At 60.9% G+C, this 223,724-nt stretch carries 220 protein-coding genes, 1 other RNA gene and 3 riboswitches (2 of these 224 cut by a window edge); of the genes, 116 read left to right on the forward strand and 105 right to left on the reverse strand.

Annotation, left to right across the window (positions count from 1 at the left end):
* From RBB29_RS00275 to meaB, 9 genes are all read right to left on the reverse strand, one after another.
* Positions 1-254, reverse strand: the beginning of a protein-coding gene (locus tag RBB29_RS00275) for a ferredoxin (RefSeq protein ID WP_306113151.1). It extends 388 nt beyond the left edge of the window; only the first 254 of its 642 coding nucleotides appear in the window; it begins with the start codon at positions 252-254; its stop codon lies off the left edge, out of view.
* Positions 251-1,042: a sterol desaturase family protein gene (locus tag RBB29_RS00280; RefSeq protein WP_306113152.1), complete on the reverse strand. Its 792-nt coding sequence runs from the start codon at positions 1,040-1,042 to the stop codon at positions 251-253. Before RBB29_RS00280 ends, RBB29_RS00275 begins: the two co-directional genes overlap by 4 nt.
* Positions 1,043-1,078: 36 nt before the next feature.
* Complete coding sequence (argB, locus tag RBB29_RS00285; RefSeq protein WP_306113153.1) at positions 1,079-1,942, reverse strand: acetylglutamate kinase; 864 nt, start codon at positions 1,940-1,942, stop codon at positions 1,079-1,081.
* Between the two features lie 118 nt (positions 1,943-2,060).
* A complete protein-coding gene (yihA, locus tag RBB29_RS00290) occupies positions 2,061-2,711 on the reverse strand; it encodes a ribosome biogenesis GTP-binding protein YihA/YsxC (RefSeq protein ID WP_306113154.1) in 651 nt (216 codons plus the stop codon).
* Positions 2,708-3,454 carry an MOSC domain-containing protein gene (locus tag RBB29_RS00295; protein ID WP_306113155.1) on the reverse strand — a complete coding sequence of 249 codons (747 nt, stop codon included), beginning with the start codon at positions 3,452-3,454 and terminating at the stop codon, positions 2,708-2,710. The genes yihA and RBB29_RS00295 overlap by 4 nt, the downstream gene beginning before the upstream one ends.
* Positions 3,454-5,253 carry a membrane protein insertase YidC gene (gene yidC, locus RBB29_RS00300; protein WP_306113156.1) on the reverse strand — a complete coding sequence of 600 codons (1,800 nt, stop codon included), beginning with the start codon at positions 5,251-5,253 and terminating at the stop codon, positions 3,454-3,456. The genes RBB29_RS00295 and yidC overlap by 1 nt, the downstream gene beginning before the upstream one ends.
* Before the next feature lie 110 nt (positions 5,254-5,363).
* On the reverse strand, positions 5,364-6,908 hold the full coding sequence (locus RBB29_RS00305; RefSeq protein ID WP_306113157.1) for a bifunctional diguanylate cyclase/phosphodiesterase: 1,545 nt from the start codon (positions 6,906-6,908) through the stop codon (positions 5,364-5,366).
* A 55-nt stretch (positions 6,909-6,963) separates the two neighbouring features.
* Positions 6,964-7,833, reverse strand: coding sequence for a tRNA 2-thiocytidine(32) synthetase TtcA (gene ttcA, locus RBB29_RS00310; protein ID WP_306113158.1), 870 nt, complete (start codon positions 7,831-7,833; stop codon positions 6,964-6,966).
* Between the two features lie 41 nt (positions 7,834-7,874).
* Positions 7,875-8,849 carry a methylmalonyl Co-A mutase-associated GTPase MeaB gene (gene meaB, locus RBB29_RS00315; protein WP_306113159.1) on the reverse strand — a complete coding sequence of 325 codons (975 nt, stop codon included), beginning with the start codon at positions 8,847-8,849 and terminating at the stop codon, positions 7,875-7,877.
* Between the two features lie 114 nt (positions 8,850-8,963).
* Here meaB and hrpB point away from each other — a divergent pair, with 114 nt between their 5' ends.
* On the forward strand, positions 8,964-11,408 hold the full coding sequence (gene hrpB / locus RBB29_RS00320; protein ID WP_306113160.1) for an ATP-dependent helicase HrpB: 2,445 nt from the start codon (positions 8,964-8,966) through the stop codon (positions 11,406-11,408).
* A gap of 43 nt (positions 11,409-11,451) precedes the next feature.
* Here the strand turns inward: hrpB and RBB29_RS00325 are convergent, their stop codons facing one another.
* Positions 11,452-12,438: a sterol desaturase family protein gene (locus tag RBB29_RS00325; protein ID WP_306113161.1), complete on the reverse strand. Its 987-nt coding sequence runs from the start codon at positions 12,436-12,438 to the stop codon at positions 11,452-11,454.
* 100 nt (positions 12,439-12,538) lie between these two features.
* Here RBB29_RS00325 and RBB29_RS00330 point away from each other — a divergent pair, with 100 nt between their 5' ends.
* Together RBB29_RS00330 and RBB29_RS00335 are read left to right on the forward strand one after the other, a co-directional pair.
* Positions 12,539-13,471, forward strand: coding sequence for a LysR family transcriptional regulator (locus RBB29_RS00330; RefSeq protein WP_306121083.1), 933 nt, complete (start codon positions 12,539-12,541; stop codon positions 13,469-13,471).
* An 83-nt stretch (positions 13,472-13,554) separates the two neighbouring features.
* Entirely contained in the window at positions 13,555-14,631 is a 1,077-nt protein-coding gene (locus RBB29_RS00335; protein WP_306113163.1) for a PLP-dependent cysteine synthase family protein, read from the forward strand.
* Positions 14,632-14,688: 57 nt separating this feature from the next.
* Here RBB29_RS00335 and RBB29_RS00340 read toward each other — a convergent pair whose 3' ends face one another.
* From RBB29_RS00340 to RBB29_RS00390, 11 genes are all read right to left on the reverse strand, one after another.
* A complete protein-coding gene (locus RBB29_RS00340) occupies positions 14,689-16,050 on the reverse strand; it encodes an HD-GYP domain-containing protein (RefSeq protein ID WP_306113523.1) in 1,362 nt (453 codons plus the stop codon).
* An 84-nt stretch (positions 16,051-16,134) separates the two neighbouring features.
* Positions 16,135-18,102, reverse strand: coding sequence for a cache domain-containing protein (locus tag RBB29_RS00345; protein ID WP_306113164.1), 1,968 nt, complete (start codon positions 18,100-18,102; stop codon positions 16,135-16,137).
* Between the two features lie 68 nt (positions 18,103-18,170).
* Positions 18,171-18,887: an RES family NAD+ phosphorylase gene (locus tag RBB29_RS00350; protein WP_306113165.1), complete on the reverse strand. Its 717-nt coding sequence runs from the start codon at positions 18,885-18,887 to the stop codon at positions 18,171-18,173.
* Positions 18,874-19,254 carry an XRE family transcriptional regulator gene (locus tag RBB29_RS00355; protein WP_306113166.1) on the reverse strand — a complete coding sequence of 127 codons (381 nt, stop codon included), beginning with the start codon at positions 19,252-19,254 and terminating at the stop codon, positions 18,874-18,876. Before RBB29_RS00355 ends, RBB29_RS00350 begins: the two co-directional genes overlap by 14 nt.
* Before the next feature lie 154 nt (positions 19,255-19,408).
* Positions 19,409-20,257, reverse strand: a complete 849-nt coding sequence (locus tag RBB29_RS00360; RefSeq protein ID WP_306113167.1) for a lysophospholipid acyltransferase family protein — start codon at positions 20,255-20,257, stop codon at positions 19,409-19,411.
* 92 nt (positions 20,258-20,349) lie between these two features.
* Positions 20,350-20,628, reverse strand: a complete 279-nt coding sequence (locus RBB29_RS00365; protein WP_306113168.1) for an HPr family phosphocarrier protein — start codon at positions 20,626-20,628, stop codon at positions 20,350-20,352.
* A 5-nt stretch (positions 20,629-20,633) separates the two neighbouring features.
* A complete protein-coding gene (locus tag RBB29_RS00370) occupies positions 20,634-21,026 on the reverse strand; it encodes a PTS sugar transporter subunit IIA (RefSeq protein ID WP_306113169.1) in 393 nt (130 codons plus the stop codon).
* Positions 21,027-21,033: 7 nt separating this feature from the next.
* Positions 21,034-21,963: an RNase adapter RapZ gene (gene rapZ / locus RBB29_RS00375; protein ID WP_306113170.1), complete on the reverse strand. Its 930-nt coding sequence runs from the start codon at positions 21,961-21,963 to the stop codon at positions 21,034-21,036.
* A gap of 12 nt (positions 21,964-21,975) precedes the next feature.
* Positions 21,976-22,380 carry an HPr kinase/phosphorylase gene (locus RBB29_RS00380; protein WP_306113171.1) on the reverse strand — a complete coding sequence of 135 codons (405 nt, stop codon included), beginning with the start codon at positions 22,378-22,380 and terminating at the stop codon, positions 21,976-21,978.
* A 42-nt stretch (positions 22,381-22,422) separates the two neighbouring features.
* The gene (locus RBB29_RS00385; RefSeq protein ID WP_371931386.1) at positions 22,423-24,108 is read right to left on the reverse strand and encodes a sensor histidine kinase; all 1,686 of its coding nucleotides are present in this window, start codon (positions 24,106-24,108) and stop codon (positions 22,423-22,425) included.
* Positions 24,109-24,134: 26 nt separating this feature from the next.
* Positions 24,135-24,836 (reverse strand): response regulator transcription factor, encoded by a 702-nt coding sequence (locus RBB29_RS00390; RefSeq protein ID WP_306113172.1) that lies wholly within the window; start codon positions 24,834-24,836, stop codon positions 24,135-24,137.
* Between the two features lie 377 nt (positions 24,837-25,213).
* Between RBB29_RS00390 and RBB29_RS00395 the strand changes: the two genes are divergently transcribed.
* Both RBB29_RS00395 and RBB29_RS00400 read left to right on the forward strand, forming a co-directional pair.
* Positions 25,214-26,812 carry a phosphoenolpyruvate carboxykinase gene (locus RBB29_RS00395; protein WP_306113173.1) on the forward strand — a complete coding sequence of 533 codons (1,599 nt, stop codon included), beginning with the start codon at positions 25,214-25,216 and terminating at the stop codon, positions 26,810-26,812.
* 172 nt (positions 26,813-26,984) lie between these two features.
* Positions 26,985-28,895, forward strand: a complete 1,911-nt coding sequence (locus RBB29_RS00400) for an acyltransferase family protein (RefSeq protein WP_306113174.1) — start codon at positions 26,985-26,987, stop codon at positions 28,893-28,895.
* On the opposite strand, the gene RBB29_RS00405 is transcribed toward RBB29_RS00400, so the two are convergent.
* Positions 28,892-29,791, reverse strand: coding sequence for a LysR substrate-binding domain-containing protein (locus RBB29_RS00405; protein ID WP_306113175.1), 900 nt, complete (start codon positions 29,789-29,791; stop codon positions 28,892-28,894). The two genes, RBB29_RS00400 and RBB29_RS00405, sit on opposite strands and share 4 nt — an antisense overlap.
* A gap of 138 nt (positions 29,792-29,929) precedes the next feature.
* Here RBB29_RS00405 and glyA point away from each other — a divergent pair, with 138 nt between their 5' ends.
* Complete coding sequence (gene glyA / locus RBB29_RS00410) at positions 29,930-31,192, forward strand: serine hydroxymethyltransferase (protein ID WP_306113176.1); 1,263 nt, start codon at positions 29,930-29,932, stop codon at positions 31,190-31,192.
* Between the two features lie 26 nt (positions 31,193-31,218).
* On the opposite strand, the gene RBB29_RS00415 is transcribed toward glyA, so the two are convergent.
* The 3 genes from RBB29_RS00415 to RBB29_RS00425 form a co-directional block, all read right to left on the reverse strand.
* The gene (locus RBB29_RS00415; protein WP_306113177.1) at positions 31,219-33,477 is read right to left on the reverse strand and encodes a xanthine dehydrogenase family protein molybdopterin-binding subunit; all 2,259 of its coding nucleotides are present in this window, start codon (positions 33,475-33,477) and stop codon (positions 31,219-31,221) included.
* A 1-nt stretch (position 33,478) separates the two neighbouring features.
* Complete coding sequence (locus tag RBB29_RS00420) at positions 33,479-33,940, reverse strand: (2Fe-2S)-binding protein (RefSeq protein WP_306113178.1); 462 nt, start codon at positions 33,938-33,940, stop codon at positions 33,479-33,481.
* A gap of 274 nt (positions 33,941-34,214) precedes the next feature.
* Positions 34,215-37,082, reverse strand: a complete 2,868-nt coding sequence (locus tag RBB29_RS00425; RefSeq protein ID WP_306113179.1) for a PA14 domain-containing protein — start codon at positions 37,080-37,082, stop codon at positions 34,215-34,217.
* Positions 37,083-37,259: 177 nt separating this feature from the next.
* Between RBB29_RS00425 and RBB29_RS00430 the strand changes: the two genes are divergently transcribed.
* From RBB29_RS00430 to RBB29_RS00440, 3 genes are read left to right on the forward strand one after another with little or no spacing between them, the layout of a single operon-like run.
* Positions 37,260-38,978, forward strand: a complete 1,719-nt coding sequence (locus tag RBB29_RS00430) for an ABC transporter transmembrane domain-containing protein (RefSeq protein WP_306121084.1) — start codon at positions 37,260-37,262, stop codon at positions 38,976-38,978.
* Positions 38,975-41,068, forward strand: a complete 2,094-nt coding sequence (locus RBB29_RS00435) for a peptidase domain-containing ABC transporter (protein ID WP_306113181.1) — start codon at positions 38,975-38,977, stop codon at positions 41,066-41,068. The genes RBB29_RS00430 and RBB29_RS00435 overlap by 4 nt, the downstream gene beginning before the upstream one ends.
* A gap of 4 nt (positions 41,069-41,072) precedes the next feature.
* Complete coding sequence (locus RBB29_RS00440; protein WP_306113182.1) at positions 41,073-42,398, forward strand: HlyD family type I secretion periplasmic adaptor subunit; 1,326 nt, start codon at positions 41,073-41,075, stop codon at positions 42,396-42,398.
* Positions 42,399-42,621: 223 nt separating this feature from the next.
* Here the strand turns inward: RBB29_RS00440 and RBB29_RS00445 are convergent, their stop codons facing one another.
* Entirely contained in the window at positions 42,622-42,840 is a 219-nt protein-coding gene (locus RBB29_RS00445) for a DUF1653 domain-containing protein (protein ID WP_306113183.1), read from the reverse strand.
* Entirely contained in the window at positions 42,837-44,561 is a 1,725-nt protein-coding gene (locus RBB29_RS00450; RefSeq protein WP_306113184.1) for an adenosylcobalamin-dependent ribonucleoside-diphosphate reductase, read from the reverse strand. The genes RBB29_RS00445 and RBB29_RS00450 overlap by 4 nt, the downstream gene beginning before the upstream one ends.
* A 420-nt stretch (positions 44,562-44,981) precedes the next feature.
* Here RBB29_RS00450 and RBB29_RS00455 point away from each other — a divergent pair, with 420 nt between their 5' ends.
* Together RBB29_RS00455 and RBB29_RS00460 are read left to right on the forward strand one after the other, a co-directional pair.
* On the forward strand, positions 44,982-45,611 hold the full coding sequence (locus tag RBB29_RS00455; RefSeq protein ID WP_306113185.1) for a glutathione S-transferase family protein: 630 nt from the start codon (positions 44,982-44,984) through the stop codon (positions 45,609-45,611).
* A 26-nt stretch (positions 45,612-45,637) separates the two neighbouring features.
* Positions 45,638-47,704, forward strand: a complete 2,067-nt coding sequence (locus tag RBB29_RS00460) for a bifunctional diguanylate cyclase/phosphodiesterase (RefSeq protein ID WP_306113186.1) — start codon at positions 45,638-45,640, stop codon at positions 47,702-47,704.
* A 24-nt stretch (positions 47,705-47,728) separates the two neighbouring features.
* Here the strand turns inward: RBB29_RS00460 and cobF are convergent, their stop codons facing one another.
* The 7 genes from cobF to cbiE (RBB29_RS00495) all read right to left on the reverse strand — a co-directional run bounded on the left by cobF (position 47,729) and on the right by cbiE (RBB29_RS00495) (position 53,910).
* Positions 47,729-48,487: a precorrin-6A synthase (deacetylating) gene (cobF, locus tag RBB29_RS00465; RefSeq protein WP_306113187.1), complete on the reverse strand. Its 759-nt coding sequence runs from the start codon at positions 48,485-48,487 to the stop codon at positions 47,729-47,731.
* A 63-nt stretch (positions 48,488-48,550) separates the two neighbouring features.
* Positions 48,551-49,228: an energy-coupling factor ABC transporter permease gene (locus RBB29_RS00470; protein ID WP_306113188.1), complete on the reverse strand. Its 678-nt coding sequence runs from the start codon at positions 49,226-49,228 to the stop codon at positions 48,551-48,553.
* Positions 49,229-49,302: 74 nt separating this feature from the next.
* Positions 49,303-49,515, reverse strand: a riboswitch (cobalamin riboswitch).
* Between the two features lie 19 nt (positions 49,516-49,534).
* A complete protein-coding gene (gene cobA / locus RBB29_RS00475) occupies positions 49,535-50,260 on the reverse strand; it encodes a uroporphyrinogen-III C-methyltransferase (protein ID WP_306113189.1) in 726 nt (241 codons plus the stop codon).
* Positions 50,257-51,570 (reverse strand): cobyrinate a,c-diamide synthase, encoded by a 1,314-nt coding sequence (locus tag RBB29_RS00480; protein ID WP_306113190.1) that lies wholly within the window; start codon positions 51,568-51,570, stop codon positions 50,257-50,259. The genes cobA and RBB29_RS00480 overlap by 4 nt, the downstream gene beginning before the upstream one ends.
* Positions 51,567-52,352 carry a precorrin-4 C(11)-methyltransferase gene (gene cobM, locus RBB29_RS00485; RefSeq protein WP_306113191.1) on the reverse strand — a complete coding sequence of 262 codons (786 nt, stop codon included), beginning with the start codon at positions 52,350-52,352 and terminating at the stop codon, positions 51,567-51,569. Before cobM ends, RBB29_RS00480 begins: the two co-directional genes overlap by 4 nt.
* Positions 52,349-52,726: a cobalamin biosynthesis protein gene (locus tag RBB29_RS00490; protein WP_306113525.1), complete on the reverse strand. Its 378-nt coding sequence runs from the start codon at positions 52,724-52,726 to the stop codon at positions 52,349-52,351. Before RBB29_RS00490 ends, cobM begins: the two co-directional genes overlap by 4 nt.
* The gene (gene cbiE / locus RBB29_RS00495) at positions 52,723-53,910 is read right to left on the reverse strand and encodes a precorrin-6y C5,15-methyltransferase (decarboxylating) subunit CbiE (RefSeq protein ID WP_306113192.1); all 1,188 of its coding nucleotides are present in this window, start codon (positions 53,908-53,910) and stop codon (positions 52,723-52,725) included. Before cbiE (RBB29_RS00495) ends, RBB29_RS00490 begins: the two co-directional genes overlap by 4 nt.
* Here cbiE (RBB29_RS00495) and RBB29_RS00500 point away from each other — a divergent pair.
* Complete coding sequence (locus RBB29_RS00500) at positions 53,909-54,658, forward strand: cobalt-precorrin-6A reductase (RefSeq protein WP_306113193.1); 750 nt, start codon at positions 53,909-53,911, stop codon at positions 54,656-54,658. The genes cbiE (RBB29_RS00495) and RBB29_RS00500 overlap by 2 nt on opposite strands.
* Here the strand turns inward: RBB29_RS00500 and cobJ are convergent.
* Genes cobJ through RBB29_RS00535 form a run of 7 tightly spaced genes read right to left on the reverse strand, consistent with a single transcriptional unit; the run spans position 54,634 to position 62,493 of the window.
* Positions 54,634-55,371 (reverse strand): precorrin-3B C(17)-methyltransferase, encoded by a 738-nt coding sequence (gene cobJ, locus RBB29_RS00505; RefSeq protein ID WP_306113194.1) that lies wholly within the window; start codon positions 55,369-55,371, stop codon positions 54,634-54,636. The genes RBB29_RS00500 and cobJ overlap by 25 nt on opposite strands.
* Positions 55,368-56,084, reverse strand: a complete 717-nt coding sequence (gene cobI / locus RBB29_RS00510; protein WP_306113195.1) for a precorrin-2 C(20)-methyltransferase — start codon at positions 56,082-56,084, stop codon at positions 55,368-55,370. Before cobI ends, cobJ begins: the two co-directional genes overlap by 4 nt.
* Before the next feature lie 2 nt (positions 56,085-56,086).
* Entirely contained in the window at positions 56,087-56,716 is a 630-nt protein-coding gene (locus RBB29_RS00515) for a precorrin-8X methylmutase (RefSeq protein ID WP_306113196.1), read from the reverse strand.
* The gene (gene cobG, locus RBB29_RS00520) at positions 56,717-57,847 is read right to left on the reverse strand and encodes a precorrin-3B synthase (protein ID WP_306113197.1); all 1,131 of its coding nucleotides are present in this window, start codon (positions 57,845-57,847) and stop codon (positions 56,717-56,719) included. It lies immediately after the preceding gene.
* Positions 57,844-61,089: a cobaltochelatase subunit CobN gene (gene cobN, locus RBB29_RS00525; protein ID WP_306113198.1), complete on the reverse strand. Its 3,246-nt coding sequence runs from the start codon at positions 61,087-61,089 to the stop codon at positions 57,844-57,846. Before cobN ends, cobG begins: the two co-directional genes overlap by 4 nt.
* Before the next feature lie 3 nt (positions 61,090-61,092).
* On the reverse strand, positions 61,093-62,127 hold the full coding sequence (cobW, locus tag RBB29_RS00530) for a cobalamin biosynthesis protein CobW (protein ID WP_306113199.1): 1,035 nt from the start codon (positions 62,125-62,127) through the stop codon (positions 61,093-61,095).
* A 3-nt stretch (positions 62,128-62,130) separates the two neighbouring features.
* On the reverse strand, positions 62,131-62,493 hold the full coding sequence (locus RBB29_RS00535) for a DUF1636 domain-containing protein (protein WP_306113200.1): 363 nt from the start codon (positions 62,491-62,493) through the stop codon (positions 62,131-62,133).
* Between the two features lie 91 nt (positions 62,494-62,584).
* Positions 62,585-62,807: riboswitch (cobalamin riboswitch) on the reverse strand.
* Positions 62,808-62,843: 36 nt separating this feature from the next.
* On the opposite strand from RBB29_RS00535, the gene cobO reads away from it, so the two are divergent.
* Positions 62,844-63,464, forward strand: a complete 621-nt coding sequence (gene cobO / locus RBB29_RS00540) for a cob(I)yrinic acid a,c-diamide adenosyltransferase (protein WP_306113201.1) — start codon at positions 62,844-62,846, stop codon at positions 63,462-63,464.
* Between the two features lie 722 nt (positions 63,465-64,186).
* Here the strand turns inward: cobO and RBB29_RS00545 are convergent.
* Together RBB29_RS00545 and parE are read right to left on the reverse strand one after the other, a co-directional pair.
* Positions 64,187-64,942, reverse strand: a complete 756-nt coding sequence (locus RBB29_RS00545; protein WP_306113202.1) for a hypothetical protein — start codon at positions 64,940-64,942, stop codon at positions 64,187-64,189.
* On the reverse strand, positions 64,939-66,897 hold the full coding sequence (gene parE / locus RBB29_RS00550) for a DNA topoisomerase IV subunit B (RefSeq protein WP_306113203.1): 1,959 nt from the start codon (positions 66,895-66,897) through the stop codon (positions 64,939-64,941). Before parE ends, RBB29_RS00545 begins: the two co-directional genes overlap by 4 nt.
* 121 nt (positions 66,898-67,018) lie before the next feature.
* Between parE and RBB29_RS00555 the strand changes: the two genes are divergently transcribed.
* From RBB29_RS00555 to RBB29_RS00585, 7 genes are all read left to right on the forward strand, one after another.
* Entirely contained in the window at positions 67,019-67,684 is a 666-nt protein-coding gene (locus RBB29_RS00555) for a DNA-3-methyladenine glycosylase I (RefSeq protein WP_306113204.1), read from the forward strand.
* A 150-nt stretch (positions 67,685-67,834) separates the two neighbouring features.
* Positions 67,835-68,740 (forward strand): GTPase Era, encoded by a 906-nt coding sequence (gene era, locus RBB29_RS00560; protein WP_306113526.1) that lies wholly within the window; start codon positions 67,835-67,837, stop codon positions 68,738-68,740.
* An 80-nt stretch (positions 68,741-68,820) separates the two neighbouring features.
* Complete coding sequence (locus RBB29_RS00565) at positions 68,821-69,153, forward strand: DUF1491 family protein (protein ID WP_306113205.1); 333 nt, start codon at positions 68,821-68,823, stop codon at positions 69,151-69,153.
* A 106-nt stretch (positions 69,154-69,259) separates the two neighbouring features.
* Positions 69,260-70,723 carry a hypothetical protein gene (locus tag RBB29_RS00570; protein WP_306113206.1) on the forward strand — a complete coding sequence of 488 codons (1,464 nt, stop codon included), beginning with the start codon at positions 69,260-69,262 and terminating at the stop codon, positions 70,721-70,723.
* A 123-nt stretch (positions 70,724-70,846) separates the two neighbouring features.
* Complete coding sequence (locus tag RBB29_RS00575) at positions 70,847-73,360, forward strand: FAD-dependent oxidoreductase (protein ID WP_306113207.1); 2,514 nt, start codon at positions 70,847-70,849, stop codon at positions 73,358-73,360.
* A 233-nt stretch (positions 73,361-73,593) separates the two neighbouring features.
* On the forward strand, positions 73,594-74,295 hold the full coding sequence (locus RBB29_RS00580; protein WP_306113208.1) for a DNA helicase: 702 nt from the start codon (positions 73,594-73,596) through the stop codon (positions 74,293-74,295).
* A gap of 352 nt (positions 74,296-74,647) precedes the next feature.
* A riboswitch (cobalamin riboswitch) is annotated at positions 74,648-74,838 on the forward strand.
* Between the two features lie 102 nt (positions 74,839-74,940).
* Complete coding sequence (locus RBB29_RS00585; protein ID WP_306113209.1) at positions 74,941-75,207, forward strand: hypothetical protein; 267 nt, start codon at positions 74,941-74,943, stop codon at positions 75,205-75,207.
* A 215-nt stretch (positions 75,208-75,422) separates the two neighbouring features.
* Here the strand turns inward: RBB29_RS00585 and RBB29_RS00590 are convergent, their stop codons facing one another.
* Entirely contained in the window at positions 75,423-75,644 is a 222-nt protein-coding gene (locus RBB29_RS00590) for a DUF1127 domain-containing protein (RefSeq protein WP_306113210.1), read from the reverse strand.
* 249 nt (positions 75,645-75,893) lie between these two features.
* Between RBB29_RS00590 and RBB29_RS00595 the strand changes: the two genes are divergently transcribed.
* From RBB29_RS00595 to RBB29_RS00625, 7 genes are all read left to right on the forward strand, one after another.
* Complete coding sequence (locus RBB29_RS00595; RefSeq protein WP_306113211.1) at positions 75,894-76,958, forward strand: Mrp/NBP35 family ATP-binding protein; 1,065 nt, start codon at positions 75,894-75,896, stop codon at positions 76,956-76,958.
* A 324-nt stretch (positions 76,959-77,282) separates the two neighbouring features.
* A complete protein-coding gene (locus tag RBB29_RS00600) occupies positions 77,283-78,053 on the forward strand; it encodes an HpcH/HpaI aldolase/citrate lyase family protein (protein ID WP_306113212.1) in 771 nt (256 codons plus the stop codon).
* Positions 78,046-78,987 (forward strand): ROK family protein, encoded by a 942-nt coding sequence (locus tag RBB29_RS00605; RefSeq protein WP_306113213.1) that lies wholly within the window; start codon positions 78,046-78,048, stop codon positions 78,985-78,987. Before RBB29_RS00600 ends, RBB29_RS00605 begins: the two co-directional genes overlap by 8 nt.
* Before the next feature lie 148 nt (positions 78,988-79,135).
* Entirely contained in the window at positions 79,136-80,191 is a 1,056-nt protein-coding gene (locus tag RBB29_RS00610) for a saccharopine dehydrogenase (protein ID WP_306113214.1), read from the forward strand.
* Positions 80,192-80,440 (forward strand): SemiSWEET family sugar transporter, encoded by a 249-nt coding sequence (locus RBB29_RS00615; RefSeq protein WP_306113215.1) that lies wholly within the window; start codon positions 80,192-80,194, stop codon positions 80,438-80,440.
* A 14-nt stretch (positions 80,441-80,454) separates the two neighbouring features.
* Positions 80,455-81,594: a saccharopine dehydrogenase family protein gene (locus tag RBB29_RS00620; protein ID WP_306113216.1), complete on the forward strand. Its 1,140-nt coding sequence runs from the start codon at positions 80,455-80,457 to the stop codon at positions 81,592-81,594.
* Between the two features lie 213 nt (positions 81,595-81,807).
* The gene (locus tag RBB29_RS00625; protein ID WP_306113217.1) at positions 81,808-83,367 is read left to right on the forward strand and encodes an ATP-binding protein; all 1,560 of its coding nucleotides are present in this window, start codon (positions 81,808-81,810) and stop codon (positions 83,365-83,367) included.
* A gap of 53 nt (positions 83,368-83,420) precedes the next feature.
* On the opposite strand, the gene RBB29_RS00630 is transcribed toward RBB29_RS00625, so the two are convergent.
* Positions 83,421-83,909, reverse strand: coding sequence for a peroxiredoxin (locus RBB29_RS00630; protein WP_306113218.1), 489 nt, complete (start codon positions 83,907-83,909; stop codon positions 83,421-83,423).
* Positions 83,910-84,002: 93 nt separating this feature from the next.
* Here RBB29_RS00630 and RBB29_RS00635 point away from each other — a divergent pair, with 93 nt between their 5' ends.
* The 3 genes from RBB29_RS00635 to RBB29_RS00645 all read left to right on the forward strand — a co-directional run bounded on the left by RBB29_RS00635 (position 84,003) and on the right by RBB29_RS00645 (position 86,285).
* Positions 84,003-85,214, forward strand: a complete 1,212-nt coding sequence (locus RBB29_RS00635; protein ID WP_306113219.1) for an NAD(P)/FAD-dependent oxidoreductase — start codon at positions 84,003-84,005, stop codon at positions 85,212-85,214.
* Entirely contained in the window at positions 85,211-85,771 is a 561-nt protein-coding gene (rsmD, locus tag RBB29_RS00640; RefSeq protein ID WP_306113220.1) for a 16S rRNA (guanine(966)-N(2))-methyltransferase RsmD, read from the forward strand. Before RBB29_RS00635 ends, rsmD begins: the two co-directional genes overlap by 4 nt.
* A 67-nt stretch (positions 85,772-85,838) precedes the next feature.
* On the forward strand, positions 85,839-86,285 hold the full coding sequence (locus RBB29_RS00645) for a hypothetical protein (protein WP_306113221.1): 447 nt from the start codon (positions 85,839-85,841) through the stop codon (positions 86,283-86,285).
* 41 nt (positions 86,286-86,326) lie between these two features.
* On the opposite strand, the gene RBB29_RS00650 is transcribed toward RBB29_RS00645, so the two are convergent.
* Positions 86,327-87,544: an FAD-dependent monooxygenase gene (locus RBB29_RS00650; RefSeq protein ID WP_306113222.1), complete on the reverse strand. Its 1,218-nt coding sequence runs from the start codon at positions 87,542-87,544 to the stop codon at positions 86,327-86,329.
* A 91-nt stretch (positions 87,545-87,635) separates the two neighbouring features.
* On the opposite strand from RBB29_RS00650, the gene RBB29_RS00655 reads away from it, so the two are divergent.
* From RBB29_RS00655 to RBB29_RS00670, 4 genes are all read left to right on the forward strand, one after another.
* Positions 87,636-88,964 (forward strand): amidase, encoded by a 1,329-nt coding sequence (locus tag RBB29_RS00655; protein WP_306113223.1) that lies wholly within the window; start codon positions 87,636-87,638, stop codon positions 88,962-88,964.
* Between the two features lie 216 nt (positions 88,965-89,180).
* On the forward strand, positions 89,181-90,359 hold the full coding sequence (locus RBB29_RS00660; RefSeq protein ID WP_306113224.1) for an aminotransferase class I/II-fold pyridoxal phosphate-dependent enzyme: 1,179 nt from the start codon (positions 89,181-89,183) through the stop codon (positions 90,357-90,359).
* 18 nt (positions 90,360-90,377) lie between these two features.
* Positions 90,378-93,227: a DNA translocase FtsK gene (locus RBB29_RS00665; RefSeq protein WP_306113225.1), complete on the forward strand. Its 2,850-nt coding sequence runs from the start codon at positions 90,378-90,380 to the stop codon at positions 93,225-93,227.
* Positions 93,228-93,408: 181 nt separating this feature from the next.
* Positions 93,409-94,014: an outer membrane lipoprotein carrier protein LolA gene (locus tag RBB29_RS00670; protein ID WP_306113226.1), complete on the forward strand. Its 606-nt coding sequence runs from the start codon at positions 93,409-93,411 to the stop codon at positions 94,012-94,014.
* 150 nt (positions 94,015-94,164) lie between these two features.
* On the opposite strand, the gene RBB29_RS00675 is transcribed toward RBB29_RS00670, so the two are convergent.
* Positions 94,165-94,752 (reverse strand): transglycosylase SLT domain-containing protein, encoded by a 588-nt coding sequence (locus RBB29_RS00675; RefSeq protein ID WP_306113227.1) that lies wholly within the window; start codon positions 94,750-94,752, stop codon positions 94,165-94,167.
* Positions 94,753-95,006: 254 nt separating this feature from the next.
* On the opposite strand from RBB29_RS00675, the gene hspQ reads away from it, so the two are divergent.
* Positions 95,007-95,333 (forward strand): heat shock protein HspQ, encoded by a 327-nt coding sequence (gene hspQ / locus RBB29_RS00680; protein ID WP_299845083.1) that lies wholly within the window; start codon positions 95,007-95,009, stop codon positions 95,331-95,333.
* A gap of 19 nt (positions 95,334-95,352) precedes the next feature.
* Here the strand turns inward: hspQ and RBB29_RS00685 are convergent, their stop codons facing one another.
* The 4 genes from RBB29_RS00685 to RBB29_RS00700 all read right to left on the reverse strand — a co-directional run bounded on the left by RBB29_RS00685 (position 95,353) and on the right by RBB29_RS00700 (position 98,389).
* On the reverse strand, positions 95,353-95,742 hold the full coding sequence (locus tag RBB29_RS00685) for a rhodanese-like domain-containing protein (RefSeq protein ID WP_306113228.1): 390 nt from the start codon (positions 95,740-95,742) through the stop codon (positions 95,353-95,355).
* A 23-nt stretch (positions 95,743-95,765) separates the two neighbouring features.
* A complete protein-coding gene (locus tag RBB29_RS00690; protein WP_306113229.1) occupies positions 95,766-97,343 on the reverse strand; it encodes a gamma-glutamyltransferase family protein in 1,578 nt (525 codons plus the stop codon).
* Positions 97,344-97,559: 216 nt separating this feature from the next.
* Positions 97,560-98,009, reverse strand: a complete 450-nt coding sequence (locus RBB29_RS00695; protein WP_306113230.1) for an ATP-binding protein — start codon at positions 98,007-98,009, stop codon at positions 97,560-97,562.
* Between the two features lie 41 nt (positions 98,010-98,050).
* Positions 98,051-98,389 carry an STAS domain-containing protein gene (locus tag RBB29_RS00700; protein ID WP_306113231.1) on the reverse strand — a complete coding sequence of 113 codons (339 nt, stop codon included), beginning with the start codon at positions 98,387-98,389 and terminating at the stop codon, positions 98,051-98,053.
* Positions 98,390-98,483: 94 nt separating this feature from the next.
* Between RBB29_RS00700 and RBB29_RS00705 the strand changes: the two genes are divergently transcribed.
* Entirely contained in the window at positions 98,484-99,656 is a 1,173-nt protein-coding gene (locus RBB29_RS00705) for an acetyl-CoA C-acyltransferase (RefSeq protein ID WP_306113232.1), read from the forward strand.
* 1 nt (position 99,657) lies between these two features.
* Here the strand turns inward: RBB29_RS00705 and RBB29_RS00710 are convergent, their stop codons facing one another.
* A complete protein-coding gene (locus RBB29_RS00710; RefSeq protein ID WP_306113233.1) occupies positions 99,658-100,254 on the reverse strand; it encodes a TetR/AcrR family transcriptional regulator in 597 nt (198 codons plus the stop codon).
* Positions 100,255-100,342: 88 nt separating this feature from the next.
* Here RBB29_RS00710 and RBB29_RS00715 point away from each other — a divergent pair, with 88 nt between their 5' ends.
* The 15 genes from RBB29_RS00715 (at position 100,343) to RBB29_RS00785 (ending at position 114,199) form a co-directional block, all read left to right on the forward strand.
* On the forward strand, positions 100,343-100,726 hold the full coding sequence (locus RBB29_RS00715) for a hypothetical protein (RefSeq protein WP_306113234.1): 384 nt from the start codon (positions 100,343-100,345) through the stop codon (positions 100,724-100,726).
* A gap of 24 nt (positions 100,727-100,750) precedes the next feature.
* Positions 100,751-101,203, forward strand: a complete 453-nt coding sequence (locus tag RBB29_RS00720) for a GAF domain-containing protein (RefSeq protein ID WP_306113235.1) — start codon at positions 100,751-100,753, stop codon at positions 101,201-101,203.
* 334 nt (positions 101,204-101,537) lie between these two features.
* Positions 101,538-102,110, forward strand: coding sequence for a helix-turn-helix domain-containing protein (locus RBB29_RS00725; protein WP_306113236.1), 573 nt, complete (start codon positions 101,538-101,540; stop codon positions 102,108-102,110).
* 7 nt (positions 102,111-102,117) lie between these two features.
* Positions 102,118-102,735, forward strand: a complete 618-nt coding sequence (locus RBB29_RS00730) for a LysE family translocator (RefSeq protein ID WP_306113237.1) — start codon at positions 102,118-102,120, stop codon at positions 102,733-102,735.
* Between the two features lie 2 nt (positions 102,736-102,737).
* On the forward strand, positions 102,738-103,127 hold the full coding sequence (locus RBB29_RS00735; RefSeq protein ID WP_306113238.1) for a GFA family protein: 390 nt from the start codon (positions 102,738-102,740) through the stop codon (positions 103,125-103,127).
* Positions 103,124-103,501: a GFA family protein gene (locus RBB29_RS00740; RefSeq protein WP_306113239.1), complete on the forward strand. Its 378-nt coding sequence runs from the start codon at positions 103,124-103,126 to the stop codon at positions 103,499-103,501. Before RBB29_RS00735 ends, RBB29_RS00740 begins: the two co-directional genes overlap by 4 nt.
* Positions 103,502-103,570: 69 nt before the next feature.
* The gene (locus RBB29_RS00745; protein WP_306113240.1) at positions 103,571-106,018 is read left to right on the forward strand and encodes an FAD-dependent oxidoreductase; all 2,448 of its coding nucleotides are present in this window, start codon (positions 103,571-103,573) and stop codon (positions 106,016-106,018) included.
* A 298-nt stretch (positions 106,019-106,316) separates the two neighbouring features.
* Positions 106,317-106,940 (forward strand): LysE family translocator, encoded by a 624-nt coding sequence (locus RBB29_RS00750; RefSeq protein WP_306113241.1) that lies wholly within the window; start codon positions 106,317-106,319, stop codon positions 106,938-106,940.
* Between the two features lie 10 nt (positions 106,941-106,950).
* Entirely contained in the window at positions 106,951-108,015 is a 1,065-nt protein-coding gene (locus RBB29_RS00755; RefSeq protein WP_306113242.1) for an alcohol dehydrogenase family protein, read from the forward strand.
* A 24-nt stretch (positions 108,016-108,039) separates the two neighbouring features.
* Positions 108,040-108,495 carry a pyridoxamine 5'-phosphate oxidase family protein gene (locus RBB29_RS00760; protein ID WP_306113243.1) on the forward strand — a complete coding sequence of 152 codons (456 nt, stop codon included), beginning with the start codon at positions 108,040-108,042 and terminating at the stop codon, positions 108,493-108,495.
* Positions 108,492-108,962 carry a cupin domain-containing protein gene (locus RBB29_RS00765; protein WP_306113244.1) on the forward strand — a complete coding sequence of 157 codons (471 nt, stop codon included), beginning with the start codon at positions 108,492-108,494 and terminating at the stop codon, positions 108,960-108,962. The genes RBB29_RS00760 and RBB29_RS00765 overlap by 4 nt, the downstream gene beginning before the upstream one ends.
* Before the next feature lie 21 nt (positions 108,963-108,983).
* Positions 108,984-109,886 carry a homocysteine S-methyltransferase family protein gene (locus tag RBB29_RS00770; RefSeq protein ID WP_306113245.1) on the forward strand — a complete coding sequence of 301 codons (903 nt, stop codon included), beginning with the start codon at positions 108,984-108,986 and terminating at the stop codon, positions 109,884-109,886.
* Between the two features lie 9 nt (positions 109,887-109,895).
* A complete protein-coding gene (locus RBB29_RS00775; protein ID WP_306113246.1) occupies positions 109,896-110,861 on the forward strand; it encodes a GlxA family transcriptional regulator in 966 nt (321 codons plus the stop codon).
* 135 nt (positions 110,862-110,996) lie between these two features.
* Complete coding sequence (locus RBB29_RS00780) at positions 110,997-113,444, forward strand: FAD-dependent oxidoreductase (RefSeq protein WP_306113247.1); 2,448 nt, start codon at positions 110,997-110,999, stop codon at positions 113,442-113,444.
* Positions 113,445-113,554: 110 nt separating this feature from the next.
* Complete coding sequence (locus RBB29_RS00785) at positions 113,555-114,199, forward strand: RluA family pseudouridine synthase (RefSeq protein ID WP_306113248.1); 645 nt, start codon at positions 113,555-113,557, stop codon at positions 114,197-114,199.
* Here RBB29_RS00785 and RBB29_RS00790 read toward each other — a convergent pair.
* Positions 114,196-114,825 (reverse strand): ribonuclease T2, encoded by a 630-nt coding sequence (locus RBB29_RS00790; protein WP_306113249.1) that lies wholly within the window; start codon positions 114,823-114,825, stop codon positions 114,196-114,198. The two genes, RBB29_RS00785 and RBB29_RS00790, sit on opposite strands and share 4 nt — an antisense overlap.
* A 131-nt stretch (positions 114,826-114,956) precedes the next feature.
* Between RBB29_RS00790 and RBB29_RS00795 the strand changes: the two genes are divergently transcribed.
* On the forward strand, positions 114,957-115,712 hold the full coding sequence (locus RBB29_RS00795) for a DUF1013 domain-containing protein (RefSeq protein ID WP_306113250.1): 756 nt from the start codon (positions 114,957-114,959) through the stop codon (positions 115,710-115,712).
* Between the two features lie 79 nt (positions 115,713-115,791).
* Here the strand turns inward: RBB29_RS00795 and RBB29_RS00800 are convergent, their stop codons facing one another.
* The 6 genes from RBB29_RS00800 to RBB29_RS00825 all read right to left on the reverse strand — a co-directional run bounded on the left by RBB29_RS00800 (position 115,792) and on the right by RBB29_RS00825 (position 121,462).
* On the reverse strand, positions 115,792-116,826 hold the full coding sequence (locus RBB29_RS00800; protein ID WP_306113251.1) for a hypothetical protein: 1,035 nt from the start codon (positions 116,824-116,826) through the stop codon (positions 115,792-115,794).
* Between the two features lie 164 nt (positions 116,827-116,990).
* Positions 116,991-117,938: a PHB depolymerase family esterase gene (locus RBB29_RS00805; RefSeq protein WP_306113252.1), complete on the reverse strand. Its 948-nt coding sequence runs from the start codon at positions 117,936-117,938 to the stop codon at positions 116,991-116,993.
* Positions 117,939-117,991: 53 nt separating this feature from the next.
* Positions 117,992-118,585, reverse strand: coding sequence for a recombination mediator RecR (gene recR / locus RBB29_RS00810; RefSeq protein ID WP_306113253.1), 594 nt, complete (start codon positions 118,583-118,585; stop codon positions 117,992-117,994).
* A gap of 7 nt (positions 118,586-118,592) precedes the next feature.
* Positions 118,593-118,937: a YbaB/EbfC family nucleoid-associated protein gene (locus RBB29_RS00815; protein WP_306113254.1), complete on the reverse strand. Its 345-nt coding sequence runs from the start codon at positions 118,935-118,937 to the stop codon at positions 118,593-118,595.
* 190 nt (positions 118,938-119,127) lie between these two features.
* Positions 119,128-119,592, reverse strand: a complete 465-nt coding sequence (locus RBB29_RS00820; RefSeq protein WP_306113255.1) for a hypothetical protein — start codon at positions 119,590-119,592, stop codon at positions 119,128-119,130.
* A gap of 115 nt (positions 119,593-119,707) precedes the next feature.
* Positions 119,708-121,462: a DNA polymerase III subunit gamma/tau gene (locus RBB29_RS00825; protein WP_371931388.1), complete on the reverse strand. Its 1,755-nt coding sequence runs from the start codon at positions 121,460-121,462 to the stop codon at positions 119,708-119,710.
* 479 nt (positions 121,463-121,941) lie between these two features.
* On the opposite strand from RBB29_RS00825, the gene RBB29_RS00830 reads away from it, so the two are divergent.
* Positions 121,942-122,505 carry a PilZ domain-containing protein gene (locus RBB29_RS00830; RefSeq protein ID WP_306113256.1) on the forward strand — a complete coding sequence of 188 codons (564 nt, stop codon included), beginning with the start codon at positions 121,942-121,944 and terminating at the stop codon, positions 122,503-122,505.
* Between the two features lie 148 nt (positions 122,506-122,653).
* Here RBB29_RS00830 and RBB29_RS00835 read toward each other — a convergent pair whose 3' ends face one another.
* On the reverse strand, positions 122,654-123,052 hold the full coding sequence (locus RBB29_RS00835; RefSeq protein WP_306113257.1) for a DUF202 domain-containing protein: 399 nt from the start codon (positions 123,050-123,052) through the stop codon (positions 122,654-122,656).
* A 112-nt stretch (positions 123,053-123,164) separates the two neighbouring features.
* On the opposite strand from RBB29_RS00835, the gene RBB29_RS00840 reads away from it, so the two are divergent.
* Together RBB29_RS00840 and RBB29_RS00845 are read left to right on the forward strand one after the other, a co-directional pair.
* A complete protein-coding gene (locus tag RBB29_RS00840) occupies positions 123,165-124,004 on the forward strand; it encodes a neutral zinc metallopeptidase (protein WP_306113258.1) in 840 nt (279 codons plus the stop codon).
* Between the two features lie 7 nt (positions 124,005-124,011).
* Entirely contained in the window at positions 124,012-124,500 is a 489-nt protein-coding gene (locus RBB29_RS00845) for a protein phosphatase (protein ID WP_306113259.1), read from the forward strand.
* 97 nt (positions 124,501-124,597) lie between these two features.
* On the opposite strand, the gene RBB29_RS00850 is transcribed toward RBB29_RS00845, so the two are convergent.
* The 3 genes from RBB29_RS00850 to nudC all read right to left on the reverse strand — a co-directional run bounded on the left by RBB29_RS00850 (position 124,598) and on the right by nudC (position 127,110).
* A complete protein-coding gene (locus RBB29_RS00850; RefSeq protein WP_306113260.1) occupies positions 124,598-125,521 on the reverse strand; it encodes a CehA/McbA family metallohydrolase in 924 nt (307 codons plus the stop codon).
* Positions 125,522-125,635: 114 nt separating this feature from the next.
* A complete protein-coding gene (locus RBB29_RS00855) occupies positions 125,636-126,103 on the reverse strand; it encodes an SRPBCC family protein (protein ID WP_306113261.1) in 468 nt (155 codons plus the stop codon).
* 41 nt (positions 126,104-126,144) lie between these two features.
* Complete coding sequence (nudC, locus tag RBB29_RS00860; RefSeq protein WP_306113262.1) at positions 126,145-127,110, reverse strand: NAD(+) diphosphatase; 966 nt, start codon at positions 127,108-127,110, stop codon at positions 126,145-126,147.
* A gap of 229 nt (positions 127,111-127,339) precedes the next feature.
* Here nudC and RBB29_RS00865 point away from each other — a divergent pair, with 229 nt between their 5' ends.
* From RBB29_RS00865 to RBB29_RS00875, 3 genes are all read left to right on the forward strand, one after another.
* Positions 127,340-129,307, forward strand: coding sequence for a bifunctional 2',3'-cyclic-nucleotide 2'-phosphodiesterase/3'-nucleotidase (locus RBB29_RS00865; RefSeq protein WP_306113263.1), 1,968 nt, complete (start codon positions 127,340-127,342; stop codon positions 129,305-129,307).
* An RNA gene (ffs, locus tag RBB29_RS00870) (signal recognition particle sRNA small type) lies at positions 129,305-129,403 on the forward strand. The genes RBB29_RS00865 and ffs overlap by 3 nt, the downstream gene beginning before the upstream one ends.
* Before the next feature lie 98 nt (positions 129,404-129,501).
* Positions 129,502-131,061: a DUF6538 domain-containing protein gene (locus RBB29_RS00875; RefSeq protein ID WP_306113264.1), complete on the forward strand. Its 1,560-nt coding sequence runs from the start codon at positions 129,502-129,504 to the stop codon at positions 131,059-131,061.
* Between the two features lie 21 nt (positions 131,062-131,082).
* Here the strand turns inward: RBB29_RS00875 and RBB29_RS22255 are convergent, their stop codons facing one another.
* Positions 131,083-131,382 carry a DUF4156 domain-containing protein gene (locus RBB29_RS22255; protein WP_371931389.1) on the reverse strand — a complete coding sequence of 100 codons (300 nt, stop codon included), beginning with the start codon at positions 131,380-131,382 and terminating at the stop codon, positions 131,083-131,085.
* A gap of 189 nt (positions 131,383-131,571) precedes the next feature.
* On the opposite strand from RBB29_RS22255, the gene RBB29_RS00880 reads away from it, so the two are divergent.
* From RBB29_RS00880 to RBB29_RS00900, 5 genes are read left to right on the forward strand one after another with little or no spacing between them, the layout of a single operon-like run.
* Entirely contained in the window at positions 131,572-132,756 is a 1,185-nt protein-coding gene (locus tag RBB29_RS00880) for a phage portal protein (RefSeq protein WP_306113265.1), read from the forward strand.
* Positions 132,746-133,066 (forward strand): gene transfer agent family protein, encoded by a 321-nt coding sequence (locus RBB29_RS00885; RefSeq protein ID WP_306113266.1) that lies wholly within the window; start codon positions 132,746-132,748, stop codon positions 133,064-133,066. The genes RBB29_RS00880 and RBB29_RS00885 overlap by 11 nt, the downstream gene beginning before the upstream one ends.
* Complete coding sequence (locus tag RBB29_RS00890) at positions 133,059-134,624, forward strand: phage major capsid protein (RefSeq protein ID WP_306113267.1); 1,566 nt, start codon at positions 133,059-133,061, stop codon at positions 134,622-134,624. Before RBB29_RS00885 ends, RBB29_RS00890 begins: the two co-directional genes overlap by 8 nt.
* Before the next feature lie 3 nt (positions 134,625-134,627).
* A complete protein-coding gene (locus RBB29_RS00895; RefSeq protein ID WP_306113268.1) occupies positions 134,628-135,239 on the forward strand; it encodes a hypothetical protein in 612 nt (203 codons plus the stop codon).
* Complete coding sequence (locus RBB29_RS00900) at positions 135,239-135,592, forward strand: HNH endonuclease signature motif containing protein (protein ID WP_306113269.1); 354 nt, start codon at positions 135,239-135,241, stop codon at positions 135,590-135,592. The genes RBB29_RS00895 and RBB29_RS00900 overlap by 1 nt, the downstream gene beginning before the upstream one ends.
* Here RBB29_RS00900 and RBB29_RS00905 read toward each other — a convergent pair.
* Positions 135,586-136,080: a hypothetical protein gene (locus tag RBB29_RS00905; protein ID WP_306121085.1), complete on the reverse strand. Its 495-nt coding sequence runs from the start codon at positions 136,078-136,080 to the stop codon at positions 135,586-135,588. The genes RBB29_RS00900 and RBB29_RS00905 overlap by 7 nt on opposite strands.
* A 174-nt stretch (positions 136,081-136,254) precedes the next feature.
* Here RBB29_RS00905 and RBB29_RS00910 point away from each other — a divergent pair, with 174 nt between their 5' ends.
* The 8 genes from RBB29_RS00910 to RBB29_RS00945 are packed head-to-tail and all read left to right on the forward strand — an operon-like array spanning position 136,255 to position 142,400.
* The gene (locus RBB29_RS00910) at positions 136,255-136,557 is read left to right on the forward strand and encodes a head-tail connector protein (protein WP_306113271.1); all 303 of its coding nucleotides are present in this window, start codon (positions 136,255-136,257) and stop codon (positions 136,555-136,557) included.
* A gap of 9 nt (positions 136,558-136,566) precedes the next feature.
* The gene (locus RBB29_RS00915; protein WP_306113272.1) at positions 136,567-136,983 is read left to right on the forward strand and encodes an HK97-gp10 family putative phage morphogenesis protein; all 417 of its coding nucleotides are present in this window, start codon (positions 136,567-136,569) and stop codon (positions 136,981-136,983) included.
* Positions 136,980-137,399 (forward strand): DUF3168 domain-containing protein, encoded by a 420-nt coding sequence (locus tag RBB29_RS00920; RefSeq protein ID WP_306113273.1) that lies wholly within the window; start codon positions 136,980-136,982, stop codon positions 137,397-137,399. Before RBB29_RS00915 ends, RBB29_RS00920 begins: the two co-directional genes overlap by 4 nt.
* A 2-nt stretch (positions 137,400-137,401) precedes the next feature.
* Entirely contained in the window at positions 137,402-137,725 is a 324-nt protein-coding gene (locus tag RBB29_RS00925; protein WP_306113274.1) for a phage head closure protein, read from the forward strand.
* Positions 137,726-137,728: 3 nt separating this feature from the next.
* On the forward strand, positions 137,729-138,028 hold the full coding sequence (locus RBB29_RS00930) for a hypothetical protein (RefSeq protein ID WP_306113275.1): 300 nt from the start codon (positions 137,729-137,731) through the stop codon (positions 138,026-138,028).
* Positions 138,025-138,414 (forward strand): P27 family phage terminase small subunit, encoded by a 390-nt coding sequence (locus RBB29_RS00935; protein WP_306113276.1) that lies wholly within the window; start codon positions 138,025-138,027, stop codon positions 138,412-138,414. Before RBB29_RS00930 ends, RBB29_RS00935 begins: the two co-directional genes overlap by 4 nt.
* On the forward strand, positions 138,411-140,024 hold the full coding sequence (locus RBB29_RS00940; protein ID WP_306113277.1) for a terminase large subunit: 1,614 nt from the start codon (positions 138,411-138,413) through the stop codon (positions 140,022-140,024). Before RBB29_RS00935 ends, RBB29_RS00940 begins: the two co-directional genes overlap by 4 nt.
* 12 nt (positions 140,025-140,036) lie before the next feature.
* A complete protein-coding gene (locus RBB29_RS00945; RefSeq protein ID WP_306113278.1) occupies positions 140,037-142,400 on the forward strand; it encodes a phage tail tape measure protein in 2,364 nt (787 codons plus the stop codon).
* 15 nt (positions 142,401-142,415) lie between these two features.
* Here the strand turns inward: RBB29_RS00945 and RBB29_RS00950 are convergent, their stop codons facing one another.
* Together RBB29_RS00950 and RBB29_RS00955 are read right to left on the reverse strand one after the other, a co-directional pair.
* Positions 142,416-143,021 carry a hypothetical protein gene (locus RBB29_RS00950; protein WP_306113279.1) on the reverse strand — a complete coding sequence of 202 codons (606 nt, stop codon included), beginning with the start codon at positions 143,019-143,021 and terminating at the stop codon, positions 142,416-142,418.
* Between the two features lie 58 nt (positions 143,022-143,079).
* Positions 143,080-143,718 (reverse strand): hypothetical protein, encoded by a 639-nt coding sequence (locus RBB29_RS00955; protein WP_306113280.1) that lies wholly within the window; start codon positions 143,716-143,718, stop codon positions 143,080-143,082.
* Between the two features lie 207 nt (positions 143,719-143,925).
* Here RBB29_RS00955 and RBB29_RS00960 point away from each other — a divergent pair, with 207 nt between their 5' ends.
* From RBB29_RS00960 to queF, 8 genes are all read left to right on the forward strand, one after another.
* Positions 143,926-144,306, forward strand: a complete 381-nt coding sequence (locus tag RBB29_RS00960) for a hypothetical protein (RefSeq protein WP_306113281.1) — start codon at positions 143,926-143,928, stop codon at positions 144,304-144,306.
* Between the two features lie 330 nt (positions 144,307-144,636).
* Positions 144,637-145,116: a hypothetical protein gene (locus tag RBB29_RS00965; RefSeq protein WP_306113282.1), complete on the forward strand. Its 480-nt coding sequence runs from the start codon at positions 144,637-144,639 to the stop codon at positions 145,114-145,116.
* A 19-nt stretch (positions 145,117-145,135) separates the two neighbouring features.
* A complete protein-coding gene (locus tag RBB29_RS00970; RefSeq protein ID WP_306113283.1) occupies positions 145,136-145,897 on the forward strand; it encodes a hypothetical protein in 762 nt (253 codons plus the stop codon).
* 816 nt (positions 145,898-146,713) lie between these two features.
* The gene (locus tag RBB29_RS00975; protein WP_306113284.1) at positions 146,714-146,884 is read left to right on the forward strand and encodes a hypothetical protein; all 171 of its coding nucleotides are present in this window, start codon (positions 146,714-146,716) and stop codon (positions 146,882-146,884) included.
* Positions 146,885-147,178: 294 nt separating this feature from the next.
* A complete protein-coding gene (gene queC / locus RBB29_RS00980; RefSeq protein ID WP_306113285.1) occupies positions 147,179-147,871 on the forward strand; it encodes a 7-cyano-7-deazaguanine synthase QueC in 693 nt (230 codons plus the stop codon).
* Entirely contained in the window at positions 147,871-148,227 is a 357-nt protein-coding gene (gene queD / locus RBB29_RS00985; protein ID WP_306113286.1) for a 6-carboxytetrahydropterin synthase QueD, read from the forward strand. The genes queC and queD overlap by 1 nt, the downstream gene beginning before the upstream one ends.
* The gene (gene queE / locus RBB29_RS00990) at positions 148,224-148,937 is read left to right on the forward strand and encodes a 7-carboxy-7-deazaguanine synthase QueE (protein ID WP_306113287.1); all 714 of its coding nucleotides are present in this window, start codon (positions 148,224-148,226) and stop codon (positions 148,935-148,937) included. The genes queD and queE overlap by 4 nt, the downstream gene beginning before the upstream one ends.
* Before the next feature lie 18 nt (positions 148,938-148,955).
* Complete coding sequence (queF, locus tag RBB29_RS00995) at positions 148,956-149,423, forward strand: preQ(1) synthase (protein WP_306113288.1); 468 nt, start codon at positions 148,956-148,958, stop codon at positions 149,421-149,423.
* A 29-nt stretch (positions 149,424-149,452) separates the two neighbouring features.
* Here the strand turns inward: queF and RBB29_RS01000 are convergent, their stop codons facing one another.
* From RBB29_RS01000 to RBB29_RS01015, 4 genes are read right to left on the reverse strand one after another with little or no spacing between them, the layout of a single operon-like run.
* Complete coding sequence (locus RBB29_RS01000) at positions 149,453-149,749, reverse strand: 4a-hydroxytetrahydrobiopterin dehydratase (protein ID WP_306113289.1); 297 nt, start codon at positions 149,747-149,749, stop codon at positions 149,453-149,455.
* Positions 149,746-150,933, reverse strand: coding sequence for a GNAT family N-acetyltransferase (locus tag RBB29_RS01005; protein WP_306113290.1), 1,188 nt, complete (start codon positions 150,931-150,933; stop codon positions 149,746-149,748). The genes RBB29_RS01000 and RBB29_RS01005 overlap by 4 nt, the downstream gene beginning before the upstream one ends.
* A gap of 45 nt (positions 150,934-150,978) precedes the next feature.
* Positions 150,979-151,746, reverse strand: a complete 768-nt coding sequence (locus RBB29_RS01010) for a glycerophosphodiester phosphodiesterase family protein (protein WP_306113291.1) — start codon at positions 151,744-151,746, stop codon at positions 150,979-150,981.
* A complete protein-coding gene (locus RBB29_RS01015) occupies positions 151,743-152,204 on the reverse strand; it encodes a RidA family protein (RefSeq protein ID WP_306113292.1) in 462 nt (153 codons plus the stop codon). Before RBB29_RS01015 ends, RBB29_RS01010 begins: the two co-directional genes overlap by 4 nt.
* A 157-nt stretch (positions 152,205-152,361) precedes the next feature.
* Between RBB29_RS01015 and RBB29_RS01020 the strand changes: the two genes are divergently transcribed.
* The 3 genes from RBB29_RS01020 to rpmE all read left to right on the forward strand — a co-directional run bounded on the left by RBB29_RS01020 (position 152,362) and on the right by rpmE (position 154,415).
* Entirely contained in the window at positions 152,362-153,465 is a 1,104-nt protein-coding gene (locus tag RBB29_RS01020) for a cis-3-hydroxy-L-proline dehydratase (RefSeq protein WP_306113293.1), read from the forward strand.
* Positions 153,466-153,797: 332 nt separating this feature from the next.
* Positions 153,798-154,181, forward strand: coding sequence for a 50S ribosomal protein L19 (rplS, locus tag RBB29_RS01025; RefSeq protein WP_306113294.1), 384 nt, complete (start codon positions 153,798-153,800; stop codon positions 154,179-154,181).
* Positions 154,182-154,193: 12 nt separating this feature from the next.
* A complete protein-coding gene (gene rpmE / locus RBB29_RS01030) occupies positions 154,194-154,415 on the forward strand; it encodes a 50S ribosomal protein L31 (RefSeq protein WP_306113295.1) in 222 nt (73 codons plus the stop codon).
* 609 nt (positions 154,416-155,024) lie between these two features.
* On the opposite strand, the gene RBB29_RS01035 is transcribed toward rpmE, so the two are convergent.
* Positions 155,025-155,834, reverse strand: a complete 810-nt coding sequence (locus tag RBB29_RS01035; protein ID WP_306113296.1) for a division plane positioning ATPase MipZ — start codon at positions 155,832-155,834, stop codon at positions 155,025-155,027.
* A 285-nt stretch (positions 155,835-156,119) separates the two neighbouring features.
* Here RBB29_RS01035 and RBB29_RS01040 point away from each other — a divergent pair, with 285 nt between their 5' ends.
* From RBB29_RS01040 to RBB29_RS01050, 3 genes are all read left to right on the forward strand, one after another.
* Positions 156,120-157,376, forward strand: coding sequence for a D-amino acid dehydrogenase (locus RBB29_RS01040; RefSeq protein ID WP_306113297.1), 1,257 nt, complete (start codon positions 156,120-156,122; stop codon positions 157,374-157,376).
* A gap of 67 nt (positions 157,377-157,443) precedes the next feature.
* Positions 157,444-157,992, forward strand: coding sequence for a DUF2585 family protein (locus RBB29_RS01045; protein WP_306121086.1), 549 nt, complete (start codon positions 157,444-157,446; stop codon positions 157,990-157,992).
* A 43-nt stretch (positions 157,993-158,035) separates the two neighbouring features.
* Positions 158,036-158,908, forward strand: coding sequence for a DMT family transporter (locus RBB29_RS01050; protein WP_306113528.1), 873 nt, complete (start codon positions 158,036-158,038; stop codon positions 158,906-158,908).
* A 15-nt stretch (positions 158,909-158,923) separates the two neighbouring features.
* Here the strand turns inward: RBB29_RS01050 and RBB29_RS01055 are convergent, their stop codons facing one another.
* The 3 genes from RBB29_RS01055 to RBB29_RS01065 form a co-directional block, all read right to left on the reverse strand.
* A complete protein-coding gene (locus tag RBB29_RS01055; protein WP_306113299.1) occupies positions 158,924-159,865 on the reverse strand; it encodes an aminotransferase class IV in 942 nt (313 codons plus the stop codon).
* Positions 159,866-160,027: 162 nt separating this feature from the next.
* A complete protein-coding gene (locus RBB29_RS01060; protein WP_306113300.1) occupies positions 160,028-160,642 on the reverse strand; it encodes a phospholipid-binding protein MlaC in 615 nt (204 codons plus the stop codon).
* Entirely contained in the window at positions 160,623-161,429 is an 807-nt protein-coding gene (locus RBB29_RS01065) for a VacJ family lipoprotein (protein WP_306113301.1), read from the reverse strand. Before RBB29_RS01065 ends, RBB29_RS01060 begins: the two co-directional genes overlap by 20 nt.
* A gap of 174 nt (positions 161,430-161,603) precedes the next feature.
* On the opposite strand from RBB29_RS01065, the gene RBB29_RS01070 reads away from it, so the two are divergent.
* Together RBB29_RS01070 and RBB29_RS01075 are read left to right on the forward strand one after the other, a co-directional pair.
* Positions 161,604-163,337, forward strand: coding sequence for a type I secretion system permease/ATPase (locus RBB29_RS01070; RefSeq protein WP_306113302.1), 1,734 nt, complete (start codon positions 161,604-161,606; stop codon positions 163,335-163,337).
* The gene (locus RBB29_RS01075) at positions 163,334-164,641 is read left to right on the forward strand and encodes an HlyD family type I secretion periplasmic adaptor subunit (RefSeq protein WP_306113303.1); all 1,308 of its coding nucleotides are present in this window, start codon (positions 163,334-163,336) and stop codon (positions 164,639-164,641) included. The genes RBB29_RS01070 and RBB29_RS01075 overlap by 4 nt, the downstream gene beginning before the upstream one ends.
* A gap of 103 nt (positions 164,642-164,744) precedes the next feature.
* Here RBB29_RS01075 and RBB29_RS01080 read toward each other — a convergent pair whose 3' ends face one another.
* Positions 164,745-165,578, reverse strand: a complete 834-nt coding sequence (locus tag RBB29_RS01080; protein WP_306113304.1) for a prephenate dehydratase — start codon at positions 165,576-165,578, stop codon at positions 164,745-164,747.
* A gap of 104 nt (positions 165,579-165,682) precedes the next feature.
* On the opposite strand from RBB29_RS01080, the gene RBB29_RS01085 reads away from it, so the two are divergent.
* From RBB29_RS01085 to RBB29_RS01115, 7 genes are all read left to right on the forward strand, one after another.
* Positions 165,683-166,879 carry a cytochrome c family protein gene (locus RBB29_RS01085; protein WP_306121087.1) on the forward strand — a complete coding sequence of 399 codons (1,197 nt, stop codon included), beginning with the start codon at positions 165,683-165,685 and terminating at the stop codon, positions 166,877-166,879.
* 182 nt (positions 166,880-167,061) lie between these two features.
* A complete protein-coding gene (locus tag RBB29_RS01090; RefSeq protein ID WP_371931391.1) occupies positions 167,062-169,002 on the forward strand; it encodes an extracellular solute-binding protein in 1,941 nt (646 codons plus the stop codon).
* A 7-nt stretch (positions 169,003-169,009) separates the two neighbouring features.
* On the forward strand, positions 169,010-170,095 hold the full coding sequence (locus RBB29_RS01095; protein ID WP_306113306.1) for a microcin C ABC transporter permease YejB: 1,086 nt from the start codon (positions 169,010-169,012) through the stop codon (positions 170,093-170,095).
* Positions 170,096-171,202, forward strand: a complete 1,107-nt coding sequence (locus RBB29_RS01100) for an ABC transporter permease (protein ID WP_306113307.1) — start codon at positions 170,096-170,098, stop codon at positions 171,200-171,202.
* Positions 171,199-172,788: an ABC transporter ATP-binding protein gene (locus tag RBB29_RS01105; RefSeq protein ID WP_306113308.1), complete on the forward strand. Its 1,590-nt coding sequence runs from the start codon at positions 171,199-171,201 to the stop codon at positions 172,786-172,788. The genes RBB29_RS01100 and RBB29_RS01105 overlap by 4 nt, the downstream gene beginning before the upstream one ends.
* Positions 172,789-172,792: 4 nt before the next feature.
* Positions 172,793-173,686 carry a sulfotransferase domain-containing protein gene (locus RBB29_RS01110; protein WP_306113309.1) on the forward strand — a complete coding sequence of 298 codons (894 nt, stop codon included), beginning with the start codon at positions 172,793-172,795 and terminating at the stop codon, positions 173,684-173,686.
* 109 nt (positions 173,687-173,795) lie between these two features.
* Entirely contained in the window at positions 173,796-174,416 is a 621-nt protein-coding gene (locus RBB29_RS01115; RefSeq protein WP_306113310.1) for an SGNH/GDSL hydrolase family protein, read from the forward strand.
* Between the two features lie 53 nt (positions 174,417-174,469).
* On the opposite strand, the gene hemN is transcribed toward RBB29_RS01115, so the two are convergent.
* Positions 174,470-175,825, reverse strand: a complete 1,356-nt coding sequence (gene hemN / locus RBB29_RS01120; RefSeq protein ID WP_306113311.1) for an oxygen-independent coproporphyrinogen III oxidase — start codon at positions 175,823-175,825, stop codon at positions 174,470-174,472.
* A gap of 70 nt (positions 175,826-175,895) precedes the next feature.
* On the opposite strand from hemN, the gene fnrL reads away from it, so the two are divergent.
* Positions 175,896-176,642 (forward strand): transcriptional regulator FnrL, encoded by a 747-nt coding sequence (fnrL, locus tag RBB29_RS01125; RefSeq protein WP_306113312.1) that lies wholly within the window; start codon positions 175,896-175,898, stop codon positions 176,640-176,642.
* A gap of 27 nt (positions 176,643-176,669) precedes the next feature.
* Here the strand turns inward: fnrL and RBB29_RS01130 are convergent, their stop codons facing one another.
* From RBB29_RS01130 to RBB29_RS01140, 3 genes are all read right to left on the reverse strand, one after another.
* Positions 176,670-177,209 carry a hypothetical protein gene (locus tag RBB29_RS01130; protein WP_306113313.1) on the reverse strand — a complete coding sequence of 180 codons (540 nt, stop codon included), beginning with the start codon at positions 177,207-177,209 and terminating at the stop codon, positions 176,670-176,672.
* A gap of 185 nt (positions 177,210-177,394) precedes the next feature.
* Positions 177,395-178,141 carry a DUF1194 domain-containing protein gene (locus tag RBB29_RS01135; RefSeq protein ID WP_306113314.1) on the reverse strand — a complete coding sequence of 249 codons (747 nt, stop codon included), beginning with the start codon at positions 178,139-178,141 and terminating at the stop codon, positions 177,395-177,397.
* 100 nt (positions 178,142-178,241) lie between these two features.
* Positions 178,242-179,081, reverse strand: a complete 840-nt coding sequence (locus tag RBB29_RS01140) for a universal stress protein (protein WP_306113315.1) — start codon at positions 179,079-179,081, stop codon at positions 178,242-178,244.
* 175 nt (positions 179,082-179,256) lie between these two features.
* Here RBB29_RS01140 and RBB29_RS01145 point away from each other — a divergent pair, with 175 nt between their 5' ends.
* Positions 179,257-179,766 carry a GNAT family N-acetyltransferase gene (locus RBB29_RS01145; RefSeq protein ID WP_306113316.1) on the forward strand — a complete coding sequence of 170 codons (510 nt, stop codon included), beginning with the start codon at positions 179,257-179,259 and terminating at the stop codon, positions 179,764-179,766.
* A 35-nt stretch (positions 179,767-179,801) separates the two neighbouring features.
* Here the strand turns inward: RBB29_RS01145 and RBB29_RS01150 are convergent, their stop codons facing one another.
* Entirely contained in the window at positions 179,802-180,560 is a 759-nt protein-coding gene (locus tag RBB29_RS01150; protein ID WP_306113317.1) for an SDR family oxidoreductase, read from the reverse strand.
* A 252-nt stretch (positions 180,561-180,812) separates the two neighbouring features.
* On the opposite strand from RBB29_RS01150, the gene ccoN reads away from it, so the two are divergent.
* From ccoN to ccoS, 9 genes are all read left to right on the forward strand, one after another.
* The gene (ccoN, locus tag RBB29_RS01155) at positions 180,813-182,417 is read left to right on the forward strand and encodes a cytochrome-c oxidase, cbb3-type subunit I (RefSeq protein WP_306113318.1); all 1,605 of its coding nucleotides are present in this window, start codon (positions 180,813-180,815) and stop codon (positions 182,415-182,417) included.
* 15 nt (positions 182,418-182,432) lie between these two features.
* Positions 182,433-183,161: a cytochrome-c oxidase, cbb3-type subunit II gene (gene ccoO / locus RBB29_RS01160; RefSeq protein WP_306113319.1), complete on the forward strand. Its 729-nt coding sequence runs from the start codon at positions 182,433-182,435 to the stop codon at positions 183,159-183,161.
* 12 nt (positions 183,162-183,173) lie between these two features.
* Entirely contained in the window at positions 183,174-183,368 is a 195-nt protein-coding gene (locus RBB29_RS01165; RefSeq protein ID WP_306113320.1) for a cbb3-type cytochrome c oxidase subunit 3, read from the forward strand.
* 5 nt (positions 183,369-183,373) lie between these two features.
* Positions 183,374-184,237: a cytochrome-c oxidase, cbb3-type subunit III gene (gene ccoP, locus RBB29_RS01170; protein WP_306113321.1), complete on the forward strand. Its 864-nt coding sequence runs from the start codon at positions 183,374-183,376 to the stop codon at positions 184,235-184,237.
* Between the two features lie 648 nt (positions 184,238-184,885).
* A complete protein-coding gene (locus RBB29_RS01175) occupies positions 184,886-185,773 on the forward strand; it encodes a LysR family transcriptional regulator (RefSeq protein WP_306113322.1) in 888 nt (295 codons plus the stop codon).
* Positions 185,774-185,870: 97 nt separating this feature from the next.
* Entirely contained in the window at positions 185,871-187,307 is a 1,437-nt protein-coding gene (ccoG, locus tag RBB29_RS01180; RefSeq protein WP_306113323.1) for a cytochrome c oxidase accessory protein CcoG, read from the forward strand.
* Positions 187,307-187,765, forward strand: a complete 459-nt coding sequence (locus tag RBB29_RS01185) for a FixH family protein (protein ID WP_306113530.1) — start codon at positions 187,307-187,309, stop codon at positions 187,763-187,765. Before ccoG ends, RBB29_RS01185 begins: the two co-directional genes overlap by 1 nt.
* On the forward strand, positions 187,762-189,948 hold the full coding sequence (locus RBB29_RS01190; protein WP_306113324.1) for a heavy metal translocating P-type ATPase: 2,187 nt from the start codon (positions 187,762-187,764) through the stop codon (positions 189,946-189,948). The genes RBB29_RS01185 and RBB29_RS01190 overlap by 4 nt, the downstream gene beginning before the upstream one ends.
* 4 nt (positions 189,949-189,952) lie before the next feature.
* Complete coding sequence (ccoS, locus tag RBB29_RS01195) at positions 189,953-190,111, forward strand: cbb3-type cytochrome oxidase assembly protein CcoS (RefSeq protein ID WP_306113325.1); 159 nt, start codon at positions 189,953-189,955, stop codon at positions 190,109-190,111.
* 39 nt (positions 190,112-190,150) lie between these two features.
* Here ccoS and RBB29_RS01200 read toward each other — a convergent pair whose 3' ends face one another.
* From RBB29_RS01200 to RBB29_RS01240, 9 genes are all read right to left on the reverse strand, one after another.
* Positions 190,151-191,575 carry a D-alanyl-D-alanine carboxypeptidase family protein gene (locus RBB29_RS01200; protein WP_306113326.1) on the reverse strand — a complete coding sequence of 475 codons (1,425 nt, stop codon included), beginning with the start codon at positions 191,573-191,575 and terminating at the stop codon, positions 190,151-190,153.
* Between the two features lie 260 nt (positions 191,576-191,835).
* Positions 191,836-192,840 (reverse strand): ABC transporter substrate-binding protein, encoded by a 1,005-nt coding sequence (locus RBB29_RS01205; RefSeq protein WP_306113327.1) that lies wholly within the window; start codon positions 192,838-192,840, stop codon positions 191,836-191,838.
* A gap of 33 nt (positions 192,841-192,873) precedes the next feature.
* Complete coding sequence (locus RBB29_RS01210; RefSeq protein WP_306113328.1) at positions 192,874-193,713, reverse strand: ABC transporter permease; 840 nt, start codon at positions 193,711-193,713, stop codon at positions 192,874-192,876.
* On the reverse strand, positions 193,713-194,585 hold the full coding sequence (locus tag RBB29_RS01215) for an ABC transporter permease (protein WP_306113329.1): 873 nt from the start codon (positions 194,583-194,585) through the stop codon (positions 193,713-193,715). The genes RBB29_RS01210 and RBB29_RS01215 overlap by 1 nt, the downstream gene beginning before the upstream one ends.
* A gap of 90 nt (positions 194,586-194,675) precedes the next feature.
* Positions 194,676-195,458 (reverse strand): ABC transporter ATP-binding protein, encoded by a 783-nt coding sequence (locus tag RBB29_RS01220; protein ID WP_306113531.1) that lies wholly within the window; start codon positions 195,456-195,458, stop codon positions 194,676-194,678.
* Complete coding sequence (locus RBB29_RS01225; RefSeq protein WP_306113330.1) at positions 195,451-195,945, reverse strand: hypothetical protein; 495 nt, start codon at positions 195,943-195,945, stop codon at positions 195,451-195,453. The genes RBB29_RS01220 and RBB29_RS01225 overlap by 8 nt, the downstream gene beginning before the upstream one ends.
* Positions 195,945-197,408 carry a dihydropyrimidinase gene (hydA, locus tag RBB29_RS01230; protein ID WP_306113331.1) on the reverse strand — a complete coding sequence of 488 codons (1,464 nt, stop codon included), beginning with the start codon at positions 197,406-197,408 and terminating at the stop codon, positions 195,945-195,947. The genes RBB29_RS01225 and hydA overlap by 1 nt, the downstream gene beginning before the upstream one ends.
* 3 nt (positions 197,409-197,411) lie before the next feature.
* A complete protein-coding gene (locus RBB29_RS01235; protein WP_306113332.1) occupies positions 197,412-197,996 on the reverse strand; it encodes a hypothetical protein in 585 nt (194 codons plus the stop codon).
* 4 nt (positions 197,997-198,000) lie between these two features.
* A complete protein-coding gene (locus tag RBB29_RS01240; protein ID WP_306113333.1) occupies positions 198,001-199,251 on the reverse strand; it encodes a Zn-dependent hydrolase in 1,251 nt (416 codons plus the stop codon).
* Between the two features lie 125 nt (positions 199,252-199,376).
* On the opposite strand from RBB29_RS01240, the gene RBB29_RS01245 reads away from it, so the two are divergent.
* From RBB29_RS01245 to RBB29_RS01255, 3 genes are all read left to right on the forward strand, one after another.
* Entirely contained in the window at positions 199,377-200,012 is a 636-nt protein-coding gene (locus tag RBB29_RS01245; protein WP_306113334.1) for a TetR/AcrR family transcriptional regulator, read from the forward strand.
* 79 nt (positions 200,013-200,091) lie between these two features.
* A complete protein-coding gene (locus tag RBB29_RS01250; protein ID WP_306113335.1) occupies positions 200,092-200,712 on the forward strand; it encodes a TetR family transcriptional regulator C-terminal domain-containing protein in 621 nt (206 codons plus the stop codon).
* A gap of 133 nt (positions 200,713-200,845) precedes the next feature.
* Positions 200,846-201,265, forward strand: a complete 420-nt coding sequence (locus RBB29_RS01255; RefSeq protein WP_306113336.1) for a hypothetical protein — start codon at positions 200,846-200,848, stop codon at positions 201,263-201,265.
* A gap of 7 nt (positions 201,266-201,272) precedes the next feature.
* Here the strand turns inward: RBB29_RS01255 and preA are convergent, their stop codons facing one another.
* The 6 genes from preA to RBB29_RS01285 form a co-directional block, all read right to left on the reverse strand.
* Positions 201,273-202,577 carry an NAD-dependent dihydropyrimidine dehydrogenase subunit PreA gene (gene preA, locus RBB29_RS01260; RefSeq protein ID WP_306113337.1) on the reverse strand — a complete coding sequence of 435 codons (1,305 nt, stop codon included), beginning with the start codon at positions 202,575-202,577 and terminating at the stop codon, positions 201,273-201,275.
* 30 nt (positions 202,578-202,607) lie between these two features.
* Positions 202,608-203,444, reverse strand: a complete 837-nt coding sequence (locus RBB29_RS01265) for a class I SAM-dependent methyltransferase (RefSeq protein WP_306113338.1) — start codon at positions 203,442-203,444, stop codon at positions 202,608-202,610.
* Positions 203,445-203,485: 41 nt separating this feature from the next.
* Entirely contained in the window at positions 203,486-204,808 is a 1,323-nt protein-coding gene (locus RBB29_RS01270) for an NAD(P)-dependent oxidoreductase (RefSeq protein WP_306113339.1), read from the reverse strand.
* 181 nt (positions 204,809-204,989) lie between these two features.
* Positions 204,990-205,757, reverse strand: coding sequence for a FadR/GntR family transcriptional regulator (locus tag RBB29_RS01275; RefSeq protein ID WP_306113340.1), 768 nt, complete (start codon positions 205,755-205,757; stop codon positions 204,990-204,992).
* A gap of 115 nt (positions 205,758-205,872) precedes the next feature.
* Complete coding sequence (locus tag RBB29_RS01280) at positions 205,873-206,235, reverse strand: Lin0512 family protein (protein ID WP_306113341.1); 363 nt, start codon at positions 206,233-206,235, stop codon at positions 205,873-205,875.
* Positions 206,232-206,579 carry a Lin0512 family protein gene (locus tag RBB29_RS01285; protein WP_306113342.1) on the reverse strand — a complete coding sequence of 116 codons (348 nt, stop codon included), beginning with the start codon at positions 206,577-206,579 and terminating at the stop codon, positions 206,232-206,234. Before RBB29_RS01285 ends, RBB29_RS01280 begins: the two co-directional genes overlap by 4 nt.
* A 138-nt stretch (positions 206,580-206,717) precedes the next feature.
* On the opposite strand from RBB29_RS01285, the gene RBB29_RS01290 reads away from it, so the two are divergent.
* Positions 206,718-207,077, forward strand: coding sequence for a hypothetical protein (locus tag RBB29_RS01290; RefSeq protein ID WP_306121088.1), 360 nt, complete (start codon positions 206,718-206,720; stop codon positions 207,075-207,077).
* Here the strand turns inward: RBB29_RS01290 and RBB29_RS01295 are convergent.
* The 3 genes from RBB29_RS01295 to RBB29_RS01305 form a co-directional block, all read right to left on the reverse strand.
* Positions 207,074-207,442, reverse strand: a complete 369-nt coding sequence (locus RBB29_RS01295) for a GFA family protein (RefSeq protein WP_306113344.1) — start codon at positions 207,440-207,442, stop codon at positions 207,074-207,076. The genes RBB29_RS01290 and RBB29_RS01295 overlap by 4 nt on opposite strands.
* A gap of 80 nt (positions 207,443-207,522) precedes the next feature.
* On the reverse strand, positions 207,523-207,975 hold the full coding sequence (locus RBB29_RS01300) for a GNAT family N-acetyltransferase (protein ID WP_306113345.1): 453 nt from the start codon (positions 207,973-207,975) through the stop codon (positions 207,523-207,525).
* Between the two features lie 10 nt (positions 207,976-207,985).
* A complete protein-coding gene (locus RBB29_RS01305) occupies positions 207,986-208,462 on the reverse strand; it encodes a hypothetical protein (RefSeq protein WP_306113346.1) in 477 nt (158 codons plus the stop codon).
* 220 nt (positions 208,463-208,682) lie between these two features.
* Here RBB29_RS01305 and smc point away from each other — a divergent pair, with 220 nt between their 5' ends.
* Entirely contained in the window at positions 208,683-212,138 is a 3,456-nt protein-coding gene (gene smc / locus RBB29_RS01310; protein ID WP_306113347.1) for a chromosome segregation protein SMC, read from the forward strand.
* 51 nt (positions 212,139-212,189) lie between these two features.
* On the opposite strand, the gene RBB29_RS01315 is transcribed toward smc, so the two are convergent.
* The 4 genes from RBB29_RS01315 to RBB29_RS01330 form a co-directional block, all read right to left on the reverse strand.
* The gene (locus RBB29_RS01315; protein ID WP_306113348.1) at positions 212,190-213,398 is read right to left on the reverse strand and encodes a DMT family transporter; all 1,209 of its coding nucleotides are present in this window, start codon (positions 213,396-213,398) and stop codon (positions 212,190-212,192) included.
* A gap of 250 nt (positions 213,399-213,648) precedes the next feature.
* Entirely contained in the window at positions 213,649-214,815 is a 1,167-nt protein-coding gene (locus RBB29_RS01320; RefSeq protein WP_306113349.1) for a lytic murein transglycosylase, read from the reverse strand.
* Positions 214,816-214,858: 43 nt separating this feature from the next.
* On the reverse strand, positions 214,859-215,773 hold the full coding sequence (cbiB, locus tag RBB29_RS01325; RefSeq protein WP_306113350.1) for an adenosylcobinamide-phosphate synthase CbiB: 915 nt from the start codon (positions 215,771-215,773) through the stop codon (positions 214,859-214,861).
* Positions 215,770-216,705 (reverse strand): threonine-phosphate decarboxylase, encoded by a 936-nt coding sequence (locus RBB29_RS01330; protein ID WP_306113532.1) that lies wholly within the window; start codon positions 216,703-216,705, stop codon positions 215,770-215,772. The genes cbiB and RBB29_RS01330 overlap by 4 nt, the downstream gene beginning before the upstream one ends.
* A 353-nt stretch (positions 216,706-217,058) precedes the next feature.
* On the opposite strand from RBB29_RS01330, the gene RBB29_RS01335 reads away from it, so the two are divergent.
* Entirely contained in the window at positions 217,059-217,418 is a 360-nt protein-coding gene (locus RBB29_RS01335; RefSeq protein ID WP_306113352.1) for a response regulator, read from the forward strand.
* Between the two features lie 3 nt (positions 217,419-217,421).
* Here the strand turns inward: RBB29_RS01335 and RBB29_RS01340 are convergent, their stop codons facing one another.
* Positions 217,422-218,396, reverse strand: a complete 975-nt coding sequence (locus RBB29_RS01340; protein ID WP_306113353.1) for a glutathione S-transferase family protein — start codon at positions 218,394-218,396, stop codon at positions 217,422-217,424.
* A gap of 204 nt (positions 218,397-218,600) precedes the next feature.
* Here RBB29_RS01340 and cbiE (RBB29_RS01345) point away from each other — a divergent pair, with 204 nt between their 5' ends.
* From cbiE (RBB29_RS01345) to RBB29_RS01355, 3 genes are all read left to right on the forward strand, one after another.
* Positions 218,601-219,794, forward strand: a complete 1,194-nt coding sequence (gene cbiE, locus RBB29_RS01345; RefSeq protein ID WP_306113354.1) for a precorrin-6y C5,15-methyltransferase (decarboxylating) subunit CbiE — start codon at positions 218,601-218,603, stop codon at positions 219,792-219,794.
* 36 nt (positions 219,795-219,830) lie between these two features.
* Entirely contained in the window at positions 219,831-220,343 is a 513-nt protein-coding gene (locus tag RBB29_RS01350; protein WP_306113355.1) for a DUF6882 domain-containing protein, read from the forward strand.
* A gap of 174 nt (positions 220,344-220,517) precedes the next feature.
* A complete protein-coding gene (locus tag RBB29_RS01355; RefSeq protein WP_306113356.1) occupies positions 220,518-220,862 on the forward strand; it encodes a hypothetical protein in 345 nt (114 codons plus the stop codon).
* 97 nt (positions 220,863-220,959) lie between these two features.
* On the opposite strand, the gene RBB29_RS01360 is transcribed toward RBB29_RS01355, so the two are convergent.
* Complete coding sequence (locus RBB29_RS01360; protein WP_306121089.1) at positions 220,960-221,442, reverse strand: hypothetical protein; 483 nt, start codon at positions 221,440-221,442, stop codon at positions 220,960-220,962.
* A gap of 620 nt (positions 221,443-222,062) precedes the next feature.
* Here RBB29_RS01360 and RBB29_RS01365 point away from each other — a divergent pair.
* Both RBB29_RS01365 and atpA read left to right on the forward strand, forming a co-directional pair.
* The gene (locus tag RBB29_RS01365) at positions 222,063-222,623 is read left to right on the forward strand and encodes a F0F1 ATP synthase subunit delta (protein WP_306113358.1); all 561 of its coding nucleotides are present in this window, start codon (positions 222,063-222,065) and stop codon (positions 222,621-222,623) included.
* A protein-coding gene (gene atpA, locus RBB29_RS01370) for a F0F1 ATP synthase subunit alpha (RefSeq protein WP_306113359.1) crosses the window boundary here: on the forward strand, positions 222,624-223,724 show its 5' portion. The gene runs 438 nt beyond the window's last position; the window shows 1,101 of its 1,539 coding nt (coding positions 1-1,101); it begins with the start codon at positions 222,624-222,626; its stop codon lies off the right edge, out of view.

Raw genomic sequence — 223,724 nt, forward strand, 5'->3', positions numbered from 1 at the left:
GGGTAAAATGCGCGCAAAGACAGGTCATGGGCCAGCCCGTCGATCACCCGCTTGGACCAGCGATCCAGCGGATCTGGCTTGCCGTCTTTGGCTTCGGGGGATGCACTGAAATAGGGCCAGAACCCCGGCTCCTGCGGCCCCAGCAGCACGAGGGTCTGAATCTCTTCGGGTGCGGTCTCCTGGGCAGGGTGAAACGCACCAAAGACGCTGAGCGCCTGTTTCTGCGCGGCGGAGGCGATGTCGTCCAGCGTCATTTGCGAAATGGCAGCAGCAGCGACCACCCCAGTTTTGACGGGCGGTCATCCTGCCATTCAAGGCCGATCTCCATCTCTTCATGCCCCTTTTCAGGTTGAGGGATGTAGGTCCGGAACATCCGGTCCCAGATCGAGAGGGCGAAGCCGTAATTGCTGTCATGTTCATGACGGTGGATTGAATGGTGCACCCGGTGCATGTCCGGTGTCACCAACACGCGCCGCAGAACCGCATCCAGCGGCAGTGGAAGACGGATATTGGCGTGGTTGAACATCGCGGTGCCGTTGAGAATGATTTCAAATAGGATGATGCCCAGGGCGGGCGGGCCGAGCAGGTAGACAAGCCCGATCTTGAGCAGCATTGAAAGCGCGATTTCGACAGGGTGAAACCGGATGGCGGTGGTTACGTCAATGTCCCGGTCCGCGTGATGGACCCGGTGAAATCGCCAGAGGATCGGGATCTTGTGGGTAATCAGATGCTGCGCCCAGATCGCAAAGTCGAAGATCAGGATGGTGAGGATCACGGCTACCCACCCGGGCAGGTTCATGGCATTCATCAGGCCCCAGCCCTGGGCTTCGGCATCCAGGGCGGCGCCGGCCGCAAGCAGGGGGAGCGCCAGCGCCAGCAGGCGCAGCGTCAGCGTGTCGAGGATGATGATGGCCCAATTGGTTACCCACCGTGTACTGCGTGGTTGGGTGCGCGCGCGGCGCGGGGCCGCGGCCTCGACCATCGCCAGAAGGGCGAACAGACCGATGAAGATGCCAAGGCGAAAGAGGGCTTCGTTTTCCATGACCGGAAACCTAAGCCAAAAAGCCGCCTGCACAAGTCACTTTGCGCGGATCAGGGACCCTGCGCCATGTTCGGTGTAAAGCTCCAGCAGGGTCGCATTGGGCGCGCGCCCGTCAAGGATCACCACCGCCCGCACACCGCCGTCGATTGCCGCCAGTGCCGTTTCGGTCTTGGGGATCATCCCGCCGGCGATGGTGCCATCCGCGGTCATTTGCCGGATCTGATCGGCGGTGAGTTCCGTGACCACCGCGCCGCTCGCGTCGCGGACGCCGTCCACATCCGTGAGCAGGAGCAGCCGGTCCGCGGTCAGAGCCGCGGCGATGGCGCCGGCGGCGGTGTCACCGTTGATGTTGTATGTCTCGCCATTCCGTCCCGCGCCCAAGGGAGCGATCACGGGGATCGTGTCATCGGCAAAAAGCGTGTGCAGGAAGTCCGGTTTGATATCGGTAGGCTCGCCCACGAGGCCAAGTTGCGGATCGGCGGGATCGCAGGTGATGAGATTGGCATCCTTGCCCGAGAGGCCCACGGCCTTGCCGCCCTGCCGGTTGATTGCCTGCACGATGCGCTTGTTGACGCGCCCCGAGAGGACCATTTCGACCACTTCCATCGTGGCGGCATCGGTGACGCGCTTGCCGTTCACGAAATCCGATGTGATCTGCAGCTTTTCCAGCATCTCGTTGATCATCGGACCGCCGCCATGGACGATCACCGGATTGACGCCAACCTGTTGCATCAGGACGACGTCGCGGGCAAAGGTCTCCATCGCCTCGTCGCTGCCCATGGCGTGGCCGCCGAATTTGATGACGACGATGGCGCCATCGTAGCGTTGCAGGTAGGGCAGAGCTTCGCTCAGGGTGCGGGCGGTGGCGATCCAGTCGCGGTTCATGTCACGTGTCTTCATGTCGTTCCTCGTTCCCGCCTTATCCCCGCATGTGCGCTTGCGCGCAAGGTTTTACCTGACCCCTCCTCCTGGCCTCCTCCCATGGGGGAGGAGGAACCATCGGGCAATCGGTTTTCTGTTACTGAAGCGTCGCGATGGTGGCGCGCAGGGTGGTGATGCCGTCGCCCTTTTCGCTGGAGGTCAGGATCAGCTCGGGGAAGGCCGCGGGATGGGGGCTGAGCCGGTCGCGGACCTGGTTCAGAACGGTGTCAAGATCCTTGGCCTTGACCTTGTCCGTCTTGGTGAGGACGCATTGGAAGGTCACGGCGGCGCTGTCGAGCAGGGACATGATTTCTTCGTCCACCTTCTTGATGCCGTGCCGGGCATCGACAAGCACGAAGGCGCGCCGCAGGGTTTGACGCCCGGCGAGATAGGATTTGAGCAGCTTTTGCCATTTTTCCACGACGGGCAGTGGGGCGTTGGCGTAGCCGTAGCCAGGCAGGTCAACCAGGTAGTGGCTGTCCGACAGGGTGAAGTAGTTGATTTCCTGCGTCCGGCCCGGGGTATTGGAAGCGCGCGCCAGGCCTTTGCGGCCCGTGAGGGCGTTGATCAGGGTCGATTTGCCGACATTCGACCGCCCGGCAAAACAGACCTCGATCCGGTCGGCCGCGGGCAGGCCCGACATCGCAACGACGCCCTTGAGAAAATCGGTTTGACCGGCAAAGAGCTTTCGGCCCTTTTCGGCTGTTAAGTCGTCTGGAGTTTCGGTGATCGGGAAGGCCAGTTTCACGCCAGCACCTCAACCTCATCGCCGAGTTTGATCGTGCCGCCCTTGGACACAACGGCATAGACGCCGAAATCCTGGTGGTCCCATTCGGCGTTCAGCGCCCCAAGTGTGTCGGCATCGCGTTGCCCTGTTTCGGGGTTGGCGGTCGTCGCGAGGCAACGGACAATCCGTTCCCTGACCTGGAACTCGACCGATCCGATCCGGAGGCTCTTGCCGATCCAGCTGAATTCTTCCCACGGGGCGACCCCGTCGAAATGGATGTTGCAGCGCCAGCGCAGGGGCGAAAGCTCCTGCCCCATACGTTCGGCAAGGTCCCGGTGAGAGGCCATGTTGATCAGGCTGATGGACGGGAAATCCGTGTCCGTCATGCCGCGCCCCGGTACGCGGTGAATATGGGTGGATTGGGCGCGGTTGGGGGGCATCAGGGGGCGGACCCAATCGAGGAAGCTGGCGGTCTCGGTGTCCGGATCGAAGGTCAGTTCCGGGCGTTGGGGATGGGAGAGAGTGACCGTGCCTGTGGCTTCGTCTACCTGCGCGTTGATGGCCATCAGTGCCGCCACCTTGGAGCCGCGCGAATAGTTCGCGCAGGGCGCCCATTCGCTGCCATCGGATTTTGTCGCCTCATGCGCGACAGCCCACCGGCGGTCCCAGGGCATCGTTTGCCCTTCGGTCAAATCGACCGTCTCAAGCGCCTCGCGTCCGTGGCCCTTGATCGGATGCCGCCAGAGCGCGCAGACCTCAGTCATCACGTGTCATCCGGTTTGGGCTTCTTCTTGAAGCTGGATTTGATGTTGCCGAAGACGTCGGGTTTGTACCCCTGGCTGCGCATGATCAGGTATTGCTGGCTGAAGGTGATCATGTTGTTGGCGATCCAGTAGACCACCAGCCCGCTTGCAAAGCTGCCGAGCATGAACATGAAAATCCAGGGCATCCAGGCAAAGATCATTTGCTGCGTCGGGTCCGTGGGCGCGGGGTTCAGCTTCTGCTGCAGCCACATTGAAATGCCGAGGATGAGCGGCAGGATACCGATGAATATCAGCGCCATGATCGACCCCGGTTCGGGGCCCGCCCAGGGGAAAACGCCCCAGAGGTTGTAGATCGACGACGGATCGGGTGCCGACAGGTCCTTGATCCAGCCGATCCAGGGGGCGTGGCGCAATTCGAGCGTCACGAAGATCACCTTGTAGAGCGAGAAGAAGATCGGGATTTGCAGAAGGATCGGCAGGCACCCCGACGCCGGGTTGACCTTTTCCTTCTTGTAGAGCGCCATCATCTCTTTCTGGAGCGCCTGCCGGTCGTCGCCGGCGCGTTCCTTGATCTTCTCCATCTCGGGCTGAAGTTCTTTCATCTTGGCCATGGAGACGTAGGATTTATACGCCAAGGGCAGCAGGATTGCCTTGATGATCAGCGTGAGGGCGATGATCGACCAGCCCATGTTCCCGATCATGGCGTTCAGGTTGTGGAGCAGCCAGAAAATCGGCTTGGTAAGGAAGAAGAACCAGCCCCAGTCGATCGAATCGAGGAAACCTTCGACACCGTCATCATTCTGGTAGTTGCGGATCGCTTCCCATTCCTTGGCGCCGGCAAAGAGCCGCGTGTCGACCGAGACGACCTCGCCAGGCGCGACGCTCTGCGAGCTCAGAGTAGCGTCGGTCTGATAGATGTCGCGGCGGGCGTTGTGGAAGGTGCGGATCTTGGCACCGGTTTTGTCGGCGGGGATGAGCGTGGTCATCCAGTAGTGATCGGTAAAGCCGGTCCAGCCGTTTTCGGCGACGGCGATCTTTTCCTGGGCGTTGGCGGGTTCCAGGTCGTCGTAATCGGTTTCGGTCAATTCGCCATCAATCATGCGAATGGCGCCTTCGTGCAGGATGAAGAAATTCTTCAGATCAACCGGCACGCCATGGCGCGCAAGGACGCCGTACGGGGCAAGCGATACGGACCCATCGCCCGTGTTTTCAACGGTTTGGGTGATGTCGAACATGTAGTCGTCATCGACGCTGATTTCCCGTGTGAATGTCAGCCCGGCGCCGTTGTCCCAGGTGAGTATGACGGGCGTGCCGGGGGTCAGGATACCATCGCTTTCAACCTGCCAGATCGTGTCGGATCCTGGTACCTGTTCTGCGGTCAGGCCCTGACCGGGCGCCCAACCAAAGAGCGCGTAATATGGGGCGTCGCTGCCGACGGGCTGCAACAGGCTCACGATGTCTGAGCCGGGGTTGAGGGTTTGGCGGTAGTTCTTCAGTGACAGTTGGTCGATCCGGCCGCCTTGCAGCGAAAGCGATCCCTTGAGGCTGGGCGTGTCGATCTCGATCCGCGGGGCGTCAACGGCCACGGCCTCGGTAGCGCCCGCATCGGCGGCGGTGCCGGTCTCGCCCGTGGCGTCGGCGGTGGGCGTGTCCACGCCATCGGCAGGGGCCGTTTCCTCGGTGGCCACCGCGTTCGGGTCAACGACCTCTTCGGGCGGCGGGAACAGCACGAACCATGTCATGATGACAAGGAAACTCAGCACGGTTGCGAGAATGAGATTTTTGTTCTGGTCGTCCATCACCGATGGCCATCTGTCTGTTGCGTATCATGGGGGTTCAACAGAGTGCGGCGGCAAAGGTCAAGGGTGTTTCGATGAATAGACCAGTTGCAAAGGGGATAAGCCCGGATTTACCCGGTCCTGAACCGAATTTCCGGCGGTTGGGATAGTTTCGACAGATGCTCCGAGACCCAGGCTTCGGTCTTGGCGAGTGGCATTGGTTTGCCAATGCCGAACCCCTGCACGTGCCGGCACCCGAGTTGAGACAGCATCACATGTTCTCCGGCCGTCTCCACACCCTCGGCCAGCGTATCAAGATCAAGCCGTTCCGCCATCAACAGGATGGCGGACACCATGCGCTGTTGCTCCTGGTCCTGATCGACTTTCATGACGAAGGAGCGGTCGATCTTGAGCCGCTGGATGTCGAACCGGCGGATCGACGAGATCGAAGCATGACCGGTGCCGAAATCATCAAGGTCGATCTGACAACCAAGATCGGAAAGACCGCTGATGTTGCGCGCAACCATGTCGTCGGGGGATGTGGCCACAACGGTTTCCAGAATTTCAACAGCCAGCCGATCGGGCGTCAGGTCGAACTTGTCCAGCTCCCACTCGATCTTCTTGATGAGGTTCGGATTGCTCAATTCGTCGGGCGAGAAATTGACGCCGACCCGCGGGACGTCGATGCCCAGATCGTCCCACATCTTTAGCGCTTCAAGGGCCTTGGACAACATCACCTCGCCCAGCCGTTCCATTTTGCCGGCTTGTTGAATCTTGGGCAGAAACTCCGCCGGGGAAATCGTTCCACGCTCCGGGTGTTCCCATCGGGCGAGCGCCTCGAACCCGGTGACAAGCCCGGTATCCGTCGAAATCTGCGGCTGGAACCACGGTAGGATTTCGCCTTTTTCCAGGGCCTTGTCGATTTCGGACGACATAACATCATTGCCGGGTTTGATCTTGTGCATGTCCGGAGAGTAGGCGCGAAGCGACGATGGCCCGTTACGCTGAGCGGCGGTCAGCGCCAGCTCTGCGGCCTCGACCATCCTGCTGCCATTGTCCTCGCGGAAATGCGTATCGAGGGAGATCCCGATCGACGCCGAGATGTAAATTGTCGCTTCACCCAGGATAATGGGCTTTTCGATCGCCTCTTGTAGACGCCCTGCGACCTGCAGCGCGATGTCGAGGTTCAGATGGGGGACAGGCGCCATCACGACACCCATTTTCCGTTCACCATGTTTGGACACCAGATCACGCGCCCGGACGGTTGCGCTCAGACGTTCGCATAGCTGGTTGACAACGTCCTGGGCGACAGACAGGCCATAACGGTCAACAATCGCGTCGAAGTCATCCGGTGCCAGTAGCAAGCAGGCCGTATGCTTCCCGTCGATGCGGGCCTGCTCCAACGTCCGCCCCAGATCGTCACTCAACCGGTCTTTTCGCGGGCGCCCCGATCCGCCCACGTCACTTTTCAGACGTTTGCGCATGGGTTGCAGCAAAGCAAAAAGACCCAGTGCCGCCGGAAACCCGACGGCCATCAGGGCCAGGCCGAACTCACCACCCATCCAATACCCGGCGAGGACAAAAGACGGCAGAAACGCCAACATCAGCGGACCGGACAAAAGCGATTGCGATGTATTGCGCGCGGCTGCAGAGACACGTTTCAGATGGCGGTTCATTAAGTGATTCCCGTGATTGCCGGTGAAAGCTAATCTTTTGGGCCTCAAAACCGTGTTAACGCAGCTTTGGCGGCGCCTCGGGATTTGCGTCGAATTTTATCGTTTCGCGGTGCAGCCCGGCGAAATCGAACAGCTTGGGGTCAAGCAAATGCGATGGCCGCGCATTCATCAGCGCGCGAAACATTACCTGCCGGCGGCCGGGGCTATTGGCCTCCCAGCCATCAAGGATCTGCTTGACCTGCTGGCGCTGCAACCCGTCCTGCGAGCCGCAAAGATCGCAAGGGATGATCGGATAGTTCATTGCGGTGGCGAATTTCTCGCAATCGGCTTCGGCCACATGGGCGAGCGGACGATAGACGAACAAATCGCCCTCTTCATTCACCAGTTTCGGCGGCATCGTGGCAAGCCGTCCGCCATGGAAGAGGTTCATGAAGAAAGTTTCAAGAATGTCGTCGCGATGATGACCCAGGACGACCGCGGAACACCCCTCTTCACGCGCAATCCGGTAAAGATTTCCGCGTCTTAGCCGGGAACAAAGCGCGCAATAGGTGCGGCCCGCGGGGACTTTGTCGACCACCACGGAATAGGTGTCCTGATATTCGATCCGGTGCGGTACCTGCATGCGTTCGAGGAACTCGGGCAGGACGGTCGCGGGAAATCCGGGCTGCCCCTGATCCAGATTGCAAGCCAGGATATCGACCGGCAGAAGGCCGCGCCATTTCAGTTCATGCAGAATCGCCAGCAGCGTATAGCTGTCCTTGCCGCCCGACAGGCAGACCAGCCACCGCGCATCGCGTTCGATCATGCCATATTGCTCGATCGCCTCGCGCGTCTGCCGCACGATGCGCTTGCGCAGCTTCTTGAACTCGGTGGTTCCGGGCGCGCCTGCAAAAAGCGGGTGGATATCGTCGGTCTCGTCCAGCATGGGCAGGCTTTAGGCGCTTTGCCCGCAGCGGGCAAGGGGGATCAGGCCTTCAGGCGCGTCAGCATTTCTTGCGCCGCAAGCGAGGGGACAACCGTGCCGTCGCCCACTTGATCGGCAAGGTCCTGCATCGCGGTCTTGGCTTCGGGCGTGTCGAGCTGTGCCAGAAGCGCCTGACGCACCTCCTGCTCGAACCAATACCGCGCCTGCGCCGCACGGCGCCCGTCGAAATGGCCGTTTTCGCGGCGCCAGTTGGTCAGCGTGGTCATCTCTTCCCAGGCGTTCACCAAGCCGTCTTCCTGCAGGGCCGAGACCATAAGCGCCTTGGGAAACCCGTCCGGGTCCTGCGGTCGTTTGCGCAGGAGCCGCAGCGCGCCCGCATAGTCCGAACAGGTGCGCGTGGCCGCCGGTTTCAGATCGCCATCTGCCTTGTTAACCAGGATGATGTCGGCCATCTCCATGATGCCGCGCTTGACGCCCTGCAACTCGTCCCCGCCCGCCGGGGCCAGTAGCAGGATGAAGAGGTCAGACATCTCGGCCACAACGGTCTCTGATTGCCCGACGCCCACGGTTTCGATCAAGACCGCGTCAAATCCCGCCGCCTCACAGACGGCCACCGCCTCGCGCGTGCGCCGGGCGACACCGCCCAGATGGGTCTGACTGGGTGAGGGGCGAATGAAGGCATTGGGATCGCGGCTCAGCCGTTCCATCCGCGTCTTGTCTCCCAGAATCGAGCCGCCAGAGCGCGCTGAGCTGGGATCGACCGCCAGAACGGCCACCCGCAACCCCTGACCGGTCAGCATCATGCCAAAGCTCTCGATAAAGGTTGATTTGCCCACGCCGGGTGTCCCCGAGAGGCCGATGCGCACGGCCTGATGGGTGGACTTGCGCAGCGCATCCATCAATTCGGCGGCCTGCGCGCGGTGCTCTGGCTTGGTGCTCTCGATCAGGGTGATCGCGCGAGCCAGCGCCCGGCGGTCCTGTTTGATGATCTTGTCGGCAAGCTCGGGAATGTTCATGGGCAGGCTGCAATCCGGGTCAAATCTCTGACCGCCTTCATGCCTTGGTGCGAACCGCTTTGTCCAGAGCATCCGGCGGTAGAAAAGGTCGCGGATTTGGCCGATAAGCGGGGGATGAAGACAGATCTGCCCATCCATGACGCGCTTGATCCGCTGATGATCGCCCTCCGGTCACGCGGGCGTGCGGTGTTGCAGGCACCGCCCGGCGCGGGCAAGACAACGATGGTACCGCTGGCCATGCTCGAGGCGGGCCTGTGCGAGGGCCGCATCCTGATGCTGGAGCCGCGAAGGTTGGCGGCGCGAGCGGCGGCGGAACGGATGGCCGAAACCCTGGGCGAAAAGGCGGGGCAGACCGTCGGCTTCCGCGTCCGCGGACAGTCCAAAACCTCTGCCCAGACCCGCATCGAGGTGGTGACCGAGGGTATCCTGACCCGCTTGATTCAATCCGACCCCGAACTTTCCGGTGTCGGCGCGGTGATATTTGACGAATTTCACGAACGCTCACTCAACGCCGATCTGGGGCTGGCGTTCTGCCTTGAGGTGGCCGATGCCCTGCGCGATGATCTGATCCTGCTGGCCATGTCCGCCACGCTCGATGCCGGGCCGGTGGCGGCGCTGATGGGCGACGTGCCGATGATCACGTCTGAAGGACGGTCTTTCCCCGTCGATACCGTCTGGCTTGATCGTCTGGTCCCCAAGCAGCAGCGGTTCGAACAGGCGATTGGCGACCTGGTGGCCCGGGCGGTGTCGGAGACCGAAGGGGGCGTTTTGGTCTTCCTGCCGGGGGAAGGAGAGATACGCCGGGTGGAGGGGCTGCTCAAATCCCTCCTGCTCGACGATTGCCAGATCCGCCCGCTGTTTGGCGCGATGGACTTTGCGGCGCAGCGTGCGGCCATATCCCCATGTAACCAAGGACGGAAAGTCGTGCTGGCCACGGCCATTGCGGAGACCTCCTTGACCATTCAGGACATCCGCGTCGTGGTCGATGGCGGGCGTGCGCGCCGGGCCCGATTCGATCCGGCCAGCGGCATGTCGCGGCTGGTGACCGAGCCTGTCACCCGCGCCGAAGCGACGCAACGTGCAGGCCGCGCGGGCAGGGTCGCGGAAGGCGTCTGCTACCGCCTCTGGACGCGGGGGGAGGAGGGCGCCTTGCAGGCCTATCCCCCGGCCGAGATCGAGGCGGCGGACCTGAGTGGCCTGGCGCTTGAACTGGCGCTCTGGGGCTCGGCGCCGGGGGACATGCCCTTCCTGACGCCCCCCAACCCCGGTGGCTTTGCCGAGGCGCAGGCGCTGCTGCGGATGCTGGGGGCTTTGGATCGCGACAACCGGATCACCGATCATGGCCGTGGGCTCGCGGCGTTGCCACTGCATCCCCGGCTTGCGCATATGCTGACCTTGGCCGGACCGGATGCCGCCCCCCTGGCCGCGCTTCTGGCCGATCGTGATCCGCTGTCGCGGGGCGCGCCGGTCGACCTCTCGTTGCGCCTTGCGGCGGTGCGGGATTTCCGGGCGTATGCTGACCGTCACCCGTGGCAGCCCAATCGCGGTGCGGTGGAGCGCATCAAGGCAGAGGGGCGGCGACTGGCGTCACGGGCCAAGGGTGATAGTGATTTCGGCGATGCCGAGATGGCGGCATTGGCCTATCCCGACCGCGTGGGCCTGCGCCGCAAGGGGGAGGTGCCGCGCTACGTCCTGTCCGGTGGCAAAGGCGCAGTGCTGCCCGAGGGGGATGACCTGTCGGCCACGCGGCTTATCGTTGTGACCGATCAGGATGGTGACCCGCGGGAGGCGCGCATCCGGCAGGCCGTCGCGATCTCGGAAAGCGAATTGCGTGGGCTTTTCCCCGATCAGATCGCTTGGGTCGACGCCTGCGCCTGGTCCAAAAGAGAGCGGCGGGTGATTGCCCGGCGGCAGGAGGTTTTCGGCGCGCTGGTGCTGGATGACCGGCAATGGAAGGACGCTCCGCCCGAAGCGGTGGCGCGGGCGATGCTGGACGGGGTGCGCGATCTGGGCCTGAGCTGGACAGACGCGGCGCGCCGATTTGCCGCACGGGTGATGCTGCTGTGCGACGCCGGTGAGGATTTGCCGGATATGTCGGAAAACAGCCTTCTGGCGACCCTAGAGGAGTGGCTTTTGCCCTATCTTGACGGTGTGACCACCGCGCAGGACTGGAAACGCTTTGACATGCTTGAGGCCCTCCGTGCGCGCATGAACTGGGAGCAGATGCAGGCGCTCGATAGGGCGGCCCCGGCGCATTTCACCACGCCTTTGGGGCGCAAGACGCCGATCGACTATAGCGGCGAGGCTCCGGAGATCAGCCTGCGCCTGCAAGAGATGTTCGGCCAGACCACGCATCCGAAGGTCGGCAAAACACCTCTCAGGGTGACGCTTTTGTCCCCGGCGGGGCGGCCCTTGCAGACGACGATGGATATCCCCGGTTTCTGGGCCTCGTCCTATGCGGATGTGCGCAAGGATATGCGGGGACGTTACCCGAAACATCCCTGGCCCGAAGATCCCACCCAGGCCGACCCCACCTTGCGCGCCAAGCGCCGACAGTGACGCCCCGGCGGGTCGCGTCGATTGACCGGTGGTCAGATCGCGGTCACGCGCGGCGTTGTCGGCGGTCCTTCAGCCGGGCGTGCGCCTCGGGGGTGCCGTCATGGAATGAGCCGAACCACTTGTCCCAAGGCATTTCCAGGTTGCCGTAATTCACCTCGAAATAGCGGTGGTGCATCTGGTGGTGAAACGTGCCAAGCGCCAGTTGCTTCTTGTCCTTGACCAGCAGGCTTTCGAACCCGGTGTGGGACGTGGCCGCGGTCAGGGATTGATGCTGCATGTGGAAAAGGATGTGCAGCGGGTGCGCAGGAACGATGAAATGGATCAGGATCGAGCTGAAGAATATCACATGTTCGACCGGGTGCATCGACAGGCCCGACCACGGCCCGACATTGACGTTGCGGTGGTGCAGCGCATGGGCCAGTCGATAGAGCGGGCCCCAGTGCAGCGCCCGGTGGACCCAGTAGAAATGGAACGAGATCCAGACCGGCGTCAGCAGGAAAAGCAACGCGAACCATACCGGATGTGCCGCGGGATGCAGAACCGGCGCCCAGCCATTGCCCATGGCCCAGAGCAGCAGGACCTCATACCCGGTCCAGAAGCCCACGCCACTGGTCAGGGACCAGAACATATTGTCGCGGACCTGCCCGCCAAAGCTGAACTGCCTGCCTTTGAGCATCAGGTCCCGCTTGTCGAACTTCAGGCGCATCCGCTGGCCCTTGCGCATGTAGAAGAACCAGTGCAATCCGCCCGCAACCAGCACCATCAGGCCCACGTTGCGCAGCCAGATGCCGATGATCCACCCCGGTGCCAGCGTCGCGGCGGTTTCAAGACTGGGCGACAGCCATGTCCAGCAGATCAGCGCGATGCCAAGCACCAGCAGGTTTTCCGCCAGGTTCAGCCAGCGGACCGCCAGCCATGTCGCCATGCGTTTGGGGTTCGGCGGCCAGCTGAAGAACGGCGAAACCTCGATTGGCACGTCCGGCGTGTGATGCCAGCCGGGCAGGGCGGGATTGGTGTCGGTTTCCTGCATCGGGCGTGTCTCCTTGTCGGTACTTACTGTGCCACAGGGGCAATGCTTGGAAAAACAGAATTATATGATATTTGATATCGGTATTTCCGAGGAATTGCCGATGCAAACCGATCTCCGCCTGTCCCTGCGTGCCTTACGGGCCTTTGTTGCCGCCGTGGATCACGGGTCAATCACCGGTGCCGCGCGGGTGCTCAACCTTGCGGCCTCCGCGGTGGCCGCCGCGCTGGATCAGGTCGAGGCAGAATTTGGCGCCGATCTTCTGATCCGTACCCGTGCTCGGGGTATCGCGGCGACCGCCGAGGGGCGCGAAATTGCGGAACGGTTCCGGCATCTGCTGGAGGATTACGCGGATGTCATGGATCATGGCCGCGCCCTGGCGCAAACGCTCAGCGGGACATTACGCATCGGGTATTACGCGCCGGTCGCCCCGGCGTTTTTGCCAGCGGTCCTGCATCCGATCATGCGGGAAAACCCGGGCCTTCGGCTGGAGATGTTCGAACATGACAATGACAGCGCGCAGGAAGCGTTGCTGAACGGTGCGCTCGACGTGATCCTCTTTGCCGGGCAGGACCTGCGCAGCGGGATCGACATCCGCCCGCTTTGCGATTTACCGCCCTATGTTCTGGCACCCAAGGGACATAATTTGACCAGGACGACGCCAGTACAAATCCGCGACGCCGCGACCTGTCCGATCATCCAACTGGATCGCCCCCTGGCGCGGCCCTATGTCGAACGCCTGTTCCGACAGCAGGGCCTCAAGCCGGATATCGTGGCGCGTGTCGACAGTACCGAGATGGTGCGGAGCCTGGTCGGGGCCGGTGCGGGCATTGCCATCCTGTCGATGAAGCCGTTCATCGATGTGAGCTATGGCGGCGACGACCTTGTCGCCCTGCCGCTGCAGCCCGACCTGCCAAAATTGCAGTTGTTTGTCGGCCATGTGCTGGGTCGGCCGCGCAAACCGGCGGCGGTGTTTCTCGAGGCGCTGGATGCCTTCATGTCCACACCGGCGGCATCGCGCCTGATCTGCGCTTGAGGCGGCGGGATCAAGATCTCTGGCGATGTGCGCAATCATCCGGTAGCTTTGTGCGGGAAACCTGTACCGGGAAAGGGGACAACATGGCAGAGAATGGGATTCGTCGCACAAGCGGTCGCGGCAGACTTTTCGACAGCGTTCTGGACACGATCGGCGATACGCCGGTGATCCGGGTGAACAATCTCGCGCCGGACGGGGTGCGTATGTATGTGAAGGCCGAGGCTTTCAACCCGGCGGCCTCGGTCAAGGACCGGCTCGCCGTCAACATCATCGAAGCGGCGGAGCGCAGCGGTGCATTGAAACCCGGCCAGACGGTCGTTGAGGCCACCAGCGGCAACACCGGCATCGGCCTCGCAATGGTTTGCGCGCAGAAGGGCTATCCGCTTGTGGTCACCATGGCGGACAGTTTTTCGATCGAGCGGCGGCGCCTGATGCGGATCCTCGGGGCCAAGGTTGTTCTGACCCCGCGGGCCGAGAAGGGCTTTGGCATGTACAAAAAGGCGGTGGAACTGGCCGAGAAACATGGGTGGTTCCTTGCGCATCAGTTCGAGACGGAGGCAAATGCCGACATCCATGAGGTGACAACCGCACAAGAGATCATGGCGGATTTTGCCGGTGACAGGCTGGACTATGTGGTCACCGGGTATGGCACCGGCGGCACGGTCACCGGTCTCGGCCGGGTGCTGCGCAAAGAACGTCCCGATACCAAAATCATCCTGTCTGAGCCCGCCAATGCGGCACTGGTAAGCAGCGGTCATGCGCAGGAACGGCTCGACGATGGCGCGCCAGCGGTCAGTCACCCGGAATTCGAGCCGCACCCGATCCAGGGTTGGACGCCCGATTTCATTCCGCTCGTGCTGCAGGAGGCCATCGACAAGGGGTTCTATGACGACCTCATCCCCGTGGCGGGGCCCGATGGGATCAAATGGGCGCGGGAATTGGCGGCGAAAGAGGGGATCTTTACCGGGGTGTCGGGAGGTTCCACCTTTGCGGTCGCCATGGATCTGGCGCAGAAAGCGGAACCTGGGAGTGTCATCCTGGCCATGCTGCCGGATACCGGTGAACGCTATATGACGACGCCGCTTTTCGAGGGTATTCCCGAAGATATGTCCGAAGAAGAGGTCGAGATTTCACAATCCACGCCTGGCTATCAGATGTAATCTGACGGCGCTTTGGACAGGCGGGGAACCGCCCACGCCCGTAAGAACGGCCATGCGTCAGCTATTGGCGATGGCCGTTTGCAGCGCGGCATAGCAATCAATGTCGATGGCACTGCCGACCATGTCATCCATGATCGTATAGACCTTTTCCAACGGCAGGGCCGGGCGATAGGGCCGATCGGCTGTCAGCGCGTCAAAGATGTCGGCCACCGCCAGCACCCGCATGTCGCGCGACAGGTTTTCGGCGGTCATTCCCTGCGGATACCCCTTGCCATCCAACCGTTCGTGATGCGCGGAGGCCGTGATGGCCAGGTCATGAAAAACCGATACGCGGCCCAGGATTTGTTGACTGTATAGCGGGTGCAACTTGATCTGCTCGAACTCCGCATCGGTGAGTTTGCCGGGCTTGTCGAGGATCGTGTTCGACACGCCAAGTTTGCCGATGTCGTGCAACAGGCCCGCGCGCATCATCCAGCGGCGGTGAGCGGTTGAATACCCCATCTCGGTGCAGATCGTATCGGTGAACTGCGCCACCCGTTCGGAATGTCCGTGGGTGAAGGGGCTTTTCGCGTCGATCACCTTTGCAAAAGCATAGGCGATTTCATCAAGGTAATCCTCATCGACCAGATGTTGCTGCCGTACGGGTTCGCTGGCGAAAACATGCGCTTCAAGTCCGGGGTCGTGAAAGGCCTGCAGGAACCCGGGACGTTGCAGCAGCTCGACAAAGAAGGGCACCAGATCGGGATCAAACCACTGCCCGGCACGACGAGCCAGTTCCGCAACGGCGGCGTCAACTCCCAGTTCCGCGACAAAGACCTCCGCGACCTGCGCCAGCAGGGCCACGCGCGAGTAGAGCGGGATATCCGGCCCCCTCAATCCTTCGGGCCAACCACCGCCGTTCCAGTGTTCGTCAAGGCCCGCGATACCCTCTGCCACGTCTTCGGAAAACCGCATCAGGCGGGCAATCTCGGCGCCGCGGTGGCACCGCGTCTGAAACACCTCGGCCACGATGTCATCGGAGTCTTTCAGCACGCTGGTCACTGTCCGGAGCCGTTGCAGCAGCCCCGACTCTGATGCCGTGTGACTGAGCAGAAATTCCAATCCCTTCTTGGCGGAACTGTCGATGAGCTTGTAGCTGCGTTTGAAGCCGATATCGTCCGTCAGGTAAAGTTGGCAAATCCTCGCGGCGTTGGAACTGCACCCGAGATCCTTGAGAAGAATGGTGAAATAGAGATCCGATCTCTGCGCCGCGGTCAGGTCAAGCGTCTCCGCGACCTCCATCCCGATCCAGCAGGACCGCACGCAATGCCCCTTGGGCTGCCCTTCGGTGAGGTCCAGTGCATGACTAAGCGCGCCGAGGAGTTCACCAAGGCTAACAACGGCATCTGAGGAGGCGGGGAATTTCGGATTTGGCTGCATGGGCAAGAACGACCGGAACTGAAAACTGTACAGGCCGTGTTCTAAAGGCTTTGACCTAACAACCTCTTACCATTCGAGTTTTCCCTAGGCGGCAACGGTTCCGGCCTCTTCGTGCGGCAGCCAGACGGTAAAGACGGCACCGCCCTCTGGCCGGTTTGCCACCGTGACGAGACCATTTGCATTCTGAATGAGCGTTTGACTGACCGAAAGGCCAAGGCCCGTCCCCTCGCCCAACTTGGTGGTGAAGAAGGGATCAAATACCGTCTTGAGCTTTTCTTCGGAAATGCCCGGTCCGGTATCCGCAATGACAAGCTGCGCCCCGGCGGTCCCATCCCGACTTGCCGCTGAAATCGAGATGTCGAGTGTGCCACGCCCGTCCATCGCCTGTACGGCGTTGACGATCAGGTTGATAACCACCTGCTGCAACTCGCCGGGGTTGATCCGAACCGGCGGCGCGTCGCCCCGGTCGATCGACACGGAAATGTCCCCCTTGGCGATGACATGATCGACGAGGATCAGGCAATCGTCGAGAACCTGCGCCACATCGACACTTTCTTCGAACGTGCCGAAATCGGACGGACGGGCAAATTGCAGGAGCTTGCCGACGATGGCGTTGATGCGGCCCACCTGCTGGTCGATCAAGGCCAGTTCGGTCATCACGGGCCGCGCGTCGTCGCCCAGGTTCTGTCGGATCACGTCGATGTTCCCTTGGATCACCGCCACCGGATTGTTGATCTCATGGGCGACCCCGGCGGTGATTTCCCCGATCGAGGCGAGCTTTTCACTCATGACAAGCTGCTGGTAAGTGGTTTCCAGCTTCTCATTTGCCTCGCGCAACTCGGCGGTGCGCTGTTCGACCCTTATATTCAACTCATCGGCCCAGCTGCGCAATTTCCGGTCGCGTTCCTGCACCTCATCGAGAAGCGTGTCGAGATGCGCCGCCACCGTGCCGATTTCATCCTTGGATGCCACGGTCCCGATCCGGGCGCCAAGTTCACCCGACTCGACCTTCTCCATCGTTTTGGTCATTTGCTCCAGCGGCGAAAAAATCCCCCCCGCAAGGCGCAGGAAAAGCGGCGCCGTCAACGCCAGAACCAGGGCGAATGCAGCAAAGATGAGGATATAGGCACTGCGCTTGGCCGCGGTGAAGGGCGCTTCGAGAAAACCCACGTAAAGCATCCCCACCCGTTTGCCGAAACTGTCGATCAGGGGCAGGTACCCGGAGATGTACCAGTCGTTGACCACAAAGGCGCTATCAAGCCAGGTCTGTCCCTCGACCAGCACCTTGTTGCGCACCACGGCGGACACGCGGGTTCCAAGCGCGCGGGCGCCTTCAAACAACCGAACATTGGTCGAAACCCGCACATCCTCCAGAAACAGCGTTGCCGTCCCCTGCCGATCATCCCCGGCACCTTCGGAATGGTAGACCAGCGCGTTGATCGTATCTATGAAATCGAGGTTGCGGTTCAGAAGGACACCGCCCACCAGGACGCCCAGACGTCCGGGCACACGCACATCCGTGGCCGTGTGCACTACCATACCGCGGTCCTCGACGGTGCGGTCGGTCGGCACCGCAGCCTCGGTGTCGATCAACGGCAACCGCGCCTGCTGCGCCAGTTCCGGGGATAGCGCGATCAGGTCCTCGTGGGAAAAGATGTCGATCTCGCTGGCCCCGTTTCCGGCCACGGCGGCGGCGATCACCGGCCATTTCTGCGCCATTTCGCGCGCTTGCCCCAGGGGCAGATAAAGCAGGAAATCGAGCTGCAGACGGTCCCGGCTGCGGTCGAGATAGGCACTGAAGGCGTCATTGGGCAATGCCGCCGCATCGCGGAACGCCACGGAGCGCGCGAGGCTTTCGACATCGCCGCCGGTGGTTACAAGAATGCGCTGCATATATTGTTCTGCAATGCGCAGGTCGCTTTCGACATTGGCAATCAGGACATCGTCGTAGTTGGCCGACCACCTGCCGATTGCCACGAAAAGCAAAAGCGGCATGAGCACCACCAGTGGCAATAGCGCCAGGATCAGCAATCTCAGCCGAACGGAGGTCATGTATACGCGTGGTCAACTGTCATCGGCGATCAGCTTAGCGCCATGGCGCAATCCCGGCAAACGCCCCGTCAGAACGGGTGCAGAAGCGCCGTTTCGCCAACGACAAACTGATGCCTCTGCCGCAGGGTTTCGCAATGGGCGCGGACCAGTTTGGGCGTCAGCATAAGATGCCAGGTTTGGGTCGAAATCGGCGCTGGCTGCGCAAATCCCGCACAATCGAGCACCGCAACATTCGCCCCCCGATCAGGATGCCGGGCCGATGTATAGCGGATCGCCTGGCACCCTTGGGTACGGACCTCATCGGCGAGGTCCAGGCAGTCGCCGTAATCATCAGGATCGTCCCAATGGCCCTGATCCGCCATTTCCGGCTGGGTCAGGTCAATTGCAATATCGACCCGGATATCGGCCATCACCGCCGTGTGTTCCACGGGCCATCGGGGCATGGGCGTGTCGGGAGAGGCCGAAAAAAATGCGAGACTGCCCCAGATGCTTTCCGCCACGGCGGTCAGGACATCTTCCGAGCCGTACCAGACACCGGGCGTTGGTCCCGCCCTTCGAAACCGGGAAGCGCGCGGATAACGACCGTACCGGAAAGGCGACCAGAACTGGTAATCGAGATGCTGGCAAGGCGCGGGAACTGGCGGTTTGGCTGCTTCAAGCACGTCCTCCAGAACCGATTGTTCGCTGTCGGTGTCGACAATCCGCATGGTGGACGCGCGATATTGCCCCTCGATCACGCGCCAGAGGTTGCCGCGATAAGGCGCAAAATGATCAGGTGGGTGCACGGGCGGCATCCAGGTAATTCATCACCGCAATCAAACCGGTAGCCTGAACGACCATCTGCCGCGGGATACCGCCCAGATCTGCATTCCCGTTGGTCATCCAGCCTCGTATCGTATCGGGGTCCGCGCCTGCAATCGCGTCGAGGGATCGGAAAATGCGGATCACGCAAGTCGCCAGTTCAAACGGTTTGCCCTGCAAGAGAAAACCACCGTCTTTCATACGCGACACCGTCGCCTCGCTGACGCCAATCGCCTGCGCCAGTTCACGCTGCGACAGCCCGAGTTCCTGAGCCGCGTTAAACACGGCTTTCGCGACAACCCGCCCGGGTTCGGGACTTACATCGGCGATAGGTTTTGAAAGAACAGACATATGATATTCCTTTCCACAGAAATATACATAGCATATCTTGCCTCAAAATTCAATAACCGGCTGTTTTCCACAGATTACTGGATGAATTACAGACCAGCCCGAGGACGCAGCCGGAGGCGGAGGACGAGATATCCGGTGTGCGCGGGACGCGCACTCATCTTGATTGTGAGGTCTCACCACCCAGGGAAAGCGTATGTTCCCGCAGCCAGGTCATGAACCCGCGCGGGTCGGTCTCCAACATCTTCAGCCGTTCCTCGGTAATCGGTTTGCCAACCACCGGTTTCTGCGGCCTGTTGCAGCTTTTGACCACCTCGTGCAGCAGCAGGCCCTGACGCAACGTGGCGGAGATCCGGTTGGCCATCTGGTACCAGCGTGAATTCGCACCGGGGAAGTAAATCGGCACCACCTGGGCGCCTGACCGGCGGATCATCTGCGCGGTAAAGACATTCCATTCCCGTTCGATCACCGGCCCGAACAACGTATCGGACGATGCCACGACACCGGAGGGAAAGACGCTGATCAACCCACCGCTCTTCAAATGCGCCATGGCCTGCGCGCGCATCTCGACGGATTTGCGCTGGGCATCGGGGTCATGGGGAAACGGCACCGCGATCATGTAGGAGGCGGCGACCTCATCGATACCGGTCAGAAGCGCGCGGGTCAGGATCTTGTAGTCGTTACGCCGCCGCCCGATCAGGTCGGCCAGGATCATCCCGTCCACCAACCCGTGCGGATGGTTCGACACCGCCACGACGGGCCCGGTCAGCGGAATGTTCTCAAGCTCTGCATCGGGCGTCTTGAGGTCAATCCCCATCGTCCCCAAGGCCGCGCGCCAGAAGGCCTGCCCTGTGGGCGCGCCGCGTTTTTCGAATTTCCGGATCATGCGGACGATCGAAATCTTCCCCGTCATCCACTCGATGGCGCGGATGATGACGGAGGTCACGGGCGTGTCGAAGGAATTGGCGTAGGTCAGGCTGCGGCGGTCATAGGTGGTGAATGTCACCTCTCCGTCCGGTGGATTGCCACCCCTGTCCTGCTGATTTTGCACCAACTGGTTTGCCCCTGTTTCCCCGTCTGCGCGCCGGTTGAGCGCGGTTACATCTCCTCGCCGAACCTGTCGGCCACTAGGGCCTCGACGGCATCTGCCATGGCCTCCGCGTCCGGCCCCGAGACCTGCACGTCAATAGTGGTTCCTTTTGATGCTGCCAACATCAAAAGCCCCATAATACTGTCCGCGCCGGTGGATTGGCCGTTCTGTGACACTTCTGCCGTTGCGTCAAAACCCTCGGCCACTTCCACCAGCTTGGCGGCGGCCCGCGCGTGCAGCCCCTTTTCATTCACGATCTTCAGATGTCGGGTAATTGATTCTGACATGGGTTCTATTCCGCGGTCACATTATGGCTGTCGAGATACTTGCGTCCGGCATCCAGCGCCGCGCGGACGGCTTCCGGCACGGTCAGGTGACGGCTCTTGGCGAGCTTGATGAGCATCGGCAGGTTTGCCCCGTAAAGGATCCGCCGGTTTTCCGGTGTACAGGCGCGCAGCGACAGGTTCGACGGCGAGCCGCCAAACAGGTCGACAACGATCACGACACCTTCGCCGGTGTCCACCTCGTTGGCAGCGATACAGATTTCGGATTCCTTGGCCGCCCGGTCATGATCCCCTTCGATCGTGATGGCCCGTGCGCCCGTCTGATGTCCAACAACATGCTCGATCGCGCGCAGGTACTCGCGGGCCAAACCGCCATGCGCCACGATCACAATACCGATCACCGCTCAATCACTCCTTGGTCATCCCCAAAGTCGCCTGGCCTGTTTCCGGCCGGGAAGACTCAATCGCGCGCCGTTCCAGCTCGCGATGCCTAATTGACACCTGCCAGCCGCTCTCCGCAAGGGCCTTGGCCAATGTTTCTGCCATTGCAACGCTGCGGTGTTGTCCCCCGGTACACCCGAACCCGATCGACAGATACGCCTTGCCCTCGGCCTCGTAGGCCGGCAGCAGCAACTCCGCCAGATCAAGCACCTTCAGGCGAAATGCCTCGAACCGGGCATCCTCCCTGATATAGGCCGTGACCGGATCTGACCGGCCATCCAGCGGTCGCAGGCTTTCCTCCCAATAGGGATTGCGCAGAAACCGGCAGTCGAGCACCATATCAAGGCCGCGGGGCAGCCCGCGTTTGTAGGAAAACGACTGGACCGACACGGCCAATCCGCTGCCAGGTTGTTGCACGAACCAACGCTCCAGTTCGGCGCAGAGGTCGCGTGGCGCCATTTCGGAGGTGTCGATCAGGATATCCGCCCGCGCCCGGATCGGCACCAGCAGGTCGAACTCCCGCGCGATGCCGATGTCCGGCGTCTCGGCCGGAGCCATTGGATGACGCCGCCGGGTTTCGGAGAAGCGGCGCAACAGCACGTCGGCGCGGCAATCGAGGTAGAGCACCTGCATGGGCGCCTGGCTCAACCCGTCGATTGCCTCGATCAGAGCATTGGTCGAGAAATCCCGGTTGCGCGTGTCGATCCCAAGGGCGAGAGGTTTTTCGGGCGCCGGACCGTCGAGCAGGCGGGGCAGGAGCGACAGCGGCAGGTTATCAATCGCCTCATAGCCCATGTCCTCAAGCGCCCGGATGGCTGAACTGCGCCCCGCCCCCGAGGGGCCGGTCACAAGCACGAGGCGGTTTGGCGGGCGATCTGGCACCGGGGCCGTCGTCATCAGCTATGTCCTTCAGGCTAGTCGTCCATGCTTCAAATAAGATAGTAGCGCCGCAGGGAAATGGGGCAAATTGACCTTTTTCTGCAAGGGCAAGGGAACACCAAGGATATCGATCATGTCCGGATCCGGCAGGCGGTCGGTTTCTTCGGTATCCATGTCGACCACCAGCGCCAGCCGGGTTGCCTCGGCGGGGGCGGCGGCCAGGATGCCCACGCCCCTCGCCTCGATCCGTCCCCGGATGGTTTCGGGGCACCTGGCGATCAGGATGTCGCCGCGGCGTTGCAAGGTCGTGCGATCATCTGCGATCAACCTGCCGCCCAGGGCTATCATCTGTAGCGCAAGCCCGGACTTGCCGCTGCCCGACGCGCCACGGATCAGCGCGGCCCGTCCCGCATATGCTACGGTGGTCGCGTGCATTGTGCATATGTCGGATGGATTGTCGCCGGCTGGCGTCATCTCTTACACCGGCAGGCCCACGACGAAGCGCGCGCCCAGCGGGTCCGAGGTAATGTCTGCGTCCGTCGGCCGGATGTTTTCGGCCCAGATCACGCCGTCATGCGCCTCGACGATCTGTTTTGAAATCGCAAGGCCAAGCCCGGAATTGTTGCCGAAATCACCTTCGAGCCGCTCGGAATAGAACCGCTGGAACACTTTGGTCAGTGCCTGATCCGGGATGCCAGGGCCGGTATCCTCGACCACGATCAACACCCTGTTTTCGCGTTTGCGGGTCCAAAGGCGGATGGCATCGCCATCCTCGCAGAAACTGATCGCGTTGGTGATGAGGTTGACGAAAACCTGTGCCAGACGCCCTTCAAGCCCGGTGATGACAATCGGTTGATCCGGGAAGTCGGTGATGAAGTCGATGCCTTTCTTGCTGGCCTCTTCGCCGAGGTAATGGCCAAGATTGCCAAGCATACCAACCAGATCGAAGGCTTCCTGCTCTTCCTTGACCAACTCGCTGTCGAGCCGCGAGGCGTTTGAAATGTCGCTGACCAACCGGTCGAGCCGGCGCACGTCATGTTCGATCACCTCGAGCAGCCGTTCGCGCTGATCGTCGCGCTTGGCCACGCGCATGGTGCCCACGGCGCTGCGCAGGCTGGCAAGGGGGTTCTTGATCTCATGGGCCACGTCGGCCGCAAATTGTTCGTTGCTGTCGATGCGATTGTAGAGCGCCGAGACCATGCCCCGCAGCGCCCCGCTCAGGCGGCCGATTTCATCCGGGCGTGCTGTTAGATCGGGGATACGGATCCGCCCCGCGTTTGAATTGTTGCCCTGCTTGCGGTCGCCGCCGATTTCCGCGGCGGAGGCTAGATCCGCCAGCGGGTTTGCGATGGTGGATGCCAGGATGAGGCTGAGGCCCACGCTGACCAATGTGGCGATCACGAACATCTGCAAGACCCTTTCGCGCTCGGAGGCGACCAGGTTGTCAATCTCGCCTGAGGCGCTGACGAGGGCCACGACGGCAACCGGCGCAGTACCTTGGATCACTGGCGTGGCAACGGAGAAAACCGTACCCTCATAGATATCACCGGACGCCACCTGCGTGCCGGCGGATAAGGTCTTGGGGACCAGCGCACGGGCCTGATCCTCGACCGATGGCGGGATCGGCGTCGCCGTGAAAGAGGAGAAGGGCGCGGACACCATGTTCCACACCTTCGACAATGCGTCGGTGATGACGGTCGGGCGTATCTCGGGCTCGTCGCCGCGCTCGGCCTGACCAATGGTGTGTCCTACGAGCGTCCCCTTGGGATCGAACACGTAGACCTCGACGCCGGACCGGATATCGAGGCCCTTGAGGGTCTCATCCACATCGACCCCGTCACCGGTCAGCAGGTTGACCGGTATGCCCGACGGCATCTGGGCCTCGAATACGTCGGCGATCAATTCGACCTCACCGACCAGACCGTTGGCGCGTTGCAGCGCGAGGCTGTCGCGGGAAGAGTTCAGATAAAGGATACCCGCGACGAGGACGTTCAGCGCGATCAGGTTGAAGGTGACGATCTTGCGGGTCAGAGAGGATTCCCGCAATGGAAAGACACGCCGACGCTCTCTGCGGGATCGCAGCTCGTCCTCGACATTATCCGGGGCAACAAAATCGTCGCCCAGAACGACGTCACCGTCCCTGTGTGGGGTCAGATCACGCACATCAGTCCTCTCGGCCAGAGCCTCACCTATTCTTCGTTGTAGCGGTATCCGATACCGTAAAGCGTTTCGATCGCCGAAAACTCGTCATCGACCATCCGCAGCTTCTTGCGCAGACGCTTGATGTGACTGTCGATGGTGCGGTCATCCACATAGACCTGGTCGTCATAGGCCACATCCATCAACTGATCGCGCGATTTCACGAAACCGGGGCGTTGCGCCAGTGCCTGCAGCAGCAGGAATTCGGTCACGGTCAGCGAGACATCCTGCCCCTTCCAGGTCACCGCATGGCGCAGCGGGTCCATCCGCAGGTCGCCACGTTCGATCACCTTGGTCTCTTCGGTATCGCCAACGATTTCGCCGGCCACCGCGTCCTGCCGCCGGAGAAGCGCGCGGATGCGTTCCACCAGAAGGCGTTGCGAGAAGGGTTTCTTGACGTAGTCGTCGGCACCCATCCGGAGGCCAAGCACCTCGTCAATCTCATCATCTTTCGACGTCAGGAAAATCACCGGCATCGAGGATTTCTGCCGCAGACGTTGGAGCAGATCCATCCCGTCCATGCGCGGCATCTTGATATCGAGAACCGCCATATCGGGCAGCTTCTTGCTGAATGCGTCGAATGCCTGTTGGCCGTCATTGTAGGTTTCCACTTCGAAACCCTCCGCTTCGAGGGTCATCGACACCGATGTCAGAATATTCCTGTCATCGTCCACAAGGGCGATTTTTGACATTGGGGTTTTCCTTATACTGCTCTTGTTGCCTGTTTTTTTCTTTCACTATGCGCTTTTTCGCTCTTTACAATCAATCCCAAAGTGCGAATCGCCCTATTCCACTGTCTCAATTGGGTCACAAACCTTTTAGGATTGACTAAATTGACTCACTTTTCATTTCAGGAGTGGATGTGGTTCCGGGGTTGCGCGCCATGGTTGCGCTAACTTGCGCTTGGTTGCGCTAACTGTGCCAAACCCGCCTGTTCATTCCGGAAAGCGTCATGTTAAGAGGCGCGCAAATGGCGGTATGCACCGCCACACCGGCGCCATTTTTGGCGCGTATGACCACGCGATCCGGCACCCTTTTGAGTGCGATTTGCTACAGGAGCATGACACCGATGACATTTGGACGGGTAAACCCGCAATTCCGGCTTGAAGATCAGGGGATCGAGGGCCTGGGCAATGTCTATTACAACCTGATTGAACCGGCGCTGATCGAGACCGCGTTGAAGAACGGCGAAGGCAAACTGGGGATCGGCGGATCGTTCCTGGTGACCACCGGCAAGTTCACCGGCCGCTCACCCAAGGACAAGCACGTCGTCAAGACCGAGAGCGTTAAGGATACGATCTGGTGGGACAACAACGCCGCAATGTCGCCGGAAGGGTTCGATGCGCTTTACGAAGACATGATCGCGCATATGAAAGGCCGGGACTACCACGTGCAGGATCTCGTCGGTGGCGCGGATGCGGCGCATTCGATCAATGTCCGCATGGTCACGGAACTGGCCTGGCATGGCCTCTTCATCCGGACCATGCTGCGCCGTCCGGACCGCGAGGATCTGGACGATTTCACCGCCGATTTCACCGTGATCAACTGTCCGAGCTTCCAGGCCGATCCGAAGAAACACAATTGCCGCTCGGAAACCGTGATCGCGATGAATTTCGACCGCAAGATGATCCTGATCGGCGGGACGGAATACGCGGGCGAGAACAAGAAATCGGTCTTTACCCTGCTGAACTACCTGCTGCCGGAGAAGGGCATCATGCCGATGCACTGCTCGGCAAACCATGCCAATAACAACGCGGTCGACACTGCCGTGTTCTTCGGCCTTTCCGGTACCGGCAAGACGACGCTTTCCGCTGATCCGGCCCGCACGCTCATCGGCGACGATGAACATGGCTGGTCCGATCGCGGCACCTTCAATTTCGAGGGTGGTTGCTATGCCAAGACCATCAACCTCAACCCCGAGGCCGAGCCCGAGATTTATGCCACCACAACCAAGTTCGGCACCGTGATCGAGAACATGGTTTTCGACGAGGAAACGCTGGAGCTGGATTTCGAGGATGATTCACTCACCGCGAACATGCGCTGCGCCTATCCGCTGCACTATATCTCGAACGCCTCGCAATCGGCGATTGGCGGGCATCCCAAGAATATCATCATGCTGACCTGCGACGCCTTTGGTGTCCTGCCTCCGATTTCGCGGCTGACCCCGGCGCAGGCGATGTATCATTTCCTCTCGGGCTTCACCTCGAAGGTCGCGGGGACCGAGCGCGGCGTGACCGAGCCCGAACCCACCTTTTCGACCTGCTTCGGCGCGCCTTTCATGCCGCGCCGTCCGGAGGTTTATGGCAACCTCCTGCGCGAAAAGATCGCCAAACATGGTGCCACCTGCTGGCTGGTCAATACCGGCTGGACCGGCGGGGCCTATGGCACCGGAAGCCGGATGCCGATCAAGGCTACCCGCGCGCTGCTGACTGCCGCACTCGACGGTTCGCTTTCAAAGGTCGAGTTCCGCAAGGATGAGAATTTCGGCTTTGAAGTGCCCGTCGACGCTCCTGGCGTGCCCACGGTTCTGCTCAACCCGCGCCGGACCTGGGACAAGCCCGACAGCTATGACAAGCAGGCCGCGAAACTGGTGCAGATGTTTGCCGACAATTTCGAGCAATACCTGCCTTACATCGACGAAGACGTGAAAGCCGCCGCGATCGGCTAACCCCCCGTCGGCGTCTGAGAACCATGAAAGGTGCGCCTTCCGGTGCACCTTTTTTCTTGGATGCGGGCATGGGACGCAAAAAATGACCGAACCCCGAGGAAAGACGGTTGATTTCCGACCTCATCCAACCCAAACCTGCCGGGATGACAATGACCACGCATGAGACAGGGCGGTGAAGTATCGCCCCGAAATAGACGGTCTGCGTGCCGTTGCGGTGTTGCCCGTGATCTTCTTTCATGCGGGGTTTGAACCCTTCCGGGGCGGCTTTGTCGGCGTCGATGTCTTCTTTGTGATCAGTGGCTATCTAATCACCAGCCTGATCCTCGAAGAGCTGAAAATCGGACGTTTCAGCGTCGCGAATTTTTACGACAGGCGCGCACGCCGCATCCTGCCTGCGCTGTTCTTCGTGGTGCTCTGTTCGATCCCGGTCGCGTGGGTGCTGCTCCTGCCAAAGAGCTTGAACGAATTTTTCCAAAGCGTCATGGCGGTCAGCGTCTTTTCCTCCAACATCCTGTTTTGGTGGCAAAGCGGGTATTTCGACACGGGCGCCGAGCTGAAACCGCTTCTGCACACCTGGAGTCTCGCAGTCGAAGAACAATTCTACATCATATTCCCACTGCTCCTGATGGCGCTTTGGCGGTTCTACCGCTCGATGGTTTTCTGGATCCTGCTGGGTCTTTGCGTGGTCAGCCTCGGGTATGCGCATTGGGGGGCGTATACCTACCCGTCTGCCACGTTTTTCCTGTTGCCCGCCCGCGGTTGGGAACTCCTGATCGGGTCGCTCGCGGCGTACCGGCTGCAGCACGGGTTTAGCGCCCCGCCGAACCTGACGAGCAACCTGCTGTCTGCCGCGGGGCTTCTGGCGATTGCCTATGCGGTGGTCGATTTCAACGAGCGAACGCCGTTTCCAAGCCTCTATGCGCTGGCCCCGACCGTGGGGACGGCGCTCGTCATCCTCTTTGCAGTGCCCGGCACGGTGGTCTACCGGCTGCTGAGCCTCAAAGCGTGCGTGGGCATCGGTCTCATCTCCTACAGCATGTATCTCTGGCATCAGCCGATCTTTGTCTTTGCGCGCTACATCACGGCACTGCCCGAAGGGTCATATGTGTTCCTTGCGCTGACGGTCCTGACCACGGCACTGGCCTTCTTTTCCTGGCGGTTCGTCGAACGGCCGTTCCGTACGAAGAAATTCCCCGTGGCGCGGGTGCTGAGCGGTGCTGCGCTTGCCAGTGTCGCGGTTCTGGCCTTGGGGTTCGCCCTGCCGAAGCTGGCCAATCAGACGGCGGATGAGACGGATTACATGACCCATTGGCAAGGATGGACCGCCTGCTATCCCTTCGGTTCGCGCGAAGAAGCCGGCGGGGGATGCCGGATCATGGACGCGACCCGGGCGCCGACAATGGCGGTCATCGGTGACAGCCACGCGGGTCACCTGGCCTCCGGCATCCGCGAATTTTACGAGGGCAGCGATGAAAATGTCCTGATCCTGCTTAGCGGCGGGTGCTATCCGACCGTCTCGCGCGCCACCGACTCCGAGGATTTCATGCAATGCGAACAAGGCTTCATGGACAAGGCCATCGCCCATGTCATCGCGGATCCCGACATCGCCAAGGTGATCGTGAGCGGATATGGCAACCTCGAATTGCTCGGGAACCAGGCGTTTCACGGAACGGATTTCGCCGCGTCGGACGTCCCCGGGAGGCAGGAATTGCTGACCGACGGCCTGATCGAGACCATTGGCGGTCTGATGGGCGCGGGCAAGAAGGTTCTTTTCATCACCGACAATCCGGAGATGATCGAGCATCCGGCCCATTGCAGCACCCGGTTCGCCAGCCTTCTGGGAACCTGTCCGCACAAGGTGTCGCAGTCGGAATTCGAGGAAAGATCGCAGCCGATGAATGCAGTGACGGCCAGGGTGCAGGCGGCCTTTCCCGACCTCCAGGTGGTCGATGGCAAAACCGTCTTCTGCGATGGCAGCTATTGCTACTCCGGCAGTGCCGAGGCGAATTGGTACCAAAACCGCCATCACCTGACGCCAACGGGATCGTTGATGCTGGTAGAGCACGCGCTCGGCGGGTTTTAGGCGGCGGGAACGGCGGCCTCCCGGCTCAGCAGATTGACAATCTCCGCGATCACCGGATCCTCACCCGCGCCCAGACCGATACGCAGAAATAGTTGTCGAACGAGCGGCACAGGGTCCGGAAACGGAGCCACAAGCGCCCCGCTTTGCAGGTGTTTCCCCACAAGGAGCCTGTGGCCGATAAGTACGCCTGCGCCGTTGATGGCTTCTTCCAGCGCAAGACCAAAAAGCGAAAAGACCGGCCTTGAAGCCGGTTGCGGAATGCCGCCGCCGGTGGCGGAAACCCATCGGTCCCAATCACCGCTCCAGTTTTCATCGTTGAGCCAGGTTTCTGCCGCCAGATCAGCGCGCTTCGCAAGCCGTTGGGCCACGGATGGCGCACAGACGGGAAAAATCTCGTCCTGCGCCAGCGGGATCGCGCCCGATGCATCCGACGACTTCTCTAGGAAGAGGCAGAGGTCAAACGGTTCCCGCTTGAGGTTCGGCAGGGTTTCGCGGGCCGTCACCGATATCTCAAGCCCCGGCACCGCATCTCTGAGGGCCGACAGGCGGGGTGACAGCCAGAACTGCGCGATGCTGGGCAGCGCGGCGATCTTGATCGCGCGGGGGCGCGCCTTGCGGACAAGCGTGTGCACGGATGAGCCCAGCAGGTCGAACGCCTCGGTCAGGGTCGGAAGAGCATCCCGCGTCGCATCGGTGAGGGTGACGCCCTGCGCGTGGCGTTCGAACAAGACCATACCGGCCCAGGCTTCCAGCGATTTGATCTGCTGGGTGACGGCCGCCGGTGTCACGTAAAGCTCTTCTGCGGCCAGGGAGAAACTGCCCAACCTCGCGGCGGCTTCAAAAGCGCGCAGCGCATTCAGGTGCGGCATGTTGGGGCGAGGCGAACTGGCGGACATGTTAGATTTAGATAATCTATGCCTAGCACAAAGTAAAACTCATTTGCGCGAAAAGCCTTACCATGGTCGAAATGCAGGCATCCACTGACCTGCGGTGCCGCTTGACCGGTACCTAATCCCCATTCGAAAGCCGACCCGATGACCGACCATTTCACCTCTGCTCTCGCCCGCACCGATCCGACGATTGCTGCGGCATTGGGCCAGGAACTCACGCGCCAACAGAATCAGATCGAGTTGATTGCCTCGGAAAACATCGTGAGCCGCGCGGTCCTCGATGCCCTTGGCCACGAGATGACCAACAAGACCCTCGAAGGCTATCCGGGCGCGCGGTTCCACGGCGGTGGCCAGAATGTCGATATCGTGGAGCAGGCCGCGATTGATCGGGCCTGCCAGCTATTCGAGTGCGCCTATGCCAATGTGCAGCCGCATTCCGGCAGCCAGGCCAACCTGGCGGTCTTCTTTGCGCTGCTCTCCCCCGGCGACAAGGTGTTGAGCCTCGATCTGGCGGCAGGGGGGCACCTGAGCCACGGGTTGGGCGCAAACCTGTCGGGGCGTTGGTTCGAGGCGCATCACTACGGCGTTGATCGAGACACCGGCCTGATCGACTACGATCAGGTGGCAGCGCAGGCGAGGGCGCTCAGGCCGAAGCTCCTCATCACCGGCGGGTCTGCCTATCCCCGCGCCCTGGATTTTGCGCGGATGGCCGAAATCGCGCGGGAGGTTGGTGCCGTTTTCATGGTCGACATGGCCCATATCGCGGGGCTGGTTGCGGGGGGTGTTCATCCGTCGCCCATTCCTTATGCGGATATTGTCACCTGCACCACGACGAAAACCCTGCGCGGTCCGCGCGGTGGGATGATCCTCGCGCGGGAGGACGCGTGGGGCAAGAAACTGCAATCATCGGTTTTTCCGGGCGTGCAAGGCAGCCTGCATACGCAGGTTCTGGCGGCCAAGGCAGTGAGCCTGGGCGAGGCATTGCAGCCCGAATTCCGCAGCTACGCCCGCCAGGTCGTGGAAAATGCCGACACCCTTTGCCGCGTCTTGCAAGCGGGCGGCATAGAGCTCGTCGCGGGCGGGACCGACACGCATGTTGCTTTGTTGGATTTGTCCACGATTGGGATGCCCGGCCGCGTGGCCGAGGCGCTATTGGACGAGGCCCATATCACCAGTAACAAGAACCCGATCCCCTTCGATGATGCGAACCCGAACAACTGGGCGGGTCTCAGGCTTGGCGTCTCTGCGGCCACCACGCGCGGGTTCCGGCAGGCGGAGTTTCAGGAACTCGGTCGGGTCATCGCGGAACTGTTGACCTCCGACGAGAGCAATCGCGCAGCACGATTAGGTGCCGCGCAGTCGGTGACCGCACGTCTGTGTGAGGCGCACCCGATTTACAATTCGTAGGCCCTTGCGCCTGCCATCCGCAGCCCTCAGGCGAAGTCGATGAACTTGTTGAACGGCATCTCGCGCAATCGCTGGCCGGTCGCGGCGAAGATGGCCCCTGCAAGGGCGGGAGCGGCGGGCGGGACAGGCGGTTCGCCGATGCCCCGGACCTTGTCGCCGTTCTCAAGGCCACGGACATGGATTTCGGGGCATTGGTTGATCCGCATCGCTTCGAAATCATAGTAGTTTGCCTGCTCTGCCATGCCATCCGAATAGGTGATTTCGCAGTTCATCGCATGCCCCAGGCCCCAGATGACACCACCCATGACCTGATTTTCGAAATTGACAGGGTCGACCACGATGCCCACCTCCGCCGCCACGAATACCTTGTCGATCCGGATGCCATCCGCCGTCATCGTCACTTCGACAACCTCCGCCGTTGGTGCGCCGAAGGACATGCAAAATGCAATACCGCGGCCCCGGTTCGGCCCAGGATCCGTACCCCATCCGGACATCTCTGCCACGGCCTCGACCGTTTTGCGGGACGGCGCATCGTCGATCAGGTGCAAGCGTTCCTCGAGCGGATCCCCCCCGGCGGCGAGGATGACCTCATCCAGCGCCGAATTGAGGAAGAAGGCGTTTGCCGATGACCCGACCGATCGCCATGAACTGACCGGCGCATGTGCGTCCAGCGGCGTGCGATAGCCGCGCACCCTGAAGTTCGGGATCGCCAGCGGTTGATCCCAGGTCCCCTGGATCAGGGCACCATCGGCCCCCGGCGGTGTCGGGATGCTGGGCGACCTGCCGAATTGCGAGGCCAGAAGCCCCGGCCCCGCGATGCCCAGGTCAAGGGTATCGACCTTGCCGTTCCGCGCAACGCCCCGCATGCGCCCGATCCCAAGCGGACGCGGGAAATCCTGGGCAAAATCCTCTTCGCGGCTATGGGTGAGTTTGATCGGAACGCCGGGCATCGCCATGGCAATCTCTGCGCAGGTGCGGATGTGGCTATCCTCAAGGCGCAAGCCGAAGCTGCCGCCGCAATACTGGTTATGCAGATGCACCTTTTCGGGATCGACCCCCACCACGCCTGCAACGTTGTCGCGATGAAAGATCGGCAGTTGTGATCCCGCCCAGACATCGACCCGCTCAGGCCCCACCAGAACCACCGCCGAGAGGGGTTCAAGCGGCGCATGCGCCAGGTATGGCGCGCGGTATTCGGCTTCGATGACGGTGCCGTCGGGTGCCGCCAACGCGGCCTCCGTGTCCCCATCGTCACGGCGGGTCGAGTCGAGCCGTTCTTCGACAAAGCTGTCCTCGACCGCTTGCCAATGCGCGTCCATCTCCGCCGGATAGGGGGCCGGGCCCCATTCGATTTCGATGGCTTCCGCGGCCTGGATCGCGCGCCAGGTATTGTCGGCCAAGACCGCCACGCCCCCCTCGATCGGGACGATCCCGGTGACGCCGCGCATACGCTCCGCCGCGCTGGCGTCATAGCTCTTCATGGCGCCACCAATGCGCGGATTGCGCCGGACCGCCGCATGCAGCATCCCGTCGAACTCAAGGTCGATGCCAAATTCAAGCGTGCCGGTGGATTTGGCGACGATATCGGTCCGCTGCACCGGTTTGCCGATCAACCGCCATTCGGAGGGATCACGCAAAGGCGTGTCCTTGACCGGCGTGATGTTGGCTGCCTCCGCCGCAAGGTCCGTGTAGGCCAAACGAGTACCATCCGGCAGAATGACCGCCCCATCGGCGGTTCTCAGGTCAGCAACCGCCACGCCGGTCTTTTGGGCCGCCGCGAGTTTGAGGGTTTCGCGGGCCATGGCGCCGGCTTCGCGGAGTTTGGTGAACTGGTTGGGCACGGTTGTCGAGCCGCCCGTTGACATGACCCCGAGGGCCTTGACCGCGCTGCTGGCTGCGCCGCGCAGGGAGGTTGCGATCAGGCCGGTATCGACCGGGGAGTAGGGAACCGCCTCGTCTACACCGCCATCATTATAATAAGCCGGGGACGGGATGCCGGGGCTGAGTGTGACCTGATCCAGTGCGATATCCATCTCCTCGGCGATCAACATCGCCTGCACGCTGCGGGCGCCCTGACCTACATCGGTATGCGGGACGATCAGGGTCACGGCATCTTTCGAGATTTTGACAAACGGGTTGAAGGTCGCGTCACCTTCCCCGATCAGATCCTCAAGCGGATTGTCATGGGGCCGCATGACCACATAGGTGCCAAAGGCGATCCCGCCGGCGATGGCGGCCGCTCCGACGAGGAAGCTGCGGCGTGCGATTGTTCCCAGCCTTGCCATGTCATTGACCCCGCAAGGTTCTGGCCGCCGATTTGATCGCCTCGCGAATGCGCGGATAGGTGCCGCAGCGGCAGAGATTGCCGCGCATCGCGTCGTCGATATCGCCGTCTGTGGGTGATGTGTTCGTGGCGAGAAGTGCCGCCGCCTGCATGATCTGACCGGACTGGCAATAGCCGCATTGCGCGACCTGATGGTCGATCCACGCGGCCTGTACCGCATGCAGCGCATCGGGCGTGCCGAGGCCTTCGATGGTCGTGACCTCGGCCCCGTCGAACATGTCCGCGGTGACCTGGCAGGACCTGACCGCTTCGCCATTCATATGGACCGTGCAGGCGCCGCATTGCGCCACGCCGCAACCGTATTTAACGCCCTTTATGCCCAACTCATCCCGCAACACCCACAAAAGTGGCATGTCGTCTTCGACATCCACCTCATGGGCTTTTCCATTGACGGTGATCTTCATGTGCCAAACATCCCGCTTGCCTGTTTACCTCAGTGTACAGCCATCTGGCGAGATGTGGCACAGCTGCGGTGTCCGAGAACGAAGTTACTTCGCGTCACACAGTTTCAACGGGCATCTTTTGAGCCGACAACCAGGCCTCTTTGGGATTGAGGTGCAGGAGGACGGGAATGGCCCTGCGGTCAGAATGTATCGCCAGGGTCGGGCGGATCGGCGCCCGACCGGCAAGGTCAAAGAGAGTGGAGGCCATATCCGTCCGGGCGGTTGCGATGGCAGGCTACCAATCGTTGCGTTCGTAGCTGTCCGTCATCTCGTGTGATTGCTCGGAACTGCCCGATTCGGATACGGGTTCATCCATGACATCGTCGTCGCGTTCGTGATCGGCATCGTCATCGCGCGGCTCTGCTTGATCACCCGCCCAGCCCTGGTTGCCTGAATTGTCATCCGCGTCCGCCAGGAAAACATCTTCATCCCCACCTTGGCCGGATGGGGCATTGCTGATGTCGCCAACCTCGATCTCGAAGCTACGGGTTGCTTCGATTGGCTCGCCGTTGAACGCGGTATCGGCATAGGCGAACTCCGCCGAAATGATCCCTTCGAAACCGGGCGGTGGCATCAGTTCGACCATATCCAGATCCCAACCGGAGAGATCGAGATCGGACCCATCGGCCACGATGGAATCCTCGCCGCTGACAAGGATCGTGTCGGCGGGGATGCCGGAGACGATGACACTGCTGTCGTCGCCCATGTCCGAGATTGACAGACCCATTTCCAATGTGCCGTTTTCCGGAACAGCCAGATCCGTGTCTGCGGTAACAAGCTCACGCCCATCCGTATCGGGGCCGTCCCATTCGAGCTTCAGGCCGGCATGTCCGTAATTCTCGAAATACCGGATTTCGACCTCATGAGTGCCGGGTTCGAGGTCAATTTCGCCGGAGCGTGTCCGAAACCCGTGCAGCCCGTCATTATCGATGACCTCAACACCGTTGATGTAGAGAACAACGCCATCATCGCCGCCAATGAAGAAATCATAATTTCCCCCTTCTTCCACGGTTATCTCGCCGGTGATGCGGGCGCCAAAGGTATCGTCGTCACCACCCTCCCAGAACGAGTCACGGCCATTCTTGTAGTTCACCTCGCCGACGATCTCCTCCTTGGTGGGATCGGCATCCCAATTGATCTGATCCAACCGGCTGAGGCTGTGATCGACATCGAAGTAGCTGGCCCGAAACCCGCCTTGCAGGGTCATCTCGGGCGGGGTGATATCGGCCTGGTCCACATCAAACGAAAGCTCCTGCGCCGACACGGCGGTATCCCCGTTTTCCATCGTGACTTCGGTGGTGACCTGCGCATTGACCGTCCCGGTGAAATCAACCGGTGGGGTGATCTGCATCATCGACGTGTCCCAATCGGTGATGTCGGCGGTGCCGTTCTCGCCGACCTCCACCATGTGATCGCCAGCCTGAACGATTGTTCCCGGTGGCAGCCCGTCGATCATCTGGCTGATTGTCCCGTCCGACAGCTGCCCCGCACCCGTGTCGAGGTTCAGGTTCAGCGGCATCCCGTTGACCGTGTGCAGGTCGTCGACCCCCGGCGGGGTCAGCAATTCGCGCCCGTCGAGCCCGGGCCCCTCCCATTCCACTTTCAGCCCCGCATGGCCGTAGTTCTCAAAGTACCGGACCTCAATCACGTGAGTACCGGGTTCCAGATCAATCTCACCGGAGCGGGTCCGAAACCCATGCAGACCGTCATTATCAACGACTTCCTGACCGTTGATGTAGAGCACGACCCCGTCGTCACCACCGATATGAAAATCGAATGTGCCGCCTTCTTCGACCTCGATATTGCCGGTGATCTGGACCCCAAATGTATCCTTCGAGCCGTTCTCCCAGAAAGAATTGCGGCTATTGGTGTAATTGATGTCGTCAACCAGTTCCTGATGGGTGACATCGCCGTTCCAATCGACATCGTCAATCGAACGGATCGTCTGGTTCATGTCGAAATAGCGCGCGTGAAATCCGGTGCCGATCGACGTATCGGGGACGTCTGCGACCGCGATATCAAAACTCTGGACAATGCTCGCACCACCTGAATCCGTGGCGGTGACGTCAAGCGTCAGGTTCGCCGCCTCATCCGGATCAAGGGTGCCCCCCTCCTTGAGCTTGACCTCGTTTCCGACCACCTCGAACCGATCATCGGAGACCGCGAAGCTGTGGCTGTCGCCAATATCCTGGTCGGTGACCGACAGGGTGCCGACAACGGCGCCGTCGGCATTTCCGGCAAGCGCGTGGTTCGACAGCGCCATTTCAACCGGTGCTTCGTTCATGTCGGTAACCGCGATCTCGAAACTCTGCGTCACGGAGGCGCCCGCGTCATCGGTCGCGGTCACGTCGAGGGTCAGGTTTTGTATCTCCTCATGGTCGAGGCTGATGCCGTCCTTGAGTTTGACGAACCCATCCACGACTTCGAAACGCTCATCGGACAGGGTGTAGGTATGGCTGTCGCCCCTGTCCTGATCCGACACGGAAAGCTCGCCCACGATTGCGCCTTCGGCGTTTTCTGCAACCGCCGTGTTGGACATCCACACACTGGTGGGCGCGCTATTCTCTGCGGTGGTTTCTTCGGGCGCGGCCTCTTCTTGTTCGGCGGCCTCACCATTGGCCTCGGTCGCGGGCCCGTCATCGGTGGTCGGTGCGGTGTCTGCACTGCCGGATTGCTGCGCCGTCGCAGAGCGCGCAGGCGCTGCTTGCGCGGTGTCGGCTTGCGGAGTGCTGTTACGTTCTCCGGTGTCTCGGGTCCCGGTCGTCCGTTGGTCCTGCACATCGTCTTCATCACCGGTGACATCGGCATTGGTGCCGCTGGCTGGCGCGTCGGATGGTGCTGTGTGGGTAGTGCCCGCGGCTGACGGTTCACTGTCATCCTGAGGTTTTTGCGCAGAGGCTTCCTGCGGCGCGGCAGCATCCTGATACGCCGAGCCAGATGTCTCCCCCTCATGATCTTCGCCGTAATGCAGGGCGCCCCGACTTTGATCTTCGGGGTTATGCTGGGCCGCCTGCTTGGATTGCGCTGCGGCCTTTTTCTTCAAGTCATCGGACTGAGGCTGAACTTCTTCCGAGCCACCTTCATCAAAAGCGTGATCTTCCATAACGTCTCCTGCGCGTCTAGGTGGGCAAACCAATGGCGGATTATTGAAAAGAAAAATTTAATCGCAACGAACTTCACCGGCGCATTCGACTCAAATCCAATGCAAAAACCAGGAAAGCTAAGGAATTAAGAAACCTTGATCCTTCATAGGTAAGGCCGGTGATGAAGGATTCGATTTGTGAATAAACCGGACTCAGTTCAGTCTTTGCCCGTGCCTCCGCCGCGGATCGGCTTCACGGTCTTTGCGGCCACGCTAAGCCTTAATTTACTGGCGCTGGCGCTGCCTTTGGTGGTGCTGCAGGTCTTTGACCGGGTGATCCCGTTCGCGGCGACGGCAACCCTGTTCTACCTCTTTGTCGGCCTTTGTGTCGTCGCCCTGCTCGAATTCGCTCTGAAATGGGCACGGGCGGTTTTGCTCGGCGGTAAAGCCGAGCAATTTGAGATAAAACTGAGTGAAAAATTCGTCGATGCGACCCTGAACGCAGACCCGGAAGAGTTTCGCAAGACAACGCCAGCCTCTCACCTTGATCGGTTGAGTGCAATATCGCAACTGCGCGGGCATTATGGCGGGCAGGCGCGGGCGCTGTCGATTGACCTGCCGTTTACGGTGATCTTTGTCGCGATGATCGCGATGATCGGCGGTTGGCTTGTTGTTGTTCCCCTGGCAAGTCTCGCGCTGCTCTTGCTTTTCAAAACGGCCCTAACACGGGCGCAATCCAAGGTGTTCGACCGGCGCAAGACCCTGGATAGCCGACGATACTCCTTTCTGGTCGAAGTGTTGTCGCAGATCAGAACGCTGAAAGCGAATACGATGGAGCCGCAAATGCAGCGGCGTTATGAGCTTTTGCAGGAGCAGACCGTTGATATCAGCCACGATGTCATCCTCTTTTCGGGCTTTTCGCAAACATTTGGCGCGCTGTTTTCGCAGATGGCTGTGGCGGGTATGGGCCTCTTGGGCGGCTACCTTGTCATCACATCCCATATCGGCATTGCCGAACTTGCGGCATGCATGCTCCTCAATGGCCGCACGGTTCAACCCATGTTGAAAGCCCTGAGCCTCTGGGCGCAATCCGAGAGTCTGTCGATGGCCAAGGCCAAGATTGCCGAGGCTTGCGATGCGCCGCAGCGACCGGTGATGACAACCCTTCAGCCGGACATGCAGGGGCAAATCCTGTTCGATGACCTGGGCATGAAACACCATGACCGGGAGGAGTATCTTTTCCAGGGCATTCATGGGGAAGTGCAATCGGGGGAATGTCTGGTACTGGACGGTCATAGCGGGTCCGGCAAATCAACCTTGATGAAGTTGATCCTGGCCGAATTGTCGCCATCGGAGGGGGACATCCTGATTGATGGTGAACCTGCGGACCGGTTTGCGAACCTGCGTGGGGCGGGCGGCATCGTCTATTGCGATCAGAACCCCGTGACGTTCGCCGGAACCGTGCTGGAAAACATCTCGTCCTTTGGCGATGGCGAGGTGATCGAGCGATCGCTGCGACTGTCCGAACAGCTTGGGTTGGATAAAATTCTTCACCGTCTGCCCATGGGCTACAACACCCCAATTCACGAAAGCAGGGCGCTGCTGAACAACCAGAATTTCCTGCAAGCCGTGACCATCGTTCGGGCGTTGGCACTGCGTCCCCGGGTTCTGCTGCTGAACAATGTCACGGTCACGATGGATGATGCGACCCGGTCGAAACTCGCCGATGTCCTCGAAAATCTCAAAGGACACACGACGATAGTCATCTCCAGTACCGATGGCGCGCTGACCCAATTGGCCGACACCCGCATACACCTCGAAACCAGCACGGAAATGCTGGTCCGCGAATGGGATGCAGATACGGCCGAAGACAGCGAAAGTGCCCAGCAGGAAACCGTTGAGAAGAGGGCCGGATGATGGAAAACACCTTGCCATCTGCTATCAATATCCTCGACCGCGTCATGTCTGCCGCGGGATGGCACAGTAATCACAACCGGCTTTTTGAAGCGGTGCCGCATATGTCCGACACGCTGAGTGCGGACGACATGATCAAGACACTCGAAAATCTCGGTGTCCCGATCGCCTCCCAAAGGTGCAGTTCGAGCCAGATACAGTCCAAAGACTGCCCTGCGCTCTTTATCCAAGACGATGGCGCGGTTGTCGCGATGTTCGAACGTGCGGGCGACAGTGTCTTGGCCTGCGACATCGAAGAAGAAACACCGGATTGGCGCGAGTTGGGCAATGCCAGCGGCCTTCTGGTCCGGTTGGAGCGGTTCGACAGCAACCAGGAAGTTGACGAAACCGTCGGGTTTTCGCAAATCACCCGGGAATTCAGCGGGTTGTTTCCCTGGCTGGTCTTTGCATCATTCATGTCCAACCTGGCCGGCCTGGCCACGCCTTTGCTCATCATGGTCATTTACGACCGGGTTATTCCCTCCGGGTCGGTTGACCTTGTCTTTTCGCTGGTGCTGGCGGTTCTGCTGGCCCTGGCGGCCGATTGCGGTTTCCGATACGCAAGGTCAAGCGCCGTCGCCTTCATGGGGCGGCGCACCGAGCACCGGATGGGACTGGCACTTTTCCGCAAACTTCTTGCCCTGCCGATCGACCAGATCCAGAAATCCGATGTCGAGCAGCAATTGTCCCGTTTCAGGCAGTTCGAAAGCCTGCGGGATGTCTTCAGCGGCCAGACGATGACGACGCTGCTGGACCTCCCCTTCATCTTCATCTTTCTGATTGTCCTTTTCATCCTTTGCCCGCCGGTTGCATGGCTCGTCATCGGGTTGTCGGTCATCTTCGGTTTTGCCATCTGGCTGAACCTGCCGAAACAAAAGGCCCTCAACGCCCAGGCCGCGGAACGCAAGACACAACTGCATAGTCACGTCTTCGAGGCGACCGAGAAACAACGTGCCATCCAAAGGCTGGGCCTTGTCGATCGTTGGCGGGATCGAAATGCCGTTCTGGCCCGACAGGCCGCGCAAGCCGCCCGCAAGGCGAGCAATTTCAACCTGGTCTCACAAGCCTTTGGGCAGACCTTGATGGCCATCGCCGGGATTGGCGCCGTGGCAATGAGTGCCCTGGGCGCAATCGAGGGCAGCATCACTTTTGGCGCCCTGATTGCGGTTATGGCGCTGGTCTGGAAGGTGCTGACCCCGCTTCAGGCCCTCTATTCCAACGCGCCGCAAATCCTCTCCTTCGTCGCAAGCAAGCAACAAAGCGACCGTGTCCTTGCCCTGCCTGAAGAGGTGGTTCGCGGCATCGGACAGAACCACCAGAAGGCCTTTAACGGGCAGGTGACCATAAGCGGCGTGACCCATCGCTACGACGCCACGACATCGGCGGTTCTGTCTCAGGTGTCATTGGATATCGCCGCCGGAGAGTTCGTGGTCGTCTGCGGCGACAGCAACAGCGGCAAGACAACGCTTTTTGACCTCATCTGCGGTTTTCGGCAGCCCAGCATTGGATCAATCCAGCTTGACGGTGTCGATGTGCGCCAGATAGCAGTGGACGATCTGCGGCGGTCCATCACCTATGAGCAGTCGCGGACCGAGCTCTTTTACGGCACGATCTATCAAAATTTCCGCCTTGCCTCGCCCAGCCTGAGCGAGACAGACATGATTGCCGCGCTGGAAGCGATGCAGTTGATGGACGAAGTGCGGAAGTTCCCCGATGGCATCCATACCCGCCTTTCCGAAGCCTTTCGCGGAAGCCTTTCGCCGACCATGCTGAGATCACTCGCATTGTGCCGCAGTCTCGTGCGGGAGGGGCCGGTGCTTTTGCTCAATGACCCATCGGCGGGTCTGGATCAGCCGCGCAAGGACGCATTGGCCAGCGAGCTTGCCCGGCTGAAAACCTCGAAAACGATCCTGGTGGCAACCAACGATCCCAGCCTGATCTCCTTGGGTGAGCGTTTCGTTTACCTGGACCAGGGCCGGATCGTGGCCAATGACACCGGCGCTGCGGGGCGAAAGAAACTGACCGCGATACAGAACAAACTCGGAGGTAGATGACGCCATGAACTGGAAAAATCGCCCAAACACCGACGGTGTGATCGCTCGCGCCGAAGCGCGCAACGCGCAACGTGGTGCGGGAACGGCAAAAATCATCATCATCACGATCGCGGGTTTCATCGCGGGCGCTATCTGGCTCGCGACCGCGACGACGGTGCCGGAACTGGTGCGCGCCCAAGGAGAATTGCTCCCCACAGGTAACTACCAGCAAGTACAAGCGCCCGAACAGGGCATCGTGAGGGCGGTTCTCGTCGAAGAGGGGGACAGTGTTGCGGTCGGGCAGGTCTTGACCGTCCTTGCGTCCGCTACGCTGGAACAGGAGTGGCAGGATGTCAGCCGGGAGAGGAACGCCCAGGAATTGCGATTGCAAAATTTGCGCGTGATCGCGAAAGTGGCCAGCTCAGGGCGGATGATTGCTCCGGATGAAATCGCTGCCATGGCGCCGGTCGATCTGTCCTACGCCATCGCCCGGCTGGAGCTATTTGCGGACCAATATGCGGTTCAGCAAAAACTCGAGAAACACCTGCAACACACGCAATCGACGCTCAAAAATGCGCGCTCCCTGACGCTTGAACGTATCGAGGAACGCAAGAAGCGGGTCGACCGTGCAGAGCGTCTGTTTGGGGAAAACCTGACGCCGCTCCGTGATCTGGAGAGGCAGCAGGACAGCCTGGATCAATTGCGGGCCAGCCTGATCGAGATCGACATTCGCCTGTCGCAGGCGGCCAAGGAGCTTGGCAGCGCAAGCGCCCCGCTGGAGCAGACGCGCATCGCGCTGATGGAACAGACGAACAAGGAGATTTTTGACCTTGAACAGGTGGTGGCGCAACTGACGCTACGCGAAAACGCGCTGCGACAACGGCAGGCCTCATTGGAAATCCGTGCGCCTGAATCCGGCGTGATCCACGCGGTTGGCTTTCCGAATCCTGGCGAAGTGATTGCCACTGGCACAACCCTTTTCGAACTGATGCCCTCGGGGCCGCAACTGGTTGCACAACTCAAGATCGACCCGGTGGACATCGGTCACATCAAGCGAGGCGATACGGTGGCGCTGAAATTTGACACTTTCGATCCCCGTCGTTTCGGTCAGGTCGCAGGCCGGATCAGCAGTATTTCCCCAAACTCGGTCATTGATGAACAAACCGGCGCTGGTCACTTCCGGGCGACAGTCGCATTGGAGCAGGAAGCCATTGGCAGCGGTGTTTGGCAACGGGAGCTTCAGGCGGGAATGGGCGCCTCTGCCGAGATCGTGACAGATGAGCGGACCGTGCTGGCCTACCTGATGAAGCCGATCAAACGCTCCTTCGATAATGCCTTTGGCGAACGCTGACGGCACCAGCCGGTCCAGCGCATTCCAAAAGGGCCGTTTGGTGGCCGTCACAGCTTCGACGACTTGCCAGTGGAATAGGCCGGTCCTGCATTGTTACAGAGATGCGGCCGACCTGAGGTTGCAAGCCGGTTGAAGTGCGCGCTAATCAATCAAGGACAAAACGAAGCGCCGATCCAGGCAAACGCCAGGTGGTCACCTAAGCTGCGCCGCTGCTGACGATGTGTCACCGGTTCAGCATCTCGAACCGGCCATCTTCGAACTCGCTCGTCGGCCTGACCCAGACCGTCCCCTGAGCGTCGTCGTAGATGACAACGGGACTACGGTCGGTCTCCAGGATACCGCGGCTGATAAACCGGTAAAGACCGCCCTTTCGGTGCCGGTGCGTTGGCACCCAATCGGCACGGATCGGTGGGCCCGGCGGCGGCGTTGCAGACGTTTTCATGACGAAAGCACCGAACCGGTTATGGCATTTGGCCGGTAGGTCGTGCACCCTTTGCACCATGCCTCGTAAGCCTGAAGGTAGACGTCTTCAAAGGCCGAGAACGGGATGTTCTCGGGACAGTTCACGGTTTTCGAGATACCGCTGTCGACCCAGCGTTGCGCCGCGGCCTGCATCCGCACATGCTCGTCCGGGCGCAAATCCTTCATCGTCACAAATGCATCGGTCAGCGGCGTGTCCTTGCCGAACATCTTGTGGAAAAGAAGGGCCGCGTAATCTTCCACAAGCTCTTCCGATTTGCTGCCATCCGGACGGGTGATCTTGCGTTTGAACGCAGTGGCAAAAACCGGCTCGATCCCCGACGACACATTGCCAGCAAACATCGAAATCGTACCGGTTGGCGCGATCGTGGTCAGCACGCCATTGCGCAAGCCATAAGCCGCGATTGCCTTGCGAACGTCAGGGTCAAGCGCCTGAATGCCTGGGCGCGCCTGATGTTGCTGAGGGTCGTAGAGCGGGAAGCTGCCGCGCTCGGCAGCCAGTTCGGCGGAAGCCAGGTAAGCTGCGTTCTGAATGATCTGCATCCAGGAACCCACGACTTTGGCCGCCTCGGGTGTGCCATAGCGGATGCCAAGCATGATGAGGGCGTCCCCGACACCGGTCACACCCACGCCAATGCGCCGTTTCTGCATGGCCTCCTTGCGTTGCGCATCCAGAGCGAACCCCGATGTCTCAAGCGCATTGTCCAACAGCCGTACCGCCGTCCCAACAAGGCGCTGCAGTTCCGCGGTATCCAGACGGGCATCAGGCCAGAAAGGTGATGTGACCAATCGGGCGAGGTTGACGGAGGCCAGCGGACACGTCCCGTTCGGTGGCAGCGGTTGTTCCGCGCAGGAATTCGTCGCCGAGATCTCTTCAAGATAGCCCAAGGGGTTCGCCGCGTTGATCCGGTCGATGAAAAGAACGCCAGGCTCTGCTGCGTCATAGGCACGTTCCATGATGGCCTGCCACAGGGCGCGCGCCTTGACCCGGCGGACAGGTTTTCCGTTCCACACCAGATCCCAGTTATCATTCGCGTCGACGGCCCGCATGAAGAGGTCGGTCACCATCACCGAGAGGTTGAAGTTCCGCAGGCGCATCGGATCGGTTTTCGCGGCGATGAACGCCTCGATGTCCGGATGATCACAACGCATGGTCGCCATCATCGCGCCACGCCCCATGCCCGTCACCAGCATCTTGCAAACCGCGTCACATACATCCATCGCCGCCAGCGGTCCTGCCGCCGGGCAATCCAGACCGCGCACCACGTTGCCCTTGGGGCGCAGCGTGGAGAAATCGAACCCGATCCCGCCCCCCATTTGCATCGTCAGCGCCGCGTCCTTGACCGTGTCCATGATCCCGACGATCGAATCCGGGATCGCCCGCATGACGAAGGTGTTGCACAGCGACACGTGCCGCTTGGTTCCCGCACCGGAGAGGATACGCCCCGCCGGCAGCAGCCGGAAACCCTCCATCGCCGCATAGAACTGATCCGCGATTTCTTTCCGGGCATCTGCCCGCTCGCATTGTGCGAGGCTATCGGCCACGCGCCGCCAGGTGTCGCCGACATTATGGTCCAATGTGCGCCCTTGCGACTTGTACTGGTACTTTGCGCGCCAGATCTGCTCCGCAATTGGCTGATCGAATATCGCCGGTGAAAAAGCGACGTCTGAATGATGTAACATGACCCCCGGTACAACCTTTCCCACATTTGATTAAAATGCGTTTCTTGTTTGTTCTTTTTCGTTAACCCTTTGTTAACCAAATAAAAAATACGGGTGGATGTTTAAAAAATGGTTAAGAATCCGTTAATGAAACGGAGTGTTTCGCGATGATGGTAAACGGACTCACGCCCCAAGTTTTATTGAGTGGCAAAGGGCTTCCTGCGGCGGCAGCAGGCCCTCGGAAACAGTTCGTTCACAAGAATTTCATCCGGAGAAACCCGGGGATCGGGAAGGCTCCGGCGATGATTCGGACCCTGTGACGCCGGAAAATGGGAACAATTTGAGTATCAATCGACTCTCCAAATGGGCGCGGATTTAGCTGGATTTAACGAGGACTCAATAGCGAGGGGGAAGTGAAACAGTTGGAAGGTTGTTCTTGTGGTGAAACTATATGCGTGCCTGGGGTCGGGGAACTGCTTCAAACCATGGCTGGTGATGCACCAGCTCGGGCAGGAATTTAATCTGACCCTGATCGACGTGTTGAAGGGGGAACAGAAATCTCCTGAATACCTGGCCATCAACCCCCTGGGGGTTGTTCCCTATCTTGAAATCGAGGCCGGTCAGGGTATCGGCGAAAGCAATGCGATGTTGTGGTATCTCGCGGATGGCAGCCACCTTATGCCGGCGGATAGGGCCGAGCGTGCCGAGGCTTTGCAATGGATGTTCTTTGAGCAATCAAAACTCGAACCCTACATCTCGCCCGCGCGCTTTTTCACGACGATCGTACCGGAGCAACGCGAGGCGCGCGCCGATGACATTACAAATTGGCAGGCTCTGGCGGAGCCTGGTCTTTTCCGTCTCGATGCGCACCTGGCCGGGCGGAAATTCATGCTGGCGTCGGGTTATTCGATCACGGATATCGCCGTCTTCGGCTATGTGCATGTCCTCGAAGAGGCCGGGTTGACCCTGAGCCACTTCCCGTCCGTTGAACGATGGATCGCCGATGTGACCCAGACCCACGGTTACCGGCCGCTGGCGGAACTGGGACAGGCGGAAAGCAAGGCGGCGTAACCTAAATCAACCGGGCGGATGTCGCCATGCGCAACGAAAGAATTGATCTAGGCTCTTCTGTGCCGCTGTCGGAGGCGGTGTCCGAGGTATCGGGCGCCGCATCCGATCCGTTTGCCTTGGCCAGACGGTTGCAAACGGCCGTCTGGATCTATGACATTGACAATGCGCGCATCGCCTATGCCAACCAATCCGCCGTGCATCTTTGGGATGCCAAGAGCGAGGACGATCTGCGCAAGCGCGATCTGGCCAAAGATATGTCCTCGACGGTCGCGAACCGGTTGAAACAGTACCAGGCCGATTTTCAGGAGCGCGATGCCGTCTTCAACGAGATGTGGACGCTCTATCCCAAGGGGAAGCCCACAAGCGCGATGGTGGTCTATCGGGGCTTCGAGATGCCCGATGGACGCATGGCCATGCAGTGCGAGGTTCTGGGCGAGGCGAACGACCAACCCGACAACCTGCGCAGCGCCGAAGCGTTGCTGCACACCGATGTCATGATCACGCTTTACGAAATGGACGGCCCGCCGCTCTACATGAACCCGGCCGCTCGAAACGCGGCGAAAGAGGTCATGCAGAAGATTTCGGACAAGTTCGTCGATCACACCGATTATGACAAGCTGGTCGCCAAGATGTCGACCAGTGGCGAACACCGGATGGTGGCCAAGGTAAAGGCGGACAATGGGCAACGTTGGTATGACCTGTCGGCTAAACAGTGTTCGGACGCGGTCACGGGTGATCCGGCCATTCTGGTCACGGCCATTGATGTCAGCGAACTTAAGATTGCCCGCGACAAGGCGCGGTACCTGGCGGATCGCGATCAACTGACCGGATGCTACAACCGGGCTTACCTGCTCCGGCACATGGCGGCGCTGGAGAAATTTAAAACCGAACGCTGCGCGCTGCTCTATTTCGATGTCGATCACTTCAAACAGATCAACGACCGGCTGGGGCACGAGTTGGGCGATGTTGTTCTGCAGCGGATTGCCACACGCACCAATGATGCGATCCGCAGCAATGACACGCTTGTGCGTCTTGGCGGGGACGAGTTTGTCATCGTGTTCGAAGATGTGCCGAGTGAGGCGGAATTCCTGCCAAAGATCGAAAACCTGCTTGAGGTTCTGTCGCGGCCGATCACCCATGACACGATGCGCGTGAGTGTCACGGCAAGCATGGGCATCGCGATGTTTTCGCCGGTCTCTGCCGATTTCACGGCGGTGATGCGCGAAGCCGATACCGCTCTTTACGCATCCAAACAGGCGGGCCGAAACCGGGTCACGGTCTTCAACGATGAAATGGGCAGCAAGGCGCAGGCGCGCGATCTGGTCGAATTGCAACTCAAGAATTCGGTCAAGGAGCGTGATTTCGTGCTGCACTTTCAACCGCGCGTGAACCTGGCCACGGGCCGGGTTGTTTCGGTTGAAGGGCTGGTGCGCTGGCAGCATCCGGATCGTGGTATCGTGCTACCGGGTGAATTTATTCCGATCTGTGAGGAGACCGGCCTGATCGAAGAGCTGGGTCAACTCGTGCTGGAGATGGGGTGCAAACAGGCCATTGCGTGGCACCGCTCCGGCATCGACGTCGAACTTTCGCTGAACATTTCACCCCGGCAGTTTGACGATGCGAGGTTGATGGAGGCGTTGCGCGAGTTTTCCAAACATCCCGACTTCCCCGACGGCAAGATTGAACTTGAGATCACTGAAAGTGTCCTCATCGGCGATCACGGGCTGATCGAAGGGAAGTTGGAGAAAATTGCACAGATGGGGTATCGCATCGCGATTGATGATTTTGGCACGGGGTATTCGAACCTCTCCTACATCTCCCGTTTTCCGCTGAACTGCCTGAAAATCGACCAGTCGTTTATCAACCAGTTGCCCAAAACTGGGCCCATCATCGGCCTTATCCTCACGCTCGCCAAACAAATCGGGGCAACGGTCGTGGCAGAAGGTGTCGAGACCCAGGAACAATTTGACTGGCTTTGCCAGAACGAGTGCAACCAGGTCCAGGGTTTCCTGTTGTCGCGGCCTGTGCCGGTCGAGGAAATCGAGAAGGTGATAGAGAAGCTCGACCTCTCGAGACGTGGTGAATGCACTTAGGCACCAACCTTGTTGGACCAGCGGCTAGCGCGAGCGACGACGCAGCAGGTAGATATCCATGATCCACCCGTTTTCGTCCTTCAACGCTTTGCGCCGGGTGATGATCTCATCGGCCACATCCCCCAAAGCACCTGAGATCGAGACCTCCTGTGGCATCCCGGCATAGGCGGACCACCAGATGTCGAGGTGGCCTGGTTCCAACACCTGGAACGCGCAGCTGCCATCCAGCATCACCACGATTGTATCGGCGTCCTCGGGCCACCCGTTATCGCGCAATTGCCGCCCGGTGGTGATGAGGACCGGTGCGCCGATTTCGTTCAGCGTGATGGCGTGGCTCGCGGTCAGCGCCTGGATCGACGTGATGCCGGGGGTGACCTCCAGCATGAGTTCCATTTTTGCCTTCAGACGCTCGACGATCCGTAGTGTGCTGTCGTAAAGCGATGGGTCGCCCCAGACCAGGAAGCCAGCCCTCCCGCCATCTGGCAGGCCCCTGCGAAGTTCCCGCATCCAGGTTTCGGCAATGGCGTCGTGCCAATCATCCACGCCCGCGCGATAGTTCGGGTTGTCCGCATCGCGCACGGGCAGATCGAATTCGCAAATCCGGGGGCCGTTTTCGTTCAGGACCTGCGCGCAGATCTGGCGACGGGTCTCCGCCAGGTCGTCCTTGTTATCGCCTTTCCGCGGGATCAGGATGAGGTCACAGGCATTCATGGCGTCGATCGCCTGCAGCGTCAGGTGTTTGGGATTGCCGGTGCCGATACCGATCAGGGAAAGCGCGATCATGTTACCCACCGCAAATGAAAACGCGGCCCCGAAAACCGGAGCCGCGTCAGGATCAAGAGGATCTTAACCCGCGCCATGCAGGCGTGTGTTGAAAAGTGGCCCCTTGGTCAGGTCACGCGCGCTTTTCGCCCCGGCCAAAACGGCGAGATCGGCCAGCGGTTCGATGATGATGACCAGCATGTAGGCCGCGCCGAAGGTCGAAACGGCGGCGAGTGTTTCCGCGCCAAAGCCCTGACCATAGAGCGCCCAGAAGGCGACCCAGGCCACAACGCCGCCCTGGTAGGCGGTCGAAAGCGCTAGCGCCTGGCTGTACTTCAGGTCCACATAGGCCGTATTCGGCGCGATGATGCGCTTGGCCAGCATGCGTACACCGTAAAGCGGCACCAGAAGCGTGGTCACGTTGATGAAGTATTGCGGCAGATCGAAAGGTGCAAAGAGGACACCCTGCGCCAGCAGGCCCAATGCCAGGCCGAAGGCCGCCGGTGCCGCACCCAGAAGCAGGAACAAGGTCGAGCCGAGAATGAAGTGAACTTCGCTGACCCCGACCGGGTAGTGCGGCAGCACTTCGAAGAACACGAAGGTCAGCGCCGTCGCAATCAGCGTACGACCGACGAAGGAAAGCGCGCCATTCTCGCGCAGCGTATCCCACGCGAGTTTTGCGCCGACCGAGGCGGCACCTGCAGCGGTGGCATAAGACAGGGCGATTTTGGCCCCGTCGACGATACCGGGTTCAATATGCATGTTTCGATCTCCTTACCGTCTTCCCCGACGGTTTTGAAACTATGTTATGGCCCGCGTGGGGGCCGGTTGGGGCGGGCTCTTTGCCCATCGACGGCAGGTCTCCTGACTTCGCGGGTCCGTGCTTGCCGCGCCTTCCCGGGCCGGGGCCCAGTGGCTATGCGGGTCGCTCGCCGCTCACAGTTGCGGGGGCAGTCACGGAATCGGCGCCTGTTGGCTACACCTCACCGTGTTCCCTTTTACCCCGGACGCTTGGCGTCGCTTGGGGAACCGTCGTCTGTTTTGCGTGTCATATCGGTGATTGCCCTGTCAATCCTCCTCTTGCGCCAAAGGGCCATATAAAATGAGCGCCGGGGTGGTTCCCGACATTCCGGAAAGCGATTGCGACAGGCTTGCGATCGTGTGGCTGCTGAGCGATTGCGCGGGGGTGGAGACGGCCTCGGCCAGAAGGGCGGGCGTGTCCGCGGGCAACCCGTGCGCGATCAACAGATCCGCCATCGCCACGAAGGTTCGCCGGCCCATGTAAACCACGGTCGTGGCTTCGGGATCAGCAAGTGCCGCCATGTTCAGGTTTTCGGGCAATTGTCCGGTAACGTCATGGCCGGTCACGAATTGCAGCCGCCGGGCCGTTACGCGCCGGGTCAGCGGGATTGCCGCTGCTGCCGCGGCGGCAGATGCGGCCGTAACCCCGGGGATGACCTCAAACGGGATGCCCGCGGCGCGCAAGGCGTTGATCTCTTCTTCGAGCCGACCGAACACACCGGCGTCGCCCGATTTCAGCCGCACCACATGGCCACCCTCGCTGGCATGATCGACAAGCAGGCGGCTCACATGTTCCTGCTTGGGCGACGCCCGCCCGGCCCGTTTGCCCACCCCGATGAAATCCGCTTCTTCGCGCGCGCAGGACAGGATCGGCCCCGAGGAGAGATCGTCGAAGAGGATCACATCCGCGGCTTCAAGCCGTTTGACCGCCTTCACGGTCAGCAGCTCGGGATCGCCCGGCCCCGATGACACGAAGGAGACGAAACCGCTCATGTGGCCCCCGTAATGAGGTGAAAGAACGTGCCGGTTGCATTGCCCCGGCGCGATCCGGTTTCGGGAACCTCGACACCATTCGAATCCGAGACTTGCGCAAGCGGCGTGTCCGGCTGCGCGAGAATGGTCGAGTAGTGAAACTCGTGCCCACGAAGCCGCGTGCCGGTGTCATGGCCGAGCATCGGGGAATGCAAGGTCGCCTGACGATAGCCGAGGTGCATTTTGCGTTTCTCGTAGGAGGTCTCGAGCCCCAGAAGCCCCGCCATCTGGTGCCGGATGCCGTCCTTGTCGACCAGCCCGACCCCCATCGCCATGTAGCCCCCGCATTCGCCGTGCACCGGGCGGGTTTCGGCAAAGCTCTGCAGCGAGGTGCGGAAGTTTTCCGCGGCGGCCAGGGTTCCGGCATGCAGTTCCGGATATCCGCCGGGGAGCCAGCAGACATCCGCATCGGGATCCGGAGCCTCGTCCGCAAGTGGGGAGAAGGTCATGATTTCAGCACCTTCCGCACGCCAACTGTCCATAAGATGCGGGTAAACAAAGGAAAATGCCGCGTCGCGCGCCAGGGCGATCCGCTGACCCGGCGGCTGCGCGATATGCTTGTCGCCAGAGGTCAGTTGCGTCTGACCCGCGGCGTCGAGCAGCGCATCGAGATCGAGGTTTTCGGCGATAAAGGCCCCGGCCTCGTCCAGCAGCGCCTGCAAGTGTGGCTGTTCCTCCGCCTGGATAAGGCCCAGATGCCGTTCTGGAAGTTCGACCGCGCCGCGCCGGGGCAGCGCGCCCAGGACACGCACGCCAACCTGCTCCATCCCCGCGCGCAGCAGAGTCTCGTGACGCGGGCTGGCCACGCGGTTCAGGACCACACCGGCCAATGGCACATCCGCGCGCATTTTTGAAAACCCAAGCGCCGTGGCTGCCGCCGATTGCGCCTGCCCGGAGACATCGAGGATCAGGACCACGGGCCATCCTGCCATGGCCGAGATGTCGGCACTCGCGCCGCTGCCGGTCTCGCCCGGAATGGCCACACCGTCGAAAAGCCCCATCGACCCTTCGGCCAGCGCCAGATCCGCCCCGTCCGCGGCGCTGACCAGGTGGCCCAGCATCCCGCGGCTCATCGACCAACTGTCGAGGTTGTAGGAAGGTCGCCCGGAGGCCGCGAGGTGAAAGGCCGGGTCGATGTAATCCGGTCCGCTCTTGAACGGCTGCACGGTCACACCGCGATTGGCCAACGCCCGCAGCAGGCCCAGCATCAGCGTGGTTTTGCCCGTCCCCGACGCGGGGGCCGAGATCATCAGGCCTGGGGGAAATGTCATTCGGTACCCTCCGGAAATCGCGGCTCGGTCCCAACGGGCCGGAACCGGCGGTCATAGTCGCCTGCATAGAGGCAGCTTTCGTCAAATTCCTTGGACCCCAAAGCGTGTCCCACGAGGATCAGCGCAGTGCGCCCGCGCTCGCCACCGGTTGCGTCGATCACGCTGCCAAGGGTCGCGCGCACGATCCGCTGATCCGGCCAGGACGCGCGCCAGACCACCGCCACCGGGCATTCGGCGCCATATCGCGGGGTCAGGCGGGCCACCACGTCGTCCAGTACATGGACCGAGAGGTGAATGGCCAGCGTCGCCCCGGTTGCGGCGAAGTTTTCGAGTGTTTCATCATCGGGCATCGTCGAGGCCCGGCCCGAGGTGCGGGTCAGCACCAGCGATTGCGCCACGCCGGGCAGGGTCAGTTCGGTACCGAGCGCCGCGGCGGAGGCGGCAAAGGCCGGAACACCCGGGGTCACGTCATAAGGGATGTCCGCCGCGCGCAAACGGCGGAGTTGTTCGCCCATCGCGGACCAGACAGACAGATCGCCGGAATGCAGCCGCGCCACATCGTGGCCGGCGCGGTGGGCGGCGCTGATCTCGGCCATGATCTCATCGAGCGACAGGGGTGCGGTGTTGACGATCCGGGCGTCCGGCGGGCAATGCGCCAGCAACGCCTCCGGCACCAGCGACCCTGCATAGAGGCAGACCGGGCAGGCCGCGATAAGGTCGCGCCCGCGCAGCGTGATGAGGTCCGCAGCCCCCGGCCCGGCCCCGATGAAATGCACGGTCATGTGGTTGTCCTTTCTGCGATGGCCGCCGTGGCCATGCCATTGTCGGTCTGCACCCGTGGGACGGTCAGGTGCGCGATCGCCCCAGCCGCTCCGTGTCCCGCTCCGGCAAGGGCGACCGCTTCCGCAAGGCTTCCGGTGCCGAACCGGGCCTTGATCCGCGCCGATTGGGTGGCGGTGTCGAGGTCCGCGATCTGTTCCTCGGTCACGGCAATGACCGGCAGGTTCAGGTTACGGGCGAGTTGCACCATCACCTCTCCGTCGGCCTTCCCCGCAACGCTGGCGAGTGCCGTTGGTGTAGCCCCGGTCAGCGCCAGCGCCGCTTGCAAATCCGCCAGCGTAGCTGCTTGGCGATATCCGATCCCGGCCACGATCATTTGACCACGCTCCACTGTAGCTGTGCGCGCGAAGCCTTCCAGCCGCGCATGCGGCCCAAGGGTTCGGCCTGGGCCAGGTCGATGCGCCAGAGATCGCCACCTTTGTCCTGATGCCAGCGGGTCAGTAATTCCTGGCTCTCCAGCGTGACGGAATTGGCCACGATCCGGGTGCCCGCGGGCACCATGGCCCAGATCGTGTTCAACAAAGCGTCATTCGCGCCGCCGCCGATGAACACCGCATCCGGTGCGGGCAGGTTTTCCAGTACGTCCGGGGCGTGACCTGCGATAGTCGTGATCCGATGACCCAACCCGAAGCGGTGAATGTTGTCCCGGATGAAATCCAACCGGTCGGTGCGGGGCTCAATGGCGCTTGCGGTGCAGCCCGCACCACACAGCGCCCATTCGACCGAAATCGACCCCGAACCCGCCCCGATATCCCACAAATGCTCGCCGGCGCGTGGCGCCAGGGCCGACAGGGTCAGCGCCCGCATCGGGCGTTTGGTGATCTGGCCATCCTGAGCGAACAGATCATCGGCAAGCCCGGATGCGCGGGAAAGCCATTTGCCACCCTTGGGAGTGATCGCCAAAGACACCGGTGCTGCGATGTCGGCGATGTCAAATGCCGCCGCGCTCGCCGACCTGATCCGTTCGCGTGGCCCGCCAAGCGCCTCGAACACCGTCAGGGCGGATGCACCGAAGCCCTGTTCGGTGAGCCAGGCCGCTAGTTCTGCGGGGGCCGTGCCGTCGCGCAGGGTGCAGATGATGGGTTGTGAAGGCCCCAGAACGGGCCGAAGCCGGTCGAACGGCGCGGCATGCAGGCCAATGCAGATGGTCTCTTCGATCCGCCATCCCATCCGGGCGGCGGCGAGGGAAAAGACCGACGGGGCGGGCAGGGCGCGCCAGCTTTCCGCCGGCAGATGTGCGGCCAGAGATCCGCCCGCGCCGTGCCAGAACGGATCGCCCGAGGCGAGTACCACGACCTTCCGTCCGGCGAGTGCCAGCACCGGATCGACCGAAAACGGCACTGGCCAGGGACGACCCTTGTCGCCTGCGCCCACCAGTTCCAGATGCCGGGGGCCGCCGAAGATGATTTCGGCGCGTGCCAGTGCGTCACGGCTTGCATCTGACAGGCCCGCCGGTCCATCTTCGCCGATACCGATGATGGTCAACCAGGGGTCAGCCATGCCACGCATCCTTGTTCTGGGCGGCACCAGCGAAGCGTCGCGCCTGGCGCGGGCCTTGGCCGAGCGTGGTGATGACGCGATCTTCTCCTATGCCGGGCGTACAGCATCGCCCGTGGCGCAACCCTTGCCCATGCGGGTCGGCGGGTTTGGCGGTGTTGACGGGCTGGCGGCCTATCTCCGCGCCGAGAAGATCGAGGCGGTGATCGACGCCACGCATCCCTTTGCCGCGCAAATGACCGCGAATGCCGTGCGCGCCTGCGCGCAGATTGGTGTGCCGCTTGCGGCCTTTGAAAGACCACCGTGGCAGGCCGGACCCGATGACAACTGGCGGCACGTTCCCGATCTGGCCGCGGCGGCGGCTGCCCTGCCAGACGACCCCGTGCGTGTGTTCCTGGCCATTGGCAAGCAGAACCTGGATCTCTTCGCCGACAAGGCGCAGCATCATTACCTGGTGCGGCTGGTTGATCCGCCCGAGGGCGAGCTGCCGTTTGTCAACGTAGGCATCGTGATTGCGCGTGGGCCGTTCGAGATGTCCGCGGATCAGGCCTTGATGCGCGATCACCGGATCGACATCGTTATTGCCAAGAATTCCGGGGGTTCCGGCGCACGAGCCAAGCTCGACGCGGCACGGGCGCTTGGCCTGCCGGTGGTGATGATTGACCGGCCAGAGGTGCCAGCACGCACCACCTGCGCGCGGCTTGAGGATATCCTGCACTGGCTCGATCATTCCGCCCGCCTCGGGGTGTAGACATGCGGCCCGACACGCCGTGTATCAGCGTTGCCGACGATCACGACGGTGCGCATATCGGCCATGTCCGGTGTCGCATCGCCCAGGGTGACGGTGGTGAGCGTCTCGTCGTCCTTTGACACGTTGCGCGCAAAGGAGATCAGGCAATCTGGCCCGCATTCCGCGCGTAGAATCTCCAGGGCCTCGCCGAATTGATGCGGACGCGAGGCCGAGCGCGGATTGTAGAAGGCCATAGCAAACCCGGCCTGGGCGGCCAGACGCAGCCGGTGTTCGATCAACGACCATGGCTTGAGGTTGTCCGACAGGTTGATGGCGCAGAAATCATGGCCTAATGGCGCGCCCAACCGCGCCGCCGCTGCCAGCATCGCGGTGATCCCGGGCAAGACGCGAATTTCAAGCGATAACCACACCTCGGGCCCGGCTTCCAGCGCCTCGAAGAGCGCGCTTGCCATGGCAAAGACACCGGGATCGCCCGATGAGACGACAACGACGCGCTTGCCTTCGGCAGCCATTTCCAACGCATGTGTGGCGCGTTCGACCTCGACCCTGTTGTCGGATTCATGCAGCGTCAGGCCCGGGCGTGGGGTTACCCGCCGGACGTAAGGAATGTAGCCGACCACATCGGTGGCCTCGGCCAGGGCATCGCGGACTTCGGGGGTGACAAGTGCGGCGTCCCCCGGACCGAGGCCCGCTATGACAACCCAACCGCTCACGGCCGCCGTCCGTGTCCGTGAACCAGGGCGATGGAGAAATAGGGAACCTTTTCCGGCGCATCGACCAGGCGCTGAACCGTCTGACCGGGCATCGTGCCGCGTTCAACCAGCCAGGCATCCTCCAAACGCCCCGCCGCCGTCAGCGCGCGGCGCAGCTTGCCGAGGTTGCGGCCTATCTTCATCACCACCAGCGCATCCGTATTGGCGGCCCGCGCGGTCAACTCCTCTTCGGAGAGGGTGGCCATCGCAACGGTCAGCACGTCATCGCCCCAAGTGATCGGGACATCCGTCGCGGTCCAGCAACCCGACATGCCGGTGATCCCGGGGACCACCTCGACCTCGGCCTTGCCGCGCAGGCGGCTGTGCAGGTGCATGAAGGAGCCGAAGAAAAACGGATCGCCCTCGCAGAGCACGATCACCTCTTCGGTCTGGCTGAGATCCGCCAGACGTGCGGCCCAGTCCTCGTAGAATTCGGCAAGGATATTGTTGTAGCGCGGGTCGCTGACCGGGATTTCCGTGGTGACCGGATATTCCATCGCATGTTCGATGGCATCCTCGGGTAACATCCCGTTAACGATCTTGCGCGCCTGTCCCGAAAGGCCCTTCTTGCGGAAGAAGGCCACGTGACGCGCGTTGGTGATGAGCCGGTGCGCACGCACGCTCATCAGGTCGGGATCGCCGGGGCCGAGGCCCACGCAGGTGACTTTGCCCATGGTCATTCCTTCCAACTGGCCAGCGCATTGACCGCGGCCACTGTGATGGCACTTCCGCCCAGGCGCCCCTTCACGATCATCGACGGCACCGGCAGGTCCTGCATCAGCGCCTCTTTCGATTCCGCAGCGCCTACGAAGCCCACCGGGCAGCCGATGATCGCCGCCGGACGTGGACAGGTGGGATCTTCGAGCATGTTGAGCAGGTGGAAAAGCGCGGTGGGGGCGTTACCGATGGCTACCACCGCACCGTTGAGATGTGGCCGCCAAAGCTCCAACGCGGCGGCGGAGCGTGTATTCGACATGTCCTTTGCCATCTCCGGCACACGCGGATCGCGCAGGGTGCAGATGACCTCGTTGTCGGCGGGCAGGCGCGGGCGGGTGATGCCCTCGGACACCATGTAAGCGTCGCAGAGGATCGGCGCGCCAGCGGCCAGTGCGGCCCGCGCGATTTCGGCCATGCCGGGAGAGAAACGCACATGTTCTTCCAGCCCGACCATGCCCGCCGCGTGGATCATCCGCACGACAACGCTTTCCTCGTCACGGGTGAAGGACGACAGGGCGGCTTCGGCGCGGATGGTGGCGAAGCTCTCGGCATAAATCGCGGCGCCATTGGTTTCGTAGAGATGCGGCATTCAAAGCACTCCGCTCAGAAGATCGGTTAGGGTCAGGCCCGTGCGGGCCGGTGTGTCACTGGCACGCCCGTCATGGATCACGTCAAACCGGTCGCTGCCGGTTGCAACGATGGTCCGGGCCGCGGGGCCGGGATGGGCGCAGCCCTTGGTGCAGCCGGAGACATGCACATGCCGCGGTGTCTGGCCCGCCAGTGACCGGGCGATATCCCGGGTGGGCGACAGGGCCTGCGGGCAGCCCGGCGCGCCGGTGCAGGCAGTCACGCGCAGCCGGGGATCGGACGGATCGGTGATGAGGTCATCCAAGGCGGGCGCGTCGTCGGCCCCTTCGATCAGCACCATGCGCCAGGGCGTCAGGCGCAGCGCACCATGTTCCGCCAGTGCGGCCAGTGTGGTGGCCCGCATCTGCCCGAACTCCAACCCCACCAGAACGCCGGCCTCGACCTTTCCCGGGGCCGGGGCCGGTTGTGCCGTGATCGCCGGTTGATCGCACCCGTCGGGCAGGCCGGTGCGGGCGATATGGGCGGCCATGCGCCCGCGCCCGTTGGACACGCCACCAGTGTCGAGGAACCAGCGGGCCAGGGCAAGGGCGGCATCGGCGGCGGTGGTCTCGGTCACCGGTCGTCCAGTCGGGGCCCCGTCGGGGCGGCAGATCAACCCATCCATGCCCTGCTCGATGCGAATATCTGCGGAGGTCGCAGAAAGGCAGGGCCGGGGACCACAATCCACCGCGAAGCCGAACTTGCCGGGTAAATCAGGCGCATCCGTAGCCGCCAGTTTATCGGTCAGGTGCCGTGCGATCGTCTCGGTCGCATCACCAGGTTTCCAGAACGGTTGCACGATGAGGTTGCGCCGGGTTTCGGCAGCGATATCGCGGTCAATCAGGTCGAGATCGCGCAGGCCGTCGATTAGGGTCGGGTGACCCTCCTCGCTCATACCGCGCAGTTGGATATTCGCGCGCGACGACAGGTCAATTAGGCCATTGCCGTATTGCTGCGACAGATCCGCGATGCCTCTGGCCTGCGCGGGCGTCAGACGCCCCAACAGCGCACGCACGCGCACCACAAGCCCGTCACCCGACATCATCGGGCGCAAGGCGCCCGGACACCAGCCATAGACCCGGGGCGCGCTCATGCAATCCGCTCCAGATCGGCGGCGATGGAGTTGCGGCGGGTCTGCCACAGCCCCGCATCGCGCAGCGCGTTGAACCGGTCGCGCATCGCTGCAAGCGCCAGCGGGTTTTCCGCCGCCATGAAGTCCACCAGCGGGGCGTGGCCCAACGTGGCCTCATAGTAGAGGTCGAAGAGGTGCGACGGCACCACCCCTGCCAGATGCGCGAAAGCGGCCATGTGATCGAGCGTGGCGGCCACTTCGGCGGCACCGCGGAACCCGTGTTCCATCATGCTGCTGACCCAATCGGGATTGGCGGCGCGGGCGCGGGTCACACGGGCGATCTCTTCGCCCAGGGTACGGGCATGGGGCGTGTCGGGACGGGTCGCATCGAGGTGATACAGCGCCGGGGTGGTGTGCCCGAGCCGGGCCATCGCGGCGGCAAAGCCGGCCTCATGGGCGGCGTAGTCGGTGGCCACAAGCAAATCGGTTTCCGGCAGGTCTTGCAGATGCACAAAGGCATCGGCCCCCTGCAGGCGCAGCTCCAACGCCTCGCGCGCCGGGCTGATCGCGCCGCCTGCATCAATGGCGTAGGATGACGCGGTGAGCCACGCCTCGCCCGCCGCCGCGCGGCCCGCATCGGTGTAATCCTCAAGCGTAGCGGTCATGTTGAGTCCGTACTGGCCCGGCCGTGGGCCAAAAACGCGCGGTGTTGCAGCGAGGTAGGGGTTGTCCTGCGCGGTCTCTTCCCGCTCAGCCAAGGCGGCGGCGGCGGCTTCGAACATCTGCGCAAGGCCGGGGAAGACGTCGCGAAAGAGGCCGGAGACGCGCAAGGTCACGTCGATGCGCGGGCGGTTCAGCAGCGCCAGCGGGAGGATCTCGAACCCGCTCACCCGTTCCGATCCGTCATCCCATTTCGGTGCGAGCCCTGCCAGGTGCAGCGCCATGGCAAACTCCTCGCCCGCCGTGCGCATGGTGGCCGAACCCCAGAGATCCACGACCAGACCGCGTGGCCAGTCGCCATGATCCTGCAGGTGTTTGCGCAAGAGTTCCTCGGCCAGTTTGACGCCCTGTGCATGAGCCGCGCGGGACGGGACGGCACGCGGGTCGGTGGTAAAGAGGTTGCGCCCTGTGGGCAGAACATCGGCGCGGCCCCGGAAGGGCGAGCCGGACGGCCCCGGCGGCACAAACCGCCCGGAAAGCGCCGTGGTGATACCGGTCAGTTCCGCCGCGCCGCACTGCCCAGTGCCAAGGATATGAAGCCCCTCGCCATACTGGCTTTCCTTGATGTCGCACACGAAACGGTCGATGCGGGTGATCGCCTCGGCGGCGCAGGCATCATCGTGCAGGCCCAGATCGGCCTCGACCCCGCTGGCCTGCGCTTCGGCGCGGATATCGGCGATCAGCCGGTCGCGCCGCGCCGGATCGAGCCCGTCGGCGGTGGAGTACTCGTCCAGCAGGCTTTCGAGCCGGGTCATCCCTTCGGGCAGTTTGGTCTGCGCCAGGGGAGGCGGCAGGTGGCCCAACGTGGCGGCCCCGATGCGGCGTTTGGCCTGCGCGGCCTCGCCGGGGTCGTTGACGATGAACGGATAAATGACCGGCGTCGAACCGATCAGCGCCTCGGGCCAGCATTCATCAGAGAGCGCCACGGATTTGCCCGGCAACCATTCCAGCGTCCCATGCGCGCCCATGTGAATAAGCGCGTCGGATTGCGCGCGCAGCCACAGGTAAAACGCCACGTAGCTGTGGCGCGGGGTGCGCGACAGGTCATGATAGTCGTCATCGCGGGTCGTCACATCACCGCGTTCCGGTTGCAACGCGATCAGGATCTTGCCGGACCGGATCGCCGGAAAATGGAACGCGCCGTCGCGAACCAGCGGATCGTTCTCGACCGCGCCCCAGGCATCCGTCAGATCGTCGCGCAGGGCTTGCGGGAGATTTTCCAGCGCATCTGCGTATTCCGTGAGCGGCCAGCTTTGGGTTTCCTGTGTCAGGAGAGCGCCGAGGTCGGCCACCGAGGGAATATCGTATCCCGCCTGCGAGAGGCCGGTAAGCAAGGCGCCGGTTGATGCCAGAGCATCAAGCCCCACCGCATGGGCAAGCTGCCAAGTCTTGCCGGGGTAGGTCGATAGGACCAGGGCCAGCCGTTTGTCACCGTTGGGCAGCTCCGTCAGGCGATGCCATGCGGCGACACGGTCGGCGACGGCGGTGATCCGGGCGGCGTCGGCGCGGTGGGCGAAGCGGCTATACTCCAGGTCGGGATCGCGTTTGCCGGGTTGCTTGAAGCTCACCACGCCCGCGAAAAGACGGCCATCGACCTCGGGCAGAACGACATGCATGGCCAGATCGGCGGGCGACAGGCCACGCTCCGCCTCGGCCCATTCCTTGCGCCGTGCGGTCGAAAGCGCCACCTGAAACACCGGGCATCCCGCCATGTCGAGGGGCGAAGGCTGACCGTCGCCCGCCTTGGCCGAAAACGCCGTGGCGTTGACGATGGTAGCCGGGGCGAGTGTTTCGACCTGCTCCTTGAGCCAACCGGTGCAGGACGGGGCCTTAAGGCTTGGCGCGAAGATCCCGCAGGCGTCAAAACCACGCTCTTCAAGCGCGCCGATCAGGGCGTCTATGGCGTCGGTGTCTGCCGCAGTGAGGTAGGAGCGGTAGAAGCTGACCAAGGCCAGCGGTTTGCCGGACCGCTCCGGGGCCGCGATCACGCCTTGGCCGGGGGCATAGAAACCTGCTTCGGGCAGGGTCTTCGCGCCACTCACCGGCCCGGCATATAGCCCCGCCGCTAGCGACAGTTGCGCCAATGCGGCCTGCATGGCGACCGCACCGCCGGTATCGCAGAGTGTCTGTAGCCGCCGCAAGGTAGAGACCGGCAAGGTCGACAGCTCATCAAGCCGTTCGTCGGGCTGACCATTGGCGGGCAGGATCGCCAGAGCGATGCCGTTCCGCCGGGCCATGTCCTGCAATGTGGCCAGACCATAGGACCAATAGCTTTCGCCACCGATCAGACGCACCAGCACCGCCTTGGCACCGATCAGGGTCTGCTCCGCATAGGTGTCCACGGAAAGCGGGTGTTTCAGGGCGACCAGATTGGCCAGGCGCAGCGTCGGCAATTTGCCTGCCGCCCGGTGCCAGCCCGCCGCGAAAGCGCCAAGGTCGCTATCGGAGAACGACAACACCACCAGATCCGCCGGGCTTTGGCCAAGATCCTGCGGGGTGTCGGTCTCCTCTAACCCGTGGCTTTCGCGAAAGACGACATGCATGGATCAGGCGGCCAGGACCGCGCGGATGGCATCGGGGTTGATGTCGTCATGTTCGGCAATCACCACGAGTTGCGAGCGGCGCGGCGTGTCACCCCAAGGCTGATCGAACTGCGCGCGCAGACGCTCGGAGACCGCCTGGACCAGAAGGCGCATCGGCTTGTCCTTGACCGCCACGTAGCCCTTGACCCGCAGGATGTTCTGTTCGCGGGCCAGGCGGACAATCGCCTCTTTCAGCGCCTCGGCATCCTCGACTTCGCCCAGCTCGATCACGACGCTTTCGAAATCGTCATGTTCGTGATCGTCATGGCCATCGTGATGCGAGGGACGCGCATCCAGGTCATCTTCGGCGGCGGCCTCAAGGCCCAGCACGACGCGTGGGTCGATCACGCCATCGGTCATCGGCAGGGTGGGCAGGGTACGGGGCGCCTCGGCCTCGATCACCGCGCGGGCCTTGGCCAGTCCGTCCTCGCCAGCAAGATCGGCCTTGGACAGCAGGATGATGTCGGCGCAGGAGATCTGATCCTCGAACACTTCGGAGAGCGGCGTTTCGTGATCGAGGCTTTCATCTGCCTCACGCTGCGCCTGCACCGCGTCCTCGTCTGGCGCAAAACGCCCGGCGGCGACGGCCTCGGCATCGGCGAGCGCAATCACGCCGTCCACGGTAATCCGCGAGCGGATCGCGGGCCAGTCGAACGCTTTCAAAAGCGGCTTGGGCAGGGCCAAGCCGGAGGTTTCGATCAGGATGTGATCCGGCGTCTCGGGCAGCGCCATCAGCGCCTCGATCGTCGGGATGAAATCATCGGCGACGGTGCAGCAGATGCAGCCATTAGCCAGTTCCACGATATTTTCCGCTGGGCAGTTTTCATCGGCGCAGGTCTTTAGGATATCGCCATCCACGCCCGCGGTGCCGAACTCGTTGACCAGAACGGCAAGGCGCTTGCCCTGCGGGTTCTGCATCAGGTGACGAATGAGCGTCGTCTTGCCGGAGCCCAGAAAGCCGGTGACGATGGTGACGGGGATTTTCGTGAGATTGGACATGTACTACTCCTGCGGGGGGATACGGGCGATGGATTGTTTGCGGAAGACCTCAGGGCGTTCGCGCCATGGGACAAGACCGTCGGGCGTACCGGCATAGGCGCGGATACCGTCGAGGATCTGCGGCACATGTTGGTCGGGGTCCATGTCGCCATAGATATAGGTCCAGCGGTCCGGACCCCCGGCCACGATCATCGAACACCCGCGCTTGCAGGCCGACAGGCATTCAACCGGGCGCAGGCGCACACCTTCGGGCAACTCTTCTGCGGATAGCGCCTCATACAAACGGGCACCGGGACGCGGGCCTTCATCGTCGGTCGCCTGACCGGCGCGGCAGGTGGTGCAGACGGTGACAACGACCTCGGCCATTTCATCCCTTTCAAGTGCGGCGGAAAGGGGAGGCCAGCAGGGAAAGCGCGACGTGCGATCCAACAGCCGGACGCGAAACACCCCGTTCGCCCGTGACATTTCATACGCTGGCAGGTTTCCCGGCTTGCGGATCCCGGGCCATCGGCCCATCGGCACACCCACCTTCCCAGCCATCAGGCCAGTGGTTAGGCACCCTCTCCGGTCACGGTCGCGGGGGCGGCTGCGGTTCGGCTTTGACACGTCACGTGTCGTTTGACCTATCGCATTCCCTCTTCGTCTGTCCTAAGACAGAAACCAACGTGTGCCTCACCTGCGGCATTGCGCCCCGTCTTGTCAAGAAAGGATACGCCATGTCAGATGCCGATACCGACGACAACGCCCGCCATGCCGCGAAAATGGCGAAAAAGAAAGCCGCGCGCGACAAGATGATGGAAGACAAGACCGGCGAGAAGGGCCTTGTCATCGTCCATACCGGCCCGGGCAAGGGCAAGAGTTCCTCGGGGTTTGGGATGATTCTGCGCTGCATCGCGCATGAGATGCCCTCGGCGGTGGTGCAGTTCATCAAGGGCGCGTGGCAGACCGGCGAACGGACCCTGATCGAAGAGAACTTTTCCGACCTCTGCCAGTTCTACGCCATGGGTGAGGGTTTCACCTGGGAGACGCAGGACAAATCCCGCGACATCGCCGCCGCAAAGGCCGGGTGGGAGAAGGCCAAGGAACTGATCCGCAATCCCGAGAACCGCATGGTCCTTCTGGACGAGATCAACATCGCCATCCGTTACGAATATCTCGACATTGACGAGATCGTTAGTTTCCTCACCGCCGAGAAGCCCGAGATGACCCATGTCGTCCTCACCGGCCGCAACGCCAATGATAAGCTGATCGAGATCGCCGATCTGGTCACCGAAATGGCGGTGGTCAAACACCCGTTCCGGCAAGGGATCAAGGCGCAGAAGGGTGTGGAGTTCTGATCCACCCCTCACGGCTCCCCGCGCGTGTGTGACCAGACGTGTTGGACCAAGGGGTGTTTGTTACAGCCCCGCCTCCCCAGATCATGTGTATCGCAGGGCAGAACGCTCTGCGGACAACACCGCAGCCCGGGTGCCGGGCTGCCTGGAAAGGAGACCTTGATATGATCCGTGTGATTTTGCCAACCGTTTTCGCCTTTGCCACTATGATGAGCCTTTGGGGCGTGATGGCGACTGTGGCCTGAACGGCCGCATAAGCAAAGACCGATGGGGGCGCTTCCGGCGCCCCTTTGTATTTTGGGCTAGGCGGGGTGGTCGTTGCCCCTGTCGCGCCATCGTCGGGTGGGGGAATGGTGCGTGCAAGCACACACCTACCGTTTCGGTTGATGGTACGACCTCGCGCGGAGTCAAGGCCGCAGGCCGCCGCGCATCGCCGGACCGCCCGCGAGGGCCGGCGATTTGTCTGACGTAGGTGCATTGTCTTGAGTGTAGAGCTTTATGGCCGGGATAAAGTGCTCACCACAACCGTTGGATCGCCAACCCGCGGTCCGTCGATGCGCGGCTTCACGTGATAGAGGTTTCGTGGACCAACATCCCGCCCGTGGCGCTTGCGGCCCGGGCAGAGCCCGACCGCCCCCATGGGCGGGCGCTTCGCTTCCGCCCGCGATCAGGCGATGCCCTCAGGGTGGGGAACAGTGCGTGAAATCACGCACCCTACGCCTGCTTTAGAATGACATTTCAAACCGGTCCTCTTCTTCCCGCAATTTCATGGCTTCATCCAAGAATGGAAAATCATCCCAAAAATGCACGATGTCAAAAAACTGGGAACGCACTCTTTCATTTACTGGTTCTGTACAAATGCTCTGATCTTTTCCTCGCGCATAGGGAAAGACTTTTTCAACCATTGCGGATAGTACTGCCCAATTTATCGCACTGTACCAATGCTCGTTATGAGCGATGTTTGCAGGGTCATTTAGAGCAGCGTCACACACTTCAGCGTTTAATTCTCTCCCTCTTGCAAAGAGTACTTGGTAGTGCCTAATGATTCTTAGTAAGTACTCAGCAGTTTCTTTCTCGGAATACGCTATTGTGCCTCGCAATTTCTCCAACGGGCTTTCAAATTCAGACCAATCTGGGAAAGGTTCTGAACTGTCGAAATGCCACTTTAGAGCCTTATCGCAAAGGTTCTTGAGAACGCTGATGCTTAATGGCAAGTCAGCTCTTGCCATTCGTTCCAATTGGTCGTTTTTCTCAATATCCAAGTCCTGAGCCAAGCGGCTTTGTTCCGATATTGATTGCAAAGTTACATAAGCTGCTAAGAATGCAGGAAATAGAACCAGCCAAGGTGAGTCTACCCAAGATTGGCCATTAAAAAATCTTTGTGACAGTTCGAAGAAACCAAAAACGATTGAGCCAAGTAACAGCCCAAGTGACAGTCCCTCATAATAGAAAACACGGGATATTCTTCGTTTACTTTTCAAACATCCAACTCCTCCACGAAGCGCGCGTTTTCTTGAATGTACTGGAACCGCAGTTCGGGTTTCTTGCCCATGAGGCGCTCGACGAGGTCTCCGGTTTCGCCGGGTTCGTCCTCGTCTATGGTCACGCGGATGAGTTTGCGGGTCTTCGGGTCCATTGTCGTTTCCTTGAGGTCCTTGGCGTCCATCTCTCCGAGACCCTTGAACCGCTGCACGTCGATCTTGCCCTTGCCGCCAAGGCCCTTCTCCAGCAGTGCGTTCTTCTCGGCATCGTCGGCCACGTAAACGCGTTTGGCGCCTTGGGTCAGGCGGTAGAGCGGCGGGCAGGCGAGGTACAAATGTCCGTGGTCGATCAGTGGCCGCATCTGGGTAAAGAAGAAGGTCATCAGCAGCGAGGCGATATGGGCGCCGTCCACATCCGCGTCGGTCATGATGATGATCTTTTCATAGCGCAGATCGTCGATGTTGAACCGCGTGCCCATGCCGCAGCCAAGCGACTCGCAGAGGTCCGAAATCTCGGCATTTGACCCGAGCTTGGACGAGGCCGCGCCCAGCACGTTCAGGATCTTGCCCTTGAGCGGCAGTAATGCCTGTGTCTCACGGTTGCGCGCGCCCTTGCCGGAGCCGCCAGCCGAATCCCCCTCGACGATGAAAAGCTCCGTCCCCTCGCGGTCCTTCGACGAACAATCGGTCAGCTTGCCGGGCAGACGGAGTTTCTTGGTGGCGGATTTGCGCTGCGTCTCCTTCTCCTGCTTTCGGCGCAGGCGTTCTTCGGCGCGCAGCACGAGGAAATCTAGGATGGCCCCCGCGGATTTCGTATCCGCCGCCAGCCAGTTGTCGAAATGGTCGCGGACGGAGTTTTCAACGAGCCGCTGCGCCTCGGTCGTGGCCAGCCGATCCTTGGTTTGACCCACGAATTCCGGTTCGCGGATGAAACACGAGACCAAAGCGCAGCCGCCGGTCATCAGGTCATCGCGGGTGATTTGCGACGCCTTGCGGTTATTGACGAGCTCGCCATAGGCCTTGATACCCTTGAGGATCGCGGCCCAGAACCCCGCCACATGGGTGCCGCCCTCGGGCGTGGGGACGGTGTTGCAATAGCTCTGGATGAAACCGTCGCGGCTTGGGGTCCAGTTGATCGCCCATTCGACCTTGCCGGGGGTCTGGAACCGTTCCTGGAAGTCGACGGTGCCGGCGAAGGGTTGTTCGGCATAGGTGGAGGCGGGGCCGAGCGTTTCCTTGAGGTAGTCGCTGAGGCCGCCGGGGAAGTGGAACGTGGCCTCCTGCGGGGTGTCGCCATCGGAAATCGCGGATTTCCAGCGGATTTCCACGCCGGAGAAAAGATATGCCTTGGAGCGGATGGATTTGAAAAGCCGCGCGGGTTTGAACCGGTGGTGGCCGAAAATCTGTTCGTCCGCGTGGAAGGTTACGGTGGTGCCGCGGCGGTTCTGCGTGGGTCCGAGCTTCTCGACTGGACCGAGCGGGATGCCGCGCGAGAAGCGTTGTTCGTAAAGCTCCTTGTTGCGCGCCACCTGCACCACCATCGAATCCGACAGCGCATTGACCACCGACGCGCCGACACCATGCAGGCCACCAGACGTCTGGTAAGCCTTGCCGCTGAACTTGCCGCCCGCGTGAAGGGTGCAGAGGATCACCTCCAACGCGGATTTGTCGGGAAACTTCGGGTGCGGGTCGACGGGGATGCCACGGCCATTGTCGCGGATGGTAATCGCATAATCCTCGTGCAACTCGACCTCGATCCGGTTGGCATGGCCCGCGACGGCCTCGTCCATCGAGTTATCCAGAACTTCGGCCACCAGGTGATGCAGCGCGCGCTCATCGGTGCCGCCGATATACATGCCGGGGCGTTTGCGGACCGGTTCCAGCCCCTCAAGCACCTCGATCGAGGAGGCGTCGTAATCCGTAGGTTCAAGGTTCCCGGTGAGGAGATCGTTCATACCGCTGCTCTTTGTTTTCTTGGTTGGAACGCATTATGGCAGAGCAAAGCGGAGTGGAAAAGCGGCTTCGGACAGAAGTTGACAGTATTCCGGTATAGCATTCGCAAAAAGGGAGTGTTGCATGCGCAGCTTTCAGGAGATTTTCGACATCAGCGCCGAACGTCATGGCGGGGCAGAGGCGTTGGAGGCCAGGCTGGGCGGGGCCAAGACGGCGGCTGAACTGGCCGCGATCCCGGAGGACCGGTGGCTGGCGGAGATGTCGAAATACATCTTTGCGACCGGGCTGAACTGGACCGTGATCGAAAAGAAATGGCCCGGGTTCGAAGAGGCGTTTCATGGCTTTGACGTGGGCCGTTGCGCGATGATGGATGACGAGATGTTTGACAGCCTGCTCACCGACACCCGGATCGTGCGGCACGGGGCCAAGATCGCCTCGGTTCGCGACAATGCCGCTTTCATGTTGGAATTGCGCGATGAAGGCGGTATCGCGAAGGTAGTCGGCGAATGGCCATCCGAGGATTTCGCCGCCCTTCTGGAGATGCTCAAGAAACGCGGGTCGCGACTGGGCGGGATGACCGGCGCCTATTCGATGCGGATGCTGGGGCGGGACAGCTATATCCTGTCGAAGGACGTGATCGCGCGGCTGATCGCCGAAGGTGTGGTCGACAAGGCCCCCACCTCGAAAGCGGCCATGCGGGCGGTACAGGAAGCGTTTAACCTCTGGATGGCGCAATCGGGGCGGTCCCTCACCGATATCAGCCGGGTGCTTGCGATGAGCATCGGCTGACAACCGCGCCGTCGGTTTGGCGCTTGATTTCTCAGCCTCTCAAACTCCTGCGTGGCCCTTTGAGGGATGCGGGTACCAGCCTTCGAATTCATCTGGCCCGTCTTGGCCTTTTCCGCTACACCCCCGGCAATGCAAAACGAGGCCCCGCATATGACCACCCGCGCCGGATTTATCGCCCTGATCGGAGAGCCCAATGCGGGCAAATCCACGCTGCTCAACCGGATGGTCGGCGCGAAGGTCAGTATCGTCACCCACAAGGTGCAGACGACCCGCGCGCGCATCCGTGGGGTCGCCATCGAGGGCGAGAGCCAGCTTGTTTTCGTTGACACGCCGGGCCTTTTCAAACCGCGTCGCCGGCTGGACCGGGCCATGGTCGCGGCGGCCTGGGGCGGCGCTGCGGATGCCGATATCGTCGTCCTTCTGGTTGAGGCGCATCGCGGCATCACCGAGGGGGTCGAGCGAATTCTTGACGGGCTGGAAGAGGTCACCAGGGGCCGCAAGGTGGCGCTTGCCATCAACAAGATCGACCGGGTGAAATCCGAGGCGCTGCTTGGCCTGACGCAAGACCTCAACGAGCGTTATGATTTCTCTGAAACCTTCATGATCTCTGCCGAAAAGGGCCACGGGGTCGATGCCCTTCGGTCCTGGCTGGCCTCAGGGCTTCCCGAAGGCCCCTGGCTCTACCCCGAGGATCAGATTGCCGATCTTCCCATGCGAATGATTGCCGCGGAAATGACCCGCGAAAAGCTGACACTGCGGCTGCATCAGGAACTGCCCTACCAATTGACGGTCGAGACCGAGAACTGGGAAGAGCGCAAAGACGGCTCCGCTAAGATCGACCAGATAATCTACGTCATGCGCGACGGCCACAAGGGCATTGTGCTTGGCAAGAAGGGAGAAACAGTCAAAGCGGTCTCCAAGGCTGCACGGGAAGAGCTGGAAGAGTTCCTCGGGCGCCGCGTTCACCTGTTTTTGCAGGTCAAGGTTCGACCCAACTGGCTGGAAGAGGCCGAGCGGTATTCGGAAATGGGCCTTGATTTCAAGGACGGCAACTGACCGATGCGCGCCTGTTTCATCTTGCCCGAAATACTCCCGCCGGGGGCGCCGACACTGGCCCCTGGCGGATCGGACCGCTCATGACGCGCCTGACCGCGCAATTCTGGGTGCAGGCCTATCTGACCCGTCTGCGCCTGCAGGATATTCCCGCCTTTGTCGTGGCCCATGGTGACGACACCGCCGGCGCGGTTCTGGTCAAGCTCAACACGCTGGATGGCACCGCCAAAGCATTTCAGCGCAGCTTCGATCTGATGACCGGCGCGCGGCAATGGGTCGAACTGGCCGCAGGTGTCGAAGCAGATGTGGACGCGGCAATCGCGAAGCAAAGCAGCTTTGATCCCGATCTTTGGGTGATCGAGGTCGAAGACGCCCGCGGACGGCACCTTTTGGACGAACCGGGCCTTTCGGACTAGGCAAAACGCCCCCGGCACCACCAGAAAAAGACGAACCCGCACCTTAGTTACGCCCAATTCTCCCGCGACAAAGCAGCGAGATATTTGGTGGATCACGAGGGATTTCATGTTTAATTTTCAGGCGGTTGGGTTTGTTGTCATTCTTGGGATCGTGGGTATTGGCCTCGACTATTATCAACAGACGCTCAAAGCCGATCTCGAACTCGGTGAATTGTCCGCCGGCGCCTATGTCGAGACGGTCACCGGGCGTTTCGGCGATGTGCAGGAGGCCAAGGCGGCCAAGACTGCCGAACGCGAGCGCAAGGCCCGTGTGCGTGGCGGTGCACGCCCCTACCTGCCCGAAGCGCCCGAAGGCTGGACCCGCCGCGAATGGATCGCAGGGGACAACAGCGCGATCACAACCCCCGCCCGCGAAATGTCGGATGTCGAGAAGGAGGCGCTCGAATCAAGCACCTTGTTGAAAAACATGGCAGCGGCCTCGGCGAAAAGGGCCGAAGAGGACCGCAACAACCAGACCTGGGTATATGAACGGGGCGACGAAGCGATTTCGGTGCGGGTGAGGTATTCCGAGCTGCCCAAGGGCAACACGATCACCGCGAATGCGATGACGATGGTCGTGGGCAACCTCAGCGCAATGGCGATCCCCGAGGGTTGGGGCGTGATCGAGGGTGTCGCTTATGGCACCTACAATTCCTTCCTGTCCGAGGACCCCAAGCCCTATCGCTCGCTCAACGCCGTGATCGGTTTTGGCAGCGAAGTGAAGCTCGAGGTCCGGACCAATACCACCGATGAAGCCACCCGCGAAATCCTGACGCGGATCGACTATGACGGGCTGAATGCACTCTTGCCGAACCCCCTCGCGCATGTCGGCAGTGGCGCCCGCGAGGTTCCCCCGGCGATGCAGGCTGAGATGGCCACCAAAATGTTGGAAATCCGCGATGATCTGATCCAGCAGCGCACCGAAGCGGCGACGCAATGGTTGCATTCGGCAACCAGCCATGGGGATGCCATGACCCTTGCCCTGCGCAGCGCGGGCCTGAATATCGACGGCTCCATGGGCGATGCAGATGCGGCACTTTACGAGGCGCTGGACGATGTCGAGGCGCAGGCCATCGCGGTTCCGGAAGAGCAGGCAAGCCTGAGCCAATCCACCGGAGATCAGGAAGCCGCCGCCGCCAGTGAAACGCGAAACCCAGCGCCCCAGGCCAAGAGCAATCAAAGAACCATCGTCTCGAAACGACTGCCGCAGCAGACGATTGATATGTTTCAGTCCCTGACGGGTGCCGAACGATCCATTGCAATGACCGGCCTTGAGGTCAGCATCCGCAAATTCGAACGCGAAAACAAGCTGCCCGAGGGATCATGCGATTTCTCCATGGTGAATTTTCGCATCGAATGCCATGCGGTACAACAGGAAGCCAAAGCCGAGGAATCGGGTGGCTTTCTGAGCCTGCTGAAAGGCGGGAGTGACACGCCGGAGCCAGCCCCGAAAGCGGCGCCCAAACGCCTAAAACTTTCGGGTGGCACGTCCTGCCTCGACAACTCACTCGGCGGTTTGTGCAAAAACTGACGCCAGAATCCGCGCTCACGCCAACGCCTGCGTCGGTTTTGCGCGATCGAAGGTCGGCTGGGCGGTGCGCGCCGATACAAGACTGATAAAACTCTGGGCAGTCATGTCACGGAGTCGCATCACATGAAAACCAATGTCAAAGCCCTTGTCGTCGGCGGCGGTGCCGTCGGGACGTCGATTGCCTATCACCTGGCCAAGGCGGGCTGGGACGATGTGATGCTTCTGGAGCGCGATGAACTGACCTCGGGCTCCACCTGGCACGCCGCGGGCCTGTTGCCGCTCTTCAACATGTCCTACGCCACGACCCATATCCACAAATACTCGGTCGATTTCTACAAGACCCTCGAAGAGGAATCCGGTCTGAATGCGGGCTTTGCCGTTGTGGGCAACCTGCGCATGGCGCAGACGCAGGAGCGCATGGATGAATACATGCTCTATGCCTCCACCGCCGAGACCTGCGATGTGAAATACGAATGGCTGACCCCGGATCAGATCAAGGAACGCTGGCCGCTCATTAACACCGAGGACCTCAAGGGCGCGATTTACCATACCGAAGACGGCTACATTAACCCCGCTGACGTGACCCAGGCGATGGCCAAGGGTGCGCGCCAACGCGGTGTGATGATCGAGCGTAAATGGCAGGCCGACGCCTTCCACTGGAACGGTGAGGCGTGGGAAGTCACCTGCTCGAAAATGGTCGAGAAGGGTGGCAACCTTGTCCCCTCGGAAGAACAGATTGTGATTACCGCCGAACATGTCGTGACCGCCTCGGGCAACCACGCGCAACGCACGGCCAAGATGCTCGGGATCAAGTTCCCCGCGATCCCGGTCGAGCACCAGTTCATCGTGATGGACAAGGACCCTGAACTGGTCAAATACCGCGAAGCGGGCGGGCAGGAACATCCGGTTGTCCGCGATGCCGATGCGCAAAGCTATGTCCGCGAGGAACGCGGTGGCTGGATCCTGGGCGTCTATGAGAAAAATGCGCCGGCCTGCTTTGAACATGGCGTGCCGGACAGCTTCCGCGCCGACCTCTTCCCGCTCGATCTGGAGCGGATCGAAGAGCAATACATGGCGATGATCCACCGCGTGCCGTCCTGCGAAGAAGCGGGTCTCAAGGACGATTTCAACGGGCCGATCTGCTACACACCCGACGGCAACCCGCTGGTGGGCCCGGCGCCGGGCCTGCGCAACATGTGGCTGGCCGAGGGCTTTTCCTTCGGGATCACCGCCGCGGGCGGCACCGGGTATTACCTCGCGCAGATGATGGTCGATGGCGAGGCCGAGATCGACATGGCGTCGCTCGACCCGAAACGCTATTCGCAAAGCTGGATGACCACCGAGTTTGCCGCGCGCAAGAACGAGGAATGCTACGACCACGTCTACATCCTGCACCATCCGGATGAAGAGCGCCCCGCCTGCCGCCCGCTGCGCACGGCGCCCGCCTATGACCGGCAAAAAGCACGCGGTGCGCAGTTCGGCTGGGTCAATGGCTGGGAGCGTCCGAACTATTACGGCCCCCTCGATGCGCCGGACAATTTCGACCATGACAGCCGCTCGTTCCGTCGTGGCGCATGGTGGGAATACGCGGTCGAAGAGGCCAAGGCGATCCGAGAAGGCGTGGGCCTGATCGACGCGACCGCCTTTACCAAGCACCGCGTTTTCGGGGCAGGTGCCGCGGCATTCCTCGACTGGTTTACCTGCAACAAGCTGCCGAAAATCGGCCGCATCAACCTGACCTATGCGCTGACCGCAATTGGCACGACCCGTACGGAATACACCATCGTGCGCGAAGGCGAGAACGAGTTCTACCTGGTCTCCGCCGGTGCCTGGACGGAATACGATCAGGACTACCTGCTCAAGGCGATCGAGGACTGGAGCACGGGCAGTGCCAATGATTGGGTTGGCGTGCATGACGTGACGACGCAATGGGGCGTCTTTGCCATCGCGGGCCCGAAATCGCGTGACGTCCTACGCGAGGTCATCAACGATGCCGATCCCGAAACCGCGCTGTCCAACAAGCGGTTCCCGTGGCTCTCGGCGCGCAAGATCGAGCTGGGCATGTGCCCGGTGAACGCCATCCGCGTTGCCTATACCGGGGAGCTGGGTTGGGAATTGCATCACCCGATGGAGATGCAGAACTATCTCTTCGATCTGCTGGAAAAGGCCGGTGAGAAGCATGGCATGAAACTGGTTGGCGCGCGGGCGCAGAACTGGCTCCGGCAGGAGAAGAGCTACCGGGCCTTCGGGACCGAATTGGGTCGCGACGCCACACCGCTTGAGGCCGATCTGCCGCGCTTTGTCGATCTGGACAAGGACTTCCACGGCAAGGACAAGCTGGTCGAAACCGGCATCCGTGCCAAATGCTGCACGCTGTTGATCGACGGGCCGGGTGATGCCGATCCATGGGGCCGCGAGGCGCTTTATACGATGGACGGTACCCGTGTCGGGCGCCTGACATCCGGCGGCTATTCGGTGGTCTTCGGCAAGTCGATCGGCATGGGCTATGTCACGCCCGATCTCGCGGTCGAGGGCACGAAACTCCAGGTCAAGATCCAGGACAAGCTCTGGGATGCCGTCGTCACCTGCGACAGCCCCTATGATCCCAAAAACGAGGTGATCCGCATCGACGGATGATCTTGATCCAGAGAGATCCAACAAGGCCGGGCCGCGATGTCCGGCCTTTTTTCGTGCGGATTGATTGAGCCGTTGGATTTTCGGGGCTAAGCTCGGGGGCGGGCCTTGCTCGGGCCTCCCCCCTCCACCGGGGAAGTATCAGACATGCAGAGCAACCGTCACTCGAACCCAACCCGTTCGAACACGCGCATAAGGAGGGATTGCAGCGACCGTTCGACAACGGAGGGTTTCAAATGAAACTGTCATCACCGATCTTCAAACTGAAACGTCAGGCCAAGGTGCTCGCCCGGCAGGAGGGCATCCGCCTTCATGAGGCGCTTGACCGGTTGGCCATCGCGGAAGGGTTCCGGAGTTGGAGCCATCTTGCCGCCGCTCAACCAGAGCCGCGACCCGCGCAGAGCATCCTTAAGGAGATCTCCCCGGGAGAGATGTGCCTGATCGCCGCGCGGCCTGGTCAGGGTAAGACGCTTCTGGGGCTTGAGCTTGCCGCGCGAGCGGCTGAGATCGGCCGGCAAGGATACTTCTTTACGCTCGACTTCAACGCAGCGGATATCGGGGCCTGTTACCGGACGCTTGGGATCGAGCCACGGGCCGTGATCGTGGATACGTCGGACGACATCTCGGCGCAGCACATCGTCGAGAAACTAGATGGCGCGGATCGCCATGCGCTGGTCGTTATCGACTATTTGCAACTGTTGGATCAGAAGCGATCCAACCCCGATCTTGCGACCCAGATTGGAATGCTGCGAGCGCACAGTCGATCAACCGGCAGGGCGGTTTTTGTGATCGCGCAGGTCGATCGGCGGTTCGATGAGAGCGGCAAGGCCATGCCCGACATCACGGACATCCGACTGCCCAACCCGTTGGATCTTTCACTCTTTGATCGGGCGTGTTTTCTCCATGCGGGTCACATTCACGTTCAGGCCGCGGCGTAGCGGATCGCCCGACGTAAACTACTGATTTAATGTTAAAAACAGCAGATGTGGCCGGACACGCACACGTCCGGCCACGCCCTGTCGGACCATTCTTTTTGGGTGAAGCGCGGCGGGATGACGTGTCGCGCTTCACCTTCTTTTGATGGTCAACGCAATGGGAGGAGGTATTGCCGTCAGCCATCTTGTACCCTCACTTTGCCGCATCGCGGCATCGAATCAACAAAAAATGCTGCAATCGCGAAATATTCCGATCGTGGCAGGTGCGGATGACTGGTTTTTAGGGCGGATGATATTTCTTTGGGCAGTTTTTAGGTGGCCGGTTGAAAAACGCTTGAGATGTGATCGCTTCTCGGCCACAGTCGGGGTCCGAGGTGCCGTCTTGTCAAGGCGGAGAATTGGGAAGCCGGTGCAAATCCGGCGCTGCCCCCGCAACGGTAAGGATGGGGGATGCTGCAATAGCCACTGGGCCGCGACGGCCTGGGAAGGTGCCGCATCCGAGAGCCCCGCCAAGCCCGGAAACCAGCCTTGGACAAACGTCAAACCGCGGGGGGCGGTGGGGACGGTTGACATGGCCCCGATGACGCCTGCCATCCTCCTGATCTTCCTCCGCCCCATCCGGCCCGGGGTGTGGCCGGGGAGAAGAAGATGATGAGCATTACCCGCATTCTCAACGGGCTCGAATGTATGAATGAAACCGGAAACGACGCTGTGCAGGCGGCGCGTCTGGGGTTTCTGGAATGGGCGTTCTGCGCGCGTGACGGCGGCACACCGCAAGCCGCACGCGCCGCTTTGGGAGATCCGGCGGCACAAAATGCCAGTAGTGATGCAGCCAAGGCCTTTGTCGCCTATCTGCGCGATGCGACGCGGCCCGTCGTGGCCCGTCCCCGCCGCCGCTCCCGTCTGCTGCACTGAGCTTCGCGCGAAACGAAAAAACGGCGGCACCCAGGGAGGAGAGGGTGCCGCCGCTCTGTCTACGGATGACCTCAGGGAGGAGGAGAAGGTCATTCGTATGGCGTTTGGGCCATCGGCCCGGATTTTGGGCAGTAGCGGCGCCCAGGGAGGAGGTGGTGCCGCTACCGCAATACAGATGCCCTAAGGGAGGAGAAGGAGCATCCGATCTTCTGCGCTCAGGCGCGTGTTCCGTAGACCGCGGCGCTGGCGGCGGCGCGGATGTTCGAACGGTCGAGGCCCAGGTCCTTCAACTCGGCCGGTCCCAGTTTCGACAGTTCCGCAACCGTGCGCTTGTAGGCGCGATAGTCTGCGATACGGGTCATGAGCGCATACACGGCTGCGCTGATTTCAAGTTGCAGGCCACTAACGGCGCTGCGGTTTTGGGTTGCAAATGCCATTGTCCGGCTCCTTGCGTCATGTCGGTTCTGCGCTGACCCTCAAAAGGTCGCCGCGCTTGTTGGGGTATAGATACGCCGATGCTGCAGGTGCACAACCCCCGACCGGAACAATGCTGCTATGCAGCATTTGCATGGCAAGAACTTCCCTAACGTCATGTAATAATACAACTTTATGGTTAACGTGATGAGCTGCTATTGCCCTTTGCCAGAAAACCATCACCTATGGTGCAGACATCAGGGGAGGATCGAATGACCATTGATCGCAGTACCGTCGAAGCCCGGCTTGCGCAGATTGCGCTGCCCGATGGTGGTGACCTCTTGTCACGCGATCTGGTGCGCGCCCTGACCATCGAGGGCGGCACGGTGCGCTTCGTGATCGAGGCCCCCAGTACAGAGTTGGCGCAGCAGATGGAGCCATTGCGTGCCGCTGCCGAGCGCGCCGTGCTGGCGCTTGAAGGCGTCTCGGAGGTTTCCGTCGCGCTGACCGCACATGCGCCGACCCCCAAACCGCCCAGCCTCAAGATCGGCGGCCATCCCAAGGCGCAGACGTCGCCACCGAAACCCGCGAGTGTGAAATCCATCCTGGCGGTTGGATCTGGCAAGGGTGGCGTGGGCAAGTCCACCGTTTCCTCCAACCTCGCCGTGGCCCTTGCGCGTGCAGGCCGGCGCGTGGGTCTTCTCGATGCGGATATCCATGGGCCGTCGCAACCCCGCATGATGGGGGTCACTGGGCGGCCTGCCAGCCCGGATGGCAAGATCATCGAGCCACTGCACGCCCATGGTGTCACCCTCATGTCGATTGGCCTGATGCTCGACCCGGACAAGGCGGTGGTCTGGCGCGGGCCGATGTTGATGGGCGCATTGCAGCAGATGATAAGCCAGGTGAACTGGGGCGACCTGGATGTCCTGATTGTCGATCTGCCGCCCGGGACGGGAGATGTGCAGCTGACGCTTTGCCAGAAGGCCGAACCCTCCGGCGCGATCATCGTCTCGACGCCGCAGGATGTGGCCCTTTTGGACGCGCGCAAGGCGATGGACATGTTCAGGACGCTGAAAACGCCAATCTTGGGTCTCATAGAAAACATGTCGATCTTCCATTGCCCCAGTTGCGGGTATGAGGCGCATATCTTCGGCCATGGCGGGGTTGCCGACGAGGCCAGGAAACTGGATCTGCCATTTCTGGGGGCGTTACCAATTGATCTGGACACGCGGCTTGCCGGGGACGCGGGGACACCGGTCGCCGCGGGCGATGGCCCGATGGCCGAGGCCTATGCGGCATTGGCCAAGCGGTTGATTGACGGTGGGGTCGCCTGAGGCGGTTGGGGGCGCCGCGCGATCGCCAGACCGCCCGCAAGGGCTGGCGATTTGGTGGGGTCGCGACGACGAATTTAGGTTTTTCCGAACTTGGCAAAGATAAAGTGCGTCTCACAACGGTTGATCGCCACCCCGCGGCCGGGCAGTCGTACGGCTCGTTCTCTACCTTCGGCTTCCTTCGCAAACCTGCCATTTCACCTGACCCCGTTTGTGACAGCGTCACCCCGAAGCGCAAAGTGCATCGTGGCCCGTCAAACAAAGCCGATACACTCGCCTTTTCATCCGGCAACGGTCTAAGATCGGGAAAAACCAAGAGGAACCCCGATGCCCGCTCCCGAAAACACCTTCAAGACCGCCTTGGCATCCGGACAGATGCTCTATGGTTGCTGGGCCGGGTTTGCCGATGCCTATGCCGCCGAAATACTGACAACCGCTGGTTTTGACTGGCTGGTGGTCGACGGTGAGCACGCGCCCAATGACCTCCGCACGATCATGGCGCAGCTTCAGGTGATCGACGGCAGCGGCACCGCACCGATCGTGCGATTGCCGATGGGCGAGCCATGGCTCATCAAGCAAGTGCTGGATGCAGGGGCGCAGACCCTTCTGATCCCCCTGGTCGAAAGCGCCACCCAGGCGACGGAGCTTGTTCGGGCCATGCGTTATCCGCCAGAGGGTATCCGGGGATCCGGGGCGGCCCTGGCCCGTGCCTCGCGATTTTCCGACATCCCGGACTATATCGAAACCGCCAATGAGCAGATGTGCCTGCTGGTGCAGGTCGAAACCCGCGCCGGGCTCGCGGCATTGGGCGACATCGCGCAGGTCGATGGCGTTGATGGCATTTTCATTGGCCCCTCGGACCTGGCCGCCGATATGGGGTATCTGGGCAAAAGCGATCACCCCGAGGTTCAAGCCGCGATCAAGGAGGCCCTGTCGGATATCCGCGCGGCGGGAAAGGCGGCGGGCATTCTTGCGGTGGATCACGACACTGCGCTCACCTATCGCGATTGGGGGGCGCAGTTTCTGGCCGTGGGGATCGACGTGGTGATGCTTGCCACCGCTGCGCGGGCAACGATGGCGCGCTGGCGTGATGGATAAGCGGTTTCTGCTGGCCGATGTGGGCGGGACCAACACGCGCCTTGGCCTGGGCGGTCCCTCCGGGCTTGACCCGGAAACGGTGGCGACCTTTCGCAACAGTGACCATGCCGGTTTTGTCGGTGTCCTGAGCACCTATCTGGATCGCTACCCGGGGCCTCTAACGGCCATCTGCGCCGGGGTTGCCGGACCGGTCCGGGACGGTAATGCACAGCTGACCAACCTCGACTGGTTCATCGACGCCGGTGAGGTGCAGGCCGCGACCGGCGCGGCGTCGGTGCATCTCATCAATGACCTGCAGGCGCAGGGTTATGCGCTCGATGATCTGCCCGGCAGTAGCATAACATCTCTTTTCCCCGGCCTCTCCCCGCCGCCACTCACCGCGCGGCTGGTCATGGGCCTCGGGACCGGGTGCAACATCGCCGTGGTCCATCGCACCGCACAGGGCCTCTTTGTCCCAGCATCAGAGACCGGCCATACCAGTTTGCCGCATTTCGAGGGGGATGCGGGTAAGCTCGTGACCTTTCTGTCGCAAACCCATTTCCATAAACCGATCGAGGCGGCCCTCTCCGGGACCGGGCTGGCGCGCATTTACCGCTATATCTCGGGCCAAACGCTGCCAACGCCTGATATCATCCGCCGTCATGTCGAAGAGGATATTGAGGCGACAAGCGCCGTTGCTCTTTTTGCTGAAATCCTCGGAACCGTTGCCGGAAACATCGCCCTGTCGCATCTGCCGATGGGGGGGCTCTATTTCATCGGCGGGACGGCCCGGGCGGTTGCCCCGCATCTCGCAGAACTGCGCTTTTTGGACTATTTCACTGCCAAGGGCCCTTACACACCAATCGTCAAAGATATCCCCGTCTTCCTGATCGACGATGACGCCGCCGCCCTGCACGGCTGCGCCCGGTACCTCCGACAGGTCTTACCCGTCTGAGGGCGCAAGCCAGACCCTCAGGGCGATGGCATTTTCGGCTCGGGAACTGGAACGGGGCGTGTCCGAGCCAAGGACGGCGCACCTTTCCAAGCCGCCTCGACTATCGGCGCAATTGGCGGCAGATTGGCGGAAAAACGGGAATCATGACATGACACATCTCTGGGTCCGCGCGGAACAGCGCCCGAATGAGGAGCGCGTGGCGCTCACCCCTGACGGGGCCGCGCAGCTTCTGGCGCAGGGCATTCGTGTGACGGTCGAGGAGAGCCATGTGCGCGCCATCCCGATGGACGGCTACCGTGCGGCGGGCTGCGATGTCGCGCCGGAAAACACGTGGCCTGAGGCGCCGGAGGATGCGATCATTTTCGGGGTCAAGGAGTTGCCCGAGGATGGAACGCCTTTGCCGCACCGGCACATCCTCTTTGGCCATGCGTTCAAGGGGCAGCATTCGGGGCGTGTCCTGCTCGAACGGTTCAAGGCCGGCGGCGGTACGCTCTACGATCTCGAGTATCTGGTGGATGAGACGGGACGTCGCGTGGCCGCCTTTGGATACTGGGCGGGGTATGCGGGCGCGGCGGTTTCATTGAAATGCTGGGCGGCGCAGCAGCAGGGCGCGATTTGCCCTTCGGTGGGGACCTATGCTGGCAAGGAGGCGTTGCTTGCCGATCTCGCCCGCGATTTGGAGGCCAGCGGCGCGTCACGGCCCACCGCAATCGTCATCGGGGCGCTGGGCCGGGTCGGCAGCGGCGCGTCGGACCTCTGCACCGCGATGGGCATCACCCCCACCCGCTGGGACATGCACGAGACCGCCCATGGCGGGCCTTTCCCTGAAATCCTCGGTCATGACATGTTCATCAACTGCATTTTTGCCCGCCCCGGTACGCCGGTCTTCGTGCCGAAATCGGCGCTCAGCGCAGAAAGACAGCTCACCGTGATCGGGGACGTCGCCTGCGATCCGGACAGCGATTACAACCCCGTGCCGGTCTATGACCGGGCGACCACATGGGATGAACCGGCCTTGAGGGTGCATGACGCGCCGCCGCTTGATGTGATGGCGATCGACAATCTGCCATCGCTTCTCCCGGTGGAATCATCCGAGGATTTCGCCGAACAACTTCTGCCGTCGCTCTTGCAACTGGGTGAGCTTGACGCCAGTGTCTGGGGCCGGGCAAAGGCGACGTTCGACAAGCATATGAAAGACATCTGATTGGCCATCTACATCGGATATCTCGCCGCGATCATGGGCACGATCTGCTGGATCCCGCAGGCGTACAAAGCCTGGGCCACCCGCGATACATCGGGCCTCTCGCTGCCGTCGAACCTGATGTTTCTGACAACGGTTTCCCTCTGGCTGCTCTATGGGATACTAATCACCGACTGGCCGCTGATCCTGGCCAATATCTGCGCCACCACGGCGATGCTGATCATCGTGGCGGCCAAGCTGAAATACAAATGACGGGGAACGAGACGATGACAATTCACTGGTGCGGCACCGGCCTTTCGGCCATTCCCGGTTTGCGGCGGTTGATCACGGCGGGTCATGAAGTCACGGTCTGGAACCGGACACTCGACAAGGCCGAAAATGCCGTGGGCGATCTGACCAAACGGATCATGGCCTTCGACGCCGATGCGCTTGCCGCAGAGGTACAGGAGGGCGACATCGTCGTTTCCATGCTGCCCGGCGACTGGCACGTGCCGCTGGCCGAGATGTGCATCAACAAGGGTGCGCATTTCGTCTCGTCCTCCTATATCGCCCCTGAGATGCGCGCGTTGCATGCCAAGGCGTTGCTGCGTGGCGTGTCCTGCGTGAACGAGGTCGGGCTGGACCCCGGCATCGACCACCTGATGGCGCATCACCTCGTGTCGGATTACCTGGCGTCGGACGCCTATGATGCGGAAAGTGACCTATCGTTCATCTCCTATTGCGGGGGCATTCCGAAACACCCGAACCCGTTCCGCTACAAGTTCAGCTGGTCGCCCCTGGGGGTACTCAAGGCGCTCAAATCACCTTCGAAATCAATCCGAAATTACACCGAGCTCAACGTGGCGCGGCCTTGGGACGCGATCTCGAGCTATACCGCGCCCTTGCCCACGCCGGAGAGTTTCGAGGTCTACCCGAACCGCGACAGTCTGCCCTTCATGGAGGATTACCGGTTTGAGCCGCATTGGCGGGTCAAGGAATTCGTGCGCGGCACCCTGCGCCTCAACGGGTGGGCCGAGGCGTGGAAGGACGTCTTTGAGGAGATCGAAACGCTTTCCGGCCCCGAGGGCGACGCGCGGCTCAAGGAAATGTCCGATCAGTTCTGGGCGGAGAACGCCTATGACGAGGATGAGCCGGACCGCGTAGTGCTCTGCGTGGCGCTCAAGGCGGAGCGGGATGGCAAACCCGTGTGGCACAAGACCTTCGTGATGGACGCCTGGGGCGATGCCCGCGGCACGGCGATGGCACGGTTGGTCTCGATCCCTGTGGCACTCGCGATCGAAGCGGTCATGAACCGGGAGATCCCCGCAGGCGTGACACCGGCGCCCTCCGATCCCAAGCTGGTCAGCCGCTTCCTGTCAGAGATCGACACCCTGGCGCAACACCTTCGGGTTGTGGATCATCTCTGACCGAATTGATGTCTTCCGGCGGTCTTCAAAGTCCAAATGCCGGAAGAAATCTATCTTTTTTGCAATGCCATGACACCGTCTAAGCCATTGCCTGGAAACCATACCAAGACCCTTCTTGTCCGGAGAGACAAGACAAACGCCTGCATTTTGTGATATGGCCGCTCACTTATAACGTGTGCGCGAATTTTGACAGGGCTTTGGGGGAAATGTGACGTGGCCAAGAATATCTTGCGGTATTGGCAAGAGGGGGCCGCGGATCCCTTGGAGCCACTCTTTGAATTTGCCCCGATCCTCATGCATTCAATTGCCCAGGACGGCACCCTTATCGACGTCAGTGTCTTCTGGGCCGAAAAACTGGGCTATTCCCGCGACGAGATGATCGGCCGGAAATCGACGGAGTTCCTGACCGAGGCCAGCCGGGAAAAGGCGCAGACCGAGACCCTGCCCGCGTTTTTCAGGGCCGGCCTTATCAGCAACGTGGAATACGACTTTGTCCGCAAAACCGGGGAGGTTCTGCCAGTCTTGATGTCCGCGATCGCGCAATATTCGCCCGAGGGGGAGTTTGTCAGGTCGCTCGCGGTTCTCTTCGACAATAGCGAATACAAGCGGCTGAATGCGGAAATGAACCATAACCGCCGCATGGAGGCGCTTGGCCAACTGGTGGCCGGGGTGGCTCATGATTTCAACAACATCCTGACGGTGATCAAGGGCAACACCGAATTCATGCAGGCAAATCCGGACGATCCGGATCGAAAGAATTTTCTGCGCGATACCTGGCGATCTGCCGAACGTGGCGAGAAACTGACGCAGTTGCTGCTGGCTTATGGGCAGCGCAGCCACCTTGAGCCGAAACCCTCGGACCTCAATCAGATCATCCGCGAGATGGACCACCTGATGCGGCGGGTTCTGCCGGCCAAACTCGACATTTCCGTTGTGACCGCGGGGGGCTTGTGGGGGGTGACCCTCGACCCGCATCAGCTTGAAACCGCCGTTCTCAACCTGCTCAACAACGCCCGCGATGCCATGCCGAAGGGGGGCAAGATCACCATCGAGACCTGCAATGTCAGGATTTCCGAGGAGTATATTACCGCGCGCGACGAACATATCCTGCCGGGTCGCTACGTGATGCTGGCCATCTCGGATACCGGCGACGGGATGGGACCGGACGTGATGGATCGGATTTTCGAGCCCTATTTCACGACCAAACCATTCGGGCAGGGGGCGGGTTTGGGCCTTTCGATGGTGTTTGGCTTCGTCAAGCAATCCGGTGGCACGATCCGGGTCTATTCAGAGGCGGGGTTTGGCACGACCTTCAAACTCTATTTCCCGGCAACCAGCTTCGATACGACACCCCCTGATGTCACCGCGCCCGACGGAGTCGCAGCCCCGGTCCCCGGTCCGCTGGCCGAGGTGCTTATTGTCGAAGATGAACCCGATGTGCGCCGGGTTCTGGCCAAGCTCATCGGCAATGGGGGCGTATCCGTCTCGCAATCGGCCTGCGGTGACGAGGCGTTCACCCTATTGCTGACCGGTTACCGGCCGAGGGTCATCGTGACCGATATCATCATGCCGGGCGCCTTGCAGGGGCCGGAACTGGCCGAAAAAGCGCGCGAGATGATCGAGGATCTGGAGGTGATTTTCATCTCCGGTCTGCCGCAGGAAGCGGCGATCCATGGCAATGGGATCGGTGACAATGACACCCTCGTGACGAAGCCCATCGACGGCGCCAAGCTCCTCCGGGAAATCCGGAAGAAGCTGGAGAAAGACACCTGAAAAAGGCGCGCCGTGACCGGCCCGCCTTGTTATCGTGTCTATGGTCTGTCGGCTCAGATCGCGTCGAGCAGTGCCTCGCCGCCCGATACCTCGCAGACGCCGGGGTTTTCCTCTGCCTGCAACACGCTGACCGTGCCATCATCGACCAGCATCGCGTAGCGTTTGGAGCGCGACAGCAAACCGGCAGGAGGGGCGTCGAAATCCATGCCGATGGCCTTGGTAAAGGACGCATCCGCATCGCCCAGCATGGTGATACCGGCATCGCTGGCGCCGGTCGCATCGCCCCAGGACTTCATCACGAAAGGATCGTTGACACTGACGCAGATCACCTCGTCCACGCCTTTTCCGGCCAAGGCATCCTTGGTGCGGATAAAGCTCGGCACATGGGCGGAATGGCAGGTTGGTGTAAACGCGCCCGGCACCGCGAAGATCACCACTTTGCGACCCTTGATCTTGTCTTCCAGCGATACCGCCTCGGGGCCGTCCGCACCCATTTGCATCAGCGTTGCACTTGGAAGTTTGTCGCCCGTTGAAATAGTCATTGTCGCATCCTGTCTATATTCCTGTTTCCGGTGCGTTTAGATATAGGCCGGGACAGGTGGCATTGCCACGCATGATTGCAGGGAGAAAGCGGAATGACGCGGGTTGTTGTTGTGGGCGCGGGGCAGGCAGGGTCGTCGCTGGTGGCCAAACTGCGCAATGGGGGCTTTGACGGGCATGTCACGCTCATCGGTGAAGAACCGGTGCCACCCTATCAGCGCCCGCCTCTGTCCAAGAAATACCTGCTGGGCGAGATGGAACTGGAACGCCTTTATCTGAGGCCCGAAAGTTTTTATGGCGAGAACGATATTGACCTGCACCTGAACGCGGAGGTCTCAGGGATCGACCGCGCCGCCAAGGAGGTTGTCGTTGGCGGGGAGCGGTTGCCCTACGATCACCTCGCCCTGACCACCGGATCGACGCCCCGGCGCCTGCCTGCGGCCATCGGTGGCGATCTGGATGGGGTCTTCGTTGTGCGCGACCTCAAGGATGTGGACACGATGGCGCCCGGGTTTGGGCCGGGAAAGCGGGTGTTGATCGTCGGTGGCGGCTACATCGGGCTTGAAGCGGCGGCTGTTGCGGCCAGCAAGGGGCTCGATGTTGTTCTGGTCGAGATGGCGGACCGCATCCTGCAACGGGTTGCGGCGCCGGAAACCTCCGATTTCTTCCGGACTCTGCACAAGGGCCACGGGGTCGATATCCGCGAAGGGATAGGGCTGGAGCGTTTGACCGGTGAGGGCCATGTAAGCGGCGCGCGCCTGAGTGATGGAACCGAGCTCGACGTTGATTTCGTGATTGTCGGCGTGGGCATCATGCCCGCCACGGCCCTGGCCGAAGCCGCCGGACTTGAAATCGACAACGGGATCAAGGTCAATGAACTGGGCCAGACCAGCGATCCCACAATCTGGGCCGCCGGCGATTGTGCCTCCTTCCCGCACGCCGGTGGCCGCATTCGCCTGGAGAGCGTACCGAACGCCATCGACATGGCCGAATGCGTGGCCGAGAACATCATGGCTGCGAACAAGACATACGTGCCGCAACCGTGGTTCTGGTCCGACCAGTATGACGTGAAACTGCAGATTGCCGGGCTCAACACCGGCTATGACCGTATCGTGACCCGCCCCGGGGACGGGCCCACCAATGCTTCCTTCTGGTACTACAAGGGCGATCAGTTGCTTGCCGTGGACGCGATGAACGAACCGCGCGCCTATATGGTCGGAAAACGGCTGATTGACGGCGGCAAGACCGCCGATCCCGCCATTGTCGCGGACCCGGAGGCCGATCTGAAACAACTGATGCGCGCGTGAGGATCATCGGCGGCACCCACCGGGGCCGGGCCTTGGTGTCGGTCGGCAAGGGGGATGCCGCCGCCCATTTGCGCCCCACGACCGACCGGGTGCGCGAGAGCCTCTTCAACGTGCTTGCGGGCGGGTATGGCGATCCAGTGACCGGTGCGAGGGTGCTGGATCTTTTTGCCGGGACTGGGGCGCTTGGGCTTGAGGCGTTGTCGCGTGGGGCAGCGGCGGTGTCCTTTGTCGAAGATGGCCGCAAGGCGCAAAAAATCCTCGTGGACAATATCGCGCTGCTGCGCGTAGGCACCGAGGCGAAGGTCATCCGCCGCGATGCGCGCCGGCTGGGCGACAATCCCGATGCCACCTATGACCTGGTGTTCCTTGACCCGCCTTACGGCAAATCCCTTGGCGAGGCCGCAATGCGGGCGGCGCTGGCCGGTGGGTGGATCGCGCCCGATGCGCTGATCGTCTGGGAAGAAAATGCCGCGCTTGAGCCTCCCTATGGGCTTCACCTGCTGGAGGCGCGCAAGTACGGCGACACCGTAATTTCGTTCCTTGAGAACAAAACCTGAATCAAATTCACTCAGTTTTAATCAAGTTCTGTTTTTGTTCTCTTTGTCACCAGGACGGAGAGTTAAGATGTTTCACCCCCGCGAGATCGCTGATGAGTTGGCTGGAATTCGGTCTGAGATTAACGCGCTGAAATTACGCGAGAAGATGTTGCGTGAGGTGGTGTTGAGTGATCCTGACAGCCATGCCGGGCAGCACCATGAGGTTGTGGTCAAAAAGCAGAAAGAGCGTGTTCTGCTGCGTGACAGGCTGCCCGCACATGTCCTTGAAAACCCCGCCTATTGGGAAGAACGCGAAATCCCCGAGATTACCCTGCGTGAGCGCGACAACTCAGATGTTGTCGACCTGGCATCGCGCCGAATTTTCACCGCAAGCCCGGTGGACGACACGCCGGTTGCCCCGCGCCGTGCCGTGCGTCCTGGTGATCCCGTGGCTGCGCGCCCCAAGGCACCGGTTCTGCGGCTCGTCTCACCTGATGCCGAAGATCACGACGTGTTGGAGCCGATTGCAGGCTAAACGAATTTGGTGGATGCGCAGAAACCCGTCGAGCAGGTTTATCATCCGCGCATCAGATCAGGGAGGTCTCCGGTAAGCCCGGCGGCCTCCCTGATAAATTTCCGGCGCAGGGTTGGCATCGCGTTGATCGCGCCCATCCCCAAATCGCGCCCGAGCCGAAGAAGCGGGTTATCGTTGGAAAAGAGCTTGTTGGTCAGGTCCGTGGCAAGGGCCAGGGTCGCAGTGTCGAACCGCCGCCACTGCTGATAGCGGGCGAGTACATCCGGCGCGCCGATATCTTCGCCCCGTTGGGTCGCCTCGCTCAGAACCTGCGCCAAGGCACCGATGTCACGCAGCCCCGCATTGAGGCCCTGACCGGCAATCGGGTGCATGCCATGGGCCGCGTCCCCGATCAGCGCCACGCGGTCCGCCACGAAGGAATTCGCCACGGTCAGGCCAAGCGGATAGGTGAACCTTTTGCCCCGCAGTTTGATCTCGCCCAGAAAATCGCCGAAACGTGGCCTCAGGACTTCCATGAAATCATCGTCTGATAATGCTGCGAACTGGGCGGCGGTCTCTTCGGTCTCGCTCCAAACGATCGAGCTGACATTGCCCGGCAGGGGCAGGATCGCCAGCGGTCCGGGTGGCATGAAGAATTGATGCGCAATGCCATGATGGGGCCGCTCGTGTTCGATGGCGCAGACCAGCGCGGTCTGACCGTAGTCCCAACCGGTGCGCCGGATGCCGGCCCGGGTCGCGGTGCCGGAGCCCCGCCCGTCGGACCCGATCAGCAGACGGCTCGCAAGGGTCTTGTCCGAGGCCAGTGTGACCGACACGCCGGAATGTTTGACCTCCTGCGCGATGACGGTCTCGCCGGAGAGATGCGTGATACCCGCGGTCTCGTCCATCGCCTCCAGGAATGCCCGGCGCAGGAAGCGATCTTCGAGCATATAGCCCATCGGCCCTTCTTCGATCTCCGCATGGTCGAAATGCATGAAAAAGGGGGAGGGGCCTTCGCCCGCGCGCCCATCGGTGACCTTGATCTCCAGCATCGGTTGCGCGTTTTCCGACACCCTGTCCCAGATGCCAATGGCGCGCAGCAACCGGACCGAGGCCAGCGCCAGGGCATAGGACCGCCCGTCAAACGCGGCGTTCTTGCGGATCTTTTCGCCGAGGCTGTCGATGACGGTGACGCTGTGGCCCGCTTGCGCCAGGGCAAGTGCCATGGCCGGGCCGTTCAGCCCGCCGCCCACGATGAGGATATCGCTTGTCTGCGTCATGCCCCTACATATGGCCGCGCGCGCGGGATTGTCCATGCGCCGGAAGGCCGCTACCGTCGGAATCTGCGCGGACACATCCAAGGGGGCGATCATGCAGGACTGGCTATGGAAATCGGCGGCGGATCTGGGCCGGGGCATCGGCACGGGCGAGATCGACCCGGTGGCCCTCACCGAGGCCTATCTTGAGGCCATGGATGCGCACGCCGCGCGTGACCGGATCTATTCTGCGGTGACCCATGATCGTGCCCGGGCCGAGGCCGCCGCCGCGGCGGCGCGCGCGAAAGCCCGCCAGCGTCTTGGCCCGCTCGATGGTGTCCCGATCAGTTGGAAGGACCTTTTTGACAGTGCGGGTGTCGAGACCTGCTCGGGCTCGGCCCTTTTGGCGGGCCGGGTGCCGTCGTACGATGCCAAGGTGTTGCAGGCGGGCACCGCCGCGGGCCTCGTGTGTCTTGGCAAGACCCATATGAGTGAGTTTGCTTTTTCGGGCCTCGGCCTGAACCCCGTGACCGCGACACCGCCCAATGTGAACGATGCAAAGGCCGTGCCGGGGGGATCGTCCTCGGGTGCTGCGGCCTCGGTGGCGTTTGGGCTCGCCGCCTGCGGGATCGGCTCGGACACGGGCGGCTCGGTGCGCATCCCCTCGGCGTGGAACGACCTTGTGGGGCTGAAGACAACCAGCGGCAGGATAACACTCGAGGGCGTCGTGCCGCTTTGCGCCCGGTTCGACACTGTTGGGCCACTGGCGCGCACGGTTGAGGATTGTGCGTTGATGCTCGCCGCGCTGGAGGGCGGGCGCGCCGCGGATCTGCGCGGTGCGTCGCTGAAGGGCCTGCGGTTTGCCGCGCTCCAGACCGCGGTGATGGAGGATGTGCGCGACGCGCCACTGGCCGCATACCAGGACGCAGTGGAGCGGTTGCAGGCCGCCGGTGCCACGGTCGAGAAAATCGACGCTCCCGAAGTGGCCGAAGCGATGCCGATGTCGGGCCTTTTGTTCACCGCCGAAGCCTATGGCACCTGGAAAGACGTGATCGAGGCTGATCCGGGCAAGATGTTCGCGCCGATTCTCGAACGGTTCCGTTCGGGCAAGGATTTCAAGGCCGCCGATTATGTTGCCGCCTGGCGACGGTTGGACGGTTTGCGGGCCGATTGGCACGCCCGGGTTGCGGGGTATGACGCAGTGCTCATGCCGACTGCCCCGATCCTGCCGCCCGATGCGGAGCGGCTGATGACCGATGACAATTATTACCTTACCGAAAACCTGCTGGCGTTGCGCAATACGCGGGTCGGCAACTTGATGGGGCTTTGCGCGGTCAGCCTGCCAACAGGCGTACCAAGCTGCGGGATCATGCTTTGCGGTCAACCCTTTGCTGAAGAGCGGCTTTTGCGGGTGGCGGCAGCGGCCGAGGCGGCGCTTGGCTGAAACCGGGGCCTCGGCGGGAGTTTTCCGGGCAAATCGAAGCCGGAACGCGGGGCTTTTCCCTTGAAAACAAGGACAATGGCGTGCGGGTGTGCCGCCTTTGCCAAAAATGCCACAATTGCCCCTCAAGGCATTGGTTTTGCTGGACCTCTGTGCGGTTGATCAGGTAGATTCACACCAAACGGGACGCTGACGATCCCGAACCTGAGGCAGATTTATATGTTCCCCGAGCGGTTTTCGAACCTACCGGCCTATGCGTTTCCGCGCCTGCGGAGCCTTCTGGACGCCCACGCGCCCGGCGGCGATGTGATGCATATGACAATCGGGGAACCGGGACATGATTTCCCCCGCTGGATCGTTGATATCATTGCGGAAAATGCTGATGGGTTTGGCAATTATCCCGTCAATGAGGGGGCACCGGGGCTGCGCCGCGCGATCTGTGATTGGGTTGGGCGGCGCTATGGTGTGACGCTGGATGCGGACGCGAATGTGATGGCGCTGAATGGCACCCGTGAGGGGCTTTACAACGCCATGATGGCGCTCTGCCCGGAAACCAAGGGCAGCGCCCAGCCCAAGATCCTGCTGCCGAATCCGTTCTACCAAGTTTACATGGTTGCGGCGCTCAGCGTCGGGGCAGAGCCGGTGTTCCTGCCTGCCACGCGCGAAACCGGGTATCTGCCTGATTTTGCGGCGGTTTCTCCGGAGATTCTGAACCAGGTGACGGTGGCCTACCTGTGCTCGCCCAGCAACCCGCAAGGCGCGGTGGCCAGTCGGGACTATTGGGCCGATCTGATTGGTCTGGCCGAGAAATACGATTTCAAGATCTTCGCCGATGAGTGTTACTCCGAGATTTACCGCAAAGATCCGCCGACCGGCGCGTTGCAGTTGGCGCGAGAGATGGGTGCCGATCCGGAGCGGATGGTGATTTTTCATTCCCTCTCGAAACGCTCGAACCTGCCGGGGTTGCGCAGCGGGTTTGTCGCTGGTGGCCCAGAGACAATCAAACGGGTGCGCCAATTGCGCAACTACGCCGGCAGCCCCTTGCCGATGCCGCTGCAACACGCGGCGGAGAAGGTCTGGGATGACGAGGCGCATGTGGTCGAAAACCGTGCGCTTTATGCGGCGAAATACGCGAAGGCCGACGAAATCATGGGCGATGTGCCGGGCTATACCAGCCCGGAGGCAGGGTTTTTCCTGTGGCTGCCTGTAGGTGATGGCGAAGAGGCGACGATGAAACTCTGGCTCGAGACCGGTGTGCGCGTGTTGCCCGGTGCCTATCTGAGCCGCGATGCCGGGGGCGAAAACCCGGGCAAGGGATATATCCGGGCCGCGATGGTGGCCCCAATAGAAGAGATGGCGCAGGGCCTTATCCGGCTTCGCGACTGTCTGTTTAGTTGAGTGCGAAAGAGGGAAGACATGGCATATCAGGCACGGGGACGTGATCCGCTGTTGGACAGCAACATGGCCGAGGCGATCGAGAAACGCGGCAAGGAATTGCTGGGGCTGGTTCTCATGTGCCTGGGCGCGATGGCGGTGGCGATGATCGTCTCCTACAGTCCGGACGACCCGAGCTGGATGTCGGCCACGGATGCGCCGATTGAAAACCTGCTCGGGCCGATCGGGGCCACGATTGCGGCACCTCTTTTCATGATCGTGGGCTGGGGCGCCTGGGGTCTGGCCATTGTGCTGGGCGTCTGGGGCGCGCGCTTCGCGCTTCATCGCGGGCAGGAACGCGCCATCGGTCGGTTGATTTTCGCACCGATCTGGGTTGCGGTACTGGCGCTTTACGCCTCGTCGCTGACACCTGGCGAAGAGTGGAATGCCACCCACAACTTTGGCCTCGGCGGCCTTTTCGGTGATACGGTTCTGGGCGCGACGCTTGGCATTATGCCCTTCAGCGCGAGCCTTTCCCTGAAACTGCTTTCGATCCTTTTGGGCATTGGAATGCTCGTTCTTGGGGCCTTTGTGCTTGGCTTCACCCGTATCGAGATTGCCCGTCTGGGTCGTTTCCTGCTGGTGGGCATCATCATGACCTATGCCAGTATCATGATGCTCCTCGGCAAAGGCGCCGCAGGGGCGGGTAGCGCCGCGCGGGTGATGCAGGAACGGTTGGCGGATCGGCGCGAACGGCGCCTGGTGGACGCGGATGAGTTCGATGCGGATGATGGTATGCGACGCGAACCCGTAGTGATGCGTACCGCGCCGCTTGCGGATGAGGATGACGTTGTGGAGCCGGTCGAGAAGTCCGGTGGCCTGCTGTCGCGGATGCCGTCGTTGATCCGCCGTCCGGAAAAGATGCCGGAACCGGAGCTGATTGAAGCCGCCTATGAAGGCGATCCCGAGGCCCCCGGTGACGAGCGGATCAGTGCCAAGATCGCTGATGTCATCCGAGCGCGAGTGCGGCAGAACCCGGCGGTTCAGTCGGCTGCCGTGGCGCCGCTGACCAAGGGGCGCGGCCGGGGTCCGGATCCGCTGATCCTTGACACAACCCCGCCCGGTTTGCGGGCGGAGCCGCCATTGACCGCCGACCACATGGCAGATCCGTCGCTCACTATGCCCGAAGCACCTGTCGAGGAGGAAATCTTCGAGGCCGAGCCGGTCGAATACGCCGCAGCAGAGGCGCCGCGCATTCCGGTGGCCGAACCGCGCAAGGTGGTGCAGCACACGCCCCGCAAGCCGGTGCAACCCTCAACGCGGGCAATGGCCGAGGCGCAACCGAAACTCCAATTCGAGGAAAAGCAGGGTGTGCAGTATGAATTGCCGCCGCTGAGCCTCCTGTCGAACCCGGTCAATATCAAGCGGCATCACCTGAGCGATGAGGCGCTGGAGGAAAATGCGCGGATGCTGGAAACCGTGCTCGATGATTATGGCGTCAAGGGTGAGATCGTGAGTGTCCGCCCGGGACCGGTGGTCACCATGTACGAACTTGAGCCCGCACCGGGTTTGAAGGCCAGCCGCGTAATCGGTCTTGCCGACGATATCGCGCGGTCCATGTCGGCGCTTTCCGCGCGGGTCAGCACCGTGCCGGGCCGCAGCGTGATCGGCATTGAACTTCCCAATGAAAACCGCGAGATGGTGGGTTTCCGCGAGATCCTGTCGAGCCGTGACTATGGCGACGGCAATCAGAAACTGCCGCTGGCCCTGGGCAAGGACATCGGCGGCGATCCGATTGTCGCGAACCTGGCCAAGATGCCTCACCTGCTGATCGCGGGGACGACCGGGTCGGGTAAATCCGTGGCGATCAACACGATGATCCTGAGCCTTCTCTACAAGCTCACGCCGGATGAATGCCGGATGATCATGATCGACCCGAAGATGCTGGAACTCAGCGTTTATGATGGCATCCCGCACCTGCTGAGTCCGGTTGTGACCGACCCGAAAAAGGCGGTTGTGGCGCTGAAATGGGTCGTGGCGGAAATGGAAGACCGCTATCGCAAGATGTCCAAGATGGGTGTGCGCAACATCGACGGCTACAACGGTCGGGTGAACGATGCGCTGGCCAAGAACGAGATGTTCAGTCGCACGGTCCAGACCGGTTTTGACGATGAGACCGGCGAACCCGTCTTCGAGACCGAAGAGTTTGCACCTGAAAAGATGCCCTATATCGTCGTCATCGTCGATGAGATGGCCGACCTGATGATGGTCGCGGGCAAGGAGATCGAGGCGTGTATCCAACGGCTGGCGCAGATGGCGCGGGCCTCGGGCATTCACCTCATCATGGCCACGCAGCGCCCGTCAGTCGATGTGATCACCGGCACGATCAAGGCGAACTTCCCCACGCGGATTTCCTTCCAGGTGACGTCGAAAATCGACAGCCGGACGATCCTTGGCGAGATGGGGGCGGAGCAGCTTTTGGGTATGGGTGACATGCTCTACATGGCCGGTGGTGGCAAAATCACCCGCTGCCACGGGCCGTTTGTCAGCGACGAAGAGGTCGAGGAAGTTGTGAACAACCTCAAGGCCTACGGACCGCCGGAATATGTCAACAGCGTCCTGAGTGGCCCCAGCGAGGAGAAGGCCGACAGCATCGACGCGGTGCTGGGCCTTAACACCGGCGGCAATACGGACGGTGAAGATGCGCTTTACGATCAGGCGGTGGCGATTGCGATCAAGGACCGCAAGTGCTCGACCTCCTACATCCAGCGGAAACTGGCCATCGGGTACAACAAGGCCGCGCGGTTGGTTGAGCAGATGGAGGATGAAGGCATCGTGAGCGCCGCAAACCACGTCGGCAAGCGCGAAATTCTGGTGCCTGAACAGGCCTGATCGCCTCGACAATCACGGACCGACCGGCGGCATATTGGCGCCGGTCGTGTCGTTTTCGCGTCAAATTGACTTGCGAACCCGCGCTCTGGGCGGCAATACCCGCCAAATCGCGCCTGATATCGTATAACAAGGCCCGGATACCTACATCGTCCATGAAGACGAATGATTGGAGTTGTTTGACATGAATGTCTCTCGCACCCTGGCCGCTGGCCTGATCCTGGTGATAACGGCGTTGCCCGCGGCGGCAGAAAAGCTCTCGCTTTCCGCGATCTCGCAATATCTCAACGCGATGAAAACCGCGACGGGTGAGTTCACGCAGATCAACGATGATGGCACGATCAGCACCGGGAAAATCTTCATCAAGCGACCTGGGCGGGTGCGGTTTGAATACAATCCGCCTGACCGGACGCTGGTGGTGGCAAACGGGGCCTATGTCGGGGTCGTCGATGGAAAATCGACCGAAAACGTCGATGCCTACCCGCTGCGACGCACACCGTTGAGCATCATCCTGGCGCGGAACGTCGATCTCGGCCGGGCGCGCATGGTGGTGGGCCATACCAGTGACGCAAACAGCACGACGGTCGTGGCGCAGGATCCGGAACACCCGGAATATGGCAGCATCGAACTGGTCTTTACTGGCAACCCGGTGGAGCTGCGCCAATGGGTCATCAACGACAACGCCGGATCGCGGACAACCGTTGTTCTGGGTGAGTTGACCAAGGGGGGCAGCTTCAAGGAAGAGATATTCGCCCTGCCGAAAGGTGCCGTGATCCGTCAGGACAAGTAGGCAATTTCTTCAGATCGCACCGGAGCGTCTTGGCCTCGGGGTGCGATCTTTTTGCTGACGTGAGTTTGGAGCACCGGCATGAAAATTGCCTCAACGCCGATGCTCTAGTGTGTCGATCTGGAGCGAAGACCGAGCCTTCGTGTCATCGCTTTAGCTGCAGAACGCCAGTTGCGCGCTATAGGCATAGGACCGCTGCTCGACTTCGCCCGCAATCCGCATCAGCCACGGTTTGCCGCGGTAGCTGCCCCGGGAATAACCAGTCCGCCCCTCGTGATAGGCGAGGTATTGATTGCGCGTGTCAGACAGCGAAATTCCCAGACGTTCGCGTGACTTGGACATGTACCAGCCCATGAAATCCGCGGCGTCGTGGATGTTGTCGCGCCGCGCGCGGCGGCTTCGGGTTTCGTTGCGGTATTCGTCCCAGGTGCCATCAAGCGCCTGCGAATAGCCGAACGCCGAGCTTTGGCGGCCCATCGGGATCACGCCAAGCGACCACCGATAGGGCGTACGCGCATCCGACTTGAATTTGCTTTCCTGATAGATCGTTGCCATCTGCACCGGCACCGGTACCCCCCAGCGGCGCTCTGCCGCCTTGAAGGCCCGCCGAAACTCGGGTCGATCGTCCAAAATTGCGCAGGCATTGTCCAAACGGGTCGGGGCCGGACCCCGATCACCACCGCTGCCGCCACAGGACGCCAGCAGCGCAACTGCCATAAATGCGCGAAGAGTTCTGCTCATCTGCCTCTCGCTTTTCTTGTTTTTGGGCATTTTAGCGCAAATTTAACCGCGTGGGAATCACCAAATCCCCTCAAAAAACATATGATTTTCAATCAGGGATTGAATTTTGACCCTTGTCATTCGTGGGGAAGCGGGAAACCGCCAGACCGACTGTCAAGGCTTGGTTCACAGACTGTTTCCAGCCTAAACAGCAGCTATTATTGGACAAACTGGCATTGAAACCGTTAAGGTCTGAGTTTAAGGGCTGGTGTGTAATGTTAAAAACGCGTGCAAAATATCATCTCGGGCAGGTTGTCCGCCATCGCAAACATCCGTTTCGCGGTGTCGTTTTCGATGTCGATCCCGAATTTTCAAATACCGAAGAGTGGTATTCCTCGATCCCCGAGGAAAGCCGTCCGGTTAAGGATCAACCGTTCTATCACCTGTTGGCGGAAAATGACCAAAGCTATTACGTGGCTTACGTGAGCGAACAGAACCTGATCGCGGACTATTCGGGCGAACCGGTGGAGCATCCCGACATCCCGGACATGTTCGGGCCGTTCGAAGACGGTCAGTATCCGCTGCATTTCCAACTGAACTGATCCGGGTAGCCCCGGGGTATCAATCGTGCTTTTCGATGGGCGCGCCTGCCTTGCGCCACGCGCCAAAACCGCCGTCGATTTCGGCGATGTCTTCGACGCCCATGTCCTGAAGCGTTTTGACCGACAGGGCAGAACGCCAGGCGCTTGCGCAGAACAGGACAAGTGTCTTGCCGCTGGCGAGCTCCGGCTTGTGATAGGGGCTTTCGGGGTCGATCCAGAATTCAAGCATGCCGCGCGGTGCGTGGAAGGCGCCGGGGATACGGCCATCGCGTGCCAATTCGCGTGGATCGCGTATATCGATCAGAAGGGCGTTACCCGCCGCCTGCCGCGCTTGGGCCTCCTCGACCGAAAGGGTCGTGATCTGTGTCTTGGCTTCTGCAACAAGCTCTTTCACCGGCCGGATTGGCATGTCTCAGGTCTCCTCTCTGCTGATCAATAGCCCAGTGCGCAGCCGTCCTTTCGCGCGTCACTGGCCCCCTCAAGCACACCATTTTCATGGATTTCAATGGCTTGCGCGCCCCCAATCGGGCCGTCCGGAACGACGACCTTATGGCCCAGATCGGCAAGTTCCGCGCGAGTTTTCTCATCATATCCGCGTTCGACCCTCAATTCACCGGCATCGGCGAAACAGCGCGGCGCATCAATGGCGCCTTGGGCGTCCATGCCGAAATCGCACATGTTGGTGACAAAACGGGCGTGGCCGCAGGATTGATATTGGCCCCCCATGACACCAAAGGGCATCGAGATATTGCCGTTGCGGCGCAGCATGGCGGGGATGATCGTATGCATGGACCGCTTGCCGCCGCCGTATTCGTTGGGGTGACCGGGGATCAGGTTGAACCCCGCGCCGCGATTTTGGAAGAGGATGCCGAATTTCTCCGAGGCGATGCCGGAGCCAAACCCGTGGAAAATCGAATAGATCAGGGACACGGCCATACGGTCACGGTCGACAACGGTGATGTAAACGGTGTCGCGATGCACGGATTCGGTGATTTCGGTTACATCTGTGATGGCCCGGCGGGGGTCGATGCGCGCGGCGAGGGCACTTGCGGTGTCGGTTGAAAGCATCGCCTCCAACCGGGTGGTGTGATCCGGATCGGCAATCAGCCGGTTGCGCAGGTCGTAGGCGAGTTTCGACGCTTCCGTTTCGATATGGGCGCGTTCGCTGCCCAGCGGATCGAGCCCGGCGAGATCGAAATGTTTCAGGATATTGAGGATCAGGATCGCTGTTGCACCCTGACCGTTCGGCGGGTGCTCGAAGAGCTCGAGACCCCCGTATGTGCCGCTGACCGGGGTGGCAATCATGCCGGTCACATTGGCAAAATCGTCCGCAGTATGGACGCCACCCGCGGCTTGCAGGGTGGTCAGCATGTCCTCGGCGACCTCGCCCGTGTAGAAGGCGTCCCGGCCGTTTTTGGCGATTCGCCGCAGGACTTCAGCCTGCGCAGGTGCCTTGAAGACCTGGCCAGTCCCAAGCGGCTTGCCGCCCGGCATATAGTGGTTGATGCCATGCCCCTGCAGGTTCTTACCCGCGGCGGGCCAGTCGAAGGCAACCCGGGGCGCGACGGGCACGCCGTGGTCGGCATAGTGGATCGCCGGGGCAAGCACCGCGTCGAGGCCAATTCTGCCATGGGTTTCGCTCAAATGACAAAACGCATCGACCGCTCCGGGCAGGGTCACGGCGTCGATGCCGAAAGGTGGAACGGTTTCATGACCTTCGGCTCGCAGCTTCTCGGCACTGGCAGCAGCAGGCGCGCGACCGGAACCGTTGTAAGCCTGAACTTCGTCGTTATTGGGGGAGGAGAACAGCACAAAGCAGTCACCGCCAATACCCGTCATATGCGGCTCGCATAGTCCAAGAAGAACGGCGCCGCCGATGGCGGCATCCATTGCATTGCCACCACGTTTCAGGATGCTGATGGCCTCGCTTGCGGCCAAGGGATGCGAGGTGGCGCACATGCCTTCGGTGGCAAGAACGGGCGAACGGCCGGGAAGGTGAAAATCGCGCATTTTGACGCCCTTTGAAACCTGTCGGGCAGACATTAGGGCCGTTGATCGCGATTGCCAATTGTTGGAAAGAATAAGCCTCGGCAACGCGCACTGGGTGGGGGCTGTAAACGCGCGTTACCGAGGGAAGCCATATGCAGCTACAAGACCTTTTTGTCGGACTATTTGGGCCGATTTAGGTGTAGATTGGGGCGAAGTTGGGGCTTTTGCGCGCGTGCCTCAACTCTCCGGAATGTTCGGAATTGTCATGACGAGGCAGTTTTCCTCGTCGTTTCGGTCATAACTGATCGACTTTGTGAACTCGCGGATAAGCAGCCAGCCGAAACCACCCTCGGGCAGATCTTCAAGCGATACCTGAGTGTCCTGATGCTGACCTTTGGGCAGACGGCTGCCGGGGATCGGGATGCCGCGATCGCTGAGCGTGAAGCGGAGCATGGCAGAGCCGACCTCGGCACAGACCTGAACCGGGCCGCCCGGCTGATCCGCATAGGCATGTTCGGTGATGTTGTTCAATGCTTCGGCCAGGACCAACTCGGCAGAGGCGCATGTGCCTTCGCCAACGCCGAAATCGGCAAGCTGCTGCCGCAACCGGCCCAAGAGCACGCGCACCTCATCGTTGTTGGCCTGTGCCGACATCGTGAACTGATGCTGAAACCGCTGATGTGTCATGTCCTTCGTCCCCTTGGCCGACGCAGTGAAGGCAAGCCGGCTTAACCGGCTTCGCGTTCAGCAGCTCCCGGAACGTCGGGATGAATGGTGAATACGGTATCCATGCGCGTGAGACGGAACACCTTTTCAACATCCGGTGTGAGCGCGGCCAGGTCGAGCTTGCGACCCTTGCCCATCTGTTTCATGGCGGCAACAATCGCGCCGAGGCCACTTGAATCAATGAACTTGACCTGCCCCAGATCCAGGACAACGTGATCGGGGCCGTCATCCGCCTCGACCCGCATTGCATCCTTGAATTGGATTGCGACCGATGCGTCGATACGTTCGGCATTGACCGAAATAAATTTGTAGGTGCCATGAGTGGTGCTTTGTAAATCCATGCTGCCCTCGAAAGGTACGTAGTAGTACCAAGAAGGCTAGACGGCATTCCTTACCATTCGGTATGCAAAGGCGAAAAAATCAGGAGGACACCCCATGAAAGACGTTGTGATTGCAGGCGCGGCCCGTACACCAATGGGCGGATTTCAAGGTGACTTCGACGGCGTTGAGGCCGCGACCTTGGGCGGTGCGGCCATTCGTGCGGCGCTGGCAGACGCCGGTGCGGCCCGAGTAGACGAGCTCTTGATGGGCTGCGTTTTGCCCGCGGGGCAGGGGCAGGCGCCCGCGCGCCAGGCCGGGTTTGCCGGCGGTCTGGGCGAAGACGTTCCCGCGACGACCCTCAACAAGATGTGCGGATCGGGCATGAAGGCGGCGATGATGGCATTCGATCAGATCGCCCTGGGTCACGCTGATACGATGATTGCAGGCGGGATGGAGAGCATGTCGAACGCGCCTTACATGCTGCCCAAGATGCGTGGTGGTGCGCGTATTGGTCATGCGGAGGTCAAGGATCACATGTTCCTCGACGGGTTGGAGGATGCCTATGACAAGGGCCGCCTCATGGGGACCTTTGCCGAGGATTGTGCAGAGAAGTACCAGTTCACGCGCGAGGCGCAGGATGCCTATGCGATCGGATCCCTCGAAGGGGCGTTGGCGGCGCAGAAATCCGGCGCATTCGACGGTGAGATTGCGCCGGTCACGATTTCGACGCGCAAAGGTGACGTCGTGATTTCCGAGGATGAACAACCCGGCAAGGCGCGACCCGACAAAATCCCGACACTCAAACCGGCGTTTCGCAAGGATGGCACGGTGACGCCGGCCAACGCCAGTTCGATCTCGGACGGGGCGGCGGCGCTGGTTCTGGCGTCGCAAGAGGCGGCCGACGCGCAGGGCCTGAATATCCGCGCGCGAGTCGTCGGCCATGCGAGCCATGCACAAGCGCCGGGATGGTTCACGACCGCGCCGGTGCCCGCGGCGCAGAAGCTCTTGAACGCAATCGGCTGGTCCAAGGAGGATGTTGACCTCTGGGAGGTGAACGAGGCCTTCGCGGTGGTGCCGATGGCGTTCATGAACGAGATGGGCCTGCCGCGCGACAAGGTGAATGTGAATGGTGGCGCCTGCGCCTTGGGTCATCCCATCGGGGCGTCCGGTGCGCGGATCATGGTGACACTGCTCAACGCGCTGGAGAAACGCGGGCTCAAGCGTGGTGTGGCGGCGATTTGCATCGGTGGGGGCGAGGGTACTGCCATCGCCATCGAGTGCGCCTGAGCTAGGACAGAATTCGCGACAAATGTGTCACCGCGTGGCGCGCCCGCACCTGTCGCGCGGCGGCATCCGGTGGCGCGATCTGTCCGGTCACGCAGCGTAGTTGCAGATCGCCGATCAGAAGCCCGAGGTAGAGATCGGTGGCGGCGCGCAAATCATCGAAGATAAGCGTACCGCTTGCACGGGCCTTGTCCAGGACCTCGCCGATCAGGGGGGCCACGGTGTCGCGCCCGGCCTCTGCGAGCGCCTGGCCAAGCTGCCCGGTTGCGTCCGCCGCGGCCGCCCGGTTCAGGGCGACAGCCCGTTGTCCGGTCAACATCTCTAGCAGGACGGGCCCGAATCGCAGCAAAGCCGCCAAAGGATCCGTACCCTGGTCCAGCACATCGCGCAGCGTCCGCCGCACCGTGGCAGCATTGCTCTCGACCATCGCGGTAAACAGGCCCAGCTTGTCACCATACCAATTATAGAGGGTCTCATTCGACGCCTTTGCGCGCTTGGCGATGGCAAGCATCGAGGTGCCGGCAAAGCCATTCTCGTGAATGAGCGCATAGGCTGCCGCTTCGATCTCTGCCTTGCGGGCGGTTTTCCTGTCTTCTTTCATTCAAATCTCCAGGGCTTGACAAAATCGTACACATTGATACGGATATTGTAAAGCGTACACATCAATACGGATATGGGAGATGTTTGAGATGCCCGACGATGACAGAGGAAACGGATTAAACGCGGCGCTCTTGGCGCTGGTCGTGTTGCAGGGGGTTATGCTGGGGTCGCTCTATGCGGATGTGGCGCCGCATCCGCCGACCACAACACCGCTTTTCGGGATTGCACCATTTCTTGCCGCAGCACTAGCAGCGGCCCTTGCCGGGTTGATGCTGGGCGGGCATTCCCGCGCGGGCCGGTGGTTGAGCGTTCTGGCGGCCCTTGGGGCGGCTGTTTCCTTTGGCCCGCAGAAATACTTCGATGCGCAGTTTCCGCTCATCTGGCCTGCGGTGATCGCTGGGCAGCTCGCCATTGCGAGCATCCTCGTGATCGTGTTTAACCTGCGTCGCACTGCGCCCGCCGGGGCGACGTGACCAACCTGCCGACAGAGGCTCCAAATGCGTGCTGATTACGATGCCCTGAGCAAATCTATCGCCGCCCTGACCGAGGGCGAAGAGGATGTTGTGGCGCTGATGGCGACCGTGGTCTGTGAATTGCATCATGCCGATGACCGGTTCGACTGGACCGGGTTCTACCGGGTCGTGGGGCCGGAACTGCTGAAGATCGGGCCATATCAGGGCGGGCATGGATGCCTCGTCATCCCGTTTTCCCGCGGGGTCTGCGGGGCTGCGGCGCGCCTGGGCGAAACTCAGATCGTCGATAATGTCGATGCCTTCCCCGGTCATATCGCCTGCGCCAGTTCAACCCGGTCCGAGATCGTGTTGCCGGTCCGGGACCGGTCCGGGGCCTTGCTGGCTGTCCTTGATATCGACAGCGATCAACCCGCCGCTTTTACCGTGGAAGATGCCGAGGCGTTGCGCAGCATTCTAGATCAGGTCTTTCGCAAATGAGGCTGGTTTTCGCCCCGAGGTGACCCCCGGGGCGATGGGCGACGTCCCGACAGGGCAACGTCCGTGAGTGGTATTTCGCGCTCGTTCGACGATTTCCGGTCCCTTGCACAGTAAGGAAAACCTTACCTTTTGCGGGGACAGGCGGTGTGACGCGGCGTCACGGACCGGCTTAAGGCCTCCGCTCGGGCAGAATCGCGGGCCACCTCGCCACGAAAAACCATAGGAGGCCGGTGAAAAATCGCTTTGAATTTTCACTGATTCGGGGCATCGTGAAAAAATTACGGGAAATTTCACGCACCCCGCCGTCACGTCACCACGCACCGAAAGCCACGAGATGCACCAATCCGAGATCGCTTCCGCCCGCACCCTGGGGGCCGATATGCGCGCATTGCGCAAGGCGCGCGGTGTCACGCTGAGCGATCTGGCGGAGCGGTTGGGCCGCTCGGTGGGGTGGCTGAGCCAGGTTGAGCGGGATAAGTCCGAGCCCTCGATTGGCGACCTGCGGGCGATTGCCGCGGCCCTCGATGTGCCGATTTCGATGCTCTTCGGTCACGCGGCCAGCCCCGCGGACGAGGCCGGTTTCGTGGTCCGCAAGAGCGCGCGCCGCCAGATCGGCACCGGTGACGGTGGGCTGGTCGAGGAATTGCTCTCACCCGACCTGACCGATGATTTCGAGATGGTGCACTCCACCTTTGCGCCACAAAGCCGCGCGGGGGAGATCATCCAGCGTCCGACGCAGGAGGTGGGCTTTCTGATCTCGGGCAAGCTCGACCTGATGATCGACGGCAAAACCTTCACGATCCACCCTGGCGACAGTTTCCGCATCCGCGGTGAGCGGCATGAATGGATCAACCCTTACGCAGAACCGGCCGTTGCGATCTGGGTGATCGCGCCGCCGGTCTATTGAGGGCGCGATGAGCTGGGAGGGATGGACCATATTCGCGGTGTTCTGGGCGGTTTTCGTGACCACGCCCGGGCCGAACGCGGTCAATTGCATCACCAACGGCATGACGATCGGGTTTCGCCGCGGATTGATTGCCGTTCTGGCAATCCTGACGCAGGCAAGCCTCTTCCTGACCCTCTCGGCGCTCGGCATCACGGCGCTGATCGTGGCGTCACCGGTGGCGTTCCAGGCGCTGAAGCTGATCGGCGCGGGGTTCCTGATCTACATGGGCGTGCGCGGCTGGATCATGGCGCGCCGGATGGTCACCGTCGATGCGCCGCAGGGGTCGGTCTTCTGGCGGGCCTTCATGATCGCGACGATCAACCCGAAATCCGTCGCCGGCTACCTTGCCGCGTTCAGCCAGTTCGTGCAGCCCGACGTCCCGATCGGACAGCAGATGTGGGTGATTTTCCCCACGGCGCTCACCCTGACCGCGCTCAGCTATACCACCTACACAGCTCTTGGCGCCGGGTTGGGGCGCGCGGCCCTGGGCGCCGTTTTCAACGTCTGGCTGCGCCGCACGCTGGCGATGTGTTTCATCATCTATGGCGTCTTGCTGGGCAGCGCCGCCACACCGGGGAGGGCATGAGCATGGCGCAGGGATCCTGCCTGTGTGGCGCCGTTACCTTTACCGTCGAGACCGCGTTGAAGGACCCGCTTGCCTGTCACTGCAAACAATGCCGGCAGCAGTCTGGGCACTATTTCGCCGCAGCACATGCGCCCAAAGAGGCGGTGAATTTCTCCCGCCAGGACGGGCTGACGTGGTTTCGTGCGAGCGACATCGCGAGCCGTGGCTTTTGCCGGGAATGCGGCGCGACGCTGTTTTGGCGGGCGGATCATGGGGATGAGATCGCCGTGGCCCTGGGTGCGATTGATGGTCCCACGGGATTGTCGCTGGGCCGTCATGTCTGGGCCAATGCCAAGGGTGATTACTACGACATTGCCGATGGCGTGCCGCAACAAGAGGGGTTTGAAGGATGATAAAGGGTCGATGCCTGTGCGGGGACGTGGGGTTTTTCGTGGATGGCCGTTTGGGCCGCGCCGCGGCCTGCCATTGCAGCCAGTGCCGGAAGCAGTCGGGACATGTCTGGGCCTCATCGAGCGCGGATGAGAGCGACATAACCATCACCGGACCGGTCAAATGGTTTGCCGCCAGCGAGAGCGCCAAGCGCGGCTTCTGCCCGAAATGCGGGTCTTTCCTGTTCTGGAAGGCCCATGACGAAGACGCGGTCAGCTTCTCCCTGGGGGCGCTGGATGAACCGACCGGGATCAGGCTCCAATGCCATATCTTCGTGGCCGACAAAGGCGATTACTACGACATCATCGACGATTTGCCACAATCGGAAATGTCGTGAAAGGACAACGGCCTAGAGCCAAGGAACAACAGTTGAAACACGAAACACTCAAACGACGGAGATTGCAAAATGGCTGATCTGCCAAGCAAAGCAAAGGTTGTCATCATCGGGGGCGGCGTTATCGGCTGTTCCTCGCTTTATCACTTGGCCAAGAAGGGCTGGACCGATTGTGTCCTGCTGGAGAAAAACGAGCTGACCGCCGGATCGACCTGGCATGCGGCGGGCAACGTGCCGACCTTCTCGACCTCCTGGGCGATCATGAACATGCAGCGTTATTCGACCGAACTCTATAGCGGGCTGGCCGAAGAAGTCGATTACCCGATGAACTATCACCAGACCGGTTCGATCCGGCTGGCGCACACGAAAGAGCGGGTGCAGGAGTTCGAGCGCGCCTGTTCCATGGGCCGTTACCAGGGCATCGAGATGGAGATGTGGACGCCGGAACAAGCCAAGGAACGCTATCCTTTCCTTGAAACCCACGACCTTGAAGGCATTCTGTGGGACCCGAGCGATGGTGATATCGACCCGGCGCAGGTGACGCAGGCGCTGGCCAAGGGCGCGCGGGACATGGGCCAGAAGATCATCCGTTTCTGCCCCGCCACCGGCGTGACGCAGCATGACGACGGAAGCTGGACCGTGCACACCGAGAAGGGCGATATCGACTGCGATTACGTGGTCAATGCCGCCGGGTATTATGCGCAGCGCGTTGGCGAGTGGTTCAAACCCTATGGCGGGCGGACCGTGCCGATGATGGTGATGAGCCACCAATACCTGCTGACCGAGCAAATCCCCGAGGTCGAAGCCTGGAGCAAGGAACATGGCGGCAAGCTGCCGCTTATCCGCGACGTGGACGTGTCCTATTACCTGCGGCAAGAGAAGAACGGCTATAACCTCGGCCCCTACGAGCCCAACTGCAAAGGCGAATGGACCGAAAGTGGCGATGCGATCCCCGAAGATTTCAGCTTCCAGCTCTGGCAGGAAGACCTGGATCGCATCGAGGATATCGTTGTCGACGCCATGGACCGGGTGCCGCTGATGCAGACCTCTGGCGTGAGCAGCGTCATCAATGGCCCCATCCCCTATGCGCCCGACGGCCTTCCGCTGATTGGCCCGATGCCCGGCGTCAAGAACGCTTTCGAGGCCTGTGTCTTTACCTTCGGGATTGCGCAGGGCGGCGGTGCCGGCAAGGTCCTGGCCGAATGGATCGTCGATGGTGTGACCGAGTGGGACATGTGGGCGGTCGATCCGCGCCGCTATACGGACTACACCGACCACGACTATTGCGTGGCCAAGGGGCTGGAGGTCTATGGCAACGAATACGCCATGCATTTCCCGCATCACGAATGGCCCGCTGGCCGCGATCAGAAGCTCGGCCCCAACCATGCCAAGGTCAAGGAACTTGGCGGCGTGATGGGTGTCTATAACGGATGGGAGCGGGCGAACTGGTTCGCCAAGCCGGGCGATGACACCTCCGAGGAAAGCACCCATACCTGGGGCCGTTCCGGCCCGTGGGCACAGCGCGTGCGCGAGGAATGCGAGGCGGTGCGCGACGGGTGCGGTGTGCTCGACCTGCCGGGCTTCAGCCGCTTCTGGCTGCAAGGTGAAGGTGCGGATGAATGGCTCCGGGGTTTCGTCGCCGGGGGGCTGCCCAAGATCGGCCGGATGAACCTTGTCTATATCGCGGATAAGCGCGGGCGCATCCTGACCGAGATGTCCTGCATCCGGCTGGCCGAGGACAGTTTCGTGCTCATCACCGCGGCCACCGCGCAATGGCACGACGGCGATATGCTGCGACAGTCGGTGCCTGCAGGCGTTACCGTGAACGAGACCACGACAGAACGCTCGGCGCTGATCGTGACCGGACCGAAGTCGCGCGATCTTCTGTCCGGCCTGACCGATGCGGACCTGTCGCTTGGTTGGCTCACCCATCAGCATGCCACCGTGGCCGGGCAAAAAGCCTTCCTGGCGCGGGTGTCCTTCGCCGGCGAGCTGGGTTGGGAAGTGCATGCCGAGAACGCGGCGATGCCCGCGATCTATGAGGCGATCTTGGACGCCGGTGCGACGCCCTTTGGGATGTACGCGCTGGACTCGCTCAGGATCGAAAAAGGCTACCGGACGTGGAAGGGCGATTTGTCGACAGACTACACCCTTCTCGAAGGCGGGTTGGAGCGGTTCATCAAGTTCGACAAGCCGCAGGATTTCCCTGGCAAGGCCGCCCTTATGTCGGAAAAGCAGCAGGGCCGCAAAAAGGCGTTCGTCACGCTCACTGTCGATGCGGGCGACGCCGATGCGCCTTACATGTCGACCATCTGGCACGGGGACGAGGCCGTGGGGGAAACCACCAGCGGCGCGTGGGGGTACCGGGTCGATGCCAGCATCGCGCTGGGGACGATCCGCACCGACCTTGCCGTGCCGGGAACGGACCTGGAGATCGAGATCTACGGCGAACGGCGCAAAGCGGTCGTGCAGCCTGACCAGCCGCTCTGGGACCCGGAGAACGAACGGATCCGTGCGTGACGGCACGGGCCGGGTTTGATCAAGGCGGCGCCGGATTTTTCGGCGCCGCCGCCAAAGGAAAACGCGGGGGTCCTTTTACCTCCTATCGTGGCTTTAAGGGCGTCGCGCATCCAAGCGTGTCGTTTTCCGCGAAGAACGATCCGGCTTGCGTCTGGTTACTGCCACTGTCCAAGGCCAGCCATAGGGGCGATTGCGCAGATGGAAATACGATCTATCATCCGCGCGTGTCCCGGGCGCAAAGACCTCAAGACCTCTTGGGTGGTGCCTGGTCAGTTTTCCCTGATGGAGGCGCTGACGGATGAGCCTTGAAACCTACCTGATCTATCTCGGCGTTCTTGCGGCGTTTTTTGTCACGCCGCCTGATACGAGCCAATTGTTGATTATCTCCAACAGCCTGCGCCATGGCCTCCGGCGGTCGCTGGCCACGATTGCCGGTGACCTGAGCGCCAATGCGGTGCAGATGACCCTGGCGGCCTTTGGCCTGACCGCGATTATCGCGACTTCGGCCAATGCGCTTGCGGTCGTGAAGTGGCTGGGCGTGGCTTATCTCGTCTGGATCGGGCTCAGGCTGCTTTTGTCCAAACCCGGCGCGCCGGACATGCAGGCGGCCCGCGGCGGGCGGCTTTTCCGGCAGGGGTTCATCACGTCCTCGGCCAACCCCTACGCGGTCGTTTTCTTTGGCGCGCTTTTCCCGCAATTCATCGACACCGGCGCGCCGGTTCTGCCGCAACTCCTGATCCTCGGGGTGACCTACCTTGTTGTTGATGGCCTGATCCTGGTGCTTTGGGGCTGGGCCGCGATCCGGACGCTGGGTCGGGTCCGGAACCTGACCGGTCTCTGGATCAACCGGGTGTCGGGCGCGTTGATGATCGGGGCGGCGGCGCTTCTGGGTCTCAAGGATGTCTCCCGCGATCCGGGGTGAGGGAAAGGCAATGGCAATGATCCCCACGCAGATGTCCGGCGTCTACCTGACCCGCCACGGCGGCCCGGATGCGCTTGAATGGCGCGAGGATATCCCCGTCCCGACGCCCGGCCCCGGGCAGGCATTGGTCCGGGTTCTGGCGGCGGGTGTCAACAATACCGATATCAACACGCGCACCGGTTGGTATTCCAAGACCGTGACCGGCGCGACCGATGGCGACAGCGGCGATGACGTCGAAAGCGGCGGCTACGCAGGGGCGTTGAATTTCCCGCTGATCCAGGGCGGTGATCTCTGTGGCGAGGTGGTCGCGACCGGCGCGGACGTGACCGGTATCGACACCGGAATGCGCGTGATCTGCGGCATCAACCAACCGCGCCCGACCTCCGAAAACCCCGTCGCATTCGAAGTGATCGGGTCGGAATATGACGGCGCTTTCGCCGAGTATTGTTGCGCCCCTGCGGATCAGCTTTACGACGTCAGCGCCGCACCGCTGAGCGACGTGGAACTGGGCGCGATGCCCTGCGCTTTCGGCACGGCGATGGCGTTGCTGGACCGGGCATCGGTGGGCAAAGACGATACCGTTCTCATCACCGGCGCCTCGGGCGGCGTCGGTTTGGCGGCGGTGCAATTGGCCGCGCTCCGCGGCGCGCGGGTGCTGGCGCAGACAAGTGCCGCCAAGGCCGATGTCGTGCGCGAGGCCGGGGCCGATGAAATCCTTGGGCGCGGAGAGACGCCCGGCGTGCAGTCAATCACCGCCGCGATCGACCTGGTGGGCGGCCCGGATTGGGGCGCGCTTCTTGAGGCGCTGCGTCCCGGTGGCCGTTACGCCACCGCAGGTGCCATCGCAGGCCCGATGGTCGAAGCTGACCTGCGCACGATCTACCTCAATGACCTCACGATCTTCGGCGTCACGTTCCAGCCACCCGAGAGCTTTGCCGGGCTGGTCGATCTGATCAACCGGGGCAAGGTGCGTCCGCTGGTCTCCAAAACCTACCCTTTGAAGGATATTGGCGCAGCGCAGGAAGATTTTGCCGCAAAGACCTATCCCGGAAAGCTGGTGTTGTTGCCAGGATGACGGCATCACACAGAGAGATATACCATGCCACTGAACAGCTTCGCCAAAGACCTGATCGCGACATTCCCCCTGGGGTTTGTCGCCACCGTGACCGAAGATGGCCGGCCTGCGGTCAGTCCAAAGGGCACGTTTCTGGTGCTGGACGATGCCACGATCGCCTTTGGCGAGATCCGCTCGCCCGGGACGTTGGCCAACCTTGCGCACCGCGCGGAGGCCGAGGTGAATTTCATCGACCAATGGAAGCGCAAGGGCGTCCGGGTCCGGGGGGCGGCGCGGCTTGTCGAACCGGGTGCGGAATTCGAGGGTCTGATCGGGCGGTGGCGCGAGACCTGGGGCGATCTGGCCGAACGGATCAACGTGCTGGTCCTGATCTCGGCAGATGAGGTCAGACCGGTCACGACGCCGCCCTATGACGATGGCGTGACCGAAGAAGAGATGATCGCCCTCTACAAGGCGAAATTTGCGGAGATTTACCCATGACCGGCGTTTTCAGCCACCTGCCACCCGGCGAAGGCATCAATTACGATTGGGAAAATGACCACACCTTCGTGAAGGTGTCCGGCGGTGATAGCGGCGGGGCCTATACGCTGATGGAGGATAACCTCAAGGCCAGTTTTGCCCTTGGCCTGCACCGCCATGACCACCACGCCGAAACCTTCTATTTCCTGGAAGGCGCAGTAGATTTCTTCGTCGCGGGGGAGTGGATCAGGGCCACGCACGGCACAACGATCCATGTGCCGCCGGGCGTGCCCCATGCCTGCCGGACGGCGGGCGGCAAACCGGCGAAAATGCTGATGATCTATCAGCCGGCGGGTTTCGACGGTTTCCTGGCTGAGATGGGCCAGATGTCGGCCGCGGACTTCGAGGATGCCGCGAAAATGGCTGCATTGAACGAAAAATACGACATTGTGCCCCTTGGGCCCGTTCCGGCTCATCCGGACGACTGAACACGACCTGGGAAGAAAAGAATGACGAAAATTACATTGCTCGATGGCTCGATCGGGCAGGAATTGATGAAACGCTCCGGCGATGTGCCGACGACGATCTGGTCGATCCAAGTGATGATGGATCATCCCGGCATGGTGCAGGAGGTGCATGAGGAATATTTCCGCGCCGGGGCCACGATTGCCACGGCCAACACCTATTGTGTGCATCGCGACCGGCTGGAGAAGGTCGCGCTTGATCCTGACCTGATGCCCGGCCTTGTGCGGTCGGCATTGGACGAGGTCGAGGCCGCGTGCCGGGCCAACGGGGGCGCGGGCCGCATTGCCGGGGCGCTTGGCCCGCTGGAGGCGTCCTACCGCCCGGATATCCGTCTGCCACCCGAGGTTGCCGCCCCGCGATTTGCGGAACTGGTCGAGCTGATGAAGGACCGGGTTGATTTCTTCCTGCTTGAAACGGTGGCATCGCTGGAACATGCCGAAGGTATCCTGCGCGGTGTGGAAGGGGCGGGCAAACCGATTTGGCTGGCGGTAACGGTGGATGACGAGGACGGTACCCGCCTACGGTCCGGTGAAAAGCTGCGCGAGCTGGCGCCCCTGATCGAGAAACATGCGCCCGAGGCGGTCCTGGTCAACTGCTCCCGCCCCGAGGCGATCACGCCCGCGCTCGACATCATCCGCAGCTTCGGCAAGCCGTTCGGGGCCTATGCCAACGGCTTCACCCGGATCAGCGAAGGCTTCCTCGAAGATAAACCCACCGTCGATGCGCTTGAGGCGCGCGTGGATCTCGCGCCTTTGGCCTATGCGGAACATGCGTTAGGCTGGGTGCAGCAAGGGGCCACGATTGTGGGTGGGTGCTGCGAAGTGGGCCCGGCGCATATCGAAGAACTGGCGCGGCAGCTTGTCCTGTCGGGTCACGAGATCGTCTAGAGGGGTGTCATGAGCGATCCCGACATTCGCACGGTGCATGTCGATCTGTTGCTGACAGAGGGTTTCGTGCTGACCGAATATGCGGGTGTGGTGGATCAGCTGCGCCTGGCCAACCGGATCGCGCTCAAGCCGTTTTTCACCTGGCGGAGCCTGTCGGCACGGGGCGGCGCGGTGGCCTGTCCGTCCGATGCGGTGGTGCACACCGTGCCCTTCGAGGCCTATCCCGAGGCCGATTATGTCTTTGCGCTCGGCAATTCCGATCCCGCGCATCCGGATCTGTCGATGGGCCGCGTGATTGACACCTATGTCAGTCGCGGCGCCAAGGTGATCCTGCTGGCCGAGGCCGCAAGCCGGTATATCGGCGAACGTGGCGATCAGGGCATGACGACCCACTGGGAAAACCGCGCCGTCCTGCGCGAGGAGATCGGGCTTGAGGACACAACCCAGGTTCTGGCCACCGAACATGGGCAGATCATCACGAGCGCCGGGATGGGCTCGACCGTGGATGTGGTGTTGACGATCATGGCGCGGCACATCCCCGCCGCGACGGTGACGGCGGTGGCGGATGTCCTCTTGCACGACCGGATACGCGATCTCGGGACCTTGCAGCCCTTTGGCGGAAGCTCCGTGGCGCTGACCGGGGACAAGGAACTTGATGAGTGTATCGCGCTGATGCAGGCCAACATCGAAGAGCCTTTGCCCATCTCCGAACTGGTGCGGCTGGTCGGGGTATCGTCCCGGTCGCTGGAGCGGCGGTTTCGCGACAAGCTGGCCAGCAGACCGGCGGAATATTATCGGGCGCTGCGGCTCAACAAGGCCAATAACCTCCTGCTCAACACGTCGATGCCGATCAACGAGATTGCCCTCGCCTGTGGTTTCCCGAGCGGATTTACGCCGCATTATCGCGCGCTTTTCGGCCTCACGCCTCAAGCGGCGCGCAAGGCCCGGCGGCGCGGCAGCGCGAATTCTCCCTAGGCTGCTGAAAATTCCGGACTGCCTGACGCATCGCGCGGTTTCGGAAAGTGGCGCCATGCTAGTGTTATTGAGACGAAATAGCGTTTGCGGCTGTCGCAATGTGTGATTGAGCCGGCATTGACAGGAGATAAAGACATGGAACTTCCCTCGCAGGCACGTGTGGTGATTATCGGCGGCGGCGTCGTCGGCTGTTCGGTGGCCTATCACCTGGCCAAACTGGGGTGGAAGGATGTTGTGCTGCTGGAGCGCAAGCAACTGACCTGCGGGACAACCTGGCATGCGGCTGGTCTGATCGGGCAGCTTCGGGCGTCGCAGAACATGACGAAACTGGCGCGCTACTCGGCCGAGCTGTACCTGGGTCTCGAAGAGGAAACCGGCGTAGCCACGGGCCTGCGGCAGGGCGGATCGGTCTCTGTCGCCCTGACCGATGAGCGCCGCGAAGAGCTTTTCCGTCAGGCGGCCATGGCGCGTGCCTTTGGCGTACCGGTCGAGGAGTTGTCGCCCAAGGAAATCCTTGAGAAATACGAGCACATCAACCTCGATGGCGTGACTGGCGGTGTCTGGCTGCCGACGGACGGGCAGGCCGATCCGGCGAACATCGCGCTTGCCCTCGCGAAAGGCGCGCGGCAGAACGGCGCGCTGGTCAAGGAGCGGGTCAAGGTGACCGGGATCGCCCGCGAGGGCCGCCGCGTGACCGGTGTGGACTGGGCCAGCGATGATGGGCAGGGGCAAGGCCATATCGCCTGCGAGATGATCGTGAACTGTGCGGGCATGTGGGGTCATGAAGTGGGCCGGATGGCGGGGGTGAACGTGCCGCTCCATGCCTGCGAGCATTTCTATATCGTGACCGAAGGCATCAGCGGCTTGGGTCAATTGCCGGTGCTGCGGGTGCCGGATGAATGCGCGTATTACAAGGAAGACGCCGGGAAAATCCTGCTGGGCGCGTTCGAGCCGAATTCCAAGCCCTGGGGGATGGACGGTATCCCCGACAATTTCGAATTTGACCAGTTGCCCGAGGATTTCGACCATTTTGAGCCGATCCTCGAGGCCGCGTGTAACCGGATGCCGCTTCTGGCGGAGGCGGGGATTCATACATTCTTCAACGGGCCGGAATCGTTCACGCCGGATGACGCCTATCACCTGGGCATCGCGCCCGAGATGGACAATGTCTGGGTTGCGGCGGGCTTCAACTCGATCGGCATTCAGTCGGCGGGTGGGGCAGGTCATGCGCTGAGCCAGTGGATGGATAGTGGCGAGAAGCCATTTGACCTGGGCGATGTGGATATCTCCCGGATGCAGCCTTTCCAAGGCAACAAGCATTACCTCTTCGAGCGGTCCAAGGAAACGCTGGGCCTGCTTTATGCCGACCACTTCCCGTATCTGCAAAAGCGCACCGCGCGCGGGGTGCGGCGCACGCCGTTCCATCACCACCTGCTGGAAAACGGTGCGGTCATGGGGGAAATCGCCGGTTGGGAACGCGCCAACTGGTTTGCCAATGAGGGGCAGGAGCGGGAGTATCAGTATAGCTGGAAGCGGCAGAACTGGTTTGGGAACGCCGCTGCCGAGCATAAGGCCATTCGCGAAGGCGTGGGCATGTATGACATGTCCTCCTTCGGCAAGCTGCGGGTCGAGGGGCCGGATGCCGAGGCCTTCCTGAACTACGTGGGTGGCGGGGATTATTCGGTGCCTGTGGGCAAGATCGTCTATACGCAGTTCCTGAACAATCGCGGCGGGATCGAGGCGGATGTGACGGTCACGCGACTGTCGGAGACCGCCTATCTGGTCGTCACCCCGGCGGCGACACGGCAGGCCGATCAGACCTGGATGATGCGCAACAAGGGTGATTTCAACGTGGTCATCACCGACGTGACCGCGGGCGAAGGCGTGTTGGCGGTGATGGGGCCGAAGGCACGCGAGGTGCTGCAGGCGGTGTCGCCCGCTGATTTCTCGAACGAGGTGAACCCGTTTGGGACGGCGCAGGAGATCGAGCTTGGCTTTGGCATGGCGCGGGTTCACCGCGTGACCTATGTGGGCGAGCTTGGCTGGGAGATCTATGTGAGTGCCGACATGGCGGGCCATGCGTTCGAGGTGTTGCACGAGGCGGGGCAGGCGCATGGGATGAAGCTCTGCGGGATGCACATGATGGACAGTTGCCGTATCGAGAAGGGTTTCCGGCATTTCGGCCACGATATCACCTGCGAGGATCATGTGCTGGAGGCGGGCCTTGGTTTCGCGGTGAAGACCGCGAAGTCCGATTTCATTGGCCGCGATGCGGTCCTGCGCAAGAAGGAAGAGGGGCTGTCTGCGCGCATGATGCAGTTCAAACTGACCGATCCTGAGCCGCTTCTTTATCACAACGAGCCGCTTTTGCGCGATGGCGAGATCATCGGCTATCTCAGTTCCGGCAATTATGGTCATCACCTCGGCGGGGCCATGGGTATGGGCTATGTGCCCTGCAAGGGTGAGAGCGCCGAGCAGGTGTTGGCGTCGAGCTACGAGATCGACGTGGCCGGGACACGGGTAAAGGCGGAGGCCAGCTTGCGACCGATGTATGACCCCAAGGGGGAGCGCGCCAAAGCCTGAGGCTACCAGAATGTGCGGGCCTGGCGGCCCGCGCTTGATATCTCGTCGTTCGCCTCCGGCTGCCTCCTCGGGGATGGCGGCGCCCCGGATGTTGGTGTAACTGGCAGGCCATGTCAGATTATGCGCCGCCAGATGTCCCGCTTGCCGTCTTGCACGAGGATCATGAGATTGTTGTCGTGGACAAGCCCGCCGGGTTGTTGTCGGTGCCGGGGCGGGGTGAACACCTGTCGGATTGCCTTTTGAGCCGGGTGCAGGCTGTCTTTCCGACGGCGCTTTTGGTGCATCGGTTGGACCGCGATACGTCAGGTGTGATGGTTTTTGGTCTGACGCCCCATGCGCAGCGCAATCTGAGCATGCAGTTCGAGAAGCGGCGGGTGAAGAAGACCTATGTCGCGCGTGTCTGGGGCGAGATGGCGGGCAAGACCGGGACGGTCGATCTGCCGCTGATCGTGGATTGGCCGAACCGGCCCCGGCAGATGGTCTGTCACGAGACCGGCAAGCCCGCCGTGACCGATTGGCGGGTGCTGCGCACGGGCGATGGTGAGAGCCGCGTCCGCTTGAACCCTCGGACCGGACGAAGCCATCAGTTGCGGGTGCATATGCTGGCGCTGGGTCATGTTATCCTGGGCGATCCGCTTTATGCGGAAGGGGCGGCGGCGGAGTATCCGCGCCTGATGTTGCATTCGCAGGAATTGCGAATCTCACACCCGGAGAGCGGGCGCGGTATGGTGTTTCGCGCGGAAGTACCGTTCTAGCGGATTGGGTCGAAAAGCGCGTCCTTCATCCGGCAATCGCGTACTACGTCGCGGCCGCAGGGGACCGGTGAGAGGTCTTTGGACAGGCACAGCCGCGCTTCCTGGATCCGGCCCTCGCGGCAGGTGATCGTCAGCATGTCGCGCTCCCATCCCGGGTTGGCCTTGAGGAACGCCTCTTCGACCACGCTTGCGGGCAGGGTGACCGGTTTGGTGAGCTTGCGGAAGACGTCGGGGCGGTTCACGGCGCCGTAGGCCTCGCGGGACAGGGCATAGTAGGCGGGGGCAGAAAGGCCCGTGCAGGTGCCGTGTTTCTTCCACTGGTACCAGGCGAGGCCCGAGGTGCCCATGATATCGGCCATTTCTGCCGTCATGGCGCGCGATGGCGGGCGCTCGGCGGATTGGCAGTGCGACGGATACCCCCGGGTGTATTGCGGCCAGAGCCCGTGCAGGATCCAGCCGTGATCGTGGGACGTGTCGCATTGCGGCGAGCCCCGTGCATCCCCTTCGATCGCGCACCAGGTCGGTGACCAGCTCAGCGACAGCACGTAATAGTCGAACTCGCCGGCGCGGTCGCCCTCGGCCCAGGCCGCAGCGGCAGATAACAGCAGGATCAAAAGCGCGCGCATATTTCTGTCTTTCTTTTCTTCACGACCGCCACTATATAGCTCCCAAGTTCCCCGACAACGGAAACCCGTCCCGGCCCCCGGGACCGCCCTTCCAGGCGACGGGAAAGATATGTCTGAAGGAGACCCGAGATATGGCAAAACCGCTTATGGCCAAAGCCACTGCCGTCTGGCTGGTGGACAACACGACGATCAGCTTCAAGCAGATCGCGGATTTCGTCGAGATGCACGAGCTTGAGGTGCAGGGCATTGCCGATGGGGATGTGGCCGCCGGCGTGAAGGGGTTCGACCCGATTGCCAACAACCAGTTGACCCAGGATGAGATCGACGCGGCCGAGAAGAACCCGCTGCACAAGCTGAAGCTCAAGTTCAACGCCGCCGCACAGGGCGAAGAGAAACGCCGCGGCCCGCGCTACACGCCGCTTTCAAAACGGCAGGATCGTCCGGCGTCGATCCTGTGGCTGGTCAAGTTCCACCCGGAACTGGCCGATAGTCAGATTTCGCGCCTCGTTGGCACGACCAAACCGACCATTCAGGCGATCCGTGAGCGGACCCATTGGAATATCGCCAACATCCAGCCGATCGACCCGGTTGCGTTGGGTCTCTGCAAGCAGTCCGAGTTGGACGCTGCCGTACAGAAGGCCGCGGCCAAGAAGGCCAAGGAAGGCGAGGCGATGAGCGATGACGAGCGCCGCAAGCTCCTGAGCACCGAACAGAGCCTCGAGCAGGAAGCCGAGCCGCGCATTCCGACGGCGATCGAGGGTCTGGAGACCTTCAGCCTCAGCGGCGGATCGGATGATGATGAGGAAGAGGCGGAGAAGGAATACGATGCCGACAGCTTCTTCAACCTGCCGGAAAATGCGGGCGACGACGAAGACGAACAGCCCTGATTTCTGTTGTACGACAGATGAAAAACCCGGTCAGCCTGACCGGGTTTTTTTATGTGTGGGTGGCGGTTTGCAAATGGTGTCAATCGTGCAGGTATTTCTGCCGTTCGCTGACGATAAGGTCGGCGGCGCATTCTGAGAACTCTGCGATCCCGTCGCGATCTGCCAGCCACGTCATGTTGGTTTCCGACCGCGCGAGTGCTGCGCGGCGCAGGGTCATCAGGCGCGCCCGGGGGCTGGCCAGGAAGACCTCCTGCGGGATTAGTTTTTCCAGCGGGCTGTCGACGCGGATCACCTCGTAGTAGCCGCCGGAAAGCGCCAGGAACGCCGCGGCGCAGCCTCCCGCATCATCACCGCATTCCGCGTTGCAGAGATCCGCAATCGGCTGCGTCGAGGGCGTCGAAAGCAGCCAGTCTTCCACCGCGGGCCGCCACCGGTTTTCGGCGCTGTGATCTCCATACCCGAAACCCAGGGACAGGAGGCCGGCGATGCCCATGGTTTCGGGATCTTCGGAAGAAACTTCTTTGCTGGTACTGGAGGTGATGTAACGCAGTGCCGACAGACCGTCCGCACGGGGTTCAGGAGGTCCCGAAAGGTAGTCGAGATAGGGGATCAGATCAGGCATCAGGAAATCGGCCGCGTAGAGCTCCGCAAGCATTTCGCTATTGCCGTAGAGGGCGACGATCCGAACCGGATGATCGGTGGCTTCATGTTCGCCGAGACGGTTCAGCCGCTCGATCAACCCAAGCCGCGGGACCGGTTGCGCCGCGCGCAGAAAAATCCGCGCCAGCTCATTGTCCAATGCCGCCTCAACCGACATCCAGGTCCGGCCAAACAGGCCGTGACCTGACACATCCCGAAAAAGCGCGCGGGTTTCCATCTTGGACAAAGACATCCGGTAAGGGGACGGCCCGAGATCTTTCGTTTCGATCCGCCCAAGCAAGAGGCGGGCATCAGAGACACCGTTGCGGGCCAGTTCGGCAAGCGTATTGAGGCTTTGCTCATCCTCTCCCTGCAGCCATTGGTCGATCGCACGGCTCAGGCTGGCCTGCGCCTGGGCGGCGCCAGTCCATGCGATAAATACCGCGAGCAGCCAGAAAGTAAGCCGTGTTCGCATGTGATATCTCTTGTCCGCCCCCGCGAACAGACTAGGCGGGATGGCGGAAACCACAAGCTATTTTTCACCGTTTCCGGGGGTTTAGCCTGCGCGATGGGAGCCGATGGCAAGCTCCTTGTCCGGATATGCTTTGTCAGATCGGCATCTCCGCAACCCCGATCATGTCACTGGGGAGAGACGCGCGACCGGCGAGAGAAGAACTGCCAGACAACACCAAGCGTGTCGATATCGCGGTTGATGCGGCGATCCGGATCTTCACGCTGTCTCGCGTCTAAGGCAGGCACGCTGTGACCGCCATCGATAACCTTGTAGCGGATGACCGGATCCTGGCCGTTGCAACCGGTCCAGACCATCACGCCAACCGTGCTGCCATCATCCGGGTCGATATCGTCGAGCAGCCTGCCCGTCTGTCCGGTGCAACCGTGCAATCTGCGCCAATGATCCATCACCTCCGGCACCGAAACTTCGCGTCCGTTGGGGAAAATCCACCCCTCATAAGGCAACACCTTGTCATGTGTGCCGTGCAGATGCAGCAGGGCTGGCGGCGGCGTGGGAGCGCAATCCGTCAGGTAGGCTTGACTTGGCGTGCCAATCAGCGGCGCCGCGGCGGCAAAGGGTGTGTCCTGCAGGCAGATCAGGCGGTACGTCATGATCGCCCCATCCGAGATACCCGTGATGTGGAGCCGCGCCGGATCGGCCATGCCATCGGCAACGAGTTCCGCCACGAGATCGAGCAAAAAGGACTGATCGTCAATGGTTTGCCCATCTGGCCCGGTGGTGTTTTCCAGCCCGTCGAAAAGGTTCCACTGACCAAGGTAAGCATGGGGGAACAGTACGATGAACCCGTCCTGCCGCGCCAGGTCTTCAAGCCGTTTCCAGCCGAGACGTTCCGGGGTTTCTCTCTGCTTGAGGGCGCGCTCTGCATTTCGATACCCGTGCAGCGCCAGGACCAGCGGTGCCGGTTTATCCTTGTCCGTGCGGCCATCGACCATCCAGATCAGCCGCTCGACGCCGTCATGTACCGGTCGAAGCGTGCGTTCCCCTGCCGCCTGGCCGGTCAGGGCAAGGAGCAGTCCCCACAACAGCGCAGAAATCGTTCCGGTATGACGCATCCCGTGACCCTCACCACCTGCGATCACATTACTTTAGGCGACTGTCGTCGAGATTACAGCGCCTTTCGCGCCGAGAGGGCGGCACTGATCGTCCCGTCGTCGAGGTAATCGAGCTCACCGCCGATCGGTACGCCCTGCGCCAGCGAGGTCAGCGTCACGCGCCCCTCAAGCTGATCGGCGATGTAATGCGCCGTGGTCAGGCCATCGACCGTGGCGTTGACGGCCAGGATCACTTCGGTGATGCCTTCGCCTTCCACCCGGTCGATCAGTTTCGGGATACGCAGTTGTTCCGGTCCCACCTGGTCGAGCGCGCTCAGGGTACCGCCCAGCACGTGATAGCGCCCCTTGAACACACCCGCGCGTTCCATGGCCCAGAGGTCGGCCACATCCTCGACCACGCAGAGCATCCCATTGGCGCGTTTCTCGGCCTCGCAGATGTCGCAGATATCCGTTGTGCCCACATTGCCGCAATTGAGGCATTCACGCGCCGTGGCCGCGACGGTCTGCATCAGATCGGCCAGCGGGGTAAGTTGCAGTTCACGCTTGCGGATCAGGTGCAGCACCGCCCGCCGAGCAGATCGCGGCCCCAAGCCCGGAAGCTTCGCCATCATCTGGATGAGCGCGTCGATATCGCGAGTGCTGTTCATTCTGCGATCAGAACGGCAGGTCCATGTCCTTGGGCAGGCCCATGCCTTCGGTGATCTTGCCCATCTCTTCCTTGGCGCGGTCATTGGCCTTGGCCTGCGCGTCCTTGATCGCGGCCAGGATCAGGTCCTCGACCACTTCCTTGTCATCCGCGTTGAAGATCGACGGATCAATATCGAGGCCCTTTAGCTCTCCCTTCGCGGTACAGGTGGCCTTGACCAGCCCCGCGCCGCTTTCGCCGGTGACCATGATGGTGTGCATCTCTTCCTGCAGGCTTGCCATCTTCTTCTGCATTTCCTGCGCGGCCTTCATCATCTTGGCCATATCGCCCATCTGGCCCAGTCCTTTGAACATGATCTCTTCCTCGGTTAAGGGTTGTTGACGTCTAGATACGGGGGCAGGCGGTCGGGGACAAGGTCTGTGCCTTGGTGTGGCAGATGGCGGCAATCTCTTTCTTGCCCAACCGTCTGGAACTGGTACCAGAACGGTCGGCGGACGAAGCTGATACACAAGTGTTTTGTCTCGGCCCAAATGGCCACAAAACTCATCTGATGTGTTTGTCGGACAAATTCAGAAGGTATTGCGTAAACTTCTCATCCTCTCCTTCCAGCAAGCCGGGCAATGATTGTCTGAAGTCCTGGCGCTGGCACCATTCGATCATGTCGTCCTCCCACGATGACCAACGCCTCTTGGCATCGCCGCTCATGTCGTCTGAATACAAGATAATGAAAGCCTTTTCGAATAACGAGACCAACATTCTGAAAATCACTTCGGTGCGTTCTCTCTGCTCATCGGAAACAGGCTCCGGCAAGCTCGACTGGCTCAGCAAAAGGAGGTCGGAGTTGTCCATCACCAGCCGCAAGAAGTTGTCATACTCTTCTGAAAGATTACGGTGCAGCTCGCTCATTTCGTTTTTGCGGCGCAAACGCTCTTCGCGCCAAATCACAAAAACAGCGGCTGGAAAGCCCAATATCGTAACGACGTAACTTAGCGCTTCAAGCCAAAGCATTCACCGGGTTCCTCTCAAAAAACGTCGCCGCCGCAACGTCGTATACCAATCAGGCTTATTTGGAATGCCATCAGAAGTAAGAGGCCACCTCCTGTCCGGTCACGCGCAACACAGTCTAATCTTCTTCAAACGGATCCCACTCGTCGTCCACTTCGGGCAGTGCCTCGGCCTGGGCTTCGGCTTCCTGGTCCTCCGGGGTGCGGATTTGCGTGATCCGGGCTTTGGGGAATGCCTTGAGAACCGCTTGCACCAAAGGGTGTTCTTCGGCCTGGGTTTTGAGCGCCAGATCTGCCGCATCCCGCTTCTCGGTGATTGTTTCGGCCCCGCCATCATTCACCAATGTGACGGCCCATCGGTTGCCCGTCCAACGCTGCAACGCCGCACCCAGGCGGTGGGCGAGTTCGGCAGGCGCATTGTCCGTCGGTACAAATTCAATCCGACCAGGTTGGTAGGCCGCCAGACGCACACATCCTTCGACTTCGACCAGGAGCTTCACGTCGCGATTGGCCCGGATCAGCTCCACCACGTGCTCGAATGTCGGAAATCGCGCCAACGCGGCGTCCAGGTCAGTCGCCAGCGCCGCTTGCGGCCCAGCACCGGCCCCTGTAGGTGTCCGGGCCGAGGCGACAGCCGAGGCCCCCCCGCCCGCCGCAGGCGCGCCTTCGCTCGGCGAAGGCATCCCTCGGTCTGGTCCTGGCGATGGTGGCGGAGGTGTGTCGCGCAACTTCCGGACCAGCTCCTCGGGACTCGGCAGATCGGCAACATGGGTCAGCCGGATCACCGCCATCTCCGCGGCCATCATCGCATTTGGCGCGGCGGCGACCTCTTCCAGCGCCTTCAGCAGCATCTGCCACATCCGTGTCATCACCCGCATCGGCAGGGCCGCGGCCATGGCCTGGCCACGGGTGCGCTCGTCGGGGCTGATCGTCGGGTCTTCGGCCGCTTCGGGCGTGATCTTGACGACGGAAATCCAATGCGTCACCTCGGCCAGATCGCGCAGCACGGCCATCGGGTCGGCCCCTTCGGCATACTGGCTGGAAAGTTCGGTCAACGCACCCGCGGCGTCGCCCTTCATGATGAGATCGAAGAGATCCAGCACCCGGCCCCGGTCCGCCAGCCCCAGCATCGCGCGCACCTGGTCTGCGCTTGTCTCTCCCGCGCCGTGGGAAATCGCCTGATCCAGAAGTGATGTCGCATCCCGGGCAGAGCCTTCGGCCGCGCGGGTGATGAGCGCCAGCGCATCGTCACTGATTTCGGCCCCTTCGGCACTGGATATCTTCTGTAGAAGAGCAATCATCACCTCCGGCTCGATTCGCCGCAAATCGAACCGCTGACACCGCGAAAGGACCGTGACCGGCACCTTGCGGATTTCGGTGGTGGCAAAGATGAACTTCACGTGCTCCGGCGGCTCCTCCAGCGTTTTCAACAGCGCGTTGAAGGCCGAGGTGCTGAGCATGTGCACCTCGTCGATTATGTAGATCTTGTAGCGCGCCGACGCCGCCCGGTAATGCACCGACTCGATGATTTCGCGGATGTCGCCAACGCCGGTACGGCTGGCCGCGTCCATCTCCATCACGTCCACATGGCGGCCTTCCATGATGGCGGTGCAATGCTCGCACTGCCCGCAGGGCTCGGTCGTGGGGCCGCTAGTGCCGTCGGGGCCGATGCAGTTCATGCCCTTCGCGATGATCCGCGCGGTGGTGGTCTTACCGGTCCCGCGAATGCCGGTCATGATGAAGGCCTGCGCGATCCGGTCCGCCTCGAACGCATTTTTCAGCGTGCGCACCATGGCATCCTGGCCCACCAGGTCGGCAAAGGTTTCGGGCCGGTACTTCCGTGCCAGGACTTGATAAGCGGTATTTTCAGTCACGCGCGGGCTGCCTGTCGTCTTGGATTCGCTCAGGCCAGCCTATGGGTTGGTCGTGCCGAGGTCCAGCAGTCACGCGGATATGGGGCTTAAGGTTCGCAGTACCGCTTTTTTAAGGTTTTTCGGGCAGTCTGCGGCAGGTTTCGGCTTAAGGATACGCGGTGCGTTACATTTTTTCTATTTGGATTTTCTTCGCTGTGCTTGGCGCGGCTGATCCAGCGCGAGCCGACATGTTGCGCACATGCGTTTTTGTTGAAACGCTGGCCGGTCTGCCGGGGGAGTTGCGCAAGGTGCGCGAAGGCCGCGGTGATCTTGGTGAATTTCGCAAAAACCTTGCCGATTCCGCCCGGAAGCTGAATGACCGCCGCAGGGTTGCGGTCTTTTCAAATTTCGAGCGGCGCGCGATGCAAACCTACCTGGATGCTGTCCGCGAGGATTGGCACACCAATGGGCTCAGTACCACTGGTCGTCAGATACCGGGTGTGACGACGATCACCGCCCAAAACCGCAGTACGGTGATCGTAATCGCGGGCAAGTTCGGATGTAACCTTCCGTTCCAAAAGGACGATGTGCCGCTCACCAGTGTTGATGGCTTGACCATAGATCCGCTGACCTTGCTTGCAGCTCTCGCAGCCCTGCTCGCCGTGATTTTCGCGATCATGAAGCTGATGAAATATGGACATCGGGATCAGCGCATGATTTGCCGTGTCCCTGCTTGGCTGGGCTTTGCCGGAAACAAATACGCCACCCAGATCATGAACATCAGCCGCGGTGGCGTGATGGTACAGGTTCCCGAACCCGACATAAGCGATGCCGAGGTGACCCTTGAGTTGGCCAGCATCAACATCACTTCGCGGGTTGTCTGGACCAACAGCAATTTTGCGGGTCTGGTTTTTGAGAAAAAGATCTCCATGCAGATGGTCGAAGAAATCGCCAGCCAGCGTTCTGCAACCTCACCGAAAAACGATGATGCCGAAGCGGTCATCCCATCACAAATTCCCGGGAGCCGGTCGGGGTCACCGGGCATCAGTGCCTCGGCGGGTTAGGCCGGGCGGTCCCCAAGCGATCTGGGCTCCTTACGGCCAGCGTGAATTGTAGCGATCAACAGGGCAAGCGGACGCAACAGGTCAGCCGTTGGCTGGTGGGCGATCCGGGGTACGGGCCACTCCTAGCTGCGGCGCACAACTTGGGAGTTTACAGCGCCCAAAGCACGGCGCCGGTGGCAGCGGTCGCCAGGGAAAGAAGCGTTGCAAGGAGAGTGAAGCTCTTTGTCGGCATCGCCTCCGCGTCGTTATCCGACAGCCGTCGCAGGGTCTTGCAGGCCTGCCGTCTTGCCGCCCAGTAGATCACGATGGCGATCGCCAGAAACATTGTCGCCACGAGTTTTGCCGCCCAGGTGGGGTCAAAATCGCCGAAAACCGCCTTGAGCCCGATGGCCACGCCCACCGCTCCCAGTCCGAAACCCATCCAACTGCTGAAGGTTCGTTCATTGGCCATGATCGTCCGATCCTCGGCCCAGGCGGTGCGCATTTCCGCCTTGCTTCCGGAGCTTTCATGCTGCGTCTTCTTGCCGTCGTTTTCGCTGTCCGCCATGGCGTCACGTTAGCGGGTTGCCGCGCTGAGGGCGAGGGCGGGTTTCTCCCCCTAGGCAATAAATTCGCAAAAGGTGTATGTTGGTGTCTGAAACCGAAGGGGGAGAGATCTGATGCGGTTAAGGGGTGTGCGCGGCAGCCGGAACATCGAGGATCGCCGCAAGCGCGGCGGACGTGCCGGTGCCGGGATTGGTGGTGTCGGCTTGTTGGTCGTTTTGGCGGTCGGGTATTTTGCAGGTGTTGATGTGACGCCGTTTCTCCAAGGGCAGGGGGGCTTGTCGCAGCCGGGCGAGACCCGGGAACTGACGGCCGAAGAGAAGCAGGCGGGCGAATTCTCGTCCCGCGTTCTGGCCACGACCGAAGACGTCTGGGGCCGGATCTTCCCGCAACAGATCGGCAAAGAATACCGCCCGCCGGTGATGGTCCTCTATGCCGGTGTCACGAGCAGCCCTTGCGGCAATGCCTCGGGCGCAACTGGGCCGTTCTACTGTCCGGCTGACCGCAAGGCGTATCTGGACACCGAGTTTTTCGCGACGCTGGCGCGTGAGATGGGCGCCAAGGGTGATTTTGCCGCGGCCTACGTGATTGCCCATGAGGTGGCCCACCACGTACAGAACGAATTGGGCATCCTGCCCGAAGTCAACAAGCGGCGGCAGGCGGTTGGCCGGGCCGAGGCCAACGCGCTGACCGTGCGGCTGGAACTTCAGGCGGATTGCCTGAGCGGGGTCTGGGCACGCTCGGTCGAGGGGATGCTGGAGCCCGGTGATCTCGAAGAGGCGTTGAACGCCGCGCGCAAGATCGGTGACGATTACCTGCAGAAACGCGCAGGCCGGGTGCCACAACCACATACGTTCACCCATGGCACGTCCGAGCAGCGGTCCCGCTGGTTTGCCACCGGCTACCAGTCAGGCGACCCGGGCCAATGCGATACGTTTGGCACTGACCGGCTCTGAGCGCACGATGTCGGGGTTTGTCATCTACGCACTCCCCCTACATGATGGCATTGTTGCGCTTTCGCCTTTGCCGGGACGCAGCGGTGACTACGCCGCGGACCTGCAACACCTCAGGGACTGGCAGCCCGCAATCGTCATCTCCATGACCACCCAGGCGGAAATGGTCGCACGCGGCGCCGGTGATCTGGGCCATGATCTGCGCAACATGGCAATCCGATGGTTTCACCTGCCGATCGAGGATTTCGGCGCGCCAACCCCCGAAGTTGAGGAGAATTGGCACAGCGCCGCCAAACCGGCCCTGGATGCGGTGCACGGCGGTGGCCGGGTCCTGATCCATTGCAACGGTGGTTGCGGGCGTTCCGGCATGGCTGTCCTGCGGCTGATGGTCGAGGCGGGTGAAGACCCTGATGCCGCGCTGGCGCGCCTGCGGGCGGTGCGCCCCTGCGCGGTGGAAACCGGGGCGCAATTGGCCTGGGCGACGCATGTCGAGGTCTAGACCTCTGCGCGTTCATATCGGGCCGTCTGTCCTGGCCATCGCCGGTGGCGCGAGCGCCAAGAGGGGGCGGATACCGCTGGGGGAACGGCGACGGGCCTTAACGCCGCCAGATCGGATTGGACCAGGCCCGTCTGCCGGCGCGGTCGATCACCGTAACCCTGATCCAGCGGCTGTGCTTGACCGGGTTGAGATAAAGCCGCGTCTGCGTCATCGAGGCCCCGTGCACCCTCTTTGTTCGCGACCCTTCGCCCGAAACGATCACCGTCTCGACCGCCGATGAGGTGACCGTCAGGGTTTCACCGACAAGTTCGATGTCGCGTAATTCCGGACCCTGGCTGGCATAGAAATGCCCGGCCTTCAGGGCCGCAAGAAGCGCCTCGGGCGTGTTGGTCTCGGCCTTGACCATGACCCAGCCACCAAAGGCATCATTGCTTGAAAAATGCGCGTCATCCGTGGCGATCATGCTCAGGTCGCGCCCCTCGTTCAGCAGCAGGTCAGCGGTGTGAAACCCCTCGGCGCGGTCGCAATCGACACCGCATCCGTGGTTGTAGACCTCGACCGCATGGGCGGCGGTGATCGACCGCGCATCCGCTTGTGTCATCGCCGACCAGTGTGGATGCGCGATGGCCACGAAAGCACCGGCATCGCGGGCCCGCTGGGCAATTTCGGGGCCGGTTTCCTGCGACTCGACCGGCGCGAAATCCGGTGCGTTGGCCTGGGCAAAATCCTCTGGCAGGCCGACGGCCAGGATATGCCAGATTTCACCGTTCTCCATCGCCCCGGAATGCAATTCGGCCCCCGGGATCGTCGTGAAACCGTCATCGCGGAAGGCCTTGGTATCTGCGATAGGATAGTTGAAGAGGCCGACGAAATGGTCGGTGAGGCTGATGAAATCGTACCCTTCGGCCTTGTAGCGCCGGCAAACCTCGGCCGGTTCCAGCGCGCCATCGGAGAGGTTGGAATGCGTATGCAGATTGCCGCGGTGAAAGCGGCCCGGCGCGGTGAAGGCGTTGAGTGTCATGATCGGCCTCGGGCGGTCAGTTGGTATGCTGCCCTCACGCTAGCAGCGCCGAAGAGGCGATCAAGCCTGTTCGCGACCCCGTCGCGGCGAATTCGGAAAAAGACCGCCGCGGTTTCAGGCGCTGCGCGGGTAGCGGTCTTCGAGATCGCGGGCGAATTCCGCCACCCGCAGCTTGTACCTGTCGGTCAGATTGCTGCGTGCCAGTTTCAACGACTGGACCAGCAGGCGGGAGGAGAGGTTGATCGGTTTCAGCTCGATTTCCGCGCTCATCCGCGTCCGGCCCCGCGACAGGGCCACCAGGTCAACAACCATATGGCCGCCCATTTTTGATGAACGCGACGTCAGAACCAGGCCGTTGGGCGCATCGAGATCGGTCAGCTCCATCTTGAGTTCGCGCATTTTGCCCCGCAGCTTGAAGGTCACGTCCCAGGCCATGCCGATCCCGGGGCTGGCAAGATTGTCCACACGCTGCACCTCGGCCCCACGGCGCAAGGCTGACCGTTCAAAGGCCTGGAAATTGGTTACCTGGTCAAACACGAACTGGATCGGGGCTTCGATATCTTCCTTTGCGCTGAACTTCATGGCCAGGCCTTCGTTGTCTTCTGCTCACGGTCAGTGTTGCGTCAATAGAGTGTATCCGCAAGCCAGTTGCGCAGTAAAAAGTGTGCTATTGCGCCGTTTCGTGCGGGCAAAAGTATAGGGTGTTCCCCTGCAAAGGCCATCAGGATTTCCTCGCGCGGGAACCAGCGGGCGTCTTCGATTTCCGCCGGATCAATCGTGATCTCCCGCGTCAGGGCCTCACCTGCGCAGCCAATCATCAATGACGAGGGGAAGGCCCAGGGTTGGCTGGCCAGGTAGCCGACTTTGCCAACCCGAATGCCCGCTTCTTCGACAACCTCGCGGCGCACGGCGGCCTCGATGGTCTCGCCGGGTTCGATAAAGCCCGCGAGCAGCGAATACATGCCCTCGGGCCACCCTGGGGAGCGTCCCATCAGAACCGAATTTCCGTGCGTGATCAGCATGATGACCACCGGGTCCGTGCGGGGAAAATGCTGCCCGCCGCAGGTATTGCAACTGCGCTGCCATCCCGCTTGCACCCTGGTCGATTCCGCCCCGCACCGGGCGCAGAAACGGTGGCTTACATGCCAATCCAGAACCGATTTTGCGGTGGCCGCCAGTTCCGCGTCCCGCGGGCTTAACCGGGTCATGATCCGACGAAGCTCGGCAAAACAACTGTCGGGCAGGTCGGGGTGGCGCTGCTCGGAGGGGTCCCGGAACTGCGCCAGTTCGGCTTCGTTCAGGCCTTCGGGCGTCCAGGCTGACAGATCATGGGCGAAGACAAGGGTGCCGTCTTCTTCGCGCCCAAGGAACAGCGCCGGCTCGGACGTGGTGACGACAGGGTGATCCATCGTCACGCGCGTCAGGGGGGCAAGCTCTCCGTCGGCCACGAGCGGTTTGCCGCGCCAGAACAGGATCGTCACAGCCCGACCAGCCGACACGGCCGCCGCCAGGGCATCGGCATCACCACGCAGTTCCGCCGCGCGATCAAGACCGCTACCGCCAAAAGTGACGGTTTCCGCGTTTTCCATCCTGTGCTCCCGGTTGCTTCGCCGCTATCGGTGGCATTTTCATGCTGCCTGAGCAAGACCGTTCGCCGCATAGGCGGGTTGATAAGATATTTGAATGAACAACTTAAGGTAGATTAACGCTTGCGCGGTGGTACTAATGGTATAGTAGTCAAAAAGGGGTGCGCGCTGTTCGGCACTTGGGATCAACCGGTTGAATGATACGAAACTCTACATGGGAACAGGCAGAGATTTGAGTGAAGTTTCCCCGTTGCCTGAAGACAGGGATCAACTTTCCAGTGACAAGCCCTGTATTCAGGTCCGGCTTCTGGAGACGACGGATGTGCATTCCAACCTGCTGCCGTTCGATTACTATGCCGACAATTGCGAGACGTCATTTGGCCTCGCGCGTACTGCGAAACTGATCAAGGCGGCCCGTGCTGAGGCGGAGAATTGCCTGTTGTTGGACAATGGAGATTTTCTCCAGGGCACGCCGCTCAGTGATCTCACCGCGCAGCCTGATAGCGGGTGGCAGGGACCGCATCCGGCGGTGACGGCAATGAACTACCTGAGCTACGATGCCGCCGGGATTGGCAATCACGAGTTCAATTTCGGCCTCGACTGGTTGCGCGATGCACTTGCGGATGCGGACTTCCCGGTCACCTGTGCCAATGCGGTAACCGAGCAGGCGGAGGATGTCACCGCGGACAAGACGTTGCTGCCGCCCTACCTGCTTCTTGATCGGCAGATGGTTGATGATCGCGGGGATCTTCATGACCTGCGCATCGGCATCATTGCCCTCCTGCCGCCGCAGATTACCACCTGGGATCATTTTCACCTGCAAGGGCGCCTGACCGCTCGCGATATCATCGAGGCCGCCCGCGCCTGGGTGCCGCGGATTCGGGCCGAGGGGGCGGACATCGTGGTGGCCCTTGCCCATAGCGGGATCGACGGGCAGGACTTCTACCCGATGAAGGAAAACGTGGCGCTGGCCCTGGGCGAATTGCCCGGCATCGACGCCATTCTGGCCGGTCACACCCATGAGGTTTTTCCCGGTCCCGGGACCGCGGATATGGGCGGCGCCAATGCCAATCGCGGGACGCTGAACGGCACTCCCGCAGTCATGGCCGGGTTCCGGGGGTCGCATCTTGGTGTCCTCGATCTCTATTTGCAACGGGGTTCGTCGGGCTGGACGGTTGCCGCGCACCGGTCCGAAGCACGACCCGTTATCGCGCCCGGCGGTGCTGATCCCGCGCCCCCGGACGAGACCCTCAAGGAGCTGCTCTGGCCCGCGCATCAGCATACGCTGAACCTGATCCGCAAACCGCTCGGCAAGACCACGGTTCCGCTGCACAGCTACCTGGCGCTGGTGCGCAACGATCCCGCCACGCAGCTTGTCAGCCGTGCGCAGGCGGCGGCACTGGCCCGCATGGTCGACGGGACCCCGGATGCCGAGTTGCCCATCCTGTCGGCAAACGCGCCATTCAAGACTGGCGGTCGCGGCGGGCCGAAATACTTCACCGAGATCCCGCCGGGTGACTTCCGGTTGCGAAATGCCGCGGACCTTTACGCCTTTCCCAACACGCTGTGCGGACTTCGCTTGACCGGCGCGCAGTTGCGCGACTGGCTGGAACGCGCGGCGGCCTGCTTCAACCGGATCGGCCCGGTGGAGGACGATCAACCCCTGATCAATCCGCGGATGCCGGGCCACAATTTCGATGTGATCGACGGGCTGACCTATTTGATCGACCTGTCGCAACCGGCGCGGTTCGATGACAAGGGCCGGGTGATCGACCCGGCCGCGCATCGCATTGCTGACCTCTGTCATGCCGGGCAGCCGATTGACGAGGAACAGGTGTTTCTGCTCGCCACGAACAGTTTTCGCGCCCATGGCGGCGGCCCCTATCCGCAACTGCCCAAAGAGAGCTTTGCCATCAGCAGCCGCCAGCCGATACGCGATATCGTTGCCCAGTACGTGCAGGACACGACCACGCCGGAGATGACCGCGCAGCCCATCTGGCGTTTCGCGGCCCCGCCTGGCGCCACGGCTGTCTTCGACACCGGGCCGGGCATCCGCCGGTACGCGGATGAACTTGCGGCCCTGGGAGCGACCGATCTAGGCGATACATCCGCGGGCTTCGCCCGGCTGCGCCTGCCGCTTGGCGGACCCACCACGCACAGTCTTGCGAATCCGGGCGGTGCGGCTTATGTAACCCCCTGAGAGGTTGGCGCGGGCGAGCGCCTCGCCAACCCGGTCAGATCCGGAAGGAAGCAGCCGTAACGAGCCCCGCTTGGGTCGTTGTCCAGCCTCTCACCTTACAATCATCTATCCCATTGTAATCAAATAAAACCCTTGCAATACAGGGCGTTTGCCTGTTTGACGGTTACAAATTTGGTTACAAAACGGGTTTGAACATGGCTGGTAAGGTAAGAAATCTGGTGAACCGTTCCGGGCGCTATCATGCGCGCCTTGTGGTGCCGAAAGACCTGCGCGGTATCAACGGTCTCAAGACTGAGATCAGGAAACCTTTGGGCGGTGATTACCGGCAGGCGCTCAAATTGCTGCCGGGTGCAGTGGCTCAGCTTCAACATGAGATTGCCTTGGCAGAACGCAAGCTGCACGGCACCCATGCACCGGCCCGGTATCCCTTGGCACCAGACCAGCTGGCCCTGAGTCACTACAACCAACGTCTCGCCTTCGATGATGAACTGCGTAACGATCCACGGTGGCCATCGGTTGGTCTGGATGATCTCTTGATCGAGCGTCTGCGTGGTGCCGTCGCTGGCCGGTCCAGCGATGATGAATTGCAATCGCTGGTAGGGGATCAGATTGAACGCTTCCGTGCGGCTGGCAACCTGGACGCCAAGAAAGGATCGGACAGGTGGCGGGATATAGCGCGCGCCCTGTGCAGCGCCGAACTGGAAGCGCTGGCGCGAGTAGCTGAGCGCGACGAAGGCGACTTCACCGGCCGGCCAATGGACCCATTGATTGCGAACGCACAGCCGCCAGCGGAACCCACTGAGCCGGTGCGCTTGTCCAAGCTATGGGCGGATTACGTCCAGAGCCGTCAGACGCTCGGCTATATGCAAGACGGTGGTCGCAGGCAGGAACTGGCAATCAAGAGCCTGCGCGAGTTTCTGCGGCACGAGGATGCGGCCAAGATCACCAAGAAGAACATGGCGGATTGGCTGGAACACACCTTGAAGAAGAAACAGCCATCGACGATCAGCAAGGTGTATCTGCCAACGATCCGCAGCCTGTTTAGGTGGGCCGTGGAAAAAGACCTGATGACCGACAACCCTGCCGCCAGCATTCGGTTGGCACCACAGCGCACCGTCCAGAACCGCGAGCGCGGATATACCACGGCCGAGGCTACCGCGTTGCTCAAAGCGGTTCGCGCGTATGAACCGAAGGTGGCACACCACGGCAAGGTCATGGAGGGCCAGAAGGTCACCGCAGCCAAAAGGTGGGTTCCCTGGCTGTGTGCCTTCACTGGTGCAAGGGTGGCCGAGATTACGCAACTTCGGCGCGAGGATTTCCGGCAGGACGGTGATAGCTGGATCGTCCGGATTACCCCCGAAGCGGGTGGCACCAAGACTGGCCAGTGGCGCGACGTTCCTTTGCATACGCAGATCATCAGCCTTGGATTTCTCGATTACCTTGAGGCAGTCAAGAGCGGTCCGATTTTCCACAACGCCAAAGACCCAAAGCAATACCGGACGCACTCAAAGAAGTTGGCAAATCGCGTTGGTGATTGGCTTAGGTTAGAAAACCTAGTGCCGGACGGTGTGCAGCCGTCGCATGGCTGGCGGCACCGGTTCAAGACCGTTGGGCGTGAACTAGGCATCCAAGATCGTATTCTGGACGCCATTCAAGGCCACGCCGCGCGCACTGCTGGCGACGAATACGGCGACGTTACGATCCAAACGAAGATTGCGGCTATCGAAAAGTTGCCGGATTACAAACTGAATTAGCCAGCCGCCAAGTCGTAGTGGTTACTTGCAGGCGTAAGCATCCGCTTGGACAACCGTTTGTGCTTGCGACGTTGACGACGCTGAAACAACGAAGGCGTTACCACCGCGTCGCGCGACCTCGTTTCTGACTTTGTTGTAAGCACTGTTCACGTCCGCCGCCACATCAATCCCCATGCTCTCGCCCCCTGTGACTGGTCCAAGGAACTGGCAGGTGTCCGTCATATTTGGGTTTATCTGTCGAACTCGCTCAGCGCCGGGTTCAAGTGCAGTCGAGCAAGCGCCAACTGTAGCAGCCGTTATCAGAAGTATGAAAGATCGCATGTTATGTGCCTGTATTCTTTGTAGATTCGTTCCGGGGACAACATTTGCGCAATTTAAGGTTGTCCACAACGGAAAACTACCAGATTAGATTCTCAAGTAAGTAATTGTTATAATATAACACTTTTAGGATTCACCTCTGAAGCTCAGTGTGGTAACATGATACCTCAAACGTTATTTTGACGGTATCAAATGGCATTCTCAAAATTCAAAAAGGTTTTCGGTTTTCAGACCGAAGAAAAGGCAGTGTCGCTTATTGACGCCGCCGCATTGGAACTCTTTGGGGCAACACCCACCACGGCAGGCATCACTGTTGGCCCAAGTAGCGCCATGCGTGTTCCAGCGGTGGCATGTGCCGTTGGCCTGATCGCTGACACCATCGGTAGCCTACCGGCGAAGGCCTATCAGCGGTCAGACAAGCAAGCCGCCGACGATCACGCGGCACACCGTATCGTCCACGACATCGCAAACGAGTGGACCAGTGCGGAACAGCTTCGCACCGAATTGACCGCCGACGCACTGTTGACCGGGAATGGTTTTGCCCTGGTCAATCGTCTCACAGATGGCACCCCTTTCGAATTGCACCGGATCGACCCCGGCAACGTCAAACCCGAAACAGCACCAGACGGCGAACCATTCTACATCATCAAGACCGCAAACGGTGACGTGCAGCGCAGCTATCAGGACGTGTTGCACATTCAACCCTTTGGCGGCGTCGCACCGATCACTTTGGCCCGTGAGGCCATCGCACTGGCCATCGCTTTCGAGCGTCACATTGGCGGCGTGTTTGCAAATGGTGGCCGTCCATCCGGGATCATCAAGTCTGAAAAGACGATGGACCACAGCACCAAACTCAACATTGCGGACAGTTGGTTTAAGAACCACAGCGGCAATAGGGCAGGCGGCACAGCCATCCTTGATGAAGGCATGGACTACAAGCCGCTAAGCATGACGCTGGCAGATACCCAATTCGCCGAAAACCGCCTTGAGCAAATCCGCGAGATCGCGCGCGCCTTCCGGGTGCCGCCAACCATGCTCTTCGAACTGTCACGCGGCACGTGGTCAAACACCGAAGAAATGTTCCGGCAGTTTCACACGGTCACATTGAAACCGTGGCTCAAGCAATGGGCTTGGGCCTATTCGCGTGTTCTGTTGACGCCAGAGGAAAAGGCCAGCCATTGCATCGAATTTGTCACCGATGATCTGCTGACCACGGACGTTGCAGCACGTGCGACCTCATACGCTCAGTATCGCGCCGCTGGTGTCATGACCGCCAATGACGTGCGCAAAGGCCTCAACCTGCCTGCGCTGGCTGGTGGTGACGAGCTTTCCAACCCTTACACGACCTCCAACAAGGATAGCGCCGATGCAGCTTAAAGCTTTCTTTGGCGATGGCGACCACGCCTTTGCCCTGACCGATGACATGATCGCGGAACTGGAACGCCTGAGCGGTCTGGGCATCGGCGCTTTGTATCTGCGCGCCGTGAATATGGATTTCAGCTTGGCCAATTTGGTCGAGATCATCCGGCTTGGCCTGATCGGCGGTGGTGCCGACCCCAAGACAGCCATGCAGCTAACCGACACCTACGCGCGGAACCGTCCGATTGCGGAACTCTATCCGCTGGCGATGGACATCCTAGACGCCCGTTGGGGTGACACCAAAGACAAGGAAATCGACGATGAATGAGCGTATCGAAATCAAGGCCGCGCTGGACGTATCCGAAACAGGCGAGATCACTGGCGTTGCATGGCCCTTTGGGAGCGCAGACCGCGTTGGCGACGTGATCGAAAAGGGGGCCATTACCGCACCCGAAACCCTGCCCATGCTTTTCAGCCACGATCAGGCGCAGGTGATTGGCGTTTGGGATAGCATCGCGGAAAGCGACGAAGGCCTGACCGTCAAAGGTCGCTTGCTGATCGACGATGTAGAGCGCGCCCGTGAAGTGCGCGCCATGATCCGCGCCAAGGCTGTGTCAGGCCTGAGCATCGGCTTTGTCACTCAAAAATCCACACCCAATCGCAAGGGCCGCACGATCAACGCGCTGACCCTGCATGAAGTCTCAGTTGTAGCGGTCCCGTGCCATCCGGGCGCTCAAATCACATCCCTCAAGTCCGATGGCACCAACCCTGAAAGGAATTCCACTATGGAAAACGAAGAAGAAATCGAAAACGGCCAGAACACCCCGGCCAATGATCCGCAGATCGACACCAAAGCCTTTGACGAAATCAAAGCGCGCCTGGACAAGATCGAAGCCAAGGCCAACCGGCCCCAAGGTGTTCACGTTACTGGCCCTGTGAACGGCCAAACGGATGAGCAAAAGGCCTTTGGTAGCTTCCTGCGTCGTGGCGTAGAGCGCATCACACCGGAAGAAGTCAAAGCCCTGACCGTCGCAAATGATGCAAGCGCCGGTTATCTGGCCCCTGAGCAATTCGGTAATGAGCTTATCAAGCTGCTGAACGAATACAGCCCGATCCGGTCATATGCGCGTGTTATCCAGATCAGCGCACCGCAGATCACCTATCCGCGCCGCGTGTCTGGCACTGCCGCGACCTGGGTGACTGAAATCGAAGATCGCACCGAAAGCGGCATGGCCTTCGAGCAAGTCACACTGACACCGCACGAGCTTGCCACCTTCACAGATGTGTCGCACCAGCTTCTGGAAGACAACGCCTACAACCTCGAAGGCGAGTTGATGGCTGACTTTGCTGAGACCTTCGGCAAGACCGAAGGCCTGGCATTCGTCAAAGGCACCGGCACTGGCCAGCCAACGGGCATCATGGCAGCTACCAACGGTATCCTTGAGGTGAAAACCGGCGCTGCTGCTGCGTTCCCGGCATCCAATCCTGCGGACGTGCTGATCGGCATGTATCACAAGATCGCCACCACCTATGCGCAGTCTGGTGTTTGGCTGATGAACCGCAACACACTGGCCGTGCTGCGGCAGTGGAAAGACGGAAATGGCCGTTACCTCGTGATTGACCCGATCAGCGAAGGCGCACCCACAACCTTGCTGGGCCGTCCCGTGGTTGAAATGCCGGATATGGACGATATCGGTGCCAACAAATTCCCGATCCTCTTCGGTGATATGAGCGGCTACCGCATTGTTGATCGCGTTGGTCTTTCCACGCTGCGCGACCCGTTCAGCATCGCCACAAAAGGCCAGGTGCGTTTCCACGCTCGCAAGCGCGTTGGTGCTGACCTGACGCACCCTGACCGCTTTGTGAAACTGAAGGTTGCGGCATAAGTCATGACCTTCCGGCCAGCATATGACATCCCCCTGAGCTACGGTGGTCACACCGTTTGGCTCAGGCCGTCATTGCTGGCGGCAACACGTCTGGAAGCCCTGCATAATGGCTTCCCGGCATTGCTGACCAAAGTGCAGCAACACGACACGGCGACGATCAGCGAGCTTATCACCTACAGCGCCACAGATCGCACAGCCGCGCATCACCTCATGCGCAGTATGCGCGACAAGCCCTTGCGTGAGTTGCAAGAGGCCGTTCTTGGCCCTGCACTGGCCCTAATCACGGCCTTTATGACGCCCTTCCCGGACGAAGCTGGCCCAGATGCCAAGCCGGTAAAGTCTATGCCGTGGGGTGACGTATTCGCCGACCTCTACAAGCTGGCTACCGGATGGCTAGGCTGGCCACCAGAGACCGCATGGAACGCCACCATGCCGGAAATCCTGAAAGCGTTTGAAGGCCACACGGAACACCTCAAAGCCATTCATGGCAGCGCCGACGATGAGCCGGAAAGCAACCTTTCCCCGGCACAACGCCAAGCCAATATCGACGCTGGCCTAGACCCTGAATTCGACCGCGCAGGCCTACACGGCCTCAAGGGCAAAGGCAGGTTCTAATGCCACGTCCACCGTATCTCTGCACGTGTGGCCGCAAGGTAGCGCACGGAACTATTTGCCGCTGCCGTCGGGCCGCCATCCGCGAGCGCAAAGCACGCCACGACGCCAACCGCCCAAGTGCCTCACAGCGCGGCTATGGCGCTGAGTGGCGCAAAGCACGTGCTCAGTATCTCAAGCATCACATCTGCTGCGCACGTCCCGGATGCAACGCCAAAGCAACCGTTGTGGATCACATCAAGCCGCACAAAGGCGACAAGGGTTTGTTCTGGGATCGAGCCAATTGGCAGGCGCTTTGCGCACCCTGTCACAATCGTCACAAACAAAGATGGGAGAACATAAAATGTTCTCAATAAATCGCGCGACCTTGAAGACGACTACCTGTCGAACGCTCAAATCGGAAATTGTGAGTAGTATTGGACTGGCAGTGTTTGTTGGGCCCACTGCCCGTAACAAAACTAAATTTACCATCTTGGTTCAGGCAAACTGGACAAATGAAGTGGATCGGTTGCCCTTCAGCAAACTCTTCTTTCAATTTGAAAACCAAATCACCAACCGCAGTTTCAAAAAGCTCGTAGCGTTCCTTTTGTTCATGAAATTCGTCAATTCGGCGAAGCTCTTTTCTCAGCGAAACGATTGCGTCGCTCAATTCTACATTCATCAGATTTACTGCAGTCAACTGAGAAGCGAGATCATTGAGCAAAGCACTTGCCTGATCCTTGTCGACTTTGTCGCCACTAGCAAACAGCGTCTTGAGTTTGTTTGCAGTCGAAGCCGCCTTGTCGGTAACGCCAAGTGCTCCACTGGCAAGACCCATGATGCTTTCAATACTAGTCAAGTCCATTTCGGTCGCCCTTCCAACACTCATAGCAGGACTTGGCAGCCTACCGATTGCATCAATGTAGATCAACTGCTGGCGGGGGTGGGTTCCGACTTTCCAGAGGCTTTAGGGACCGGCGCGGGAACCGCCGCACAAGATACGTCGAATTTACGTTTTTTGAAGAAAGCGAGCTAACCCATGAATACGACCCAAGCCGAAGAACTGTTGCCGCTTTTGAAGTCGCAGTTGAACCTCGATCACGATCTGGACGACGCATTGCTGACCCATAAGCTACGCGCTGCCGGAACATGGATCGAAAACTTTGTTGGCGGCGATTTCCTGACCAATGATCCGATCATGACCGAAGCCGCGTTGCAGCTTGCGGCCTATTGGTATGAGCAGCGCGAGGCAGCGGCAGATCAGCGCCTTTTGGAAGTGCCGTTTGGCGTCCACGAGCTTTTGAACCGCTACCGGCGCGTTGTCACCGGGCGGCACTGGTGAGGAGCTGCTATGTCAATCACCAAGGATTCAAAACGGCTGGAAAAGCGCCTTAAGGCCATCCCCGGCGACGTGCTGGACGGATTGCGCCCTGCGCTTGTGAAAGGGGCGCAGGATATCGCGGATGCGATGGAAACGCTTGTGCCAGAAGACACCGGCGACCTGCAAAACACCATCACGGTAACAGGGCCAAACGATACGACGCCAGCCTATGCGGCAGGCGGTGGCAAGCGCACCGCTGGACCACAACAGGCCCTTGTGACGGTAGGCAGTCCAGAGGTGCGGTATGGGCATATTGTCGAATTTGGCAGCGTCAAAACAGAGGCGCAGCCGTTTATGCGTCCAGCGTTCCGGCTGAAAAAAGCCAAGGTTATGCGCCGGATTCAAACCGCCGTGAACAAGGTGATTAAGAAAGCGGGTAAGCCATGACCGAACCATCCATCGCATTCCAGACCGCATTGCGCGGCGCATTGATTGCTGACCCGGCAGTGAGTGGCCTAGTGCAAGCCGATCACGTCCGGGCAGGCTCTACGCGGCCAGATAACAGCCCGTCGATCATCTTGGCCAATCCGCAATTGATCCACCTGGGCCGCACGGCGGGTGGCGAATACATGACGCGCGTTTACCTCGACCTGCACGTCTGGGCCATCGAAGACGGTGCGGATATGGCGCGCCAGATCGGCGGTGCGGTCAGCGTGGCGCTTTGGGATAAGCCGCTGGCCGATGAAATCGGGATCGACGAATACGCCCGGCCAAGTTTCTCATATGTGCGTGACCCTGACCCGGAACGTGCTTTTTGCCACGGCGTAGGCACCGCCGAAGGCGCAATTCGGTGGAGCGTGTAACCATGCTGAAATCAGGCAAGCTAGATCGCCAGATCACAATTGAGCGTCAGACCGAAACGGTGGCGGCAAGTGGTGCCGTGTCGAAGGTCTGGGCAACCGTCGCCACGATCCGCGCCGAACTGGTGCAGCGCAGCGCCAAGGAATTCCTGACCGGATATGGCGAGGCCGAAACCGGCAGCTTGGTATTCCGCACCCGCTACCATCCCGGTTTGAACATCACCACGGCAGACCGCGTGACCTTTGATGGCGACGCATATGACATCGACGAAACCGCCATATTGGGTAGGCGTCGCGCGCAAGAGTTGCGCGTTGTGCGGAAAGGATAACCCATGTTCAAGCGCCAAGAGAAAATCACCATCTACGCGGACGATCATTTTTGGACGCAGGTTGAGGTGGAACGTCCCGGCAGTGTCGATCCGCTCAACCTGAGTGCTTTCACCGTGACCGCCTTTGCAGTCGGCAATGGGTGCAAGATCGACCTTACCACCCGGATTGATGACGCTGCCAAAGGCCTCGCATCGGTGCGGCTCGAAGGCTTTGAACCCGGCACCTATGCCCTGCGCATGGACGTGGACGATGGCGCGTCAAATCAGGTTGTTGTGGATGCAGATTTGGAGGTGCGGAAATGAGCGTGCACAGTCGCGGCGTGAAACCGCCAGTTTCACCAGACAGCGAGGCTTTGGCGAAAGCAACGCCAGTGCCGAAACATCTGGCACCCCACGCTAAGGCAGAGTGGCGGCGCATCATGCCGCAGCTTATTTCCCGGCGCATCATCACAAAAGCCGATTTGGCGGGCGTTGAAAGCTATTGCGTTGCGGTTGGTGCGTCCAAGCTGATCGCCGAAACCATGACAAAGGGTGACCTGCCAGATTTGAGGCTTGGCGGCCTGCAAATCCGCTACATGCAGACCGCACGCCAGCTTGCCGCCGAATATGGCCTGACACCGACATCACGCGCACGCATCGGCAGTGCCGCGCCAGAAGATGACAGCGACAACCCGTTGGCAGTGAAATGACAGACACTAGCGCGTTCCCAGATTGGATTTATGACGAAAGTCCTATCCCGGACCCATTGGGTTACGGGGAACGTGCTGTGCAATTCCTGCGCCGCTTGCGCCATCCGGCCAGCGGTGCACCGGGCAGGGCTTTCCAGCTTGCACCATTCCAAGAGCGGATCGTGCGGCGTATCTATGGGCCACGCCATGAAGACGGCAGCCGGATCGTGCAAAACGTGTTCCTCTTGGTGCCGCGCGGCAACCGCAAGACCAGCCTAGCGGCGGCGCTGTCACTGCTGCACACCATCGGCCCGGAAAAGGTGCCAGCGGGGCAGGTGATCTTTGCGGCGGCAGATCGCGAACAAGCTGGCATCGGTTTCAGGGAAGCGGCCAACATCATCCGCGAGGATAAGCGCCTGGTCGCGGCCACCAAGATTTACGACGCTTTCAACAGTGCAAAACAGATCGTCTACAAAGCCGAAGACGTGACCTTGCGCGCCATTTCCAGCGATGGCAGCGCGGCACATGGCCTTACCCCAACCTTTACCCTGATCGACGAAATCCACGTCTGGAAGGGTCGCGACCTTTGGGAGGCTCTACGTTCTGGTGCGGCCAAGGTCGATGACAGCCTGACCGTGATTGCGACCACAGCGGGCAGGGGAGCCGAAACCCTTGCGGCTGAGCAATTCAACTACGCGCACCGCGTCGCTACTGGCGAGATCGACAACCCGGCATTCCTGCCGATCTTGTTTGCCGCTGGACCAGATGACGATTGGCAGGACGAGGATATGTGGCAAAAGGTCAATCCCGGCCTCGAACATGGCTTCCCAAGCCTTGAGGGTTTGCGGACACTCGCCAAAGAGGCAGAGCACCGGCCAGCCGACAAAGCTGCATTTTTGCAATTCAACCTCAATGTCTGGCAGGCCAATAGCCGTGATCCGCTTTTCGACATGGCCACCTATGACAGCCGCGAATTTGAGATCGACCTGACCGATTTGGAAGGCCTGCCGTGTTACTTGGGCGTTGATATGTCGATCAGCGGCGACCTGACTGCCGTTGTTGCGGCTTGGCGGCACGATGACGGCCAGATCACGATTTACCCTTGGCTATTCGTGCCGGGTGAAGACCTCAAAGGCCGGGCAGATCGTGATGGCCTGCCATATGAGCAATGGCACGAAGAGGGCCTGATCCACGTGATACCTGGGCCGATCATCGACCCCGTGGAAATTGAGACGCATATCACGGAAATCTGCGCGCGTTTCGACGTGGAAGAGATCGCATTCGATCCGCACTTAGCGCGCCAGACCATGCAGCATCTTTACGACGATGGCTTGCCAACCATCGAATTCCGCCAGACCCCGCTCAACATGGGCGTGGCGGCTGGTGATCTGGAACGCACGGTCAATGGCGAACTGATCCGCCACAATGGCCATGCGGCACTGCGCCAGCACTTCGATAGCGTGGTTGCATCCCGGAATGAGACGACCGGCCTGATCCGGCTGCACAAGGGCAAGCGCACGGATCGGATCGACGGTGCCGTTGCATCGGCAATGGCCGTCAGTCGCGCCTGTGCCGCCGAGAGCAACAAATCCGCATACAACACCCAAGCCGAAGGGCTTTTCGTTTTCTAGAAAGGAAACATCATGGAAAATCTGACTGGCCTTGTGGTCGATATCGAAGCCCGGATCGACAAGCTGGAAAAGGGCCTCGCACGTGCGAACCGCGCACAGCGCCGCGCCAGTGGTCAAATGGAGCGCCGCGCACGCCAAAGCGCCACGCGCTTGCGTAACACATATGGTGAGGCCACAGACGGGATCGCCGCTAGCTTCAAGAAACTTGGTCCTGCCGTTGTTGGCACCCTGAGCGTTGCGGCGGTCTCTGGTGTGGCACGGAATATCCGCCGCGTTGTGCGCGAAACCGCCAGCTTGGGCGATGAGGCAGAGCGTGCCGGATTGTCATTGCAAGCCTTCCAAGAACTGCAATTCGTCGGCAGTCAAAACCGTATCGGCATGGACGCCCTGACCGATGGCCTTAAGGAAATGAACCTGCGCGCCGATGAATTCATCGTGACGGGCAAGGGCGCTGGTGCCGAAGCATTCGCACGGCTGGGCTTTGACGCATCCGAACTGGCACAGAAACTCAAGAACCCGTCTGAATTGTTTCTGGAGATCGTCGGGCGGCTTGAGGATTTAGACGACGCAGCGCGCATCCGCGTGGCCGATGAGATTTTCGGCGGCACTGGTGGCGAACGGTTTGTGCAATTGATTAGCCGTGGTGAGGCAGCTTTGCGCCAGACAATCGCAACAGCGCACGACACTGGCGCGGTGCTGGACCAAGAGTTGATCGACAAGGCCGCAGAACTTGATCGCCGCTTTGACGCCCTGACCACGCGCGTTGCCAACTTCGGCAAGCGTGTCGCGGTTGAGGTTGCAGACGCTGGCCACAAGATCGCCACCCTGCGCACCGATCTGGATGACCTGTTCCGGTCCACAGATCAGGCGCGTGGCCTTTTGGGCGATGAGGTATCCGAAACGCTGGCGAAAGACAGCGACGCTGTGAAAGCCAACAAAGACGAGATCAACGCCCTGCGCCGCCAGTATGAAGCCCTTGGCGACGAAGCTGACCGCCAAAGCGCAGCCATGTTGCAGGCCAGCAATATCATGCGCCGTTTCGGCTATGATGAGGCCGCGCAACTATTGGCAGATGCTGCGCTGAAAATGCGCGACCTGTCCGGCGCAATGCAGGCTGGCGAGATCAGTGCCGATGAATTTGAGCACGAACTGAGCAAAGCCGCCACCACGGCACAGACCGCATTGGCCACCATCGAAGACGTGGACAAAGCTGGTTTCTCAAATGTGATTGCTGGCATCGGTGGCCTGATTACCCGGCTAGGAGAGGCCGCACAGAAAGCCCGTGAATTGCGTAAGGCCCTGCCAGGTGCAAATTCGGATGGCAGCACAGACGGGCCGCGCAACTATCAAGGCAGCGGTGCGACCCCTGCAACCGCAGCCGGGAATGATCTGGTGTTGCCACAAGCGGTAGGCACCAGCGTGCGGCCACGCCTGCCAAGCGCCAATGCGACCTTTGGCACCCCGGACGTGTCAACGGGTGGCGGCGATAGTGGCCGTTCCGAAAGCGACTATCAGCGCGAGATTGCGGCCATTGCCGAAGAGACAAACGCCCTGCGTATCGAAGCCCAAGCACTTGCAGACCTGACCGGCGCGCGGCGTCGCCAAGGTGACGCAATCGAGTTTGCGCGCACCAAGGCGGAATTGTTGAACGCGGCATTGCGGTCTGGCGTTGCTGATACCCCGGAACTGCGCAGCCAAGTTGACCAGCTTGCCGGTGAATTTGTGCAAGCTGGCGAGGCAGCGCAGAAAGCCGCAGATCAGATCGCAGACGTGCAAGCGGCCAGCCGCAAAGGTGCGGAAAGTATCGCGGATGTTTTCGCAGGCATGGCCACAGGCGCGCTTTCTGCCAAAGAGGCCGTTGGGCAATTGATCCTAGAGGTTATCAAGCTGAGCCTGAAAAAGCGCATTCTTGAAGCGGCTAATGGTGCCGGTGGTGGCTTGTTCAGCGGCTTCCTGAAAATCCTTGGCGGCGGTTTCGCGAGTGGCGGTTACACTGGCCACGGTGGGAAACATGAGCCTGCTGGGATTGTTCACCGTGGCGAATATGTATTGAGCAAAGCGGCCACCAGCCGCATCGGCGTCGCCAATCTCGAAGCACTGCACAGCGCCGCCAAACGTGGTTACAGCGGTGGTGGGCTGGTAACATCCGTCAATATCCCCAAAGGTGGCTCTACGGGCCATTCTGGCGGTTTTGGTGCCGCGCCAGTAGTAAATATCAGTGCGCCCGTGAACGTCCAAGGGTCGAGCGGCACACCGGAGCAAAATCAGGATTTGGCCAAGCGTATGTCTGTCGAAATGGAAAAGACCATGCGCGGAGTGGTTGTTGATGAAATGTCACGGCAAATGCGGCCCGGCAACATGATGGCCCGGAATTGAAAATTGCAAAATCAGCTACCAGATTCTCGTAAGCTCTGGCAGTTCATTCGTTACGATAAACAAGAATGGGATGAACAAAGCTACCGTCGTGAAAAACGCCAAAAGGGCGGCTTTTGGATCGCCTGCTCCCAATAGGACATCTTTTCTTAGAAGTAGGGGAGGTTCGACATTTAAAGCTTCAAGGGCAACGTTAATAATAAGTAGTGTCAGCATAAACGGCCAAAATAGGCCCCAAGATAATATGCAAATTGGAATCATAATAATTGTGAGCAATAGAATGGATATGTTTTCCAATAAGTTGCCGACGCGTTGTTTTTGCGGCTCGCTTTCAGAAATTTTCGAACTTGAAATGGATTTTCTGATATCGGCATAAGAAGTAATTGTTGAAACAATTGAACGTAATAAGACAGTCCCAACCAATGTGGAATCTACTAGCCAATCAGGAATGTTGAACGGAACCCAAAATAGCAACGTGTCCGTGATCCACGCTTTCACAATCCGCCAATGCTCCATTACCCCGAATTCATACCATTCGCGCCACTCAACTATACCGTCAGCGAGGCCGGATAGGCCGATCCAAGCGAGCAACATCAAGAAGGTTTGGACGACAAAATTTTTCATACCACCTTCTTGAGGTTAGTAGATTCCAAGACAAATGCTTGGCGCCAAGACCAAGCATTTACTCACTTTTGGAGGATCGCTGTGAAAGAATTTCCTGGAATTCTTCTCTCGACATCGGCGGGTCCCCATTTGGTGGATAAGTTTCCCAATATTGGCCTACCTTGCTGTCGCGTCTTGAAGAAAGAACCGACGCTACAAATTTCGATGCTTCGCCTACTAGAAAATCATCCAGTTGGTCATTCACATTACCACCGCTTGTAGCCAAGTAACTACCTTGGAATAGCGTTGCGTTATACTCAGTGGAGAAAGTCTGTCTTCCCTGCCAACCACCCAGAGTCATGGAAACATACGTATTCACGCCAAAGTTCGCTGATACAGCACACAAACCGTTTTTTGTCCGGTAGCCAAAAGCCGAAATAACCGCGTAGACGGTCTGGTAGTTGTAAAACGCAGGCTGATAGTCGATGACCGATATGTTGTTTTGTTCAAAGATCAGATGAATTTTGGACTGAATAGAAGACGAATTCGTCCAACAGTTATCGGTTACCTGATCGAACACCGCTAACTTGCCGTGCTTAATTAGACCGATTGAGTTCTCTTCCGGTATGTAAATTGGGGTCTCTTGTGGAGATTGCTCTTGAGCGTGTAAAGACGACGTAACAGAGGCCAATATTGTAAAAACTATTATTTTATGCACCGCGTGTTTCCTTAGCAGGTTGTCGCGCCTCTCTCACTTTAGCATTCATGTATTTTCTCGCAATGGAGTTATGGATTGCAACTCTGGCAACGCAGGTTTGTCAGTAAAGAGCTTTCCCAAAGCCGCCTGAGAACTCTACCCTGAGATTTAAAGTTCTTGAAAAAATGTGCTATAGTTGTGCTGTTTTCTAAATTGGGAGTAACTTAAATGAGACTTATTTCATTAGTAGCGGCGTTTGGTTTCTTAGCGGTCGGTTCTGCCTCTGCGGATGATTGCTTTGGAAAGAACGAACTCACCGGGAAAATAGACCCGAATGCCTCTGAGGCTACGAGTCATCCAATACAAAAATTTGAAGTCAATCTAGACAGCATGAAAGCCAGAATTGGCGCCAATGATGGCGTGGTCACGCGAGCCTATTGCAACAACCAGAATGATGGAACCAAGACCATCGAGATGCAGATCTCAGCGCACATAGCTTACGATTGCAAAGGGTTTGTTTTCGGCGCCTCCAGCAATACTGTGGAGATGCAATGCGATGGCAGCAATACAAGCAAAAACAAAGTTACTGCCAAGTTGTCAAAATTCTGATTGAGTAATTTTTGAATTTTGGGGGCATTTCTGCCCCCAAAAATTCTTAATGGCTATAGAAAGCAATCATTACGTAGATGATGGCCAAAGCCAAATACAGGTAAAATAGCATTTGCTCTTCCTCAATATTATGTTTTGAAAATAAGTTCTTACGTAGTCAAACTACACCTGTATTTATGTGCTCTATCCGATTTAAAGTTGCTTGATTTCGAAAAAGTTGTGGATAACTCAAAAAAGTTTGCCGAACTGTGTGGGAGCTATTTTTGCCTTGCGAAACTACTTATACACCAGTAGTATTGGTCAACGAAATTTTGACTAGGAAATCCATAAGTGCCCCAGAATCCCGGTATTAAACTTCCCCCAGAACGTGTCCATCAGCTCAAGTCCATTGGCGAGAAGTGGAACATGAATGTCGTCGACGTGATCGGCGAAATGGTAAACCAACAAATTGAAAAAGGCGTGATCGAGCCCGGCGTCCCCGGTATCGAAGTCAGCAAGCACGGAAAGCGTTTTCACTTCGACGTTTTGAACGATCTCCAAGAGACCACTCAGAACATGGGCGACAAGCTGCGTGAAGATCGTTTGTTGGCCGCAGACGAGATGCGCCAACTTGCCAAATCGCTGCGTGAGTCCATGGGCGTTCCCAAAGGGGGAGACCTTTTGCCGACACCCAAAGGTTTCCAACTAAAGCGGCGTGGCACCAGCTTAAAACTGTTGAACGTCAAAACTGGTGTTGAACGGACGTTAGCGCCAGGTATCGCCCGTGATATTGCTCAGTCGATCAACAAGAAATTGAACGAGGTGTCCTAGTAGGTCTGGGCTTAGTGTCATGGGAAAAATTGCGGAGAAATCAGACACCCCAAAAGATGCTTTGGCCCATGAAATAAAGGGGGCAGGGGCATCTGGCGATATGCGTTGTCTAGTTAATACACCCCCACACACACCAAACCACACCCCTTCCACCACCAATACCACCCCAATAACCACCCTTATCAAGTCACCCAAAGCACAAGCCTACATCAAGCAATCACGTGCACACACCAAGCGCCAGGCATCCCGTGCAGCCACCATCAAGCAACGCACAGCCCTTCCGACATCATCATGGAAACACGCCACCCAGGATGAGAAGTTCCGCTACGCTGGCCATGCTGCGGATCGTGCCGGTGGTGTAGCTTTCAGCCTCAACCTCTCTGATGACATTCAACGCAAGCTACAGGATCACAAAAACCCGATCCGGGCATTCACAGATCGTCTCAATCGTGAACTGAAAGAACATGGCCTTGCCGGTGTGCCTTATGCCCTGACACTCGAACACAGCGCCAAGGACAAGCTGCACGTTCATGGGTTCGCCATTGCACCACAAGACACCTTACAGGCCCTTGGTGACTCTCTCCGGGCCGCTGGTGGTGTTGTGGTAGGCAAGGGCAGGGGCAGGCAACTCAAGCTGGATCAGATCACCCAAGGAACGGGCTGGGCGCACTACTGCGGCAAGCACCTTGGCACTACCGATAACAAGCTGGCAGGTAACGCGCGGTATTTCCTGAGCCAGAGCATGACCAAGACCGCCCGTGAGTTTGCAGGCAGTAACTGAGATAGTTTCCCATTTCTGCTTTTAGGGGATTCACACCGGATTCCGAAGGTGGTAATATGATACCGCTGCACAGGCATGTGCATCTCAATAGCGTCCGGGTATCGAGATCATCGGTTTAGTCAGCCCGGACGCTTGCACTTAGTTGATCAGAATTACACTGCGTTCCAGTGGGATCGATCATTTGTTTTGTTACAGAAATCCCTAGAAATTCCAAACAAGTTATGGGGCAAGTCGAAGTAATTGGAAAAACAAGCGCCAAAAAACTGCAAGCGCACTTCTTGACCATACCAAACCGCGGCTTATGTCGAGTGCGGAGTAGTAGACGGCGTGACCATGTTTTTTCTCTACGTCACGCCGCCTACAGCTTCATTAACGCCTGAGCCCCTTAGTGGGGTTCAGGCGGGCTATCGCAGGATTTGGTGACCGCAACATATGCGCATATGTCACCTTCCGTTTTCCCTTCCTGCGCTTCAATCCAAGCAGCTATTGAAGCGAACGAACCTAATATTCCAATTAGAGTTACAACCGCCTTTAGGGCTTGGATAGGAAAGCTAGGGCGCTTGTCCATACTCATTCAGTTAATAAAAAAATGGATTTTGGAAAGAGTAGTCTTGGAAAGTTTATGTGGCGAGCACCCTTATTGAATTGCAAAATTTCTTTAAATCGTTGTTTTAAAATGATTTAAAAAATCTCCATTCGAACTGAAATAAACCAATTCTATTGGTGGAAATTGTTGCAAAGTGGTGACATTCCACAACATCCGTGATCTTTTTTAGAGTTATGAGAAGTTGATAGATCGATTGCCACAGAACAGGCATGGAAGCCAACTTCCATACCCTGCAAGTTGCACGCGCGAAGGTGGCGCACTGGGTGCTTGCTGATCCGGAGTTTGTGCCAAACTTTGAGCGCATAGAGTTAGAAACAGCAGTCGGTGAAGCGGGCCAAGATGAAATGGAACACGCACGCGCCGTCGTCACACTGCAATAGTTCATAAACGGCGATCACAATCGCTGATTACTTGTAACACTTGATCCATTTTTCGGACGGTTACATCGTTACAAATCCACATTTAAGATATTGATTTATATGAAATAATATCGTTGTCCAGCCTCTCACCTTTCTTCCCTCGAAATAGCCATAGCTCCCCCCTTAAAACGGCGCCATTTGCGCTTGCGCAACCTATCAATTGCCATTCCCCGGCGGATTGTCTAAACGCGCCCCTGTTCATGACACCATGAGCGCCGGTCGCAGCCTACCCGGCTTCAAAACAAGGATGAAACAATGAAAACACTTGTCATCTGCTCCGGCGGATTGGATTCCGTTTCGCTTGCCTGCAAGGTCGCGACGGAACGGGAATTGCTGGGCCTGGTCTCATTCGACTATGGCCAGCGTCACAGGAAAGAACTGGCCTATGCCGCGCGCGCCGCTGAGCGGCTTGGTGTGCCGCATGACCTCATCGACATGAGCGCGATCGGGCGATGCCTGAGCGGCTCGGCCCTCACCGACGATCTCGATGTGCCGGACGGGCATTATGCCGAGGACACGATGAAGGTGACCGTTGTACCCAACCGCAACGCGATCATGCTGGCTGTGGCCTTTGGCGTGGCCGCGGCCAAAGGCGCCGACGCGGTGGCCGCCGCGGTGCATGGCGGCGATCACTTCATCTATCCCGATTGCCGCCCGGAGTTCATCGACGCTTTCCAGGCGATGCAGGACAAGGCGCTGGATGGTTATGCCCAGGTGGCGCTTTACACGCCCTTCGTGCATCTCCCGAAATCCGCCATCGTCACCGAAGGCGCGCGGCACGGCACGCCCTTTGGCGACACGTGGTCCTGCTACAAGGGCGGTGATCTGCATTGCGGGCGCTGTGGCACCTGCGTCGAGCGGCGCGAGGCCTTCGATATCGCGGGTGTCACCGATCCAACGGTCTATGCCGATCCGGAGTTCTGGAAATCCGCCGTGGGGGCCGCGTGATGTACCGGATCACCAAGGAATTCCACTTTTCCGCCAGCCATCAGCTTTGCGGCCTGCCCGACGATCACCCCTGCGCGCGGATGCACGGGCACAACTATATCGTCGAGGTCGAGTTGAGCGCCGCAGCACTTGATGGCAACGGCTTTGTGCTCGACTACCGCGAATTGGCGCCGCTCAAACGCTATATCGACGATGAGTTGGACCATCGGCACCTCAATGACGTCTTTGGCCATGACATGGTGACGTCCGAGCGGCTGGCGCAGGAGATCTTTGACTGGTGCCACGCCCGGTGGGCGCAGGTCAGCGCCGTGCGCGTGTCGGAGACGCCGAAAACCTGGGCGGAATACCGGCCGTGACGCGCCTGCGCATCTCCGAGATCTTCGGACCGACGATACAGGGCGAGGGGGCCGTGATCGGCGTACCGACCGTGTTCGTGCGCGCCGGTGGCTGCGATTACCGCTGTAGCTGGTGCGACAGCTTGCATGCGGTTGACCAGGCCCATCGCCAGGAATGGAAGCCGATGACGCCGGACGAGGTCTTGGCGCACATCCGAACCCTTTCGGGCGATCACCCCCTCACCGTGTCCCTGTCGGGCGGCAATCCCGCGATCCAGGATTTCGCGCCGCTGATCCACCTGGGCCGTGACGAGGGATACACCTTTGTCATGGAGACCCAAGGATCCGTCGCGCGCGATTGGTTCGCGGATCTTGCGACGCTTATCCTGAGCCCCAAGCCGCCATCCTCGGGTGAGGTCGTGGATTGGGTGGCCTTCGATGCCTGCATCGCGCAGGCCGGAAAGGCCGACACGGTCCTCAAAGTCGTGATTTTCGATGAGGCAGATTACCTCTGGGCGCAGGAGGTTGCCGGGCGTTACCCGCATTTGCCGCTTTACCTGCAACCGGGCAATCACACGCCGCCGGGTCCCGGTGGAGAGGACATCGACATGCCCGGGATCATGACCCGTTACGAATGGCTGATCGAGCGATCGTTGGCCGATCGCTGGTTCACCCCCCGCATCCTGCCGCAGCTGCATGTCCTCCTCTGGGGCAACAAGCGCGGCGTTTAACAAACAGGAGGTCTGAGAATGGCCAATCAGGATATCTACAAGAACCTCACGCAGCTTGGCGGCAAAACGGAGTTGCCGAATTCGCCGGAAGAGGCGGTGTTGGAAAAGGTGCCGAACCCGCAGGCCGGTACCGATTACGCCATCCGCTTTACCGCGCCCGAGTTCACATCGCTTTGTCCGATGACGGGGCAGCCGGATTTCGCGCATATCGTGCTCGACTATGTTCCGGGTGACTGGCTGGTTGAAAGCAAATCGCTCAAACTTTTCCTCGGGTCGTTCCGCAATCACGGCGCCTTTCACGAGGATTGCACCGTGACCATCGGCAAGCGGCTCGTGGAGTTGTTGGCACCCAAATGGCTCAGGGTCGGCGGCTATTGGTATCCGCGCGGGGGCATCCCGATCGACATCTTCTATCAGACCGGCGACCAACCGGCAGGGGTCTGGATCCCCGAGCAGGGCGTGCCGACCTACCGCGGACGAGGGTAGGCCGGGGGGCGTCCGCAATCACCGCGGCTTTACCCGACCAGCGTGTCCATCTTGCGGGCGAGCTTGACGTCCAGCGTACTCAGCCCGTCAACATCATGGGTCGTCAGGGTCACGGTCACGCGGTTATAGACGTTGAACCATTCCGGGTGGTGGTTCCATTTCTCGGCCCAGATCGCCGCACGGGTCATGAACCCCATCGCTTCGACAAAGTCACCGAAGCGGAATTCCTTGATGATCGCGTCCCGGCCGTCAACCAGCGCCCAGCCGGTTTCCAGAAGCGGCTCAAGCGTGGTCTTGCGGGCAGTGTCGCTCAGGCGTTCGGTCATTCATGTTCCTCCATCTTGTCTTTTCGGAACGGCCCGTAGGTGGTCAGGATTTCGATATCCTGCGCCACCGCATGGCGCTCGGCCTTGAGATATTGGCCAATGGCATCGGCAAATCCCGCGTCGCGGACCCAATGCAGCGAATGGGTTGAAACCGGCAAATAGCCGCGGGCCAGTTTGTGCTCTCCCTGCGCGCCCGCTTCGACCCGGTCCAGCCCGTTGCGAATGGCATAGTCGATCGCGCGATAATAGCACAGTTCGAAATGCAGGCAGGGGTGATCCTCGATACAGCCCCAATAACGGCCGTAAAGCGCGCTTGCGCCGATCATGTTCATAGCGCCTGCCACCGGCTGGCCGTCGCGCATCGCCAGAACCAGCAGGATATCATCGCGCAATCTTTCATGCGCGGCCTCGAAAAACGCCCTTGTCAGGTAAGGTGTTCCCCATTTGCGCGCGCCGGTGTCCTGATAGAAGGTCCAGATCGCATCCCAATGGGCTGGCTCGATCGCATCGCCGGTCAATTCCACGATCTCGCCGCCGAAATCATGCGCCTGCGCCCGCTCCTTGCGAATGTTCTTGCGCTTGCGGGAACTGAGTGAGGCCAGGAATCCGTCGAAATCCCGATACCCGGCATTGACCCAGTGATATTGCTGGCTGGCGCGCGACATCAGGCCCATTTCTTCACCCGCATCGGCCTCATCGGCGGTGCAAAAAGTGATGTGGAGCGAGGAGACCTCGTTGCGGTCGCAAATCTGCACCGCCCCCTGCACAAGCGCGGCCTGCCCGGTTTGCTCGAACCCCGGCCGGGTCAGGAACCGCCGCCCGGTCACCGGGGTAAAGGGTACGGCCATTTGCAGTTTTGGGTAATACCGCCCGCCCGCCCGCTCATAGGCATGGGCCCAGTTGTGATCGAAGATGTATTCGCCCTGGCTGTGGGATTTCGCATAGAGCGGCGCGCAGGCGATGATTTGCCCGTCCAGCTCGGCGGTCAGGTATTGCGGCTGCCAGCCGGTCCCCACGCCGACCGAACGGCTGTCTTCAAGCGCGCGCAGGAAGCGGTAGGTGGTAAACGGGTCCTCGGGCGGGCCGCCATTAGCGGTTTCCGGGCAGGCGCAGGCATCCCACTGGTCCGCGTCGATACGCGCCAGGCTGTCATGCGCTGTGATGATGATCTGGGTGTCGCTCATGCCTCGGCCTTGTCCCTTCCCAATCTGTGCCTTGTCGGGCAGGGGTCAAGACGGGATTTCGGCCAGGTATTTCTCGAAGGTGATGTTATCGGCCACTTTTCGCGCTTCCTGTTCGTCGGCGCGGGATCGCACGGTCCAGCAATAGATATCCGCGCCCTGCGCCTTCAACTCCGCGATGCGGGGGTTGGTCAGGTCCTTGATCGAATGGCTGACAAAGGACGCACCTGCGCGGTCATAATCAGGAATGCGGCGGAGATGGTCGCGTATTTCGGGTTTGAGCAGGGGCCAACCCGCTTCGGGGTAATGTTCGGTCACCAGGCCGCGCGGGACCTGCGGGATGCGTGCCGCGAGTTCCACGACCGAGTTGGGATTGAACGACATGAGCGCCGCGGGGCCGTCATAGCCCTGCAACTCCTGCGCGACGGCCTGTTCCAGACGGCCATCGGTCACGCCCATCTGACCATGTTGGTCCTTCAACTCGATCAGCATCGGCACACGGCCATCAACCAGCGCCAGCACCTCCGCCAGGGTCGGGATACCCTCGTCGCCCCCGATCAGCCCGATCGCGCCCAACTCGGCGGCATCGCGTTGCTGGATCGGGCCGCTGGTCCCGGTAAGCCGGGTCAGGTCATAGTCGTGAAACACCATCGCCTGGCCGTCGCGGCTGAGCTGGAGGTCGATCTCGATCCCGTAGCCCGCCGCGAGCGCCGCCCGTATCGCCGCGCGGGAGTTTTCGGGCCGCCCATCGGTCACGTCATGCAGGGCACGATGCGCAATGGGCAGGCGCCGAAAATCCGCTATCATGCCTGTCATTTGATCTGGAAGACGCCTTCGATTTCGACCGCCACGCCGAAGGGCAGCGACGGGGATGAAACGGCCGCGCGGGCGTGTTTGCCGGTCTCGCCCAAGGCCTCTCCGATGAAATCGGACGCACCGTTGATGACCTGTGGCTGTTCGGTGAAATCGGGGGTGGAATTGACAAAACCGCCCAGCTTGACGACCCGCACCAGCCGGTCCAGATCGCCACCGCAGGCCGCCTTTACCTGCGCCAGAAGGTTGATGGCGCAGACCTTGGCGGCCTCGGCCCCGGCGGCGGTATCCATGTCATCGCCCAGCTTGCCCACGATCAGCCCGTCATCACCCTTGGAGATCTGGCCGGAGACATAGACGATATCGCCCACCTGCACGTAAGGCACGTAATTGGCGGCCGGCGCCGGCGCCTCGGGAAGTGTGACGCCCATTTCGGCGAGCTTGCTTTCGAATTGTCCCATCTTGCACTCCTTTAGGTGTCTGGTCAGTCGCGCGCGACGCTAGCGCCTAACCCCGCTGACTTAAATCCCCAAAAACACCTCCGCGGCTTTCCGGATAGACATATTTGCGAAACCACTTAACGATTGTCCTGAATGGCAGGCAGCGAGGGTGCGGCACATGAAGATCACACAGGTCAATCTCTATCAGGTGAGCCTGCCGATGAAGGAGGGCGCGTATTCCTGGTCGAACCAGAGCTTTGCCGCCTTCGACAGCACCGTGGTTGAATTGCGCACCGATGAGGGTGTGACGGGTGTGGGCGAAATCTGCCCCCTGGGCCCGGCTTACCTGCCTGCCTATGCGGAGGGCGCGCGCACGGGCATCGCGACGATGGCCCCCGGCCTGATCGGACAGGACCCGACCAACATCGGCGGGATCAACCTGCTGATGGACCGGTTGCTCAAGGGGCACCCTTACGTCAAATCGGCGGTGGATGTTGCCTGTTGGGATATCCTTGGCAAGGCCACAGGGCGGCCGGTTTGTGATCTGCTCGGTGGGCGGTTGCAGGACCGGGTACGGCTTTTCAAGGTTGTCTCGCGCGACGATCCCGGGGCGATGGCCGATAAGCTCGTGGCTTATCAGGAGCAGGGATTTGCGCAGTTTCAGATGAAGGTGGGCGCCGACGCCGACACCGACATCGCGCGCATCCGGCAGGTTGCGGAGAAACTGGCACCGGGCAACAAGCTCGCCGCGGATGCCAATTGCGGCTGGCGGCAGCATGACGCGGTGCGGGTCGTGTCGGCGGTGCGCGACATGAGCCTCTATATCGAGCAGCCTTGCGAAACCTACGAGGAATGCCGCGTTGTGCGGGACCATTCCCCGCATCCGATGATCCTGGATGAATGTATGGACAGCCTTCAGGCCGTGTTGCGCGGACACCGGGAGCGGGCGATGGATGTCATCAACCTAAAGATCAGCCGCATGGGCGGGCTTAGCAAATCGCGGGTGATCCGGGATGTCTGCCTCCAGCTTGGCATCATCATGACGATCGAAGACACCTGGGGCGGGGAGATCGGCGATGCCGCAATCGCGCATCTGGCCCATTCGACGCCCGCGGATTTTCATTTCCAATCCTCTGCTTTCCACGAATATGCCACGCATCCCATTGCCAGCGGTGGGCCGATGATCCGGGACGGCTTCATGGCCATGTCCGATGCCCCCGGCCTTGGGGTTGAGCCGGATTGGGACCTGCTCGGGCCACCGATTGCGTCGATTGGTGGCTGATCGGGGTGCCTGTCGGCGGCCTTTATGACCCGCTGGCCAGTGATCGCTCTGGCGCCGCGTTAGACGTGAAAAACAAGGGTTGATCCACCCGGCGATCCCGCCTATACCCCGCCTGTTCTGACTCGGGATCCGGCTCAGGGCCTGTTTGCTATGGCGCACCCGCGCCGCCCGGCCTTCTTCGGCCATGGCGGCCGCGCCACGAACAGAAGACCAGATAACGACGACCTGTACCTTGGGCGGGCGCTGCGGCGGACCCGGAAGAAGACCCAAAGCTCTGAGGACGCGCCAAACCTTTGCGGGACAAAACCGCAAGCAATTTAGGAGTAGAAGCGATGGACATTATCGCTCAGCTTGAGGCGGAACAGATCGCCTCGCTCGGGAAGGACATTCCCGATTTCAAACCCGGCGACACTGTTCGCGTGGGGTACAAGGTGACCGAAGGCACCCGCAGCCGTATTCAGAATTTCGAAGGCGTCTGCATTGCCCGTAACAACGGGTCGGGCATTGCCGGGTCGTTCACCGTCCGCAAGATTTCTTTTGGTGAAGGTGTGGAACGTGTGTTCCCGCTCTATTCGACCAACATCGACAGCATCACCGTCGTGCGCCGTGGCCGTGTCCGCCGCGCCAAGCTCTATTACCTGCGCTCGCGTCGCGGTAAATCGGCCCGTATTGCTGAAAACGCCAACTACAAGCCCCGCAAGGGCGCTCAAGCATAAGGATCTGACGAGATGAAAAAAGACATCCATCCCGAGTATCACATCATCGATGTCAAGATGACCGATGGTACCGTGTTCCAGACCCGCTCGACCTATGGCGCGGAAGGCGAACAGCTGAACCTCGATATCGACCCGACCGTTCACCCCGCGTGGACCGGTGGCGGCACCCGCCTGATGGACGCCGGTGGCCGCGTGTCGAAGTTCAAGAACAAATACGCCGGCCTGGGCTTCTGATCCCAACCTGCATGACGAAACCAGAGGCGCCGTTCCCGACCCCGGAGCGGCGTTTTCTCTTGTCTTGTTGGTGAGACAGTTGGATGTCCGCTTTGAGCCCATTGCGGACAGTCGAGTTCGAACCCCGCGCGGAATCAAGGCGCGTAGCGCCGCCGCGCGATCGCCAGACCGCCCGCAAGGGCTGGCGATTTGGAGAGGTTGCGTACTGAATCACGGCGATTTCGGATTCGGCAAAGATAAAGTGCGTCGCACAACGGTTGATCGCCACCCCACGGTCTGGCGATAGCGCGGCTTGTTCGTGGATGTCCGCTTCGTCCGCTTAGCCGCCATTTAGTGCAAAATTGACCAACTATTTGCGTCAGATGACCGCTTTTAGCCCGTTGCAGACATAGCACCCAGCCCGGAATCAAGGTGCGGAGCACCGCCGGGCAGCGCCCGACCGCCCCATGGGCGGGCGCTTCGTCACGGTTTCAACCCCAACGATTGTTGGAGGGATACGTCACCATAAAGTGCGATGAACCACTTGGGTGCGCCCACCCGCGGTCGGGCGATGCCCTCTATTTCAATTGCGATCGAGGGACAGCTTCGTCCGCAACGCTGCTGGTTACTTCAGAAATCCACCGTGACGCCCGGGAGCTCGAGCGCCTTGATCAACTCCCTGAGTTCCTGCCGGGCGGCGACGTTGGAGATGTTCAGGCCTTTGACACCGATATCCTTCAGGTCCAGCAGCGTCAGGCCGCGCGGGAAGAGCTCGCGGAAGATCACCCGCTCGTTGAAGCCTGGCGCGGTGCGAAACCCGATGCGCTTAGCCAGGTTCTCGATCGCTTCACCCATCTTCTGCTTGTTGACCATCTGCTGCGCCCCCAGCCGGTTACGCACGACGATCCAGTCGATCGGCTGCAATCCCGCCTGCGCCCGAAGCTGTCGCGCGTTCCAGACCATTTCGGAATAGACCGATGGCCCAAGGATCTTGCGCCCGTCCACATCCACATGGGCCAGCAGGTCGAAATCAATGAAACTGTCGTTGAGAGGCGTGACCAGCGTATCGGCGAGCGAATGGGCCACCTGGCTCAACCGGGTATGGGAGCCGGGGCAGTCGATGATGATGAAATCGCTATCGGCCTCTAGCTCCGCCACCGCTGCCGACAGACGCCGGTCATAAACATTTTCACCGGGGCGGAGCACGGCGGGGTCCACCTCGGGCAGGTCGTGGTAATGCGGGCCCGGCAGGTTGAGACCGGATTTTTCAAGAAACCGGGCGCGGTTCGCCGCGTACCGGCCAAAGGTTTTCTGCCGCAGGTCCAGATCAAGCGCGCTGACCTTGTGGCCCATCCGCGCCAGGGCGGTCGCCACGTGCATCGAGACGGTGGATTTGCCTGCCCCGCCTTTTTCGTTCCCGACGACAATGATGTGCGCCATGTCCCGTTCCCCTGGATCTGCTCTTTGCCCCGTTATTTTGCGGCACATTATCGGCGCGCGTCGCGCTTGGAAAGGGAAGACGCCGATCAGGGCCGGGAAATCAGGCAGGAATTTCCGCGACCGTGATCACATGCAACAGTCGGCGCCGGGATGGGGTGTATGTTGGCCCGCAACGGACCCTACGGCGAATTCCACAGGTCTGCTATGCTGAACTTGCAATTGTTCTTTGGCGCATTTGTCGGCATGAGCGATTAATTTTTCTCCACTGGCGAAAGGGCTGGTCAAATGAAGGTTGTGGTAATGGGCGCGGGCGTGATCGGTGTGACCACCGCTTACTACCTGGCCAAGCAGGGCGCAGAGGTTGTCGTGCTGGACCGGCAAGCCGGACCGGGGCAGGAAACCAGCTATGCCAACGCCGGAGAATTGTCATACGGGATGACCTCCCCGTGGGCCGCGCCGGGTATTCCGGTGAAGGCGATCAAATGGCTTTTCATGAAACGCCGCCCGCTTTTCATCTGGCCGCTTATCAGCCCGACCATGTGGATGTGGTCGGTGCAGATGATCCGCAACTGCAATGCGGAGAGCTATGCCATCAACAAATCGCGCATGGTGCGGATTTCGAACTACAGCCGCGACGTGATGCCTGATCTGATCGCGGAAACAGGCATCGAATATGACGGCCGGGCGCAGGGTACGCTGCAGCTTTTTCGGACCTCGAAGCAGCTCAAGGGATCCCGCGCGGATCAGGAAATCCTCTCGGAGTTCGACAGCCCCTTCGAAGAGCTCGATCGCGACGGGTGCATCGCGGCGGAACCGGCCCTGGCCAATGTGCGCGACAAGTTCGTCGGTGGTCTGCGCCTGACCGCGGACCGGACGGGTGACTGCCGCATGTTCACCATTGCGCTGGCGGAAAAGGCGGCGGAACTTGGCGTTCAGTTTCAATACGGCCAGTCGATCCGCGCCATCGCGGTGGAAAACGGCCGCGTGGCGGGTGTCGATACGGAATTGGCCGGTCGCATCACCGGTGACAAATATGTCTGCGCCCTGGGCAGCTATGCCCCGCGCATCCTCAAACCCATCGGGTTGAAACTGCCGGTCTATCCGGTCAAGGGCTACTCGGTCACGCTGCCGGTTGTCGATGACGCCAAGGCCCCGCAATCGACGCTGATGGATGAGACCCACAAGGTCGCGATCACCCGGCTTGGCGACCGGATCCGCGTGGCAGGCACCGCCGAAATCGCCGGCTATTCCAACCGCCTGGGGCCACATGCGACCGACACGGTGAAACATGTCATTGGCGATCTCTTCCCCGGCGGCGGCGATATCAGCCAGGCGGAGGGATGGACCGGCCTTCGGCCCATGACCCCCGATGGCACCCCCATTCTGGGCGGGACGCAATATGATAACCTCTTTCTGAACACCGGTCACGGGACGCTGGGCTGGACAATGGCCTGCGGATCGGGGCGCGCGGTGGCCGATGCTGTGCTCGAGCGTCAGCCGGATATCTCCTTCGATGGCCTGACAGCGGAGAGATACGCCTAAGCCCTTGCGTGACCGGGCATGGACAGACCCGTGTTTCTGTGATTCAAACCCGGTCATGAATGGTGAAATGCGTATCCCTTACCTGGTGACGGCCGCCGTCGTTCTGGCCACGCTTGTGACGCTGCTCTGGATGGGTCGTGTGCCGTGGTGTCAATGCGGGCATATCGACCTTTGGGGGACCGTCGGTACCAACGAGGGATCGCAGCAGCTCTTTGACTGGTACACGCCCAGCCATCTGCTCCACGGGTTCATCTTCTACGCAGCGCTCTGGCTGGTGGTGCGGCGGATGCCGCTCGGTTGGCGGCTGGTCATTGCCACTATCGTCGAATGCGCGTGGGAGATTGCCGAAAACACCAACGCGGTGATCGAACGCTACCGCGAGGTGACAATCTCGCTCGATTATTATGGCGACAGTGTGCTCAATTCCGCCTCCGACATTGCCGCGATGCTGGTTGGGTTCTGGCTGGCGCGCCGGTTGCCGGTCTGGGCCAGTTTCGCCATCGTGATCGGGTTCGAGGTACTGACCATGGCAATCATCCGCGACGGGCTGGCGCTCAACGTTGTCATGCTGCTCTACCCGCTCGACATCATCCGCGACTGGCAGGCAGGGGTTTGACGCCACTTTACTTTCCCGCCGAATGCCCGCACAGATTTCGACCATGAACGATCATGCCAAAGGAATATTGCTGACCACGCTCGGGGTGCTTTTCGTCGTCCCGGATTCGCTTTTCGTGCGCCTGATCGAAGCCGATCCGCTGGTCGTGGCCTTCTGGCGGGGGATGACGTCGGGGGTGTTCATCCTTCTTGGTCTGCTGATCGTTCAAGGCACGCGCGGCTTTCGCGAGGTGCTGAAAAGCGGTCTGCCCGGCATCATCTACATGTTCCTGATCGGCTCGACCGCACCGGGTTTCGTGCTGGCGGTCACGCAGACAAGCGTGGCCAATGTGGTGTTCATCTTTGCCTCCATGCCGGTCTTTTCCGCGATTTTCAGCCTTATTTTCCTGGGCGAGCCGATCCGGAGGCGCATGGTCGTGACGATGGCCGTCGTGCTTGTGGGGCTCGGGATCATCGCCTACGGGTCCGAAGAATCGGAAATTGCCTCGTGGAAGGGCGATATCTGGGCGCTTTACGTGACCATCGCCTATTCCGGCGCGTTGACGGCGGTGCGCATGGTCAAGGAAATCTCGATGATCCCCGCCATCCCGATCGCCTATATCGGCTCGGCCCTGGTGATGTGGCCTTTCGTGGCCCCCTTTGCGGTCTTCCCGGCGCAATGGGGGCTTTTCACCGGCCACGGTGTCTTCATCGCGGTGGCAACCTGCTTCCTGACAATGGGGCCGCGATACATCAGCTCGGCAGAAGTCTCTCTCCTGATCCTGCTGGAATCGGTACTGGCCCCGCTGCTGGTCTGGCTGGTGATCGGTGAGGATCCGGGACCCTGGACCTTGGTCGGCGGCGTGGTCGTCATTGGGGCGCTTTTCGTCTCTAACCTGGTGGTCCTGCTGCGTAAGCGGGAGCCGCAGGCGTCCTGATAGCCGTGCGCGCGGTCAGCCCGCGGCGCCTTGCGTTTCCTGTTGCACCAGATCCTTATAGAGCCCGCGGATGCGTTGGGTCATCGGGCCTGCGCCCTCCGAATCGCCGATGGGTTTGCCATCGACCGAGGCCACGGGGGTTTGCGCGCCGAACGTGCCGGTCAGAAATGCCTCATCCGCGCCATAGACCTCGTAGAGCGAGTAGTTCTTCTCATGCACCGGGATGCCATTGGCGCGGCAGAGGTCAATCACCTTCTGCCGCGTGACGCCGTTCATGCAGTAATCGCCGGTCGAGGTCCAAACCTCGCCGCGCCGCACGATGAAGAAGTTGCAGGCATTCGTGGTGTTCACGAACCCATGCGGATCAAGCATCAGCGCCTCATCCGCACCGGCCTGCTCGGCTTGCAGACAGGCGATGACGCAATTGAGCTTGGAATGACTATTATACTTCGCGTCCTGGCTCATCGGCAGGCCGCGCACCTGCGGGACGGTGGCCAGGCGGATGCCCTTTTTCATCAGGCTTTCGGCGGGTTTGGAATGCTCAAGAATAGCCACCACCGTCGGGCCGGATCGCGACAGCGCCGGATGCTGGAACGGTTTCGCCTTGGGGCCACGGGTGATCATCAGGCGGCAATGGGCGTCCGATGTCATGCCATTGGCCTCTGCGGTCGCGTTGAGCGCCGCGAGGATCTCATCCTTGGTCATCCCGATATCGAGCGACACAGACTTGCAGCTATTGAACAGCCGGTCCATGTGCTCGTCGAAAAACGCCCAGGTGCCGTTGTAGAGCCGCAAGCCTTCCCACATGCCATCGCCCAGCATGAAGCCGCTGTCATAGACCGACACCACCGCCTGATCGCGCGGGACGATCTTGCCATTGAGGAATATCTTGAGGTCGCGGTTGCGCAGGTCTTCCTCGGCGTCATGGGTGGAATGGCTGGGGGGATGATCGGTCATGGTCAAGGTCTTCACTAAAGGGGCGAGATGCGGTGATGCCGGGCCACTGCCGAAGCAAACGCCCGACGGTGACGGCACGACCTTTGGACCCGATTTGCAGGCACAATACAAGATCATCAGGGGGATTGGCGGCCGGGACCCTGCCCGGCCAGCAGAGCCGCGTCAGCCGGCCTTTTTGAGATCCGAGATCAGCGCGTCGATATTGCCGTTGCGCCGGTCGAGCATGGCACCGATTTCTGTACGTTCGCTCAGGCGCAGGCTGACGCCTTCGATGATCATGTCGAAAAACAGGTCTTTGCCCGACCGGTCCGAGACCAGGAACCGCACATCAAAGGGGGACGACCCGCGCAGTTGGACGGTCGAAACCACCTCGTGCCAGGATTTCACCTTGCGGACCTTGTGCACTTCGATCTTGCCGCCGATGAATTCGCGGAAGCGTTTGCCGTATTTGCGCGCGACGTAGCCCTTGAAGGCGTTGGTGTAGGCACGCAACTGGCTATTGCTGGCCCGACGCGAATCCGCGCCCAGGGTCGAGCGGGCGATCACGTTCACATCCGCATAACGGCTGAAGATACGCTCGAAATCGGAAATCATCGCGGATTGGGACTTGCCCGAGCCGATAACCCGGTTGATATCCGCCACAACCCTGTCGACAAGCGCCCGCGCACGGGCATCGGTCAGGGCCAGCGCGCCCTGGGGCAGCGCGGCGACGGTTGCGGCCGACAATCCGGTGGCGATGAAATGACGGCGGTTCAGTTTACTGATCTGTGGCAGCATTGGCAGGATCCTCACTCGGTACTCCGTAGAGTTCGTCATAGGGGTCCTGATAGGTGTCACTGCGGCCCCCGTCCAGTTTGAAGCGGCGATTTTGCAGATAAAGTGATCGTGTCGCCGCGTAGCTGTCTTCGCTCTCATATAAGACGGAATCGATGGTATCGGAATAGCGGGCCCGATCACTTAGCCGCGAGGCAAGCGACGCACCGGTGCCATAGTACTTCTCGGGATCGGGCAGTATGTAAGTCAGCGGATTGGTAAACACATCCACCACTTTACCCGCCATATGGCGATCGGTTCCCGGCCCGAGGACTGGCACCTCGCCGTAATTGCCTTCCGCTACGCCCCAGACATAAAGCGTCTGGCCAAAATCAGCGTCGGTGGGGGCGGGCATGCTGATCTCGCTCGCCGGGTCGAAGAAGCCGCCCAGACCCACGGTCGAATTCACCGCAAACCGCGCCGTGTCCTGAATTGCGCCGCGCATGTTGCCCTGCAGCACGTTGTTCACGACGGCGCTTGGGATCGACAGGTTGAACGCGAACCGGCCGATGGCCGTCTCAATGTCATCCGGGATTGCCGCGCTATAGCCTTTACCCGCCGGACGGATCAGCGCGCGGTCGAGGCCGCGGTTGAACTTGTGCACCTTCCGGTTGAATTTTTCATACGGGTCAGGGGTTTCACCACGGCTGACGGTCTGCTGAGGTTGAGCACACGCCATGAGAATGCCGAGACAGGCCAGCGCAGCCACAGGTCGTGCCGTGCGGCGAAGAGATTTGATGAAAGGCAGCAATTTCTTATCCGGTCCTAAATCTTTGAGGCGTTATTTAGCCTATCATAGTTCAAAGCCCAGCATAGGTACGGAAATCCGCACCTCGTTGTGGCAGAATGGTGACATTTCCTGTAATGCAGGCGAAACCAGAGTGAAATCACATTCTGACGGGCACAAGAGCGGAATACGAAATAAATGGACAAAAGAATACTCGAAGCAGGCCGGGAAGAGCTGCGCGCCGCCCGTAAGGAAAGCAGACATTTATACTGGTTCGTCGGAATTTTTGGCTTTTTCGCCAATCTTCTGATGCTGACCGGCCCCCTTTACATGCTGCAGGTTTATGATCGTGTTCTGGGCAGCCGTTCGGTCGAGACGCTGATCGCCTTGTCGGTTCTGGTTGTGTTTCTCTACGGGATGATGGGGCTTCTGGACTATTCGCGCGGGCGAATCATGGGCCGGGTCGCGGCGCGGTTCCAAGCGCGTCTGGATCGGCGGGTTTTCGACGCGGTGATTCGTAAGTCCGCTGTCGCCCCCGACAGCAGCACGGCAACCGGTTTGCGCGACCTGGAGGCGATTCAACGCCTATTGAGTTCGCCGGTTCTCACCGCGATTTTCGACATTCCCTGGACGCCGTTTTTCCTCGCCGGGATCTGGATCTTCCATCCCTGGCTTGGCACGCTTGCGCTGACGGGGGGCGGCATCCTGATCGTGGTGACACTGATCAACCAATTGGTGACCAAACGACCCCTCGCCAAGGCCAATACGGCGTCGGTCGATGCCGAGGCGATTTCGACCCAGATCCGGTCCGAGGCCGAGATGGTGCAGGCAATGGGGATGCGCGAAGCCGCCTTCGATCGCTGGCAGATCGCTCGCGAAAAGGCACTGCAGGAGCAGATCCATTCCGCCGACCTGGGCGGTACCTTCACCACCGGCACCAAGACATTCCGGCTTTTCCTGCAATCGGCAATGCTGGGTCTGGGCGCCTATCTGGTGCTACAGAACGAATTGACGCCGGGTGCGATGATCGCCGGGTCGATCCTTCTGGGGCGGGCATTGGCCCCCATCGAACAATCCATCGGCCAATGGGCACTGGTGCAGCGTGCGATGAAGGGCTGGGACAGTCTTGCCGGTCTGCTGGGTCAGGTCCCCCCGGAGCAGCCGCGTACACCGCTGCCCAAGCCCCGCGCGCTTCTCGAAGTTCAACAAGCATCGGTTGTCCCGCCGGGCGAGCGCCAACCGGCGCTCAAGGGCGTGACCTTCACCGTGCAGCCGGGTCAGGCGGTCGGTGTGATCGGCGCGTCCGGTGCCGGCAAATCGACGCTTGCGCGGGCATTGACCGGCACATGGCGCTGTGCGGGCGGCAAGATCCGACTGGATGGAGCCGCGCTGGAGCAGTTCGCGCCGGAGGTTCTGGGCCAGCATATCGGTTACTTGCCGCAGCGGGTGCAGCTATTCGACGGTACCATCGCGGAGAACATCGCCAAGCTGTCGCAATCCCCCGATGCCGAACAGGTGGTCATCGCCGCGAAAAAGGCCGATGCGCATGAAATGATCCTGAAGTTGCCCAACGGATATGACACGCGCGTCAGCTCGGCGGGCGGAAAGCTCTCGGGCGGGCAGATGCAGCGGATCGGGCTTGCGCGGGCGATGTATGGCGATCCGGTGATCCTGGTGCTGGATGAGCCCAACTCGAACCTCGACAACGAGGGCAGCGAGGCAGTGAACACCGCCATTCGCGGCATGAAGGCCGAGGGCAAGGCCATCCTGATCATGGCGCACCGTCCGGCGGCGATCAAGGAATGCGACATGCTCCTGATGCTGGAGATGGGCGCGCTCAGGGCCTATGGACCCAAGGAAAAGGTATTGAAAGACGTGGTCAAGAACCATTCCGAAATCACGCAATCGGCCGGGCCGGGAGGTGTGCAATGAGCGACGGCAACAAGAACGCCTGGTCCGCGCGTCGGCCAATGACCATCGGCCTTCTGGGCCTTTTCATCCTGGTCGGCGGGTTCGGCACCTGGGCGGTCGCCACCAACATCTCGGGCGCGATCATCGCCGGGGGGCGGATCGAAGTGGATCAGAACCGGCAGGTCGTCCAGCACCCCGATGGCGGTGTCGTGGCCGAGATCATGGTCGATGAGGGCGCCACCGTCGAAGCCGGCGATGTGATGATCCGGCTTGATGATACGCAATTGAAATCGCAGCTCGCGATCAATGAAAGCCAGCTTTACGAATTGATGTCCCGCCGCGGGCGCCTGGAGGCCGAACGCGATGAGCGTGACACGATCACCTTTGATCCGCTTGTGCTTGAGGCCGCCAAGACCAACCCTGATGTGCCGGACCTGATCGCCGGTCAGAAGCGTCTGATGGCGGCGCGGGCGGAATCAACCGTCAATGAGATCGACCAGCTTGAGAAACGACGCGGTCAGATCGCCAACCAGATCGAAGGGATCGAGGCGCAGCAGGTCGCGTTGAAAAAGCAGCTTGAGCTGATTTCGGAGGAACTCACCGATCAGCAACGCCTGCTGGATCAGGGTTTGGCGCAGGCCGCCCGTGTTCTGAGCCTGCAGCGGGAAGAGGCGCGGCTGAGCGGGACGATGGGGGATCTGGAGGCGCAAAAGGCGCAGGCCGGGGGACGGATCACCGAGATTGACATCGAAATCCTGAAGCTCGGCACCGGCCGCCGCGAGGATGCGATTACCCGTCTGCGCGATCTGCAATATCGCGAGTTGGAACTGCGAGAGCAGCGTCTGGCCCTGATCGAGCAGTTGGACCGTCTGGACATCACCGCGCCGGTTTCGGGCATCGTCTACGACCTGCAGGTCTTCGCGCTCAGGTCGGTCATCCGGCCCGCCGATCCGGTGCTCTACATCGTGCCGCAGGACCGGCCGCTTATCATCAACGCGCGGATCGAGCCGATCCATATCGACAAGCTCAGCATCGGTCAGGAGGTGAACCTGCGGTTCTCGGCGCTGGATCAACGCACCACGCCCGAACTCAAGGGACAGGTCGTGCAGATTTCAGCCGATGCGTTCCAGGATGAACGCCAGCAGCTTTCCTTCTACCGGGCGGAAATCGCGCTCAGCGAAGGGGAGCAGGACCGTCTGCCCGAGGACGCCGTATTGATCCCCGGCATGCCGGTCGAGGCGTTCATCCGTACCGAGGATCGCACGCCGCTGGCCTATCTGACGAAGCCGCTGACCGACTATTTCACCAAGGCTTTCCGCGAATAGCATATTGGCAGGCCGCCGGGCTTGATGACCTGGCGGCCTTGCCGCAACCGCTGCACCGGGGCGGTCCGCTCGTCTGGCCCGTTTCCGGGGTGGCGTGTGGCGGTCAGTGGCGCTTGGGATCGGCCGGGTAGACGCCCAGCATGGTCACCTGCGACGTGAAATAGTCCAGTTCTTCGAGCGCCAGCTTGACGTGGTCATCTTCGGGATGCCCCTCGATATCCGCGTAGAATTGTGTGGCCGAGAAGGAGCCGCCGACCATGTAGCTTTCGAGCTTGGTCATGTTCACGCCGTTGGTCGCAAACCCGCCCATCGCCTTGTAAAGCGCGGCGGGAATGTTGCGGACCTGGAACACGAAGGTGGTCATCATCCCGTCGTTGCCGCGCTGCGAATAATCCGGCTCGCGCGACATCACCAGGAAGCGGGTCGTGTTGTTGCCCTCATCCTCGATATGGCGCGCCAGCACATCCAGACCATAGATCTCGCCCGCAAGCTCGCTGGCCAGCGCCGCCATGGTCGGATCGCCAGCTTCGGCGACGTGATGGGCCGATCCGGCGGTATCCGCACCGGTGACCCGCTGAATGCCGTGCTGCGCAAGGTAATCGCGGCACTGGCCCAGCAACATCGTGTGACTCATCGCTGATTTGACCTGCGACAGCTTGGTCCCCGGCAGGGCCAGAAGGTTGATGTGCACGCGAACGAAAGCCTCGGCAATTATATGCAGGCCGCTTTCCGGCAGCAGGTGATGAATGTCCGCCACCCGGCCAAAGGTCGAGTTCTCGACCGGCAGCATGGCCAGCTCGGCACGCCCCTCGCGCACGGCGGCAATCGCGTCTTCGAAGGTGCGGCAGGGCAGGGCCTCCAGATCGGGATAAGTTTCGTGGCAAGCCTGGTGCGAATAGGCACCCAGCTCGCCCTGAAAGGCAATGCGCTTGGTCATTTACGGCGTTTCCTGTCAATTTCGTGCCGGTCGGGCGTTTGGTCGCGGAAACTACACCTTGCGCCCGTCTAGGGGAAGCGGATAGATACCAGACAAAGATTCATATGAAAGCGGGCCGATCGATGTTCGACACGATGACACTTACCAAAGCCGTTGGCAGCCTTTGCGGGGCGTTGCTGATCTTTCTGATGGGTAAATGGGCGGGCGAGTTGCTTTACACAACTGGCCACGGCCACGGCGACGGCCACGGTCAGGCTTATGTGATCGACACCGGATCAGACGATGACGGCGCCGCAGCAGCCGAGGAAGGCCCCTCGCTGGCAGAACTTTGGGCGGCTGCAGATGTCGAGAAGGGCGCCAAGGTTTTTGGCAAGTGTAAGGCCTGCCACAAGCTGGAAGAGGGCGCCAATGCGACCGGTCCCTACCTCTATGGTGTCGTCGGTCGTGATGTGTCATCGGCCGCCGGCTTTGGTTACTCCGGCGCGCTGAAACCCGTTGTGGACGTCTGGACGCCTGAAACGCTGGACGCTTTCCTTGAAAACCCCAAGGGATATACTCCCGGTACGTCGATGGGCTTTTCCGGTCTGAAGAAGGCCACGGACCGGATCAACGTGATCGCCTATCTCGATCAGCTTGATGGCGATACCTATGAGATGGCTGCGCCGGAGCCTGCAGCCGAGGAAGAGGCCGCCGTGGAAGAGCAGCCCGCGAGCGAAGAAACCGCCGCGGCGGAAGTAACCGCGGAAGAGCCTACGGTGACCGAAACCGCCCCCACGCCCGAAGCTGAGGCGGCGGCGGAAGAGGCTACCGAGGAAGCAACAGATGTGGCAGCCGCAGAGGAGCCCGCAGCAGAGGAACCGGCGGCCGAAGAGCCCGCGTCAGAAGACGTTGCCGCGGCTGAGGAACCTGCTGCTGAAGAACCGGCCGCAGAAGAGCCTGCCGCCGACGAACCCGCGGCAGAAGAAGCCTCGGGCTTTGCCGCGATGGTCGCCGCCGCCGATGTCGCCAAGGGCGAGAAGGTTTTCAAGAAGTGCAAGGCCTGCCATGCGCTGGAAGACGGCAAAAACCGTGTCGGCCCGCATCTCTACAACCTGCTTGACCGGGACATCGCGAATGTCGAAGGGTTCAAGTATTCGGACGCGTTGGCGGGCCTCGACGGGGCATGGACCGCGGACGAGCTGAGTGCCTTTCTTGAAAAGCCCAAGGACTACGCGCCGGGCACCAAGATGAGCTTTGCCGGCCTCCGGAAAGAAGAGGATCGCGCCGCCGTGATCGCCTATATCCAGAGCGCCGCTCAGTAACAGCGCCATCTCGAATGGCGAAAGGCCGCCTGTCTTGCCGGACGGGCGGCTTTTTTCATGGCAAATGCCGGCGGAATTCACGCCGGTTCAACTTTCCGCGCTTGAACAGCGGCCCCTGCCTCCTTTAGCTTGCTTTCAACCGTCGTGATCCCACATCAAGAGGCGGGAAAGAGGAGATCAGTATGACCGGACCACGCCAGCGGGCCAAAGCTCGGGCGCTTGAGGTAAAAGCATCCCTGAAATTCGCGGCCACGCTGATGGGCCTGATGATCGCAGCACTCGTCGCGCAGGCGGCCCTGGCGCAGGACGAAAACATCACCCGCAGTCACGGGTATTCCTATTTCGGCGATCTGAATTATCCGCCGGATTATCCCCATTTCAACTACGTCAATCCCGATGCTCCGAAGGGCGGCGAAATCTCCATCGCACTGTCCGGCACGTTCGATTCGATGAACCCCTATTCACGCAGCGGGCGCGCCTCGGCCCTCTCGACGGTGATGTATGAAAGCCTGATGGGCGAGATCCTGGCAGGCTCCGGCACCTTGCCTGCGGATTCGCACAAGGAGGCTTACGGGCTTCTGGCTCATACGGTCGAATACCCCGAAAGCAAGGATTGGGTGATCTTCCACATGCGCCCCGAGGCACGGTTTTCCGATGGCACACCCGTGACCGCCCATGATGTGCTTTTCAGTCATAACCTGCTGCTGGACCAAGGGTTGAAATCCTATGCCGACGCGGTGCGCAAGTTGATCCCGGGGGCCGAGGTGATCGACGATCACACCATCAAGTTCACCTTTGCCGAGGGCATCTCGCGCCGGACACTGATCGAACAGGTGGGCGGCGTGCCGGTCTGGTCCAAGAAATGGTACGAAGAAACCGGCGCGCGGCTCGACAAACCCCGGCTGGAGACCTCGCCGGGGTCTGGCCCTTATGTCATCAAGGAAGTCACCCCCAACCGCCGGGTGATCTTTGAACGCAATCCGGATTATTGGGGCTGGGATCTGCCAATCAACAAGGGACGGCACAATTTCGACCGTATCCGGCTGGAGTATTTTGCGGATTCCACCGCCGCGTTCGAAGCGTTCAAGGCCGGCGAGGTCACCTATCGCACCGAAAGCGACCCCAAGGTCTGGGCCACCGGATACGATTTCCCGGCAATGGACAAGGGCTGGGTCGTGAAGAAGCAATTGCCCGACGGTGCGCCGCCCGGCGTGACCGGGATCGTGTTCAACCTGCGCAAGGATATCCTCAAGGACAAGCGCGTCCGCGAGGCCATCGCGCTGGCCTTCAATTTCGAGTGGACCAACAAATCCCTGCTCTTCGGTCTCTTCGCGCAGCAGAAATCCTATTCCGACGGGACCCATCTTGAGGCCAAAGGCCTGCCGGAGGGTCAGGAACTGGCGTTCCTCAAGTCGCTGGGTGATATCGTGCCCGAGACGTTCTTTACCGAGGAGCCATGGGTGCCGGTCGCCGGGGACGCGGACCGTCTTTTCCCGCGTAAGAGCTTGCGCAAGGCGATCAAGCTGATGTCCGAGGCCGGGTGGGATGTCGGTGATGACGGCCAGTTGCGTGACGCCGAAGGCAAGACCCTCCGCCTCGAATTCCTGCTGAACGCCGCCGGGGCGCCGTCGAACAAGGCGATTGCCGAGAACTTCATGGCGAACCTCCGGCAACTGGGTATCGACGCGGAATTGCAGGCGGTTGACTCCTCGCAATATACCAAGCGGGAACGCGATTTCGACTATGACCTGGTGTTCGATGCCTATCCGTCGCTGCTCGGAACGGGGCAGGGGTTGATCCAGCGGTTCGGCTCGGCCGACGCGGAATACTCGATCTTCAACCCTGCAGGACTGGCCAGCCCGCTCGTCGATGCGATCATCGAGGAATCCCTGCACACGAAAAATCAGCAGGAGGAAGATGCCAGCATCATGGCGCTAGACCGGGCGCTGCGCGATGCGTTCGTCATTATTCCCGATGGCTACAAACCCGACCACTGGGTGGCCTATTGGGACATGTATGATCACCCCGACGAGCAGCCGCCATTTGCCCTGGGGTCGCTCGATTTCTGGTGGTTTGATGCCGAGAAGGCCGAGGCGCTCAGGGCGTCGGGCGCGCTGAGGTAACCGCCGGATGGGCGCCTATATCCTCCGCCGGTTGCTGCTTATCATCCCCACGCTTCTGGGGATCATGATCATCAATTTTGTCCTGGTGCAATTCGTGCCGGGCGGTCCTGTCGAACAGATGATCGCCCAAATGCAGGGCGAGGGGGATGTGTTCGGTGGTTTTGCCGGGGGCGGCGAGGATGCCACGCTGTCGGGCAGCGAAGAGACCAGCGGCTATGCCGGCGCCCGTGGCCTGCCGCCCGAATTCATCAAGGAGCTCGAAGCGCAGTTCGGCCTCGACAAGCCACCGCTGGAGCGGTTCCTCAACATGATCTGGAATTACATGCGGTTCGATTTCGGCGAGAGCTATTTCAAGAAGCAATCGGTCACCGAACTGGTGCTCGACAAGATGCCGGTCAGTATCACGCTGGGGCTCTGGTCCACGCTGATCGCCTACCTGATCTCGATCCCGCTTGGCATTCGCAAGGCGGTGCATGACGGCAGCAGTTTCGATACCTGGACGAGCGCGATCATCATCGTGGCCTACGCGATCCCGGCCTTCCTGTTCGCGATCATGCTGTTGGTTCTCTTCGCGGGGGGCAGCTATTGGCAGATCTTCCCGCTGAGGGGGCTGACATCGGACAACTGGGACCAACTGAGCCTCGTGGGCAAGGTGCTCGACTACTTCTGGCACATCGCCCTGCCGGTCACGGCGTCCACCATCGCGGCCTTTGCGACGCTGACGCTGCTGACCAAGAACAGTTTTCTCGACGAGATCAAGAAACACTATGTCGTGACCGCGCGCGCCAAGGGCCTCAGCGAAGGCAAGGTGCTTTACGGTCATATCTTCCGCAACGCGATGCTGATCGTGATCGCGGGTTTCCCGGCGGTGTTCATCGGCGTCTTTTTCGGCGGTTCGGTCCTGATTGAAACCATCTTCTCGCTCGACGGTCTGGGCCGTCTGGGCTTTGAGGCGGCGGTGGGGCGCGATTACCCGGTGATGTTCGGCACGCTTTTCCTCTTTGGCCTCATCGGGCTGGTGGTCAATATCCTGTCGGACCTGATGTATGTGCTGGTCGATCCGCGTATCGACTTCGAAAAGCGGGCGGGCTAGATGGCGCTTTCGGCCCTGAACCAGCGCCGCTGGCGCAATTTCCGTCGCAACAAGCGCGCTTTCTGGTCGCTGATCCTTTTCGCGATTGTTTTCTCTGTCGCGCTCTGCGCCGAGTTCGTGGCCAACGAAAAACCGATCCTGGTGAAATACCGCGGCGATCTCTACATGCCGATCTTCAATTTCTATCCTGAGACCACCTTTGGCGGCGATTTCAGGACCGAAGCGATCTATCGCGATCCGGAGGTCGAATGCCTGATCGTCTCGGGCGGGTTGGAGGACTGTTTCGACGACCCGGAAGGCATCATCGCCGATGCCGATGATGGCGTCGTCAATGGCGAGGAGATTGTCCAGGGTTGGACGCTCTGGCCGCTCATCCCCTACAGGTATGACACGCCAGTCGATCGTCAGGGCGCCGCGCCGCACCCCCCGAACGCGCAGAACTGGCTTGGCACCGACGATACCTCGCGCGACGTGCTGGCACGGGTGATCTATGGCTTCCGCCTCTCGGTCCTCTTCACGCTGATCGTCACGGGGCTATCGACGGTGATCGGCGTCTTTGCGGGCGCCATTCAGGGGTATTTTGGCGGCAAGACCGACCTGATTTTTCAGCGGATTATCGAGATCTGGGCCTCGACCCCGCAGATTTACGTGATCATCATCCTCTTCGCGATCCTGCCGCGAAGTTTCTGGCTTCTGGTCGTGATCACCGTGCTGTTCGGGTGGATGGCATTGGTGGGCGTGGTCCGGGCCGAATTCCTGCGCGCCCGCAATCTGGAATATGTCCGCGCCGCCAAGGCATTGGGCGTCTCGAACCTCAAGATCATGTTCCGGCACATGCTCCCAAATGCGATGGTCGCCACTCTGACGATGCTGCCTTTCGTCATCACGGGTACGATCTCCCTGCTAGCCGGGCTGGATTTCTTGGGTTTCGGGCTGCCGTCATCGTCGCCCTCGCTCGGGGAGCTTACGTTGCAGGCCAAGCAGAACCTGCAGGCGCCCTGGCTCGCCTTCACCGCCTTTTTCGCCTTTGCGATCATGCTCTCGCTTCTGGTCTTCATCTTTGAGGGCATCCGCGATGCGTTCGACCCCAGAAAGACCTTTGAATGAGCCTCTTGGACGTTCAGAACCTGACCGTTGCCTTCCGGCAGGACGGGCAGACAACGCAGGCGGTCAAGGGGGTCTCCTTCACCGTTGACCGGGGTGAAACCGTGGCGCTGGTGGGCGAAAGCGGATCGGGGAAATCCGTCACCGCGCTCAGCACCGTGTCGCTTCTGGCCGGGTCGGCGCAGGTGGACGGGTCGGTCACCTATGACGGCCAGCAGATGATCGGAGCGGACCCCAAGCTGCTGCGCAAGGTGCGCGGCAACGACATCAGCTTCATTTTCCAGGAGCCGATGACCTCGCTCAATCCGCTCCATACCCTTGAAAAACAAATCCGCGAGTCGCTCGAGCTGCACCAGGGCCTGACCGGCGACGCGGCGCGCACGCGGATCGTCGAATTGCTGGAACGGGTCGGCATCCGTGACGCCGAAAGCCGCCTTGATGCCTATCCGCACCAACTCTCCGGCGGGCAGCGGCAACGCGTGATGATCGCCATGGCGCTTGCCAACAAGCCCGATATCCTGATCGCGGACGAGCCCACCACCGCGCTTGACGTCACGATCCAGGCGCAGATCCTTGACCTTCTGGCCGAGTTGAAGCGCGAAGAGGGGATGGGTCTTTTGTTCATCACCCATGACCTCGGTATCGTGCAACGCATTGCCGACCGGGTCTGCGTTATGAAGGACGGCGAGATCGTCGAGACCGGTCCCACCGCCGAGATCTTTGCCAATCCGCAACATGCCTATACGCAGAAACTTCTGGGCGCCCGTGCCGTGGGCGAACCCGATCCGGTGCCGGCGGGCGCCAAGACACTTGTGGAAACCGACGCTTTGCGTGTCTGGTTCCCGATCCAGCGCGGCTTCTTCAAAAGGACCGTTGGCCATGTGAAGGCGGTCAATGAGGCCAATATCGCTGTGCGTGCGGGTGAAACCCTTGGCATCGTGGGCGAAAGCGGTTCGGGCAAGACCACGCTCGCGCTGGCGATCATGCGGTTGATCGAAAGCCAGGGAGGCATCCGGTTCGACGGGCAGGACGTAAACGCCTGGTCGACCCGCGAATTGCGCCGCCGCCGGGCGGAAATGCAGATCGTGTTCCAGGACCCTTTCGGCAGCCTGAGCCCGCGCCTGACCTGCGAACAGATCATTGCCGAGGGGCTTGGTGTCCATGGTAATCCCGATGGGCGCCCGGTGCGTGATCTCGTGGCCGAGGTCATGACCGAGGTCGAGCTGAACCCCGAGATGATGGACCGCTATCCGCATGAGTTTTCGGGCGGGCAACGGCAACGCATCGCGATTGCGCGTGCCATGATCCTGCGCCCCAAGCTGGTGGTGCTGGACGAGCCGACAAGCGCGCTCGACATGACCGTGCAGGTGCAGATCGTGGACCTTTTGCGCCGGTTGCAGGTGAAATACGGCCTCGCCTATTTGTTCATCAGTCACGACCTCAACGTGGTGCGCGCGATGAGCCATCGGGTGCTGGTCATGAAGCTGGGCGATGTGATCGAGACCGGCGAGGCGCAGGACCTCTTCGAGAACCCGCGCACGGAATATGCCAGGACGCTGCTGCATGCGGCGCTTGATCTAACGGCCTGATCCGATGACCCTGACCCGGCCCAGAAGCATCGAGGAAATGATCCGGCGGGACGAGAATTTCGTGACTGACGAGAGTTTCACACGCGGTCTTGGCTACGTGCCGGATCCAACCGACGTCTTTATCTCGCCCTACGCGAAATGCGGCACGACATGGATGCAACAGATCGTGCACGGGTTGCGCACCGGTGGGTCGATGGCGTTTGACGAGATCACCGAGGTTGTCCCCTGGCTCGAACTGGCCCACGACATGGGGTGGGACGTCAATGACGATCAGGTGGCCCGCCCCCGTGCCTTCAAGAGCCATCTGCGGTGGGATGAGATTCCTAAGGGTGGGCGCTACATTGTTGTCCTGCGCGATCCCGTCGATGCGATGGTCTCGCTTTTCCGGTTTCTCGAAGGCTGGCGGTTCGAGGCCGGTGCGGTCTCCATCGAGGACTTCGGCGACTATTACATCGAGCGACCCGATAGCGACGGGTACTGGGGGCATCTGAGTTCGTGGTGGCGCGAGCGGCACCGGGAGGAGATCCTACTTCTGTCCTTCGAAGGGATGAAAGCCGATCTGCCCGCCACGGTCGGGCGGGTCGCGGATTTCATTGGCGTGCCGGAGGATCCGGATCTGCGCGCTGTGGCCACCAGGCAGGCCAGTTTCGATTTCATGAAAGCCCGTGGGCGACAGTTCGACGACCACCTGCAACGTGCATTTCGGGATAAGGCATGTGGCCTGCCGCCGGACGGTGTGGCCACTAAGGTCTCGACCGGCCAGGTCGGAGCGGGCAAGCCGTTGGTCAACAAAGAGCTGCGCGCCAAATTTGATGCGCGTTGGCAAGAAGTGATGGGAGCCGAATTCGGTCTGGAGTCCTATGCGGACCTGCTCAAGGCGCTTGACGAGAAGTTTTAGGGAGCCGGGCAATGACGGGTTCGAGCCCATTTGACCTTCCCAGCCCCTTGTTCCATTGGATAAACCATCTCAGTTTGTCCCAGTCAGTTGCTCGCAGGAGAACGCCCGAATGGATCTGAAACATCTAGTTTTGGCCGGAGACTCGATCTTCGATAACGATGGTTACGTACTGGGAGAGGCAGGCGTGATCGAACAATTGCGCTGTGCGCTTCCTTCAACCTGCTCGGCATCCAAAGTCGCTGTAGATGGTGATTGCATAAAGCATGTGAAAGATCAGATTGCCGACTTACCTTCTAATGCAACCGACCTGATTGTGAGTGTTGGTGGAAACGACGCACGGTTTCATTCTGCGCTTCTCTCGAAAGTGAAGCATTCAAATGACTTAGACGCCCTTCTATCCGCGCCTCTGGATGAATTTGCCTCGGATTATAGGCGCATGCTTGATACTGCAAAGGCAACCGGCTTGAGGTTATACGTGTGCACAATATACACTGCGGTGCCATTCGAAGACCCTGTTTGGCGGCAGTTTGTTCCGCTTGCTATCAACAAGTTCAATGAAGTCATCATCGCAGAAGCAGGAGCTTACGGAGTTCCCGTGCTTCATTTGCAAGACGTGTGCACCGAAACCAGCGACTTTTCGACGGTATCGCCGATCGAACCATCCAACCAAGGCGGGCAAAAGATAGTAAATCTTATTGTCGAAAGGGTCGTAGGGCCAAGGTCGGCTTAGTCCGCAGAACGGACGTTCTGGCAATCGTTGTCAGAGACCAGTCAAAATTCCCGTCAGATCGCGGCGCTGTGGCCTGCTTTGCTCAGATCATAGGCATCAAGGCTCCGGGCGATCATGCGGGTCAGGGGGCGTGCTTCGGGTGGTATGCTAAGGCCGGTTTCATCATGTTTGAGCAATCCGCTGAACGCCTGCGATGTCTGGTCCAGAAGAGATGACAACGCCGCTTTCGAAATGCCAAAACGGGTCTGGATTTCACCGGCATCAATCCTGAAATCACACATCAGCGCCTCGATCATCCGACTGCGCATCTTGTCGTCGGGGGTGAACGCATGTCCGCGGGAGGTCGAGAACCGCCCATCGCGGATCGCACCGGTATGCGCGCCTGTGGCGGGTGCGTTCTGGGCATAGCCCTGCGGGAACCGCGAAATCGACGAAGCACCGACACCGATCAGGACCTCGGCCGTGTCATCCGTATACCCCTGAAAGTTCCGCCGGAGCTGTCCGGATTTCTGCGCCTGGCTCAACCCGTCCGAGGCGGTGGCGAAATGGTCGATCCCGATCTCACTATACTGATCCCAAAGGAAAAGCCTGCGTGCCGTCTCATAAAGCGCCAGCCGTTCTTCGGGTGTGGGCAAGGCGTCGGAAGGGATCAACTGTTGCCGCTTGGCCATCCACGGCACGTGCGCGTATCCGTAAAGCGCCACACGATCCGGGTTCAACGACAGGAGTTTCTGCACACTTTCGGTGATGCGGGCGCGGGTCTGGTGCGGCAGCCCGTAGAGAATGTCGCAGTTCAGGCTGTTCACCCCCCGGGCGCGGATCTCGTCCACCGCCTGCCGGGTGATATCATAGCTCTGCAACCGCCCGATGCTCTGCTGGATCTCATCGTCGAAATCCTGCACCCCGATGGAGGCACGGTTCATGCCCGCGGCGGCCAGGGCATCAAGGCGTTGGCCGTCGATCTCATTGGGGTCGATCTCGACCGAAAACTCGGTGTCTTCGGTGAACGGGGCCACGTCGCGGATGGCGCCCGCAAGCTCCTCTATCATTGCAGGCGCCAGAAGGGTGGGCGTTCCGCCCCCCCAATGCAGTCGCGACAAGCGCACGTTCTCGGGGAGGTGTGCGGCAAGCATCCGCAGCTCGGCCTTGAGCGTGTCAAGATAGGCTTGCACCGGCTTGTCGCTTTGTGTCCCCTGTGTCCGGCAGGCGCAGAACCAGCAAAGCCGCCGGCAAAACGGCACATGCACATAAAGCGAGACCTGTGCACCGGGTTGGATTGCGCGGATCCAGCTTGTATACTCGTCCGGACCGACAGCTCGATTGAAGTGGGGTGCTGTCGGATAGCTGGTGTAACGCGGTACCTTTGCGTCAAACAGCCCCAGCTTGCCGAGTTTTGCTTTCGTAACCATATGAACACCGGTAAGACGGTTCGGGCGAGCGAACATTGATGCAGATCAACTGAGAGCAAAGTGATCAACCATGTTGAATGACACCCTGACGGCCGTGCCGCGCGAATGTGGCGACTGTCCCATCCGGCACCGGGCCGTTTGTGCGCGATGTGATGCGAACGAACTCGAGCAGCTTGAGAAGATCAAGTATTACCGCAGCTTCGAGGCGGGGCAGACCGTCGTCTGGTCCGGGGACCAGATGGAATTCGTGGGCTCCGTGGTCAAGGGAATCGCGACCCTGACCCAGACGATGGAAGATGGCCGGACGCAGATGGTTGGCCTTCTGCTTCCAAGCGATTTTGTTGGCCGTCCAGGGCGCAGCACCGCGGCCTATGACGTGGTTGCCACGACCGATCTGGTCATGTGCTGTTTCCGCAAGAAACCGTTCGAGGCAATGATGGCGAAAACGCCGCATATCGCGCAGCGCCTGCTTGAGATGACGCTGGATGAGCTGGATGCCGCCCGCGAATGGATGCTTGTGCTGGGCCGGAAAACTGCAAGGGAAAAGATCGCATCACTGCTGTCGATCATTGGCCGCCGCAACGCGACGCTGAACCTCTCCGATGTCACGGGCTCCGTGGTGTTCGATCTGCCCCTGACCCGCGAGGCGATGGCCGATTACCTGGGTTTGACCCTGGAAACTGTCAGCCGGCAGATTTCCTCGCTCAAGAAAGATGGCGTCATCCACCTTGAAGGTAAACGCCACGTCACTGTCCCCGATTTCGACCGCCTCCTGGCTGAGGCCGGGGACGATAGCGATGGGGGCATGCTGGCCTGAGCAGAAATGCGGGCTTTGCTGTATCCATCAACAGCTCAGCGGAAAAACCATACCCGTCACATAGTTGTCGCGCACAAAATACCCATCACCGGTGACACGGCATGATGTCCTGGCATTCGCTGCCTTTCTGGCTTTGCTATTCAGGCCAAACTTGCGCGCGCCGAAGGTGTGCGACGCATGTTGCACCACGACAAAGTCGTGAGTGTCCACACGCACCTGACGCATCCGCAACTTGTACTTCCCAAGTTGCACGGCCTCGGCATCACCCTGACGCCAGAACGACTCTCGCGACCGGAACGCGGCGAGGGCAGCGGATTTTTGGCTCAGTGCCTTACCGCGCCTTGAATACTGGCGTGACTTTTCCGAGTAATACGGAAGCGTGGTCGGCGGGGCCGCACGTGCGACCAATGCCGGGGCACTTGGCGCTCGTGTCGGCGCTGCTGACGTCTTCGTGCCAATATTGTACCCCGCTCCACCGCTGAAGACACCTGAGGAGCCTTGTTGCTGAGGGGTGCCGCTGCACGCTGAAAGCGCGCAAATCATGGCAATGGCGACATGACGTTTCATCTCTATTCTCCGTGTCGAAATTCTACCGACAGGTTCAACAGGAAAATGGGCGAAAAGATGACTGCGGGGAGGAAGGTTTCCGGCGCGTTCCATCAATTTAGCCACCATCGGGCTTCTCGTCTGGGGTGGGTACAGGGGAGAACAGTCAAATTGGTCTGATCGCCGTCGCAACAAACACCTCGGGTTTAGTCCGGCGATGGCCGCTTTTGCCATGCAAGGGTTGTGCTGTTGCCACCTGTCGCGGGCAGCGAATACACCGCCCCACTGACCTCGCGCAGCAATTTGACCTCCATTGCGCTGGCGAAATCCTCGAACCCCGTGGCGGTGATGACGAAGGCGTTTGGGCCGCCGATCACGTATTGGTCAAAATAGTTGGTGAGCGTGTCATCATCTTCTTCGATGGCCAGACCGTTGATGACGATCCCCCGGGACAACAGCTTGTCGCGTGTTTCAAGCAGGCGTTTGGGGTCGTCCGACTGCCCATTCCCTGCGATATCAATGACTTGACGGCGGGCGCCGCGGGGCGCGGCTTCGAGGAGGCGCGCGGAAAACTCGAGGCCGCTGTGGATCATGGTCCCGCCGCCCGGCAATCGCCGCGGCATCTCGGCCACCGCCTCGGCATATTGTGCAACATCGTCGCGATCATGCAGCTCGACCCAGTCAAGCCCAAGGGCCTGCCGCGTGACGCTGGACCATTGCACGATCGCAATCGCCACACCGCCGGGCGCCCGGTCAATCGCGGCGCTCACGATATCGGACTTGAGCGCCAGGGCCGTTCCCGTGCGCTGCAGATCGAACTCGACATCATTCACACTGGCCGAAACATCGAAGGCCAGCACCAGATGCAACTCCAACCGCTCTTGGGCATGGAGCGGGAGAACCCCTGCAAGCATCGCAATGCCGAGCCAGAAACATTGCCAGAACGCTGTCATGGCGCGGCCTTGTCAGATGCGGTTGGCATTTGCGTTTCCCTTCGCCTCTGCCGCAAGTTGGAAGCAGCAGAAGGCGCAGGTCAAGTGTTCTTTGCCGATCTCAATGGGCCATCAGGACCGGCAGGGTGGTCTGCTCCAGGATGTTGCGCGTCGCACCGCCAAAGATCGCCTCGCGGAAGCGCGAATGACCATAGGCGCCCATCACCATCAGGTCGGCATTCATGTCCGTCGCATGCCGGGTCAGGACGTCGGATATACGGGGCAGTGTCTTCGACAGAACGTCGATCTCCACCGGTACATCGTGGCGCGCCAGGTATTGTGACAAAAGACCCCCGGGATCCGAACGGCTTGGCCCGTGTGCCGGTGGATCAATCACGACGACATGTACCGAATCGGCCTGCCGCAGCAGGGGCAGGGCCGCCCGCGTCGCGCTCAAGGCTTCAATGCTTTCGTTCCAGCCGACCAGAATGCGTTTGGGCTTCGGAACCGGCATCGCGGCTTCGGGCAGGATCAACGTGGGCGTATGGCCTTCGAACAGCGACGCCTCGGTCACGGGCTCCAACTCGGCGCCGCGCCCCTCGCCATAGGGTTTGGGCAGGATCACCAGGTCGGAAAACCGCGCCCGCGCCGACACGTGCCGCCCCAGGTCGGCAAGCTGCGCCACACCTGCTTCGGCGCCCCACCGCAGGCCTGACTGTTTCAGGATGGCCTCTGCCTTGGCCTTTACGGCCTCGGCCTCTTCATTGGCGCGGGTGATGGTCTCCTGCAGGACAATCGCGCTGGCCCCGGCATAATAGAACCCGGTCTGCGTCCGGTCGACGCCCAGGCACATCACGTCCAGATGGGTGTCGTGCGCGGCGGCCAGAGCCACGGCGTGGGCCAACGTGTCTTCGACCAAATCCTCATCGGTCAGAACGGTAAACAGGCTTTTGTAGCTCATATCGCAACCCCTTGGATCAGTTGATTTGACCCGACACTAGAACCGTTCGCCGCTGGCCCGCCTTGATGCTGGTCAAATCGTTCATAAAGAATGCTCGGGGCTCTTCACGGGTCTTGCGCACCGTGGCGCGCTCTGTGACGAATGGGTACGTCACGGCCATGAGAGGATGTCGACGATGCGCCCAGAGAGATCCGCAATTGCGACCCGCCCCGCATCATCGGTACATGTGCCGCAGATGTGCGACCTCCTGAACGAGATCATCGAGATAGGCGGCACAACCGCCCTTGAAACACCCTTTGACCACGACACGCTGGCCCGGGCCTATCTGAGCGGAGAGGACCATATCAGTTGTTTCGTGGCGCTTGACGAGGCGGGGGATGTCGCGGGGTTTCAGGCCCTTCTGCGCCACGATGGCCTGCCGCAGGGGTGGGCCGATATCGCCACTTTCGCTCGCGTGCGGCCCAAACTGCCCGGCGTCGGCGCCGCACTTTTTGCCGCCACACGCGGTTTTGCACGGGCCACGGGCATCATCGCCATCAACGCCACGATCCGCGCCGACAACACCGGCGGTCTCAGCTACTACGAGAAGATGGGGTTCGAGATCTATGCGGTCGAAAAAGGCCGCCCCCTAAGGGACGGCACACCGGTTGATCGTATTTCGAAAAAATGCGTAACCGAGGCTTGAGAGATATAGCCCCGAGGCGTCGCTCCATAGCCCTCTCAGCGGGTCACGGAGATACCGCCATCTGCGAGTATCGCCGCACCGGTCACGAATTGCGCGTCGCTGGACAACAGGAAAACAGCCGTGCGCGCGATCTCCTCGGGCGTTGCCATACGTTTGAGCGCGTGTAGCTCTTCGACGCCCGTGCGGGCTTCTTCTGTATCGGCGAAGCTGCGTGCCATCGCCGTATCTGTCCCGCCGGGCAGGATCGCGTTGATGCGTAGGCCCTGTGGTCCGTACTCCGCCGCGAGAACCTGCGTCAGCCCGATCATCCCTGCTTTCGAAGCCGCATATGCAGCCATACCAGGGACGCCAAGGCTGTGGCCCACAAAGCTCGACGTCATCAGGATTGCGGCCCCCGGGCGGCCCAGCATCGCAGGGATTTGATGTTTGGCCCCTAGCATTGCCGAAGTCAGATTGGTCCGGATCACGAGATCCCATTCGGCCTTGGGCATCTCCGTGGCGGGGAGGAGATCGCCCAGTATGCCGGCGTTGTTGAAGGCAAGGTCCAACCCGCCAAAGGATTTGCACGCCAGGTCGACGAGGGCCACCGCATAGTCCTCTTCCCCGACATCCCCGGCGAGCCAAACGGCCTTTCCGCCCTTGGCGATTATCTCCTCGGCCAGATCGGACAGGTATTCACCGCGCCGCGCCCCCAGGATCACCGCTGCGCCCTCCGCGGCCAGTTGCAGCGCGGCTGCGCGCCCGATGCCCGCGCTGGCGCCGGTGATCAATGCGGATTTTCCTTCGAATCTCATGTGCTTCTCCTGTGTTCGTTCCCGCCACATGGCAGGGTGCAGGCGAAGGTTTGGCCCGGCAGATGATGCCATTCGACCCGTTTCTTGCGCTTCACGCGGGCACGGCACGCCGGAGCTCCAGAAACCGCAAGAAACGGAATCTCTTGATGCAGATCAAGGAAGCATCCCGCGCCATCACGCATTTAGTCCCTGTCTTCACGCGAACACGCGAATCCCTCGATTCGTAAGGACAGAGACGAAGGGACTAGGAAAATGATGAATTATTTCAAGCTGATCGCGCTTGGGCTGATCACGCTTTTTGCGTTGATCGGGGCCAATTATGCGCGCGATCTGGCCTATCTGGTCAATGCGTTGACCATTGCGCTGGTATCTGCGGGGTTGTTCCTGTGGGTGCTGCGTAACACCGACGAACCGGTCAAACAGGTCGACCTGTCTGGCGAATATATGGATGGTGTGATCCGCGCGGGCGTGATTGCCACGGCGCTTTGGGGCGTTGTGGGCTTTCTCGCTGGCACGTTCATCGCCTTCCAACTGGCCTTTCCAGGGCTAAATTTCGAATGGTCGCAGGGCCTTTTGAACTTCGGACGCCTGCGCCCGTTACATACCAGCGCGGTGATCTTTGCCTTTGGCGGTAACGCCCTGATCTGCACCTCGTTTTACGTGGTGCAGCGCACATCGGCGGCCCGTCTCTGGGGCGGTAACCTCGCCTGGTTCGTCTTCTGGGGCTATCAGCTTGTCATCGTTCTGGCGGCAACCGGCTATCTGCTGGGCGCCACGCAGTCCAAGGAATATGCCGAACCGGAATGGTATGTCGATTGGTGGCTGACCATCGTCTGGCTCGCCTATCTGGCCGTGTTCCTCGGCACGATCGTCAAACGCAAGGAGCCGCATATCTATGTGGCCAACTGGTTCTACCTGTCCTTCATCATCACGGTGGCGATGCTGCACGTGTTCAACAACCTCTCCATCCCGGTCTCGGTCTTCGGCTCCAAATCCGTGCAGGTCTTCTCGGGCGTGCAGGACGCGATGGTGCAATGGTGGTATGGCCACAACGCCGTGGGCTTCTTCCTGACGGCGGGCTTCCTCGGAATGATGTACTACTTCGTGCCGAAACAGGCCGAACGCCCGGTGTTCAGCTACAAACTGTCGATCATCCACTTCTGGGCGCTGATCTTCCTCTATATCTGGGCGGGTCCGCACCACTTGCACTATACGGCGCTGCCTGACTGGGCGTCGACGCTGGGTATGGTGTTCTCGATCATCCTCTGGATGCCCTCCTGGGGCGGCATGATCAACGGCCTGATGACGCTTTCGGGCGCCTGGGACAAGCTCCGCACCGACCCGATCATCCGCATGATGGTCATCTCCATCGGCTTCTACGGCATGTCCACTTTCGAGGGTCCGATGATGTCGATCCGCGCGGTCAACTCGCTGTCGCACTACACCGACTGGACCATCGGTCACGTCCACTCTGGCGCCCTTGGCTGGAACGGCATGATCACCTTCGGTGCGCTCTACTTCCTGGTGCCGAAACTGTGGAACCGCGAACGGCTCTATAGCCTCTCGATGGTAAGCTGGCACTTCTGGCTCGCCACCATCGGCATCATCCTCTACGCCGCCGCCATGTGGGTGACCGGCATCATGGAGGGCCTGATGTGGCGCGAAGTGGACGCCAACGGTTTCCTAGTGAACTCTTTCGCCGATACCGTGGCCGCCAAGTTCCCCATGTACGTGGTGCGTGGCCTGGGCGGGGTGCTCTATATCGCCGGTGCCATCATCATGTGCGTCAACCTCTACCTGACCGTCAAGCGGAGCCCGGCCGTGGAGGCCAGCAACTCCGCCGTGCCGGCTGAATAAGGGAGGATCCGAACAATGGGAATTCTCGACAAACACCATGTTCTGGAAAAGAACGTCACCCTTCTGGCGATCTTTGCCTTCCTTGTGGTCACCATCGGCGGGCTGGTGCAGATCGCACCTCTCTTCTGGCTGGAAAACACGATCGAGGATGTGGAGGGCATGCGCCCCTACACCCCGCTCGAACTGGCCGGGAAGGACATCTATATCCGCGAGGGGTGCTATGTCTGCCACAGTCAGATGATCCGTCCCATGCGCGATGAGGTCGAACGCTATGGCCACTACTCGCTGGCGGCGGAATCGCAATATGACCACCCGTTCCAATGGGGCTCCAAGCGGACGGGGCCGGACCTTGCCCGCGTTGGCCTGCGCTATTCGGACGAATGGCATGTGGACCATCTGCGCGATCCGCAATCGGTGGTGCCGGAATCGGTTATGCCCAAATACGGCTTCCTCGAAGACCGCATGATCGAGGGCAAGTATATCGAGGACCGGTTGAAAACCGACCGCTTCGTGGGCGTGCCTTACACCGACGAGATGGTCGAAAACGCGCTGGCCGACTTCAAGGCCCAGGCCGACCCGGACAGCGATTATGACGGGCTCATCGAACGCTATGGCGAAACGGTGCAGGTGCGCAACTTCGACGGTGCTGCCGGTATCTCCGAAGCGGATGCCCTGATTGCCTATCTGCAAATGCTTGGGACGTTGGTTGATTTCTCGACCTTCACCCCCGTGGCAAGCCGGTAAGGGAGAAGAGACATGGAAACCTATTCATTCCTGCGTGAAATGGCGGATAGCTGGGCGCTTCTGATCCTGTTCGTGTTCTTCACCGGCGTGGTCTTCTGGGTCTTCCGGCCCGGCGCTACGAAGGTTTACGAGAACCCCGCGAACATCCCCTTCCGGCACGAAGACAAACCCGCCCCTGATGGGGACGCGGACGCCAAGGAGGCGTAAGAGACATGGTCAAGAAACCTGAAAAACAACAAGGCGATCCGGATACCACCGGCCACGAGTGGGACGGGATCGAGGAATTCAACAACCCGCTGCCGCGCTGGTGGCTCTGGACCTTCTACGCCACCATTGTCTGGGGCATCGGATACACCATCGCCTATCCCGCCTGGCCGGGAATTTCGTCGGCCACCGCCGGTGTCATGGGCTGGTCCACCCGGGCCAACGTCGCCGCCGATATTTCGCAGGCCGAAGCGGCCAATGCTGATATCAACGCGCGTCTGGCCGCGGTCGAGTTGACCGAGATCAGCACCGATCCGGAACTCGCGGGCTATGCCACCTCGGCGGGCGCGGCGGTCTTCAAGACCTGGTGCGCGCAATGCCACGGCTCGGGCGCTGCCGGTGCCAAGGGTTATCCCAACCTCCTGGACAATGACTGGCTCTGGGGTGGGGATATCGAGGCGATCCACGCAACCGTCGCTCACGGTATCCGTAACGAGGAAGACGACGATGCGCGGTATTCCGAGATGCCGGCCTTTGGCGAGATGCTCGAAAAGGAAGAGATCACGGCGGTCACCAACTACGTGATGTCCCTTTCGGGCACACCGCAGGACGCGAGCCAGGTCGAGGCCGGGCAGGTCGTCTATGTGGATAACTGCGCCTCGTGCCACGGTGACGAGGGGCTGGGTGATCGAGATCAAGGCGCGCCTAACCTAGCGGATGCAATATGGCTCTATGGCGGTGACTACGACACGGTTCTCGAAACTGTCACCTATAGCCGCTTTGGCGTGATGCCGCCCTGGACTGAGCGCCTGACCGAGGCTGAAATCCGCGCCGTCTCGGCCTATGTGCACCAGTTGGGCGGCGGCGAGTAACAACACGCAGAGCCGGGATTGAACCGCGCTCTGCGTCAAGAACAAGAACACCCGCAGGATCAAACCTGCGGGTTAGGCACCGGACCTTCCGTCCTGTTCGCGCGTTTCCTGGAAGGCCGGTGCCGCCCTGAATTGGGCCGCAGGGGAGATCTCTGCGGCCCAAACTCTGTCTGATGGGCCCCCCTTTAGCGCACAGGGACATGGTCGCGGACCAGGAGGCGGGACATCAGCAGAGAGTTTTGCGGTCAGATGGCGGGCCGCGTCCTTGCCACTGATCAGTCCTGTGAAAAGACCCCACGCGGTGGGTCAACCCGGCCCGCGCGGCGTGACCACCTGCCGCCCCGCCACGGCCAGTGCCGCGAACGCGCCGGTGGCCGCAGGCCGAGCTCGAGCTCATAGATCACCGGGTTAATCACGACGTTCTCCAACGGTGTGGGGGAAGTAGGATGCGTCGCGACGTTCGTCGAAACGGCTGCGATTTCCCCAATGGTTGCGGGTGTCGGTGCGGGTTGCGGTGTTGAAAGTTTTTGCAAATATTCCCAGCATGGCGTTTCCTTTCCGGGGCGTTGATTTCTGTAATCAATATTGCATTCCAACGGGTTTTCTGCGACTCAGGAAAAATGCGATAATGTAAGTTAGGATTACATATTGGATTGGATCGGCTTCCCCCCGCTGTCGGCGCTCCGGGCATTCGCGGCGCTTTCCGAGACCGGCACCGCGGTTGCGGCAGGGGAGAAGTTGAACGTGAGCCATGCCGCGATCAGCCAGCAAATCAAGACACTTGAGGCGCATCTGGGCCTTACCCTCGTTGACCGCGGTGGTCGGCGCCTGTCGCTGACGCCAGATGGTCAGCAACTGGCGGATGCGCTGCTCAAGGGGTTTGGGGATATTTCCGCCACCATCGACAAACTGACAGGTGCGGATGCGAACCGGCCATTGCATATCTCGACCACGCCTATGCTCGCCGCGGCCTGGCTGATGCCGCAACTGAGCTGTTTTCACGCCGCGTATCCCGACATCAACCTGATCCTGAGCACCACACCCAAGGTCGAGGCGATGGACGGCGGCAACATTGACGTCGCCTTGCGATACGGCATGGGGAACTGGCCCAACCTTGCAAGTGAGCCGCTCTTTATCTCCCGGATGGTCGTCGTAGCCGCCCCTTCGCTGGTCGGGGATCAGGAGTTCTCCTCCTTCGATGAACTGGCGGATTTCCCCTGGCTTCTGGATGCGGGACTTTCCGAGGCCAATAGCTGGCTGCGCGGCATCGGCACCCTGGAAAAGCTCAGCCAGGGATCGATCCAGTTGCCCGGCAACCTGTTGCTCGACGGCGCGCGGGACGGGCAGGGGATTGCCGTCACGGTTCACGCCTTTGCCGAAAAAGACATACAAGCCGGGCGGTTGCGCCTTCTCTTCGAAAGTGACGCTATGAAGGGCTATCACATCGTCACCCGTCCCGGGGTGCAGCGTCCGGCGCTGCAAAAATTCGTTCGGTGGCTGCGCCGACAGGTGAAAACCTGCGAAAAAGCCAAATAGATCACTTTCAGACTCAGAATTTGACTCATGTCAAAGTTTCCGGCGGCCTGACCTGAGAAAACCACATCATCAGGACCCTGAATACCGGAGTGATTCCGTGGCCAATAGCCAGCCCGACGCGCCTCAAAGCCTATATGCGCCCCGCGAGCCGATTTTTCCCAAGAAGGTCTACGGACCTTTCCGAAACCTGAAGTGGTGGATCATGGCGGTCACGCTGGGCATCTACTATCTCACCCCCTGGATCCGCTGGGACCGCGGCGCGAACCTGCCGGATCAGGCCGTTCTGGTCGATCTGGCCAGCCGCCGTTTCTTCTTCTTCTGGATCGAAATCTGGCCGCACGAATTCTATTTCGTCGCGGGGCTTTTGGTCATGGCGGGGCTGGGCCTCTTCCTCTTCACCTCGGCGCTTGGCCGGGTCTGGTGCGGCTATGCCTGCCCGCAAACGGTTTGGACCGATCTCTTCATCCTTGTCGAACGCTGGATCGAAGGCGACCGAAACGCGCGCCTGCGCCTGCACCGCCAGAAGAAGATGGATTTCCGTAAGTTCAGATTACGGATGATCAAATGGATCACATGGTTGCTGATCGCGGTGGCTACGGGCGGCGCTTGGGTTTTTTACTTCGCGGATGCACCTACGCTTCTGGTAGATCTTTTCACCCTCAACGCCCATCCGGTCGCCTACACGACCGTCGCAATCCTGACCGGTACAACCTTCCTCTTCGGTGGTTTCGCCCGCGAGCAGATCTGCATCTACGCCTGTCCCTGGCCGCGTATCCAGGCCGCAATGATGGACGAGGACACGCTTGTCGTGGGTTACCGCGAATGGCGGGGGGAGCCGCGCAAGAATTCCCCCGAGGTCAAGGCCGGTGCGACTCAGGGCGACTGTATCGACTGCATGGCCTGCGTGAATGTCTGCCCGGTTGGGATCGACATTCGCGACGGGCAGCAGCTTGAATGTATCACTTGCGCGCTCTGCATCGACGCCTGCGACGACATCATGGCCAAGATCGGCAAGCCGCGCGGATTGATCGACTACATGGCGCTCACCGACGAGGAAAACGAACGCGCGGGCAAACCGCCCAAGCCGATCATCAAACACATCCTGCGGCCGCGCACGATCCTCTACACCGCGCTTTGGTCGCTTGTGGGTGTGGGTCTGCTCTTTGCGCTCTTTATCCGCGCGGATATCGAGATGACCGTTGCCCCGGTGCGCAATCCAACCTTTGTGACCATGGCCGACGGGACGATTCGCAACACCTACGAGGTGCGGTTGCTGAATAAACATGGTGAGGATCGGCTTTTTAATCTTACATTGCGGGGCGATCCCTCGATCCAGGTCACGCTGGAGGGTGTCCCCGGCAGCTCGGTCACGGTCCCGGCGGATACGACCTTCAATCAGCGGGTTTACCTGGAGGCTCCCGCAGGTTCGGCACCGGCAAACGCGGAACGCACCGAATTGCGGATATGGGTCGAAGACACGACAAATGGCGAACGGGCCTACAAGGACACGGTCTTTAACGGAAAGGGTCAATGATGGCAGCAGGTGGGCAAATTACCGGACGGCATGTCCTCGCAGGGTTCGTGGGCGCGTTCGGCATCATCATCGGCGTCAACCTCGTGCTCGCCTGGAGCGCGGTCAAAACCTTCCCGGGGTTGGAGGTCAAGAACTCCTACGTCGCCAGTCAGCAATTCGATGATCGCCGTGCCGCGCAGGAGGCGCTTGGCTGGACCGTGCGCGCCGATCACGAAAGGGGTCAGCTTCGGCTGAGTATCGTCGATGCCGAAGATGCGCCCGTGGTCGTGCAATCCCTGACCGCCACCGTTGGCCGCGCCACCCATGTCTACGACGATCAGGAACCCGAGTTTACCTTTGACGGCACGGCCTATGTAGCGCCGGTTGTTTTGGGTGACGGCAACTGGAACATCCGCATGGTCGCGGTGGCCAAGGATGGCACCGAATTCACGCAGCGCGTGGTGCTGCACAAGAAATGACCGCGACGCTGCGCCCCTCTCCCTCGGCCTGTCCGGCCTGCGCGGCGGCCCCCGCGGCTGAAGTCGTAGCCGCGCGCGGTGAGGTGGACGCGGCGCAGATCGCCCTTTCGCTGCCGACAGTCCATTGCGCGGCCTGCATTTCCAAGATCGAACGCGCACTAAATGCTGACCCGCGGGTGACATCCGCGCGCGTGAACCTGACCCTCAAACGCGCCAGTATCGACGCCGCGCCGGACGTCACCGCACTGGAGATGGCGGCGCTTGTCGAGGGGTTGGGGTATGAAGCGCATGAGCTTGATGCCGGCACGCTGAATGCAACGGCCACGGACAAGGCCGGGCGCGATCTGCTGATGCGCCTGGCGGTGGCGGGGTTTGCGTCGATGAATGTGATGCTTCTGTCGGTCGCGGTCTGGTCCGGGGCGGAGGCGGCGACGCGCGACCTCTTCCACTGGATATCCGCCGCCATTGCCCTGCCGACGATCGCTTTCGCCGGGCAGCCGTTTTTCCGAAATGCCTGGGCGGCTTTGTCGAACCGGCAACTCAACATGGATGTGCCGATCACCCTGGCTATTTTGCTGGCGGTCGTCACCTCGCTTTGGGAAACCGCCCTTTCGGGCGAACACGCCTATTTCGACGCCGCCCTGACGCTGACATTCTTCCTGCTGGCGGGCCGTTACCTCGATCACCGCACCCGTGCCATCGCCCGGTCCGCCGCCGAAGAACTGACGGCGCTTGAGGTGCCGCGCGCGACCCGGCTGGTCGATGATGAGGAAGAGGAAGTGATGCTGGCCGATCTGGCAGTCGGTGATCTGGTTCTCGTCCGGCCCGGTGGTCGGATGCCGGTTGATGGGGAGATCATCAGCGGCATGTCGGAACTCGACCGGTCGCTTCTCACCGGCGAAACGCTTCCGGTCCTGGCTGAGCCGGGGCAGGCCGTGTCGGCGGGCGAGGTCAACCTGACCGGGCCGCTGACCATTCGTGCCACCGCCGTAGGGGCCGACACCTCACTGCACCAGATGGCCGACCTGGTGGCGATCGCCGAATCCGGCCGTTCGCGCTACACCTCGCTTGCCGACAAGGCGGCCAAGCTCTATGCGCCCGGTGTTCATATTCTCTCGGCGCTCAGTTTCTTGGGCTGGCACCTCTATAGCGGGGATGTGCGCGTGGCGCTCAATATCGCGGCGGCGGTGCTTATTATCACTTGTCCGTGTGCCCTTGGGTTGGCGGTGCCCGCGGTGACGACAGCAGCGTCCGGACGGCTCTTCCGGCGCGGGATGCTGGTCAAGGACGCGACCGCGCTGGAGCGTCTGGCGGAAGTGGATACGGTCGTTTTCGACAAGACCGGGACCCTGACCGCCGGGACGCCGGAACTCACCAACCTGGCCGATCTGCCGCGCAAATCGCTTGGGATCGCATACGCGCTTGCACAGGGGTCATCGCATCCGCTGGCCCGCGCCATCAACCAGGCGGCCCGGCAGGCCGGCATCGCCATGGCCAAGGTAGAGGCGATCACCGAGGTGCCGGGATATGGCACGAAGGGTCAATGGGACGGGCGCGAGGTGCGCCTTGGCCGTGCAAGCTGGACCGGGGCGGAGGCCCTCCCGGTGACGGCAACCTATCTTGGTGTTGAGGGGAGCGATCCAACAGCCCTGACGTTTTCCGACCGTTTGCGTGATGGCGCGGAGGAGGCGGTCACGGCATTGCAGGAAAGCGGCAAGGAAGTCTATCTGATGTCCGGTGATACCACCCCCGCCGTCGAAGACCTGGCAAACCGCCTGGGCATTCGTCACTGGCTGGCCGAGGCGCTGCCGGCTGATAAATCCGCGCGTATTCAGGATCTCACCAGCAAAGGTGCCAAGGTGTTGATGGTCGGGGACGGGCTGAATGACACGGCCGCATTGACCGCTGCCCATGTGTCGATCTCGCCCGCCACCGCACTCGACGCGGCGCGCGTGGCCAGCGATATCGTTCTGCTGGGCAACGACCTCTCGCCCGTCGCGGCGGGCTGCAAAACGGCCGAAGCGGCAACCCGCCGCATCCGAGAGAATTTCCGCATTGCAACGCTTTACAACGTGATTGCCGTGCCGCTGGCGGTGATCGGATTGGCGACGCCGCTGATTGCGGCACTTGCCATGTCCACAAGCTCGATTACCGTCTCATTGAACGCGCTCAGGCTGAGGTGAACAAATGAACGTGTTGGCATATCTGATCCCGATTTCGCTCCTTCTGGGCAGTGTGGGCCTGATCGCCTTTGTCTACACGGTCCGCTCGAACCAGTATGACGATCCCGAAGGCGACAGCCGCCGGATACTCAGCGACGAATACGACGAACGCCCCAAGAAATAGGGGCGTTCTCTCTGTCTCGGCAATGGTGGAGTTTGAGGGTCAGCTTGGCCCGATCATGAAACAGGTGATCTGTTTCGCCTGAAGTCTACGGCAGGCGAGGTCGGCGGTTTCCCGGGTCAGACCCATGAAATTCGCATCATACCCGTTCGAGCGCGCCACGACCTTGCGCAGGCTGCCATCGAGCGTGCTCATCTCGTTCAATGCCGTCTGCAACAGGACCGAGCGTGCCTTGTATTGGCTGGGATACCGGCCCACGTTGATGCCCCAATGCCGCCCGCCAGATGTGGAAAGCCGGGTCACGACTTCCTGTTCCTGCTCTGCCGCAGGAGCCTCCGACAGCACGATCGCCTTGGGCCGCGCGGTGGGCTTGACCATCCGCAATGTGGCGGCTTCGGCCCCTTGGGGTTTCTTCAACTCGGCCACTTCTGCGGCCTGGGCGGCCATCACGGCCTTGTCGATATCTTCCTTCGCGGCCACCAGGATGGACGTGTTGGCCGGGCGCGGACGCAGGGCCGGACGCAGGCTTTTCCTGACCGCGGCGGCGGCTGCTAGCCGGACCGTCTTGCCGACGCCCTCCGGCGTGCCGTTTCCGATCCTGCCGTAATATGCAGGGCGGGCAGGGCGGCTTATGGCGACACGCGACGGTGCGCGCTTGAAACCGAGATCCAGAAGCTCTGCCACCTTGGCATTGCGGGTCCGCGTCGAGCGTCCGCCAAAGACCGTGGCGATGATCCGTTCCCGGCCGCGCTCTGCGCTGGCAACCAGGTTGAAGCCAGCCGCACGGGTGTAGCCCGTCTTGATCCCGTCCGCGCCACGATAGCTGGCCAACAGCTTGCGATTGGTGTGGTAAACCGTCTTGACCCCCGCATTGGCGGTCATCCGGGAAAACAGGTTGTAGTACTCGGGGTAGTCGTAAAACAGGTGCCGGCCCAGGGTCGTCATGTCACGCGCCGTCGACAGGTGTCCCGATTCCGTCAGGCCATGGGCGTTCTTGAACGTGGTGCGGGTCATGCCCATCGCCTTGGCGGTGCGGTTCATCCGGCGGGCAAAACGCGCCTCCGACCCTTCAATCGCCTCGGCAAGTGCCGTGGAGGCGTCGTTTGCGGATTTGACCGCCGCCGCGCGGATCAGGTAGCGCAACGCGATACGCTGCCCTGCCTTCAGGCCTAGTTTGCTGGGCGGTTCGCTTGCCGCGTGTTTCGAGATGCGCACCTTGGTATCAAGGCTGATCTCGCCATTCTCCACCGCTTCGAACACGATGTAGAGCGTCATCATTTTGGTAAGGGATGCCGGGTGCAAGCGCGTGTCCGCATTTCGCGAATGCAACACTTTCCCCGATCGTGCGTCGATCACCATCGCCGCATAGGGCGCTGCTGCCGCACTCAGCGGTACGATTACCAACATCCAGATTGTGGCCAACGCCACCAGGCCCCAACGGACCGGCTGCCTGCTCCGCGCCTTCATGGAACTACTCTTTTCTGCCTCATGCCGCCGGTTTTCCGACTGGCTTTTGTTATGTCCTCTCAGCGTATCATAGCGATCTTGGTAAATAAAGCGTTCATTCCCAAGGAATTATTGCATGTTGTTACAGTCCCCGATCCAGATGTTGCGGAGCATGGATGCTCGTCCTACCAGAAAAGCGATTTTGGCGAGAATGCGGCGAAGGTGACGCGACAAAAAAAGGGCGCCGCAACCGGCGCCCTGATCCATGGTTGGGTATGGCGTCAGTTCAACGCCTTGTCGGTGATCGCATGGGTCCAAGCGGCCTCGCCGGGGTCAGAGGTGATGACCGGGTCCGAGCCGCCCGAGAGGAGCGATTCGACCGTCCGCTGGAAATCCGCGGGGTCCAGCGCGCCGTTCGATCCGGCGGTGAGCTTCGCAATCTCACCCATCATGCGCTTCTGATGCTCTTCGGTCTGGGCGCCGGATGCGTCGTTGTCGAGCACGATCAGTGCTGCCTCATCGGGGTTCTCTTCGGCCCATTTCCACCCCTTCATCGACGCGCGGACGAAGCGCACCATCTTGTCCTCGAAAGCCGGATCGCTCAGGTTTTCTTCGAGCACATACATGCCGTCCTCAAGCGTGGCGACGCCCTGATCCTCGTATTTGAACACGACCAGATCGTCTGAGGTCAGCCCCGCGTCAATGATCTGCCAATACTCGTTATAGGTCATGGTCGAGACGCAGGCCGCCTGACCCTGCAGGATCGGATCGACGTTGAAACCTTGTTTGAGGACCGTCACGCCGTCATCCCCACCATCGGTCGGAATGCCAAGCTGGCTCATCCAGCTCAGGAACGGGTATTCATTGCCGAAAAACCAGACGCCGAGCGTCTTGCCCTTGAAATCGTCAGGGCTTTCGATGCCCGCATCCTTGCGGCAGGTCAGCATCATGCCGGACGATTTGAAAGGCTGCGCAATGTTCACGAGCGGCAGGCCCTTCTCGCGCGAGGCCAGGGCCGAGGGCATCCAGTCCAGCACCACATCGGCGCCGCCACCGGCGATCACCTGCGCGGGCGCGATATCGGGTCCCCCGGGCTTGATTGTCACGTTCAGGCCTTCTTCTTCGTAGAACCCTTGATCCTGCGCCACGTAATAGCCCGCGAATTGCGCCTGCGTGACCCATTTGAGCTGTAGCGTGACATCATCCGCTGCCTGGGCGCCGGATGCCCCAAGGGCGGCCCATGCCCCCGTCGCGGCAACTCCGATTGCCTTGGTAAACTTGTTCATCTTTGTTCTCCCTTATTGGTTATTGCTTGATGTTCAGCGCCTCTGAGATGGGTGCCAGAATGTCATTGTCTTTTCGAGGAGTGCAACCCCGCCGTAGAAGCCCGAGCCGACGATGGCCGCAACCACGATCTCGGCCCAGACGAGATCCATCGCCAACTGGCCGACCGAAGTCGAAATCCGAAAGCCCATGCCGCGCACCGGCGAGCCGAAGAACTCGGCCACGATGGCCCCGATGAGTGCCAGCGTGGTGGCGATCTTGAGGCCGTTGAAGATAAACGGCATCGCCGCTGGCAGACGGAGTTTCAGCAGTGTTTTCCAGTAGCCCGCCGCATAGGTTCGCATCAGGTCGCGCTGCATCGCATCGGTGTCCTGAAGCCCCTGCACGGTGTTCACGAGCATCGGGAAGAAGACCATTACGACGACCACAGCGGCCTTGGATTGCCAGTCAAACCCGAACCACATGACCAAGATGGGCGCCATCCCGATGATCGGCAGCGCGGCCACGAAGTTTCCGATGGGCAGCAACCCGCGCTGCAGGAAGGGGAAGCGGTCGACGGCGATGGCGATCAGGAAGGCAGAACCAGAGCCCAGGATATAGCCGGAAAGCGCACCCTTCAGCACCGTCTGTACGAAATCCTCCCACAGAATCGCGGTGGAGGCGGCGAAGGTTTGGGCGATCTGCGTGGGCGCGGGCAGCAGGACCGGCGAAATCTCGAGGCCGCGGACGAGACATTCCCAAATGGCGATGACCGTCACGCCAAAGATGATCGGCACGCCCAGGGCTGTGGCCCGCGTTCGTGGCAGATGCGCCAGCCAGGAGTTGATCCTCCACCCGACGAGCCAGGCCAGGAAAGCGAAAGAAACCCATCCCATTACAGCATCCCCATGCGACGGAGCGTCATGCGTTGCAGCAAACCGATCAGTCCGACAAGGATCGCCGCCAGCGTCGCCGCCATAATAAGTGCGCTCCATATCTGGATTGTCTGACCGTAATAGCTCCCGGCCAAGAGCCGCGCGCCAAGGCCCGCGACGGCGCCGGTGGGCAACTCACCGACGATGGCGCCCACAAGGCTCGCCGCCATGGCGATCTTGAGCGAGGTAAAGAGGTACGGCATCGAGGAGGGCAGGCGCAGTCGCCAGAAGGTCTGCGACGGGCTGGCGTTCCAGGTGCGCATCTGGTCAAGCTGCATCCCGCTTGGGCTGCGCAGCCCCTTGACCATGCCGACCACCACCGGGAAGAAGGACAGGTACATCGAGATCATCGCCTTGGGCAGCAGCCCCGAAATCCCCACCGCGTTGAGGACCACGATGATCATCGGCGCGATGGCAAGGATGGGGATGGTCTGACTGGCGATCACCCAGGGCATCACGCTCATGTCGATCGTGCGGTTATAGACAATGCCCACGGCCAGCGCGATCCCGAGTAGCGTGCCAAGCACGAAGCCCAGCATGGTGGAACTGAAGGTGACCCAACTGTGGTAGAGGAGCGACCGCTTTGAGAAAGCGCGGCCCTTGGCGACCATCTCGCCGGTGGTCTTCCAAAGCTCGGCCCCGACCTGATGCGGCACGGGCAGTTTCGGCTTCTTCTGGCTCCAGGTGTCGGCGACCAACTCGTTGAAGGATAGTTCAACACCAGCCCGTTGCGCCTTGTCCAGGGCCCAGGGCTTGTTGAGCTGGATCGCTGCGCCGTACCAAAGCAGGAACAGCGCCGCGACAACGGTCAGGATTGGACCAACATTCCGCATCACGCCCCCTCGCGCCCCGGCCCCCGAGCCGGGGCCTCCTGGCCAACGCAGAGGTCCCGGGTCAGGCCCGGGACGGGTGAGCGAATGTGATCAGACATCATCGCCATGCCCCGCCCTGAGGCCATCACGGACCCGGTGGGCAATCTCGATAAACTCCGGCGTGTCCCGGATATCCAGCGGCCGTTCGCGGGGCAGGGTGCTTTCGATTACGTCCGTAATCCGCCCAGGACGCGGCGACATGACCACGATCTTGGTGGAAAGGTACACCGCTTCGGGGATTGAATGGGTGACAAAGCAGATTGTCTTGTGGGTCGAGTCCCACAGATGCAGCAATTGTTCGTTCAGGTGGTCGCGCACGATCTCGTCAAGCGCACCAAACGGTTCGTCCATTAGCAGGAGGTCCGCATCAAACGCGAGCGCCCGCGCGATTGAGGCCCGCTGCTGCATCCCGCCCGAAAGCTGCCAGGGGAATTTCTTCTCGAACCCGGCCAGTTCGACCAGTTCCAGCACGCTCTTGACCCGCTCCTCCTGATCGGCCTTGTCATAGCCCATGATCTCAAGCGGCAGACGGATATTCCCGCCAATCGTGCGCCACGGATAGAGCCCAGCGGCCTGGAACACATAGCCATAGGCACGGTTGCGGCGGGCCTCTTCGGGGGTCACACCATTGACGGTAATCGTCCCCGCCGTCTGCTGTTCGAGGTCGGCCATGACCCGCAGGAACGTCGTCTTGCCGCAGCCCGAAGGGCCGATGAAACTCACGAAATCACCCTTGTCGATTTCAAGGTTCACGTCCTTAAGCGCATGCACCGGGCCGTCATTGGTCTGGAAGGTCAGGCTGAGGTCTTCAGCCAGGATCACCGGATCAAGCATTCGCATGCGCTCCTATCCACATTATGCGTGCTATCGGCAAGGCGACAATTGCTGCGAAAATCCCTAAATCTCGAGAAAATGCATATGCGCCGTGGTCGGCATTCCAAGAAAAACCAAATGGCGAGAACTCAATCCCAATATGATATGAAACCACGATAGCGACATAAGCTGCGACCGAGGCTGCCAAGGTTGCCGAGAGTTTCACCTCTAACTTGTATGACAACAACCTGTAGATTGGAAAGAAGCTGAGAGCCCCGGCGATCATTCCGAAGAAAAACATCTTGGCGGCCAAGCCAAGCCCGAAGAACCATATCAAGAAAACAAATCCCCCAAGATTTCCTGTCGGGTCCGTATGTGAGTTTTGCTTGGCCATCAGAAAAATAGGATACGCAAGATAGACCAGAACGAAGGTAAAAGCCGCGGTTCTGGCAAACCTTTCTCCATCCTCCAGGTCCCTGATTTGTTTTTCACTTCGTTTGCGAAACATCAAATCCCCGATGGAATATTCAACGGATCACGTTCGATCATCTTCGGCGCGGTGAGCTGTTTCCACTTGCTCAGCGCCTCATGGGCCGAAGGGAAGGCCGGGCGGGGGACGAAGCGGCCACGGCCCGGTTGCGGTTGCGAATTCTGCCCCCAGGCCCAGATCACTTCGCCCCGTGAGATGGTGTAGCGCGAATTGGCCGTCACCTCGAAGCCCTCGAACACGTTGTAGTCGAGGATCGAATGGTGATTGGCCGGTGAGATCGTCTTGGTGATTTTCGGATCCCAAACCACGATATCCGCATCCGCGCCTTCGACAATGGCGCCTTTCTTGGGATAGATGTTGAGGATCTTGGCCACGTTCGTGCTGGTCGCGGCCACGAATTCATTGGGCGTGAGCCGCCCGGTTTCCACGCCATGGGTCCAGAGCACCGGCAGGCGTTCTTCGAGCCCGTTCGAACCGTTGGGGATGATCCGGAAATCCTCCCGTCCTGCGCGTTTCTGTTCGGTGTTGAAGGCCGCATGATCGGTGGCGACCACCTGCAAACTGCCAGCCTGCAATCCGGCCCAAAGGCTGTCCTGATGGTCTTTCGAGCGGAAGGGGGGGGACATCACCCGGCGCGCGGCGTGGTCCCAGTCCTTGTCGAAATATTCGCTTTCATCTAGCGTCAGGAACTGCACCAGCGGCTCGCCGTAAACCCGCATGCCTTTTTGCCGTGCGCGCCGGATTGCTTCATGCGCCTGCTCGCAGCTCACGTGCACGATATAGAGCGGCACACCGGCGGTGTCGGCGATGGTGATGGCGCGGTTGGCGGCCTCGCCTTCCAGCTCCGGCGGGCGGGAATAGGCGTGGCCCTCGGGGCCAGTGATGCCTTGGTTGAAATACTTCTCCTGCAGCTCGGCCACCAGATCGCCATTCTCAGCATGGACCATCGGCAGCGCGCCCAGCTCGGCACAGCGCTTGAAGCTGGCGAACATCTCGTCATCCTCGATCATCAGCGCGCCCTTATAGGCCATGAAATGCTTGAAGGAGTTGACGCCCATGTCGACGGCATCTTTCATCTCGTTAAAGATGCTCTCGTTCCAGCCGGTGATCGCCATGTGATAGCCGATATCGGCGCAGATCTGTGGGGCGGATTTGCGGTGCCACTCGTTGATCGCGTTCTTGATCGACCCGTCAGCGCCGGGCAGGCAGAAATCCACCAGCATCGTGGTGCCGCCACAAGCCGCGGCCCAGGTGCCTGTCTCGAACGTCTCGGCCGCCGTGGTGCCCATGAAGGGCATTTCCAGATGGGTATGCGGGTCGATGCCGCCGGGGATCACATAGGCGCCCTCGGCGTCGATATACTCGTCACCCTTCAGGTCCTCGCCAATCTGCTTGATCGTCTCACCCTCGATCAGGACATCGGCTTTCCAAGTGCGATCTGCTGTGCAAACCGTGCCATTCTTGATGACTTTGGTGGTCATTATTTAGCTCCCTCCGCATCCCTGAAATATCGTATTCGCGACGACTTCACCGCCGTCCTGTCCAATAGCAGCAACAGCTATTGTGCATGTTTCATTGCCACCGAGATCCCACGTTTTGGGCTGCCCCGGGGATAGTGATTTCAATTCCGCTCCGAATGTGACGTTCACATACGCTGTGCCTTTGATGGAGAACAAGGCAACCTGGTCAGTTTCGCAGTTTCGGAAGCTTGGTGACGTGTTGCTGACTTTGAAGACGTCGCCATTGCCTTTGCAGCCATCCTTGTTGAGAAGTGTCAATTCAGAGCGCATCAGATCCTGCGCCCGGCTGAAATTCTTGTCCTCAACTTCGCTTATAATGCTTTGTATCAACTCGCGGCTGTCTTTGTCATATTGATCCAAAACCGGAGCCTGGTTTACAATTTCACCATATTTTTCGAGGGCATCATAAGCAATCGCCAAGTCACCGCTACCAGCTCGAACACCGCTTTCGTAGGATTGTCTATTTCCCATAACGATGCCGATGGCAAACCCCGCGGCCAGAAATGTCACAGCGGACGCGATGTTTCCGAATGTCAGGATCTTTTGCAACAGCTCACTCCACGATCCCCGCCGTCTCAACAACCGCGTGCATCAGCACATCGGTGCCCGCCGTAGCCCACTCCTTTGAAATCTCCTCGGCTTCGTTGTGGGAAAGGCCATCAACGCAGGGGCACATCACCATCGCGGTAGGGGCGACGCGGTTGATCCAGCAGGCGTCGTGGCCCGCGCCCGAGATGATGTTGCGGTGCGAATAGCCAAGCCGTTCGGCGGCGTTGCGGATGGCGGTGACGCAGGTCTCGTCGAAGGTGACGGGATCGAACCCACCGGCCACTTCGAATTCCACGCCAAGGCCCATGTCATCGCAAATCTCGGTCGCGGCGGTTTTCATGCGGGCCACCATGTCGTTGATGACGTCGAGGTTGGGCGAGCGGAAATCGACGGTGAAAACCGCTTTGCCGGGGATCACGTTGCGCGAGTTGGGGTAGATGTCGATATGGCCCGCGGCACCCACCGCATCGGGGGCGTGGGACAGTGCAATCTCCTCGACTTTCTCCAGCACCCGCGCCATGGCCAGGCCCGCATTCTTGCGCATGGGCATCGGGGTGGAGCCGGTGTGGCTGTCCTTGCCGGTGATGGTCACTTGCGTCCACGAAAGCCCCTGACCGTGGGTGACGACGCCGATATCTTTGCCTTCGGTCTCAAGGATCGGTCCCTGTTCAATGTGGAGTTCGAAGAATGCGTGCATTTTGCGCGCGCCCACAGGTTCGTCGCCGCGCCAGCCGATGCGTTTCAATTCATCGCCGAACTTCAGCCCCTCGGCATCTTCGCGGTCATACGCCCAGCTTTCGTCATGAATGCCCGCAAACACGCCGGAGGCCAGCATGGCGGGGGCAAAGCGGGTGCCTTCCTCGTTGGTCCAGTTGGTCACGACGATCGGGTGTTTGGTCTTGATGTCGAGGTCGTTCAGGGTCCGGATCAGTTCCAGCCCCGCCAGTACGCCCAGAACGCCATCGTATTTGCCGCCGGTGGGCTGCGTGTCGAGGTGGGAACCGACATAGACCGGGAGAGCGTCAGGGTCGGTTCCCTCCCGCCGCGCGAACATGTTGCCCATCGTATCGAGGCCCATGGACATGCCCGCCGCTTCACACCAGGATTGAAAGAGCGCGCGGCCCTCACCGTCTTCGTCGGTCACCGTTTGACGGTTGTTGCCACCCGCGACGCCGGGGCCGATCTTGGCCATTTCCATCAGGCTGTCCCATAACCGTTCGCCGTTGATCTTGAGGTTCTGTCCGGGGGCTGTCATGTTTCTCTCCCTATGGCGGGGCGTCTGTCGGCCCTCTTGCAATCGGTAGCATCCTGACCGTATGGTCAAGATGAGAGCACCACATCCTGACCAACCGGTCAAGAAATTTCTGGACCTGCCGAACAATGCCGCAAAGCGCCCGTCCCTTGAGCAAAAAGGAAATCCGCCAGGAGAATGAGCGGGTCATTCTGGAGGCGGCGGAAAAAGTCTTTGCAGAGGCGGGGTTTGGCGGGGCGACGATGCAGTTGATCGCCGATGTGGCGGGCCTGCCGAAGGCAAATCTGCATTACTATTTCCCCACCAAGGAGGCGCTTTACCGCGAAGTGGTGCAGCGGATTTTCCAGGTCTGGTTGCAGGCGGCAGATATATTTGAGGCCGCCCCCGGACCCGTGGAGGGAATCGGTGCCTATATCGACGCCAAGATGGAGATCAGCCGACGGCACCCGGCGGGCTCCAAGGTCTGGGCGTCGGAGGTGATGCACCGGGCGCCGGTGATCCAGGATTACCTTGAAACCACGCTGGTGGAATGGACCGAAGGGCGCATGGCGGTCATTCAAAGATGGATCGACGATGGCAAGATGGATCCGATCAATCCACGCCACCTGCTTTACATGCTCTGGGCCACGACACAGCACTATGCCGATTTCGGCCATCAGATCGAAACGCTGAACGGTGGCACCCCCCTCAGCGACGATCAATGGGAAGAGGCCAAGGCATCGGTCAAATCCATTATCCTGAAAGGGATCGGCGCGACGGCGTAGGCGATTAACGCCTGCATCGGTCTTTTCCCCGCTCGTCAAATGCCGCATGGTGGTTCGAACCACAGGACCGGATGAACAGATGGCCAGCAGCCCGCGCGAAAAGAAGCCCAGCCGTATCCAGCAGCGGAACCGTTCGTTGATCCTTGATGCAGCGCTGGAGGTATTTTCGCAGCACGGGTTTCGCGGCGCCACGCTGGATCAGATCGCGGCCCAGGCGGGCCTGAGCAAACCCAACATCCTCTATTATTTCGAAGGCAAGGAGGACATCCATGTCACCCTCCTGAACCAGTTGATGGATACCTGGCTCGATCCGCTGCGCGAGTTGAACCCCGACAGCGAACCGCTTGAGGAAATCATGCGCTATGTGCATCGCAAGCTGGAGATGAGCCAGGAATTCCCCCGCGAAAGCCGCCTCTTCGCCAATGAAATTCTCCAGGGCGCCCCCCGGATCGGGCCGCATCTGGAAACCGGCCTCAAACCTCTTTTCGATGAAAAGGTCGCAGTAATCGAAGGCTGGGTCGATGCAGGCCACATCGCCCCGATCGACCCCCGCCACCTGATCTTTTCGATCTGGGCCATGACCCAGCATTACGCGGATTTCGAAGCGCAGGTCAGTGTGCTCATGGCAGACCGGCAGGCAACCGCGGAAGGTGCGGCCCTCTATCTCGATCGGTTTTTCCGCAAGGCGCTCAGCCCGTAATCCGCGCCGTCCTGGGCGGCCCGACGTTAACCCTTTGTTAGCAAAAACTACTGAAAACGCTACGTTTCGGATGCCGTTTGCGGTATGTTCTCCGGTGGCAAGGAGGTTTGTAACACAGTTAAACGGAGTAGATATGTTACACGCGATAGAAACTGCCATTCGGCCTGCGGTTTCCTTCACTTCATGGTCAAAGCCAACATCGGTTGAGGCCGCCGACCGGACCGGCGCGACGTCCGGCAGCAGCGCGGAGCAGGACGCCGTTTACCAGCCATTGCCTGCGACAGACGCCGTATTCCCGTTCTTTGAGCTGGGTTTGCCCCGTGTCGGACCGACGCTTTCGGAGGGCCCGGATTTCGGCCTACCCGGTGGTCCCTCCTCCGAGGCGGAAAGCGTTTTCGCGGCGCTTGCAGACGGGGTGGATGAGGATGCCGACGGCGGCGAAGAACTGACCGAGGGGGTGGACTATTCAGGACTTGATGCGTCCTGGAAGGTGATCCCGATGGCGGACTTTGAAGAACCCGCCACCGAAGAGAGGTTCGAATTGCTGGTCTGAGCCAGGTTTATTCTGCGGCGCAGGTTCCCGGATTGTTGGGATGCGTCGTCCAGTTGGCGTATTCCTTTTCAACTACCTTGCCGGTACGCGGGTCGGTCGTGCCGGGGGCCATTTGCTCCATGGTGATGCACCCGTCGACCGGGCAGACATTGACGCAGAGGTTACAGGCCACGCATTCGTCATCCATCACTTCGAAAACACGGTCGTCGGACATGGAAATCGCCTGGTGCGAGGTGTCCTCGCAGGCCGCATAGCAGCGTCCGCAATTGATGCAGAGATCCTGATTGATCTTGGCCTTGGCCACGTAATTCAGGTTCAGGTGTTGCCAATCGCTGCAATTGGGCACCGCGCGGCGGACAATCTGGCCCGTATCGGTGATGCCTTTTTCATCCATCCACTGGCTGAGGCCGGAAATCATCTCCTGGACGACCTTGAATCCATAAGTCATCGCGGCGGTGCAGACCTGCACATTACCCGCACCAAGCGCCATGAACTCTGCCGCGTCCCGCCATGTGGTGACGCCGCCAATGCCGCTGATCGGCAGATCGGCCATATCCGGCGAACGCGCGATTTCGGCCACCATGTTGAGCGCAATCGGCTTGACCGCCGGGCCGCAATAGCCGCCATGCGCACCCTTGCCGTCAATCGTCGGCTCCGGCGCGAAGAGGTCCAGATCGACAGATGTGATCGAGTTGATCGTGTTGATGAGGCTCACCGCATCCGCACCGCCTTCCATCGCCGCGCGGGCGGGGTTGCGGATATCGGTGATGTTGGGCGTGAGTTTCACGATCACCGGCAGGTCGGAATGCTTTTTGCACCAATGCGCCACCTGGCCCACATATTCCGGCACCTGGCCGACGGCACTGCCCATGCCGCGTTCGCTCATACCGTGGGGGCAGCCGAAATTGAGCTCCACCCCGTCGCAGCCGGTATCCTCCACCCGGTGCAGGATCTCCTTCCACGCATCTTCGTTCACGGGCACCATCAGGGAGGCAATGAGCGCGCGGTCTGGGTAGTCCTTCTTGACCCGCTTCATCTCCTCAAGGTTCACTTCCAAAGGCCGATCGGTGATAAGCTCGATGTTGTTGAGCCCCAGAAGCCGCCGATCCGCCCCCCAGATCGCCCCGTAGCGCGGGCCATTGACGTTCACGACGGGCGGACCCGCTTCGCCGAGGGTTTTCCACACGACACCGCCCCATCCGGCCTCAAACGCCCGGCGGACATTGTACTCCTTGTCCGTCGGTGGCGCGGAGGCCAGCCAGAACGGGTTGGGGGATTTGATCCCGATGAAATTGGATGTCAGATCAGCCATCGGCTTTCCTTTCCCTGTTGTCGCGCGCCGCTATCCGGGCAGGCGAAAGATCATCTCGGTCGGGGCGATATCCCCGGCGTGAAGATGCGTGATGTAGTTTTCGATCTTGGTCTTGCCGGTCTCATGCATGAGTAGGTGAATGCCCACGGGGGGTGGCCCGCCGGCCTGGGCGATCCGGGCAAAGACGCGTTCAAAGAAATCCTTGGCGAAGTCGGAGCGGTCGCGCTCGGCCACCTGTTCGAACCCCGCCGCCTTTGCCGCGGCGCGGTAATCCTCAGGCGGGCTGACGAATGAGAACGCTGCCTCTTCCGCCCAGGGGAAGGGGTAGGTCAGGGCCGCGTCCGAGCCGCGCATGACGTCGAAAAGCGCGAATGTCCCGCCGGGGGTCAGGACCCGCGCGGCTTCGCTGAATACGGTTTCCTTGTCTTCGATATTCATGCCGACATGAAACATGAGGGCCAGATCGGCACTGTTTTCCGGCTCAGGTATGTCCAGTGCGCTGCCCACCTGGAAACTGGTCTGGCCGCTCATGCCGACCAGCTCCGACAGCGCCGCGCCCGTGTCGACGAAATCCGGGGTCAGGTCGAACCCGCGCACATGTGCCCCTGTCCTTGCCGCCACATGACGGGCCGCCCCGCCAATGCCGCACCCGATGTCCAGAACGCGGGTTTCCGGCGTAATCTGCAACTGATCCAGCAATGCATCGGTGGCCTCCAACCCGCCGGTGTGGAATTCATCCACCGGTTTGAGATCTTCGATGCCGGGCGCATCGGGGTCTACGCCAGCCTCTTTCAACGCCGCGCGGATGTTGTCGAGCAGCGTCGCACCGGCGTAGTGATTGGCAACAAGAGTTTCGATATCGGTCATGGCATAATTCCTTCGATGCTTTGAAATATGCCCTCAGTCTATCATGAAATCAGGGAGGCGTGGATGTCCTCGGCGGCATCGCGCCCCTCGGCCACCGCCGTGACGGTGAGGTCATCACCACCAGCAGCGCAATCACCCCCGGCCCAGACGCCCGCCACGCTGGTGCGGCCCGCGCCGGTGACCGAGATCTTGCGCCCGTCAAGATCGGGCAGGTCATCGCCGGTCAATGTCTGGCCAATGGCCTTGAAGACCTGATCCGCGGCGAGGCGAACGGTTTCGCCGGTGGGGTTCAGGTCATTGTCGGTGTATTCGAACTCGATTTCGCGAACGGCGCCGTTGCCATGCACCGCCTTGGGCGAGGCGTTGGTGATGATCCGGACGCCCTTGGAGGCCGCGAGATCCTGCTCGAATTCGCTGGCGTTCATCCGGTCGCGGCCCCGACGATAGACCAGGCTGACATTGAGCGCCCCCAGAAGTTTGGCCTGCACCGCCGCGTCCACGGCGGTCATGCCGCCGCCGATCACGACCACATCGCGGCCAATGGGGAGGGTGGCGACGTCGACCGCCTGTCGCAGATCGGCGATGAAATCGACAGCGTCGAGCACACCGTCCTTGTCGGCCCCCTCGACCCCAAGCGCGTTCACACCGCCAAGGCCGATGCCCAGAAACACCGCGTCGAATTCCGACCTGAGTTGATCCAGGGCCAGCCCGTCACCAAGGGCCTTGCCTGCTTCAAGCGTGATGCCGCCGATCTGCATCAGCCAATCGACTTCGCGCGCGGCGAAATCATCGACGGATTTGTAGGTGGCGATGCCGAATTCATTCAGCCCGCCTGGTTTGGCGTGGCCGTCATAGAGCGTGACGTCATGGCCGCGCATCGCGAGCCGGTGCGCGCAGGACAAGCCCGCAGGCCCCGCACCCACCACGGCAACGGATTTGCCCGTCGGGGCTGCGCGTTCAAACGGATGGACGCCCTGCGCCATCACCGTATCGGTTGCGTAGCGTTGCAATTGTCCGATCAGAACCGGCTTGCCTTCGGCCGCCTCGCGCACGCAGGCCTCTTCGCAAAGCGTCTCGGTTGGGCATACCCGGGCGCACATACCGCCCAGGATGTTCTGGTTGAGGATGGTCTGCGCCGCGGCCTCCGGTGTGCCGGTCGCAATCTGGCGGATGAAGAGCGGGATGTCGATATCCGTGGGGCAGGCGGTGATGCAGGGCGCATCATGGCAGAAATAGCAGCGATCCGCGGCTACCAGGGCCTCGTGATCGTCCAAAGGCGGGTGCAGATCGGCGAAATTCTCGGCATAGCTGGCCTGATCCAGCCGTCCGGCAGCGATACCGGGGGTCAGCGCATTATTGGTCATGGCTTCCTCTTGGGTGGCGTAATGTCGCTACTCAGTGTGCCATATTTTGAAATTTTATCAATTGGTAAAATTTTTATTCATGAAATTGCGACTCCTTGCTCAGGAGACGGCGCGCCCCGGTGCGGTCGTTGACCTGCAGTTTTTCGATTGGAAACGGTGGTTTACGGTGTGTGGCGGGTCTCTAACGGGACTGCTCATGCTCGAACCGTTGTCGGGCAACCTCTTCGTTTCGTTCGGCTTTTTGTTGGTCGGTGAGCGAGGCTTCGACATAGTTGAGATGTTCGGTCACCGCGGCGCGCGCGGCCCCGGGATCACGGGCCTGCAGTGCCGAATTGATCGCGCGATGTTGGTCGAGCAACATATCGCGGGTCAGGCGCTGTTTGAACATAACCTGCCGGTTATAGAAGACACCTTCGCGCAGAAGCTGGAACATGGAGCGCATCATGTGCAGCATGACGACGTTATGGCTCGCCTCGATGATGGCCATGTGAAAATCGGCGTCCAGTTGCGCCTCGTCCCGTGGGTTGGGTTTGGCGTGGGCGGTCTCCATCTTTTCCAGGATCGTCTGGATCACCTTCAGATCCGTGTCCGAGGCGAACCGCGCCGCCCGTTCGGCGGCGAGACCTTCGAGGTCACGGCGAAAGGCGATGTAATCAATCGCCGCATCGTCATGTTCTGCAAAAAGCTGCACAAGAGCTGGCGAAAACGCATTACCCAGGACATCGGCCACGAAAATGCCCGCGCCCGCGCGCGCCGCAAGCAGGCCCTTTTCCTGCAATTCTGCCACCGCTTCGCGCAGCGACGGACGCGAGACGCCCAGCCGATCCGCCAGTTCCCGTTCGGCCGGAAGCCGTTCTCCGGGGCGCAGGATCCCCCGCAGGATCAGTTTTTCGATCTGTCGCGTGACTGCTGTCGAGAGTTTTTCCGGGGTGACTTTCTGGAAGGGCATCGTGGGCTCCGTGCTGATTGGTCAGATTATATGACCACCGAGTCGCCGGAACAAGCTCAGCTTTGGCGGAAAGTTGATCGTATGATGAACGGCTGCTTTGTCCGCAAAGTAGACCTCACACGGCCCGCCACGTATCGCCCTGGAACGGCAGGAAGGCCTCGACCGCCGCCGTGGCGATGACAAGCGTTTCGCCATTGTCGGGGTTGGTCACGTTCTGCCCGCCCTTGACGGCGCTGACACTGACGGTCCCGCGCGGCAGCATCTGGGCCATGGCGTCGGTATCAATCTGCGCAGGGTCTTGCACGCCCACCGTCACCTGCACGCGCATATCGCGGTGATCGAGGCCGGTGGCCCCGAAAATTGGCAAGGTGGAGTGGCGAAACGCGTCTTCGATCGCCCGGCGCGCAGCCTTTTGGTAGTCCATCCCGTGTAGGTCGTTGCCCATGCCCATTTCGATGATGAAACGCTGATCGTTCATGTCCGTCTCTCCATGTCAAAACTCACCGAAATGGCGGCATTGGCAATGACCGTCGGCTTGCCGACCGGGCGCGGGATGTCGAGGCCGCCGTGATGTGCAGTCACACTGATCTGGCCATAGGGGAAGACGGATTTGAGCGCCTCGGTATCCACCTGGTCCGGCTGCTGCACGGCGATTTCCACGTCGATCAGCATCGCCTCCTTCTCGAAACCGAAAAGCTCGGCCATGTTGATCGAATTATGCCAAAGCGCATCCTTGAGCGCCCGTTTCGCGGCTTCGGTGTAATCCTGGCGGCGCAGGCTGCTGCCCATACCGAACTCGGTCAATACGCGGTGCTTGGGCATCTTGTCCTCCCTGCCTGCGGCGACTTTGGGCAGAGAGATAGGGAGGTGCAAGCGCAAACGCCCGCCCGCCAAGACGCAATAAGGATTTGTTAACACTGATCGCGCCACTCTGTCGTCATGAAGAAGCTGACGGCGGTGATGGCGATAGGTCTGCTCGGGTGCGATGCGCCGGGGCTGGAGTTTCGCGATGTGCCCGCCACCCGCATCCATGTCGCGCGGAGTACCTTTGACGTCCGCATCAAGGGCAAACGCGCCGAGGCGATCCGTCTCAACGCCGAAAATGCGCCGCGGCTGGCGGCGGTGGCACCGCGGGGTGTCTATGCCATCGAAAAGGTCAGTGGCTGCCGGGTACGCAAGCTGGTTGGCGATGCGGCGGTCATGCAGGCGTGGCTCGATTGCGGCGGATGGCTGGAGCCGTTGCCACGGGACGTCGAATTCGAATGTTCGATTGATGTCATCTATGACAGTTTTGCCGATCTGACCTGCGAACCGGTTTAGGTCTTGGGGTCGAGATCCCAAAGCAACCGTTCGTCATCGTGGAACACCTCCGTCGGGGTCAGGGCATCCGGGTTTTCCAGAAGGGCCGCGTGGAAATGGAACTCGTCGGGGTACCTGTCGGAGGAATAGGCTACGGACGCCCCGCATTTGGGACAGAAGTAACGGTAGTTTCCGGGCGACGATATGAAGCGCGCCGGCGTCTCGCCCGTCCATCGCCATTGGCCGTTGGGATGGCCGATAAACGTCACTGCGGGGGCGCCGGCACTGCGGCGGCAACTGTCGCAATGGCAGGTGCCAACCCAGTTATGCGGGCCGGAGAGCTCGAAGCGCACAGACTGGCAAAGACAGTGGCCGTGTAGGCTCATGACATCATCTTTCGATGGTTGGTCTGCTTTCCTCACCTGAGACATCTTGCCTTGGTCACACGTGGTTAGTTGGAGGTAGTTCAACCAAGCGGCTTTTCCATGAAAACGCTAAAGGCATTGGGACGGTAGTCGCCGAAAACCCCGCAGCGCCGGAAATCGTGCCGCTCGTAAAGGCGGACCGCTTCGGCCAGCTCGTCCCCGGTTTCAAGCCGGAGATAGGGGAGTTTCAACTGCCTCGCCTGGTCTTCAAGCTGACGCAGAAGGGCCGCTGCCACGCCTTTGCCGCGGGCCTCAGGAGCGGTGAACATGGATTTTACTTCGCCATAACCCTCACGAACCGCCAAGGCCCCGGTGCCAAGGGTTTCACCATTCTCACGGGCCGCAAAGAAATAGATGCCGGGCGCGCAAAGCTCTTCGATATCAAGGGCATAGTTTTCCTCAGGCGGATAAAGCGCCTGCATCAACGCGTGGCTTGAGCGGAGCAGGGCGCTGGGTCCGGGGCTTCGGGGGTCGGCGGGTTCGATCAGGATCATGGGTGGGGCTTCATTCGATGGTGACCTCAAGGCTGGCATCAATCGGGGCGCCGTCACGGGCCAGTTGCGCGTGGTCATTGGCGTTTAGCGTCACACGGATCACATGACGGCCTTTGGGCAAGGCGTCCAGATGCACCCAAGGGCCATAGGCGCGCGCGAACTTGATGTCATTGACATAAACATGCGCATGCCCTTCGCCCGGCACATGGGCGCCATTCACCGCCTCGGGCGCAAAAGTGAAACCGGTCACCTTCAAGTGCAGGTTGCGGCTTTGTGGGCCGTCCGGATGCAGGGAGAGCGCAAGTGTCGGTGCGTCACCCTCGACCTCGGTGAGAGTCGCGTGGTGCATCCCTCCGCCGTGGTCATGGGCAGAGTGATCGTGAACCGGATTGGCCTTTTCCTCCATGCCGGACCCGGCGGCGATCAAGAAGCCGAGACCCGCGCCAAAGAGGACGCCAATGGCAAGCAGAACGATGGATCTGGTCATGAAATTCACACTTTTTTCGGTGATTTGCGCAGGATGTTAACAAGGATGTGCGGGCGGGCCAATGCGATACACCGCAGGGTTAACACTTTCGGCGCGCGCCGCAATATCTTGTGGATAAGTGGTGTTGTTTTGCCATATCGTGGGGTTTGCCGTTGACAGATGGCTTTTGTGGCCCGCACATTTAGGGTCAATCGGAATCATCTGTCCAAGGCGACCCTTTTTGCAATTTTCCAAGCTCAGACTGACCGGCTTCAAGAGCTTCGTGGACCCGACCGATCTCTTTATCGCGGATGGGCTGACGGGCGTTGTGGGGCCGAATGGCTGCGGCAAGTCGAACTTGCTGGAGGCGCTGCGCTGGGTCATGGGGGAAAACCGGCCCAAGGCGATGCGCGGCGGCGGTATGGAGGATGTGATCTTTGCCGGCGCGGCCACGCGGCCCGCGCGCAACTTTGCCGAGGTCAGCGTGCATATCGACAATGCCGACCGGCTGGCACCGGCGGGGTTCAACGATGCCGATCATATCGAGATTGTGCGCCGGATCACCCGCGACGTCGGCAGCGCCTATAAGGTCAACGGCAAGGACGTGCGGGCGCGCGATGTGCAGATGCTCTTCGCCGATGCCTCGACCGGGGCGCATAGCCCGGCGCTGGTCCGGCAGGGGCAGATTTCGGAGCTTATCAACGCAAAGCCAAAGGCGCGGCGGCGTATCCTCGAAGAGGCGGCGGGTATTTCCGGCCTCTATCAGCGGCGGCACGAGGCGGAGTTGAAGCTCAAAGGGGCCGAGACCAACCTGACCCGCGTCGATGACGTGATTGAACAATTGGCGGGCCAGTTGGCGCAATTGGCGCGGCAGGCCCGGCAGGCGGCCCGGTATCGGGCGATCGGTGAGGATCTCCGACGGGCCGAGGGGTTGTTGCTTTACCGGCGCTGGAAAGAGGCCGATGAGGCCTGTGCACGGGCGGAGGCGGAGTTGCGCGAGCGGACGACAACCGCGTCCCAGAGCGAAAGTGCCGCGCGCGAGGCCGCCAAGCTGCGGGCGAAAACCGAGGAATCCTTGCCGCCGCTCCGCGAGGAAGAGGCCATTGCCGCGGCGATCCTGCAACGGCTTCAGGTGCAGCGTGATACGCTAAACGAACAGGAAGCGAGCGCCCGCGACCGTATCGAGACCCTGCAGCACCGGATTGAACAACTGGCGCATGACATTGATCGGGAATCGGGCCTGAACCGCGATGCGGGCGAGACGATCGGACGGCTGGAATGGGAAGCGCAGGAACTTGCCAAGGCCAGCGAGGGTCACGAGGCGCGGCTTGAAGCAGCGTCGGAAGAGGCGCGCGATGCGGCCAGCATCCTTCAGGAGCGGGAAAACGACCTGAGCCAACTGACCGAAGACGTGGCGCGACTGGCGGCACGGCACCAATCGGCGCAACGCCTGCTGAGCGACAGTCAAAAGACACTGGAGCGGTCAGAGGCCGAAGCGACCCGGGCGCGCGACGCGGTGGCCAGTTCGCAAGAGGCGCTGGAGACGTCCCGCGCAGATCATGACGCTGCCTACACGGCAGAGAAAGAAGCTGTTGCGGCCGCTCAAGCCGCAGAGGCCGCCCTGATCGCGGCTGACGATGCCCGCGCCGATACCCAGGCCAAGGAGGTCGAAGCCCGTGCCGAACGCTCCGAGGCCGAGGGTGAGGTCAACGCCCTGCGCGCCGAGGTTTCCGCCCTGGCCAAGCTGGTCGAACGGGACACTGCCGAGGGCGGGCAGATCATGGATCGGCTCAAGGTCGAAACCGGGTATGAAAAGGCGCTTGGGGCGGCACTTGCCGACGACCTGCGCGCGCCCGAGGTCAGTGGCGATGGTCCTTCGGGGTGGGTGACGCTTGCAGGCTACGCCCAGGCGCAACCGCTGCCCGATGGGGTCAAGGCGCTGTCGAATTATGTGTCGGTCCCTGAGGTTCTTGCCCGGCGCATGGGGCAGATCGGGCTCGTGGACGCGGATGATGGGCCGCGGTTGCAGGCCGCGTTGAAGCCTGGCCAGCGGCTGGTGAGCACGCAGGGCGATCTGTGGCGTTGGGACGGGTTTCGTGCCTGGGCCGAGGACGCGCCGAGCGCCGCGGCGCTCAGATTGCAGCAGTTGAACCGTCTTGAGGTCCTCAAGCAGGAGCTTGAGCATGCAACCGCCCGGGCAGACGGCGCGCGGCTGGCCCATGAGACGTTGACCGCCAAGCTGGCCGAGGTCACCAAAGCTGATGCCGATGCGCGGCAGGCCCGGCGCGCGGCGGACGTGGCCGTGAATGAGGCCAACCGGGCGCTTTCCAAGGCGGAGGCGGATCGCAACCTCGCGCAATCGCGGCTGGAGTCGCTTGGCCTTGCGGTGACCCGGCACGAAGAAGAGGCGATGGGCGCGCGCAAGCAGTTGGCCGAGGCCGAGAAGGGACTTGCCGACCTGGGCGATCTGGACGCTGCGCGGGCGGGGGTCGAGGACGTCAAGATGACGGTCGAAGCCTCGCGCATGACGATGATGGCGCGCCGGTCGGCCCATGACGAGCTGCGCCGCGAAGGCGAGGCGCGCACCAAACGCAGCCAGGAAGTCACCAAGGAGCTGAGCGGCTGGCGGCACCGTTTGGAAACGGCAGAAAAACGCAGTGCCGAACTGGCCGAGCGCAAGGACGCATCCGAGCTGGAGCTTGCGCAGGCAATGGCGGCCCCCGAGGAGATTGCCGCAAAACGTACCGAGTTGAGCGCCGAGATCGACAAGGCCGAGGCCCGCCGGGCCGAAGCCGCCGATGCGCTGTCGACCGGGGAAGGTGCGGCCCGTCAGGCGGTTGAGGCCGAACGCGATGCGGAACGTACTGCGAGTGAGGCGCGCGAGGCGCGGGCGCGTTCAGAGGCCCGGTCAGAGGCCGCGCGCGACACCCGCAATCACGCCGCCGAGCGGATCACCGAAGATCAGGAGACGACACCCGAAAAGCTGCTGGAATCGCTGGATGCGGATCCCGAAAACATGCCGGCGGCAGATGCAATCGAAGCGGATGTGAACCGGCTCAAGCGGCAGCGCGATGCCCTGGGCGCGGTCAACCTGCGGGCCGAGGAGGACGCCCGCGAGGTCGAGGAAGAACACACCACGCTTCTGGCGGAAAAGACCGACCTCGAGGAGGCGATCAAGACCCTGCGCAGCGGCATTGCCAGCCTCAATCGCGAGGGGCGTGAACGGCTTTTGACCGCGTTCGAGCAGGTCAACAGCAACTTCTCGCTGCTCTTCAAGCATCTCTTTGGTGGCGGTGAGGCGAACCTCGTGATGGTCGAAAGCGATGATCCGCTCGATGCCGGGCTTGAGATCATGTGCCAGCCACCGGGCAAGAAACTCGCCACGCTGAGCCTGCTTTCTGGGGGCGAGCAGACCCTGACCGCGTTGGCGCTCATCTTTGCCGTCTTCCTCGCCAATCCGGCGCCGATCTGTGTGCTCGACGAGGTCGACGCACCGCTCGACGATGCCAATGTCACGCGCTTCTGCGACCTACTGGACGAGATGTGCCGCCGGACCGAAACGCGGTTCCTGATAATCACCCACCATGCGGTCACGATGAGCCGGATGGACCGCCTGTTCGGGGTGACCATGGCTGAACAAGGGGTCAGCCAGTTGGTCAGCGTTGACCTGAAGAAAGCCGAGCAAATGGTCGCCTGAGCGGCCTCAGGTCGAATTCAACACATCTGCTCCGGGGTCATCCGGTGCGCCCTAACATCGACCGTGTAGCCGGTGACGGTTGAGCGCACGATGATGTCCGGGTGGGCGGGCCGATAACGGTCCTGCCCGACCCTCCGCGCTTGGGCGGCGTTCCCCTGGAGGAGGGGCGTACAACGCTTGCGGCGCAAAGGGCCGGACCGCCACATGGCTCTGCATCCATCCCGCACTCTCCCACTGGGGACGGAGGATTGCCATATGATCCTTGGGTTGGTTCTCGGCTTGGTCGCTGGCATGCCGACCGAAATGACCGATCGCGATGGCCAGCAGGATGATCGCCGCACCGGGGATCAGGCCAGGGCCGGGATCTTCGCCCAGAAGCGCCATCGCGATCAGGATCGCGGCCAGCGGAGAAAACGACGTGGCCAGTGCAACGTCACCGGCACGCGCGTGTTTCAGCCCGTAGTTCCACGCGATCTGGCCCAGAACGATGATGAGGATGGCGTAGACCCAGACCCACTGCCAGACGATCGGTTCGAAAACGCCCTCGAAGCTATCGAGACCGAAGAAACCTGCCACGAGGACAAAATAGAGGCTAGCGCCGAGGCCGGTGCGGAAGACGGCGAAGATGCCGATTGGGACGTCGCGCAGCCCCACGCGGGTCACGATGGTCGATGCGATGAACGAGAGCGTGGCCGCGACGGTGGCGACCTCGCCCTTGCCAAGCGTGAGCATACCGGCGTTGCTGCCCGTCCCGATCACCACGATTGCCCCTGTCAAAGCGGTCAACCCGGCCAGCATTGCCCAGGGGTTCAACCGCTCGCGCAGGAAAAACCACGTGGCCAATAGGAACAGCGGTGGCTCGATCCGGCCCACCAGCACGATGTTGGTGACTGTCGTATGTTCGAGCGCATAGAAGAAAAGCCCCGGCGTGAGGACCGAGGACAGCACAGCCGAAATGCCGAGCAAGCGCCACTGATGCGGGGTCAGGCGCCTGAGGTTGGCACGCGTCAGGTCACGGCGATAGAGCAGGGCCATCGGCAGGAGCGAGATCAGTGATCCCAACAGGTAGAGGTTGGTATAGGTGATGGCATTGACACCTCCAGAGATCGGATTGGCCTCACCGATGCCAACGAGTAGCGTCACGATGGAGTTCGACGCGGCATAGATCACTACGGCCACCCAGGCCGCAAGCGCGCCAAGCGTCGCCGTGGACGGGGCCGTGAAGCCAAACCGCCGGGCGATCCCCGAGTGCACTTGCATTGTGCCGTTTCCTAACATCATTCGAACCATCGGGCGCGCGCCCGTTCCTTTGCCTTGTTCGACACAGATACGGTCGCGGGCAGGAAATGGTTCTATGCTGTTGATAAAATTCGGGTCACACGCGCGTGATGCGAGTATTTTGATTATAAAACAATTACTTGAAGTAAATGACAGATGATCACAGACGCGCGAAAACTATTTCAAATCGCTCCGATGGATCGGGTTCGGAATGGGTCGTCCGGTCCGCGGGTCAGAGTTTTGAAAGCAAGCCCCTGGTGGGCCAGGCATCGGCAGGCAGGCCCAGCTCGACCTGAACGGCCTGCACAGCCGCGCGGGTTCCGGCCCCAAGGATGCCGTCGATTTCACCGACGTCATATCCCCGCGCTGCCAGTTTGCGTTGCAGCTGCTTCATCTCGTCACCCGTCAGGCCGGGATCCGGGTTGCCTGCGGTGAAGACCGGTGAGCCCTGCAGGCGATTGGCGAAATAGGCGGCCGTCAGAACATATGTAAAGCTCTGGTTCCACTCGAAATAGACGCGGAAATTCGGATAGGCGAGGAAGGCCGGCCCGTTGCGTCCCTGCGGCAGGATAAGGCTTGCAGGCAGGGAGCCGGCGATGTCGCCATCGCGGGACTTGATCCCCATGGCGGCCCATTCGGCACCGGGTTTCGTCGTGCGCAGCCCGCTTTGTGACCAGTCCATCTTCCTTGGAACGGAAACCTCCTGCAGCCACGGCTCGTGCGGACGCCAGCCCAGATGCGAGAGCATCTTGGCGCCCGAGAGCAGGGCATCGGGTGCGGATGTCTTCAGGTTGACCTTGCCGTCCCCGTCACCATCGACCCCGTTGTCGAGTATGTCTTGCGGCAGCATCTGGACCATGCCGATCTCACCGGCCCAGGCGCCGGTAGTGCGGACCGGATCGAAGTCGCCCCGCTCGTAAAGCTCCAGCGCGGCAAAGACCTGCGGTCGGAAAAGGTCGGGGCGGCGACAATCATGGGCCAGGGTGACAAGGGCGTTAAGCGTGTTGAAATCGCCCTGGAACGACCCGTAATCGGTCTCGAACGCCCAGAAGGCCAGAAGCACACCGGGCGACACGCCATATTCGTCGATGATCCTTTTGAACGTGCTCTCGAACTCCTGCACCTTGGCGCCGCCGGTATTGAAACGGTTCCGGCTGATCAGGCGTCGTGCGAAATCGGTGAAGTTGAGTTGAAAGACCCCCTGCCGCCGGTCGGCCTTGATGACATTCGGGTCGGGCTGGACCGCGGCAAAGAAACGATCGACACTGCCGGGCGCGTGGCCCCGCGACACGGCCTCTTCTTTCATTGCGCTGACGAAGCTGGTGAAATTGCCGCCGCAACTGGCAGAGGCGGCAAGAGGGGCCAGACCGATGGCCAAGGCAAAACTAAGAACGCGCATGATCTCTCCGGGTCTTTTCAATCCGGCCAAACTAGGGATGTGATCACGCCGTGACAACCGCGAGGGCCAGAATTGCCGCAAGGGCTGTGGCCCAACTGCGCCACAGGGCTGCGCAGGTCGCATCGACCGCATCGGCCCCGATATCGCGCGCACCCGACCCGTTGACATAGGCGAAGTCGCGCATCTCGCCGTCATAGGATCGTGGGCCCGAGAGGGCGACGCCCAGTGCGCGTGACATGGCGGCCTCGGGCCAGCCCGCATTGGGCGACCGGTGAAGGCGCGCATCGGTCGCGATGGCCCGCCATGTCCCAAGGATGCCATGGCTGAGCGCGATCAGGAGGGCGGTTCCCCGTGCCGGGACCAGGTTCAGCAGGTCATCGAACCGCGCGGCGGCCCATCCGAATTCCGCGTGGCGTTCGGTGCGGTAGCCGATCATGCTGTCGGCGGTGTTGGTGATCTTGTAGAGGAGCAGCCCCGGCAATCCGCCGACCAGGTACCAAAAAGCCGGTGCGATCACGCCATCTGACAGGTTCTCGGCGGCGGATTCGATGGCCCCGCGGGCAATGGCCGAGGCATCCATCCCGGCCGTATCGCGCCCCACGATCATTGCGACCGCGTGGCGACCATCCCCGAGGGAGACCCTGAGCGCATCCGCCACGGCGCGCACATGCTCGACCAGCGATTTCTGCGCGAGCAGCACCGCCACGACCAGCATTTCGACCAGGCCGCCAAACCACGAAAGCACGCAGCCCAACAGGAGCGCACCGAGCGCCAGCAGGATCATCGCGATGATGCCCTTCGCCTTGCGGGCGCTGCCATGATTGAACCGCTGATCGACAATACCCACCGCACGCCCCATCAGAACCGCGGGATGCGCCACGCGCGACCACAGCCACCGCGGCTCTCCAAAGAGCGCGTCCAGCACCATGGCAAACCCGAGGATGAGGGCGTTGCTCACAATGCCGCCTCCAGCCAGGACCAGTCCTTTGCACCCGGCAGGCCAAGGCGGATCAGTTCATCCGAATAAGGAAAGACGCGCGTCCAGATGTGATGCCGGGCCAACCGGTCCTGCCATGCGGCGGCGTTGTCCACGCGGTAGAGCCGGAAAAGAGGGGTACCACCGGTGACCTCGGCCCCCGCAGTTGTCATGATCCGGTCGAGCCGCCCGGCATCCCGGGTCAACCGGTCCCGCGTCGTACGGGCCCAGGCCAGATCGGTCAGGGCCGCGGTTGCCACACTCTGCGCCGGTCCGGAAACGGGCCACGGCCCCAGCATCTGCGACAGCCTGTCGATGAGTTCCTGCGGCCCGATGGCAAATCCCAGGCGCAGCCCCGCCAGACCCCAGAACTTGCCAAAACTCTTCAGGACGATACGGCCGGGCTGATCCGCGATGCCGATCATCGACCGTGAAGGGTCGACATCGGCGAAACTCTCATCAATCACCATGAACGGGGCGGTGAGATCCTCGAGTGTGTACCAGTGACCCGTTGGATTGTTGGGATGCACGATGACCTTCGCGGTGGCGTTTCGCGATGCTTGGGCCCAGCCATGGGCCGTAAAGGCGGCGGCATGTTCGTTATATGTTGGTGTCGGAATATCGACGATGCCCGGGTCAAGCAGCCCGGGAATGCGGGCAATCAGCGCCGATGCGCCGGGGGCTGCAAGTACCGCGCACCTCTCCGGGATTTGCCAGAAGCGTCGTGCGGCGACCTCCAAGGCTTGGCTGGCGGCCCGGTCGGGCAAGGCATTCCACGCCTGTGCGGGGATCTCCGGCAGCGGGTAGGGGACGGGGTTGATGCCGGTCGACAGGTCGATCCATTCCGACCTTGTTCCGCCATAGGTCGCGATGGCCGCATCGACGCCACCGCCATGATCTCTTGCCGCCGTCATGTCAGGAAAGCCTTCCGGCCGGGGATCGGCCAAGGCGCAGGTCAGGTTGCGGCCGGTTGCAGGCGATACCTGTCGAGTGAAAGCCACGTCTCATCGGTCAGATTTCCGGTCGAATCTGCGCCCAGACATAGGCGGCAATAACAAGGTCATCGACCGGTTTTTTCCTGCAAACATGGTTAATTAAGCCCATTTCAAGCGGAAACCCGCGCAATTCACAACCATCGGCGCCCGGTGACGAACACATTCTGTAACCGTTAATCATTTGTTAACGAATGACGTCAATCACGGAAGGGTATTGGTGCAAGTATTTTAGCTCGAATATTGGTAGTTTGAATAGATCGAACGGAGCGAGCATGAGAGTATTGATTGTTGAAAGTCAGCCGGATCTGGGCGCTTTGTGGAAACGTCACATGGAGCGTCAGGGGATGGATGTGCGTCTGGAGCTGAGCCAGGCAGGAGCCATCAGCGCCCTGCAAACACAGCAGTTTGACATTATCGTCCTGGACCTGGTCCTGCCCCATGGCAGCGCCTTTGCCATATCGGACCTGGCCAGTTACCGCTATCCCAAGACGCAGGTGATCTTCGTGACCGACACGTCCTTTTTCTCGGACGGGTCGATCTTTAACCTCAGCGCAAATGCCTGCGCCTATCTGCAGACCGACACGCCGCCAGAGGACCTGACGGCGATGGTGGAGCATTACGGCCGCGCATAAGCGTTAACCGCGCCCATGCGGGGCGTTGAGATCAAGAACAGGGTTAATCGGGATGATGCGGTGCGGGTTCACCGTATCGTGGCTGTAGTGATAGTGCCGCACGATGTGATCGAGGTTCACGGTGCCTGCCACGCCGGGCCATTGATAGAGTTCCCTGAGATAGCCCCAGAGGTTGGGATAATCGACTATCCGCGCGCGGTTGCACTTGAAGTGCAGGTGATAGACCGGATCGAAACGGATCAGCGTCGTGAAAAGCCGCCAGTCGGCTTCGGTGATGCGGTCGCCCAGCAGGTAGCGGTTTTCGCTCAACCGGCTCTCCAGCCAGTCCAGACTGTCGAAGAGCGGCCCAACAGCGGCGTCATAGGCATCCTGCGAGGTGGCGAAACCGGCCTTGTAGACGCCGTTATTCACCGTGTCGTAGATACGCGCGTTGATCGGTTCGATCGCATCGCGCAGCTCTTCGGGCCAATAATCGTCGGTGTTGCCGGTCAACCCGTCGAAGGCAGAATTCAGCATGCGAATGATCTCGGCGCTTTCGTTGGAAACAATGGTCTCCCGCTCCTTGTCCCAAAGGATTGGCACCGTCACCCGGCCCGAAATATTGGGATCGGCCCTGAGATAGATGTCGCGGGCGAAGGGCAAGCCATACAGCGTGTCGCCAGTGGCGCCTTCGTAGTCGTCGTCGAAGGTCCATCCGTCGGATATCATGTCGGGATGCACGACAGAGACGCCAATGTGGTCGGTGAGGTCCTTCAAGGCGCGAAAGACAAGCGTTCGGTGCGCCCAGGGGCAGGCGAGCGAGACATAGAGGTGGTAGCGTCCCGATTGGGCCGGAAAGCCGCCTTCGCCAGAGGGTCCCGGCGCGCCATCTGCGGTGATCCAGTTGCGGAATTTTGCGGTGGAGCGAACGAATTTGCCGCCCGAGGATTTTGTGTCGTACCAGCTATCTTCCCAGACGCCGTCTACCAGTTGGCCCATAATGTGATCTCCTTTGGCAGGGAACCTAACGCCCCGTGCACATTCGAAAACGCCGATGGCCGCGCAGGACTGGTGCATCCGCGCACAATTCCGATTGCGGAGGCAAAGGCGTTTCACCGGCTTCCATCGGAATTCGAACCCCTATAGAGGAAAACTGCGGTGCGTTCTTGCACCCGCGAAAGAGTTTCAAGGGGAGCGTGTCCGATGCCGGATACCTGGTTGCATGTGGTCGGTATTGGCGAAGACGGTTTGCACGGGCTGCAACCGGCGACCCGCGCGGTGGTCGAGGCCGCAGAAGTCATCATCGGTGGTGACCGGCACGAAGGTCTCGCCGATGCGCTCTCTGCCGAGCACCTGGACTGGCCCGAGAGGTTCGAAGATCTGATGGCGCTGCTTGAGGGTCTGAAACCAAGACGTGTCGTGATGTTGGCCACGGGCGACCCGCTTTGGTTTTCCATCGGGGCACGGATCGGGCGGGCGATGGACCCGGCCGAGATCACCTATCACCCGCAGTTGAGTGCGTTTCAATTGGCGGCGGCGCGCATGGGCTGGTCGATGGCTGACCTGGAGACGCTGACTGTGCATGGCCGCCCGGTTGAGCAGATGATCGCCTTCATCCAGCCCCATGCGCGGCTTCTGATCCTGACCACGGGCGCAGAGACACCGGCCCGCATCGCGCGGTTCCTGACCGAACGCGGGTTTGGCCGGTCACCGATGAGCGTTCTTGCCGCGATGGGGGGTGAAGAGGAGGTGCGGTTCGACGGGCTGGCCGAGAGTTGGGATCATACGGTTCCCGCGTTCAACACCCTGGCGGTGGAATGTGTCGCCGCGCGGGATGCGGCCCTTCTGCCGCGGGTGCCAGGGCTGTCCGATGCGCTGTTCCAAAGCGATGAGACCCTGACGCCGCAGGAGGTGCGCGCCGTCACCCTGTCCAAGCTGATGCCGATGCGCGGTGCGCTCCTGTGGGACATCGGGACCGGCTGCGGCTCGGTCGCGATCGAATGGATGCGCGGCGCCCGGTATACCCGCGCGGTGGGCATCGACCCGCGCGCCGACCGGCGGGCGATGGCGGCAGCGAATGCGCTTGCCCTCGGTGTGCCGCGGCTGATGCTCGTCGATGGCGAAGTTCCCGGCGCCCTTGACGGGTTAGAGGCGCCCGATGCCGTATTCATAGGGGGCGGGCTGTCGCGGGATACGTTTAACCTTGCCTGGGCGGCGCTGCGTCCGTTGGGTCGCATGGTGTGCAACGCGGTAACGTCGGAAGACGAGGCGCTGTTGCAGGAGATACACGGGCAGCAGGACGGACAGCTGGTGCGGCTCTCGGTTGAACGGGCAGACGACACAGGCGACTGGCGCAGGCTGGACCCGGTCTTGCAATGGAGCCATATCAAACGCTGAGCGCGCCCATAGACGAGATGGCAGGAAGGGATGAGAATGAGAGATTTTCTGGCTGAATTCGTGAACCGCAAGGCGGATCAGGGAGCGAAATCCATCCCGAAAAACTACAAGAAACTCAGCCGCGAGGCCAAGGACTATGTGGCGGAGGTGAGCGCGAAAAACGTCGTCCCGGATGCGTCCGGCTTTGAGTTCGACCTTGAGACTGGTGATCTGACATTGAAGATTGACGGGCATCCTGATCTGGCGCTGTCAGCGCAGGTTGCAGGGACGTTTTCCGATGACGGGTCGTTCATGTGGGGATGGGGGCACCCTTCGGTCCCACAGCCTCTGCAGCAGGCGGCCTGGGCGGCGCAGCGTTACGGGGATCGGCAGGAAATCGAGGATTTGTTGACCCGGGGTGGCAAGGCCACGCGCAAGAAGGCCGAGGAATATACCGCCATCGCGGCCTATCTTGCCCATGCAGACGGGGTTTTCATCGGTGATCACGGCGGTGGCGGCTCTGTCTGTCTCGTCTGGTTTTACCCCGAAAACACAAAGCCTTACGAATAGGTGGGCCGATTTTGTGCGGTCTGGAAACAATCCTCGGGCCACGCCTTGATCATCCCATGTTGTACGGCAGTGCGTCGCCGAAACGGTCCTAAATAACGGCATTCCCGATATTTAACGTGACCGTTACGATCCCGTGCGACATTCTTTTCGGGTACTGGTTAAGGGAATCACCCGATGTCGACTTTTTTGTCCCCCGAAGTGCAAGCCGGCCTTGATGCTGCTCGCAAACGCGCCCTCAAGAAAAGCAGCCGCCTGAATGTCCAGGCGGGCGACCGGACTTATCGGATCCTGCGCAGTTGGCATAATGGATTTTCTCTCGACGCGGATGAAGCGCCGCATTTGCGCGGGCTGGTGGACATGTTCGATGGTACGCGGCACCTGTCGCGCTGCCTGATCGTGGCCAGCGGCGAAGAAGGTGACGAGATCGAGTTCGAGTACAAACGCACGTCTGAGGCGGTGGACCGCCAACCGCTCGATTTCTACCGTGCCCCCGATGCACCAATCGCGCTGCTCGAATAAAACCCTACAGCTGTCGCGGACATATCCAATGTGACGAATTATGCCCTGCCGATGCGAGAGGCAGCGCAACCTGCCTCAATGTGATTTGGCGATGTGATTACTGCCCGGTGATGGCATTCGGTTGTTGCATCGCGCTGGGCGACATCTGCGTAAAGACACGGATGTAGTCGCCAGGTGTTGACGCCGCCCACCGCACCCAAAGGCGATTGGGGTGGTCACGATCCAGCTTCACGCTGTCGCCTTCTTCGAGGCCGCGCAGTTCTGCGCTGATGTACCGGACAGACGTATTGGCGAGAAAATCCGTGGCCGCCATCGTCCGCTCGGTGGTCGCAACGCCAAGGATGGGCGCGTCGAAATCGACATACCCGTACTGAGGCCGCAGGTTGCGGCCCCAACTGTCAAAGAACACATAGTGGCTTGCAATGATGGTGCCGCGAGGGATGGTTCCATTGGTGCCGCCGATATCGACCCGCAGCGGTGTGTCGACCAGGATGTTCTGGTCTTCGTCGAAGGCATAGAGGTTGTCGTCGTTGAAATTATCCGCCCCGACTGAAAACGGAGTTGTCGTTTCAAGCTTCACGAACTTTCCCGTGCCGACTTGTTCAAGGATCTTACCGTCCAGAACCGTCGCGGGGACGGGCATGGCTAGGACAAGGCAGCATGCAGTCGAACAGAAAAGTCGTTTCGCCACCCGTTCGTCCCCCGTTGCTTCTGAATTGGTTGTCTTGCTGGAGTGTCGATGAGTCAAGCGGTACATTGGTGAAAGACCTTGGCTGCTCGCAACGATTTGGCCACGCAATTGGCGGATAAAGACCGAGGTCGTTCAAGACCGTGGATGGTGCCAGTTGGTGTCGCAGCACGTACATCCAATTCCGCCTTTCGTCGTGAGCGTGCTGTTAGCGGCAACGGCACCTCACGAAATGTGACGGCGATCACGGGCAGGAATCGCGGAAAACATGAGATTCAGGCCAAAAAATGAGACAGCGAAAATGGTGCAAACGGTCGCAGGCTGGTCAAGCATTTGAAAACAAATAAAATTCGCATTTTTAGCAGTTAATCTAAGCGGCTTGCGAGGTCCGCACACCTCTGTTACACCCACGCCGAATTTCGATGCTTTTCAAAAAACATCGTCGGGAAACGCCCCCGGAGGTCGCCAACGCGCCACCGACAAACCGGGGCCAGATTATCGGAAGGGTGGACGTGTCCGAACCAGCTTCGATTTCTTCCGGCATTGCCGAGCGCTATGCCACCGCCATCTTCGAGATTTCGAAAGAGGGCAAATCCCTCAAAAAACTCGAGGCAAATCTCAACGATCTGGGCACCGCGCTGGCCGATAGCGCCGATCTGCGCGATCTTATCAGCAGCCCTGTCGTGTCGCGTGCCGATCAAGGCGCCGCGATTGCCGCCATCGGCGAGAAGATGGGCCTTGAGAAAGTCCTGCAAAACGGTCTTGGTCTGATGGCAGAGAAGCGCCGCCTGTTCGTTTTGCCGCAGCTTGTCGCGCAACTGCAGGACATGATCGCCGAGGACAAGGGCGAGATGACCGCAGACGTGACCAGTGCCAAGGAACTGACCAAGGCGCAGTCCGACAAGCTGGCCAAGACGCTGAAGTCCCGCATGGGCAAAGCCGTGAAAATCAATGCGACCGTGGATGAAAGCCTCATCGGCGGTCTTGTCGTTAAGGTGGGCTCGAAAATGATCGACACGTCGATCCGTTCGCGCCTGAACTCCCTCCAGTATGCAATGAAAGAGGTCGGATAAATGGGTATCCAAGCTGCAGAGATTTCTGCGATCCTGAAGGACCAGATCAAGAACTTTGGCGAAGAAGCCGAAGTCACAGAGGTGGGCCGCGTGCTGTCGGTTGGTGACGGTATCGCGCGTGTGCACGGTCTGGACAACGTGCAGGCCGGTGAGCTTGTGGAGTTCCCCGGCTCGATCATGGGCATGGCGCTGAACCTCGAAAGCGACAACGTCGGCGTCGTGATCTTCGGTTCCGACCGCGACATTAAAGAAGGCGACACCGTCAAGCGGACCAAGTCGATCGTGGACGTGCCGATTGGTGACGAGCTTCTGGGCCGTGTTGTGGACGCCCTGGGCAACCCGCTGGACGGCAAGGGTCCGATCAAGACCAAGAAACGCGGCCTGGCCGACGTCAAGGCGCCGGGCATCATCCCGCGTAAGTCGGTGCATGAGCCGATGGCAACCGGCCTCAAGTCGGTTGACGCGATGATCCCGATTGGCCGTGGTCAGCGGGAGCTGATCATTGGTGACCGTCAGACCGGCAAAACCGCTGTCGCTCTGGACACCATGCTGAACCAGAAGAGCTACAACGAAGCGGCGGGCGACGACGAGTCCAAGAAACTCTACTGCGTCTACGTGGCCGTGGGTCAGAAACGCTCGACCGTGGCGCAGCTGGTGAAAAAGCTGGAAGAAGCCGGGTCGATGGAATACTCGATCGTTGTGGCCGCAACCGCCTCGGACCCCGCGCCGATGCAGTTCCTCGCGCCCTATTCAGCGACCGCGATGGCCGAGCACTTCCGTGACAACGGCCGCCACGCGCTGATCGTGTATGATGACCTGTCGAAACAGGCCGTGTCCTATCGTCAGATGTCGCTGCTGCTGCGTCGTCCGCCCGGACGTGAAGCCTATCCCGGTGACGTTTTCTACCTCCACTCCCGTCTGCTGGAGCGTTCGGCCAAGCTGAACGAAGACAATGGCGCTGGCTCGCTGACGGCTCTGCCGATCATCGAAACCCAAGGTGGCGACGTTTCGGCCTTTATTCCGACCAACGTGATCTCGATCACCGACGGTCAGATCTTCCTTGAAACGGAACTCTTCTACCAGGGCATCCGCCCCGCGGTG

It is taken from the genome of Roseovarius sp. MMSF_3359 (genome assembly GCF_030733385.1).
Classification (GTDB): Bacteria; Pseudomonadota; Alphaproteobacteria; order Rhodobacterales; family Rhodobacteraceae; genus Roseovarius.

What these genes read in the sequence shown, in the direction of transcription:
- RBB29_RS00585 (WP_306113209.1), top strand. Translation starts at nt 74,941, where the DNA reads ATGATGAGCATTACCCGCATTCTCAACGGGCTCGAATGTATGAATGAA.
- cobG (WP_306113197.1), bottom strand. Translation starts at nt 57,847, where the DNA reads ATGAGCGCGCCCCGGGTCTATGGCTGGTGTCCGGGCGCCTTGCGCCCG.
- RBB29_RS00950 (WP_306113279.1), bottom strand. Translation starts at nt 143,021, where the DNA reads ATGAAAAATTTTGTCGTCCAAACCTTCTTGATGTTGCTCGCTTGGATC.
- RBB29_RS01200 (WP_306113326.1), bottom strand. Translation starts at nt 191,575, where the DNA reads ATGAAGGCGCGGAGCAGGCAGCCGGTCCGTTGGGGCCTGGTGGCGTTG.
- ttcA (WP_306113158.1), bottom strand. Translation starts at nt 7,833, where the DNA reads ATGCTGGACGAGACCGACGATATCCACCCGCTTTTTGCAGGCGCGCCC.
- ccoS (WP_306113325.1), top strand. Translation starts at nt 189,953, where the DNA reads ATGAACGTGTTGGCATATCTGATCCCGATTTCGCTCCTTCTGGGCAGT.
- RBB29_RS00820 (WP_306113255.1), bottom strand. Translation starts at nt 119,592, where the DNA reads ATGCTTTGGCTTGAAGCGCTAAGTTACGTCGTTACGATATTGGGCTTT.
- RBB29_RS00930 (WP_306113275.1), top strand. Translation starts at nt 137,729, where the DNA reads ATGTTCAAGCGCCAAGAGAAAATCACCATCTACGCGGACGATCATTTT.
- RBB29_RS01280 (WP_306113341.1), bottom strand. Translation starts at nt 206,235, where the DNA reads ATGAACGATCAGCGTTTCATCATCGAAATGGGCATGGGCAACGACCTA.
- RBB29_RS00670 (WP_306113226.1), top strand. Translation starts at nt 93,409, where the DNA reads ATGAATGTCTCTCGCACCCTGGCCGCTGGCCTGATCCTGGTGATAACG.
- RBB29_RS00750 (WP_306113241.1), top strand. Translation starts at nt 106,317, where the DNA reads ATGAGCCTTGAAACCTACCTGATCTATCTCGGCGTTCTTGCGGCGTTT.
- cobM (WP_306113191.1), bottom strand. Translation starts at nt 52,352, where the DNA reads ATGACCGTGCATTTCATCGGGGCCGGGCCGGGGGCTGCGGACCTCATC.
- RBB29_RS00760 (WP_306113243.1), top strand. Translation starts at nt 108,040, where the DNA reads ATGCCACTGAACAGCTTCGCCAAAGACCTGATCGCGACATTCCCCCTG.
- cobO (WP_306113201.1), top strand. Translation starts at nt 62,844, where the DNA reads ATGTCAGATGCCGATACCGACGACAACGCCCGCCATGCCGCGAAAATG.
- RBB29_RS00460 (WP_306113186.1), top strand. Translation starts at nt 45,638, where the DNA reads ATGCGCAACGAAAGAATTGATCTAGGCTCTTCTGTGCCGCTGTCGGAG.
- RBB29_RS00845 (WP_306113259.1), top strand. Translation starts at nt 124,012, where the DNA reads ATGTCGGGGTTTGTCATCTACGCACTCCCCCTACATGATGGCATTGTT.
- RBB29_RS01075 (WP_306113303.1), top strand. Translation starts at nt 163,334, where the DNA reads ATGAGCGACGGCAACAAGAACGCCTGGTCCGCGCGTCGGCCAATGACC.
- RBB29_RS00565 (WP_306113205.1), top strand. Translation starts at nt 68,821, where the DNA reads ATGACGCGCCTGACCGCGCAATTCTGGGTGCAGGCCTATCTGACCCGT.
- RBB29_RS00405 (WP_306113175.1), bottom strand. Translation starts at nt 29,791, where the DNA reads ATGTCCGCCAGTTCGCCTCGCCCCAACATGCCGCACCTGAATGCGCTG.
- RBB29_RS00380 (WP_306113171.1), bottom strand. Translation starts at nt 22,380, where the DNA reads ATGCACGCGACCACCGTAGCATATGCGGGACGGGCCGCGCTGATCCGT.
- RBB29_RS00790 (WP_306113249.1), bottom strand. Translation starts at nt 114,825, where the DNA reads ATGCGCGCGCTTTTGATCCTGCTGTTATCTGCCGCTGCGGCCTGGGCC.
- RBB29_RS01305 (WP_306113346.1), bottom strand. Translation starts at nt 208,462, where the DNA reads ATGACCAGATCCATCGTTCTGCTTGCCATTGGCGTCCTCTTTGGCGCG.
- hrpB (WP_306113160.1), top strand. Translation starts at nt 8,964, where the DNA reads ATGAAGACAGATCTGCCCATCCATGACGCGCTTGATCCGCTGATGATC.
- RBB29_RS00655 (WP_306113223.1), top strand. Translation starts at nt 87,636, where the DNA reads ATGCAGGACTGGCTATGGAAATCGGCGGCGGATCTGGGCCGGGGCATC.
- RBB29_RS00715 (WP_306113234.1), top strand. Translation starts at nt 100,343, where the DNA reads ATGCCCGACGATGACAGAGGAAACGGATTAAACGCGGCGCTCTTGGCG.
- RBB29_RS00905 (WP_306121085.1), bottom strand. Translation starts at nt 136,080, where the DNA reads ATGGACTTGACTAGTATTGAAAGCATCATGGGTCTTGCCAGTGGAGCA.
- RBB29_RS00945 (WP_306113278.1), top strand. Translation starts at nt 140,037, where the DNA reads ATGGAAAATCTGACTGGCCTTGTGGTCGATATCGAAGCCCGGATCGAC.
- yidC (WP_306113156.1), bottom strand. Translation starts at nt 5,253, where the DNA reads ATGGACGACCAGAACAAAAATCTCATTCTCGCAACCGTGCTGAGTTTC.
- RBB29_RS00785 (WP_306113248.1), top strand. Translation starts at nt 113,555, where the DNA reads ATGTCAGATTATGCGCCGCCAGATGTCCCGCTTGCCGTCTTGCACGAG.
- RBB29_RS01300 (WP_306113345.1), bottom strand. Translation starts at nt 207,975, where the DNA reads ATGATCCTGATCGAACCCGCCGACCCCCGAAGCCCCGGACCCAGCGCC.
- rapZ (WP_306113170.1), bottom strand. Translation starts at nt 21,963, where the DNA reads ATGACGACGGCCCCGGTGCCAGATCGCCCGCCAAACCGCCTCGTGCTT.
- rplS (WP_306113294.1), top strand. Translation starts at nt 153,798, where the DNA reads ATGGACATTATCGCTCAGCTTGAGGCGGAACAGATCGCCTCGCTCGGG.
- RBB29_RS00340 (WP_306113523.1), bottom strand. Translation starts at nt 16,050, where the DNA reads ATGCAGCCAAATCCGAAATTCCCCGCCTCCTCAGATGCCGTTGTTAGC.
- RBB29_RS01040 (WP_306113297.1), top strand. Translation starts at nt 156,120, where the DNA reads ATGAAGGTTGTGGTAATGGGCGCGGGCGTGATCGGTGTGACCACCGCT.
- RBB29_RS01225 (WP_306113330.1), bottom strand. Translation starts at nt 195,945, where the DNA reads ATGTTTCGCAAACGAAGTGAAAAACAAATCAGGGACCTGGAGGATGGA.
- queD (WP_306113286.1), top strand. Translation starts at nt 147,871, where the DNA reads ATGTACCGGATCACCAAGGAATTCCACTTTTCCGCCAGCCATCAGCTT.
- RBB29_RS00580 (WP_306113208.1), top strand. Translation starts at nt 73,594, where the DNA reads ATGAAACTGTCATCACCGATCTTCAAACTGAAACGTCAGGCCAAGGTG.
- nudC (WP_306113262.1), bottom strand. Translation starts at nt 127,110, where the DNA reads ATGGAAAACGCGGAAACCGTCACTTTTGGCGGTAGCGGTCTTGATCGC.
- RBB29_RS01320 (WP_306113349.1), bottom strand. Translation starts at nt 214,815, where the DNA reads ATGCGCGTTCTTAGTTTTGCCTTGGCCATCGGTCTGGCCCCTCTTGCC.
- RBB29_RS01150 (WP_306113317.1), bottom strand. Translation starts at nt 180,560, where the DNA reads ATGAGATTCGAAGGAAAATCCGCATTGATCACCGGCGCCAGCGCGGGC.
- RBB29_RS00685 (WP_306113228.1), bottom strand. Translation starts at nt 95,742, where the DNA reads ATGCCAATCCGGCCGGTGAAAGAGCTTGTTGCAGAAGCCAAGACACAG.
- RBB29_RS01115 (WP_306113310.1), top strand. Translation starts at nt 173,796, where the DNA reads ATGGATCTGAAACATCTAGTTTTGGCCGGAGACTCGATCTTCGATAAC.
- RBB29_RS01290 (WP_306121088.1), top strand. Translation starts at nt 206,718, where the DNA reads ATGGCGATAGGTCTGCTCGGGTGCGATGCGCCGGGGCTGGAGTTTCGC.
- RBB29_RS01340 (WP_306113353.1), bottom strand. Translation starts at nt 218,396, where the DNA reads ATGGGCCAACTGGTAGACGGCGTCTGGGAAGATAGCTGGTACGACACA.
- RBB29_RS01080 (WP_306113304.1), bottom strand. Translation starts at nt 165,578, where the DNA reads ATGACCAAGCGCATTGCCTTTCAGGGCGAGCTGGGTGCCTATTCGCAC.
- RBB29_RS00345 (WP_306113164.1), bottom strand. Translation starts at nt 18,102, where the DNA reads ATGACCTCCGTTCGGCTGAGATTGCTGATCCTGGCGCTATTGCCACTG.
- RBB29_RS01210 (WP_306113328.1), bottom strand. Translation starts at nt 193,713, where the DNA reads ATGGGATGGGTTTCTTTCGCTTTCCTGGCCTGGCTCGTCGGGTGGAGG.
- RBB29_RS00590 (WP_306113210.1), bottom strand. Translation starts at nt 75,644, where the DNA reads ATGGCATTTGCAACCCAAAACCGCAGCGCCGTTAGTGGCCTGCAACTT.
- RBB29_RS01135 (WP_306113314.1), bottom strand. Translation starts at nt 178,141, where the DNA reads ATGACAGCGTTCTGGCAATGTTTCTGGCTCGGCATTGCGATGCTTGCA.
- RBB29_RS00800 (WP_306113251.1), bottom strand. Translation starts at nt 116,826, where the DNA reads ATGCGAACACGGCTTACTTTCTGGCTGCTCGCGGTATTTATCGCATGG.
- RBB29_RS00915 (WP_306113272.1), top strand. Translation starts at nt 136,567, where the DNA reads ATGTCAATCACCAAGGATTCAAAACGGCTGGAAAAGCGCCTTAAGGCC.
- RBB29_RS00605 (WP_306113213.1), top strand. Translation starts at nt 78,046, where the DNA reads ATGGATAAGCGGTTTCTGCTGGCCGATGTGGGCGGGACCAACACGCGC.
- RBB29_RS01060 (WP_306113300.1), bottom strand. Translation starts at nt 160,642, where the DNA reads ATGCTGCCACAGATCAGTAAACTGAACCGCCGTCATTTCATCGCCACC.
- RBB29_RS00690 (WP_306113229.1), bottom strand. Translation starts at nt 97,343, where the DNA reads ATGCGCGATTTTCACCTTCCCGGCCGTTCGCCCGTTCTTGCCACCGAA.
- RBB29_RS00630 (WP_306113218.1), bottom strand. Translation starts at nt 83,909, where the DNA reads ATGACTATTTCAACGGGCGACAAACTTCCAAGTGCAACGCTGATGCAA.
- RBB29_RS00355 (WP_306113166.1), bottom strand. Translation starts at nt 19,254, where the DNA reads ATGTCTGTTCTTTCAAAACCTATCGCCGATGTAAGTCCCGAACCCGGG.
- RBB29_RS01035 (WP_306113296.1), bottom strand. Translation starts at nt 155,834, where the DNA reads ATGGCGCACATCATTGTCGTCGGGAACGAAAAAGGCGGGGCAGGCAAA.
- RBB29_RS01265 (WP_306113338.1), bottom strand. Translation starts at nt 203,444, where the DNA reads ATGACCGATATCGAAACTCTTGTTGCCAATCACTACGCCGGTGCGACG.
- RBB29_RS01020 (WP_306113293.1), top strand. Translation starts at nt 152,362, where the DNA reads ATGAAGATCACACAGGTCAATCTCTATCAGGTGAGCCTGCCGATGAAG.
- RBB29_RS01215 (WP_306113329.1), bottom strand. Translation starts at nt 194,585, where the DNA reads ATGCGGAATGTTGGTCCAATCCTGACCGTTGTCGCGGCGCTGTTCCTG.
- RBB29_RS01165 (WP_306113320.1), top strand. Translation starts at nt 183,174, where the DNA reads ATGGAAACCTATTCATTCCTGCGTGAAATGGCGGATAGCTGGGCGCTT.
- cbiE (WP_306113192.1), bottom strand. Translation starts at nt 53,910, where the DNA reads ATGGCTGACCCCTGGTTGACCATCATCGGTATCGGCGAAGATGGACCG.
- glyA (WP_306113176.1), top strand. Translation starts at nt 29,930, where the DNA reads ATGACCGACCATTTCACCTCTGCTCTCGCCCGCACCGATCCGACGATT.
- RBB29_RS01145 (WP_306113316.1), top strand. Translation starts at nt 179,257, where the DNA reads ATGCGCCCAGAGAGATCCGCAATTGCGACCCGCCCCGCATCATCGGTA.
- RBB29_RS01045 (WP_306121086.1), top strand. Translation starts at nt 157,444, where the DNA reads ATGCGTATCCCTTACCTGGTGACGGCCGCCGTCGTTCTGGCCACGCTT.
- RBB29_RS01240 (WP_306113333.1), bottom strand. Translation starts at nt 199,251, where the DNA reads ATGACAGCCCCCGGACAGAACCTCAAGATCAACGGCGAACGGTTATGG.
- RBB29_RS00960 (WP_306113281.1), top strand. Translation starts at nt 143,926, where the DNA reads ATGAGACTTATTTCATTAGTAGCGGCGTTTGGTTTCTTAGCGGTCGGT.
- rpmE (WP_306113295.1), top strand. Translation starts at nt 154,194, where the DNA reads ATGAAAAAAGACATCCATCCCGAGTATCACATCATCGATGTCAAGATG.
- RBB29_RS01000 (WP_306113289.1), bottom strand. Translation starts at nt 149,749, where the DNA reads ATGACCGAACGCCTGAGCGACACTGCCCGCAAGACCACGCTTGAGCCG.
- RBB29_RS00875 (WP_306113264.1), top strand. Translation starts at nt 129,502, where the DNA reads ATGGCTGGTAAGGTAAGAAATCTGGTGAACCGTTCCGGGCGCTATCAT.
- cobA (WP_306113189.1), bottom strand. Translation starts at nt 50,260, where the DNA reads ATGAGCGGTTTCGTCTCCTTCGTGTCATCGGGGCCGGGCGATCCCGAG.
- RBB29_RS01245 (WP_306113334.1), top strand. Translation starts at nt 199,377, where the DNA reads ATGCCGCAAAGCGCCCGTCCCTTGAGCAAAAAGGAAATCCGCCAGGAG.
- RBB29_RS00705 (WP_306113232.1), top strand. Translation starts at nt 98,484, where the DNA reads ATGAAAGACGTTGTGATTGCAGGCGCGGCCCGTACACCAATGGGCGGA.
- RBB29_RS00425 (WP_306113179.1), bottom strand. Translation starts at nt 37,082, where the DNA reads ATGGAAGATCACGCTTTTGATGAAGGTGGCTCGGAAGAAGTTCAGCCT.
- meaB (WP_306113159.1), bottom strand. Translation starts at nt 8,849, where the DNA reads ATGAACATTCCCGAGCTTGCCGACAAGATCATCAAACAGGACCGCCGG.
- RBB29_RS00295 (WP_306113155.1), bottom strand. Translation starts at nt 3,454, where the DNA reads ATGACTGAGGTCTGCGCGCTCTGGCGGCATCCGATCAAGGGCCACGGA.
- ccoP (WP_306113321.1), top strand. Translation starts at nt 183,374, where the DNA reads ATGGTCAAGAAACCTGAAAAACAACAAGGCGATCCGGATACCACCGGC.
- RBB29_RS01110 (WP_306113309.1), top strand. Translation starts at nt 172,793, where the DNA reads ATGACCCTGACCCGGCCCAGAAGCATCGAGGAAATGATCCGGCGGGAC.
- RBB29_RS00330 (WP_306121083.1), top strand. Translation starts at nt 12,539, where the DNA reads ATGCAAACCGATCTCCGCCTGTCCCTGCGTGCCTTACGGGCCTTTGTT.
- RBB29_RS00610 (WP_306113214.1), top strand. Translation starts at nt 79,136, where the DNA reads ATGACACATCTCTGGGTCCGCGCGGAACAGCGCCCGAATGAGGAGCGC.
- RBB29_RS00500 (WP_306113193.1), top strand. Translation starts at nt 53,909, where the DNA reads ATGCCACGCATCCTTGTTCTGGGCGGCACCAGCGAAGCGTCGCGCCTG.
- RBB29_RS00970 (WP_306113283.1), top strand. Translation starts at nt 145,136, where the DNA reads ATGGGAAAAATTGCGGAGAAATCAGACACCCCAAAAGATGCTTTGGCC.
- RBB29_RS01100 (WP_306113307.1), top strand. Translation starts at nt 170,096, where the DNA reads ATGGCGCTTTCGGCCCTGAACCAGCGCCGCTGGCGCAATTTCCGTCGC.
- RBB29_RS00835 (WP_306113257.1), bottom strand. Translation starts at nt 123,052, where the DNA reads ATGGCGGACAGCGAAAACGACGGCAAGAAGACGCAGCATGAAAGCTCC.
- RBB29_RS00940 (WP_306113277.1), top strand. Translation starts at nt 138,411, where the DNA reads ATGACAGACACTAGCGCGTTCCCAGATTGGATTTATGACGAAAGTCCT.
- RBB29_RS00805 (WP_306113252.1), bottom strand. Translation starts at nt 117,938, where the DNA reads ATGCGTCATACCGGAACGATTTCTGCGCTGTTGTGGGGACTGCTCCTT.
- RBB29_RS00735 (WP_306113238.1), top strand. Translation starts at nt 102,738, where the DNA reads ATGGCGCAGGGATCCTGCCTGTGTGGCGCCGTTACCTTTACCGTCGAG.
- RBB29_RS01255 (WP_306113336.1), top strand. Translation starts at nt 200,846, where the DNA reads ATGTTACACGCGATAGAAACTGCCATTCGGCCTGCGGTTTCCTTCACT.
- RBB29_RS00555 (WP_306113204.1), top strand. Translation starts at nt 67,019, where the DNA reads ATGCGCAGCTTTCAGGAGATTTTCGACATCAGCGCCGAACGTCATGGC.
- RBB29_RS00445 (WP_306113183.1), bottom strand. Translation starts at nt 42,840, where the DNA reads ATGAAAACGTCTGCAACGCCGCCGCCGGGCCCACCGATCCGTGCCGAT.
- RBB29_RS01130 (WP_306113313.1), bottom strand. Translation starts at nt 177,209, where the DNA reads ATGAAACGTCATGTCGCCATTGCCATGATTTGCGCGCTTTCAGCGTGC.
- RBB29_RS00435 (WP_306113181.1), top strand. Translation starts at nt 38,975, where the DNA reads ATGATGGAAAACACCTTGCCATCTGCTATCAATATCCTCGACCGCGTC.
- RBB29_RS00480 (WP_306113190.1), bottom strand. Translation starts at nt 51,570, where the DNA reads ATGACATTTCCCCCAGGCCTGATGATCTCGGCCCCCGCGTCGGGGACG.
- RBB29_RS00900 (WP_306113269.1), top strand. Translation starts at nt 135,239, where the DNA reads ATGCCACGTCCACCGTATCTCTGCACGTGTGGCCGCAAGGTAGCGCAC.
- RBB29_RS01330 (WP_306113532.1), bottom strand. Translation starts at nt 216,705, where the DNA reads ATGACGGCGGCAAGAGATCATGGCGGTGGCGTCGATGCGGCCATCGCG.
- RBB29_RS01285 (WP_306113342.1), bottom strand. Translation starts at nt 206,579, where the DNA reads ATGCCCAAGCACCGCGTATTGACCGAGTTCGGTATGGGCAGCAGCCTG.
- hemN (WP_306113311.1), bottom strand. Translation starts at nt 175,825, where the DNA reads ATGGTTACGAAAGCAAAACTCGGCAAGCTGGGGCTGTTTGACGCAAAG.
- RBB29_RS01335 (WP_306113352.1), top strand. Translation starts at nt 217,059, where the DNA reads ATGAGAGTATTGATTGTTGAAAGTCAGCCGGATCTGGGCGCTTTGTGG.
- RBB29_RS00415 (WP_306113177.1), bottom strand. Translation starts at nt 33,477, where the DNA reads ATGGCAAGGCTGGGAACAATCGCACGCCGCAGCTTCCTCGTCGGAGCG.
- RBB29_RS00575 (WP_306113207.1), top strand. Translation starts at nt 70,847, where the DNA reads ATGAAAACCAATGTCAAAGCCCTTGTCGTCGGCGGCGGTGCCGTCGGG.
- cobI (WP_306113195.1), bottom strand. Translation starts at nt 56,084, where the DNA reads ATGGGCAAAGTCACCTGCGTGGGCCTCGGCCCCGGCGATCCCGACCTG.
- RBB29_RS01355 (WP_306113356.1), top strand. Translation starts at nt 220,518, where the DNA reads ATGTCGACTTTTTTGTCCCCCGAAGTGCAAGCCGGCCTTGATGCTGCT.
- RBB29_RS01090 (WP_371931391.1), top strand. Translation starts at nt 167,062, where the DNA reads ATGACCGGACCACGCCAGCGGGCCAAAGCTCGGGCGCTTGAGGTAAAA.
- RBB29_RS00895 (WP_306113268.1), top strand. Translation starts at nt 134,628, where the DNA reads ATGACCTTCCGGCCAGCATATGACATCCCCCTGAGCTACGGTGGTCAC.
- RBB29_RS01050 (WP_306113528.1), top strand. Translation starts at nt 158,036, where the DNA reads ATGAACGATCATGCCAAAGGAATATTGCTGACCACGCTCGGGGTGCTT.
- RBB29_RS00635 (WP_306113219.1), top strand. Translation starts at nt 84,003, where the DNA reads ATGACGCGGGTTGTTGTTGTGGGCGCGGGGCAGGCAGGGTCGTCGCTG.
- RBB29_RS00975 (WP_306113284.1), top strand. Translation starts at nt 146,714, where the DNA reads ATGGAAGCCAACTTCCATACCCTGCAAGTTGCACGCGCGAAGGTGGCG.
- RBB29_RS00620 (WP_306113216.1), top strand. Translation starts at nt 80,455, where the DNA reads ATGACAATTCACTGGTGCGGCACCGGCCTTTCGGCCATTCCCGGTTTG.
- queC (WP_306113285.1), top strand. Translation starts at nt 147,179, where the DNA reads ATGAAAACACTTGTCATCTGCTCCGGCGGATTGGATTCCGTTTCGCTT.
- RBB29_RS01105 (WP_306113308.1), top strand. Translation starts at nt 171,199, where the DNA reads ATGAGCCTCTTGGACGTTCAGAACCTGACCGTTGCCTTCCGGCAGGAC.
- RBB29_RS00730 (WP_306113237.1), top strand. Translation starts at nt 102,118, where the DNA reads ATGAGCTGGGAGGGATGGACCATATTCGCGGTGTTCTGGGCGGTTTTC.
- RBB29_RS00740 (WP_306113239.1), top strand. Translation starts at nt 103,124, where the DNA reads ATGATAAAGGGTCGATGCCTGTGCGGGGACGTGGGGTTTTTCGTGGAT.
- RBB29_RS00890 (WP_306113267.1), top strand. Translation starts at nt 133,059, where the DNA reads ATGAATGAGCGTATCGAAATCAAGGCCGCGCTGGACGTATCCGAAACA.
- RBB29_RS00660 (WP_306113224.1), top strand. Translation starts at nt 89,181, where the DNA reads ATGTTCCCCGAGCGGTTTTCGAACCTACCGGCCTATGCGTTTCCGCGC.
- RBB29_RS01350 (WP_306113355.1), top strand. Translation starts at nt 219,831, where the DNA reads ATGAGAGATTTTCTGGCTGAATTCGTGAACCGCAAGGCGGATCAGGGA.
- RBB29_RS00440 (WP_306113182.1), top strand. Translation starts at nt 41,073, where the DNA reads ATGAACTGGAAAAATCGCCCAAACACCGACGGTGTGATCGCTCGCGCC.
- RBB29_RS01055 (WP_306113299.1), bottom strand. Translation starts at nt 159,865, where the DNA reads ATGACCGATCATCCCCCCAGCCATTCCACCCATGACGCCGAGGAAGAC.
- RBB29_RS00325 (WP_306113161.1), bottom strand. Translation starts at nt 12,438, where the DNA reads ATGCAGGAAACCGACACCAATCCCGCCCTGCCCGGCTGGCATCACACG.
- preA (WP_306113337.1), bottom strand. Translation starts at nt 202,577, where the DNA reads ATGGCTGATCTGACATCCAATTTCATCGGGATCAAATCCCCCAACCCG.
- RBB29_RS00535 (WP_306113200.1), bottom strand. Translation starts at nt 62,493, where the DNA reads ATGGCCGAGGTCGTTGTCACCGTCTGCACCACCTGCCGCGCCGGTCAG.
- RBB29_RS00420 (WP_306113178.1), bottom strand. Translation starts at nt 33,940, where the DNA reads ATGAAGATCACCGTCAATGGAAAAGCCCATGAGGTGGATGTCGAAGAC.
- recR (WP_306113253.1), bottom strand. Translation starts at nt 118,585, where the DNA reads ATGAACAGCACTCGCGATATCGACGCGCTCATCCAGATGATGGCGAAG.
- RBB29_RS00700 (WP_306113231.1), bottom strand. Translation starts at nt 98,389, where the DNA reads ATGGATTTACAAAGCACCACTCATGGCACCTACAAATTTATTTCGGTC.
- RBB29_RS01185 (WP_306113530.1), top strand. Translation starts at nt 187,307, where the DNA reads ATGGCAGCAGGTGGGCAAATTACCGGACGGCATGTCCTCGCAGGGTTC.
- RBB29_RS00780 (WP_306113247.1), top strand. Translation starts at nt 110,997, where the DNA reads ATGGAACTTCCCTCGCAGGCACGTGTGGTGATTATCGGCGGCGGCGTC.
- RBB29_RS01010 (WP_306113291.1), bottom strand. Translation starts at nt 151,746, where the DNA reads ATGACAGGCATGATAGCGGATTTTCGGCGCCTGCCCATTGCGCATCGT.
- RBB29_RS00450 (WP_306113184.1), bottom strand. Translation starts at nt 44,561, where the DNA reads ATGTTACATCATTCAGACGTCGCTTTTTCACCGGCGATATTCGATCAG.
- RBB29_RS00795 (WP_306113250.1), top strand. Translation starts at nt 114,957, where the DNA reads ATGGCAAAACCGCTTATGGCCAAAGCCACTGCCGTCTGGCTGGTGGAC.
- RBB29_RS01190 (WP_306113324.1), top strand. Translation starts at nt 187,762, where the DNA reads ATGACCGCGACGCTGCGCCCCTCTCCCTCGGCCTGTCCGGCCTGCGCG.
- RBB29_RS00395 (WP_306113173.1), top strand. Translation starts at nt 25,214, where the DNA reads ATGACATTTGGACGGGTAAACCCGCAATTCCGGCTTGAAGATCAGGGG.
- RBB29_RS00710 (WP_306113233.1), bottom strand. Translation starts at nt 100,254, where the DNA reads ATGAAAGAAGACAGGAAAACCGCCCGCAAGGCAGAGATCGAAGCGGCA.
- queF (WP_306113288.1), top strand. Translation starts at nt 148,956, where the DNA reads ATGGCCAATCAGGATATCTACAAGAACCTCACGCAGCTTGGCGGCAAA.
- RBB29_RS00695 (WP_306113230.1), bottom strand. Translation starts at nt 98,009, where the DNA reads ATGACACATCAGCGGTTTCAGCATCAGTTCACGATGTCGGCACAGGCC.
- RBB29_RS01205 (WP_306113327.1), bottom strand. Translation starts at nt 192,840, where the DNA reads ATGAACAAGTTTACCAAGGCAATCGGAGTTGCCGCGACGGGGGCATGG.
- hydA (WP_306113331.1), bottom strand. Translation starts at nt 197,408, where the DNA reads ATGACCACCAAAGTCATCAAGAATGGCACGGTTTGCACAGCAGATCGC.
- RBB29_RS00755 (WP_306113242.1), top strand. Translation starts at nt 106,951, where the DNA reads ATGGCAATGATCCCCACGCAGATGTCCGGCGTCTACCTGACCCGCCAC.
- cobN (WP_306113198.1), bottom strand. Translation starts at nt 61,089, where the DNA reads ATGCATGTCGTCTTTCGCGAAAGCCACGGGTTAGAGGAGACCGACACC.
- RBB29_RS00935 (WP_306113276.1), top strand. Translation starts at nt 138,025, where the DNA reads ATGAGCGTGCACAGTCGCGGCGTGAAACCGCCAGTTTCACCAGACAGC.
- RBB29_RS01315 (WP_306113348.1), bottom strand. Translation starts at nt 213,398, where the DNA reads ATGCAAGTGCACTCGGGGATCGCCCGGCGGTTTGGCTTCACGGCCCCG.
- RBB29_RS00335 (WP_306113163.1), top strand. Translation starts at nt 13,555, where the DNA reads ATGGCAGAGAATGGGATTCGTCGCACAAGCGGTCGCGGCAGACTTTTC.
- RBB29_RS00855 (WP_306113261.1), bottom strand. Translation starts at nt 126,103, where the DNA reads ATGAAGTTCAGCGCAAAGGAAGATATCGAAGCCCCGATCCAGTTCGTG.
- RBB29_RS00515 (WP_306113196.1), bottom strand. Translation starts at nt 56,716, where the DNA reads ATGCCGCATCTCTACGAAACCAATGGCGCCGCGATTTATGCCGAGAGC.
- RBB29_RS00650 (WP_306113222.1), bottom strand. Translation starts at nt 87,544, where the DNA reads ATGACGCAGACAAGCGATATCCTCATCGTGGGCGGCGGGCTGAACGGC.
- RBB29_RS00770 (WP_306113245.1), top strand. Translation starts at nt 108,984, where the DNA reads ATGACGAAAATTACATTGCTCGATGGCTCGATCGGGCAGGAATTGATG.
- RBB29_RS00850 (WP_306113260.1), bottom strand. Translation starts at nt 125,521, where the DNA reads ATGACACTCAACGCCTTCACCGCGCCGGGCCGCTTTCACCGCGGCAAT.
- RBB29_RS00600 (WP_306113212.1), top strand. Translation starts at nt 77,283, where the DNA reads ATGCCCGCTCCCGAAAACACCTTCAAGACCGCCTTGGCATCCGGACAG.
- parE (WP_306113203.1), bottom strand. Translation starts at nt 66,897, where the DNA reads ATGAACGATCTCCTCACCGGGAACCTTGAACCTACGGATTACGACGCC.
- RBB29_RS01250 (WP_306113335.1), top strand. Translation starts at nt 200,092, where the DNA reads ATGGCCAGCAGCCCGCGCGAAAAGAAGCCCAGCCGTATCCAGCAGCGG.
- RBB29_RS00885 (WP_306113266.1), top strand. Translation starts at nt 132,746, where the DNA reads ATGCAGCTTAAAGCTTTCTTTGGCGATGGCGACCACGCCTTTGCCCTG.
- RBB29_RS00910 (WP_306113271.1), top strand. Translation starts at nt 136,255, where the DNA reads ATGAATACGACCCAAGCCGAAGAACTGTTGCCGCTTTTGAAGTCGCAG.
- RBB29_RS01070 (WP_306113302.1), top strand. Translation starts at nt 161,604, where the DNA reads ATGGACAAAAGAATACTCGAAGCAGGCCGGGAAGAGCTGCGCGCCGCC.
- ccoO (WP_306113319.1), top strand. Translation starts at nt 182,433, where the DNA reads ATGGGAATTCTCGACAAACACCATGTTCTGGAAAAGAACGTCACCCTT.
- RBB29_RS00665 (WP_306113225.1), top strand. Translation starts at nt 90,378, where the DNA reads ATGGCATATCAGGCACGGGGACGTGATCCGCTGTTGGACAGCAACATG.
- RBB29_RS01005 (WP_306113290.1), bottom strand. Translation starts at nt 150,933, where the DNA reads ATGAGCGACACCCAGATCATCATCACAGCGCATGACAGCCTGGCGCGT.
- RBB29_RS00595 (WP_306113211.1), top strand. Translation starts at nt 75,894, where the DNA reads ATGACCATTGATCGCAGTACCGTCGAAGCCCGGCTTGCGCAGATTGCG.
- RBB29_RS00280 (WP_306113152.1), bottom strand. Translation starts at nt 1,042, where the DNA reads ATGGAAAACGAAGCCCTCTTTCGCCTTGGCATCTTCATCGGTCTGTTC.
- RBB29_RS00490 (WP_306113525.1), bottom strand. Translation starts at nt 52,726, where the DNA reads ATGATCGTGGCCGGGATCGGATATCGCCAAGCAGCTACGCTGGCGGAT.
- RBB29_RS22255 (WP_371931389.1), bottom strand. Translation starts at nt 131,382, where the DNA reads ATGCGATCTTTCATACTTCTGATAACGGCTGCTACAGTTGGCGCTTGC.
- RBB29_RS00720 (WP_306113235.1), top strand. Translation starts at nt 100,751, where the DNA reads ATGCGTGCTGATTACGATGCCCTGAGCAAATCTATCGCCGCCCTGACC.
- RBB29_RS00470 (WP_306113188.1), bottom strand. Translation starts at nt 49,228, where the DNA reads ATGCATATTGAACCCGGTATCGTCGACGGGGCCAAAATCGCCCTGTCT.
- RBB29_RS00765 (WP_306113244.1), top strand. Translation starts at nt 108,492, where the DNA reads ATGACCGGCGTTTTCAGCCACCTGCCACCCGGCGAAGGCATCAATTAC.
- fnrL (WP_306113312.1), top strand. Translation starts at nt 175,896, where the DNA reads ATGTTGAATGACACCCTGACGGCCGTGCCGCGCGAATGTGGCGACTGT.
- RBB29_RS00570 (WP_306113206.1), top strand. Translation starts at nt 69,260, where the DNA reads ATGTTTAATTTTCAGGCGGTTGGGTTTGTTGTCATTCTTGGGATCGTG.
- RBB29_RS00840 (WP_306113258.1), top strand. Translation starts at nt 123,165, where the DNA reads ATGCGGTTAAGGGGTGTGCGCGGCAGCCGGAACATCGAGGATCGCCGC.
- RBB29_RS01140 (WP_306113315.1), bottom strand. Translation starts at nt 179,081, where the DNA reads ATGAGCTACAAAAGCCTGTTTACCGTTCTGACCGATGAGGATTTGGTC.
- RBB29_RS00645 (WP_306113221.1), top strand. Translation starts at nt 85,839, where the DNA reads ATGTTTCACCCCCGCGAGATCGCTGATGAGTTGGCTGGAATTCGGTCT.
- cobW (WP_306113199.1), bottom strand. Translation starts at nt 62,127, where the DNA reads ATGTCCAATCTCACGAAAATCCCCGTCACCATCGTCACCGGCTTTCTG.
- cobF (WP_306113187.1), bottom strand. Translation starts at nt 48,487, where the DNA reads ATGATCGCGCTTTCCCTGATCGGTATCGGCACCGGCAATCCCAAACAC.
- RBB29_RS00675 (WP_306113227.1), bottom strand. Translation starts at nt 94,752, where the DNA reads ATGAGCAGAACTCTTCGCGCATTTATGGCAGTTGCGCTGCTGGCGTCC.
- RBB29_RS00775 (WP_306113246.1), top strand. Translation starts at nt 109,896, where the DNA reads ATGAGCGATCCCGACATTCGCACGGTGCATGTCGATCTGTTGCTGACA.
- RBB29_RS00925 (WP_306113274.1), top strand. Translation starts at nt 137,402, where the DNA reads ATGCTGAAATCAGGCAAGCTAGATCGCCAGATCACAATTGAGCGTCAG.
- RBB29_RS00390 (WP_306113172.1), bottom strand. Translation starts at nt 24,836, where the DNA reads ATGTCAAAAATCGCCCTTGTGGACGATGACAGGAATATTCTGACATCG.
- RBB29_RS00920 (WP_306113273.1), top strand. Translation starts at nt 136,980, where the DNA reads ATGACCGAACCATCCATCGCATTCCAGACCGCATTGCGCGGCGCATTG.
- RBB29_RS01095 (WP_306113306.1), top strand. Translation starts at nt 169,010, where the DNA reads ATGGGCGCCTATATCCTCCGCCGGTTGCTGCTTATCATCCCCACGCTT.
- RBB29_RS01295 (WP_306113344.1), bottom strand. Translation starts at nt 207,442, where the DNA reads ATGAGCCTACACGGCCACTGTCTTTGCCAGTCTGTGCGCTTCGAGCTC.
- ccoN (WP_306113318.1), top strand. Translation starts at nt 180,813, where the DNA reads ATGATGAATTATTTCAAGCTGATCGCGCTTGGGCTGATCACGCTTTTT.
- RBB29_RS01015 (WP_306113292.1), bottom strand. Translation starts at nt 152,204, where the DNA reads ATGGGACAATTCGAAAGCAAGCTCGCCGAAATGGGCGTCACACTTCCC.
- RBB29_RS01220 (WP_306113531.1), bottom strand. Translation starts at nt 195,458, where the DNA reads ATGCTTGATCCGGTGATCCTGGCTGAAGACCTCAGCCTGACCTTCCAG.
- RBB29_RS00815 (WP_306113254.1), bottom strand. Translation starts at nt 118,937, where the DNA reads ATGTTCAAAGGACTGGGCCAGATGGGCGATATGGCCAAGATGATGAAG.
- cbiE (WP_306113354.1), top strand. Translation starts at nt 218,601, where the DNA reads ATGCCGGATACCTGGTTGCATGTGGTCGGTATTGGCGAAGACGGTTTG.
- RBB29_RS00305 (WP_306113157.1), bottom strand. Translation starts at nt 6,908, where the DNA reads ATGAACCGCCATCTGAAACGTGTCTCTGCAGCCGCGCGCAATACATCG.
- RBB29_RS00880 (WP_306113265.1), top strand. Translation starts at nt 131,572, where the DNA reads ATGGCATTCTCAAAATTCAAAAAGGTTTTCGGTTTTCAGACCGAAGAA.
- RBB29_RS00745 (WP_306113240.1), top strand. Translation starts at nt 103,571, where the DNA reads ATGGCTGATCTGCCAAGCAAAGCAAAGGTTGTCATCATCGGGGGCGGC.
- RBB29_RS01085 (WP_306121087.1), top strand. Translation starts at nt 165,683, where the DNA reads ATGAAAGCGGGCCGATCGATGTTCGACACGATGACACTTACCAAAGCC.
- RBB29_RS01270 (WP_306113339.1), bottom strand. Translation starts at nt 204,808, where the DNA reads ATGACCAATAATGCGCTGACCCCCGGTATCGCTGCCGGACGGCTGGAT.
- era (WP_306113526.1), top strand. Translation starts at nt 67,835, where the DNA reads ATGACCACCCGCGCCGGATTTATCGCCCTGATCGGAGAGCCCAATGCG.
- RBB29_RS00365 (WP_306113168.1), bottom strand. Translation starts at nt 20,628, where the DNA reads ATGTCAGAATCAATTACCCGACATCTGAAGATCGTGAATGAAAAGGGG.
- RBB29_RS00725 (WP_306113236.1), top strand. Translation starts at nt 101,538, where the DNA reads ATGCACCAATCCGAGATCGCTTCCGCCCGCACCCTGGGGGCCGATATG.
- argB (WP_306113153.1), bottom strand. Translation starts at nt 1,942, where the DNA reads ATGAAGACACGTGACATGAACCGCGACTGGATCGCCACCGCCCGCACC.
- hspQ (WP_299845083.1), top strand. Translation starts at nt 95,007, where the DNA reads ATGTTAAAAACGCGTGCAAAATATCATCTCGGGCAGGTTGTCCGCCAT.
- RBB29_RS01275 (WP_306113340.1), bottom strand. Translation starts at nt 205,757, where the DNA reads ATGCCCTTCCAGAAAGTCACCCCGGAAAAACTCTCGACAGCAGTCACG.